Source organism: Serratia sp. D1N4 (assembly GCF_054552755.1).
This window is the reverse complement of sequence record NZ_CM137274.1, coordinates 57,672-288,357: the sequence shown is the minus strand read 5'-3', so window position 1 is coordinate 288,357 and position 230,686 is coordinate 57,672. Positions and strand designations below refer to the sequence as shown.

185 protein-coding genes, 6 tRNA genes, 1 other RNA gene and 7 pseudogenes (2 of these 199 only partly in view) are annotated in these 230,686 nt (G+C 53.1%); 60 read left to right on the top strand and 139 right to left on the bottom strand.

From position 1 onward, the window contains the following. The 6 genes from ACX1CU_RS01255 to pldB form a co-directional block, all read right to left on the bottom strand. Positions 1 to 1,167, bottom strand: partial view of a YlbE family protein gene (locus ACX1CU_RS01255; RefSeq protein ID WP_459400857.1) — the 5' portion only. It extends 255 nt beyond the left edge of the window; 1,167 of the gene's 1,422 nt are visible here — the first part of the coding sequence; the start codon lies at positions 1,165 to 1,167; its stop codon lies beyond the left edge, outside the window. Next, a complete protein-coding gene (fdrA, locus tag ACX1CU_RS01250; protein WP_459400856.1) occupies positions 1,164 to 2,723 on the bottom strand; it encodes an acyl-CoA synthetase FdrA in 1,560 nt (519 codons plus the stop codon). Before fdrA ends, ACX1CU_RS01255 begins: the two co-directional genes overlap by 4 nt. A gap of 108 nt (positions 2,724 to 2,831) precedes the next feature. Next, positions 2,832 to 3,698 carry an oxamate carbamoyltransferase subunit AllH family protein gene (locus ACX1CU_RS01245; RefSeq protein ID WP_459400855.1) on the bottom strand — a complete coding sequence of 289 codons (867 nt, stop codon included), beginning with the start codon at positions 3,696 to 3,698 and terminating at the stop codon, positions 2,832 to 2,834. Between the two features lie 17 nt (positions 3,699 to 3,715). Beyond that, positions 3,716 to 4,384, bottom strand: a complete 669-nt coding sequence (locus ACX1CU_RS01240; RefSeq protein WP_459400854.1) for a cysteine hydrolase family protein — start codon at positions 4,382 to 4,384, stop codon at positions 3,716 to 3,718. Between the two features lie 292 nt (positions 4,385 to 4,676). Beyond that, entirely contained in the window at positions 4,677 to 5,477 is an 801-nt protein-coding gene (yigL, locus tag ACX1CU_RS01235) for a sugar/pyridoxal phosphate phosphatase YigL (RefSeq protein WP_459400853.1), read from the bottom strand. Positions 5,478 to 5,488: 11 nt separating this feature from the next. Next, positions 5,489 to 6,526, bottom strand: a complete 1,038-nt coding sequence (pldB, locus tag ACX1CU_RS01230; protein ID WP_459400852.1) for a lysophospholipase L2 — start codon at positions 6,524 to 6,526, stop codon at positions 5,489 to 5,491. A 104-nt stretch (positions 6,527 to 6,630) separates the two neighbouring features. Here pldB and rhtB point away from each other — a divergent pair, with 104 nt between their 5' ends. Further along, positions 6,631 to 7,251, top strand: a complete 621-nt coding sequence (gene rhtB / locus ACX1CU_RS01225) for a homoserine/homoserine lactone efflux protein (RefSeq protein ID WP_459400851.1) — start codon at positions 6,631 to 6,633, stop codon at positions 7,249 to 7,251. A 72-nt stretch (positions 7,252 to 7,323) separates the two neighbouring features. Here rhtB and rhtC read toward each other — a convergent pair whose 3' ends face one another. From rhtC to pldA, 5 genes are all read right to left on the bottom strand, one after another. Next, on the bottom strand, positions 7,324 to 7,950 hold the full coding sequence (rhtC, locus tag ACX1CU_RS01220) for a threonine export protein RhtC (RefSeq protein ID WP_459400850.1): 627 nt from the start codon (positions 7,948 to 7,950) through the stop codon (positions 7,324 to 7,326). 60 nt (positions 7,951 to 8,010) lie between these two features. Further along, complete coding sequence (locus ACX1CU_RS01215) at positions 8,011 to 8,664, bottom strand: DUF4276 family protein (RefSeq protein WP_459400849.1); 654 nt, start codon at positions 8,662 to 8,664, stop codon at positions 8,011 to 8,013. After that, complete coding sequence (locus ACX1CU_RS01210; RefSeq protein ID WP_459400848.1) at positions 8,661 to 9,791, bottom strand: AAA family ATPase; 1,131 nt, start codon at positions 9,789 to 9,791, stop codon at positions 8,661 to 8,663. Before ACX1CU_RS01210 ends, ACX1CU_RS01215 begins: the two co-directional genes overlap by 4 nt. Positions 9,792 to 9,863: 72 nt before the next feature. Then, positions 9,864 to 11,696 carry an ATP-dependent DNA helicase RecQ gene (recQ, locus tag ACX1CU_RS01205; RefSeq protein WP_459400847.1) on the bottom strand — a complete coding sequence of 611 codons (1,833 nt, stop codon included), beginning with the start codon at positions 11,694 to 11,696 and terminating at the stop codon, positions 9,864 to 9,866. A gap of 60 nt (positions 11,697 to 11,756) precedes the next feature. Then, positions 11,757 to 12,623 (bottom strand): phospholipase A, encoded by an 867-nt coding sequence (gene pldA, locus ACX1CU_RS01200; protein ID WP_459400846.1) that lies wholly within the window; start codon positions 12,621 to 12,623, stop codon positions 11,757 to 11,759. Positions 12,624 to 12,822: 199 nt separating this feature from the next. Between pldA and ACX1CU_RS01195 the strand changes: the two genes are divergently transcribed. Next, complete coding sequence (locus tag ACX1CU_RS01195; RefSeq protein WP_459400845.1) at positions 12,823 to 13,293, top strand: thioesterase family protein; 471 nt, start codon at positions 12,823 to 12,825, stop codon at positions 13,291 to 13,293. An 89-nt stretch (positions 13,294 to 13,382) separates the two neighbouring features. Continuing rightward, entirely contained in the window at positions 13,383 to 14,270 is an 888-nt protein-coding gene (rarD, locus tag ACX1CU_RS01190) for an EamA family transporter RarD (protein ID WP_459400844.1), read from the top strand. Position 14,271: 1 nt separating this feature from the next. Here rarD and ACX1CU_RS01185 read toward each other — a convergent pair whose 3' ends face one another. Next, entirely contained in the window at positions 14,272 to 15,363 is a 1,092-nt protein-coding gene (locus ACX1CU_RS01185) for an AbrB family transcriptional regulator (RefSeq protein ID WP_459400843.1), read from the bottom strand. 648 nt (positions 15,364 to 16,011) lie between these two features. Continuing rightward, positions 16,012 to 16,962 carry a magnesium/cobalt transporter CorA gene (corA, locus tag ACX1CU_RS01180; RefSeq protein WP_459400842.1) on the bottom strand — a complete coding sequence of 317 codons (951 nt, stop codon included), beginning with the start codon at positions 16,960 to 16,962 and terminating at the stop codon, positions 16,012 to 16,014. 448 nt (positions 16,963 to 17,410) lie between these two features. On the opposite strand from corA, the gene ACX1CU_RS01175 reads away from it, so the two are divergent. Next, positions 17,411 to 17,899: a WbuC family cupin fold metalloprotein gene (locus ACX1CU_RS01175; RefSeq protein WP_459400841.1), complete on the top strand. Its 489-nt coding sequence runs from the start codon at positions 17,411 to 17,413 to the stop codon at positions 17,897 to 17,899. A gap of 99 nt (positions 17,900 to 17,998) precedes the next feature. Here ACX1CU_RS01175 and uvrD read toward each other — a convergent pair whose 3' ends face one another. The 6 genes from uvrD to lptM form a co-directional block, all read right to left on the bottom strand. Continuing rightward, positions 17,999 to 20,161, bottom strand: coding sequence for a DNA helicase II (gene uvrD / locus ACX1CU_RS01170; protein WP_459400840.1), 2,163 nt, complete (start codon positions 20,159 to 20,161; stop codon positions 17,999 to 18,001). 78 nt (positions 20,162 to 20,239) lie between these two features. Beyond that, positions 20,240 to 20,956 (bottom strand): 5-amino-6-(5-phospho-D-ribitylamino)uracil phosphatase YigB, encoded by a 717-nt coding sequence (gene yigB, locus ACX1CU_RS01165; protein WP_459400839.1) that lies wholly within the window; start codon positions 20,954 to 20,956, stop codon positions 20,240 to 20,242. Then, the gene (xerC, locus tag ACX1CU_RS01160) at positions 20,956 to 21,867 is read right to left on the bottom strand and encodes a tyrosine recombinase XerC (protein WP_459400838.1); all 912 of its coding nucleotides are present in this window, start codon (positions 21,865 to 21,867) and stop codon (positions 20,956 to 20,958) included. Before xerC ends, yigB begins: the two co-directional genes overlap by 1 nt. After that, the gene (locus ACX1CU_RS01155) at positions 21,864 to 22,568 is read right to left on the bottom strand and encodes a DUF484 domain-containing protein (protein ID WP_459400837.1); all 705 of its coding nucleotides are present in this window, start codon (positions 22,566 to 22,568) and stop codon (positions 21,864 to 21,866) included. The genes xerC and ACX1CU_RS01155 overlap by 4 nt, the downstream gene beginning before the upstream one ends. Next, complete coding sequence (gene dapF, locus ACX1CU_RS01150) at positions 22,565 to 23,389, bottom strand: diaminopimelate epimerase (protein ID WP_459400836.1); 825 nt, start codon at positions 23,387 to 23,389, stop codon at positions 22,565 to 22,567. Before dapF ends, ACX1CU_RS01155 begins: the two co-directional genes overlap by 4 nt. Positions 23,390 to 23,481: 92 nt before the next feature. Beyond that, positions 23,482 to 23,655: an LPS translocon maturation chaperone LptM gene (gene lptM, locus ACX1CU_RS01145; protein WP_459400835.1), complete on the bottom strand. Its 174-nt coding sequence runs from the start codon at positions 23,653 to 23,655 to the stop codon at positions 23,482 to 23,484. Positions 23,656 to 23,733: 78 nt separating this feature from the next. Here lptM and cyaY point away from each other — a divergent pair, with 78 nt between their 5' ends. Next, entirely contained in the window at positions 23,734 to 24,054 is a 321-nt protein-coding gene (gene cyaY / locus ACX1CU_RS01140) for an iron donor protein CyaY (RefSeq protein ID WP_459400834.1), read from the top strand. 41 nt (positions 24,055 to 24,095) lie between these two features. Here the strand turns inward: cyaY and ACX1CU_RS01135 are convergent, their stop codons facing one another. After that, positions 24,096 to 26,651, bottom strand: a complete 2,556-nt coding sequence (locus ACX1CU_RS01135; protein WP_459400833.1) for a class I adenylate cyclase — start codon at positions 26,649 to 26,651, stop codon at positions 24,096 to 24,098. 302 nt (positions 26,652 to 26,953) lie between these two features. On the opposite strand from ACX1CU_RS01135, the gene hemC reads away from it, so the two are divergent. The 4 genes from hemC to hemY are packed head-to-tail and all read left to right on the top strand — an operon-like array spanning position 26,954 to position 30,976. Continuing rightward, positions 26,954 to 27,895, top strand: a complete 942-nt coding sequence (hemC, locus tag ACX1CU_RS01130) for a hydroxymethylbilane synthase (protein WP_459400832.1) — start codon at positions 26,954 to 26,956, stop codon at positions 27,893 to 27,895. Then, a complete protein-coding gene (gene hemD / locus ACX1CU_RS01125; protein WP_459400831.1) occupies positions 27,892 to 28,632 on the top strand; it encodes a uroporphyrinogen-III synthase in 741 nt (246 codons plus the stop codon). The genes hemC and hemD overlap by 4 nt, the downstream gene beginning before the upstream one ends. A gap of 22 nt (positions 28,633 to 28,654) precedes the next feature. Next, positions 28,655 to 29,779: a uroporphyrinogen-III C-methyltransferase gene (gene hemX, locus ACX1CU_RS01120; protein ID WP_459400830.1), complete on the top strand. Its 1,125-nt coding sequence runs from the start codon at positions 28,655 to 28,657 to the stop codon at positions 29,777 to 29,779. Positions 29,780 to 29,782: 3 nt separating this feature from the next. Continuing rightward, positions 29,783 to 30,976, top strand: coding sequence for a protoheme IX biogenesis protein HemY (gene hemY, locus ACX1CU_RS01115; RefSeq protein WP_459400829.1), 1,194 nt, complete (start codon positions 29,783 to 29,785; stop codon positions 30,974 to 30,976). A gap of 695 nt (positions 30,977 to 31,671) precedes the next feature. Here the strand turns inward: hemY and ACX1CU_RS01110 are convergent. The 19 genes from ACX1CU_RS01110 to trxA all read right to left on the bottom strand — a co-directional run bounded on the left by ACX1CU_RS01110 (position 31,672) and on the right by trxA (position 47,725). Next, a non-coding RNA gene (locus ACX1CU_RS01110) (RtT sRNA) lies at positions 31,672 to 31,801 on the bottom strand. A gap of 33 nt (positions 31,802 to 31,834) precedes the next feature. Continuing rightward, positions 31,835 to 31,911 (bottom strand) — tRNA-Pro (locus ACX1CU_RS01105). A gap of 75 nt (positions 31,912 to 31,986) precedes the next feature. After that, positions 31,987 to 32,073 (bottom strand) — tRNA-Leu (locus ACX1CU_RS01100). Between the two features lie 46 nt (positions 32,074 to 32,119). Then, positions 32,120 to 32,195: transfer RNA gene (locus ACX1CU_RS01095), tRNA-His, on the bottom strand. 65 nt (positions 32,196 to 32,260) lie between these two features. After that, positions 32,261 to 32,337: transfer RNA gene (locus ACX1CU_RS01090), tRNA-Arg, on the bottom strand. A 204-nt stretch (positions 32,338 to 32,541) separates the two neighbouring features. After that, on the bottom strand, positions 32,542 to 33,282 hold the full coding sequence (gene wecG / locus ACX1CU_RS01085; protein WP_459400828.1) for a lipopolysaccharide N-acetylmannosaminouronosyltransferase: 741 nt from the start codon (positions 33,280 to 33,282) through the stop codon (positions 32,542 to 32,544). Between the two features lie 11 nt (positions 33,283 to 33,293). After that, positions 33,294 to 34,655 carry an ECA oligosaccharide polymerase gene (wzyE, locus tag ACX1CU_RS01080; protein WP_459400827.1) on the bottom strand — a complete coding sequence of 454 codons (1,362 nt, stop codon included), beginning with the start codon at positions 34,653 to 34,655 and terminating at the stop codon, positions 33,294 to 33,296. Further along, on the bottom strand, positions 34,652 to 35,737 hold the full coding sequence (locus ACX1CU_RS01075) for a TDP-N-acetylfucosamine:lipid II N-acetylfucosaminyltransferase (RefSeq protein WP_459400826.1): 1,086 nt from the start codon (positions 35,735 to 35,737) through the stop codon (positions 34,652 to 34,654). Before ACX1CU_RS01075 ends, wzyE begins: the two co-directional genes overlap by 4 nt. After that, on the bottom strand, positions 35,734 to 36,984 hold the full coding sequence (gene wzxE, locus ACX1CU_RS01070; protein WP_459400825.1) for a lipid III flippase WzxE: 1,251 nt from the start codon (positions 36,982 to 36,984) through the stop codon (positions 35,734 to 35,736). The genes ACX1CU_RS01075 and wzxE overlap by 4 nt, the downstream gene beginning before the upstream one ends. A gap of 1 nt (position 36,985) precedes the next feature. Continuing rightward, the gene (gene rffA / locus ACX1CU_RS01065; protein ID WP_459400824.1) at positions 36,986 to 38,116 is read right to left on the bottom strand and encodes a dTDP-4-amino-4,6-dideoxygalactose transaminase; all 1,131 of its coding nucleotides are present in this window, start codon (positions 38,114 to 38,116) and stop codon (positions 36,986 to 36,988) included. After that, a complete protein-coding gene (gene rffC, locus ACX1CU_RS01060) occupies positions 38,103 to 38,819 on the bottom strand; it encodes a dTDP-4-amino-4,6-dideoxy-D-galactose acyltransferase (protein WP_459400823.1) in 717 nt (238 codons plus the stop codon). Before rffC ends, rffA begins: the two co-directional genes overlap by 14 nt. After that, positions 38,797 to 39,678, bottom strand: coding sequence for a glucose-1-phosphate thymidylyltransferase RfbA (gene rfbA, locus ACX1CU_RS01055; RefSeq protein WP_459400822.1), 882 nt, complete (start codon positions 39,676 to 39,678; stop codon positions 38,797 to 38,799). Before rfbA ends, rffC begins: the two co-directional genes overlap by 23 nt. A 66-nt stretch (positions 39,679 to 39,744) precedes the next feature. After that, positions 39,745 to 40,809 carry a dTDP-glucose 4,6-dehydratase gene (gene rffG, locus ACX1CU_RS01050; RefSeq protein WP_459400821.1) on the bottom strand — a complete coding sequence of 355 codons (1,065 nt, stop codon included), beginning with the start codon at positions 40,807 to 40,809 and terminating at the stop codon, positions 39,745 to 39,747. Next, positions 40,806 to 42,068, bottom strand: coding sequence for a UDP-N-acetyl-D-mannosamine dehydrogenase (gene wecC, locus ACX1CU_RS01045; protein WP_459400820.1), 1,263 nt, complete (start codon positions 42,066 to 42,068; stop codon positions 40,806 to 40,808). The genes rffG and wecC overlap by 4 nt, the downstream gene beginning before the upstream one ends. After that, on the bottom strand, positions 42,065 to 43,195 hold the full coding sequence (gene wecB, locus ACX1CU_RS01040) for a non-hydrolyzing UDP-N-acetylglucosamine 2-epimerase (protein ID WP_459400819.1): 1,131 nt from the start codon (positions 43,193 to 43,195) through the stop codon (positions 42,065 to 42,067). The genes wecC and wecB overlap by 4 nt, the downstream gene beginning before the upstream one ends. An 83-nt stretch (positions 43,196 to 43,278) precedes the next feature. After that, the gene (gene wzzE, locus ACX1CU_RS01035; protein ID WP_459400818.1) at positions 43,279 to 44,331 is read right to left on the bottom strand and encodes an ECA polysaccharide chain length modulation protein; all 1,053 of its coding nucleotides are present in this window, start codon (positions 44,329 to 44,331) and stop codon (positions 43,279 to 43,281) included. 20 nt (positions 44,332 to 44,351) lie between these two features. Further along, complete coding sequence (gene wecA / locus ACX1CU_RS01030; protein ID WP_459400817.1) at positions 44,352 to 45,449, bottom strand: UDP-N-acetylglucosamine--undecaprenyl-phosphate N-acetylglucosaminephosphotransferase; 1,098 nt, start codon at positions 45,447 to 45,449, stop codon at positions 44,352 to 44,354. Between the two features lie 287 nt (positions 45,450 to 45,736). Then, positions 45,737 to 46,996, bottom strand: a complete 1,260-nt coding sequence (gene rho, locus ACX1CU_RS01025; protein ID WP_021181558.1) for a transcription termination factor Rho — start codon at positions 46,994 to 46,996, stop codon at positions 45,737 to 45,739. 402 nt (positions 46,997 to 47,398) lie between these two features. Then, positions 47,399 to 47,725, bottom strand: coding sequence for a thioredoxin TrxA (gene trxA, locus ACX1CU_RS01020; protein WP_156293301.1), 327 nt, complete (start codon positions 47,723 to 47,725; stop codon positions 47,399 to 47,401). A gap of 137 nt (positions 47,726 to 47,862) precedes the next feature. Here trxA and rhlB point away from each other — a divergent pair, with 137 nt between their 5' ends. Continuing rightward, entirely contained in the window at positions 47,863 to 49,152 is a 1,290-nt protein-coding gene (gene rhlB / locus ACX1CU_RS01015; RefSeq protein WP_459400816.1) for an ATP-dependent RNA helicase RhlB, read from the top strand. 121 nt (positions 49,153 to 49,273) lie between these two features. Beyond that, the gene (gene ppx, locus ACX1CU_RS01010) at positions 49,274 to 50,767 is read left to right on the top strand and encodes an exopolyphosphatase (RefSeq protein WP_459400815.1); all 1,494 of its coding nucleotides are present in this window, start codon (positions 49,274 to 49,276) and stop codon (positions 50,765 to 50,767) included. A gap of 162 nt (positions 50,768 to 50,929) precedes the next feature. Here ppx and rep read toward each other — a convergent pair whose 3' ends face one another. Further along, a complete protein-coding gene (gene rep, locus ACX1CU_RS01005) occupies positions 50,930 to 52,954 on the bottom strand; it encodes a DNA helicase Rep (protein ID WP_459400814.1) in 2,025 nt (674 codons plus the stop codon). A gap of 114 nt (positions 52,955 to 53,068) precedes the next feature. Between rep and ppiC the strand changes: the two genes are divergently transcribed. Further along, positions 53,069 to 53,350 carry a peptidylprolyl isomerase PpiC gene (gene ppiC / locus ACX1CU_RS01000; RefSeq protein WP_037401326.1) on the top strand — a complete coding sequence of 94 codons (282 nt, stop codon included), beginning with the start codon at positions 53,069 to 53,071 and terminating at the stop codon, positions 53,348 to 53,350. Positions 53,351 to 53,379: 29 nt separating this feature from the next. Here ppiC and ACX1CU_RS00995 read toward each other — a convergent pair whose 3' ends face one another. The 8 genes from ACX1CU_RS00995 to bcsR form a co-directional block, all read right to left on the bottom strand. Beyond that, positions 53,380 to 54,870 (bottom strand): M16 family metallopeptidase, encoded by a 1,491-nt coding sequence (locus ACX1CU_RS00995; RefSeq protein WP_459400813.1) that lies wholly within the window; start codon positions 54,868 to 54,870, stop codon positions 53,380 to 53,382. A 295-nt stretch (positions 54,871 to 55,165) separates the two neighbouring features. Next, the gene (locus tag ACX1CU_RS00990; RefSeq protein WP_459400812.1) at positions 55,166 to 56,458 is read right to left on the bottom strand and encodes a dicarboxylate/amino acid:cation symporter; all 1,293 of its coding nucleotides are present in this window, start codon (positions 56,456 to 56,458) and stop codon (positions 55,166 to 55,168) included. 297 nt (positions 56,459 to 56,755) lie between these two features. Then, positions 56,756 to 58,759, bottom strand: coding sequence for a biofilm formation regulator HmsP (gene hmsP, locus ACX1CU_RS00985; protein WP_459400811.1), 2,004 nt, complete (start codon positions 58,757 to 58,759; stop codon positions 56,756 to 56,758). A 217-nt stretch (positions 58,760 to 58,976) separates the two neighbouring features. Further along, positions 58,977 to 62,450 (bottom strand): cellulose synthase complex outer membrane protein BcsC, encoded by a 3,474-nt coding sequence (bcsC, locus tag ACX1CU_RS00980; protein WP_459402906.1) that lies wholly within the window; start codon positions 62,448 to 62,450, stop codon positions 58,977 to 58,979. Between the two features lie 14 nt (positions 62,451 to 62,464). Then, positions 62,465 to 64,774 carry a cellulose biosynthesis cyclic di-GMP-binding regulatory protein BcsB gene (gene bcsB / locus ACX1CU_RS00975; protein ID WP_459402905.1) on the bottom strand — a complete coding sequence of 770 codons (2,310 nt, stop codon included), beginning with the start codon at positions 64,772 to 64,774 and terminating at the stop codon, positions 62,465 to 62,467. A gap of 57 nt (positions 64,775 to 64,831) precedes the next feature. Continuing rightward, positions 64,832 to 67,435 (bottom strand): UDP-forming cellulose synthase catalytic subunit, encoded by a 2,604-nt coding sequence (bcsA, locus tag ACX1CU_RS00970; protein ID WP_459400810.1) that lies wholly within the window; start codon positions 67,433 to 67,435, stop codon positions 64,832 to 64,834. Beyond that, a complete protein-coding gene (bcsQ, locus tag ACX1CU_RS00965; protein WP_459400809.1) occupies positions 67,432 to 68,169 on the bottom strand; it encodes a cellulose biosynthesis protein BcsQ in 738 nt (245 codons plus the stop codon). Before bcsQ ends, bcsA begins: the two co-directional genes overlap by 4 nt. Before the next feature lie 3 nt (positions 68,170 to 68,172). Next, on the bottom strand, positions 68,173 to 68,319 hold the full coding sequence (gene bcsR, locus ACX1CU_RS00960) for a cellulose biosynthesis protein BcsR (protein WP_459402904.1): 147 nt from the start codon (positions 68,317 to 68,319) through the stop codon (positions 68,173 to 68,175). A gap of 244 nt (positions 68,320 to 68,563) precedes the next feature. Between bcsR and bcsE the strand changes: the two genes are divergently transcribed. Genes bcsE through bcsG form a run of 3 tightly spaced genes read left to right on the top strand, consistent with a single transcriptional unit; the run spans position 68,564 to position 71,992 of the window. Further along, entirely contained in the window at positions 68,564 to 70,141 is a 1,578-nt protein-coding gene (gene bcsE, locus ACX1CU_RS00955; RefSeq protein WP_459400808.1) for a cellulose biosynthesis protein BcsE, read from the top strand. Then, complete coding sequence (bcsF, locus tag ACX1CU_RS00950; RefSeq protein WP_459400807.1) at positions 70,138 to 70,344, top strand: cellulose biosynthesis protein BcsF; 207 nt, start codon at positions 70,138 to 70,140, stop codon at positions 70,342 to 70,344. Before bcsE ends, bcsF begins: the two co-directional genes overlap by 4 nt. Next, positions 70,337 to 71,992 (top strand): cellulose biosynthesis protein BcsG, encoded by a 1,656-nt coding sequence (gene bcsG / locus ACX1CU_RS00945; RefSeq protein WP_459400806.1) that lies wholly within the window; start codon positions 70,337 to 70,339, stop codon positions 71,990 to 71,992. Before bcsF ends, bcsG begins: the two co-directional genes overlap by 8 nt. A gap of 117 nt (positions 71,993 to 72,109) precedes the next feature. On the opposite strand, the gene dppF is transcribed toward bcsG, so the two are convergent. The 10 genes from dppF to bglF all read right to left on the bottom strand — a co-directional run bounded on the left by dppF (position 72,110) and on the right by bglF (position 85,680). Then, the gene (gene dppF, locus ACX1CU_RS00940; protein ID WP_459400805.1) at positions 72,110 to 73,099 is read right to left on the bottom strand and encodes a dipeptide ABC transporter ATP-binding subunit DppF; all 990 of its coding nucleotides are present in this window, start codon (positions 73,097 to 73,099) and stop codon (positions 72,110 to 72,112) included. Beyond that, positions 73,096 to 74,076, bottom strand: a complete 981-nt coding sequence (dppD, locus tag ACX1CU_RS00935) for a dipeptide ABC transporter ATP-binding protein (RefSeq protein ID WP_459400804.1) — start codon at positions 74,074 to 74,076, stop codon at positions 73,096 to 73,098. Before dppD ends, dppF begins: the two co-directional genes overlap by 4 nt. Positions 74,077 to 74,089: 13 nt before the next feature. Further along, positions 74,090 to 74,992: a dipeptide ABC transporter permease DppC gene (dppC, locus tag ACX1CU_RS00930; RefSeq protein WP_459400803.1), complete on the bottom strand. Its 903-nt coding sequence runs from the start codon at positions 74,990 to 74,992 to the stop codon at positions 74,090 to 74,092. An 11-nt stretch (positions 74,993 to 75,003) separates the two neighbouring features. Beyond that, positions 75,004 to 76,023, bottom strand: a complete 1,020-nt coding sequence (gene dppB / locus ACX1CU_RS00925) for a dipeptide ABC transporter permease DppB (RefSeq protein WP_459400802.1) — start codon at positions 76,021 to 76,023, stop codon at positions 75,004 to 75,006. Positions 76,024 to 76,291: 268 nt separating this feature from the next. Continuing rightward, on the bottom strand, positions 76,292 to 77,899 hold the full coding sequence (dppA, locus tag ACX1CU_RS00920; RefSeq protein ID WP_459400801.1) for a dipeptide ABC transporter periplasmic-binding protein DppA: 1,608 nt from the start codon (positions 77,897 to 77,899) through the stop codon (positions 76,292 to 76,294). A 702-nt stretch (positions 77,900 to 78,601) separates the two neighbouring features. Then, positions 78,602 to 78,678, bottom strand: a tRNA-Pro gene (locus ACX1CU_RS00915). Positions 78,679 to 78,785: 107 nt separating this feature from the next. Further along, positions 78,786 to 80,480 carry a kdo(2)-lipid A phosphoethanolamine 7''-transferase gene (gene eptB / locus ACX1CU_RS00910; RefSeq protein ID WP_459400800.1) on the bottom strand — a complete coding sequence of 565 codons (1,695 nt, stop codon included), beginning with the start codon at positions 80,478 to 80,480 and terminating at the stop codon, positions 78,786 to 78,788. Positions 80,481 to 80,787: 307 nt separating this feature from the next. Beyond that, the gene (locus tag ACX1CU_RS00905; protein ID WP_459400799.1) at positions 80,788 to 82,182 is read right to left on the bottom strand and encodes a carbohydrate porin; all 1,395 of its coding nucleotides are present in this window, start codon (positions 82,180 to 82,182) and stop codon (positions 80,788 to 80,790) included. 203 nt (positions 82,183 to 82,385) lie between these two features. Then, positions 82,386 to 83,786: a glycoside hydrolase family 1 protein gene (locus tag ACX1CU_RS00900; protein WP_459400798.1), complete on the bottom strand. Its 1,401-nt coding sequence runs from the start codon at positions 83,784 to 83,786 to the stop codon at positions 82,386 to 82,388. Positions 83,787 to 83,808: 22 nt separating this feature from the next. Continuing rightward, complete coding sequence (gene bglF, locus ACX1CU_RS00895) at positions 83,809 to 85,680, bottom strand: PTS beta-glucoside transporter subunit IIABC (protein WP_459400797.1); 1,872 nt, start codon at positions 85,678 to 85,680, stop codon at positions 83,809 to 83,811. Positions 85,681 to 86,298: 618 nt separating this feature from the next. On the opposite strand from bglF, the gene ACX1CU_RS00890 reads away from it, so the two are divergent. Beyond that, positions 86,299 to 87,048 (top strand): NAD-dependent epimerase/dehydratase family protein, encoded by a 750-nt coding sequence (locus ACX1CU_RS00890; RefSeq protein ID WP_459400796.1) that lies wholly within the window; start codon positions 86,299 to 86,301, stop codon positions 87,046 to 87,048. A 190-nt stretch (positions 87,049 to 87,238) separates the two neighbouring features. On the opposite strand, the gene ACX1CU_RS00885 is transcribed toward ACX1CU_RS00890, so the two are convergent. Next, entirely contained in the window at positions 87,239 to 87,475 is a 237-nt protein-coding gene (locus tag ACX1CU_RS00885; RefSeq protein ID WP_459400795.1) for a DUF4282 domain-containing protein, read from the bottom strand. Positions 87,476 to 87,636: 161 nt separating this feature from the next. Beyond that, positions 87,637 to 88,260: a histidine phosphatase family protein gene (locus ACX1CU_RS00880; protein WP_459400794.1), complete on the bottom strand. Its 624-nt coding sequence runs from the start codon at positions 88,258 to 88,260 to the stop codon at positions 87,637 to 87,639. 282 nt (positions 88,261 to 88,542) lie between these two features. Here ACX1CU_RS00880 and ACX1CU_RS00875 point away from each other — a divergent pair. Next, positions 88,543 to 88,785: pseudogene (locus ACX1CU_RS00875) on the top strand (alcohol dehydrogenase catalytic domain-containing protein); the annotation flags it as partial. A gap of 61 nt (positions 88,786 to 88,846) precedes the next feature. On the opposite strand, the gene ACX1CU_RS00870 reads toward ACX1CU_RS00875, so the two are convergent. The 5 genes from ACX1CU_RS00870 to ACX1CU_RS00850 form a co-directional block, all read right to left on the bottom strand. Then, entirely contained in the window at positions 88,847 to 89,992 is a 1,146-nt protein-coding gene (locus tag ACX1CU_RS00870) for a fimbrial protein (RefSeq protein WP_459400793.1), read from the bottom strand. A 92-nt stretch (positions 89,993 to 90,084) separates the two neighbouring features. After that, positions 90,085 to 91,233 (bottom strand): fimbrial protein, encoded by a 1,149-nt coding sequence (locus ACX1CU_RS00865; protein WP_459400792.1) that lies wholly within the window; start codon positions 91,231 to 91,233, stop codon positions 90,085 to 90,087. Positions 91,234 to 91,427: 194 nt separating this feature from the next. Beyond that, positions 91,428 to 92,129: a fimbria/pilus periplasmic chaperone gene (locus ACX1CU_RS00860; protein ID WP_459400791.1), complete on the bottom strand. Its 702-nt coding sequence runs from the start codon at positions 92,127 to 92,129 to the stop codon at positions 91,428 to 91,430. Positions 92,130 to 92,190: 61 nt separating this feature from the next. Beyond that, positions 92,191 to 92,736 carry a fimbrial protein gene (locus ACX1CU_RS00855; RefSeq protein ID WP_459400790.1) on the bottom strand — a complete coding sequence of 182 codons (546 nt, stop codon included), beginning with the start codon at positions 92,734 to 92,736 and terminating at the stop codon, positions 92,191 to 92,193. Positions 92,737 to 92,856: 120 nt separating this feature from the next. Continuing rightward, positions 92,857 to 93,237, bottom strand: coding sequence for a winged helix-turn-helix domain-containing protein (locus ACX1CU_RS00850; protein WP_459400789.1), 381 nt, complete (start codon positions 93,235 to 93,237; stop codon positions 92,857 to 92,859). Between the two features lie 1,760 nt (positions 93,238 to 94,997). Here ACX1CU_RS00850 and ACX1CU_RS00845 point away from each other — a divergent pair. The 9 genes from ACX1CU_RS00845 (at position 94,998) to ACX1CU_RS00805 (ending at position 106,295) form a co-directional block, all read left to right on the top strand. Next, positions 94,998 to 95,162, top strand: a complete 165-nt coding sequence (locus tag ACX1CU_RS00845; protein WP_459400788.1) for a hypothetical protein — start codon at positions 94,998 to 95,000, stop codon at positions 95,160 to 95,162. A 100-nt stretch (positions 95,163 to 95,262) separates the two neighbouring features. Then, positions 95,263 to 95,808: a fimbrial protein gene (locus ACX1CU_RS00840; RefSeq protein WP_459400787.1), complete on the top strand. Its 546-nt coding sequence runs from the start codon at positions 95,263 to 95,265 to the stop codon at positions 95,806 to 95,808. A 61-nt stretch (positions 95,809 to 95,869) separates the two neighbouring features. Continuing rightward, a complete protein-coding gene (locus ACX1CU_RS00835) occupies positions 95,870 to 96,571 on the top strand; it encodes a fimbria/pilus periplasmic chaperone (RefSeq protein ID WP_459400786.1) in 702 nt (233 codons plus the stop codon). A gap of 76 nt (positions 96,572 to 96,647) precedes the next feature. Further along, entirely contained in the window at positions 96,648 to 99,236 is a 2,589-nt protein-coding gene (locus ACX1CU_RS00830) for a fimbria/pilus outer membrane usher protein (RefSeq protein ID WP_459400785.1), read from the top strand. 149 nt (positions 99,237 to 99,385) lie between these two features. Then, positions 99,386 to 99,994, top strand: a complete 609-nt coding sequence (locus ACX1CU_RS00825; RefSeq protein ID WP_459400784.1) for a helix-turn-helix domain-containing protein — start codon at positions 99,386 to 99,388, stop codon at positions 99,992 to 99,994. A 388-nt stretch (positions 99,995 to 100,382) separates the two neighbouring features. Continuing rightward, a complete protein-coding gene (locus ACX1CU_RS00820) occupies positions 100,383 to 101,258 on the top strand; it encodes a winged helix-turn-helix domain-containing protein (protein ID WP_459400783.1) in 876 nt (291 codons plus the stop codon). Continuing rightward, the gene (locus tag ACX1CU_RS00815; RefSeq protein ID WP_459400782.1) at positions 101,239 to 101,697 is read left to right on the top strand and encodes a hypothetical protein; all 459 of its coding nucleotides are present in this window, start codon (positions 101,239 to 101,241) and stop codon (positions 101,695 to 101,697) included. Before ACX1CU_RS00820 ends, ACX1CU_RS00815 begins: the two co-directional genes overlap by 20 nt. Positions 101,698 to 102,036: 339 nt before the next feature. Beyond that, on the top strand, positions 102,037 to 103,212 hold the full coding sequence (locus ACX1CU_RS00810) for an efflux RND transporter periplasmic adaptor subunit (protein ID WP_459400781.1): 1,176 nt from the start codon (positions 102,037 to 102,039) through the stop codon (positions 103,210 to 103,212). Beyond that, the gene (locus ACX1CU_RS00805; protein WP_459400780.1) at positions 103,209 to 106,295 is read left to right on the top strand and encodes an efflux RND transporter permease subunit; all 3,087 of its coding nucleotides are present in this window, start codon (positions 103,209 to 103,211) and stop codon (positions 106,293 to 106,295) included. Before ACX1CU_RS00810 ends, ACX1CU_RS00805 begins: the two co-directional genes overlap by 4 nt. Before the next feature lie 33 nt (positions 106,296 to 106,328). On the opposite strand, the pseudogene rhuM reads toward ACX1CU_RS00805, so the two are convergent. The 5 genes and pseudogenes from rhuM to tnpA form a co-directional block, all read right to left on the bottom strand. Further along, positions 106,329 to 106,592: pseudogene (rhuM, locus tag ACX1CU_RS00800) on the bottom strand (RhuM family protein); the annotation flags it as partial. A 24-nt stretch (positions 106,593 to 106,616) separates the two neighbouring features. Continuing rightward, positions 106,617 to 107,216, bottom strand: a complete 600-nt coding sequence (locus tag ACX1CU_RS00795) for an NADPH-dependent FMN reductase (protein WP_459400779.1) — start codon at positions 107,214 to 107,216, stop codon at positions 106,617 to 106,619. Beyond that, positions 107,216 to 108,412 (bottom strand): MFS transporter, encoded by a 1,197-nt coding sequence (locus tag ACX1CU_RS00790; protein ID WP_459400778.1) that lies wholly within the window; start codon positions 108,410 to 108,412, stop codon positions 107,216 to 107,218. The genes ACX1CU_RS00795 and ACX1CU_RS00790 overlap by 1 nt, the downstream gene beginning before the upstream one ends. A 5-nt stretch (positions 108,413 to 108,417) precedes the next feature. Beyond that, the gene (locus tag ACX1CU_RS00785) at positions 108,418 to 109,035 is read right to left on the bottom strand and encodes a WD40 domain-containing protein (protein ID WP_459400777.1); all 618 of its coding nucleotides are present in this window, start codon (positions 109,033 to 109,035) and stop codon (positions 108,418 to 108,420) included. Further along, on the bottom strand, positions 109,016 to 109,147 hold the full coding sequence (gene tnpA / locus ACX1CU_RS00780; protein WP_459400776.1) for an IS66 family insertion sequence element accessory protein TnpA: 132 nt from the start codon (positions 109,145 to 109,147) through the stop codon (positions 109,016 to 109,018). The genes ACX1CU_RS00785 and tnpA overlap by 20 nt, the downstream gene beginning before the upstream one ends. 86 nt (positions 109,148 to 109,233) lie before the next feature. Between tnpA and ACX1CU_RS00775 the strand changes: the two are divergent. After that, positions 109,234 to 109,524 (top strand): annotated as a pseudogene (locus tag ACX1CU_RS00775) (IS66 family transposase); the annotation flags it as partial. A gap of 100 nt (positions 109,525 to 109,624) precedes the next feature. Here the strand turns inward: ACX1CU_RS00775 and ACX1CU_RS00770 are convergent. The 3 genes and pseudogenes from ACX1CU_RS00770 to ACX1CU_RS00760 form a co-directional block, all read right to left on the bottom strand. Then, a complete protein-coding gene (locus tag ACX1CU_RS00770; protein WP_459400775.1) occupies positions 109,625 to 110,179 on the bottom strand; it encodes a hypothetical protein in 555 nt (184 codons plus the stop codon). A gap of 55 nt (positions 110,180 to 110,234) precedes the next feature. Further along, positions 110,235 to 111,061 (bottom strand): annotated as a pseudogene (locus ACX1CU_RS00765) (IS3 family transposase); the annotation flags it as partial. Between the two features lie 188 nt (positions 111,062 to 111,249). Then, on the bottom strand, positions 111,250 to 111,732 hold the full coding sequence (locus ACX1CU_RS00760) for a transposase (protein ID WP_459400774.1): 483 nt from the start codon (positions 111,730 to 111,732) through the stop codon (positions 111,250 to 111,252). A gap of 270 nt (positions 111,733 to 112,002) precedes the next feature. On the opposite strand from ACX1CU_RS00760, the gene ACX1CU_RS00755 reads away from it, so the two are divergent. Further along, positions 112,003 to 112,347: a SymE family type I addiction module toxin gene (locus ACX1CU_RS00755; protein WP_459402903.1), complete on the top strand. Its 345-nt coding sequence runs from the start codon at positions 112,003 to 112,005 to the stop codon at positions 112,345 to 112,347. Between the two features lie 47 nt (positions 112,348 to 112,394). Here ACX1CU_RS00755 and ACX1CU_RS00750 read toward each other — a convergent pair whose 3' ends face one another. Genes ACX1CU_RS00750 through ACX1CU_RS00735 form a run of 4 tightly spaced genes read right to left on the bottom strand, consistent with a single transcriptional unit; the run spans position 112,395 to position 124,062 of the window. After that, positions 112,395 to 112,721 carry a zinc ABC transporter substrate-binding protein gene (locus tag ACX1CU_RS00750; RefSeq protein WP_459400773.1) on the bottom strand — a complete coding sequence of 109 codons (327 nt, stop codon included), beginning with the start codon at positions 112,719 to 112,721 and terminating at the stop codon, positions 112,395 to 112,397. Positions 112,722 to 112,745: 24 nt separating this feature from the next. Beyond that, positions 112,746 to 121,811, bottom strand: coding sequence for a hemagglutinin repeat-containing protein (locus ACX1CU_RS00745; RefSeq protein ID WP_459400772.1), 9,066 nt, complete (start codon positions 121,809 to 121,811; stop codon positions 112,746 to 112,748). After that, positions 121,808 to 122,362, bottom strand: coding sequence for a toxin-activating lysine-acyltransferase (locus tag ACX1CU_RS00740; protein ID WP_459400771.1), 555 nt, complete (start codon positions 122,360 to 122,362; stop codon positions 121,808 to 121,810). The genes ACX1CU_RS00745 and ACX1CU_RS00740 overlap by 4 nt, the downstream gene beginning before the upstream one ends. Beyond that, the gene (locus ACX1CU_RS00735) at positions 122,362 to 124,062 is read right to left on the bottom strand and encodes a ShlB/FhaC/HecB family hemolysin secretion/activation protein (RefSeq protein ID WP_459400770.1); all 1,701 of its coding nucleotides are present in this window, start codon (positions 124,060 to 124,062) and stop codon (positions 122,362 to 122,364) included. Before ACX1CU_RS00735 ends, ACX1CU_RS00740 begins: the two co-directional genes overlap by 1 nt. 470 nt (positions 124,063 to 124,532) lie before the next feature. Between ACX1CU_RS00735 and ACX1CU_RS00730 the strand changes: the two genes are divergently transcribed. After that, positions 124,533 to 126,530 (top strand): autotransporter outer membrane beta-barrel domain-containing protein, encoded by a 1,998-nt coding sequence (locus ACX1CU_RS00730; protein WP_459400769.1) that lies wholly within the window; start codon positions 124,533 to 124,535, stop codon positions 126,528 to 126,530. 250 nt (positions 126,531 to 126,780) lie between these two features. Here the strand turns inward: ACX1CU_RS00730 and ACX1CU_RS00725 are convergent, their stop codons facing one another. The 21 genes and pseudogenes from ACX1CU_RS00725 to ACX1CU_RS00625 all read right to left on the bottom strand — a co-directional run bounded on the left by ACX1CU_RS00725 (position 126,781) and on the right by ACX1CU_RS00625 (position 141,892). After that, a complete protein-coding gene (locus ACX1CU_RS00725; protein WP_459400768.1) occupies positions 126,781 to 127,125 on the bottom strand; it encodes a SymE family type I addiction module toxin in 345 nt (114 codons plus the stop codon). Beyond that, complete coding sequence (locus tag ACX1CU_RS00720) at positions 127,122 to 127,346, bottom strand: SymE family type I addiction module toxin (RefSeq protein ID WP_459400767.1); 225 nt, start codon at positions 127,344 to 127,346, stop codon at positions 127,122 to 127,124. The genes ACX1CU_RS00725 and ACX1CU_RS00720 overlap by 4 nt, the downstream gene beginning before the upstream one ends. A gap of 71 nt (positions 127,347 to 127,417) precedes the next feature. Further along, positions 127,418 to 127,768 carry a helix-turn-helix domain-containing protein gene (locus ACX1CU_RS00715; protein ID WP_459400766.1) on the bottom strand — a complete coding sequence of 117 codons (351 nt, stop codon included), beginning with the start codon at positions 127,766 to 127,768 and terminating at the stop codon, positions 127,418 to 127,420. A 424-nt stretch (positions 127,769 to 128,192) separates the two neighbouring features. Next, positions 128,193 to 128,953: pseudogene (locus tag ACX1CU_RS00710) on the bottom strand (virulence RhuM family protein); the annotation flags it as partial. Positions 128,954 to 129,533: 580 nt separating this feature from the next. After that, on the bottom strand, positions 129,534 to 130,277 hold the full coding sequence (locus tag ACX1CU_RS00705) for an MAE_28990/MAE_18760 family HEPN-like nuclease (protein ID WP_459400765.1): 744 nt from the start codon (positions 130,275 to 130,277) through the stop codon (positions 129,534 to 129,536). A gap of 1 nt (position 130,278) precedes the next feature. Continuing rightward, positions 130,279 to 131,394, bottom strand: coding sequence for a GmrSD restriction endonuclease domain-containing protein (locus tag ACX1CU_RS00700; RefSeq protein WP_459400764.1), 1,116 nt, complete (start codon positions 131,392 to 131,394; stop codon positions 130,279 to 130,281). Further along, a complete protein-coding gene (locus ACX1CU_RS00695) occupies positions 131,391 to 132,626 on the bottom strand; it encodes a DNA methyltransferase (RefSeq protein ID WP_459400763.1) in 1,236 nt (411 codons plus the stop codon). Before ACX1CU_RS00695 ends, ACX1CU_RS00700 begins: the two co-directional genes overlap by 4 nt. Positions 132,627 to 133,042: 416 nt before the next feature. Next, entirely contained in the window at positions 133,043 to 133,282 is a 240-nt protein-coding gene (locus ACX1CU_RS00690; RefSeq protein WP_459400762.1) for an ogr/Delta-like zinc finger family protein, read from the bottom strand. Between the two features lie 350 nt (positions 133,283 to 133,632). Beyond that, entirely contained in the window at positions 133,633 to 134,487 is an 855-nt protein-coding gene (locus ACX1CU_RS00685; protein WP_459400761.1) for a DUF4942 domain-containing protein, read from the bottom strand. 174 nt (positions 134,488 to 134,661) lie between these two features. Next, positions 134,662 to 135,009 (bottom strand): type IV toxin-antitoxin system YeeU family antitoxin, encoded by a 348-nt coding sequence (locus ACX1CU_RS00680; RefSeq protein ID WP_459400760.1) that lies wholly within the window; start codon positions 135,007 to 135,009, stop codon positions 134,662 to 134,664. A gap of 80 nt (positions 135,010 to 135,089) precedes the next feature. Next, entirely contained in the window at positions 135,090 to 135,422 is a 333-nt protein-coding gene (locus ACX1CU_RS00675; protein WP_459400759.1) for a TA system toxin CbtA family protein, read from the bottom strand. A 12-nt stretch (positions 135,423 to 135,434) separates the two neighbouring features. Continuing rightward, positions 135,435 to 135,917 carry a hypothetical protein gene (locus ACX1CU_RS00670; protein ID WP_459400758.1) on the bottom strand — a complete coding sequence of 161 codons (483 nt, stop codon included), beginning with the start codon at positions 135,915 to 135,917 and terminating at the stop codon, positions 135,435 to 135,437. 68 nt (positions 135,918 to 135,985) lie between these two features. Beyond that, positions 135,986 to 136,306: a DUF5983 family protein gene (locus ACX1CU_RS00665; protein WP_459400757.1), complete on the bottom strand. Its 321-nt coding sequence runs from the start codon at positions 136,304 to 136,306 to the stop codon at positions 135,986 to 135,988. A gap of 192 nt (positions 136,307 to 136,498) precedes the next feature. After that, positions 136,499 to 136,987, bottom strand: a complete 489-nt coding sequence (gene radC / locus ACX1CU_RS00660) for a RadC family protein (RefSeq protein WP_459400756.1) — start codon at positions 136,985 to 136,987, stop codon at positions 136,499 to 136,501. 20 nt (positions 136,988 to 137,007) lie between these two features. Continuing rightward, on the bottom strand, positions 137,008 to 137,463 hold the full coding sequence (locus tag ACX1CU_RS00655; protein WP_459400755.1) for an antirestriction protein: 456 nt from the start codon (positions 137,461 to 137,463) through the stop codon (positions 137,008 to 137,010). A 107-nt stretch (positions 137,464 to 137,570) separates the two neighbouring features. Then, positions 137,571 to 137,783: a hypothetical protein gene (locus tag ACX1CU_RS00650; protein WP_459400754.1), complete on the bottom strand. Its 213-nt coding sequence runs from the start codon at positions 137,781 to 137,783 to the stop codon at positions 137,571 to 137,573. 123 nt (positions 137,784 to 137,906) lie between these two features. Continuing rightward, positions 137,907 to 138,419, bottom strand: coding sequence for a hypothetical protein (locus ACX1CU_RS00645; RefSeq protein WP_459400753.1), 513 nt, complete (start codon positions 138,417 to 138,419; stop codon positions 137,907 to 137,909). A gap of 68 nt (positions 138,420 to 138,487) precedes the next feature. Next, positions 138,488 to 138,952: a hypothetical protein gene (locus tag ACX1CU_RS00640; RefSeq protein WP_459400752.1), complete on the bottom strand. Its 465-nt coding sequence runs from the start codon at positions 138,950 to 138,952 to the stop codon at positions 138,488 to 138,490. 58 nt (positions 138,953 to 139,010) lie between these two features. Beyond that, on the bottom strand, positions 139,011 to 139,688 hold the full coding sequence (locus ACX1CU_RS00635) for a helix-turn-helix transcriptional regulator (RefSeq protein WP_459400751.1): 678 nt from the start codon (positions 139,686 to 139,688) through the stop codon (positions 139,011 to 139,013). 53 nt (positions 139,689 to 139,741) lie between these two features. After that, positions 139,742 to 140,470, bottom strand: coding sequence for a YaaW family protein (locus ACX1CU_RS00630; RefSeq protein ID WP_459400750.1), 729 nt, complete (start codon positions 140,468 to 140,470; stop codon positions 139,742 to 139,744). A 471-nt stretch (positions 140,471 to 140,941) separates the two neighbouring features. Next, positions 140,942 to 141,892 (bottom strand): hypothetical protein, encoded by a 951-nt coding sequence (locus ACX1CU_RS00625; protein ID WP_459400749.1) that lies wholly within the window; start codon positions 141,890 to 141,892, stop codon positions 140,942 to 140,944. A 1,128-nt stretch (positions 141,893 to 143,020) separates the two neighbouring features. Here ACX1CU_RS00625 and ACX1CU_RS00620 point away from each other — a divergent pair. The 10 genes from ACX1CU_RS00620 to ACX1CU_RS00575 all read left to right on the top strand — a co-directional run bounded on the left by ACX1CU_RS00620 (position 143,021) and on the right by ACX1CU_RS00575 (position 158,691). Further along, positions 143,021 to 143,599 carry an inovirus Gp2 family protein gene (locus ACX1CU_RS00620; protein WP_459402902.1) on the top strand — a complete coding sequence of 193 codons (579 nt, stop codon included), beginning with the start codon at positions 143,021 to 143,023 and terminating at the stop codon, positions 143,597 to 143,599. A 171-nt stretch (positions 143,600 to 143,770) separates the two neighbouring features. After that, positions 143,771 to 143,983: a helix-turn-helix transcriptional regulator gene (locus ACX1CU_RS00615; RefSeq protein WP_459400748.1), complete on the top strand. Its 213-nt coding sequence runs from the start codon at positions 143,771 to 143,773 to the stop codon at positions 143,981 to 143,983. 933 nt (positions 143,984 to 144,916) lie between these two features. Continuing rightward, a complete protein-coding gene (locus ACX1CU_RS00610; protein WP_459400747.1) occupies positions 144,917 to 145,630 on the top strand; it encodes a dynamin-like protein LeoC in 714 nt (237 codons plus the stop codon). Beyond that, on the top strand, positions 145,627 to 147,342 hold the full coding sequence (locus tag ACX1CU_RS00605) for a DUF1269 domain-containing protein (protein WP_459400746.1): 1,716 nt from the start codon (positions 145,627 to 145,629) through the stop codon (positions 147,340 to 147,342). Before ACX1CU_RS00610 ends, ACX1CU_RS00605 begins: the two co-directional genes overlap by 4 nt. Beyond that, positions 147,314 to 149,044 (top strand): LeoA/HP0731 family dynamin-like GTPase, encoded by a 1,731-nt coding sequence (locus ACX1CU_RS00600; protein ID WP_459400745.1) that lies wholly within the window; start codon positions 147,314 to 147,316, stop codon positions 149,042 to 149,044. The genes ACX1CU_RS00605 and ACX1CU_RS00600 overlap by 29 nt, the downstream gene beginning before the upstream one ends. Positions 149,045 to 149,220: 176 nt before the next feature. Next, complete coding sequence (locus tag ACX1CU_RS00595) at positions 149,221 to 150,450, top strand: DUF6361 family protein (RefSeq protein ID WP_459400744.1); 1,230 nt, start codon at positions 149,221 to 149,223, stop codon at positions 150,448 to 150,450. Beyond that, positions 150,444 to 152,240 carry a phospholipase D family protein gene (locus tag ACX1CU_RS00590; protein WP_459400743.1) on the top strand — a complete coding sequence of 599 codons (1,797 nt, stop codon included), beginning with the start codon at positions 150,444 to 150,446 and terminating at the stop codon, positions 152,238 to 152,240. Before ACX1CU_RS00595 ends, ACX1CU_RS00590 begins: the two co-directional genes overlap by 7 nt. Further along, entirely contained in the window at positions 152,230 to 155,370 is a 3,141-nt protein-coding gene (locus ACX1CU_RS00585; RefSeq protein WP_459400742.1) for a DEAD/DEAH box helicase, read from the top strand. Before ACX1CU_RS00590 ends, ACX1CU_RS00585 begins: the two co-directional genes overlap by 11 nt. Positions 155,371 to 155,641: 271 nt before the next feature. After that, a complete protein-coding gene (locus ACX1CU_RS00580) occupies positions 155,642 to 157,789 on the top strand; it encodes an AAA family ATPase (protein WP_459400741.1) in 2,148 nt (715 codons plus the stop codon). Next, positions 157,786 to 158,691, top strand: coding sequence for an HNH endonuclease family protein (locus ACX1CU_RS00575; protein ID WP_459400740.1), 906 nt, complete (start codon positions 157,786 to 157,788; stop codon positions 158,689 to 158,691). Before ACX1CU_RS00580 ends, ACX1CU_RS00575 begins: the two co-directional genes overlap by 4 nt. A gap of 453 nt (positions 158,692 to 159,144) precedes the next feature. Here the strand turns inward: ACX1CU_RS00575 and ACX1CU_RS00570 are convergent, their stop codons facing one another. From ACX1CU_RS00570 to ACX1CU_RS00525, 10 genes are all read right to left on the bottom strand, one after another. Further along, on the bottom strand, positions 159,145 to 160,059 hold the full coding sequence (locus ACX1CU_RS00570) for a restriction endonuclease (protein ID WP_459400739.1): 915 nt from the start codon (positions 160,057 to 160,059) through the stop codon (positions 159,145 to 159,147). A gap of 166 nt (positions 160,060 to 160,225) precedes the next feature. Continuing rightward, positions 160,226 to 160,948, bottom strand: a complete 723-nt coding sequence (locus ACX1CU_RS00565; RefSeq protein WP_459402901.1) for a M48 family metallopeptidase — start codon at positions 160,946 to 160,948, stop codon at positions 160,226 to 160,228. 18 nt (positions 160,949 to 160,966) lie between these two features. Beyond that, positions 160,967 to 164,245 carry a type I restriction endonuclease subunit R gene (locus ACX1CU_RS00560; protein WP_459400738.1) on the bottom strand — a complete coding sequence of 1,093 codons (3,279 nt, stop codon included), beginning with the start codon at positions 164,243 to 164,245 and terminating at the stop codon, positions 160,967 to 160,969. Then, entirely contained in the window at positions 164,242 to 165,288 is a 1,047-nt protein-coding gene (locus ACX1CU_RS00555) for a virulence RhuM family protein (RefSeq protein WP_459400737.1), read from the bottom strand. Before ACX1CU_RS00555 ends, ACX1CU_RS00560 begins: the two co-directional genes overlap by 4 nt. Beyond that, positions 165,285 to 166,526: a restriction endonuclease subunit S gene (locus tag ACX1CU_RS00550; RefSeq protein WP_459400736.1), complete on the bottom strand. Its 1,242-nt coding sequence runs from the start codon at positions 166,524 to 166,526 to the stop codon at positions 165,285 to 165,287. Before ACX1CU_RS00550 ends, ACX1CU_RS00555 begins: the two co-directional genes overlap by 4 nt. Then, the gene (locus ACX1CU_RS00545) at positions 166,516 to 168,039 is read right to left on the bottom strand and encodes a type I restriction-modification system subunit M (protein WP_399675943.1); all 1,524 of its coding nucleotides are present in this window, start codon (positions 168,037 to 168,039) and stop codon (positions 166,516 to 166,518) included. Before ACX1CU_RS00545 ends, ACX1CU_RS00550 begins: the two co-directional genes overlap by 11 nt. A gap of 6 nt (positions 168,040 to 168,045) precedes the next feature. Continuing rightward, positions 168,046 to 168,624: a restriction endonuclease subunit S gene (locus ACX1CU_RS00540; RefSeq protein ID WP_459400735.1), complete on the bottom strand. Its 579-nt coding sequence runs from the start codon at positions 168,622 to 168,624 to the stop codon at positions 168,046 to 168,048. 43 nt (positions 168,625 to 168,667) lie between these two features. After that, positions 168,668 to 168,934: a hypothetical protein gene (locus ACX1CU_RS00535; protein ID WP_459400734.1), complete on the bottom strand. Its 267-nt coding sequence runs from the start codon at positions 168,932 to 168,934 to the stop codon at positions 168,668 to 168,670. 325 nt (positions 168,935 to 169,259) lie between these two features. Further along, the gene (locus ACX1CU_RS00530; RefSeq protein ID WP_459400733.1) at positions 169,260 to 170,477 is read right to left on the bottom strand and encodes a tyrosine-type recombinase/integrase; all 1,218 of its coding nucleotides are present in this window, start codon (positions 170,475 to 170,477) and stop codon (positions 169,260 to 169,262) included. 244 nt (positions 170,478 to 170,721) lie between these two features. Beyond that, positions 170,722 to 170,816, bottom strand: a tRNA-Sec gene (locus ACX1CU_RS00525). 172 nt (positions 170,817 to 170,988) lie between these two features. Here ACX1CU_RS00525 and ACX1CU_RS00520 point away from each other — a divergent pair. Beyond that, positions 170,989 to 171,579 carry a DJ-1/PfpI family protein gene (locus ACX1CU_RS00520; protein WP_459400732.1) on the top strand — a complete coding sequence of 197 codons (591 nt, stop codon included), beginning with the start codon at positions 170,989 to 170,991 and terminating at the stop codon, positions 171,577 to 171,579. A gap of 201 nt (positions 171,580 to 171,780) precedes the next feature. Here ACX1CU_RS00520 and xylR read toward each other — a convergent pair whose 3' ends face one another. From xylR to xylF, 4 genes are read right to left on the bottom strand one after another with little or no spacing between them, the layout of a single operon-like run. Beyond that, a complete protein-coding gene (xylR, locus tag ACX1CU_RS00515) occupies positions 171,781 to 172,959 on the bottom strand; it encodes a D-xylose utilization transcriptional activator XylR (protein WP_459400731.1) in 1,179 nt (392 codons plus the stop codon). A 54-nt stretch (positions 172,960 to 173,013) separates the two neighbouring features. After that, the gene (gene xylH, locus ACX1CU_RS00510; protein WP_459400730.1) at positions 173,014 to 174,198 is read right to left on the bottom strand and encodes a xylose ABC transporter permease XylH; all 1,185 of its coding nucleotides are present in this window, start codon (positions 174,196 to 174,198) and stop codon (positions 173,014 to 173,016) included. Continuing rightward, positions 174,176 to 175,717 carry a xylose ABC transporter ATP-binding protein gene (locus ACX1CU_RS00505; RefSeq protein WP_459400729.1) on the bottom strand — a complete coding sequence of 514 codons (1,542 nt, stop codon included), beginning with the start codon at positions 175,715 to 175,717 and terminating at the stop codon, positions 174,176 to 174,178. The genes xylH and ACX1CU_RS00505 overlap by 23 nt, the downstream gene beginning before the upstream one ends. Positions 175,718 to 175,744: 27 nt before the next feature. Then, positions 175,745 to 176,740 (bottom strand): D-xylose ABC transporter substrate-binding protein, encoded by a 996-nt coding sequence (xylF, locus tag ACX1CU_RS00500; RefSeq protein ID WP_459400728.1) that lies wholly within the window; start codon positions 176,738 to 176,740, stop codon positions 175,745 to 175,747. 316 nt (positions 176,741 to 177,056) lie between these two features. Between xylF and xylA the strand changes: the two genes are divergently transcribed. The 5 genes from xylA (at position 177,057) to ACX1CU_RS00475 (ending at position 183,496) form a co-directional block, all read left to right on the top strand. Then, positions 177,057 to 178,376: a xylose isomerase gene (gene xylA / locus ACX1CU_RS00495; RefSeq protein WP_459400727.1), complete on the top strand. Its 1,320-nt coding sequence runs from the start codon at positions 177,057 to 177,059 to the stop codon at positions 178,374 to 178,376. A gap of 699 nt (positions 178,377 to 179,075) precedes the next feature. Then, positions 179,076 to 180,527 (top strand): xylulokinase, encoded by a 1,452-nt coding sequence (xylB, locus tag ACX1CU_RS00490; RefSeq protein WP_459400726.1) that lies wholly within the window; start codon positions 179,076 to 179,078, stop codon positions 180,525 to 180,527. A 115-nt stretch (positions 180,528 to 180,642) separates the two neighbouring features. After that, on the top strand, positions 180,643 to 181,194 hold the full coding sequence (locus ACX1CU_RS00485) for a cysteine hydrolase family protein (RefSeq protein WP_459400725.1): 552 nt from the start codon (positions 180,643 to 180,645) through the stop codon (positions 181,192 to 181,194). 2 nt (positions 181,195 to 181,196) lie between these two features. Then, positions 181,197 to 182,111 (top strand): GlxA family transcriptional regulator, encoded by a 915-nt coding sequence (locus ACX1CU_RS00480; RefSeq protein WP_459400724.1) that lies wholly within the window; start codon positions 181,197 to 181,199, stop codon positions 182,109 to 182,111. Between the two features lie 143 nt (positions 182,112 to 182,254). Continuing rightward, positions 182,255 to 183,496 (top strand): MdfA family multidrug efflux MFS transporter, encoded by a 1,242-nt coding sequence (locus tag ACX1CU_RS00475; RefSeq protein ID WP_459400723.1) that lies wholly within the window; start codon positions 182,255 to 182,257, stop codon positions 183,494 to 183,496. A gap of 416 nt (positions 183,497 to 183,912) precedes the next feature. Here ACX1CU_RS00475 and selB read toward each other — a convergent pair whose 3' ends face one another. The 7 genes from selB to fdnG all read right to left on the bottom strand — a co-directional run bounded on the left by selB (position 183,913) and on the right by fdnG (position 193,757). Beyond that, the gene (gene selB / locus ACX1CU_RS00470) at positions 183,913 to 185,754 is read right to left on the bottom strand and encodes a selenocysteine-specific translation elongation factor (RefSeq protein WP_459400722.1); all 1,842 of its coding nucleotides are present in this window, start codon (positions 185,752 to 185,754) and stop codon (positions 183,913 to 183,915) included. Next, positions 185,751 to 187,142 carry an L-seryl-tRNA(Sec) selenium transferase gene (gene selA, locus ACX1CU_RS00465; RefSeq protein ID WP_459400721.1) on the bottom strand — a complete coding sequence of 464 codons (1,392 nt, stop codon included), beginning with the start codon at positions 187,140 to 187,142 and terminating at the stop codon, positions 185,751 to 185,753. Before selA ends, selB begins: the two co-directional genes overlap by 4 nt. Before the next feature lie 42 nt (positions 187,143 to 187,184). After that, complete coding sequence (locus ACX1CU_RS00460; protein ID WP_459400720.1) at positions 187,185 to 187,838, bottom strand: DcrB-related protein; 654 nt, start codon at positions 187,836 to 187,838, stop codon at positions 187,185 to 187,187. A gap of 392 nt (positions 187,839 to 188,230) precedes the next feature. Then, entirely contained in the window at positions 188,231 to 189,160 is a 930-nt protein-coding gene (gene fdhE / locus ACX1CU_RS00455; protein ID WP_459400719.1) for a formate dehydrogenase accessory protein FdhE, read from the bottom strand. Further along, positions 189,160 to 189,798 (bottom strand): formate dehydrogenase cytochrome b556 subunit, encoded by a 639-nt coding sequence (fdoI, locus tag ACX1CU_RS00450; RefSeq protein WP_459400718.1) that lies wholly within the window; start codon positions 189,796 to 189,798, stop codon positions 189,160 to 189,162. The genes fdhE and fdoI overlap by 1 nt, the downstream gene beginning before the upstream one ends. Next, positions 189,795 to 190,697 carry a formate dehydrogenase subunit beta gene (fdxH, locus tag ACX1CU_RS00445; protein ID WP_459400717.1) on the bottom strand — a complete coding sequence of 301 codons (903 nt, stop codon included), beginning with the start codon at positions 190,695 to 190,697 and terminating at the stop codon, positions 189,795 to 189,797. Before fdxH ends, fdoI begins: the two co-directional genes overlap by 4 nt. A 12-nt stretch (positions 190,698 to 190,709) precedes the next feature. Beyond that, positions 190,710 to 193,757, bottom strand: coding sequence for a formate dehydrogenase-N subunit alpha (fdnG, locus tag ACX1CU_RS00440; protein WP_459400716.1), 3,048 nt, complete (start codon positions 193,755 to 193,757; stop codon positions 190,710 to 190,712). 219 nt (positions 193,758 to 193,976) lie between these two features. Here fdnG and fdhD point away from each other — a divergent pair, with 219 nt between their 5' ends. From fdhD to yiiM, 4 genes are all read left to right on the top strand, one after another. Continuing rightward, the gene (gene fdhD / locus ACX1CU_RS00435; protein WP_459402900.1) at positions 193,977 to 194,753 is read left to right on the top strand and encodes a formate dehydrogenase accessory sulfurtransferase FdhD; all 777 of its coding nucleotides are present in this window, start codon (positions 193,977 to 193,979) and stop codon (positions 194,751 to 194,753) included. 130 nt (positions 194,754 to 194,883) lie between these two features. After that, positions 194,884 to 195,507, top strand: coding sequence for a superoxide dismutase [Mn] (sodA, locus tag ACX1CU_RS00430; RefSeq protein WP_459400715.1), 624 nt, complete (start codon positions 194,884 to 194,886; stop codon positions 195,505 to 195,507). Positions 195,508 to 195,630: 123 nt separating this feature from the next. Beyond that, a complete protein-coding gene (locus ACX1CU_RS00425; RefSeq protein WP_459400714.1) occupies positions 195,631 to 197,562 on the top strand; it encodes a methyl-accepting chemotaxis protein in 1,932 nt (643 codons plus the stop codon). Positions 197,563 to 197,669: 107 nt separating this feature from the next. Next, positions 197,670 to 198,341, top strand: a complete 672-nt coding sequence (gene yiiM, locus ACX1CU_RS00420; protein ID WP_459400713.1) for a 6-hydroxyaminopurine reductase — start codon at positions 197,670 to 197,672, stop codon at positions 198,339 to 198,341. Between the two features lie 51 nt (positions 198,342 to 198,392). On the opposite strand, the gene ACX1CU_RS00415 is transcribed toward yiiM, so the two are convergent. Both ACX1CU_RS00415 and ACX1CU_RS00410 read right to left on the bottom strand, forming a co-directional pair. After that, entirely contained in the window at positions 198,393 to 198,755 is a 363-nt protein-coding gene (locus ACX1CU_RS00415) for a YibL family ribosome-associated protein (protein ID WP_459400712.1), read from the bottom strand. A gap of 77 nt (positions 198,756 to 198,832) precedes the next feature. Beyond that, on the bottom strand, positions 198,833 to 200,290 hold the full coding sequence (locus ACX1CU_RS00410) for an aminotransferase-like domain-containing protein (protein ID WP_459400711.1): 1,458 nt from the start codon (positions 200,288 to 200,290) through the stop codon (positions 198,833 to 198,835). A 142-nt stretch (positions 200,291 to 200,432) separates the two neighbouring features. Here ACX1CU_RS00410 and ACX1CU_RS00405 point away from each other — a divergent pair. Beyond that, positions 200,433 to 201,026, top strand: a pseudogene (locus tag ACX1CU_RS00405) (LysE family translocator); the annotation flags it as partial. A 4-nt stretch (positions 201,027 to 201,030) separates the two neighbouring features. Here ACX1CU_RS00405 and ACX1CU_RS00400 read toward each other — a convergent pair. The 11 genes from ACX1CU_RS00400 to ACX1CU_RS00350 form a co-directional block, all read right to left on the bottom strand. Then, positions 201,031 to 201,591, bottom strand: a complete 561-nt coding sequence (locus ACX1CU_RS00400; protein WP_156293496.1) for an MltR family transcriptional regulator — start codon at positions 201,589 to 201,591, stop codon at positions 201,031 to 201,033. A gap of 262 nt (positions 201,592 to 201,853) precedes the next feature. Continuing rightward, entirely contained in the window at positions 201,854 to 203,011 is a 1,158-nt protein-coding gene (locus tag ACX1CU_RS00395; RefSeq protein WP_459400710.1) for a mannitol-1-phosphate 5-dehydrogenase, read from the bottom strand. Between the two features lie 62 nt (positions 203,012 to 203,073). Beyond that, positions 203,074 to 204,990 (bottom strand): PTS mannitol transporter subunit IICBA, encoded by a 1,917-nt coding sequence (locus tag ACX1CU_RS00390; protein ID WP_459400709.1) that lies wholly within the window; start codon positions 204,988 to 204,990, stop codon positions 203,074 to 203,076. Between the two features lie 574 nt (positions 204,991 to 205,564). Further along, the gene (locus ACX1CU_RS00385; protein ID WP_459400708.1) at positions 205,565 to 206,284 is read right to left on the bottom strand and encodes a DUF3053 domain-containing protein; all 720 of its coding nucleotides are present in this window, start codon (positions 206,282 to 206,284) and stop codon (positions 205,565 to 205,567) included. A 304-nt stretch (positions 206,285 to 206,588) separates the two neighbouring features. After that, positions 206,589 to 208,190, bottom strand: coding sequence for a gamma-glutamyltransferase family protein (locus ACX1CU_RS00380; protein WP_459400707.1), 1,602 nt, complete (start codon positions 208,188 to 208,190; stop codon positions 206,589 to 206,591). Between the two features lie 15 nt (positions 208,191 to 208,205). Beyond that, the gene (locus ACX1CU_RS00375) at positions 208,206 to 209,087 is read right to left on the bottom strand and encodes an ABC transporter permease (protein ID WP_459400706.1); all 882 of its coding nucleotides are present in this window, start codon (positions 209,085 to 209,087) and stop codon (positions 208,206 to 208,208) included. A 2-nt stretch (positions 209,088 to 209,089) separates the two neighbouring features. Continuing rightward, positions 209,090 to 210,031, bottom strand: coding sequence for an ABC transporter permease (locus tag ACX1CU_RS00370; RefSeq protein WP_459400705.1), 942 nt, complete (start codon positions 210,029 to 210,031; stop codon positions 209,090 to 209,092). 20 nt (positions 210,032 to 210,051) lie between these two features. Then, entirely contained in the window at positions 210,052 to 211,569 is a 1,518-nt protein-coding gene (locus tag ACX1CU_RS00365; RefSeq protein WP_459400704.1) for an ABC transporter substrate-binding protein, read from the bottom strand. Between the two features lie 4 nt (positions 211,570 to 211,573). Further along, complete coding sequence (locus ACX1CU_RS00360; RefSeq protein WP_459400703.1) at positions 211,574 to 212,656, bottom strand: ABC transporter ATP-binding protein; 1,083 nt, start codon at positions 212,654 to 212,656, stop codon at positions 211,574 to 211,576. Further along, complete coding sequence (locus tag ACX1CU_RS00355) at positions 212,653 to 213,660, bottom strand: ABC transporter ATP-binding protein (RefSeq protein ID WP_459400702.1); 1,008 nt, start codon at positions 213,658 to 213,660, stop codon at positions 212,653 to 212,655. Before ACX1CU_RS00355 ends, ACX1CU_RS00360 begins: the two co-directional genes overlap by 4 nt. After that, the gene (locus ACX1CU_RS00350; RefSeq protein WP_459400701.1) at positions 213,657 to 214,376 is read right to left on the bottom strand and encodes a FadR/GntR family transcriptional regulator; all 720 of its coding nucleotides are present in this window, start codon (positions 214,374 to 214,376) and stop codon (positions 213,657 to 213,659) included. The genes ACX1CU_RS00355 and ACX1CU_RS00350 overlap by 4 nt, the downstream gene beginning before the upstream one ends. A 325-nt stretch (positions 214,377 to 214,701) precedes the next feature. Here ACX1CU_RS00350 and ACX1CU_RS00345 point away from each other — a divergent pair. Together ACX1CU_RS00345 and ACX1CU_RS00340 are read left to right on the top strand one after the other, a co-directional pair. Beyond that, positions 214,702 to 214,935, top strand: a pseudogene (locus tag ACX1CU_RS00345) (type II toxin-antitoxin system RelE/ParE family toxin); the annotation flags it as partial. Further along, the gene (locus ACX1CU_RS00340) at positions 214,922 to 215,209 is read left to right on the top strand and encodes a helix-turn-helix domain-containing protein (RefSeq protein WP_459400700.1); all 288 of its coding nucleotides are present in this window, start codon (positions 214,922 to 214,924) and stop codon (positions 215,207 to 215,209) included. The pseudogene ACX1CU_RS00345 and the gene ACX1CU_RS00340, both read left to right, overlap by 14 nt. Before the next feature lie 161 nt (positions 215,210 to 215,370). Here the strand turns inward: ACX1CU_RS00340 and glyS are convergent, their stop codons facing one another. The 4 genes from glyS to ACX1CU_RS00320 all read right to left on the bottom strand — a co-directional run bounded on the left by glyS (position 215,371) and on the right by ACX1CU_RS00320 (position 221,699). Beyond that, entirely contained in the window at positions 215,371 to 217,440 is a 2,070-nt protein-coding gene (glyS, locus tag ACX1CU_RS00335) for a glycine--tRNA ligase subunit beta (protein WP_459400699.1), read from the bottom strand. Positions 217,441 to 217,451: 11 nt separating this feature from the next. Continuing rightward, positions 217,452 to 218,360 carry a glycine--tRNA ligase subunit alpha gene (glyQ, locus tag ACX1CU_RS00330; protein ID WP_459400698.1) on the bottom strand — a complete coding sequence of 303 codons (909 nt, stop codon included), beginning with the start codon at positions 218,358 to 218,360 and terminating at the stop codon, positions 217,452 to 217,454. A gap of 181 nt (positions 218,361 to 218,541) precedes the next feature. Then, the gene (locus ACX1CU_RS00325; protein WP_459400697.1) at positions 218,542 to 219,282 is read right to left on the bottom strand and encodes a helix-turn-helix transcriptional regulator; all 741 of its coding nucleotides are present in this window, start codon (positions 219,280 to 219,282) and stop codon (positions 218,542 to 218,544) included. A gap of 428 nt (positions 219,283 to 219,710) precedes the next feature. Beyond that, positions 219,711 to 221,699, bottom strand: coding sequence for an autotransporter outer membrane beta-barrel domain-containing protein (locus ACX1CU_RS00320; protein ID WP_459400696.1), 1,989 nt, complete (start codon positions 221,697 to 221,699; stop codon positions 219,711 to 219,713). A gap of 198 nt (positions 221,700 to 221,897) precedes the next feature. On the opposite strand from ACX1CU_RS00320, the gene ACX1CU_RS00315 reads away from it, so the two are divergent. The 6 genes from ACX1CU_RS00315 (at position 221,898) to ACX1CU_RS00290 (ending at position 225,866) form a co-directional block, all read left to right on the top strand. Then, complete coding sequence (locus tag ACX1CU_RS00315; RefSeq protein WP_459400695.1) at positions 221,898 to 222,470, top strand: DNA-3-methyladenine glycosylase I; 573 nt, start codon at positions 221,898 to 221,900, stop codon at positions 222,468 to 222,470. A gap of 35 nt (positions 222,471 to 222,505) precedes the next feature. After that, on the top strand, positions 222,506 to 222,913 hold the full coding sequence (locus tag ACX1CU_RS00310; protein ID WP_459400694.1) for an N-acetyltransferase: 408 nt from the start codon (positions 222,506 to 222,508) through the stop codon (positions 222,911 to 222,913). 200 nt (positions 222,914 to 223,113) lie between these two features. Then, positions 223,114 to 223,773 (top strand): OmpA family lipoprotein, encoded by a 660-nt coding sequence (locus tag ACX1CU_RS00305; RefSeq protein WP_459400693.1) that lies wholly within the window; start codon positions 223,114 to 223,116, stop codon positions 223,771 to 223,773. Between the two features lie 130 nt (positions 223,774 to 223,903). After that, positions 223,904 to 224,884: a glyoxylate/hydroxypyruvate reductase GhrB gene (ghrB, locus tag ACX1CU_RS00300; RefSeq protein ID WP_459400692.1), complete on the top strand. Its 981-nt coding sequence runs from the start codon at positions 223,904 to 223,906 to the stop codon at positions 224,882 to 224,884. A gap of 80 nt (positions 224,885 to 224,964) precedes the next feature. Then, on the top strand, positions 224,965 to 225,411 hold the full coding sequence (parS, locus tag ACX1CU_RS00295; protein ID WP_459400691.1) for a type II RES/Xre toxin-antitoxin system antitoxin: 447 nt from the start codon (positions 224,965 to 224,967) through the stop codon (positions 225,409 to 225,411). Continuing rightward, positions 225,408 to 225,866 (top strand): RES family NAD+ phosphorylase, encoded by a 459-nt coding sequence (locus ACX1CU_RS00290; protein WP_459400690.1) that lies wholly within the window; start codon positions 225,408 to 225,410, stop codon positions 225,864 to 225,866. Before parS ends, ACX1CU_RS00290 begins: the two co-directional genes overlap by 4 nt. A gap of 8 nt (positions 225,867 to 225,874) precedes the next feature. Here the strand turns inward: ACX1CU_RS00290 and ACX1CU_RS00285 are convergent, their stop codons facing one another. After that, positions 225,875 to 226,159: a type II toxin-antitoxin system RelE/ParE family toxin gene (locus ACX1CU_RS00285; RefSeq protein WP_459400689.1), complete on the bottom strand. Its 285-nt coding sequence runs from the start codon at positions 226,157 to 226,159 to the stop codon at positions 225,875 to 225,877. Beyond that, the gene (locus ACX1CU_RS00280) at positions 226,149 to 226,397 is read right to left on the bottom strand and encodes a CopG family ribbon-helix-helix protein (protein WP_459400688.1); all 249 of its coding nucleotides are present in this window, start codon (positions 226,395 to 226,397) and stop codon (positions 226,149 to 226,151) included. Before ACX1CU_RS00280 ends, ACX1CU_RS00285 begins: the two co-directional genes overlap by 11 nt. Before the next feature lie 189 nt (positions 226,398 to 226,586). Here ACX1CU_RS00280 and ACX1CU_RS00275 point away from each other — a divergent pair, with 189 nt between their 5' ends. Together ACX1CU_RS00275 and ACX1CU_RS00270 are read left to right on the top strand one after the other, a co-directional pair. Beyond that, complete coding sequence (locus ACX1CU_RS00275; RefSeq protein WP_459400687.1) at positions 226,587 to 228,653, top strand: alpha-amylase; 2,067 nt, start codon at positions 226,587 to 226,589, stop codon at positions 228,651 to 228,653. Positions 228,654 to 228,911: 258 nt separating this feature from the next. Then, positions 228,912 to 230,165: a valine--pyruvate transaminase gene (locus tag ACX1CU_RS00270; protein WP_459400686.1), complete on the top strand. Its 1,254-nt coding sequence runs from the start codon at positions 228,912 to 228,914 to the stop codon at positions 230,163 to 230,165. A gap of 140 nt (positions 230,166 to 230,305) precedes the next feature. Here ACX1CU_RS00270 and ACX1CU_RS00265 read toward each other — a convergent pair whose 3' ends face one another. Beyond that, positions 230,306 to 230,686 carry the 3' end of a putative transporter gene (locus ACX1CU_RS00265; protein WP_459400685.1) on the bottom strand. It continues 1,275 nt past the right edge of the window, so the window shows 381 of its 1,656 coding nt (coding positions 1,276-1,656); the start codon falls outside the window, past its right edge; the stop codon is at positions 230,306 to 230,308.

The following is a 230,686-nucleotide window of genomic DNA, read 5'->3' as shown; positions in this document are numbered from 1 at the left end:
GCGGCTGTTATTGGTGGCATCGGCCGGTGTACCGCCGACAAACTTGACGATGGCCGGTGATGACGCCATGGCAAAACCCCCCACGCCTGCGGTTTCTGTAATCGCGCTGTCGCCGAGATCGGCCGCCGCATCCTCCACGCCGTAACCGGGGAAGAACAGCCCTTCCACCGCGTTGGCCGGAGCCTGGAACCAGCGCTCGCCGGTGCCGGACAGGCGGATACCGAAATTAACGCCGTTGCGCGCCATCACGGTGACCATCGAGCTGTATGGCACGCCAGTCGCGGCATCCATCATCGCTTTACAGGCGGCCATCGACAGGTTGAGGAAGAAGTGATCGTTGCCGGTAATAAATGCCACTACGCTTTGCAGCGTTGCCAGCGGCAGGTTGCAGGCCAGCAACGCTGGCACCAGACGCTTAATCAGTAGCCCGGTCGCCGCGGCGTTACGGTTGTGAACCTCATCCCCCATGTGCAACGCCTGCGCCATCAGCGGTTTCAGTTCCAACTCGCCAATCTGACGCACGGCGGCTTTCAGCGCCGGTGCCAGTTCTTGCTGCATCCAACGCAGGCGCTGCAACACTTCTTCATTGTTGGCACCAAAGCGCAGCACTTTGCCCAGGCCTTCATTGAAGTTGCTGAACGCACGCTGGCCGTTGGTTTTGTTTTCAATCACCCACAGCGGCATGGACGGGCTGATAATCCCCGCCATTGGCCCAACCGCCTGATGATGGTGGCAGGGCTCCAGCTCTACCGCGCCTTCGGCGATCAGGCGCTCGGCGGCCTGATGGTCGGCAGCCCAGCCTTCAAACAGGATCGCGCCCACAATCGCCCCTTTCACCGGGCCACACATATCTGGCCAGGCAATCGGCGGGCCGGAGTGCAGGATCAGCTTGCGCTGGGCCATAGCAGCGATGGCTTCGGCAGCGCTCATCACATCAATCAGTACCGGCTGAGCGCTCAGGTAGCGTTCAAAAGCGATCTGGTTGGCCTGTTCGACCAACGGGTGGCGAATCAACTCAGCCAGATCCAGCCCGGCCTGCACGTCGCCCAAAGCGGGCGGTTGCCAGTTCAGCGCAACCACGTCGCCATTGGCCTGTTTCAGGTTGTCGGCAAAACCGGCCAGCCCGGCATTCACCACTTTCAGTGGCTGCTGGAATAATGGATTCATGCTTTTTCTCCGTTTTTCTCTGCCTGAATGCGGGCAACCAGACTGGCCCACATGGCCGCCTGAGCATTGCAACCGGCAACCAGTACGCCAGCCTGACGCAGGGCCGCGATCTGACGCGAACGTTGTTGTGGATCGGCCTCGGTGCCGCAGACATGGGCAATCAGCAACGGCCTGGATTGGTTATGGCTTTGGCTCAACAGGGCGAGCAGTTCGGTCGCTGGCTCAGCCGCCGCGCCATAGCCCAGCACCAGATCAAACAGCACCACGGCGGTATCAGCATCGTTCAGTTCCGCCACCACGCGCTGGTTGCGCAAAGTAGGGTCGATCATCGGGTGCGGCCTGCCACGGGTGAAATCGTCGTCGCCCATGTCGATCAGCGTATGACCTTGGCTACGCCAGATATCCGCCAGCTTGGTGTTACCCTTAACCGGCGTATTCGACGCCGCGCTAAACCCTTGCTGCTGGCACAGCAGTTGGCTTTCATAGCAGAAGGTGCCACCGGCAAATACGCCACGAATAGCGCGGCGAGTAGCTGGCAAGCAGACGCTGGCATTTTGCAGCATCTCGCGATCTTCCGCTGATATCGCGGTGACCGAGGCCGGTGATGGCGTGCCGTTAGCCAATGCCACCGCCAGCCCGGCGGCGTCTGCCAAGGTGGCTGCCGCCGTGATCCCAGGACGAGTGACCTCTTCCGGTGCAGCGCCCAGGAAGTTGACCACCACCGGTTTACCGCAGGCTTGTGCCTGTTCAAGAATACGTTCGGCCACCGGGCGCGCCGGGGGCTTGGAGATTAGTACGATCACCTGAGTCGCCGGATCGGCCGCCAGCGCCTGCAACCCATGCAGCATGGAGATACCGCCGATCTCTTCGTGCAGATCGTGGCCACCGGTGCCAATCGCCTGAGAAATCCCCGCTCCTAACTGGTCGATGCGGCAGGTCACTTCCTGTACGCCGGTGCCTGAAGCACCAACGATGCCGATTGCACCGGGCTTCACCACGTTGGCAAAACCCAGCGGCAGGCCGTTGATGATCGCGGTGCCGCAGTCCGGGCCCATCACCAAACGGTTTTTGCTCTGGGCCAGCAGTTTGATCTGCTTTTCCTGCTCCAGGCTGACGTTATCGCTGAACAGCATCACGTTCATATCCAGATGCAGGGCTTTAATCGCCTCGGCTGCCGCGTAATCACCGGGTACGGAGATCAGCGCCAGATTAATGTCAGGCTGTTGCTCGGCGGCCATTTCCAGGCTTACCCACTGTGGCGCGTGCACGCCTTCGCCGCTGCTTTCTGCGGGTTTGCTATTCAGGCGTTGATGCGCCAGCTCAAGCGCGGCAACGCAGGCCTCTTCTTCCCCGCGCACGGCAATGATCAGATCGTTTGGCCCGGCCTGACAGCCGTTATCCAAACCGGCATCGCGCAGTTGGGCCAGATTGGTGGCGGTTCCCATCACCACCGAGGCCTGTTCAATGCCGGGCAGTTGGCTGATTTGCGCCGAAATCTGCATCAGCGATACGGAATCCTGATAAAGATTGGCAAAAACTTTATGCATTACACTCATAGCGGTTACCTGTACGAGATCTGCCCACCGGTTGACAGCAGGCAAAAGGGTTCCCTGCTGAAAAAGGCTTTTCAGCATGTTGAAATTAATCGGTTCATCTTGCAGGGCTTAGAGCACGCTTCTTAACGTCCTCAGACCGTGTAACAACCCGGCCAAGCAATCCACGCCAGAAGAGGCGCCAAACTGCATCACCTGTTGCGCTGCCGCCTGGATCTGGGTGGCAGCCGCCTCGGTGTCCAACAACAGCATCAAGTCACAGATCGGTTGCGAGACGTGGCCTTCCAGCGCGCGCGCCAGATAATGGCGGCTGATGTCATTGGTGCGTGATAGCTGGCTGCCAATAATGCTGCGCAGCGTGGCGTCGTGCGTAGCGATGGCAGGGTGCTGCCGCCACGGCCACAGTGCCGTCAGATATCCCAATAAATAGTCATCGCCATCCGGCGTCAGCCCGCGTCCGAAGCCGATCAGCGCGGTGACTTCTGCCGTCAGTTGCGCGGGGCTATCGGTAATCTCCAGCTTTACCGCCCGCGCGGATGGCCCCATACCAGGCAGCAGTTGCAGATCGCTTTCAATCTGGTGTTGTTGGCAATATTGGCTCAGTTGGCTGGCAAGCAGGGAGTAATGACGCAATACGCTCGAAAGCAAAGGAGCAAACTCACCCGACAACCAGCGCTGTGGATGCCAGCAGGTACTGCGGTTCAGTACGATGCCCCAGCGTTCACTCTGCAAAGTGCCGCGATCGAACCGGACGCGCTGCCCTGCCTGCATGTGGTAACGCCAGTCCCAATTGCCAGGAAGCGCAATGCGGATCGCATCCGGCAGATTCTGGTTATCGCGGCTCAGGATCGAGAGCAAATAACCGTCGGGGTGGCGCAGGTTTAGCGAACGCTGAAAACCACTGTGTATATGAAGCTCATCCCCGTCTACCAACCTGCTGGCAGCCAGATAGCCCACAGAAAGCACCGGGAAAATCATTGGCTGCCCCATACCGCTTAGCTCTGCAAACCATCCACAATGGCGGAAGCATCGCTGACCCAGCCGAAGATAGCGCCCTGCGCTTTGATCATCTCCAGGGCGTATTTCTGGAATTCCGGGAAGTAAGAGCCGACGCAGTCCTGCGGAATAATGCATTCGTAGCCACGGTCATTGGCTTCGCGCACGGTGGTATTCACGCAAACCTCGGTGGTAACGCCGCACACGATCAGCGTCTTGATGCCGTGATTTTGCAGGATCAGATGCAGATCGGTCTGGTAGAACGCGCCTTTCCCCGGTTTGTCGATCACCGGTTCACCGGCCTGTGGGTAAAGTTCAGGAATGATGTCGTGGCCCGCTTCACCGCGCACCAGAATACGGCCCATCGGCCCATGAGTACCGATAAAGGTTTGCCCACCGCGCGTCAGTTTGGCTGGAGGACAATCGCTCAGATCGGCACGGTGGCCTTCGCGGGTATGAATCACCAATAGTCCCTGACGGCGCGCGGCGTCCAGCACCCGCTTGCAGGGCTCGATAGCGCTACGGACGAAAGAGACATCATTACCCAGCGCTTCACCAAAGCCGCCCGGTTCAACAAAGTCTTTTTGCATGTCGATCATTACCAGTGCGGTGCTGCCAATCTCAAACGGCAGGGCAAAAGGTTCTGCGTGAAAAGTTTTCTGTGTCATGAGCATCTCCTGATTCGTTATGTTTCGGCCTGAAGGCCGATAATCTTGAGGATCTGCGTTGAGTATAAGGAGCGCGGGGAGACATAACAGATAAACGATTTCGCGGGCAGCGACGAAAATTTTGCAGCGGGATAAATACCCATACAATAAATGTGAGATAACCAGAGGGCTGGCTTTCAGTTGCAATTAGATTGATGCAGCAACGAGGTTTGAATCGAAAAAATCGTTGATGGAATGTGAGCTGAGTCGCTGAGGCAGCGAGAGCGGGCGCAGCAGGCTGCGCCCAGACAAGTTACGACAGGAACATTTTGCGCAGGTAATGCGGCACTGCATCGTCGGCGTTAGAGCCGATCACTTCCAGATCCGGCAAGGTATCTTTCAGCCGCTGGTGAGCGCCACGCATGATGCAACCCTTGCCTGCCATCGCCAGCATTTCCAGATCGTTCATGCCATCGCCGAAGGCAATACACTCTTTCAACGAATAGCCGATAATCTTGGCCACTTCTTCCAGCGCGTGGCCTTTCGACACTCCGCCCGCCATCACTTCCAGGCAGGTCGGCAAGGAGAAGCTGACGTTGACCCGATCGCCCCAGCGCGCGTTGATGGCATCTTCCAATGGCTGCAATTTATCGTGATCGTCGCAGGTGAAGTACACCTTGCATACCCCGTCGGTTTCCAGCAGGCCCGGCTCAAACAGCTGATATTTAAAGACAGATTCGCGGAAAAACGCTTCCTGCTCTGGGCTTTCACGGTTCATGAACCAGTCGTCGTTGCGGTAGACGTTGGTCAGGATCTCCTGATTGTCATGCATCATGGTGTAGAGATCGTGGGCGATATCTTCGTCCAGATTATGGCTGAAGATCAGTTCACCTGCGGTGTTGTGCACCCGCGCACCGTTGGAGGTGATCATAAAGGCGCTGATACCGAGATTATCGCGGATCTGGGCAACGTCGATATGGTGGCGGCCGGTGGCGAAAACAAAGTGTACGCCGCGCTGCGTCAGCAGCTTCAGCGTCTCTTTGGCATAGGGTGTCAGGGTATGGTCAGGAGACAGCAGTGTGCCATCTAAATCGGAAGCGACGACGTGATACATAGCGATATGTTCTAACCTCTAGTGGTGTTTTCGGCAGCAGCAGCGCTACCTAAGTGCTGGGCAAAGAAGTGCAGGATTGCATTCAGTGCCTCGGCGCGCATCGCGTCCCGTTCGAACAGGATCTCATGGCGTGCGCCTTTGATAACCCACGGTTTACCCCCTTCACAAGGGTGCCCCGCGTCTGACATTGCCTGACAAAAAGCCGAATGGGAACGGTTGTCGACCACCCGATCCTCACCAGCCTGCAATAATAAAATCGGTGTGGTTATTTTAGCTGCCTGAGCAATGATCTGCCGCCCGGCATGAATACTTTCTCGTACCCAGTGATAGGTTGGCCCACCCACCTGGAGTTCAGGGTAATCGGCATAATAGCGCAAACTGCGGCGATAACGCTCGCGGCTGTGGGTCAAGGCATTCACCACATAGGGCAATGGCCGCCATTGGCCAGTACCGACGGCATAATAGTCACGCAGCGTCGGGCGCTTTTCCGCCCAGTTCAAAATACGATTCGCCATCCAGCCCGGCATCGGCAGGTAAATACCGAACATCGGCGCGCATAATGCTGCGGCGGCAAAAGCCTGGGGTTCACGCGCCAGAAACTGCGCCATGATTGCGCCGCCCATCGAGTGCGCCAAAGCCAGATGCTGTTGATAACCGTGCGGCAGCACTTCCTGATGGTAAAAACGGGCAAAATCGTCAACGTAATCGGCAAAGTTTACCACATGGCCACGGTGTGAATCTGCCAGCATGCGCCCCGAGCGCCCTTGGCCACGGTGATCGATAATCATCACGTCATAACCGCTGTGGAACAGATCGTAGGCCACTTCCGGGTACTTAATGTAGCTCTCGATACGCCCGGGGCTGACCACCACCACGCGCTGGTGCTGCGGTGAACTGAAGCGCACAAAACGGATCGGCACATCGCCCACGCCGAGGAACTCCCCCTCTTCACGCTGCCGCCAAAAATCCAGCAATGGCCCGGTAGCAAAAGCAGAAAACTGTTTTTCGCGGCTTAACCATTCAGTGGAACTGAAAGTGGATGACGTCATCGAATGCCTTTTCACGGGGGCTCAGGGATGTAAATGTGATCTCTAGCACAAGAAATAATACTAGCGTATTGTGACATAAATTGGCGTATTCAGGGAGCACTGCAATGACCTTAGACTGGTGGTTAACCTATCTGCTGACAACCATTATCCTCAGCCTCTCCCCCGGTTCAGGGGCGATTAACACCATGAGCACCGGTATCAGCCACGGCTACCGTGGTGCAGTGGCGTCGATCGCCGGATTGCAGGTCGGGCTCAGCCTGCATATCGTGCTGGTAGGGATTGGCCTCGGTGCAGTGGTTTCCCAGTCGTTGCTGGCGTTTGAACTGCTGAAATGGTTTGGTGCCGCCTATCTGGTATGGTTAGGCATTCAACAGTGGCGCGCCGCCGGTGCGCTGGATTTGCATACCTTGGCAGGCACCATGCCACGCCGCCGCCTGTTTCGCCGCGCGGTACTGGTGAATCTGACCAACCCGAAAAGCATTGTGTTCCTGGCCGCGCTGTTCCCGCAGTTTATCGTGCCCAATCAGCCGCAGGCCGAGCAATACGTGATACTGGGCGTTACCACGGTGGTGGTGGATATCTTTGTGATGATTGGCTATGCCACGCTGGCAACGCGCATTGCCAACTGGCTGAAGACTCCGCGCCAGATGCGCTTGCTGAACCGTATTTTTGGCTCGCTGTTTATTCTGGTGGCAGGATTGCTAGCAACGGCCAGAAAAGCCTGACAATTCAATACTAGGCGTTATGCAGGCCAGCGGGGATGCCGCCTCCCCGCTTCGACATTATTAGGCCGCTATTTAGCGGGTAAAAATCAGATGCAGGCCAAAACCGGTGAACAACACGCCCGCCACGCCATCGATCCACTTGGCTAAACGCTGATAACCCCGACGCATGGCCGGCAGCGCAAACACCACCGCCACCAGGCTGAACCAGACAAAGGTTTCGCCGGTGATCAACATGAATAACCCCCAGCGCGCACCGGCACCGACATCCTCACCGACAAACAGCGAGAACACGCTACCGAAGTAAATCACCGCTTTCGGGTTGGAAAGATTGGTCAATAAACCGCGGATAAAGCTGCGGCCCGCCTTCGGCAACACCACGGCGACTTCTTCCGTTGGCGTAGTTTGCGCATTCTGCGCGCGGGCAGAACGCAGCAGTTGCCAACCCATCCAGCACAGATACAGGCCACCACCCACCATAATAATCTGATGCAGCCAGGCCATTTTTTGCAGGATCAGGTTCAACCCCAGCAGCGCCACCCCGGCCCAGACCATAACGCCCAGCGAGATCCCGACCACGCCCATCATCGCCTCACGGCGCGAGCGGCTGACGGCGGTCTGCGAAACAAAAAAGAAATCCGGCCCCGGGCTCATCAGCGCAATCAAATGCACCATCGCCACGGTCAAAAATAATATCAGCATGATTGATCGTCCTTATTCATCGTCGTAAACGGTGCACCGAATGCTATTTTATTTGATGTTCTACGCAATGTTTCCCCACTCCTCGATCTTATTCAACCAGCGATTAAAACCTGGGCAGACCTGGCGTATCTTTGTAATGCCAATCGCCTCAGCAATTAATGGACCATGCTCTGTTTTGTTATAGGTACCCGGCGAAAAAGCTGTGAAGATGCGTTTAGAAGGCGCGGTATTGGGATGGTTGTTAATATCTTCTGGAGTAGCGAACTGTTGCCGGATTTCTATCAATTCGTTTCTCACCCTATCATCCCAGCCGTCCAGAACACAGCTGAACTGCTCAACGTCAGAAAACAGCAGAGCTTCAAATTCATGTAGCTGGACGTAAGGCAGAATGAAACTCGCGTTAAATCCCTTCGTCATTTTTTTCTGCATCCCGGCCAGGATATTCTGCTCTAACTGCGTGGCAGTTAGGCCAGCCGCGTCCTGAAAACCGTAGAAATCAACCAGAGTGGTAATGCGATCGGCCTCATAATACTGATGAGAGAGAAAATCGACCAACCTTTCCACAGTCACTCTACCACCGCGATGCCTTCCCGATGGAGCCTGCAAAATAGCCGGATAGACACTAACATTGCTGGCGAACAGATAAGGGGAAAGACACGTTTTGATAAACTCTACCTCTGTTTGCCCTTCACAAACAACGCAGACTCTGATCATAGAGAGCCTCCTATTGGAGACTTCAGCCAAATCTCCGATAGCAGGTAGTCATCGTCCAACCATTGCTGATATTGCTCTTTTGGCAGATTACGTAATGTAGTCGCTCCATCCTTAGCATCAGCAACAATGATATTCTCCAGACCAAAGCAATCCACCATATAAGGCGATTGGGTAGCAATGAACAATTGTCTTCTCTCAGAAACCCGCTTCATCATCTCTGATACCAGAGTGATCGCGTGTGGGTGCAGCCCCAATTCGGGTTCGTCAAAGAACAAAACATCTGGCAGGCGTTCGTCTGGTAAACTTAACAGAGTTAAAAGACAAAACAGACGCAGCGAACCATCGGAAGTCAGATGCGAACCGAACACTTTATCGCTATACCTACTTTTCCATCGTAACAGCACCTTACCTGCCACAGGCTCCAAAACAAAGTCATCCAACGTTGGGAAAACCCGTTGGATCTGCCGGATCAACTGCTCATATCGAGAGTGCGCATTTTCTTTTAAATCAAGCAATACTGCGGCTAAATTACCGCCGTCAGAACGCAAACGAACCGCATCAGAAACATCCCAACGCTGGTGAATCGCAGCGTTAGCGGAAGTATCATGAAACTGATAGGTGGAGCACTGCTTGAGCAATTGATAGATTGTCTTCGCCGTATTGTTGTTTTGACTGGGCAAAGCCGACTCTCTTCCGATGCTCTCCAAGCTGCTCCAACGTGCCTCTGTCGGCTTGCGGTTATCAGAATAGCGGTATGCCTCTTTGGTCAGCATTACCGTATCACCCGCTGAGAGATGAGCCATTTCGAAGGAGTAATCGTTAAACCCACTCCTGGTGCTGATGCGGATTTCTGCCGTAATCTGTGGCGTGGTACGGGAACCCATAAAAAACTGATCATCCCCGCCGCCTTGCCGGAGAACAAACTCCTGCAGTCTCTGTGCCCGCAACATCCATCCCAGCATCTCAAAAAAACGGATAAAACTGGATTTACCAACGCCATTGGCACCTATGAGCACGGTCAACTGGGGAAGTTGCAGTTTCTCGATGTTTGCCAAGCTGCGAAACCCCTTTATTGAAACTTCGGCAACCCTTCCCTGCAAGCGCTTTGTCGCATCTTGTGCACTCATTAACCGGCCCTCTGCTTATTTATTGATAGTGGACGCTACGGTCAAAAATAATATCAGCATGATTGATCGTCCTTATTCATCATCATCGTCGAGATGATCGCGGATCATCGCCATAAATGGCGCACCAAAACGCTCCAGTTTACGCTGACCGACACCGTTCACGCTCAGCAGTTCGCTGGCCTTGATCGGCATCTGTTCTGCCATCTCCAGCAGCGTGGCATCGTTAAAGACCACGTAGGGGGGGATGTTCTCTTCGTCGGCAATCGATTTACGCAGCTTGCGCAGTTTGGCAAACAGCTTGCGATCGTAATTGCCGCCGTAGGATTTCTGATTGGCACTGCTGCGCACCTTCAGGCTCTGAATACGCGGCACCGCCAAGGGTAGCTCTACTTCGCCGCGCAGCACCGGGCGCGCGGCCTCGGTCAGTTGCAGTGCCGAATACATCGCAATGTTCTGGCTGATAAAGCCCAGGTGAATCAACTGACGCAGCACGCTGGTCCAGTGTTCGGTGGTTTTATCGCGGCCAATGCCGTATACCGGCAGCTTTTCGTGGCCAAATTCGCGGATACGCTGGTTATTGGCACCGCGCAGCACTTCCACTACATAGCCGATACCGAAACGTTGCCCGACACGGCCAATCGCCGACAGCGCCTTGCGCGCATCTTCCAGCCCATCGTAACGCTTGGGGGGATCGAGGCAGATATCGCAGTTGCCGCAGGATTGCTGCTTGCCTTCGCCGAAGTAGTTCAGCAGCACCAGACGGCGGCAGGTTTGCGCTTCGGCAAACGCGCCCATGGCATTCAGCTTGTGGCGTTCGATATCCAGTTGCTGGCCTGCCGGTTTCTCTTCCAGGCAGCGGCGCAGCCAGGCCATATCGGCCGGGTCATACAGCAGGATTGCTTCCGCAGGCAGGCCATCACGCCCGGCGCGACCGGTTTCCTGATAATAAGATTCGATATTACGTGGAATATCAAAGTGTACGACAAAGCGCACGTTGGGTTTGTTGATGCCCATACCAAAGGCGACGGTCGCGACCACCACCTGCAAATCGTCACGCTGAAACGCTTCCTGCACCTGAGAACGGCGTTCGTTTTCCAGCCCGGCGTGATAGGCCGCCACGCTCAAGCCACGGCTTTGCAAACGGGCGGTGGTGTCTTCTACCTTGGCGCGGCTGTTGCAGTAAATAATGCCGCTCTTACCGCGCTGATCCTGCACAAAACGCCACAGTTGATCGAGCGGTTTAAATTTCTCTACCAGCGTGTAACGGATATTCGGGCGGTCAAAGCTGCTGATCTGGATCAGCGGATCCTGCAACGCCAGCAGGCGCACAATATCACTGCGCGTGGCGTCATCGGCCGTGGCCGTCAGCGCCAAGACCGGCATCGCCGGGAAGCGTTGTTTCAATTGGCCAAGGGCGCGGTATTCAGGGCGGAAGTCATGGCCCCACTGGGAAATACAGTGCGCTTCGTCCACCGCCAGCAGCGCGGGCGGGCAGTGTTGCAGCAGATCGAAGAAGCTGTCCATCATCAAGCGCTCGGGGGCGATGTACAGCAGCTTGATCTTGCCGCTGCGGCAACCGGCCATCACTTCCAGTTGCTGTTCGCGCGTTTGCGTCGAGTTATAGCAGGCGGCAGAAACGCCATAAGCGAGAAGCTGATCGACCTGATCTTTCATCAGCGAGATCAGCGGGGAGACCACCAGCGTCAGCCCGTCCATCACCAGCGCCGGGATTTGGTAGCACAACGATTTACCACCGCCGGTAGGCATCACCACCAGGCAATCCTGCCCGCCGATGGCGGCGTTGATAATCGTTTGTTGGCCCGGACGGAACTGCTGGTAGCCGAAGGTATCGCGCAATACCTGTTCTGCCAGCAATTCTCTGTTTATCACTGCTGCGGTTGACACATACTTCCCCATTTTTACACTACGGCGATGCCCATGGGCACCGCTATTTGAACGGCAAAATTACATAATATCGTTAAGCATGACACCAACGCCAAACCGTGTCTGCTGGAAGTTGTAATCAATCATTGATTCACCGTAACCGCTGAACAGTTGGGTATAGAAACGCACATGGCTGGTGATCGGATAGCTCCAACCCAGTTTTGCGCCGCCGTACCCGGTGTTCCAGTTGTAGTGGCCATCAACGCTGAACACGCTTTCACGCCAGGCATAGCCCACTTTCAGGCGGTAATAACCCATGTATTTGGTGATATCCGGGTTGTCGTCATTACTGTCGCTTTCTGAAAAACGGAACCAGGGTTTGACTTCTACCTGCCAGTCACCGCTTTGCGCCATCAAACGAGCATAGCCACGGTTCCAACTGCGGGAAGTGGGATCTTCGCGCCCGTTGGATTCATGGTTGATACCCACTTCGATATCACGCAGCGTCCAGCCAGCAAATTGGTAATCCGTTGCCCAGCCGAGGAAAATCTGCGGTTCATAGTTGGTTTCACGGAATGGGGCTGATTCTTCATGGTTGGAGAGCTGCCACCAGGAACGTTGGGTGTAAGATGCCCCCAGCAGCGAATTCTCACCGGCAATCCCCTTCCAGATCGGGAAAGCCAGGCTGAGTTGGAATTTCACCTCATCCTTGTTGGCATTCTTAGCCCAGCTATAGGATTCAATGGCTTCCTTATTGAGGTCGCTGGTTTCGGTATAGATCAAATAGTTGGGTTCATACGCATAAAAGGTGAATGGCCCGTCATAATTCTGCAGCATGCCGGAAATAATGCTGCCACGCACCAAACCTGCTTGCTTCTTGGCCTCATCAGCCTGCACCACCGTTGGCGCTAACAGCATCGCCATAACAACCCCAGACAGAACACGCATGATTTTCATCACTCCAGAAAGATTAGGAAAAGACCTGAAATAAAAGCAGGCCATTTTACACACAAAGAATCATTTACCGCACTAGGAATACGTCAACGGGATAAACCTGGAAAGCAACAAAAAATAAGCATAAAATCCACAAGTGATTAACCTGGACTGACCAGTTAGCCCAGTCACAACAGTTAAGAAGAAAGGAACTATGTCGCATACACTACTCACCCTAGAAGCCGCACGCCAGAAAATAGGCGAGATCTTTGTCTACCACATGCCGTTTAACCGTGAGCTGGGGCTAGAACTACGCCGCTTCGACGACGACATTGTCGAACTCACCTTTACCAATCAGCCTAAACTGGTGGGCAATGCCGCGCAGAATATCCTGCATGGCGGCGTGATCGCCTCGGTTCTGGATGTAGCCGCCGGATTGGTCTGCGTCGGCAGCGTGCTGATGCGCCAGGATCCACTGATCGAAGAAGAGCTGGCTTCGCGCCTCTCGCGCATGGGCACCATCGATTTACGCGTTGACTATCTGCGCCCTGGCCGTGGCGAGCATTTTACTGCCTCCGCCAGCGTGCTGCGCAGCGGCAACAAAGTGGCAGTCGCCCGCGTTGAGCTGCACAACCACGATGGTTTACATATCGCCAGTGCCACCGCCACTTATCTGGTGGGATAAGTTCTAAATTGTGTCCCGTAATGACGGGACACAACCTGCCCTCTTCAAGTAAAATCGCCGCATCTTCTTTTCCCCACCCGGTAACTGTCATGGATGTGAAACAAACGCGGCAGGGCATTCTTTTTGCTCTGGCCGCTTACTTTATTTGGGGTATTGCCCCGGCCTATTTCAAGCTGATCCAGCAGGTGCCTGCCGACGAGATCCTCACCCATCGGGTGATCTGGTCATTTTTCTTTATGCTGTTATTGGTGTCATTGGGGCATCACTGGCCGCAGGTGCGCGCCGCTTGCAAGAACCGCAAACGGCTGCTGTTGCTGGCGGTAACAGCACTGCTGGTGGGCGGCAACTGGCTGCTGTTTATCTGGGCGGTGAATAACCATCATATGCTGGAAGCCAGCCTGGGCTATTTTATCAATCCGCTGGTCAACGTTCTGCTGGGGATGCTGTTTCTCGGCGAGCGTTTCCGCCGCATGCAATGGGTGGCCGTCACGCTGGCGTTTACCGGGGTGCTGCTACAGCTGTGGCAATTCGGTTCCCTGCCAATCATCGCGCTGGGTTTGGCCTTCAGCTTTGCTTTCTACGGCCTGCTGCGCAAGAAAATTGCCATTGATGCACAAACCGGCATGCTGATCGAAACCCTGTGGCTGTTGCCGGTGGCCGCGATCTACCTATTCTTCATCGCCGACAGCCCAACCAGCCACCTGAGCGCCAACCCTTGGTCGCTGAACCTGTTGCTGGCCGCCGCCGGGGTGGTGACGACGGTGCCGCTGTTGTTCTTTACCGCAGCGGCGACCCGCCTGCGCCTCTCCACCCTCGGGTTCTTCCAATATCTGGGGCCAACGCTGATGTTCCTGCTGGCCGTCACCTTCTATGATGAAACCATTGGCCGGGACAAACTGGTCACCTTTGGCTTTATCTGGGCTGCGCTGCTGCTGTTCACTTTGGATGCGCTCTACAACCAACGCAAGCGGCGTTAACTCAGCGCTGCCGGGCTTGCTGCGGTTTTTTGGGATTCTGCTCAAGAGTGGGTGAAAGCCGGGTAATAAGCCGCGCCATCGCCGGGCCGGTGAGCAGGATGGTGAACAAACGCAGCGTCTGCATTGCCATCACAAATGACATATCCACCCGGCTGCCTGCGGCAATAATGGCCACGGTATCCAGCCCGCCTGGGCTGGTTGCCAGATAGGCCGTCAGCAGATCGACCGAGAGAAACTGCGTCAACAGCCAGGCCAGCCCGCCGCAAAACAGCATCAGCCCGATGATTGACACCATCATCTGCGGCAAGGTGCGCAACGCCAGCAAAAATATCGGCCGGGTAAAACGCAAGCCAACGCTCCAGCCAATCAGCGTGTATGCCAGCGCCAGTAACCACTCCGGCACCTGCAGCGTCATGGTGCCAGTGGCATGAAACGCCGCACCGATAATCATCGGTAGCATCAGCGAACCAGAAGGAATGCGCAGGCGTGGGCCCAACCAGCAACCTGCGGCGGCAATCGCCAAAGTACCGAAAAAGCGCCAGTCAAGCGGTGGGAACCACACCAGGTTGACACTGCCGTGCCCAGCTTCATCACCCAAGCCGATGCGTGCCACCATCGCCGCCGCGGTGGCGACAAACAGTACGCGCAGATACTGCATAAACGCCACCAGCCGAACATCCGCCCCGTAATCCCCCGCCATCGCCACCATGGCAGATGCGCCGCCGGGGGAAGATCCCCATGCACCGGTCGAACCGGGTAAATCACTGAAGCGCACCAAGCACCAGCCCGAGAGACCACTGGCCATCAGCGTTGCGATCAACACCAGCAGCACCAGCGGCCAGTCAGCCAGCAGAGGGGTGATAATGGCAGGGGAAATACTTTGGGCAATCATGCAGCCTAACACCGCCTGCGAGGCAATAAAAAAGGGTTCGGGAATGCGTACTGAAGCACCGAGCAACCCCATAGCGACACCGACAATCATCGGCCCCAGCAGCAATGCGGCGGGAATGTGGAAGACCTGCAAGCCAAAACCCAACACCAGCGAAGCCAGTAACAGGATCAACCATTGAACTAAAGGGGGGAAACGCTCCATCAAAACCCATGCCTTACGGACTGCTAAATAAGGGCAGTATTCTACCCTTATTTAGCAGGCTAAAGAGTACAGATTTTGTCACTATGACTACACCTGCTCTTAACGGGTACTGCAACCTTGAGGAATAAATGGCGTCTGTCTATGATGCTCAGTTAATGAACAGGGAGAGTCAAATTGGCTGAACAACCATTAACGCCATTGGGTGAGCCTGCCTTAAGAAAGGCAAAACAAATCAAGGAAGATAAATACAGAGAGTTTACTGCACATGTTTGCGATTCAAGCTGAGGCGATAGCGTCCCACTATAACAGCAGCATCCAAGCTGCTGTAGAAGGCGTTCAGCCGATAAAAACTGTTGTCACTGCTGTCAAAAAACCCATTCTTTGTGCTGAAATGGGGATTGAATCGTGGGCGCAGGTTGCGGCATCTCACCCCCGCCAGCTCACAACTCCAAACGCGAGGATACGTTCTGTCCGGAACTCTTCTGGTGCTCCCAGCTTGGCAAGTAGCATCCTAAGCCAGGCCAGGAACCATACCTCGTCTAAAGACAACTCCAGCCGTTTGAAAAAAAAGACGCACAAAGGCTAAATCCACACCAATAACAGCCTGTAACGTGAGAATAGCCCCTTTCCTTAGCGGACATTTTCAGCTTAGAGCCAATTCTTACGCTTGAAATACAGGTAAGGCGCCAGCCCCGCCAACAGCATCAGGAGAATGGCCCCTGGATAACCAAATGACCACTTCAGCTCCGGCATAAAGTCGAAGTTCATCCCGTAACTGGAGGCCACCAGCGTTGGCGGCAGGAACACCACCGACACCACCGAGAAGATCTTGATGATGCGGCTCTGCTCAATGTTGATAAAACCCATCGCCGCCTGCATCAGGAAGTTCACCTTCTGGAACAGCGATTCGTTGTGCGGCAGCAGGGATTCGATGTCGCGCAGCACTTCACGCGCCTGCTCCAACTGGCCAGTTGGCAAACGCGCCTTGCGCACCAGGAAATTCAGCGCTCGCTGGGTATCCATCAGACACAGCCGCACCTTCCAGCCGATATCTTCCAGTTCCGCTAACGTTGATAGCGCTGCGTCATATTCATCCCCTGGATGGCCTTCCATAATTACCCGGCTGAGTTTTTCCAGATCGCTATAGACGTTTTCGATCTCATCAGCCAGTTGTTCGATCTTGGTTTCAAACAGATCCAACAACAGCTCGTAAGCGTTACCCTCCATCATTCTCTGGTTACGGGCACGCATACGATAAAGCCGGAACGCAGGCAGTTCGCGCTCACGCAGGGTATACAGGCGGCCATCACGGATGGTGAAGGCCACCGTGGAGTTACCCGCGTGATCTTCGGCATCCTCAAAGTAGAAAAAGGAGTGGATATGCAGGCCGTCTTCATCTTCAAAGAAACGGGCGGAGGCTTCGATGTCGTCCAGTTCCGGGCGTGTTGCCAGGCTTTGGCCTAACTCTGTTTGCACGCGCTCACGTTCGCCTTCCTCTGGCTCAACCAGGTCAACCCACAGCGACATGGTCAAATCGTCTGAGTCATCCAACTCCAGACGGGATAAGCGGCCGTTATCTAATTTAAAAGCGCTTAGCATGTGCCAAAACTCCCCTATGGTGACGGGTAGAGACAACGCGTTGAAGCACAGAAATCGAGGGAGGAATTGATTACCAGCTCGTTCCAGACCATGAAGAGATCTGACTCAGAGCGACACAAAGAAGGTCGCCGACAACCACGAAGGGTATCAGCGCGATGGGATAGCCTTAGAAGTTGTACCTGTTGTTGTCCAGGTCATTGAGCCAGTATCTACTGGGTGTGTCCAAGGCGTGTGTCCTCATTGATAATAGTGCGCGCATGTTACGCCGAGAAGAAAAAGCCTGTCAACACGTAGACAGGATAATTGCGCAACAATTCATCACGCTGGCTGTGGAGCTGTAACAATTTGCTAACAGGGACCCGGCGCTGTCGAAAAACACGCGGCGATCTCTGACTGCACACCGGAAAATTGCTAAGATTAGGGCACAAAACCCTTGCGGAATAACCTTATGAAACAGATTACCGCCCACGACCTGACGACCATGAGCGAGCAGGCCGCCACAGTAGCACGTCTGCGCGCACACCGCACTTTGCATGACGAGTTAAGCGATCCGGTGCAACGCTTGGCGATCGCTATGGAGCCGGGTACCTATATCCGCCCACATCGCCATCCGCAAACCTGGGAATTACTGACTCCGCTGCGCGGTCGTTTTGTGGTGTTGCAGTTCAATGAAGACGGCGTCGTTACCCAACGCACCCTGCTGGGCGAAGAAACCAAAGTGCTGGAGATGCCCGCATCGACCTGGCATGCCGTGCTGTCCGTTGATCCCGGTGGTGTGGTGTTTGAAGTGAAACAAGGCCCTTATCGCGCGCTGGCAGAAGAGGATTGTATGGCTTGGGCTCCACCGGAGGGTGGTGAGGGGACTGCCGCCGTGATGCGCTGGTATGCCACCGCCAAAATCGGCGATCGCTTTTCACCGTCGTCTTTCAAGCCGTAGCGTTGTTGGCTGCACTCGTTATCCCCTGTCACTTACCATAAGCTCCAGGGGATAACGAATCGGCCGCCTACATGCAACTCGAATTATTTAGAGTATACATTAAGCGGTTTCCAGCTTAGCGTAAGCTGCCACCAGCCACTTGATGCCTTCCCCCTGAAACGCAATCTGCAACCGGCTGTGTTCGCCGCTACCTTCCAGGTTTACGATCGTGCCTTCACCAAACTTCGGATGGCGCACGCGCTGGCCCAGTTTGTAACCGGTATCGTTCTCGCTGATTGGCGTACCCATGCGGCGGTGGCTCACCGGGCGCGAAACGCTGGCGCGCAGGCGCACTTCTTCCACGCACTCTTCCGGGATTTCACCAATAAAGCGCGATGGGCGGTGATACACCTCTTTGCCGTACAGGCGGCGGGTTTCCGCATAGGTCAGCGTCAGTTTCTGCATCGCTCGGGTCACGCCGACGTAGGCCAAGCGGCGTTCTTCTTCCAGGCGACCACCTTCATCCAGCGACATCTGGCTCGGGAACATGCCCTCTTCCATGCCGACGATAAACACCTGGCGGAACTCCAGCCCTTTGGCCGAGTGCAGGGTCATCAGTTGCACCGCGTCCTGATAAGCATCCGCCTGACCTTCGCCCGCCTCCAGCGCGGCATGGGAGAGAAACGCCTGCAATGGCATCAGATCCTGATCTTCATCCTGATAGCTGTATTGGCGGGTGGCCGTCACCAGTTCTTCCAGGTTTTCGATGCGCGCCTGACCTTTCTCACCTTTTTCCTGCTCATACATGATGAACAAGCCGGAATCGCGGATCACCCGATCAGTTTGCACATGCAGCGGCATCTCTGCGGTTTCATGCGCCAGCGAATCCACCAGTTCAAGAAAGCGTTGCAACGCAGAGGCCGCACGGCCCGCCAGCACCTTATCCTGCAACAGCGCGCGCGTTGCCTGCCACAGCGTCAGTTGCCGATCGCGCGCCGTTTGGCGCACCACGTCAAGCGTGCGATCGCCAATGCCGCGCGTTGGGGTATTCACCACGCGCTCAAAAGCAGCATCGTCGTTACGATTCGCCATCAGGCGCAGATAGGCCAGCGCGTCTTTGATTTCCTGGCGTTCGAAGAAGCGCATGCCGCCATAAATGCGATACGGCATCGCAGTTTGCAGCAACGCCTCTTCCAGTACGCGCGACTGGGCGTTACTGCGGTACAGAATGGCGCAATCATTCAGCGCCCCGCCGTTGTCCTGCCAGGACTTGATGCGGTTGACCACAAAGCGCGCTTCGTCCAATTCATTGAAGGCGCAATAGATCGAGATCGGTTCACCCTCGGCCCCTTCGGTCCACAGATTTTTACCCAAGCGCCCGTCGTTATTGGCGATCAGGGTGTTAGCCGCTTTGAGGATATTGCTGGTGGAGCGATAGTTCTGCTCCAGCCGGACGGTTTGCGCCCCTGGGAAATCCTTCAGGAAACGCTGAATGTTTTCCACCTGAGCACCACGCCAGCCGTAGATTGACTGATCGTCATCACCCACAATCATCACATTGGCTTTATCCCCCGCCAGCATGTGGATCCAGGCGTACTGAATACGGTTGGTATCCTGGAATTCGTCCACCAGAATATTGGTGAAACGCTCACGGTAATGATTGAGGATATGTGGCTTGTTCAGCCACAGTTCATGAGCGCGCAGCAGCAGCTCGGCGAAATCCACCAGCCCCGCCCGATCGCATGCTTCCTGATAGGCCTGATAAATCTTCAGCCAGGTGGCCTCTACCGGATTGCCGTAGCTTTCGATGTGTTGCGGGCGCAGACCATCGTCTTTTTTGCCGTTGATGTACCACATCGCCTGACGCGGTGCCCATTGTTTCTCGTCGATGTTCAGCGCACGCACGATGCGTTTGATCAAGCGCAGTTGATCTTCGCTGTCGAGGATCTGGAAATCCTGCGGCAGGTTGGCGTCCATATGGTGGGCACGCAGCAGGCGATGTGCCAGCCCGTGGAAGGTGCCGATCCACATGCCGCCCTGGCTGGTACCAATCAGGTGTTCAATACGGTGGCGCATCTCCGCCGCCGCCTTGTTGGTGAAGGTCACCGCCATGATCGAATACGGCGAGCAGTTCTCCACCGCCAGCAGCCAGGCGATGCGATGCACCAGCACCCGGGTCTTTCCGCTGCCCGCGCCCGCCAGCACCAACAGGTTGCTGCGTGGCGCAGCCACGGCTTCACGTTGTTTATCATTCATGCTGTCGAGCAGATCGGAAACGTCCATAGGCACCATTAATTGGTAAAGGGAAAGTGTGCATTTTGCGTACTTTCCACTGGGGATTTATACAGATTACTGCAAGGATTATAACAATGCTGTCAGCGATGCCAACTGCGAAATCTCAATATGTGGCAGCAAACGGCTGTCATCCGCCTGCATCAGGCTGCGTTGCCGATCGTTGATCCAACAGGCTTGCAGGCCCGAACGCAGTGCGCCAGCCACGTCGGTGGTCAGATCGTCGCCAACGTGCAGGATCTGCGCTGGCGCTACGCCCAGCCTTGCGGCGGCCAACTGGTACATATCCTGATAAGGTTTGGCGCGGCCATCCGGCCCCGATCGCAACACAAACTGGAAGTAACCCTCTAACCCACACAGCGCCGGATCGGCGTTGCCGTTGGTGATCGCCACCAGCGGATAGCGCTGCCCCAGCGCTTTTAAGGTGGTATGGGTGGCCTCTGGTATTTCAATTCGGCTGCGCCACAGGGCAAAATTCTGCATTGCCGCGTCCGCGCCTAGCGCAGCTTCAGCGTCGCGCAGCCCCTGACGGCTCAGCGCCAAATGGACCGCACGCCAGCGCCATTGCGTGACATCGTGGTAAATCTCCGGATCCTGTTCACGCAGTTCCTGCCGCAGGCGATGAAAATCTGCCGACTGGAAACTGCTCAACCCCGGATGGTAACTCTGCAAAAAAGCCACCGACTGCTGCTCGGTCTGTTTGATCACCGGACGATTATCATACAGCGTATCGTCTAGATCGAAGGTCAACGCCGCCAGCGGGCGCAGTGGACGGTAAAAATGCATCAGGATTTCCCCCGTTTGGCGCGTGGATGCGCAGCATCATACACTTTCGCCAGATGTTGAAAGTCGAGGTGGGTATAAATTTGCGTGGTGGTCAGGTTGGCATGGCCCAATAACTCCTGCACCGCGCGCAGATCGCCGCTGGATTCCAGCATATGAGTGGCAAAAGAGTGGCGCAGCTTGTGCGGGTGAATATGGCTGTTGACCCCCTGCTTGACGCCCCATTCGGCAAAACGCTTCTGCACGTTGCGCGCCGAAATGCGTTTACCCTGGTTGGAGAGGAACATCGCATCGTCAGTCGGTGCAAACAGATCGCGCAGCGCCAGCCAATGTTGCAGCCAAGTAATCGCCATACGGCCGAGCGGCAGTTTGCGCTCTTTGCTGCCTTTACCCATCACCCAGATTTCACCGGCGGCCAGATCGACATAGCGGCAATCCAGCCCTACCAGTTCGGCAAGACGCAGCCCGGCACCGTACATCACCTCCAGCATGGCGCGATCGCGTACCGCCAGCGGATCGTTGAGATCAATGTTCAGCAATTGATTCATTTCATCAACGTCGATATTTTTCGGCAGATGGCGACCACTGCGCGGCGTGCGGATCCCTTTCGCAGGGTTGGCGCTCAGCACACCCTGGCTGACCAACCAATCTAAGAAGCTGCGCAACGCCGAAAGACGTAACGCCAAACTGGAAGACTGCAACCCGGCCCGTTTGCTACGTGCCGCCAGTTGGCGCACGCGGGCGGCATCCAGCATCGGCCATGCGCTGACGCCGAGATCGGCCGCCAGCGCAATCAGCGCCTGTAGTTGGCGCGAATAGCTGATTTGGGTCAGTGGGCTGAGCTGGCGCTCTACCTTCAGATAGCGCAGGAAAGCGTCCACCGGCGGTTGCAGGCTGGCCGCTGAGAGCGTCATGCGCGTTCGATCCAGCGCTCTATCAGTTCCGGCAGCATGCGCGCCAGTTGGTCGAGCATCACGGTGCCCATCCCCTGCTGATAATGTTGCGTATCACGGCTGCTGAAAATCACCATGCCCAGTTCGCCATGTTCCCCGAGCAATGACAGAGCCACCGAACCGACCTGCTTCGCCTGTGGTAACAGCAGCAACAGCTCAGGGCCATTGAGGCTGCCGAGATAATGCGGTTGGCTGCCCAAGCGCTGAATACGCAAGGGTTCAAACGCCGAACGCGCCAGGCCGAGATGGGTAAAATCAGATGGCGCACCGATGTTCCAGCGATCGTTAAACAGACGGATATTAGCCCCCACCAGACCAAAACCACGCGCCCAGCGCTGCAAGCGGTTAAGCATATCCTGCAGGCTGCTGGCGGTAGCCAGATCGGCCTGCAAATGCAACAGACGGGCAAACAGCGTTTCGTTGCCGCTGGCCTGTTCCATCAGCAAGGTGATCTCTTCTTCCAACTGGGTGATGTGGTTGCGCTGCCGCGCCAGATGCCACTCCACCAGCGACACCGTGCCACGCACCGGGTGCGGCACACGCATTTGCTCAACCTGACGCGCGTTGCGAATAAAGAAATCGGGATTCTGTAGCAGATACTGCATGACGGTATCGTCATCAAGCTCAATATCCGTCACTGCCTGGTTCTCTACGCTCTTCATAGATGAATAAATCCGTCATAAACATGGGTCGCAGGGCCGGTCATAAACAAGGGGTTGCCCGGCCCTTTCCAGCGGATATGCAAGCTGCCACCCGGCAGTTCTACATGTACCTCTTCTGACAGCAATTCTTGTTGGATGCCGACCGCAACCGCCGCACAAGCACCGCTGCCGCAGGCCTGCGTTTCGCCTGCTCCGCGCTCATAAACACGCAGCTTGATGTGCTCACGGCTCACCACCTGCATAAAACCAATGTTGGCGCGTTCAGGGAAACGCTCGTGCCCTTCCAGCACCGGGCCGAGAAACTCGACCTTGGCGGTTTTGACATCGTCCACCTGTAAAACACAGTGCGGGTTGCCCATCGAGACGACACCACACAACACAGTATGCTCCGCTGCGCGCATGATGTAGGTTTTTTCCGTCTTAGTGGCGCGGAACGGCACGATCTGCGGATCGAAGTTCGGTTCGCCCATGTTGACGCACACCAGATCGTCGTCGGTCACGCTCAATACCATACGCCCGGTCTGGGTGCTGACGCGGATATCACGCTTGTTGGTCAGCCCTTTCAGCCGCACAAAACGGGCAAAACAGCGGGCTCCGTTGCCACACTGCGCCACTTCGCTGCCGTCAGCATTGAAAATACGGTAATGGAAATCGAGTTCTGGGTCGTAAGGCGGTTCTACGATCAGCATCTGATCAAAACCAACGCCCAAATGCCGATCGGCCAAGCGGCGGATCAACTCAGGTGAAAAGTAGACATTCTGTGTTACGGCATCGACCACCATAAAGTCGTTACCCAGACCGTGCATTTTGGAGAACTGCATATCATACTCCGCTATCTGGACGCGCTATCCGTCTGACATCCACGGTGACCTCGGTCACCGTAAGTAGGTTGTGACTGGTTGCTCATCGACGGTTATTGCTGAGTGCCAGCGGCTTGTTGTTGATTTTTGCCTACATTATCAGCATTTGTCGTCGGTTGTGCTGCTGGCTTGTCATTAGGTGGGAAATACAGCGGGCCTTTCAGACCACAACCAGAGAGCCCGGCCAGCAGAACGGCCATCAGCGCATAGCGTAGTTGTTTTTTCATTTGCATTAATGCCTGTAATTCATGCGTCCAAGCTCACTATAATCGCAGGTGGATCATGAAAAGCAATAGGAATCGAATATGAACGACAGCGAGTTTCACCAGTTAGCCGACCAACTGATGCTTGATATTGAACAGACACTGGATGATTTTGACGGCGATGCGGACATCGATTACGAAACTAACGGCGGCGTCATGACGCTGAGCTTCGAAAACGGTACCAAGATTGTCATCAACCGCCAGGAGCCGTTGCATCAGGTATGGCTGGCCACCAAAACCGGAGGTTATCACTTTAACCACCGCGACGGTGCCTGGTTCTGCGATCGCAGCGATCGTGAATTCTATGCATTGCTTAGCGAAGCCGCCAGCGCTCAGGCAGGGGAAACGGTCAGTTTTGGCTGAGTGCTACCGAGGGGCGCGAATCATCGCGCCCTCTAACAAGATTAATGCAGTTGGAATTGCTGTTTTAGAGGCTGGACGGTATTACCGTCAGAAAGCGTGACACACAGGCTCGATAAGGTATTACTGCGGAATGGGATCACCTGGGTACGGTCATCGATTTGCACAATCTGATAGAACTGCGGCAGGTTGAAGTTGATGAAACTGGAACCGTAGGTAAAACGATCGTGCGATGAAGAGTAGAAGCGGCTGACGTCGCGCACCAGCTCTTCTTTGCTGCCTTCACAGTGGTGATAGACCTCAATCCGGTTTGACTCATCCAGAATATAGATGTTAAAACCTTTCTGATCCTTGGTGTCTTCGAAGAAGAACTGGATGATCCCTTCGCTGGCAAAGCCATCCACCACCGCTGGCAGATGCACCTGATCGGCTTCCACCTTGATCGACAGGCCATGCAGTTTGTTGTGAGAAATGGCGCCGTAAAACTCCACCGCGTTCTCCAGCTTTTGCACCGACACACTCAGGCGCTCAAAGAACAGCCCCCAGGTTTGCCCGGCAACGCGCACCGCTTTAAAACGGCCCGGTTCGAGGCGAGTACTGGAAAGACGCAGCTCAATGCACTCAGAAACCAACTGCTGAATACGGGTACGGATCAGGCCACGCAGGTGCTGGCTGTAGCAGAACACCTCTACCGACTCTGGCGGTGCGGCATCCTGATGCATTTTGCCGAGAATGGTTTTCAACGCTTCAAGCACCGACTGTTCACCGCTGAAATGCAGGGTACGCACTTCGTTCCACGAGTTGCGGTACAGCAGATCGATACTGCCGACCAGGCATTGCTGTTGCTGGCCGAAGCTGAACACGTCCAGTTTGCGGAAATCAAAATGCACCACCTGATTGCGGAAGGCGGCTGTCGGGTCGTTTTCCAAGTTGACGATAATCGCCAGATGGCGAATTTCACAAGGGCTGTACAGCGCTTTCGGCGTCGGGGCTGGCAAGCGCAGCGGGAAATGATGTGCCACATCAGCGACCAGTTCCTGCAATTTGGCAGGGTCGCAGATATCACCACTCTTGATATGCAAACGGGTCTGCGGCGTCAGCAAGCCGTTAAAATAGGCCCAGGCCACCAGCTTGTTCAGGTAGCGGTTATATTCCAGCGGCTGATGGCTGACGATAGCACTCATGGCCGGAGCCTGGTTATACAGATACCAGCCGGTGCGGTTAGCGCGGCCCGCAGGTACGTGAATAAAGGTTAAATCGTTTTCCGAAAGATCCGGCGAAATCTGCGGGTTCACCAACGTCACTTTACCCGGCAGCGCTTCAAATGCGGCGTACAGCTTGCGGGTCAAAACCCCGATATCCTGCGGGCTGGCGCTGACGCTGAGGTTGTTACGGCGGGCAAAGCGGATCAGATTGCGATAGCTTTGCATCATCGCGTCCAGCAGTTCGTTATGGGCTTCGCGGACGCGCTCGATCTTCCAGTTGGCACGATTATCCAGGATCGCCAGGCGCTCTTCGTTCCAGCCCCAATCGCTGACCAACTGACCAAGAATTTCTCGCCGCCAGCCGACGCAGGCTTTGGACAGTGACAGCTTTTCGCAGACTTTCAGATAGAAACAGCGGCGGACCAGATCGAGGCGGGTGGTATCGTTGATTTGTGTCAGATAATGGGTGACGCGTTCCAGCATCATGCAATAGGCATCGAGGCCAAAGCAGACGATCTCCCCTTGATGCAGGCGCTGTTTGATATCCATCGCCAACAGTTGCGTATTGGGGTATTCCCACGAATAGGCTTCAAGCAACAGCGTTTTCAACACCGCTTTGTAAGGCGAATCGATGCTCTTGTACAGCTGCCACAGGCTGGCACCGAAGTATTCTTCGGCTGACAGCGTGCTCAACCCGCCGAGATCCAGCCATTCATTCGGCGTTAATACCCCCTGCGCATACAGCGACAGGACATATTCATCGTAATGCGCTTCTTCTTCACCCGGCACCATGTTCCACAGGATGCGTTTCCCTGCCAGACGAACCGCAGAACGGTAAAACTCATCAAGCAACAGAATATGTTGGGTAGAACCACAGTCCTCACCACCCAAACTGCCGCTTTCGTTATGGCGGAAACGGTTTTCGTCAATCAGGAAGAAGCTGACCTCCACCCCCATCGATGCCGCCCACTTTTCCAGCAGACTGCATTTCTGCTGTAAACGGTTACGTTCTTCGTTATCGAGCCAGGATTGGTGACACACCCAGATATCCAGATCCGAGGTACAGCTCTGGCCGATCGACGAGGTGCTGCCCATGGTGTAAACGCCAGTGATCGGCAGTTCACCGCAAGCCATTTGCTCAAACGGGCTACCCCATTTGTCTTCTAAATCCGTAATATAGTCTTTTTGGGTTTCATCAGGGGCGTAGAGACATACACCGTGGGGAACGTTACCCGTGAGGTAACCCGGCATCAGTGGATGGTGGTGGTGCAGTAAGGTAGGCAGCAGACTATACACCCGTTGGAACGCGGGCTTCATGGCCGCCAGGGCACGATCAACACGTAATTGGTTAATCGCATCCAGTCTCTGTTTCAGTGTCTCGATGTAGAGGTACAAGACGTCTCGCCTGATTATCCTGGTACTTGAAAAAAACCCGTATTCCATCCGCGTCTTGAGTTTAGAAGAATATTTGACGACTTATTGCTGGAAACGTGATCAATCTAACACCTTGCCGATTGACCGTAAAGGAGGTAAAGCGACACACTTACTCTCGCGCCTCTTTAAACGATTTGCCCAGCCCTAACACTCCCTCACGTCTCATTGATTCCGTTGTCCTTTCTCCGCCTGTGGCTTCTGGCACTGACAGTTTTCGTGCTCAGTGGTAGGATGGACGGCGAATTATAAAAACGGTAACCAGCATGTTAGACAAAATTATTCGAATTGCCACCCGACAAAGCCCACTGGCACTGTGGCAAGCGCATTATGTGCAACAGCGTCTGATGGTAAGCCACCCTGGCCTGCAGGTAGAACTGGTGCCGATGGTGACTCGCGGCGACATTATTCTGGATACGCCGCTGGCTAAAGTCGGCGGTAAAGGCCTGTTCGTCAAAGAACTTGAGCTGGCTCTGCTGGAGGGCCGAGCGGATATCGCCGTGCATTCCATGAAGGATGTGCCAGTCGCTTTCCCTGAAGGCTTGGGGCTGGTGACCATTTGCGAGCGCGACGATCCGCGCGATGCCTTTGTCTCCAACCGTTTTGCTTCTCTCGATCAACTGCCGCTGGGCAGTATAGTGGGTACTTCCAGCCTGCGCCGCCAGTGCCAGCTGCGTGAACGTCGCCCAGATCTGATCGTGCGCGATCTGCGCGGCAACGTAGGCACTCGCTTGGCCAAACTGGATAACGGCGATTACGACGCCATTATTCTGGCCGTCGCCGGGTTGAAACGCTTGGGGTTGGAGCAACGAATCCGTTGCCCGCTAAGTGCAGAAGAATCGCTGCCCGCCGTCGGCCAAGGTGCGGTAGGTGTTGAATGCCGCCTTGATGACGACGTTACCCGCGCCCTGCTCGCACCGCTCAACCATCGCGCCACAGAAATCCGCGTTCGTGCTGAACGGGCGATGAATACCCGGCTGGAAGGCGGCTGTCAGGTGCCGATCGGCAGCTACGCTGAGCTGGAAGACGATCAACTGTGGTTACGTGCGCTGGTCGGTGCGCCAGACGGCAGCAAGATGGTGCGCGGTGAACGCCGCGGCCCGGCCGCTCTGGCCGAGCAGATGGGCGTTGAACTGGCAGAAGAGCTGCTGGCCGCTGGTGCCCGTGAAATCCTGCATGACGTTTATCAGGGAAATCCCCCGGCATGACCATTCTGGTAACCCGCCCTTCTCCGGCAGGAGAACAGCTGGTGGGCCGCCTGCGCGCACTCGGCCGGGTTGCCTACCATGCGCCGCTGATCGATTTTGCCCCAGGAGCGGATCTGATTAAGCTGCCCGATGCGCTGGCCCAGTTGAGCGCAGGCGATCTGGTGTTCGTGCTGTCGCAGCACGCCGTCAGCTATGCCAATTCAGTGATCAACCGTGCCGGGCTTCAATGGCCTACCCACTTATCTTATTATGCGATAGGCCGCACCACCGCGCTGGCGATGCATCGTATCAGCAGCCTGCCGGTAGAGTATCCGCGCGAACGTGAAATCAGCGAAACGCTATTGCTGCTGCCGGCCTTGCAGAAACTGGCGGGCAAACAGGCGTTGATCATGCGTGGCAACGGTGGCCGCGAGCTGCTGGGTGACACGCTGAGTGAGCGCGGTGCCACTGTCCGCTATTATGAATGCTACCAACGCAGCCCGGTTCACTATGATGGCACAGAACAGAGTGCCCACTGGCAGCGTGCCGGTGTCAATACGCTGGTAGTGACCAGCGGTGAAATGTTACAACAGCTCTATACTTTAGTTCCTGATTACTATCGTTCTTCATGGCTGTTACGCTGCCACCTGATAGTCGTCAGTGAACGTTTGGCGACCCTCGCGCAAGAATTGGGCTGGAGCTCGATTCGGGTAGCTGATAATGCTGATAATGACGCGCTGATGCGCGCGCTACAATAACCAGACTATGGGATGTGCCACTATGACGGAACAAAACACTCCATCCGCCCCGGTTGAAGAGCCAACCCTTGCGGTCAAGAGCCCCCAACAACCAGACGCTGACCACCGTAAAGGTAAAAGTACCGGCCCGGTACTGGGTGCGATCGCTATCGTGCTGGTCATCGCACTGGGTGTTGGCGGCTATTACCACACGCACAAACAGGCGCAGGCGCTGATCGCAGCCAACCAAGCCTTGGTGCAGCAGTTGACCGAGCTAAGACAAAGCCAGTTGCAGGGGAAAAATGCGCTGGAAGCGTTAATGCAGCAGCAGGCTAAAACGCTGGATGCTACCGATCACGAGCAAACCACCCTGGCTCGCCAGTTGAATGAATTGCAGGAGAAAGTCACCACGATTTCCGGCAGCGATGCCAAAACCTGGCTGCTGGCCCAGGCCGACTTCCTGGTGAAAATGGCTGGCCGTAAGCTGTGGAGCGATCAGGATGTCACCACCGCGGCCACGCTGCTCAAAAGTGCCGACGCCAGCCTGGCAGAGATGAACGATCCCAGCCTGATCGACATTCGCCGCGCCATCACTGAAGATATCGGCTCACTCTCCGCCGTTGCCCAAGTGGATTTTGACGGCATTATTCTAAAGGTAAATCAGCTTTCCAACCAGGTAGATAACCTGCGCCTGGCGGATAACAACAAAGACGAAACGCCGATGGACCAAGACAGCAGTGAGCTTTCCAGTTCACTGAGCGAATGGCGCCAGAACCTGACTAAGAGCTGGCACAACTTTATGGCTGACTTCGTCACCATCCGCCGCCGTGATACCAATGCGGAACCGCTGCTGGCACCGAACCAGGATATCTATCTGCGTGAAAATATCCGTTCGCGCCTGCTGGTGGCGGCACAGGCGATCCCTCGTCATCAGAACGAAGTGTATAAACAGTCGCTGGAAACCGTTTCTACCTGGGTACGCGCCTACTTCGATACCACCGATCCGGTCACCAAAGCCTTCCTGGATGAGTTGGACAATCTTAGCCAACAGTCGATTTCCATGGATGTGCCACAACAGCTGAAGAGCCAGCCGCTGTTGGAAAAACTGATGCAGACCCGGGTACGCAATCTGTTAGCCCAGGCGCCTGCCACTCACCAGGAGGGATAAGCCATGTTACGCGTGTTATTCCTGTTCCTGGTGCTGATCGCCAGCGTGGTGGTAGGGCCAATGCTGGCCGGCCATCAAGGCTATGTGCTGATCCAGACCGACAACTACAACGTTGAAACCAGCGTCACCGGCCTGGTGATCATGGTGATCCTGCTGTTCATGGTGCTGTTTGTGATCGAATGGATCCTGCGCCGTATCTTCCACACCGGTGCCCGTACCCGTGGCTGGTTCCTTGGCCGCAAACGCAACCGTGCGCGCAAGCAGACCAAAGCCGCGTTCATCAAGCTGGCAGAAGGTGACTACAAACAGGTCGAAAAACTGCTGACACGTAATGCCGATCATGCAGAGCAACCGGTGGTGAACTATCTGCTGGCGGCTGAAGCGGCACAGCAGCGCGGTGATGATTTCAGAACCAACCAGTATCTGGAACGTGCGGCCGAAGTGGCCGACACCGATCAGCTGCCGGTAGACATTACCCGTGTGCGTATCCAACTGGCTCAGGGCGAAGCACATGCAGCACGCCACGGCGTCGATCGCCTGCTGAATCAGGCGCCTCGTCACCCGGAAGTGCTGCGGCTGGCTGAGCAAGCTTATCTGCAAACCGGAGCTTATGCGTCATTGCTGGAAATCCTGCCTTCGATGAGCAAAATCAACCTGCACACCGAAGACGAACTGCAGGCATTACAGCAGCAAGCCTATATCGGCCTGATGAACCAGGCGATGGCAGATGGAGGGAGTGATGGCCTGAAACTCTGGTGGAAAGATCAGAGCCGCAAAACACGCCATGAAGTCCCGCTGCAGGTGGCGATGGTGGAACACCTTATTGAATGTGATGACCATGAACTGGCACAGGATATCGTGCTCAACAGTCTGAAACGCCAATATGATGAACGCCTGGTCTTACTGATCCCACGCATCAAGTCTGGTAACCCGGAACAGTTGGAAAAAGCGTTGCGCCAGCAGATCAAGCAACACGGGGCGACCCCGTTGCTGAGCAGTACGCTGGGTCAGTTGCTGATGAAGCATGGCGAATGGCAGCAGGCCAGTGATGCCTTCAATGAAGCGCTGAAGCAACGCCCTGATGCCTATGACTACGCCTGGCTGGCTGATGCGTTGGAAAAACTCCACCGCCCTGATGAGGCCGCGCAGATGCGCCGCGAAGGGCTGATGCTGACGCTGAAACAAAACGGCGAGTAAGCCTTCTCTTTCATACCATCAGAACGCGGCCACTGCATTGGGTCGCGTTTTTTTTCGGCTTAATTTTCACCCTCTCTCTAATACATGTCGTGAACTCAGAAGCTAAAGGCAAAAAAAAACACTTGCCATAAAGGCAAGTGCATAAGAAGCAATCAGGTCTAGAACAACAGGGGTGGTGCCTCACTCAACGTTATGCCCGGAGTGTGATGAAGCAGTTGCTTTCATCGTTCTGGTGGACAATAGGCACCCTAAAATTGGCTCTGCATCATTCCTGGGTTTATGAAGCCAGAGGCGAACATAAGAGATGGAATGAGCATCTACGAGATAGATATTGCACTTCGCGTGCCAACTTACACGGAATCATAAAAAACAAACTATCCAATTGAATTTAAAGGATTTTAATTTTACGCATTGATCACCTCATTCCCACCTGTCCATTGGGTATTTTTACTCTCGCGCCAATCTGTCGCCTTAACACGACGCCATAAAGAAAATTGGTTTTTATTCATTAAAATCAATAAATTAAACGTCTCAAACTGACGACAACGATAGGTGCCGTTGTCGTCGAAAAACAACATGGCGAGAAACAACGTCGTAATAGAGGGAAAACAAAAAGCGAAGTAGTGGCCAAAGGACGAAAATATAATCGCAGAAAGCAAAAAGCCCGTTCATTGCTGAACGGGCTTTTCTGAAATTGCTCGGCGAGAGAGGATGACTCACATCTTCGATGCGAGCCCTGCGGGCCGTTGCTAAAGCAACGTTGTCTCGCTTCGCTCGGCTCAAACCTCCTTCGGAGGTGCTCATCCTCTTAAACTTCAGGCGTAAAAAAACCTGCTTATAAAGCAGGTTTCTTAAAATTGGTCGGCGAGAGAGGATTCGAACCTCCGACCCACTGGTCCCAAACCAGTTGCGCTACCAAGCTGCGCTACTCGCCGATTTCTTGTTGCTGATACTACTGAATCTTCAAGCTTATGTCTATGTAAATATTAAAACTTATCAGACATTTTGTGTGGTGCGAAGAGAGGGACTTGAACCCTCACGTCCGTAAGAACACTAACACCTGAAGCTAGCGCGTCTACCAATTCCGCCACCTTCGCACGGTCACAAAACAGCTTTTAACTCTTTACTTTACCCTAGGTAAAGTGGGGTGGCTAATGGGGCTCGAACCCACGACAACTGGAATCACAATCCAGGGCTCTACCAACTGAGCTATAGCCACCATTACTTCATCACTACTATTTCACGCGGTAATCATACCACCGCAGCTCCTGCGCACAAACTTAATGGCGCGCCCGACAGGATTCGAACCTGAGACCTCTGCCTCCGGAGGGCAGCGCTCTATCCAGCTGAGCTACGGGCGCGTAGCGCCGTTGCGGGTGGGGATACTACGGTTTTAAACCAATCCTGTCTAGTGCTTTTTCGCAGAAATGTTGTGTTTGATTACGCTTTGCTCACTCCTGCGCAGGAAAGGGGCCTCTGTCACCCCTTTCCAACGGTTAACGCCGACTTTTCATACGTTTTTCAGGCTGATGCCATGTTTTGCCTCTTGGCAAAAGCACTGAAGATTACATCTTGCCGGTATAGTAGTAGCCAACGAATTTGAGCAACTTGAGCTGACGGCCAATACGACTCGGCTGGCTGAGCAAGCGATAGAGCCACTCTAAACCGAGATTCTGCCAAATCTTGGGCGCACGCTTCACGTGGCCGGTAAACACGTCATAGGTGCCGCCTACGCCCATATATAGCGCTTGTGGATGCACTTTGCGGCAATCCCGCATAAATATTTCCTGCTTTGGCGATCCCATGGCTACCGTCACGATCGCGGCCCCGCTGGAACGAATGCGTTCAAACAACGCTTCACGCTGTTCAGGTGTGAAGTAGCCATCCTGGCTGCCCACCAGGTTCACATTCCACTGACTACGCAGTTTCTGCTCGGTCTCTGCCAGTACCGTAGGCTTGCCACCGATCAGAAACACCGGTGTGCCTTCCTGCCCGGCGCGTTGCATCAGGGCTTCCCACAGATCGGCCCCTGCCACGCGGGAAACCTCTGCGCCAGGATATTTACGGCGGATCGAACGCACCATGCTGATGCCATCGGCATACTTATACTCCGCCTCATCCAGTAAGGCATGCAGCGCAGGATCGGTTTCCGCCTTAAGGATTTTTTCCGCGTTCATCGCGACCAGCGTGCCTTGTTTTACCCGGCCACCGTCAAACAGAAAATCCATGCACTGCGCCATGTCACGGAATCCCCACAGGCTGAAGCCACGTAACACATACTTGGGAACCGAAATGTTTGCTTCCATTGTTATTACCTTTACAGAAGGCTGCCAGCAGAGGGCACCATTGTGCGTTTACGTATTATCCGTGCCTTGATCAGCCCAGCGATATCAAACAGCCAGTACAGCAATTTGGCCAGAATCAGGCAGACACCAAAAATGATGCAGAAGAACACGACGCGTGAAACGAAGGAATCCACCCCTTCACGCGCCAATACGATGATATTAAACACCGCACCAAAGCAAAAACCCTGCAAAATTGCCGCTTTAAAGCGGTTCTGCTCGCTTTTGCCCATTTCATACAGCCAGTCAAACCACTTGATGATCAAACCCACCACGATGGCACCCAGTGGGATAAATAGCACCCCGCCCATCACCACCAGCGAGCCAATCAGCGTGGGGGAGATCGCCAGGCCGGAATGGTTATCCAACACTTCCCAAGTAAAGTAGTTGGCGGTATTCAGCACCAGATCGGGCCGCCCCGGCCATAGCCAGGTAGGGATAAACACATAGAAATCACGCACGATCGGTGCCAGCCCCTGGAAATCGATCTTGTCGTAATTCTGCAGCAATAACCCCAGATTTTCCCACGGCGAGAAAGTATCGCGCGTCAGATACAGGAAAGTGTAGAACGCTTCAGGGCCGCTGACATCCAGGCTGTAGCGTTTCAACGCCAGCCAGAACATGCCGACAATACCGAACACCCCAGCGGCCACCAGCATCCACAGGGAAATCCAGCCACGCACAATGCCAATAAACAGGAACAGCGAGAAAGCGATGATGATGTTGGCACGGGTACCGCCCACGATCACATAGGTCAAGATCCCAAAGGCCACCGTCGCTGCCAGGAAGAAGAACCAGGCGCGCACATCCTGCTTGAGAAAATAAACCACCAGCATCGCCGGGATAAAGAAGTAGAAGAAGCGCTTGAGCGCCACTCCTGACACATCGCTGGAGAAGATCTGGCTGTAGGAGTTCAGTTTGAACAGCAGGAAACCGTTCTGCATAAAGAAAATGCCAACAGTACCAATGGCCACCAGCGCCAGCAACATCCAGGTGAGGTGGGTTTCCACCCGGTTCATGGTAAATATCGGCTTATGCTGTTGGCTGCTGCGCTTGCGCAACCGGGTTTTATAGCTGACGTAATAGATCGCGTAGAAACAGGTCGCAGAAAGAATGGCGTACAGCAGGAATTCGACAGGCACCACCTGAACATCAAACTGGAATACCAGCAGACAAGTCAGCGGGAAACCAAAGTAAAACGTCAACAGATAGAGTAGGGAAAAGAACACGTTAAAATTAAAACGAACGCGTCGGAACTCCTGATAGGTCAGCGTCAGCACAAACAGTGCCCCAATCAGATAGACGACAAACAACCCGCCAAATTGAGCCAGCGTCATGGGTTTTCTCCCGCCACTTGCGCCAATGCCTGCTGCCAGCCATCAACGTAGTTCGGATTAAAGAAGGCTATCGAATGCTTGTCCACCAACGCCAACTGACGCTGTGACTCGCGGACGATCGCTTCATCCAGCGAATCGCCATAAAACAGTACCGGCAGATGCTGCTCCGCCAAATCCTGCCAGAACGGGTTTTTACGGCTGAGCACAAACGGCACGCCAAATTGTATCAACAGACACAGGGTGCCAATGCCCTGCTGCCGATCAAAGATAAAGTAGCCAAGGTCGCATGCGCGCAAAATATTCAGGTAATCATCGAACGCCACTTGTTGTGTCAACAGTTGCAGATTCTTTTCGCTGAACAACGCCAACCCGGCGGCACGCACCTGCTCAATATAAGCCTCGTTATTGGCAGGATAGCCCATCGGCACAATCACCCGTACATCGCTACCAAACTGCTGGTGAATCGCCTTCAGCGCCTCTATATGGCGGTTAGTGCGATCACCTGAGTTCCCCAGCAGAATGGTCAACGGCCCAGCGCTGTTTTTCTGCACCTCGATGCCGGTGAGTTGAGGATCCATACGCGTCGGGAAGTACAGCAATGAAGCCGGAACGCGCGCATGGCGCTGCTGATAGTGGATCAGATCGCCACGCGTAGCAAACACATGGCTGACCCGCCCCTGCGCAATGCGGCGCAGGATGTAGAACAGCCGGAATTTCCAACTGGTGGCATTCTCGTAAAGATCGGCACCCCAGATGTGCCAACTCACCTGATGCGCTTTGATTTTACCGCTCAGCAACGCCAGCCACAGCGCCGCATTAAACTGGCCGTGCAGGAAAAAGCGAGTCTGGCGGTCGGCCTGAGCGCGAGCGATCACCGCCTCCGCCAGGCTTTTCTTGCCTGGAAAGGTTTCCACCTTCAGTGAAGGAAACGAGCCCAACGCCGCAGCATCCTTGGCGGCCACCATAAAATGGCCAACCTGTTCAGAGGGCAAGCGCTCAGCCAGCACGTCATTAAAGAAGCGCAGCACCGTATGATTATGATGCGGGATATCAGATCCCAGTACGTGAATCAGTGTGATCATACTCGTCTACGATAGAGGATAAATACGCAGCTACAGAGCGCGAAATACACGATGTAGGTTGCCATATAGGCCTGTGCCGCACCCAACGCTCCATGCTGCGGGATAAGCCAGTGCGAGAACAGCGTCAGCAAGGCAAACTGGCTGACTTCCGTCAGAATATAAAAACGCAGAGATGCTTTGGCGATCACCAGATAGCCGAAAACGTAAGAGCCGACTTTCAGCACATCACCGACCAGTTGCCAGGCAAACAGATCGCGCATCGCGACAAACTTTTCGGAGAACAGCAGCCAGATCGCAAAATCACGCAGCAACCATACGGCCAAGCTGGCGGTGGCCACCGCAGGTAATACAAATTTCAGCGACCGCACGATTTCTTGCGCAATGGCGCTTTTTTCCTTCAGGCGCGATAGCGTTGGCAGCAGGTAAACGGTGAACGATGCGGTAATAAACTGCAGATAAGCATCGGAGATACTGCTTACCCCTTGCCAGATACCCACTTCGTCCCAGCTGTAATGCGCTGCCAGCAGGTTACGCATCATCACATAGGCGACCGGCAGAGTCACAGAGGTGATCAGAGCCATGATGGTGAACTTGCCAAGATGGCTAGCCAGCGCCTTATCCCACGCCAGCGCCAGATAGCGCAACGGCAGCATCTTACGCCGCCACAGCAGGAAACCGGCAGGCAGCACCACCAGCGCAGGGACCAGAGCCAAACCGGCCAACGCACCTTCATAGCCGCCCAGCTTAAAGCACAAGGTAAAGGCCACCACGCCGATCAGGCTACCAGCGATCACCGCTACCGCGTTGCCCATGGCATCGCGGTAACCTTTCAGAATGGCCAAAAACAGGTTGGCGTAAGCAATACCCATTTGGATAAACGCTAATGCTCGTACTACGTTCACATAGTCGGCATGGCCGAACAGCCCACGGCTAATCGGCTCGGCGGCAAACAGGAATACCAGCGCCAATAGGGTCGAAAAACCCAGCACAATGCTGGAGGCGGTACCCACCGCCATACGCAGCCGCTGTGGATCCTGGTGATATTCCGCCACATATTTGGTGATGCCGTTAAAAATCCCGGCACCGGACAGCACGCCCAGCACGGTAATCAACTGGCGGAAATTACCCGCTTGCCCGACACCGCTGGGGCCAAAAGCCACCGCCAGCATTTTGACTACTAACAGCCCCACGCCAATTTTTATCAGCGTGGAACCGGCGGTCCAAATCGATGCTTTTGCCAGCGACATATCAGGCCAGGAAGCTCAGGATAGTCGTGATCACCGTACGCTGATTGACATCGGACATGTTATAGAACAGCGGCAGGCGCACCAGACGCTCACTTTCCTTGCTGGTGAAACGGTCTTCACCAGCAAAACGGCCAAACTTCTCACCCGCCGGACAGGCGTGCAGTGGGATGTAATGGAATACCGTCATGATCTCGGCTTCCTTCAGGTAATCGATAAACGCCGTGCGATCCTTAACGTCCTTGAGTTTGACGTAGAACATATGAGCGTTGTGTACACAACCCTCAGGGATCACCGGTAAATCGATACGGCCCGCATCCGCCAGCGGCTTGAACGCATCGTAATAGTTCTGCCACAGTTTCAGGCGACGCTGGTTAATCTCTTCTGCGGCTTCCAATTGCGCCCACAGATAAGCCGCCTGCAGATCAGACATCAGATAGCTGGAGCCAATATCGCGCCAGGTGTATTTATCAACCTGACCGCGGAAGAATTGGCTGCGGTTGGTGCCCTTCTCGCGAATCACTTCCGCACGATCGATCAGCGACGGATCGTTAATCAGCGTTGCGCCGCCCTCACCGCCAGCGGTGTAGTTTTTGGTTTCATGGAAACTGAAGCAACCGATGTGGCCGATAGTCCCCAACGCTTTGCCTTTGTAAGTCGACATCACGCCCTGCGCGGCATCTTCAACCACGAACAGGTTGTGTTTCTTTGCCAGCGCCATGATGGTGTCCATCTCGCAGGCCACGCCGGCATAGTGCACTGGCACGATAGCGCGGGTTTTCTCGGTAATCGCGGCTTCGATTTTGGTTTCATCGATATTCATGGTGTCTGGACGCACGTCGACAAACACCACCACCGCACCACGCAGCACAAAGGCGTTCGCAGTAGAAACGAAGGTGAAGCTCGGCATGATCACTTCATCACCCGGCTGGATATCCAGCAGGATGGCGGCCATTTCCAGTGAAGCGGTGCAAGAAGGCGTCAGCAGCACTTTCGGGCTGCCGAAATGCTGCTCCATCCATTGCTGGCAGCGGCGCGTAAAACCGCCGTCACCACAGAGTTTACCGCTGCTCATTGCAGCCTGCATATAATCGAGCTCGGTGCCAACAACCGGTGGTGCGTTAAATGGAATCATGTAAACCTCTGTAGAACCAATACGCGGTGCTTTCTATGATGGCACCGTGCCGTTGATAGAGCCGTAACGCGGCAATATTACTCATCTGGGTCGCAACCCACAGGCGTTGCAGCTCGCGCTGCTGACACCAGGCGATCGCGGCAGCCATCAGCCGTGAACCGGCACCCTTTCCTTGCGCACCTGGGAAAATGGCCAGTAGACCAATTCGGGCTTCTTGCTGGCCGATATCACGCAGGCTGACAAAACCTTCTGGCTGCCCATCGCTTCCCAGCACTAATAAACACTGATGATCGAAGGTCCCCAGTACCGCTTTTTCAATCCAGGTGGCGTAAAATCGCCCGCTGTCCTGCTGCCCATACCAAGGAGCGCGAAAACGACTGGCGGCGAATACGCTGGCCGCTGCCGCCCGCAATACCGGGATATCATCAGGAATAGCCGTGCGCACCGCCGATAATGAAGCATTTTCCGTGCCAACCACCAGTGCTAAATCGACTTCACCTTCTACCAGCTGAAAACCATGCTCAGTCAATGCATCGGCTAAATCGAGGCGTTGTGCTGGTATTTTGGCCTGCACCAGCGCAAAAGCATCTAATTCCGCATCACTGAGCCGTGGTGCTGCATCGTCAAAATGCAGCTTGGCGCTGGAAATATGGAAAAATTCGCTTTCCCAGCCCAAAGGCTCAATATTGGCGCGGGCGGACATGCAGTAAATCCAGTAAGTATTTGCCGTAGCCGGTTTTAGCCAGCGCCAGAGCTGCACGTCTTACGCCTTCATCGTCCAGCCAACCGTTACGCCAGGCGATTTCCTCCAAACAGGCAATCTTGAACCCTTGGCGTTTTTCCACCGTCTGCACAAAGGTACTGGCCTCAATCAGGCTGTCGTGAGTACCGGTATCAAGCCAGGCAAAGCCACGGCCCAACAGCTCAACGCTCAATTCACCGCGCTCCAGATACATCTGGTTGATGCTGGTGATTTCCAGCTCACCACGTGGCGATGGTTTCACCTGTTTGGCAAAATCCACTACCTGGTTGTCGTAGAAATAGAGCCCCGTAACCGCCCAATTGGACTTCGGCTTGGCTGGCTTTTCTTCAATCGACAGCGCGCGGAAGTTATCGTCGAATTCCACAACGCCGAAACGTTCTGGATCCATTACCTGATAACCGAATACTGTCGCGCCCTGCAAACCAGCTACTACATTTTTCAGTTTCGGGCTAAAGCTCTGACCGAAATAGATATTATCTCCCAGCACCAGGCAGGTCGGCTCACCGGCAATAAATTCTTCACCGATCAGAAATGCCTGCGCCAGGCCGTCTGGACTCGGCTGTTCTGCATAGCTGAGATTGATCCCAAACTCTTCACCGCTGCCGAGCAAACGGCGGAACGATGGCAGATCTTCCGGCGTAGAGATAATCAAAACGTCGCGGATCCCGGCCAACATCAGCACCGAGAGCGGGTAGTAGATCATCGGCTTATCATAGATAGGGAGCAGTTGCTTAGAAACACCACGAGTAATCGGGTGCAAACGCGTCCCTGAACCACCGGCAAGAATAATGCCTTTCATAATAACTCCTGAACTTACAGTAACAACGCGGTGCCAATTCAACACCGCGCGTTCATCTAGAGGGTATTAACTTAACCCTAAACGTTCACCCGCATAGGAACCATCTTGGACACGGCGCCACCAGGTTTCATTGTTCAGGTACCAGGAAACCGTTTTGCGGATGCCGCTTTCAAAGGTTTCCTGCGGGAGCCAGCCCAGTTCACGCTCGATTTTCCCCGCATCGATGGCATAACGCATATCGTGACCAGGGCGATCTTTAACATAGGTAATCAGATCGCGATAGTTCGCTACACCCTGCGGCTTGTTCGGTGCCAGTTCTTCCAGCAGGTCGCAAATGGTATGCACCACTTCAATATTCTTGCGCTCGTTGTGCCCACCGATGTTATAGGTTTCACCTACCACACCTTCGGTCACCACCTGATACAGCGCGCGTGCATGATCTTCCACATACAACCAGTCACGCACCTGTGCACCATTGCCATAAACCGGTAACGGTTTGCCGGAAATAGCGTTCAGGATCACCAATGGGATCAGTTTCTCTGGGAAGTGATAAGGGCCGTAATTGTTGGAGCAGTTGGTCACCACGGTTGGGAACCCGTAGGTGCGCAACCAGGCACGCACCAGATGATCGCTCGATGCCTTGGAGGCTGAATACGGGCTGCTGGGTGCGTAAGGCGTAGTCTCGGTAAACAGATCATCGGTACCGTGCAGATCGCCGTACACTTCATCGGTAGAGATGTGGTGGAAGCGGAAGCCCTGCTTTTGATCTTCTGCCAGTGCCTGCCAGTAATGGCGAGCCGCTTCCAGCATGGTGTAGGTCCCCACCACGTTGGTTTCAATAAACGCCGCCGGGCCATCAATGGAACGGTCAACGTGGCTTTCTGCCGCCAGATGCATCACAAAGTCGGGCTGATACTGGGCAAATACCCGATCCAGCGCGGCGCGATCGCAGATATCAACCTGTTCGAAAGCATAACGCTCGTTATCAGCCACCCCAGCCAACGACTCCAGATTGCCCGCATAGGTAAGCTTATCCACCACCACTACGCTATCGGCAGTGCTGCTGATGATGTGTCTTACCACGGCTGAACCGATAAAACCGGCACCGCCGGTAACTAAAATACGTTTCAACGCCAAACTCCTTTGGTGTCAACAATCCAGGATTGTTTAATTTCTTCCGGCTTAATCGCCTTGAACTCTTTATGATCGACCAGCATCACGATCACGTCAGCCTGTTGCAGCGCACTGGCAACATCTTTCAACGTCACGTGGCCAGCCAAAGACTTTGGCAATTGCTCAACGTTCGGTTCCACCGCCAGAGTTTCACCTACGTGCCAGTCCGCAATCAGGTGTGCCACTTCTACCGCCGGGCTTTCACGCAGATCGTCAATATTGGGCTTGAACGCCAGGCCAAAGCAGGCAATTTTCACCTCGGAAGCACGCTTGTTGGTTGCTGCGAGACAGTCGGCCACCGCCGCTTTAACGCGTTCAACCACCCATAGCGGTTTACCATCGTTAACCAGACGCGCGGTGTGGATCAGGCGTGCCTGCTGCGGGTTTTGCGCCACGATGAACCATGGGTCAACGGCGATACAGTGCCCACCAACGCCAGGGCCCGGCTGCAAGATGTTGACGCGCGGATGGCGATTAGCCAGGCGGATCAGTTCCCACACATTGATTCCTTGATCGGCACAAATCAGCGACAGCTCGTTAGCAAACGCGATGTTGACATCACGGAAGCTGTTTTCCGTCAATTTGCACATCTCAGCGGTGCGCGAGTTGGTGATAACGCATTCACCTTCAAGGAAAATCTTATACAGCTCGCTGGCGCGCGCGGAACATTTAGGCGTCATACCACCGATAACACGGTCGTTCTGGATCAGTTCAACCATCACCTGGCCCGGCAATACGCGCTCAGGGCAATAGGCGATATTGACATCAGCCTGCTCACCAGCATCCTGTGGGAAGCTGAGATCGCTGCGCGCTTCGGCCAACCACTGCGCCATTTGTTCAGTCGCGCCCACCGGTGAGGTAGACTCCAGAATCACCAGATCGCCTTTTTTCAGCACCGGTGCCAATGACTTGGCCGCCGCTTCAACATAGGCCAGATCGGGCTCATGATCCCCTTTGAACGGGGTGGGTACCGCAATCAGGAAAGCGTCTGCCGCCAGCGGTTTGGTCACTGCCTGCAGGAATCCCCCGTCAACCGCTTCCTTCACCACTCGGTCCAGATCGGGTTCCACAATATGAATCGCACCACGATTGATGGTGTCTACCGCATGCTGATTAACATCTACACCAACCACTTTTTTCTTGCGGGAAGCAAACGCCGCCGCCGTTGGCAGACCGATGTAACCCAGGCCAATAACTGAAATAGTGTTAAAACTCATAGTATCACCTGATGATTCTTTAAAGCTTCGAGGATACGCTGGCAGGCATGCCCGTCACCGTAGGGGTTATGCGCCCGGCTCATGGCGTGATATTCGTTTTCATCCGTCAACAACCGAGTCACTTCATCGACAATTCTTGTCACATCCGTCCCCACCAAACGCACCGTTCCGGCATCGACGGCTTCCGGCCGCTCGGTGGTATCACGCATCACTAACACCGGTTTACCCAGCGACGGTGCCTCTTCCTGAATGCCGCCAGAGTCGGTCAGAATCATATAAGAGTGGGTCATCAGATAAACGAATGGCAGGTAATCCTGCGGATCGATCAGCACAATGTTGTCGATGCCTTTCAGGATTCGATTGACCGGCTCGCTGACATTAGGATTAAGGTGTACAGGGTAAACCACCTGAACTTCTGGATGCTGGCGGGCAATTTCTGCCAGAGCGCTGCATATGCGCTCGAATCCACCGCCGAAGCTTTCACGACGGTGGCCGGTCACCAGGATCAACTTCTTGTTGGCATCCAGGAAGGGATAACGCTGATCAAGACTATTACGTAATACTTCGTCACCCAGGACACGATCGCGAACCCATAGCAACGCATCAATCACCGTATTGCCCGTGACAAAAATATGGTCATCACGCAGCGATTCCCGCAGCAGATTCGAGCGTGAATTTTCGGTCGGCGCAAAATGGTACATCGCCAGATGGCCAGTCAGCTTACGATTTGCCTCTTCAGGCCATGGAGAATAGAGATCACCGGTACGCAGACCGGCCTCCACATGCCCAACAGGAATACGCTGATAAAACGCCGCCAGGCTGGTCGCCATGGTGGTAGTGGTATCACCGTGAACCAGCACCACATCGGGTTTGAAATCTTCCAGAACACCTTTCAACCCTTCCAGAATGCGGCAGGTGATTTCACTCAGCCCCTGACCAGGTTTCATGATATTCAGGTCGTAGTCCGGTACTATTTCAAACAGACGCAATACCTGATCCAACATCTCACGATGCTGTGCCGTAACGCAGACTCTTGATTCAAAGGCTGCATCCTGAGCCAGAGCATGTACCAAGGGAGCCATTTTGATGGCTTCCGGCCTGGTGCCAAAAACAGTCAACACTTTCACAGCGAATCTCTTTTGGTCGGTGAACCGCAGGCGAACCTGCAAACTGGGTGCTAAAGCACCCATCAGCGAAATAATGGTCTTTTTTAATTACGTGGCCGGCGCGCCAAAGCAACACCAGCGCCAACCAGGGCACCGATTGCACCCCACATAATCAGCCAAAATACGCGGCGCGGGCTATCACGTTTTACGGGTTCTTCCGGCGTGCGCAGATAGCGATAAGTCTGGAACTTGGCATCCAGCGTCGGGCCAACGTTCAACGTTGCCAGCATGGCGCGGTTCTGATCGTAATCCAGATCGTACGTTGGACCAGAAGCCTGAAGCCCTTCCAGACGAGCCTGAAGCATCGGCTTGCCCAACAGGAACAAATCGGAGTCCGGTAATTGTTCCGCAGGTGTATCGGTCTGGCTGCGGCTAATTCCCTGCTGCTCAGCAATTTTCAATGCCTGCTGAACGGTTTTTAACTCACGCTGGTAAACCGCATCCGCGACCGCTTCCTGACGTTTGACCTGCGCGTTCATCGACGTGGTACGCGCCGCCCAGGCACCCTGAATTTCTTCATTCAGATGCTGTGCGGCCCGATGGCTGGCAAACGCCACATACTGACGCAGCAAGCGGTTGGAATCCGGCGCTGTTTCTGCCGTCAGCTTCACGCCGTCGTTAAGCACTTTCTTGTCATCACGCGGGGTAAACAGAATATTGTTAATCAGATCGTCGAGCAATGCCGCATCAGCACGCGCATCCCCTTCCTGGCGCTGTTTGTAGTAGTCACTTTGCAGCCAGAAATCACGGCGCGTGTCATAGGCCGCCAACTGCATGATGAATTCATTATAGGCTTCATCGGCAATCCCTGGTCTATCGCCCGCCACTGCTGGCACGGTGCGCATATCGAGGTTACGCAGGAACTGCTGTTGCGAATAATATCCCCCCAACGCGTTAACCGTTGGCTTGTCGGTGATCGCCGTCGCGCTCCATTCCTGTTTGACCAGATAGGAGACGATCAGTGCGATAACGGCAAACAGCACCGCAAAACCGATAATCCATTTTTTACCGCGCCACAGCGCACAGCACAAACCGCGGATATCGAGTTCATTATCGACCACCGGGGTATTTTTTTCAGACGTTGTTTCTGGAGTCATCTCTGCCCAAAAGCCTCAGGTTAAGGTACTTGCTTATTGTTCGTTGCATGTCGAATACGGCGTTTCATTCGTTTGATATAACGCGCGACACGCCATGCACGTTTGATGCAATAGCCATAGAAGAAAAAAGCAAGCAAGAATAGTGCCAACATTACCCATTCAGGGATGAAAGTCAGACGTTCGCCAAGCACGCCAATCGCCGCCAGAATCGCAGCGGCCAGCGTAATCAGAACAAAAGCCTGACGCGGCGTAAAGCCTGCTCGCATAATCAGATGATGGATGTGCTGACGATCGGGAGAGAACGGACTCATGCCCTTACGCAGACGACGATACATGATCGCTATCATATCCATCAACGGAATAGCAATAATCCACAGCGCAGTAACCGGTTTGATAGGATGACTCGGCCCTTGGGAACTTTGCAGCAGTACCCAAATAGCCGTAAAACCAATCAGCGTACTGCCAGCATCCCCCATAAATACCTTGTACCGTCGGCCCAGTATGCCGAGGTTAAGCAGAATGTAGGGGACGATAGCGGCCAGCATGGCAAAGCACCAGAAAGCGAGCGCAGTGTTACCACTCATATATAACAGTGCTCCTAGCGCGCCAAACGACACGCAGGAGAGCCCCCCCAGCAACCCGTCAATACCATCGACCATGTTGAACGCATTGATAGCCGCCCAGACAGCAAACAGGGTAACCAGATAGCCAAACGGCCCCAACAGCATTTCCCAACCACCGAACACATAGCCAAAGCTGCGCAGGTAGAGGCCAGCAAACACCATCATGGCTATGCCAACCAAAGCCTGAACTGTGGCACGTATTTTAACGCTGATATCAAAACGATCGTCCAAAGCACCGACAAACACCAATACTCCCGCACAAGCGAGATAAAGTTTACCGTGGGCAATCGTTTGGTCAGAAATCAGGAAAGCAAAGCAGAGACCTGCGTAAACAGAAATGCCGCCAACAAGCGGGATCAAGCCCTGATGACGTTTGCGATAATTAGGTTTATCAACCAAACCTATCCGTTTTGCTACCTTGCGGGCAACAAATAAAAAAGCCAGAGAGAACAGGAAAACAAAAAGAATTTCAGTACTCATAGTGAGTAAGTTCACAGTTAACAAATCTCTGAAGAAGATGAGGCAGCTTAACATGGGTAAAAAAACGCACCATATGCAAAGCGACCTTTCAGTCATTTCTTATGACAACAGGCATATACATTCATCCATGCCCAAGTCATTTCTTACTTCAACGTATTAACGTCAAAAACAGGTGTAAATAAGATAAATTCTCAGTAAGCCGTAAGAAACACTTACGTTCTTTTCACTGCTACTTATCGTATCCGCCAAAAGCGAAAAACGCCACGACTAGGCGTGGCGTTCCTCGAATATTTTTTACTGAATTATGAGCGCTTCATCATGTCGAAGAATTCATCATTGGTTTTGGTCATTGCCAACTTATTAATGAGGAATTCCATCGCGTCGATCTCGCCCATTGGGTGAATAATCTTGCGCAGGATCCACATTTTCTGCAGTTCTTCAGATGTGGTGAGCAACTCTTCTTTACGGGTACCGGAGCGGTTGTAATCGATAGCAGGGAACACACGCTTCTCGGCGATTTTACGCGCCAAGTGCAATTCCATGTTACCGGTACCTTTAAACTCTTCGTAGATAACCTCATCCATTTTGGAACCGGTATCCACCAGCGCGGTAGCGATGATGGTCAGGCTACCGCCTTCCTCAACGTTACGTGCCGCACCGAAGAAACGCTTCGGACGATGCAGGGCGTTAGCATCCACACCACCGGTCAGCACTTTGCCAGAAGCAGGTACCACGGTGTTGTAGGCACGCGCCAGACGGGTGATCGAATCCAGCAGGATGATAACGTCTTTTTTGTGTTCGACCAGGCGTTTGGCCTTCTCGATCACCATTTCTGCAACCTGCACGTGGCGGGAGGCGGGCTCATCGAAGGTAGAAGCGATAACTTCGCCTTTTACCAGACGCTGCATCTCGGTCACTTCTTCCGGACGCTCGTCGATCAGCAACACCATAAGCACGCAGTCTGGATGGTTGTAAGCAATGCTTTGTGCAATATTTTGCAGCAGCATGGTCTTACCAGCTTTCGGCGGTGCCACGATCAGGCCACGTTGACCACGGCCAATCGGGGCGGCCAGATCCAGTACGCGAGCAGTCAGATCTTCTGTTGAACCATTACCGCGTTCCATCCGCAGACGGGAGTTGGCGTGCAGCGGCGTCAGGTTTTCGAACAGGATCTTGTTACGGGCGTTTTCCGGTTTGTCGTAGTTAACTTCGTTGACTTTCAACAGAGCAAAATAACGCTCGCCTTCTTTTGGCGGACGAATCTTACCGGAAATGGTATCACCTGTGCGGAGGTTGAAGCGGCGAATTTGGCTGGGGGAAACGTAGATATCATCAGGACCGGCGAGGTAGGAACTGTCTCCAGAGCGGAGGAAACCAAATCCGTCCTGCAATATCTCCAACACGCCGTCGCCGAAGATATCTTCTCCGCTTTTCGCATGTTGCTTAAGTATTGAGAAGATAATGTCCTGTTTGCGCAGGCGGGCCAGGTTTTCCAGCCCCATATTTTCGCCGAGAGTAATCAGCTCAGAAACCGGCGTATTCTTTAATTCGGTAAGATTCATAGTGGTGGGTTCTTAAACTCGGGGTATGTCTCGAACTAATATCGTGAATGGTATGGCAGCGAGATGCGTGCCTGTTTACTGGACGTTCGATCGCCGAGCCGCTGAGCTGTCACGGTAAGAAATGGCTTACATTGGACGCATGCGTTAACGGTCTAAGATCGAAGGTGCCTTAAAACTGATTTTTGCAAAACCGTTTGATTGTCGAAACACAGGCTGAGTTCATATTCAATGGCGGCGCCGATGGTTCAACATAGAGTAAAGCTTAGATTCAAACTCTTTAGATTTATTACTTAGGGCAAGTTCTATATGCAGTGTGGTTAAACTTAGCACGCTTCTTGGCAGGCGTCTAGCGGTGAATTAAATACCCACATCCAGACGCCCGTCACGGGGCTTCCCGCCCGATTACAGATTCGCGTTCAGGAAATCTTTGAGCTGGCCTTTGGACAATGCGCCCACTTTGGTTGCTGCCACTTCACCGTTCTTGAACAGCAACAGCGTAGGGATACCACGGATGCCATATTTCGGTGCGGTAGCCGGGTTTTGGTCGATATTCAGCTTGGTGATGGTCAGTTTGCCTTCAAACTCTTCGGCAATCTCATCCAGGATCGGAGCAATCATCTTGCACGGACCACACCATTCAGCCCAGAAATCGACCAGGATTGGCCCTTCGGCCTTCAGCACATCGGTATCGAAGCTGTCGTCAGTCAGGTGAATAATTTTATCGCTCATGTTCTACTCCACAGGATTAGGTCTACCTTGTAGGTGTTGGCGTTGTATTCACCAACCCAAGGTGATTTTATTTCACCGCGTTTATTTCAACGGATGTGCTTTCGTAAAGCAATAGTTAGCTGATATTCTACCATACTATGAGCAAAACACACTTGACCGAACAGAAGTTTTCCGACTTCGCCCTGCACCCGTTAGTCCTTGAAGCCCTTGAGAAAAAAGGGTTTCATCATTGCACGCCCATCCAGGCGTTAGCATTGCCGCTCACGCTCTCTGGGCGTGACGTTGCAGGTCAGGCGCAAACCGGTACCGGAAAGACGCTGGCATTTTTAGCGTCTACTTTTCACTATTTGCTGTCCCACCCGGCGAAAGAAGGTCGCCAGACCAACCAGCCGCGCGCCTTGATCATGGCGCCAACGCGTGAACTGGCCGTACAGATCCATTCCGATGCCGAAGCCCTTTCACAGTCCACCGGTTTGAAACTGGGCCTGGCCTATGGCGGCGACGGCTACGACAAACAGCTTAAAGTGCTGGAAAGCGGTGTGGATATCCTGGTCGGGACGACTGGCCGTTTAATCGATTACGCTAAACAGAACTATATCGATCTGGGTGCAATCCAGGTGGTGGTGCTGGATGAAGCTGACCGTATGTACGATCTGGGCTTTATCAAAGACATCCGCTGGCTGTTCCGCCGCATGCCTGCGGTTGATAAGCGCCTGAATATGCTGTTCTCTGCCACGCTGTCCTATCGCGTTCGCGAACTGGCCTTCGAGCAGATGAACAATGCGGAATATGTAGAAGTTGAACCGGAACAGAAAACCGGCCATCGGATCCAGGAAGAACTCTTCTACCCTTCCAACGAAGAAAAAATGCGTCTGCTGCAGACTCTGATCGAGGAAGAGTGGCCAGATCGCTGCATTATTTTCGCTAACACCAAGCACCGCTGTGAAGATATCTGGGGCCACTTGGCTGCCGATGGTCACCGTGTGGGCCTGCTGACCGGCGATGTCGCACAGAAGAAACGCCTGCGGATTCTGGATGACTTCACCAAGGGCAGCCTGGACATTCTGGTCGCCACCGACGTTGCCGCACGCGGCCTACATATCCCACTGGTGACCCACGTTTTCAACTACGATCTGCCTGATGACTGTGAAGACTACGTACACCGTATTGGCCGTACCGGCCGCGCGGGCGAAAGCGGTCACTCCATCAGTCTGGCCTGTGAAGAATACGCGTTGAACCTGCCGGCGATCGAGACCTATACCGGCCACAGCATCCCAGTGAGTAAATACAACAGCGATGCGCTACTGACGGATTTGCCTGCGCCAAAACGCCTAGTGCGCCCACGTGGTAGCAACGGCCCGCGCCGTAACTCAGCGCCACGTCGTGGTGGCAGTGCACCGCGTAACAACCGTAGGCGTCCAGGCTGATATTCCTAATGAATTTCAAGTTGCAACCAGGCGGCGAGAATGTGAATCCCCAAGAGCTTACACCGGTAAGTGTTTGGGGTAGGCCTACAGCGTTGCAACTTGCCAGGCTAAGTGAATAATTATGCTCAGTTCCAACACCCTTTACGCTGCCATCGATCTGGGTTCCAACAGCTTCCATATGTTGGTGGTTCGCGAGGTGGCTGGCAGCATTCAGACTTTGGCCCGCATCAAGCGCAAAGTGCGCCTGGCCGCCGGGCTGGATCAGCATAATCACCTGTCGCATGAGGCTATGCAGCGTGGTTGGCAATGCCTGAAGTTATTTTCAGAGCGTTTGCAGGATATTCCATGCGAACAAATCCGCGTGGTTGCCACCGCAACCCTGCGCCTGGCAAACAATGCGGGTGAGTTTCTGCAAACCGCCGAAGAGATCCTCGGTTGCCCTGTTCAAGTGATCAGCGGCGAAGAAGAAGCCCGCCTGATTTATCACGGCGTCGCGCACACCACCGGTGGTCCAGACCAACGCCTGGTCGTGGATATCGGCGGAGGCAGCACGGAACTGGTCACCGGTACCGGGGCGCAAGCCGCACAGCTTTACAGCCTGTCGATGGGCTGCGTCACCTGGCTGGAGCGTTTTTTCAGCGATCGCAATCTGGGGCAGGAAAACTTTGACGCGGCCGAGCAGGCTGCGCGCGAAATGGTCCGTCCAATTGCGCCACAACTGCGTGAGCATGGTTGGCAGATTTGCGTCGGTGCCTCCGGCACGGTACAAGCGCTGCAAGAGATCATGGTGGCTCAGGGGATGGATGAGCGTATTACGCTGCCTAAACTGCGCCAACTGAAACAGCGAGCCATTCAGTGTGGCAAGCTGGAAGAGCTGGAAATCGAAGGCCTGACGCTGGAACGCGCACTGGTATTCCCAAGTGGCTTGTCGATCCTGTTGGCGATTTTTCAGGAACTGAACATCGAGTGTATGACACTGGCCGGCGGCGCACTGCGTGAAGGGTTGGTGTATGGCATGATGCATTTGCCGGTCGAACAGGATATCCGCAGCCGTACCCTACGCAATCTGCAACGCCGTTATCTGCTGGATACCGAACAGGCGAAACGCGTCAGCCAGCTTGCGACGAATTTTTCTTTGCAGATCGCCAATGAGTGGCAGTTGGATGCACGGTGTCGTGAGCTGCTGCATGCGGCCTGCCTGATCCACGAAATCGGCCTCAGCGTTGATTTCAAACAGGCACCGCAACACGCCGCCTATCTGATCCGTAATCTGGATTTACCCGGCTTTACGCCAGCGCAGAAGAAACTGTTAGCAACCCTGCTGCAAAACCAGAGCAATACCATTGATTTACCGCTGCTGAGCCAGCAAAACGCCGTACTGCCGCGTATGGCGCAGCGTTTATGCCGTATTCTGCGTTTAGCCATTATCTTTGCCAGTCGTCGCAGGGACGATACCCTGCCTGCGGTGCGCCTGCGCGCCAACGATGAAGAGCTGCACGTGATCCTGCCGCCCGGCTGGCTGGAACAGCACCCGCTGCGAGCCGAAACGCTGGAGCAAGAGAGCCATTGGCAGAGCTATGTCCACTGGCCATTGTTCGTGGATGAACAACACTGATGTGATCAGGGCGCTGACAAAGCCAGATATTAGGGAGAGCGTGCCGAAGGGGTCGTAGCGGCGTAAGCCGCCGGAGCGCCCCTCGGTACGCTAGACCCGGGTATCTCGAGCTAGAAGGCGACTTTGTCATCAACCTCAGGGCGCTGACAGCGCCCTCTCTTTTTAATTCCCGCCTTTGGCTTTCGCCAGCATCGCTTTCACACTGGCCAGATGGCTCTGCCCTTTCTCCATCCGCTCTTGCGGGCTGATCACCTTGCGCTCCGTCTCCCAAGCGAGATCATCCTGCGGCAATTCCAGCAGGAAACGGCTCGGTTCAGGGCGCACCAGTTCACCGTATTGGCGGCGTTCGCGGCACAGCGTGAAAATCAGCTCTTTTTGGGCGCGAGTGATCCCTACATAGGCCAAACGCCGCTCCTCGTCGACATTATCCTCATCAATACTGCTCTGATGCGGCAATAACCCCTCTTCCATCCCCACCAGGAACACGTAGGGGAACTCCAATCCTTTAGAAGCATGCAGCGTCATCAACTGCACCTGATCCGACTCTTCATCGCTTTCACCGCGCTCCATCATATCGCGCAGGGTAAAGCGGGTGACCACCTGCGTCAGCGTCATGGCGTCATCCAGTTCGCTGCCTTCCAGCATCTCAGTCATCCAGCCAAACAGCGTGTTGACGTTCTTCATGCGCATTTCAGCCGCTTTCGGGCTGGGTGAAGTCTCAAACAGCCAGCTTTCATAGTCGATACCGTGGATCAGATCGCGCACTGCCGCCACGGGTTCACGCTCCACTAGCTGGGCAATCCCTTCCATCCAGTACGTGAAGCGTTGCAACGACTCCAAACCACGGCCGGTGAGATGCTGACCCAAGCCGAGATCGAAACTGGCGCGAAACAGGCTCTTGTTGCGCTGATTGGCCCATTCACCCAGCTTCTGCAACGTGGCCGAACCGATTTCGCGCCTCGGGGTATTGACGATGCGCAAGAAAGCGCTGTCATCATCCGGGTTGGTCAACACGCGCAGGTAAGCCAACAAATCCTTGATTTCCGGCCGTGAGAAAAACGAGGTTCCGCCAGAAATTTTGTACGGAATACGGTTCTGCATCAGCATTTTTTCAAACAGCCGCGACTGATGGTTACCGCGATAGAGGATCGCATAATCACCGTAATGGGTTTTTTTCACGAAATGGTGAGCGATCAGTTCACCGACCACCCGTTCGGCCTCATGATCTTCATTGTTGGCGGTAATCACCTTCAGTTCTTCGCCATAACCCAGCTCGGAAAACAGCCGTTTTTCAAACACGTGTGGGTTGTTGGCAATCAGAATATTGGCCGCTTTGAGGATACGTTCGCTGGAGCGGTAGTTCTGTTCCAGTTTGATCACCTGCAAGTGGGGGAAATCTTCCTTCAACAGCACCAAATTCTGCGGACGCGCCCCACGCCAGGAGTAAATCGACTGATCGTCATCACCCACCACCGTAAAACGCGCACGGTTGCCGACCAGCAGTTTGACCAGTTCGTATTGGCTGGTGTTGGTGTCCTGATATTCATCCACCAGCAAATAGCGAATACGGTTCTGCCAGCGTTCTCGCACCTCTTCATTGCGTTGCAGCAACAGCGTTGGCAGCAGGATTAAGTCATCAAAATCCAGCACGTTACAGGCTTTCATATGGGCATCGTACAGCCCATAACAGTGAGCAAACAGCTTATCGCGCTCGGAACGTGCTAATCCCATCGCCTGCGGCGGATCTATCAGGTCATTCTTCCAGTTGGAAATGGTAGAAATCAGCTGAGCCACCAGCGTTTTATCGTTTTCTAACCATTTTTCAGTCAGATCTTTCAGCAATGCCAACTGATCCTGATCGTCGAACAGCGAAAAGTTGGACTTCATCCCCAGCGCCACATATTCCCGTTTGATCACCTCCAACCCTAACGTGTGGAAGGTGGAGATCAACAGCCCACGTGCCTCTTTACGCCCCATGGTTTGCGCCACACGCTCTTTCATCTCCCTCGCCGCCTTGTTGGTAAAGGTCACGGCAGCGATGTGCCGCGCCTGATAACCACATTGGTGGATCAGATGAGCGATTTTGTTGGTGATCACACGCGTCTTGCCGGAGCCGGCACCGGCCAGCACCAGGCAGGGCCCGGTCACGAATTCAACGGCTTGTTGTTGGCTGGGATTTAATCGCATGGCGCTTTATTGCTCGATTTTTATGACGTGGGGGAGAGGATTGTAGCAGAAAGCGCCAGCGAGACTTAACAGGTATAATGACAGCAATTTCTGCATGACTGAACGGACAAGATGATGGCAAAAACGGCTTGTGCCCTGCACATACTGGTAGATAACGAAAAGCTGGCCAACGAGTTGCTGGCCAAACTGAAACGAGGTGTCAGCTTCGATACGCTGGCACGCAAATACTCAAGCTGCCCATCAAAGCGTAACGGTGGCTCACTGGGTGAATTCAACAAAGGCACTATGGTGGCGGCCTTTGATAAAGCGGTATTCAGCATTCCGCTGCTGAAACCCTACGGCCCGGTGAAAACCCAGTTTGGCTATCACATCATCAAGGTGCTTTATCGCAATTAAACTCAGGGGCAGCGTTCTGCCCCCTATTTTTATGGTGCGCTGGTTCCCGGTGCGGCGGCATCGGCCGGTTTGGCTTCTTCGCTGACCACGGCCGGTGCTGGCGTCATGATACCGTTGTAGGTTTCCTGCAACTGTTTCATGTTCATCTCCGGCTCACCTTTCGGCTGTATCAGCACCAGCGTTGCGTCCTGCGACAACTGCAACTTCAGCTCTTGATTCAGCGCTTCCAACGTCAGCGACGAAAGAAACGCCTGGCGCAGTTTCTGGTATTGTTCCGGCGCAATATCCACCACCCCGCTCTGCTGCGAACGCAAGCGCTGGCTCATCAGGATATCGGTATCCGTGCGAGCATAGGTGGCAAACAGTTTGCTCAGTTGATCGCTTTTCTGCGCCAACAGCGCATTGAACTCATCTTGTGAGAAGCCGTTTTTGCGCAAATTGGCCAATTCGCGAGCAATAAACGCCAAACCGGTGTTCAGGTTTTCATTTGGCGAGTTCAGATGGATCGCACACTGCGCGCGCTGATACTGCACCCGGCAGTCGAAGCCCAACTGAATATTTTTCTGATCGCTTTTCTGCAGCACCTGCTGGATATGCCAGAACAAGGCTTCGCGTGCGATATCGCTGCGCCAGTAGCGGCTCAGGCTTTGTGAGTCGCGGATCGGATGCCACGGCGAATCCCACATGATCGAAAGCGTATCTTGCTTCACCTGATCGCTCATCAGGTTAACCGGCTGCGGGGGTAATGGCGTCAAGGTCGGCATGGTTGCCGGCGTTTCACGCTTGCCCTTCAACGGCGAAAACGCTTTATTGATCTGCTCACTCAGACTACGGCTGTCGACTTTCCCCACCACGTATAACGTCATAGCGTCCGGGGTATACCACTGCCCATAAAATTTCGTCAGCTCATCAATATTAACCGGCTGCTTTATCGGTTGGCCCGGATCGTGCGCCAGCAACGTTGAGTCTTTCAGGCGATAACGCCACCAGGAATCTTTAGGGTCGGGCGGGAAAGTGCCGATAGGGTCGGCACTGGAATTCATCACCGCCTGCACCGTGTGCTCATCAATCGCCAGCCGGCCGGTAGTATCAGCCAGCCAGTTCAGGGCTTCTTTCAACAGATCGGGGCGGTTATTCGGCAGGCTCAGATTGTACAAAGTGAAATCATAAGAGCTGATGGCAGGCGGCAATGGCCGTTCGCTGTCCACGCTCTGCTGCCACAGCGAACGTAACTGTGGGTCGGTAAAACTCTCGCTGCGCGCGATCGCAATGCGCGGCAACAGATGGGCAAAACCGATCTGCTGGGAAGACTCCATCAGCGATCCGGTATTGACCATCAAACGCAGTTCAACACGATCGCTTGGCCGCTGCGGCGTATCAAGAATCTGCCAGGAAAACCCGTTCTCCAGTTGCCCTTGCTGCCAAGCTGGATCCGGTTGTAGTGCTTCAGCCTGCACGCTGCCGCTGGCCGCAGCCAACAGTAGCCCACCCACTAAAAGATGAATTCTGGTGCCCTGCATGTGAACCCCTACTTAATGACTATCCAATTTTTATATGCAATTACGGGTATTCCGTCCAATGGAATACTAGGCTGCGCCCAAATTCGTGCGTGGCACAGTCTACAATAACGCCCTGAGCTTCACGGTGGGGCGGAAAGCGGAAAGTGTACCATTCTGTTAGACCGCGCGCCTTTGCGGATGTCACTCATCAGAGTGAAAAATAATGGATAGCAGAATTTTAAGTACGAAAAGTGTCTACGAAGCGAGGAAAAGCCACATCGGCTGCGGGTTGCAGCCGATGTTTCAGCAGGAAAAATCAGGCAGAAGGCAGTGTCTTGTTGGCAGGCACGGCGCCTGGTTTATTGTTCAGCGTATCTCGTAGCTGTTTTTCATCCAATTGGTTGCACCACTTCGCCACCACCACGGTTGCAACGCCGTTACCCACCAGATTAGTCAGCGCACGCGCTTCTGACATAAAGCGGTCGATACCCAGGATCAGCGCCAAACCCGCCAACGGCAAGTGGCCCACGGCCGAGATGGTAGCGGCCAGCACGATAAAGCCGCTACCGGTAACACCTGCGGCCCCTTTCGAAGACAGCAGGAGTACAACCAGCAGTGTCACCTGGTGCATGATGTCCATGTGGGTATTGGTCGCCTGGGCGATAAACACCGCCGCCATGGTCAGATAGATCGAGGTACCATCAAGGTTGAACGAGTAGCCGGTTGGAATCACCAGGCCGACGACCGACTTCTTGCAACCCAATTTTTCCATTTTATCGAGCATGCGCGGCAACACCGACTCGGAAGACGAAGTCCCGAGCACGATCAACAGCTCTTCTTTGATATAACGAATGAATTTGAAGATGTTGAAGCCGTTGTAGCGGGCAATCGATCCGAGCACCACAATGACAAACAGCAAACAGGTGATATAGAAACAGGCAATCAACTGGCCCAGTTGCACCAATGTCCCCACGCCGTATTTACCGATGGTAAACGCCATGGCACCGAACGCGCCCAGCGGAGCCAAGCGCATGATCATGTTGATAATGCCGAAGATCACGCGTGAGAAACTCTCAATCACGTTGAAGATCAACTGGCCTTTTTCACCCAAGCGATGCAGGGCAAAACCGAACAGCACGGCAAACAGCAACACCTGCAAGATATTGCCGCTGGCGAATGCACCAATCACGCTGCCTGGAATAATGTCCAGCAGGAAGGGAATGATCCCCTGTTGCGACGCCTGCTCGGCGTACACCGCCACCGCTTTGGCATCCAGCGTGCCAGGATCGACGTTCATCCCGGCACCGGGTTGCACCACGTTAACGATCACCAAGCCGATCAGCAGCGCAAGGGTACTGACAATTTCAAAGTACAACAGTGCAATCGCCCCGGTCCGGCCAACGGCCTTCATGCTTTCCATACCCGCGATGCCGGTCACCACGGTACAGAAAATCACAGGTGCGATAATCATTTTGATTAATTTAACAAATCCATCACCCAGTGGTTTCATCTGGGCGCCGATGTCAGGGTAAAAATGGCCAAGCAGGATACCTAACGTAATGGCTGTCAGCACCTGAAAATAGAGGCTCTTAAAGATAGTTGTTTTCATATGAAATCCTTTGGGGGGAGACAACGCGGCAGTCGGACATTCACTCGTCCGTCCTGTTTATCGCTTGCGCGGAAAATAACACCCACATAACAACATGGAAATAATTTGTTGTCCCCCAAAACGCTTATTGATACGAATTTAAGAGCTGAAACGCGTCAGCTAGGCTGCAAAATTGAAAGTTACGTAAGTTTTTCTTTGCACTAACGCAAAAGGGGTAGGAATGAAGCGCGATTTTCGGACGCCACAAAAGTACCAGAAAATACGGGCATCCCTAAAAGAAGATAGCGAAAAAACCGACTACACAGGCGAACAGAATTGAGCCTCAAACGCCTCACGGGGCAATGGCTTGGCAAACAGAAAACCTTGACCATTGCGAATGCCATGCTGCAAAAGCCAATCCCGCTGTACGTCGGTTTCAACACCCTCCGCCATCACAGGCAAGTCGAGCACCTCAGAGATGGAGCTGATGATACGGACGATTGCATCATCCTCCGGCAGGCCATCAATGAAACTCTTGTCAATTTTAATCAAATCTATCGGCAAGCGTTTGAGATGATTCAGATAATTCAGGCTGGAATAGCCCATACCAAAGTCATCCAGCACGATAGACAAGCCCAAATCATGCAGTTCACGCAGCAACTCCAGCACATGCTCAAGATCGTTCAGGCGCACGGTTTCAGTAATTTCCAGCAACAGCTTGCCCGGTTCGATCTGATGCTGAGCCAACAGTTGTTTCAGGTGTGGGACAAAATCTTTATGTTGCACCTGAATCGCGGAAACATTCACCGCCAGTGGCAACCTGATACCTTGCTTTTGCCACTGCTCCAGAATACGGCAGGACTCTTCCAGCACCCAGTTGCCGAGCGGGATGATAACGCCCAACTCTTCCGCCAATGGGATCACTTCCGTTGGCAACACAACGCTCCCATCGTGCTGCTGCCAGCGCAGCAACGCTTCGGCGCCCAGCACCTGCTGGGTTTGCATATCCACCTGCGGTTGCAGAAACAGCGTAAACCGGCGCTGCTCGATTGCCTGTAAGATCTCGCTTTCCTGCGTCAGCCTCTTCTGCGTTTTTTCCGTCAGGCTTGGCTCAAAGAACAGGATCTGATTCTTGCCTTCACGATGTGCCGACATCATGGCCGACGTGGCACTACGCAGCAGTTGCTCTGCGCCTTCCCCACGAAACGGAAAATGGGCAATACCGATGTTGGCACTGGGCCGTAGCGACATTTGTTCCAAACTCAGCGGCTGGTTGATTTCCGCCATAATGCGCCTGGCCAACTGCATGGCATGGAGTGGTTGTTCAATATTTTTCGCCAGAATGGCAAACTCGGCGTTACTCAACTGCGCCAGCACACAGTCAGTACCTATGGAGATCCGCAGTTTTCTCACCATCATCAGCAACAGCGTTTCACGCCTTGACGGGCTGAGCACGCCGGACACTTCGTGCAATGTTTCAATCCCGACCACCAGCAGGTTAAAACGCGCCGGGCGCGAACTGGAAGCCATGTGCTGTTCAAGCAATGCGGTAAACAACACCGAGTTGGGTAATTCGGTAATCGAGTTATGGGTGCTGAGGCGGCTCATTTCAGTATGCGCTTTGGCCAGCATCTGCTGATTGCGGTTGTAATTGCGCACCAGCAAACCCAATTCGTCATCCTGGTGCTGAGCGGGCAGCATCAACTGGTGATAAGGCATATCTTCCGGAGAGATATTCTCCAGTTCCCGCACCATCGCGCGCAGTGGGTAAACCAGCAACCGATTCATACACCAGGTAATGGCAACGGACAGGATCAAGGCCAATAACAGATAAGTCGACAACATCGTCGATAGCGTGCTGAGAATAAACTGGTACATGCGGAACGAATCAGCCTGTAACACCAGATAAGCCAGCGGCTGAGGATTGGCGGGCACCCGCTCCAGCGAATAAAGCGGCACGGAAATCTGCACCGGTAGCTCAAAAATACGCTCCAGCAGCGCAGGAACCGGCCGTTCAGGCGGGAAATTGGCATGCACGGCTTCAAACTCATTCGGCAATACGATGTAGGCTCGCGTGAGGATCCCCACCGGCAGCAACGAATTGAGCACCCTCTCGGTTTCCGGCACATCCATGCGTAGCACGGCCTCGGCAAGCGGTTGGCGGACAGAGTGCGCGATACTCTCCAATTGATGGGCGTAATCATCCCTGCGCTGCTGCACAAAATGGAATAACTGGATCACGATGAAGATACAGATTGTCACCAGTGCGACACTGGATACCGTTGCCATCTGCTTAATCGTTAATGAACGCCTGACCTGCAAACCTTCTCTCCGCTCATGCGTGCTGCAATAAAAAGGGGCGGATACAGTATCCTCGCCCCTCGAACCGGTCTGAGTATACGCGATTGCTTCGTATTTTTGCCTGGCCAACCGTCTGGCTAAAGGCAGAAAAGCGCGGGTTTCAGTATTTTCCTAACTGGAATGCCCACAGGGTAACAAAACTACCCTGTGGGTGACACCCGAATCGACCGATTTCTCATTACTTGAAATCAGCGTATGGCGTCAGGGGCTGCGGTGGCAAATCGAGATCGCCTTGCCAACCGTCGAACGAGTAACGCAGATAAATCAGAGCATGGCTTGGCGTATAGTTTTTGGCCTGCTGGATATCCACTCCTGCCCCCATGGTCCAATGAGAACCGAGGCGGCGCTCGATAATCGCCCGCAGCGTATAGCCGATCCCGGAGGAGGAACTGCCCGTTTCTACGTCAAACTTGTCTGGCAGTGAATCAGGGATCAACCCCTGTAACGGATAACGTTTTTGGTCATTGGATTTTGAATGAGAGATCGACACCGAGCCCCCCACCTCCCACGACCAGTTCTCGGTGCGCTGGCGATAATTCACCGGCACTGCCAGCGATACGTACTCCTGCGGGCTGTAATAGCCCCCTTGCCCCAGAGAATAACCGCTCAAATCTTTCTGGTAGTGCCACAGCATGCTGCTCAGGCCAAGGCTCAGGCGGCGGTTATCTTCGTTGATCAGCTTATAGTAGTAACCGGCCATCAGGCGCTGACGCTGGTTATCCTCAACGTTTTGGCCGGTAAGCTGATGAGCGCTGAGATCGGCCCAGACGCCGTTGGCTTCACCGCGATCGTAACTGCCACTGAGGCTGATGCCGGTCGCGCGTACGCCGCCCCAGGTGATACCGGTATTGGGATCGCGTGTGCCGCCAAACGCCAGCAATGAGCTGGAAATCGGCCGACGCGAGACTCCCAACCGCCAGCCAATATGGTTCCAATCGCCGTTGTATGCCAAACCACCGACCCAATCCACCACGTCAAACCCCATCGGTGTAGTGCCCAGATCGGTTTCCCAACGATCGTTTTTCCAACCCACGGCCACGCTGGTGCCAGTGGCTCTCTGCCGCTCGTCACCGCTGCAACCCACCGTATTACAAGTCCCGAAGGTTTCGAAGTGCTTGCCCTGAGCATCGGTAGAAAACCTGCCCGCATTCAGTTGAACGGTATCGGTACGGAAGAAAGCACGGCCGTCATACAGCGGCAGATCCACCTGCAACATGGTGTCGTGTGCCTTGTAATCGGAGATCCCGCCGGTCCCGCTCGAACCCCAATAGTCATGATTCAGCGTTACCTTCACATCCTGCTGGCGGTAGAGGTCGGCAGCGTCGGAGCGGATACCGCGTTTCAACCAGTCATCCATCGGATTATTACGCGTCGCGCGGGTGTAGCTGTCGTTATCCAGCAAGATGGCGGGCACCATGCCGCTGGCCAGCATGGCCTGGCGATAATCCTGCTGCGCCTCCGTTGGCCGCTGTTGCGCCTGTTCCAAGCGCGCGGCATCGCGGTACACCAGCGCTTTCGCCTGGCCAACGGGTTCGCGCACCGCGGCGGTTTTCAACTGCGTGAAGATGGCCGTCGCTTTCTGCGGTTCACCCACCGCGTGCCAAGCATTAGCGAGCCGACGCTGGCCGTTGAGCGATTCCTCCTTCGGTGGCGCGGTTTGCAGCCGCTGATGTGCCTCAGCCAGCCTACCTTCGGCCACGTAGGCTTCAATCTCTCCCAGCCGGGCATCCGGGTTGCTCGGTTCGCGCAGGCGCACCCGCTGATAATTGGCCAACGCTTCGCCGTAATCCTCTCTTGCCAACGCCCAATCGGCAAGCAGCAGATCGATACGCGTATCCGCCGGTTGCTGGCGCAGATAGGCAATAGCCCCCGGCTCATCACCTGCGGTACGCCGTTTTTCGGCCTGATCCAGCGTTGCCTGCATCTGTAGACGTTGTGCCATCTCACGCATATCATCGTTCCACTGCGCTTTCGGTAACGTATCCAGATGCGCCAGTGCCTGACCATCGCGATCGCTGGCTGACAGATACAGCGCATAGGCATAAATTTGCTGCGGATCGTCAGGCTTTTGCTGCACCAGTTGGCGGAACAGCGCATCGGCCTGCTGTGGGTGCCAGTCCTGACGCAAAGCCTGCGCATAGTGATAGGTCAGCCAAACATCGCCTGGATCCATTTGATGGGCTTGCCGATATATCTCCACCGCTTGCGACCATTGCTGGTGCTGTGTCAACGCTTCGGCCTGCTGTTTCAGCATATCCAGTTGCAGGCCGTTGAGCGTATCGCGCAGCTTATCCTGTTGCCGGCGTGGCAGGCCGTTCAGATAGGCCAACGCCTTTTGCGGAGATTGACGCTGGTAGATATTCACCAAGCCACGTACTGCACTGCCGCTGCTCGAATCCAAGCGCAAAGCCTGCTGATAATAGCGCTCTGCGGTAACATCATCTTTATGGGCCACGGCAACGTCAGCAAGGCCGATCAACGCACTGTTATCACTACGGTCTATCTGCCGCGCCTGCTGGTATTTCTGCTGCGCCAGCGGCAGATTATTGGCTTTCAGCGCTTTATCACCCGCATCGATCGCCAGCCAGTAGCGATTGCTCTGGATCAGGCTTTGCCATTTACCGCTGTCGTAGCCATTTTTATCTGCTTTCTGCGCCTGCAAGAACAGGCTCAATGCTTTCTGGCGGTTACCCGCGCGCGCGTAGGCCAAACCCAGCGCTCCCAGCACCTGCGCGTCATCCGGCGTACTGCTCAGCGCTTTTTTCAGTTCTGGGATCGCCGCGTGGCCTCCGCCTTTATCCACCCGCGCCAGACCGGCAATACGCGCCTGATAGGCGGGATCGGCCAACAGAGTCTGCTGTCTGGCTAATTCCTGCTGCGCACTGGCAGCCTGATCGCTGCTTTCAAACACGCTGAGGAAGCGGTTAAGCGCGCTCACGCTCTGTGGGCTGACCGGCATCGCTTTGATTTTTTCCAGCCACAGGTCGGCAGCAGGGCCACGCCCGGCGGGATCGGCAGCAAGTTGCTGCAAAACGTCGTAGGCTTGTTTCTCCTGGTTTTGGCTGAACAGCAGCTGTGCCAATACCATACGCAGGGAAATATTACCGGGGTACTGCTGATCCAGCCGTTGCAGCTTTTGCTGTGCCACAGGCTCTTGCCCCGGCAAGCGGGCCACCAGCTTCCAGTATTCCACCGCCAAATCGAGGGTCGGAGGATCGCCCTGGAACAGTTGATCGTACTGCGCCTTGGCCTCCGGTAATCGCCCGGCAGCCGCCATCAAACGCGCCTGCTGCAGTTTCTGGCGCGTTTCCGGCTGGGTCAGCAACAGGTTCATCTCCGCCTGACGGTAAACGGCTGATTGTGGAGCGATATTCTTCAATTTGTCCAACTGCTGCTGCGCCAGCACCTGATTGCCCTGACGCAATGCCAGACGCATACGTGCCGAAATCACCTCAGGATTGTTCGGATCCAGCAGTTCGAGACGATAAAGCGACTGACGCACCAGTTCGTCTTTATTGCTGGCCTCGCCGACGCGTACCTGCTCCAGCAGCCATTGCTCGGGAGCAACGGTTTCTGCACTTTGCGTCGTCAGCGGTAACATCGCCAGACTCAAAGGAAACAGGCACAGCCAGTTTATTCTGAAGTTACGTATCGCCCACATGGCATTTAGTCCCGCTCATCCGGTGACAGGCGACGGCGGCTATAGGCCTTCAGACCACGCCACAGCAACAGCGCCAGAACGACCACCACAAACGTTGCCACGACGGCGAGCCACACAGGATGTGTAGCCAGCAAATGCCAGACACGCTCCCACCACGGCAGATGGCCGACATAGTAAATATCCCCCACGCTCAGGCTGCTGATACCCGATTCACGGATCACCGCCACCGAGCCAAACACCGCGGCACGTTTACCGCCGTCCAACAGCGCATCATTCAACAGTTCATAGCCCCGAGGGCTATCCGCCAACAGCGCCACAATGCTGCGTTGATCGTTAAACGGCGACTGTACGCCGACAATCGCCGCCATGGCCCCTGCGGAGCTGATGGTGGTTTTGCTGTCTGGCGTTGCATCATCCTGTTGCACTTTTATTTCCGGCAATGGCAACTGACGCATCGGCTGTTTCACCCAGCTTTGCGTGGCTTCTATCAGCAGGTTGATTTTCCTCTCATCACGCAGCTCAGGCGGGATGGTGCCGATCAGCAGAATATCGGCATCCTTGTCCTTGGCCTGCGACCAGTCATCGGCCAACGTAAAGGCCAACGCCGGATAGCCGGTTTGGGCACCCACATTCCCCAGCGCGTTGAGCAAAGCACTCACCTGAGCGGGTTGTGGCTGTGTGTTCACCAATACCAAGGTCTGTGACAGATCCGCCATGCGGCTGAACGGGAAATTGGCATTGGCAAAGGCACGCAGATCGGGCATTTCCATAAAGTGCCGATAGCCGGAAAAATCGATGGTGGAGCTGCCGTCGATCACCGCATGATTAGGTGCTACTGAATAGGTTTCGCAGCGATCTGCCGTGCCGCTGCCTAATAACGTGGTGTAATCAAAGTCAAAGCGTATCTGGTTAGTTGCCTCAAGCTTCAGCGCCGGAATATTGACGGTTTTCTCGGTAGCAATCAGCCCCTGCCGCAGCGGAATGCCCAACAGCTTCCCGTCCTGTTCGTTCTCTGGCAACAGCGAGGAAGCTTGCACAAACTGGTTGTTCAGGCTGATGCTCAAACGTGAACCATCCTGCACGCGCGGAGCGGTGTAACGATATTTCAGCAACATATCGATACCCGTACTGCGGATCAGGAATAAATCTGGCGGCAGATTCATATTCAGTGAGATCGGGCCTGGCTCAATACCGCTGGTTTGCAACTGCCCAGCATATTGTTGCAGCTCGCTAAAGGTCATCGGCCGATCGGTACGCACCCAGTTTGGCGCATCGTAAGGCTGCCGTGGTAACAGCTGTTCGACCTTATCCACCGTCAGGCTCTGGCCACGGAACAGGATATCGCCCTGCGCGATCCCTTGTACGGCGGTAATCAGATCGTTGTCATCACGGCCCTGTATCAACAGCAGCTTCACATAGGGGTTATTCGGATGGCTGACCATGGAGACCGTTGGCCCGTTCACCTGCGGAGCCTCTTTCAGGAAATCTGGCCGCTGCTGATTGGTCGCAAACACGATCGCATGCTGGCTGGGTAGCTGATTAAACAGCGTTGGGAACGACTGACCGCGCCACTGCGCCTTGCTGCCAAACCAGGAGGCCAGAATGCCTGCCGCGCGTTGCTGCATCAAATCCGGCTGCCCGGCGAACACCATCGGCAGATTTAACGGGCGATTATCGCGTCTGTCGAAGAAAGGTTCAGGGAAATGTGACAGGTCGTTTTCCAGCGGTAATTTCTGGAAGCGCAGGTTCAGCGAACTGGATTTGCTAATGTCCAACCATAAGACGCTGTTAGCCGGATTTTCACAGATATTCTGATAATGGCCGACAAACTCCAAGCGCACGCGGTTAAAATCACTGATATAGCGCGGATCGATCGACAACTGAACCTGATTGGTTTTACCCAATTGCTCTTTGGTAATGGTTTTCACCCCCATCAACTCGTCGTTGAGATAGACCTTCACGTGGGATTGCTCTGGGATCAGTGAAGGTGAGGGGGTAAACGTCAGATCCAGCATCGCCTGTGATACCACTTCGTCACTGCGCACGCCAAATTCCACCTGCCCTTGAGGACGCGTCCCACGTAGCGCAAAGGTCCCCGGCGGCGGTGCGATCTGCGCGAAAGGGAGCTGCACGTCACGCACTGGCGCATTCGGATCCTCCGGCACGGCAGGTCTGATAGGCGTAGTGATAGAAGAGCCAACCGCCTCAGCCGCCGGTGGCAGCCCAAGGGCGATCGCTGAGGTCGGTGTTTCCGCCTGAGACAGGGTACTGATGCCTAAGGCCAATGCGGTAAACCAGGTTATTTGTCTCTTCATCATATCATCATCAATGTTAGAACCTGTTCACGGGCGAGCGGTTGCAGAATACACCGCCTATGCCACAGTCTCTTTCTGAATGAAAGCCGGTTCCCTACCTACACCTTGGGGGATAAATGACACTATCCAGGCAATCAGCGTGGTCAATCCGGCAATAATGCCGCGAATGATGGGCGGTGAATAATCCGCCATTCGCATGTAACCGTGGATCCCCAGCATCAGTACATCGCGCAGGCTTTCCACCGGCTTATCTTCAGGGAACCCGTCTTGCCACAGTGCCCAGGTATCGGCACGTGCAAAGGTACACTGAATAAATTCAATATGCTGACGGATGGTCAGATCCTCCAAACGGACGCCAACGTGAACGCCACTGGCACGCGTGACGAAGCAGGGGAAACTGAACTCCTGCTGGCCGCGTTTGAGCAAGAGGAATACTTTGTCCCCGTCCTTCAACTGCTGCGGAACACGCATTTCAAGACCAACACCACCGTCTGAGTAATCCCGCAGGCTGCAAGGGAACAGATGACCATCCGTCCTTGCCAACGCCGCCGGCATGGCAATTTCCACCCGGTGTGAGCGACGCATCTGTTTGACTTCCACCGCCACCGCGATAGCACCGCCAAGAATCAGCATGTTGTAAAAGACCCATATCAGATTGAGCACCACCGTCATGAGCTCCTCGGTCGGGCCGAAGAAGAGACGCCACGCACCAAACCCAATACCGGCCAGATTCAGGACTACCAGGAACAGATAGGGGCGGGTAATCACCCAATCGAAATGATCCTGATCTGACAATTCTCCCTTGGCCGTTACGTTGAACTTGCTTTTATGCGGATTGAGCAGGGCTAGCGTGGTCGGCCGGGCGATATACCAGGCCAGAACGGTTTCGTAGATTTCCCCCCAGAAAGAATGGCGATACTTGCTCTGGATGCGCGAACTGGTCAGGCTGGCGTGGATCATGTGCGGCAGAACGTACAGCGCGATCGCCAGTGCCGGGGCATAGATGATGTAGGCGTGTAGCAGTAGGAACACCAAGGGTGCGATCAGGAAAATCAAGCGCGGGCCACCGGAAAAAAAGTGCAGCATGGCGTTGGCGTAACACAACCGCTGCCCCAGTTTGAGCCCTTTGCCCAACAACGGGTTATCCAGCCGGAAGATCTGGGCCATGCCGCGCGCCCAGCGGATGCGTTGGCCAACATGCGCAGCCAGGCTTTCCGTTGCCAAGCCAGCGGCCTGTGGAATGCGAATATACGCCGAAGTATGGCCACGGCGATGCAAGCGTAACGAGGTATGGGCATCCTCGGTGACGGTTTCCACCGCAATACCGCCAATTTCATCCAGTGCGCTGCGGCGCAGCACCGCACACGAGCCACAGAAGAAGGTGGCATCCCACATGTCGTTGCCGTCCTGCACCAGCCCATAAAACAGCGTGCCTTCGTTCGGCGTCTGGCGAAAACGTCCGAGGTTGCGTTCAAAGGGATCCGGTGAGAAGAAATGGTGCGGCGTTTGCAGCATCGCCAGCTGTTTATCTTTGAAAAACCAGCCCATGGTCAGTTGCAGGAAAGATCGCGTCGAGACATGGTCACAATCGAAGATAGCCACAAATTCCCCGGTGGCCTGCTTCAGGGCATTGTTAATGTTACCGGCCTTCGCGTGTTCATGAGTGGGGCGCGCGATGTAACGCACGCCTACTTTTTCAGCAAATTCCTTGAATTCTTTACGATTGCCGTCGTCAAGAATATAGATAGTGAGCTTCTCTTTGGGCCAGTCGATGCCCAGCGCGGCGTAAATGGCCGGTTTAACCACCGCCAGATCCTCGTTGTAGGTCGGCACCATCAGATCCACCGCTGGCCAGGTGCTGATGTCAGCAGGCATCGGTACCGGCTGACGATTCAGTGGCCATGCAGTCTGGAAGTAACACAGCACCAGCACCACCCAGGCATAGGTTTCAGCGGCCAGTAATAACAGACCACAAACCAGGCTGAATGGATCGCCCCAATTCAGCGTCTCGGTGTAGCGCCACCACAAGTAACGGCAGGAAACGGTGAGCGACAGCACAATCAGCATCAGGCTCGGTAAGCGGCCAGGTAAACGGCGCACCATCATGGCAACGCCCCACAGCAGCAGTACAAATACAAACTGAGCCCATAATTCAAAAGGCTGAGAAATACATAACAGCGCCATCAGCGCCGCAAACACCCCGACGGTAATAAACACGATCTGCCGTACTCGTCGATTCAGCCGACTGAAACGTTGCCACAGACGCTGCCCCATCTCGGCTTGCTGTATCCGCTGCGGAAAACCTTTCATTGCTTTGGTGTAGTTGCGTTGCAGGCGTTGCCAATTCTCAGCATAGTGGCGCTTTTTCGGCACCGAGGGGCGACGGGTGATCAGCAGCCACGAGCACTGCAACAGATAACGCACGACGTCCGCTGGCTGCGGACGCTTCTGCGAGATATGGGGGAACCAGTGATGACGATTAGCCCTGATCCTCTGCCAGGCCGGGGATTCGAAACGCAGGATAATCCAGCCCAGCATCACCATCAGGGTATTGAAAAAAGCAGCAAAGGGAGAGGCTTTCTTCAGGCGATAAGTGCGATAACGCGCCTGTACCGCCTCACGAACAGGAGGAATCAACAGCAAGCTTAATAGCCGGCTCATGCCGCCACTTCCTGCAGATTGATTAAACACCAGTTGGCCAGGGTCACTATCTCCTCAGCGGCCAGGCTTTCCGGCCGGTACTCCCCTAGCGGCTGTTTCGCGGCCAACGCTTCGGATAACGCTTCATCGCGATGGACCATCAACGGGACCAACCTGGCCAGCGTTTGCAACCAAAATTGATGCAAGTCCTCCTGCAACTGGCTGGCGGCGGAATAGTTATTCAGCAGGAAGTGACAACCAGCCGGTAAAGCCTGTTGATGCAGCCGAGCATGGCAATTAGCATCGGGGTTAAGCACCAGGAAAACCGTGTCGGCCAGAGCCAGCTGCTGCTGAATAACGGGGCTGTTACCGGCCGGGATATCCAGCAGGATCCAACGGTATTGCCCGGAGGTTTTTACCTGTTGCAGGAAATCCTGCCAACGCCCCGGTGTTTCGCCACACAACTGCGCGATTTCCCACTGTTCAGCCACGCTTAAACGGCCAAATGGCAGAAAATCGAGATTTTTGCAGTAACGCATGGCACCTTGCTGCCAGTCACTGCCATCCAGTTCGGCGCGCGCCCAACCACGGGTCAATTCGAAGGGGGTGTTGAAATGCAGCCGCAGTAAATTGTCCGGTGAAAAGTCAATCACCAGCACCGATTCCCCTAATTCCTGCAATGCCCAGGCAAGCGCGGCGATCAACGATGTTGTGCCACTGCCCCCCCGCATCCCCTGCAATGCAATCACCGACATAGGTCAGAGGCTCCCCGTTTTTTGTGCCAGTTCGGCTAACAGTGGCCAGCGATCCATCATTTTCGCCAAGCGTTCCTGACGTAAAATATCGACGTAGTTTAATTCAGGTAAAGAAAATGCGAGGCTTAAGGCCAGTAAGTCATCCTGCATCAGCGGCTGATCCACCGTGCGAAAATGTGATAAATCACCCTTATTCATTCTGCCACCTTCAATAAAGTAGGCTAATGTTAAATGACTATAGCAACGATCGAAGAAAAACAACCAATAAGATGAATTTTAAAGGGTATTATGACATAGGCCAGTGAGTCCTGTTATTCTTGGCCTCAACGTTACGGTTTTTCAGTGGCTGAATCTGTCAGATCTGTGACACTTTCGACGAAAGCAGAATAAATCTATGGCGCATGCTTTTTTATTAGGTATCCGACAAATATGGGAAGAGTTGTCGGTAATGCAATCTCCCGGGTTTTACTGGGTTAACGTCGATCGCCAGACCGATGCGAATTTGTTTTGTCGGCAAATTGTCACCGCTCAGGCAGAAGACAGCGCATTGGCGCTAATTTGCAGCGGTGACACCCCAGGTAATGTGCTGACCGACCTCCCTTCTCCGGCGGTAAAAAAACTGCCCCTGTATGCCTTACCGGAAAAAAAGGCGGCGCTGCTGTATTTGCGCAACGACTTAATGCGCACGTTAAACCCCAAAAACCGCCTGCTGATTCTGCTCGCTCCCGCCAGCCTGTGGCAAACCTTCACCAACGATGAACTGCGCGAGTGGTCATACAGCACCGCTAAATGGTTGCGTCAGCGGCAGTGCACCATGGTTATCCTCAGCCACAGCAGCGGCGTTAATAGACTTCGGGGCCAACTCAGCACCGAACACCGTATTTTCAATGGATTAGCCAGCCTGCAGTGGCAGCAGGACAATGCGCAATACCTGGTTAACTGGTGGAGTACGCCACACTGTATCAACGCCAACCAACTGGTGACGCTATACCCAACGCCACAAGGCTGGCAGGCCGAAGAGGAAGAAACCACTTCGCTTCATAACACTCAGGTCGTCAGCGATGCAGGCCGCTATCTGGCGGAACGGTGCATCCTTGAAGGCGCGCCGCCGCTGTCCGTCAACTGGCAACTGTTCGAGAACAGCACCTTGCTGACCCAGCAAGGCATGCAGACCATGGCAGCGACGATGATTTTTGCGCTCTATCAGAGTGACAACATCGATACGCTGGCTCACCAGATCCATAACCTGCGCCGCCAGCGCGGGAATGGGCTGAAAATTGTGGTACGCGAAATGAGCGCCAGCCTGCGTTACAGTGACGAACGCCTGTTGCTGGCCTGCGGGGCCAGTCTGATTGTGCCGCATGTGGCACCGCTTTCGAGTTTTCTGACCATGTTGGAAGGCATTCAGGGCCAGCGTTTGTCACGCCATATTCCAGCCAATATCGACGCCCTGCTGGCCGGGCTGCGGCCATTGCAGGTTAAAGGGTATCTGCCGCTGGAAGATTTCAGCAAGGCGGTGGTGTCGCTGATGGAAAATACCTTGCTGCCGGAAGACGGCAAAGGCGTGATGGTAGCGTTGCGCCCCGTTCCTGGGTTGACCGCCCGGCAGTCCATGACGTTGTGCCATCAGCGCCGCTTCGGGGATATCATGACCGTGGCACAAAACCGGTTGTTCCTGTTCCTTTCTACCTGCCGGATTAACGATCTGGACACAGCGCTGAAATTCATCTTCCGGCTGCCGGTACGTGAAGCCTTCAGCAACTGGGTGGTCTGGTATGAGGATGTAGATATTCTCTCTGAAATCAACCGGCTCGCGCACAACCTGGAACTGGCCCAATCCACCGTCAAACGCGATCTGAAGGCGATGCCAAAAGCCACCACCGCCACCACCACCGACGATCCACTGGCCGAACAACGCCGCCAGCCGGTGCCTTTCACGCTATTAAGCCATGAGCAAGGGGAGCAAGGATGAACGACATTACCGATATCATGCAGATCATGCTCCTGTGCGCGATCATCTTTATTCCCTTGGGGTACGCGCTACATCGCCGTTTCCCAAACTGGCGCCAATATTGTCAAAATCGACTGTTGTCGCCACGCTATTTAAAACCGGCAGGGCTGTGGACTCGCAAAGAGCCTTCTTCTCAGATTAAGCGTGAAAACCATAATGGATAAAAACAAAATAGCGCCGCCTGAACAGGGTTTGTGGCACTACTGGCGCGGTCTTGGCGGTTGGAACTTTTACTTTTTGGCCAAGTTCAGCCTGCTGTGGTTTGGCTATCTGAATTTCCATGCGCTGCCAAACCTGGTGTTTATGGCATTTTTGCTGATGCCGATCCCCTCGCCTCGTCTGCACCGCTGGCGGCACATCATTGCCATTCCTATCGGTATCGGTCTGTTCTACCACGATACCTGGTTGCCTAGTGTTAACAGCATCATCAGCCAGGGTTCATTGCTCACGGGTTTCAGTGCCCAATATCTGCTTGAGTTGGTCGATCGCTTTATCAACTGGCAGATGCTTGGCGTGGCTTTCGTCATGCTGATTGCTTATCTGTTTCTGGCGCAATGGCTACGGATCACGACGTTTACCGTCGCTGCCATGGTGTGGCTAAACGTGGTTAATATTGCAGGCCCAGCAGTGGCTTTGCTGCCAACTGCCAATACCGCAGCGGCAACGGTGCCGGTTACCGCCCCGGCTAATGAGGCCGCTCCTGGCAGCAGCCAGCCAGTCACCAATGGCCCACCCACCAACACCAATCTCACCGCCAGTCTGGAGCAGTTTTACGATCAGGAAAGAGCTCGCGCCACGGCCTTTCCGGCCGCACTGCCCAGCGATGCTCAACCGTTCGACCTGTTGATCATCAACATCTGTTCGCTGGCCTGGGCCGATCTGGATGCGACTAATCTGCGTAACCATCCGCTGTGGGACAAGATGGACATTATGTTCACCAACTTCAACTCGGCAACCGCCTACAGCGGCCCGGCGGCCATCCGCCTGCTGCGTGCCAGCTGCGGCCAGGATTCGCACCACGATCTTTATCAACCGGCCAATCAGCAGTGTTACCTGTTTGATAATCTGGCCAAACTCGGCTTTAAATCGCAACTGATGCTGGATCACTCAGGGATGTTCGGTGATTACCTGAAAAACCTGCGTACCGATGGCGGTTTGCAGGCCCCCCTGATGTCACAAGCGGGTATCAGCAATGAATTAACCTCTTTCGACGGCGAACCGATTTATAACGATCTGGAATTGCTCAACCGCTGGCTCGATCAGCAGCAAAAAGGAACGGATACCCGCACGGCCACCTTCTTCAACGTCATTCCATTACACGACGGCGATCGATTTATCGGTGGCAACAAAGCCGCGGATTACCAGCCACGGGCGCAAAAACTGTTAGATCAGTTGGACAACTTCTTTGATGAGCTACAAAAATCCGGGCGCAAAGTGATGGTAGTGCTCGTACCGGAGCACGGTGCCGCGCTGATTGGCGACAAAATGCAAATGTCTGGCCTGCGCGATATTCCAAGCCCAAGCATCACGCACACGCCAGTAGGCGTCAAATTGATCGGCATGCAGGCCCCACATCCTGGCAGCCCGTTTGTGATTAAAACGCCGAGCAGCTATCTGGCGCTGTCTGAGCTGGTATCCCGACTGGTGGATGGCAAGGTCTTTACCGCGCCAAACGTCGATTGGCAAACGTTGACTCAGGGCCTGCCGCAAACTCTCGCCGTTTCCGAAAATGACAACGCGATTATCATGCCCTATCAGGGCAAGCCGTATATTCGCCTCAACGGCGGCGACTGGGTGCCTTATCCGCAGTAAAAAGCCTGGCTCGCCAATGAGCACGCCTTCGGGCGTGCTTTTTTATCCAACCCGCAAAAAATAAAAAACGCCGATATCTCTACCGGCGTTGGATTCATTCAGTTGCAGAACACAGCCTCAGGAACCTGAAGCTTCATCCTGATCGACCGCAAAGCACGCTACCATCTGCTCACCGTACTTTTTCAGCTGCGGCTGCAACTGCGTACAGGTGCCAAAGGCGCGGCGACAGCGGGCATTGAACGCACAGCCCGGCGGTGGGTTCATCGGGCTTGGCAACTCACCGGTCAGTTTGATGCGTTCGCGGCGCATATCCGGGTTCAGGCGCGGCGTGGCAGAAAGCAGCGCCTGCGTATACGGATGCCGTGGGTTGTTGAAGATCGCGTCTTTACTGCCCTTCTCCACGCAGCGGCCGAGGTACATCACCATCACTTCATCGGCGATATGTTCGACAACCGACAGATCGTGGGAAATAAACACATAAGACAGCCCCAGATCCTGCTGCAAATCCATCATCAAGTTCAGCACCTGCGCACGCACCGAAACGTCGAGCGCAGATACCGGTTCATCGGCGATCACCACGTCCGGGTTGAGCATCAACCCACGCGCGATGGCAATACGCTGGCGCTGCCCGCCGGAGAACATGTGCGGATAGCGATCGTAATGCTCGGTTTTCAGGCCGACTTTCGCCATCATCGCCAACACTTTCTCGCGCCGCTCGGCAGTGGACAACGTGGTATTGATCAACAGCGGCTCTTCGAGGATCTGCCCGACCTTCTTGCGCGGGTTAAGCGATCCATAAGGATTCTGGAACACGATCTGGATCTTCTGTCGGCGCAGCTTTTCCGCCGTGACGTCCGGCTTCAGCAGATCCTGCCCCTGATAGTAGAGCTCACCACCGGTTGGGATTTCGATCATCGTCAGCAGGCGGCCCAGCGTGGATTTACCACAGCCGGACTCCCCCACCACCGCCAGCGTTTTACCACGCTCCAGCGTAAAGGAAACGCCGTCCAGCGCTTTCACCAACTGTTCCGGGGCAAACATCCCCTTTTTGACCGGATAGTGTTTTTTCAGGTCAATGGCCTGCAATAAAGGGTGGTTCTGGCTCATACGGTCGGCCTCCCCGCATCATCCAGCGGTGTGTGACATTTAACCTGACGGCCAGGAATGGTGCTCAGTTCTGGCTCCTCAGTACGGCAACGCTCGTTGGCATACGGGCAGCGCGGGTTGAGCAAACAGCCTTCCGGTCGATCGTATTTCCCCGGCACCACGCCCGGCAACGACGCCAAACGCGCCTTGTCGGCGGCGAATTCAGGCAGCGCACGCAACAGCGCCTGCGTATAGGGATGGCGCGGCGCACGGAAGATCTCCGATGCCTTGCCCGATTCCACCACCTGCCCGGCATACATCACAATGATGTGATGCGCCGCTTCCGCCACCAGTGCCAGATCGTGAGTGATCAGCAACAGCGCCATATTTTCCCGCTGCTGCAATTCCAGCAGCAGTTCGATGATCTGTGCCTGAATGGTCACGTCGAGCGCGGTGGTCGGTTCATCAGCAATCAGCAGCTTGGGCCGACAGGCGATCGCCATGGCGATCATCACGCGCTGGCTCATACCACCGGAAAGCTGATGCGGATACACATCCAACCGCGAGGCCGGATCGGGGATGCCCACCAACGTCAGGAGATCGATAGCACGGCTGCGACGAGTGCGGCGATTACCGCCCTGATGCACCTTCAACGCTTCCATAATCTGGTAACCAACGGTATAGCACGGGTTCAGGCTGGTCATCGGATCCTGGAAAATCATCGCCACTTCAGAGCCCACCAACTGGCGGCGCTCCTTTTCGGAGATTTTACGCAGGTCCTGACCGTTGAACTCCAGTTTGTCGGCCATCACCTTGCCGGGATAATCAATCAACCCCATGATCGCCAGCGAACTGACGGATTTACCGGAGCCGGATTCACCGACGATGCCAACCACTTGCCCCTGTTCCACGCTGTAGCTGATTCGGTCTACCGCGCGGAACGGCGCACCTTCGTCACCGAAGTGCACCGAAAGTTTGTCTACATTCAATAATGCCATGATCCGGTCCTCGTCACTGCTTGAGTTTGGGGTCGAGGGCATCACGCAAGCCGTCCCCCATCAGGTTAAATGCCAGAACCGTCAGCAGAATTGCCACGCCTGGGAAAGTCACGACCCACCAGGCACTTTGCGCGAACTGCAGTACATCGGAGAGCATGGTGCCCCATTCTGGCGTCGGCGGTTGTGCGCCCATGCCGAGAAAGCCGAGAGCGGCCATATCCAGAATGGCATTCGAGAAACCCAGAGACGCCTGCACGATCAGCGGTGCCAGGCAGTTTGGCAGAATATTGATGAACATCTGGCGCAGCGCGCCAGCACCCGCCACGCGGGAAGCGGTGACGTAATCGCGGTTGACCTCCACCAGCACCGCCGCACGGGTTAACCGCACATAGTGAGGTAAGGCCACAAACGTCAGCGCCAGCGAGGCGTTAACGATCGACGGGCCAAATACCGCCACCAACACTAGGGCCAACAGCAGGCTTGGCAGCGCCAGCATAATATCGACCACACGCATGATGATTGCATCCACCACGCCGCCGAAATAGCCCGCCAGCAAACCAAACACCACGCCCATAATCAGCGACAGTACCACCACCAGGCAGCCCACCAGCAACGACAGACGCGCGCCGTACATCAGGCGCGACAGCATATCGCGCCCCACATCGTCGGTACCCAGCAGATACTGCCAGCTACCGCCTTCCTGCCAGACCGGTGGCCTGAGCAGGGCGTCGCGGAATTGTTCAGCCGGGGCGTGCGGTGCCAAGAACCCGGCGCCAATCGCTAAAACCAGCATGATGATGATATAAACCAGGCCGACCACGGCCCCTTTGTTGCGCTTGAAATAGTGCCAGAACTCCTGGAACGGGGTCATTGGCTTCGGCGCACCTTTCACTACCGACTCGGTAACTTGAGACATCAGAGCGCCCCTTATTTCTTGTGGCGAATACGCGGGTTGACCACGCCGTAGAGCACGTCTACCAGCAGGTTAACCAGAATAATCATACAGGCGACCAGCAATACGCCGCCCTGAACAACCGGATAGTCGCGACGTTGCAGCGCGTCCATCAGCCAACGGCCAAGCCCCGGCCAGGAGAAGATGGTTTCGGTCAGGATCGCACCGGCCAGCATGGTGCCAACCTGCAAACCGATCACCGTCACCACCGGCAGCAAAGCGTTACGCAGCGCATGCACCACGATCACCCGCATGCGGCTCACCCCTTTGGCACGCGCGGTACGGATGTAGTCTTCACCCAGCACTTCCAGCATCGAGGAACGGGTCATACGCACGATCACCGCCAGCGGAATAGTGCCCAGCACGATCGCAGGCAGGATCATATGCATCACCGCATCTTTGAAGTCGCCCGGTTCACCCCAGATCAGGGTATCGATCAGCATAAAGCCGGTCAGCGGCAGGCTGTCATCAAGGAACACCGTGTCACTGACCCGCCCTGACACCGGCGTCAGGTTGAGCTGCACCGACACCAGCATGATCAGCATCATGCCCCACCAGAAAATCGGCATGGAGTAGCCGGTCAGGGAGATACCCACGGCGGTGTGATCGAAGACCGAACCGCGTTTAACCGCCGCCAGAACGCCAACAGGAATACCGACGATCACCGCGAAAAGCATCGCGCAGAGGCCCAGTTCAAACGTAGCCTTAAAGCGCGGGACAAATTCTTCCCAAACGGAAATACGGCTCTTGAGTGACGTACCCAGATCGCCCTGCAGCACGTTGGATACGTAATGGAAGTATTGTTGAAACAGTGGCTTGTCCAGCCCCATTTCTGCCATGAGTTGTGCATGGCGCTCTGCGGAGATCCCGCGTTCCCCGGCCATGATGGTCACCGGATCACCGGGGATCATATGGACGAATGCAAAAGTCAGCAACGTTATGCCGATAAACGTTGGGATAACTAACCCCAAACGTCGGAGTATGAACTGCAACATATCCCGAACTCTCTGTATCAATGCCCAGCAGCTCATCGTCCGCCAAGCTTATTAAAACTCACATGCTTCACAACATTCCTTTAGGGACAGGAATGCAGGGGCGCAAACCGTTGCGCCCCTGCCTATTCACCGTACCTTATTCTGGCTTTTAACCCGGCAAGCAGGCCAGAGAGCAAGACGTGCAGTGCACAACCATCGACGCATACTATTTAAGATAGGCGAGATTGTGAGCACCGCACGGCCATCTGACCGTGCTGCGAATTAAAATTTAATCCAGAGAAACGTGTTGGAAATCGTGCAGGCCCAGCGGATTAACCACGTAGCCCTTCACTTCTTTGCGCACTGGCTCATAAACGGTTGAATGGGCAACAATCAGCGCCGGAGCCTGGTCGTGCATCACGACCTGAGCCTGTTTGTAGAGCTCTGCACGCTTGTCGTGGTTCGCTTCTGAACGTGCCGGCTGGATCAGATCCTCAAACGGCTTATAGCACCAGCGAGCATAGTTGGAGCCATCTTTGGCCGCCGCACAGCTGAACAGGGTAGCGAAGAAGTTATCCGGATCCCCATTGTCCCCGGTCCAGCCCATCATCACCGCCTGATGCTCACCCTCTTTGGCACGCTTGAGATATTCGCCCCACTCGTAGCTGACGATGTTGGCTTTAACGCCAATCTTCGCCCAGTCAGACTGGATCATCTCGGCCATACGACGCGCGTTCGGGTTGTATGGACGCTGTACCGGCATCGCCCACAGATCGATGGCGAAACCATCCGGCAAGCCAGCCTCTTTCAGCAGTTCTTTCGCCTTGGCAGGGTCGTAAGCGTAATCCTGCACCGCATCGTTGTAGCCCCACATGGTGGGTGGGATCAGGTTTTTGGCTAGCTGACCCGCCCCCTGATAGACCGCCTCGATGATTGCCTGCTTGTTCACCGCCATGGTCAGTGCCTGACGCACCTTCACGTTATCCAGTGGTTTTTTCTCAACGTTGAATGCCACATAACCCACGTTCAGGCCAGGTTGTTCCATCAGATTGATGGTTTTATCCTGCTTCATACGGGCAATGTCAGCCGGGTTCGGGTACGGCATGACCTGGCACTCGTTTTTCTGCAGCTTGGCGTAACGCACGGACGCATCTGGCGTAATGGCGAACACTAAGCGATCGATCTTCGGCTTGGTGCCCCAGAAACCGTCAAAAGCCTTGTACAGGATTTTAGAGTCTTTCTGGTATTGCAGCAGTTGGAATGGCCCGGTGCCCACCGGGTTCAGATCCACTTTATCCGGCGTACCGGCTTTCAGCATATTGTCGGCATATTCCGCAGACAGAATGGAGGCAAAACCCATCCCCAAGTTGGCCAGGAACGGTGACTCTGGGCGGTTCAGATGGAAGCGAACGGTCTGATCGTCGACTTTTTCAATCTTGGCGATCAGATCCTGCATCCCCATCCCTTGGAAGTACTCATAGGTACCGCCAGAAACTTTGTGGTAAGGATGATTGTTATCAAGCTGACGTTGGAAGGAGAAAAGAACGTCATCGGCATTCAAATTACGCGTTGGCTTGAAATCCTTGGTGCTGTGCCACTTCACGCCTTGGCGCAGGTGGAAGGTATAGATTTTACCGTCTTCGCTAATGTCCCACTTCTCAGCCAAGCCGGGCTCCAGCTCTGTGGTACCCGGTTTGAACTGAACCAGACTGTTATAGATTGGAATTGCACTGGCATCCAGCGTGGTGCCAGAGGTGAACAACTGCGGGTTAAAGCCTTCCGGCGAGCCTTCAGAACAGTAAACCAGGGTTTTTGCTTGTACGCTGGCCGCTACGGTCAACGCGATCAGCCCAATACCGAATTTCACAATCCCCGATTTTGCCAAGGAACTTGTCATCGCTCATGCTCCAATTAGTGTGATGTGATGTGTGTACACCCGCATTTTTCAAACCACAGCGACATGGGCTGCAACTTGAAACCTATTGGGTAAATACTGCCAGGCCCTATATTTTTTATTACGCGGCCCGTGCAGCGGTGCCCGAAGGCAAGAGGAATTATAGCGCGAGAGTGCCGGATGGAACGCATCACAGCGGGGCGTTTGAGCACGTGGAATTCACTCATGCAACTCTCGCTCTTATCCCTGAGGCTACCAAATTGCCAACTGTTTGGGGTGCCGTCAATATAACCAGTGGTGATTTACCTAGACTGTGAGAAACAGCAAACAAACATAAAAAAAACCATTCGATAACATTTGCAGAGTTAAAATTTGTGCTATAGGCATTTTTTCAGACCAATACGCCAGATAATGGAAATTAACTAGCGTTAATCTCCAATAAAAAACTAAAAAAGTTTGTTACTGAATGACGAATATCTGAACGGTTATTTTTGTGATCAAGGTAAAAAGCAGGAGGAAATGCTGCACGCCACCCAAAAGATCGGAGGGGACAGCGTTTTGTAATCGGTGCCCCAGCCCCATTCTGCACGGCGTAAAAAAACTTCTGTCTGTGGTTTCTAGCGAGAGGAGGAAGATAACTCGCATCTTTGATGTTCTTAAATTTCAGGCGAAAAAAAACCTGCTCGAAAGCAGGTTTTTCAAATGTGGTCGGCGAGAGAGGATTCGAACCTCCGACCCACTGGTCCCAAACCAGTTGCGCTACCAAGCTGCGCTACTCGCCGTAGCGGGGCGCATATTACTGCTGGCGATTATACGCGTCAATGACTTTCTCCACTGTACCGCTCAAGTGCTGGCAAAAGCATCAACCAGCAGAGTGCTGGTAAATAGATTACAGCACGTTATTCATCGGTTTGCTGCGTGGTACATGGCACCAGTTGTTTTCATCCGCAATGCCGCCGTTTGGTGAGGTGTAGCCAAGGCAGCCAAGAATAGAGTCAAACAATTCAACGTGACGATGGGTTTTGCCAATACGTTGCTGCGCCTGCAACTGCTCAAACGCCGCCTGATGCTGCGGTTCGGCCAGGAATTGATCGGATGCCCACACCATCATCGGCACGCGAAACTGCTCTGGTGGGGCCATTTCACGCGGCGTGCCATGCAAATGAGAGTTCTCACCGATCGACTCACCGTGATCGGCGGCATAAAACACGATGGCTTTCTTGTCGCGCACCTGATCGATCACACTGCTGATAAAGGTATCGGTATACAGCACCGAGTTGTCATAAGCGTTGATCAGCCGCTCTTTGGAACAGAATTCATCCACCCCCATACACTCCGGTTGATAGCGCGCGAAGCTGCGAGGATAACGCTGCGAATAGAGATAATGTGACCCTTTGGTATGCAGGATCACCAGATGCTTACCGTCCGGATAGCGCGCCAGCGACTCTTTCATCTCGTCCACCAGCAGCATATCGTCTACCGACTTGCCATCGTTACGCTTCTCAGAGGCAATCATTTCGCGGAAAGAGTAATTATCCACGTTGGTATTGTTGTAGAACCACACTTCACTTTGCATGGCGAACAGTTCAGAGGTGAACCCCAGGGCGTTCAGTACGGCAAACACATTCTGCTCTTTCAGGGTGCGTTGCGGATTATCCAGAGCCCCCCCTTCGCGTACAAACATACAACGCAGTGACAGCTTGGTGGCGGTATCACAGGATTCACCGCGAAACGCCACCAGGTTTTTTTCCTGAGACAATTTCGGTGTGGTATCGCGGCCATAGCCCAGCAACCCCATATGATCCCAGCGGGTGGTTTCGCCGATAATAAACACCACGTAGGTATCATCGATCCCGGCCGGTGGCACATAAGTAAAATTTTTGCCCGGATCAAACATATTAGCGTCATCCTGGCTTTCATCGTAACGGGTATAAGCAAACAACCCGAGTGCCGACAACCAGTTAGAAGGCAGATAAGAGTGCGCTACCACGCCGCCGTAGCTGGGCAGATCGATATTGGTGATTTTTTCCTGCGCATTTTGCTGCTTATCCAGCGTACGCAACGGCAGCCACACCAGAGCCACCACTGCCAGCAGTATCAACAGCGGTTTCGTGCGGTGCCCTGGGGTTTTTAACTGTTCAATCAGCGTATTCCGCAAGCTGTTCGTCCAGATACACAGCAGCGGCAAGGCGCTGACTACCACCATCCACAGCACAAAGTGCAGCCCAATCATCTCTTTGGACAGATCAATATCGGTGGTCATCACCGAGACGATAATCCCGTAGCCAATCACCACGTTGAAGAACGTCATGTAATAGCTGGCTGCCACGGAAATCAACACCAGCAGCGAGGCGATAATGCGGTAAAACAGCCGCCCACCGAGCGACATCAGCCGCAAGATAAAGAAGGTGAACAGCACAATGGCCGCCACTTCGGTCACCGCGGCAATAACCTTAATCCCTTGAATGCCTTGGGCAAAAGAGTCAAAACGGCGGTAGAAAACGGAGATGTTCAAAAAAATGCCGATATAGATCGCCAGCAATAACGATAAATTTTGCTGGGACAACGAATTAACTTTACTCATGTAACACAGAAGCTCCGAGGCTTTGCTTGTTATGGCTCCATCAGACAGTCAATACAGTTGCAGGTTCATTCGCCAGGCAATAAGTTCGGTTTTACCCCCCATAATTAAGATAATCACCACGGGATAAGCATTTTTTTCCACTTTTCGTGGCGGAATTTGGCGAGAAAATAGGGATAATAAGTGGGGCCGAAGCCCCAGCTTTCACCGGTTTTTGGCAGGAAACATCACTTAATTTTATGGATAACGCCGATGTGACCGCGAGTGGCGTAAGAAAATGAACCCACCTGCGGCTTCGCTCCACGCCCCATCAGAAGGTCACTACAGTTTTCAGCGCTGTCACCCATGCATCCTGGGTTTCACTCACGCCACCAGGAGCATGCCAGTATTGCAGGCCCGGCTGCAATTCCAGCCACGGCGTGGCTTTAAAGCGATAATACAGCTCCGCCGTCACTGAATGGCCCGGAACCTGATGGTAGTTCGGATCCTGATAGTCGGTGGCGTTGTTGAGCTGGTTCAGGTAACGCTGGTTGTCCTGATAACGATCGCTTAATTTCACCCGCGATACCCCCAGGCCCAGCCAGTCATCAGGGCGCGCATCGAACAGGCCACGATAGCGGATCCCGGTGGCAAGCGCATAGTGCATATAGTTGGAACGCTGATCGGCCAGGCTCATGCTGTAGAACAGGCTCAGGCCACGGTTGGCGTCGCCTTGGTGGCGCGTCACCTGTTGGTTGAAACCGGTGTACATAAACCAGGTTTGGCTATAGCTGCGGTAACCGTCAGGATCGCTGGCCCCTGGCCCGCCGGAGACGCCACGGTACAAATCCTGCTGATCGGCGTTGGTGTACAGCACGCCAAGGTTATATACCCCAGGCAACTGATTAACCGCCTGGGTCTTCAGTTCCAGTTCAACCGGTAACAGTATCCCTTTGCTGCCTTTGGTAGACCAGCTCCAGGCGTGGCTGCGGCTCGGTGCCTGCGGGTTCTGCTCGAGGATCCCGGTTTTAAGCGTCAGCTCATCGGTGAGTTTGTACTGTAGGCTGGTGCCCCAGTAATGTACGTTCCAGTTGTACCAGGTGAGTGAATTGGCCGATTTACCGCCACACAGCGACAGCGTCTGGAAATCACAGGGAATGATCTGATCGAAATCCTGCACCTTGTTCATCAGGCCGATGCGCCAATGCAGCTTACGATCCATAAAGCTGCGGCTAAAAGTCAGCCAGCCAAGCCGGGTGATGGACTGCCCACCATAGCTTTCCTGCGACAGATCGGTCGGATTAACCCGTGGGTCTTGCAGGCGATCGCGCGTCAGGTTGTTATCGTGGTTACGGTTGACGATGTTGCCTTCAATCGCCGCGTCGGGAATTCCCGTCCATTGCTCCAGATCCTGGCTGAACGTCAACGCAAACTGATCGATATACGACGCCTGTTTATCGTGGTTGTAACCGCCACCGGCGTTGTAGGAAATCTGGCTGAGATAGCCAAGGTTATAATGGAAACCGTGGTCTTCCAGAATCGGCCTGATCCCCAGCATCTCTCCCAACAGCCCTGCCTGTGGCGGTTCAAATCCCAGGGCAACGCCCTGCCACTGCGGGGTTGACGCCTCAGCGTCTTGGCTGCTTTGCAGTGTCTCTGCCTGCGCACTGCCACCGGCCAGCAATAGCGCCGCCAGAGTCAGCGCATGAGGTATGGAATATTTCATTATTAACTTTCTCCGTATGCCAATATTCCCAGGTACTGACTGCGGGCAACAGCATTCCCTGGGTACAAATAACCCATAATGAACAACAAGATGTTTTCGTTATTTATTGAATAACTCGCCCTATGGACTCACACCGCGCTTAAGCGCACGATGCTTAATATGATGTTCCCTCTCCCACCGGGAGAGAGGGAGTTTAGCGATGATTACTTGGCTTTCAGACTGCTGCCATTGCTGCGGATCACATCACGATACCAATAGAAACTCTTTTTCCGGTGGCGCTCCAGGCTGCCGTTACCGGCGTCGTCGCGATCGACATAAATAAAGCCGTAGCGTTTCGACATTTCAGCCTTCGAGGCGCTCACCAAGTCGATCGGCCCCCAACTGGTGTAGCCCATCACCTCAACCCCGTCGTCGATCGCCTCACCCACCTGCACCAGGTGATCGTTAAGATAGTTGATGCGGTAGTCGTCGTTGATACTGCCGTCGGCTTCGAGGCGATCTTTGGCCCCCAACCCGTTTTCGACGATAAACAACGGTTTCTGATAACGGTCATACAGCACGTTGAGCAAGTAGCGCAGGCCAATCGGGTCGATCTGCCAACCCCATTCCGAACTGGCCAGATGCGGGTTCGGCACCATATTGAGGATATTGGCACGCGCGGTGTTGTTCTGTTCCTCGTCGGTGGTTACACAGCCGCTCATGTAATAGCTGAAGGAGATAAAGTCGATGGTTTCACGCAGCGCCTGTTTATCTTCACTGGTGATTTCCACCTGGATACCGTTTTCGCGGAAGAAACGCTGCATATAGGCCGGATAGGCACCGCGCGCCTGCACATCGCCAAAGAACAGCCAATCGCGGTTCTGCCGCTGGGTTTCCAGCAGGTCTTCCGGTTTGCAGGTCAGCGGGTAGAGGATACCGCCCAGCAGCATATTGCCAATTTGCCCACCCGGCACAATCTCATGGCAGGCCTTGACCGCTTTGGCACTGGCGACCAGTTGATGGTGAATCGCCTGATAAATATCACTTTTGCTGCTGTCTTCCGGCAACCCGACGCCGGTGAACGGCGCGTGCAGCGACATATTAATTTCATTGAACGTCAGCCAATGTTTCACCTTATGTTTGTAGCGTTCAAACACCGTGCGGGCATAACGCTCGAAGAAACCGATGGTTTTACGGCTGGCCCAGCCGCCATATTTTTGCGTCAGGCCATACGGCATTTCGTAGTGAGACAGGGTGATCAGCGGCTGAATACCGTATTTCGCCATCTCATCAAACAGCCGATCGTAAAACGCCAGCCCGGCTTCGTTTGGCACTTCCTCATCGCCCTGCGGGAAGATGCGCGTCCAGGCAATCGAAGTGCGCAGGCACTTAAAGCCCATTTCGGCAAACAGCGCGATATCCTGCGGATAACGATGATAGAAATCGATCGCCACATCCTTGATGCCGCTGTCACCCGCCACGCGCGGCGTCAGCGCACCGAAAATCCCCTGTGGTTGCAGATCCGAGGTTGAAAGGCCTTTACCGTCCGTCAGATACGCACCTTCCACCTGATTTGCCGCGACCGCGCCGCCCCACAGAAAGTGTTCTGGAAATTTGCTACTCATTGTCTCTCCTCAATGATTCTGATTAACGTAATAAAGTCAGTAACGATGCCTGTTCCTGCACCGGACTGTGGCCGTTGGTCAGCACGTCAACGTAGTCATCGCTGTTGCTGATGATGATCGGCGTCGTGGTGTCAAAACCGGCGGCGTGAATGGCGGCCTGATCGAACTCGATCAGCAGATCGCCTTGCATCACGCGATCGCCCTCTTTGATGTGCGCGGTGAAATGCAAGCCATCGAGTTTGACGGTATCAATACCGACATGGATTAACAGTTCAGCCCCCTCATCCGATTCAATGCCAATAGCGTGCTTGGTCTTGAACAGCGACACCACGTGGCCATTAACCGGTGCCACCACCCGCCCCAGGTGCGGTTTGATCGCTACCCCTTTGCCTAACAGACCGCTGGCGAAGGTGGCATCATTGACCTGTTCCAATGGGATGATGTCTCCGGCAATCGGGCTGCTGACGAATTGCTTACGGTTAAGTGGCGTCTCGGCCAAGGGTGCCACCTCTGGGGTTTCCTCTGCGGGTGGCGTGAGGCCAAACAGGTAACTGGCAATCGCGGCAAACAGGAACGACACCAGCGTACCGACGATCGCGCCCCACACCGTGGCATCAAAACCTCCGGCCGGGATGATCTGGGCAAAGGTGAAAATGCTCACCAAACCAAACGAGTAGACCGCACTGTGGAAGTAACCGATCACCGCCCCACCGAGAGCACCACCGATACAGCCGAAAATAAACGGCCGCTTATTCGGCAACGTGACCCCGTAAACTGCCGGTTCGGTAATCCCGAAGATACCGGCGCTGACGGCAGATCCCGCCATAACGCGCAGTTTGGCGTCGCGAGTGCGCAGCATCACGCCCAGCGTGGCCCCCACCTGCCCCATCACCGCGGGCAGCAAAAGTGGCGACATAGTGTCACGCCCCAGCACGCTCAGGTTGTTGATCATCAGCGGCACCAACCCCCAGTGCAGGCCGAAGATCACGCAGACCTGCCACATCGCCCCCATCACGGCACCGGCAATCACCGGGTTGAAGGCATAAATGGTTTGATAGCCATGAGCCAGCAGGTGGCTTAGCCAGGTCGCTGCCGGGCCAATCAGCAGGAAAGTCAGCGGAACGGTCACCACCAAGCACATCAGCGGTGTGACAAAGTTACGCAGCGCACTGTGGATCACCCGGTTAAACAGCGGCTCCAGGCGGCAGGAAACCCAAGCGGCAAAAATGATGGGGATCACCGACGAGCTGTAGTTAATAAAGGTAATGGGAATACTGAGAAAATGCTCCGCCTGCGCCCCCGGCTGCTGTGCCGCTTGGAAGGCCGCCATCATCAAGGGATGCGTCAGTGCGCCGCCAATCGCCATGGTCACGAAGACATTGCCGCCGAACTTTTTGCCCGCGGTATATCCCAGCATGATCGGGAAGAAGTAGAACAATGCGTCGCTGGCCGCAAACAACAGTTTGTAGGTACCACTGCCGTCCAACATCCAGCCGCAAGCCAGGCTCAGCGCCAGGAAACCTTTCAGGATCCCAGAAGCCGCCATCACGCCGAGCAGTGGCGTGAAAATGCCGGAAATAACGTCGATCAACCGGCTGAGCAGGTTCTCTTTTTTACCCTCATCGTCCTTGGCTGGGGCCTCATCACCGAATTCGGCCAAGCTATTCACTGCCTTATAGACTTCCCCTACATGGTTGCCGACCACCACCTGAAACTGGCCGCCGCTTTCCACCACCATGATAATGCCGGGGTTTTTCTTCAATGTTTCAGCACTAGCTTGGCTGCCATCACGTAGCTTAAACCGCAGGCGGGTGGCGCAATGCACCAGGCTTTTCACATTGTCGCGGCCACCGACGCCGGCCAAGATCTCACTGGCTAATTCCTGATATTTCATAAAGGTATCCTTAACACTCAGCTCTGCCGATTCGCCTCCACGGCGAGGGCCAATCGCCATAGTGGAATTCAGCGCAAAAAAAAACCTAAACCTCATTGCCTCTGATCCCAACAGGGGAATACAGAAGCGTGAGGTTTAGGTTTTGCCTGCCGAAACAGTGACAACCCTAAATCGGCTGAGCTATGACGGTAACATTCCGTTTTTCAATGCAGCAAGACTTTCCGCCACAAAGTTGCCGAACTGTGATCCAGAATACAAAACGCAGCATGACGACATATGCAAAAAAATCATTAACATCTCTAATTAGATGTACTAATGTAATTCATAGTAAGTATACATTTGACTTGAATATTTCACATCGCCAAAAGCAAAAAAAATATATGTATAACATGATATTAATCTTAGCCAGAGCTTTTTATCGTTAAATTTTTTTATTCGACGATCCTGTTTTTCAACAGGAAAACTCTTAAATAACAGTCTATTTCCGCAAATGAATCATGGGAATAGTCTTAAATTTTAGACGTGATACATCAGAAAAATTAATTAAAATGTGGACAAAAATAATCAGCAGTATTATTAATGATGCCCTGCGTATTTGTTTTAGGGACAGCCGTAACCATGGCTTTACGTACAGAGATTGGGCGGATTTTAATCACCGGCGCAGGCGGCCGGGTTGCAATGGCTTTCAGGCAATTGGCTGCCGACCGTTATCTTTTTCGGCTGGCAGAAAAAGAACCGGGTCTACTGACCGATGTGCGCCCCGATGATGAAGCGCTGGTGTTTGACATCACCGATATCCAGGCCTGCCGCATCGCTTGTACCAATATCGATACCGTTTTACATCTGGCGGCCGATCCTTCACCCAATGCGGATTTCTGTACCTCACTGATGAGAAACAATATTCTTGGCACATTCAATATTTTCCGGGCGGCAAAAGATGCGGGCTGCAAGCGCGTGGTCTTCGCCAGTTGTGCGCAGGTCGTTGAGGGCTATCCGCTGGATTATCAAGTGCGCCCGGCAGATGCGCCGAAGCCAAAGAATCTGTACGGCCTCAGTAAGGCCTTTGGGGAGGGGATTGCCGCCTATTTTGCCCATCAGGAAGGGCTTTCGGCACTGTCGGTGCGGATTGCCAACTTAACGACGCTGGCGACCAACCAACGCATCAGCGCCCGCGACATGAGCGCATTTCTCAGCCATCGGGATGCGGCCAATCTGCTCGATCGCTGCATTCGGGTAGCGGATGTACAGCATGCCGTGGTGCATGGCATTTCCAACAATCACTATAAAAGGCTATCGCTGGAGGAAACCACGCACCTGCTCGGTTACCATCCCAAGGATGATGCGTTTGCCCTACACGGTTTTACTTAAAGATAGTGATTGATTCACTCCGGTAATAAATTGGGGTGAACCCGGCACGCAACATCAGCTGATGATGATTAACAGCCATATTATTCGTAATAACATTAATGATACAAAATGGATAATGGATAAAAGCCAAGGCGGGCGAGAAGAAATAACGCCAACGCCGGGCTATTCCCGGCGCTGATGACGTACGATATTACGGTTTTTCGGCAATTTTGCGCAGGTACTCGTTATTTTTAAACGCAATAATAACCATTTCAAAGCAAACGCGGGTGAACACGCCACCGATGATCAAGCCCAGCAGGCCACGGAAAAATTCGCCATAAATCATCAGCCCAACGCCGCCGACGACAATCCCCAGTAAGCTGAGCCAATAAACGAAAGTGATGATTTTTGGCGTCAACATCGCCTCAAAAAAGAAAATATTTTTCACAGTGTGTTTTCCCTCGTTAATATTCAATTTCCCAAGAAAGGCAAAGGTGCCTCTCACTGCCACAAGCAGTGACCAAATATTAATAATCTTTTCCGAATTTTACAAAGAGTAAACGCATCAATTAAAAGAAAAGCGTCTTTCGATACACTCTGTTGAAGTCGTCAAATAGGTGCCGGATGCAACGATCGCAAATGTGTCGCCACGCCCCAGCTTTGCAATTGCAGCCGCCCATGACTCGCTTCAAGCACGGAATAGCCACAGCTGGGGTGGCCGTATTTGCTGATATCCTCCATCCAATCACTGCCCTTCAGTTGCCAAATCAGCGCCTGCAATGCATGGCCATGCGTCACAACGCCAAAGGTGCCGCGCTGGGAAGGAGGAAACCCCTGAAAGAAAGCGACCATTCGCTGGGCAACGTCCATTGCCGATTCGCCTTCTGGGGCTGCGGCCGTCGGCTCACCGGCAAAAATACGCGAAAAGGTCTCGGGGTGATTACGCATCGCCTGATGATAGGGGTGGCCCTGCAGGTAACCAAAGTGCTGTTCATATAATCGCGCATCGCTGCTGACCTCACACTGGCAGTGTGCCGCCAATGCCTGTGCGGTGGTCATCGCCCGCCCCGAAGGCGAGCTGAAAAATTGGGTAAAGGGAATGTCTTTCAGCGCGGCCATCAGCGCCGCAATCTGCCGGTGCCCATGTGGCGTCACCGGGCTATCGAGCTGCCCCTGGATGATCCCTTCCCGGTTCCATTGTGATTCTGCATGCCTGATAACGATAAAGCGCATATCTTCCCTCTCGGCCCGTCGTCCTGAGCGGTAACTATAGACCATCGCTAGAGGCTAACGCGGGCAACTCCACCCTGTACGCCATGAATCAGACTACTCCTACGTTTTCTGGCTATTGCGTGAATCCTTTCGCTGTAAAGCCCTATCACAGCTTATGAGTTCAGCGCATAAGCTCATGCTGATTACTCTGACTATTCTTAAGGATAACGCGCTGTTAACCTTGACTGATTAACGTCAAACCCTGCGCGTTGTCTGCGCACCCCGATCCGAAGAGGCATCAACATGTCGATGAATGTACTTGGTTACGCTGCCATGGCAGCCAAAGAAGCGCTGGTTCCACATCGCTTTATTCGCCGCGACCCACGGGCCAACGATGTTGTGGTTCAAATTCTCTACTGTGGCGTTTGCCACTCTGATCTGCATCATGTGCAGAATGACTGGGGCAGAGCGACCTATCTACTGGTGCCAGGCCACGAGATTATTGGCCAGGTGATCGCTGTCGGCGCTGGGGTTTCACGCTTAAAGGCCATCCCGAACCCGGCCAACAACGCCTTCCCGGCCTCATTTCGTTAATGCGGCAAAGCCTTCAGTAATAATTAATCAGAAAAACCGTCTTACCATCAGCACGCCCTGGAGTGACTTGCGCATTTTGTTGTATATAGCGGGCAGCCAGTGGAATTCTCACCGTACTGACACCGCTGTTCGAAGGCGTATAGGTCATGCCGTTAAAATTAAAGGGGATAGGCGTTCCTGATGCCTCACCCCAGCCGACTTGTATCCCTACGCCCGTGGCTGCGGTGCTACTGTCGGAGGAATTGACCGCCATAATCCCGTTAGTTGCATCAAGAACCGAAGTTGTCGGCTGCATGGATACCTTCAGAGTATTGGCGGTAGGTGCCGGAACAGTCTGTCCTCCCGCATTAGTGATGGTGATTTCATTACTCGTACCGTAGTAACCGTAAAAACGCGGGCAGTCCGTTAATGTAATTGAGGCATCCACCCATGGCGTTGTGGAGCCTATCTGCCGGAAATAGTTGTGGGTCTCGTAAGTTCCTAAAGAGACGTTCACATCAGGCGTAGTACAGGTTTTTGACACCACATTGACGGTGCCACTGAATTTGATTGTCGCCATCGTCAGATCGGGTGGCAGGTTCAGCACACCGGTGTTGTTGGTAACTGCAGATACCACGGTAGGGAAATTGGCCCCATTGATCGAACCCGGCGTGATATTGCCAATTTTTATCAAGCCAAATGAGAAACTTGTGTCGATATTATAGGAGGCGGTCTTACCTACGGTGCCGGTGGTACCATAGCTCTGTACAACGTACGGAGTCGGCGCTATTCCCACTGAGCCTTTCCAGATAACAATCCCGACACCCGCCACACCGCTTGCATACACATGAGTAAACTTACTGTTAGTCCAACCTGATAACGCCGTTGGTGCGCTGAGTATTTTCAAATACTTGTTGAAAGAATATACGCCTGACGAAGTTGGGGTACAGATAATAACAGGCTGGACCGTGGGTTTAAAATAGCCAGTATAGAGTATGGTGCCATCAGGTAAGTCCGGGCCCGCAGTGATGTTAGCCGGTGTTAATGGCAATGTTGCCGTAATAGCGGCGGGTGACGAACTGGCTAATTCGCAGTTCCCCGCAGACATGACGGACGGGCTTATCACTATACTTAAAGCAGCCGTAATAAACCCAATAAAATTTCTGGTTATATTCTTCATCTATATAAATTTCCTAACTTATTTAATTCTGTCGAATAACGCTGAGCCTATCGGTGGTGGCCCTACTTAATTTTGGTGTTGTATATTATCGATTAATAATAATTAATCAGGAAAACAACTTTGCCATTCGCATGGCCCGGTGTCGGGTTTGCCGCCGTTTGAATATAGCGAGCGGCCAATGGAATACGTAGGGTCGGGCTACCGTCTTTCGGCAGCGTCATCGGGTATTCTGATGCAAAGTTAAACAGGGTCGGCGTTTGGCTGCTCTCTCCCCAACCAAGCTGTATCCCGACGCCTGATGCCGCCCCGGATAACGTCGAATCGAGCGCCATAATGCCATTGCCAGAATCAGTGACCGTGGTGATCGGGGTTAGTCTCACGCCAATGGTGTTATTGAGTGAAGTGGTTACGTTACTGGTTCCCGTGCCGTAATCCATTAGCAACGTCGTATTGGTGTTGTTATAAAAACCGTAGAATCTCGGGCAATTGGTCAGGGCAATTGAAGCATCAACCCAAGGCGTGGTGGTATTTAACCCACTGAAATCCTCATTGAGATTATACGTCCCCATGGCAACAGAGACGTCCGGGGTCATACAAGTTTGAGTTGATACCGTCAGGTTACCTTGAAAGCTGACATTATAAAACGTAAACGGGAACCCGGTTACCGTTGCCGAACCAGTATGGCCATACGCCGCAGGTTCAATACTGCTCCTGATACTCGGGATGTTTGCACCGCTAAAAGTATAGTTCCCTGGCGTAATAGGACCGGTTTTAATTAATGAGATATAACGTATTGAACCCGCGAAATCATAGCGCCCGCCTAGCTCTGTGGTTACCTGCTTAATTACTTTTTCCACATCAGCAGCAATCATTCTGGTTGTTGTTACGGGACTGCCATTAGAATCTCGTGAAATGACCACACCTATGCCCGGAATATTGGTCTGATAAACTGCACCAGCAAATGGGCCGGTCGTCAAACCGCTGAGGGGGAATGGCGTATTGGTAATCACCGTTGAACTGTTGTACCAGAATGATTTGCCGACATCGCTTTGTGCCCATGTACACGGCATAGGGATCATTTTCATCACCCAGGTTCCCTGATAGAGAATCGTCCCCACGGGAATATCGGCCCCGGCAGAAATCGCCGCTGGGTTCAATGGCACGGCTTCAGTTTGCGTTGAGCCAGCAGCGAACGTACAACTCACGGTGGCCCAGCTACTGGAACTGATAACGCTCAGCATTAATCCACTCAAAAGGCCCAGGGTTTTATTTATCGAACATTTCATAAGTCATTGCCCTCTTTCTGGCTCTTTATGCCGTTCTTACCAGAAAGGAAAATAGTGGTAATGCGTTGGTCATTGATCGACGTAAATAACTCGCGTTGCTCGCCCCGCAATACGCCAACAACCTTTTGGCTTGTCGAATGGACTGAACATTATTTAATCAGGGCATCAAAGGTATTTACCGCGCCATAGTCATTAACAAAGGTGCCGGTTATCTGATTACCGGCTGTGCCGGGCAGAGCAAACGTCTGGGTCGCGTGCGGGGCGATCATATCGCCTTCAATTTCTTTCCCGTTCACGTTCAGGCTGACAAAAGACACGTAAAACGGCGTCGGGTTTGAGGCCAGTACGCTGTTGCCTTGGGCACGCCAGGTCACGGTTTTTGCGGCATCATTGGCATTGCCTGCCAGGCCCGCCGGACGATAGAACATCTTGATGCGCGAGCGGAAAGCCACCTGCAGCAGGTTCTCATCGGCCTTGGCCTGTTTCTTCGCTGGCACTTCCAACACGTTCAGCCAGAATATCGACTCCTTGTCGCTCGGCAGTGTGCCGCCGGTATAGCTGATGCGCAGGGTCTGGCCTTTGCCCTGCTCCACCCGGTTCATCGGCGGCGTCAGTACAAACGGCACCTGAATAGCGGCAGGTTTGGCCGTGGTATCCCCGGTATCAATCCAGCTCTGAATCAGGACCGGCGACGGGCCGACATTCGTCAGTTTGACACTGACCTCTTTGGTATCAGACGGATAAATCACCCGGGTTCCGGAGATAACCACACTGGCCAGACTCTGGGCACTGAACAACGCAACGGCAGCCACGCTGAGCGCCTGCAACCTGTAACACGAGAAGAACGACATAAAAGACTCCTGGCAAACCGGTAAAACGGGAGGAGAATACTCTCCTCCCCGGCGCTCTTACTTATTTGTACTGAATGGAGTAAACCACGTTGCTGACTACCGTACCGGCGGTGGTCTTGCCATCGGCATAGTATTCAACGGCATACGGCAGGGTGGCGCTGCCGGTTGCAACATCAACGTAGGTGGTGTTGACTCTCTGGTTGCTGTTGCCCGCCTGAATCGGGGTCTGAGAGGCGGTAGAGGCGTCACGCAGTTGCAGGCTGACGTTGGTAGCACCGCCGCCCATGTTTTTCAGATGGCCGGTGGCCTGGTCAACGGAAGCCCCTGCTTCGAAGAAGGCGGAAGCCGTTTTCAGGGTGCCTGCACATTCGGTCAGCGCCATGGCAAAACCGGTACGGCCTGCAATCTGCGTGGCCGCAGTCAACTGGTTGGTCCCGATGGTTGGCAGGATCACGGTGGCATCAGCTGCCTGGCCGTCGACAATCACGTTACAGGTTGTCGCCGTCAGTTCACCTTTAAAGGTGATCGTGCCGGTAGAGGCCGCCTGAGCCATACCGACAGAGCCTAATACCATAGTCAGAGAGGCAGCGATTGCTAACTTTTTCATATATATTCCTATTTACTCACTAGTGTTGTTAAGCCATTTTAATAATAATTAAAACAGCAGGATGACATCCATATCCCACGAGTCGATTTATATTATCGCATTGATAATGGTATGGATTTTTTAATAAAATAAAGGTGTTACCACATGGCCATTTGAGGAGTAACCGACTCCCTTTACATTGACAATAAAGTCATCTGGCAGACCGACTACGTTAAGTTTCGCTCTTAATTCTTTAATCGCCTGCCACAGGCGTTGACTGGAGGAAGAAATATTGTTCCTCTCCCAGATGTTTTCGAGCAGTTCCTCTTTTGATAATATTTTATTCTTGCCATGCTGGTTCAATAAACAGACCAACAGTTCCATGGTGATATCATTTAACATTACTGCACAAAACAGCATGGTTTTTTCCGTTTTCTCCGTATAAATACGGACAAGTCTACGGTTGGCAATATCAAGCTGAATATCATTATCAATAAGGAACCCGTAAAGATTATTCTCCATATAATTTCTCAAGATATAGGCGGGACAAACTCTTGTGAAAAATTACCACTCCGTTTGATGCTCTATTATAGAATCAGATTGATCTGAATCAACCCAGCTCACTGGCTAAGGGAGCGAGGACGGCATCAAAGGAATGTGGTTTTTATCACTTAACGATAAACATAAATCAGCATCTTTAACTAAATTTCTGCTTCTTTATAGTCTGCAATGTTCATATTTCATTATAAAACCTTGGGTAGTTTTAAATTCTGTTTTTCCCATCAAAACAAGTAAAAAACCTGTTCAACATTAGGCTAACGCTTATGGCACCGCTGTTCTTCAGTGCATATAGCGCATGTTGCCTCTGTTTCACTCTTGTCTTGCTGTTGAGATAAATGTTAGGAAAAAACTCAGAAATAGCCTAATGAACTCTTCTTATTTCTTTTTAATAAAACAACTGTGCCAGGCAGACTTTCCGGCATAGCCACTCATCATTCAAGAGAAAAAACCCCACAGAAAAAATTAATATGTTGTTTTTATTGAAATTTATTTTTATTAAGATTTTTGGGTTGGTCAGAAAAAAACAAGTAAACAGTTTAAATAGGAAAGTGCTCATCAGACCGATATAACATCTGGTGCCACGATGCCATTTTCTCTCAGTGTCATTAAAAAACCCCTGTTTGCAGCGTTCCACCACCAAAAAACGCTCCCCAATGTCGACACCAATAGGATAAAACCAGCCTGTTGCGTGCATATTACCCTTCGCAATGCCTCTCTGAGTCCATTTATATCAATCAGGGTCATCCCCACCCCGGTATAAAAGAGCTGCCCAACCGGTTATTCCAGAAAAACGACTGAACAACAGCAGCACTAAAACAAAAAATGGCTCAGTTCATGATGTTTTAGTGTGTTCACCCGAAAGTAAGAACACCCCCCTATTCCCTAATGGATAAAAGTAAGCTTCACAAACCAATAAACAAGGCATTTCCTATTTAAATTATTCTCTTGCCAATCCCCCTGACCTAAAGAAATCTTAATAAAAACAAGCAACAAAAACATATGATTCCATTAGAGTATTTTTTGAGATAACTTTCTATTTTCACTCCCGAAGGGGCGCTTTACGACGGATTTACTGGTTTTATTAAAAAGAAATAAGAAGAGTTCATTAGGCTATTTCTGAGTTTTTTCCTAACATTTACCTCAACAGCAAGACAAGACAGCAAGATAAGATGGAAACAGAGGCAACATGCGCTATATGTACTGAAGAACAGCGGTGCCATAAGCGTTAGCCTAATATTGAACAGATTTTTTACTTGTTTTGATGTGAAAAAAAGAATTTAAAACTACTTTAGGTTTTATATTAAAATATCAACACTGCAGGCTATTAAAAAACAAAAAAACAGTTGAAGATGCTGGCTTATGTTTATTACTAAGTGATAAAAACCACATCTCTTTGATGCCGTCCTCGCTCCCTTAGTCGGTGAGCCGGGTTGATTCAGATCAATCTGATTCTATAATAGAGCATCACACGGAGTGGTAATTTTTCACAAGAGTTTGCCCTGCCTATATCTTGAGAATTATATGGAGCGTAGTCTTTACGGGTTCCTTATTGATAATGACATTCAGCTTGACATTGCCAACCGCAGACTTGTCCGTATTTATACGGAGAAAACGGAAAAAACAATACTGTTTTGTACAGTAATATTAAATGATACCGCAATGGATTTGTTGGTTTTTTTATTGATGCATCATGGTAAAAAAAAGCATTATCAAGAGAGGAGTTGCTCGAAAACATCTCTTTTTCCAGCCAGCACCTGTGGCAAGCGACTAAAGAATTAAGAGCAAAACTCAAATTAATTGGTTTGCCAGACAGCTTTATTGTCAACGTAAAAGGTGTTGGCTATGCCATAAATGACCATGTGGTAACGCCGTTGTATTACCAATAAATATTATCGTGTTACCCACATGAGAATATGAATGTCCCCCCTGCTGTTTTAAGCATTATTAAAATGGCTTAACAATACTAGTGAGTAAATAGGAATATATATGAAAAAGTTAGCAATCGCTGCCTCTCTGACTATGGTATTAGGCTCTGTCGGTATGGCTCAGGCGGCCTCTACCGGCACGATCACCTTTAAAGGTGAACTGACGGCGACAACCTGTAACGTGATTGTCGACGGCCAGGCAGCTGATGCCACCGTGATCCTGCCAACCATCGGGACCAACCAGTTGACTGCGGCCACCCAGATTGCAGGCCGTACCGGTTTCGCCATGGCGCTGACCGAATGTGCTGGCACCCTGAAAACGGCTTCCGCCTTCTTCGAAGAAGGGGCTTCCGTTGACCAGGCCACCGGCCATCTGAAAAACATGGGCGGCGGTGCTACCAACGTCAGCCTGCAACTGCGTGACGCCTCTACCGCCTCTCAGACCCCGATCCAGGTGGGTAACAGCAACCAGAGAGTCAACACCACCTACGTTGATGTTGCAACCGGCAGCGCCACCCTGCCGTATGCCGTTGAATACTATGCCGATGGCAAAACCACCGCCGGTACGGTAGTCAGCAACGTGGTTTACTCCATTCAGTACAAATAAGTAAGAGCGCCGGGGAGGAGAGTATTCTCCTCCCGTTTTACCGGTTTGCCAGGAGTCTTTTATGTCGTTCTTCTCGTGTTACAGGTTGCAGGCGCTCAGCGTGGCTGCCGTTGCGTTGTTCAGTGCCCAGAGTCTGGCCAGTGTGGTTATCTCCGGAACCCGGGTGATTTATCCGTCTGATACCAAAGAGGTCAGTGTCAAACTCACGAATGTCGGCCCGTCACCGGTCCTGATTCAGAGCTGGATTGATACCGGGGATACCACGGCCAAACCTGCCGCTATTCAGGTGCCGTTTGTACTGACGCCACCGATGAACCGTGTGGAGCAGGGCAAAGGCCAGACCCTGCGCATCAGCTATACCGGCGGCACACTGCCGAGCGACAAGGAGTCGATATTCTGGCTGAACGTGTTGGAAGTGCCGGCGAAGAAACAGGCCAAGGCCGATGAGAACCTGCTGCAGGTGGCTTTCCGCTCGCGCATCAAGATGTTCTATCGTCCGGCGGGCCTGGCAGGCAATGCCAGTGATGCCGCAAAAACCGTGACCTGGCGTGCCCAAGGCAACAGCGTACTGGCCTCAAACCCGACGCCGTTTTACGTGTCTTTTGTCAGCCTGAACGTGAACGGGAAAGAAATTGAAGGCGACATGATCGCCCCGCACGCGACCCAGACGTTTGCTCTGCCCGGTAAGACCGGTAATCAGATAACCGGCACCTTTGTTAATGACTATGGCGCGGTAAATACCTTTGATGCTGTCGTGAAATAAACCGCCAACATACATAAATATATTTATTCAACATTGTAGCCATTACTCAGGGAACAAGTTCTTGAAGGAATTTTATATGTCAAAACATTGGCAATGTGGCATCCAGAGTAGGCTTTCCCCTCTGGCCATCGCTATCTTATCGACTTTTTTCGTGGGCAACGCCAGTGCTGAAGTTGTGGTTAACCCGCCAAAAGAGCTGGCAAAGAATCTGGAGTTTGATGCTTCTTTCCTGAATCTTGATGATAGAAAATCGGTTGACCTCAGTCGCTTCGCAAACGGCTCTTCGGCGCTGCCTGGGGTGTATAAAACCGCTTTGTATGTTAACAACCAACTCGTGAGTAATACCGATATTGAGTTTAAGCCGCGGGAAGATAAATCTGTCTATCCGTGCCTGACCAGCGAAATCATTAAAAATATTACGTTCAATTACGAGAAATTGCCTGCAGATTTTCTAAGCCAACAAAGCGGTGGTGAACTGTGTATCGATCTGCAGCGTAAGCTGCCACAGGCACAGGTCAACTACGACAGTAATGAACAGCGGCTGGATATCGTTATTCCCCAGGTTTATATGCTTAACGCCGCTCGTGGTACCGTCAGCCCTGAATTATGGGATCGTGGCGTCCCGGCGTTATTGCTCGGCTATAACGTCAATGGTTATACCAGCGAATCTCAAGGTAATACTTTCAGCTCAATATTCGCCGGAGTGAATGCCGGGCTGAACGTGAATGGCTGGTATTTACGGCATAATGGTTCCTATAACTGGACAAATAACGGGCAGAAACAATACAGCAATATCAATACTTATCTGCAACGCGATATTCCGCAGCTTATGGGTCGGGTGCTAATCGGGCAAGCCAATACCCCTGGGCAGATTTTTGATACCTTGCCGTTCTCCGGTATTCAGTTAGCCAGCGATGAGCGGATGTTGCCGGAATCCCTGCGTGGTTATGCGCCGGATATCCGAGGAATTGCCCGTACCAACGCCCGCGTTACCGTGCGGCAGAGCGGGCAGGTGCTGTATGAAACCACCGTAACGCCAGGGGAGTTCCTGATCAACGATCTGTACCCGACCGGGTACGGTGGGGATTTGGACGTCACCGTGCGTGAGTCTGACGGCACTGAACAAACGTTCCGGGTCCCTTATGCGTCGGTCGCGCAACTGCTGCGCCCAGGATCATCACGCTATGCCATTACCGCCGGTGAATTACGCAGCGATAATATCCGCGATAAACCCACACTGTATCAGGCCACTTACCAACGTGGGCTGACCAACGCCATTACCGGTTACGGTGGTCTGCAAGTCAGCCAAGACTATTATGCGTTGCAGTTGGGCGCAGCGGTCGGTCTGCCGGTGGGAGCAGTGGCTTTCGACGTAACCCAGGCTCGCACGCACCTGGGGAAAGGCCCAGTGGCGGATGATAGCCGGTATAAACCAGATAATAGCCTCAGCGGGCAAAGCTATCAGCTGAGCTATAGCAAGATGATCAATGAAACCAACAGTAACCTGTCGTTAGCAGCGTACCGCTTCTCTACCAGTGGTTATATGGATTTCATGACCGCGATGCAGACCCGTGATGCGGTAGCGAAAGGTTTTTCACCTGATTCCGTGTGGCGAGCCAAAAATCGATTCACCGTTACCGCTGGCCAGGGGTTGGCCGAGGGTTGGGGGCAGTTGTATATCAGCGGATCGGTACAGAACTACTGGAACAAAGAGGGTATCGAGAAGCAGTACCAGGTGGGTTACAACAACAACTATAAAAGCCTGTCGTATGGCATCAGCATCAACCGCAGTTATTCCAGCCTGGGAACAACCCAGACTAACTATCTGCTGAGTTTCAGCCTGCCGTTGGGCCGTAATGACCAGATCCACACGCCTCAGTTGCGCATGGATTTGTCACATGACAACAGTGGACGTAATGGCCAGCAGGTTAGCGTGTCTGGTACGGCCGGGGTGGAAAATCAGTTGAGCTATGGCGTCACGGCGATGAATGCCAATCAGGGCGTGGGTTCCAGCGGGTCATTGAGTACCAATTACCGCAGCCCGTTCACAGCGCTGAGTGGAGCTTACAGTACGGGCAAAGGTTACCAGAGCGTTTCTGCCGGGCTTTATGGAACGGTGATTGGCCACTCTGGCGGTGTGACATTCACGCCATATACGTCAGACACCTTCGCTCTGGTGGAAGCCAAAGGCGCACAAGGTGCCAGCGTATCATCTTATCCCGGCGTCAGAATCGACTCGCGCGGCTATGCGATAGTGCCTTACCTCAATGCCTATCAGATGAACGAAGTCAGTATCGATCCGAATGGTATGCCAACAGACATTGAACTGGATAACACCAGTCAGAAGGTAGCGCCGTATTCTGGTGCGGTGGTGAAGGTGAAATATGATAGCAAACGGGGCATCCCGATCCTGATCATGACAACCTATCAGGGAGAACCCGTGCCGTTTGGCGCCAACGTTGTGGACGAGAAAGGCAATAGTGTCGGCTCAGTAGGGCAAGGGGGCCAACTGTATGCGCGCGTGGCTGTAGAACAAGGACAATTGCGCATCATATGGGGCGAAGGCAGCGGCATGCAATGCAGCGTGCGGTACAGATTGCTGCCACAGGCGAAAGGCAGCCAGCAACAACTGATGCAGCGCTTCGACTCGGTCTGTCAGCCATAAAAGATAAGCCGTGCATGCTGGCGAGCCAAAGAGGTCGCCAGCATGTGGCGCCTTATTTCTGGAGAGCACCTCTTCATTATTAATTAGTACAAGCTTTAACACAGGTAATAAATCACAAGGAATACTTGTATAATATCAAGGAGGTTTTTATGGTTGTTTATTTGATCACTGATGATAATTACTTTTTTATCGGCTTGCGGGCAGTTTTAAACAAAGAGTTTTGCACCCTCAAGTTAATTTCTCACAAAGATGCTTCATCTATTGACAGCAAAATAAAACATGAAGCCAGTGCGTTTGTTTTTCACACTTCACAATATGATTATTTACCCTATTCCCTGTTTTCGTTTATGAATCATAGAGGTGGAGTTGTTATTATCTCTCCTAAACACCTCATTAAATTCTATTCAAGCTTTAATTTTGGCCACGTCATCAATGAAAAGTCAGAGATAGAAGATATCAGCCAGGCTATTTCCAGCGTGTTACTAGGAAAAAAAATTCACCCTTACAATAATATAAAACTGACAAACAGTGAAAAAAACATACTATTGCATATTATGAACGGCCACAGCACGGCTTTTATTAGTGACTTCTTAGATATTTCAATCAAAACGGTCTATACACACAAGAGGAATGCACTGCATAAACTAGGCGCACGTAAAATTACTGATATTATCAGAACGCGAAAACCTATAAATAACCCTTCATTTATAGAAGATATGTCAATGTTTTTGACGGTTCAAAACAGGCTTCGTTTATAATCCGAGGTTGCCGGTTGCAAAGTTGAAAACATACTCTGGTAATCAACAGGGTTTGTTGACATATTGCACTGGTGAATACAATGACCTTGACTAACGCGCATAACTTATACCTCAGCGCCGTACTCAATCATAAAGTGCCGTGATTATTCCATAGGGTAGATAAGGTAGGCTTCACACTCGCTCATCGCCCTCACCTCCTATTTTTTTCACCCGAATATAATACATGCGATAGGAACCATCTGAATATGCGGTTAAGTTGCTCCAAAAACCTGCATAATACGAAAATCTTTTATTAAAATGCTAGTTCAGCATGTGGTAAGTTCACACTTTCAAGCTACAATAATAATTAGTAGTGCGAAAAATCCTAAAAACAACTACGTGACTGAAAATGAACAAAAAATTCATTATTAATAAGTCTATTTTTTTCTATCCTGATGAACATCGATTAGTCCCAGCAGATGGGAAAGGCTCAGAAAGCACGCTCAACCTGCCAGCCAGCAGATGCTTGCTGCTGCTCTTGCAAAAGCCAAATACCGTTATTAGCCAACAAGAATTCTTTAAGCAGGTATGGGAAAACCAGAAACAATACGTCACCACCAATGCGTTCTATCAAAATATTTCTTTGCTGCGGCGAGGACTGAGATCTGCTGGATTACATGGCAATATCATTCAGACCGTGCCAAAAGAAGGGATAAAGTTTTCTGGCACAGTAACATTTGTTGAAGAAGAAATAGAATCTGACTTCGTCGCTGAAGAAACAGAATCTAAACCACCTACAGCCCCCCATAAGGTAGAAGATGAGGTAGAAGAAAAACCTGAGGAGGCACAACCTTTAGCAGACAGTGAAAAACTATTTAGAAATGGAGTGATGGCGTTACTGTTCAGTAAAATAAAACAACCATACATGATAATGCATCTCATTATAGTCAGTGCTTCACTTATATTCTTTTGGCTTACTTGCCAGAAGCTGTACCACAATGTCACGCGCACATTGAACTACTTCTCTGCATACCACCAGATTGGAGAGGCTAACCAGTGTTTGGTATTTGCAAAAACACCAAAAATGCCAAACAGCAACGGGTATTATCTTTCCTTTATGAACGAAAAAAAGATCTCGTGTGAGCCCGGTCAGGTGGCTTATATCACCGCCAATACAGCGAATACCCGAATGTCAGTCCACATCTGTAACAAAAATTCGTCGGGTATCTCTTCGTGTTTAACACATTACTTTTTCGAATATAACAATGATGAAAAAATATCGTAAGCCCATGTTATGGCCAGTATTCTTTGCGGTTATTTTTTCACCACTGCTGGCAAACTCTCTCTATAACTATCAAAACAGCCACTTCACCTGCTGGAATAAGGCTTATCTCCACAACCGTGACATCACCTACGATGCCTTGACCACATATTCAGTGATGGGGAACTCTGGGCAATTCAATTTTTTAGGGCAGCTCAGTGAATCAGGTAAAAAAGCCTTGTACATAGAACAGCCAATTCCCTTTTTCTTCACCCAGGATCAGGACCAGTCGTTCATGGTCTTCACGCCAGCGACGATCGCCGATTCGGTGAAAAAACTACTGGAACCGATGGGCAGAAGGGAAAAGAAATGGAGTATGCCGATTGATACCTATAGGGAAGGCAGAAAAATGATGGTGCTGGAATCGGATGGGATTCCGATTTATGTCTGTACCAGGATCTGAGCGGCTAAATTCATGCAACCTCTGTAATCATCAAGAAAACGCCCTGCAATACCCGTTGAGAAAACAGGAGACTATACCCAGAATAATTCGAGTTGCTTGTAGACGGCCAGTCTGCGAGTCGCCAGGAGCATAGATAACTCTGTGACTGGGCGCCACCAACACCCAAGCAACTTGAAGTATGACGGGTATAAATTCACCTGGAGTACAATCTTGCCCTATCAGATAACCTATGGGGTGTTGTTCTTGTCGTGGGAACTCTACGTGTGATTTTGAGATATTTCTTGATTGCCGTAACGATTGATTCTTCGGATAATGCGGCATAGTATCCTGATGAATTAAATGGATTTTTCAATCACCACCACTGGGTTGATAATTAAAATGACGTGGTACAAAAATAGAATTTTTCTCGGCGCTGCTGTCCTCATAATCGGTATCAGCACTTATTTTATCTTTACAATAAGTGCAAACAAACCAGCCCAGAGTGATACTCCGCCAGAGAAACAGGCTGCACTTACCGTTAATATCGAAATACCCCAACAACAGAATTTACCACGCCAAATCAACGCCAACGGTAATATTGCCGCCTGGCAGGAAGCGATCGTCAGTAGTGAGGCTGATGGGTTACGCCTGGCTGATATTTACGTCAATGTCGGCGACCGCGTGCGTAAAGACCAACTTCTTGCGCGTTTTGATCCCGAAACAGTCGCCGCTGACCTTGCCCAAGCAGAGGCGGCTTTAGCAGAAGCTCAGGCAAATAAAGACGAAGCCAGCACTAATGCACAACGTGCACGCCAACTGAAGAATACCGGCGCACTCAGCGAATTGCAGATCGACCAATATCTCGCCGCCGATAAAACAGCACGTGCTCGCGTCCAACAAGCGAAAGCGCAAGTTCAATACCAGCGGTTGCGTATGGAAAAAACGCGCGTTCTGGCTCCCGACGACGGTATTATCTCATCGCGAAGCGCAACTGTTGGTCACGTCGCCAACCGTGGCAACGAGTTATTCCGGCTGATCCGTCAAGAGCGCCTGGAATGGCGCGCAGAACTGACCGCAGCAGAATTACCCTACCTCAAACCGGGTATGAGTGCCGTATTGCGCACCACAGCAGGAACCGAGCTCACTGGCCGCATCCGCGCCCTGGCCCCTGCACTCGATCTGCAAACACGCAACGCCATCGTCTATGTCGATATCACCCCAACGCAGCAACAACAGCTCGGGGTAAAAGCGGGCATGTTTGCCCAAGGGGTGTTCCACGTCGGTGAAATATCGGCACTCACCGTTTCACAATCCGCTCTCGTCTCACGCGAAGGATTTCACTACCTTTTTGCCGTTGATGAAACGGGCAACGTCAGCGAAATTAAAGTCGAAGTGGGTCAGCTATATCAGGGGCGATTTGAGATCCTCACCGGCCTGCGGCCTGATATGCGCATCGTTACCAGCGGTGCCAGTTTCCTCAATCATGGCGAAAGAGTGCGCGTTAACCCCCTCGCCACAGGGGAAACAGCACAATGAATCTCTCTACCTGGTCTATACGTAATCCCATCCCCGCCGCTATGTTGTTTGTGTTACTCACCGTCGCTGGGATCATCAGTTTCCGTAGTATGAAGATCCAACAGTTTCCAGATATCGAGTTACCGATGGTCACCGTCAGCGCCGCCTTGCCGGGCGCTTCGCCGGAACAGTTGGAAAACGACGTGGCGCGCAAACTGGAGGACTCCGTTGCTTCCCTACAGGGGCTAAAACACACCTATACCAAGATCTCCGAAGGCAGCGTGGTTATGACGCTGGAATTTCAACTGGAGAAACCTGTCCAGGAAGCCGTGGATGATACGCGTTCGGCAGTACAGGGTGTGCGCTCTGACCTGCCCAGCGATGTCCGTGATCCTGTTGTACAACGCGTCAATCTGGCCGGAACGCCGGTGCTGGTGTATGCGGTGCGCTCAGAACATTTGGACGAAGAGGCACTGTCATGGTTTGTGGATAACAAGCTGGTGCGCAGCTTGCAGGCGATCCGCGGCGTCGGGGCAGTCAAACGAGTCGGAGGCGTCAATCGTCAGGTCCAGGTTGTGCTCGATCCGTTAAAGCTACAAAGTCTGGGGCTGAGCGCGGCACAAATCTCGCAACAATTGCGTTTAGTGCAGCAGGATGCCCCCAGTGGACGAGCGGAGCTCGGCAACAGCGAACAGACTATCCGCACCCTAGGGGGGCAACACTCCGCCAAGGAGATCGCTGCACTACAGATCCCGCTTAACGATGGGCGTTACGTTAGCCTCGATCAACTTGCAACCGTCACCGACACCGTGGCTGAAGTCCGCGCTTCTGCCTTTGTTGACGGTAAGCCTGTCGTTGGGTTTGAGATCGTGCGTAGCCGCGGGGAGAGCGAGGTAGAAGTTGGCGACGCCGTGGAAAAAGCGTTGGAAAAAATTAAGGCGGAATACCCGCATCTGATTTTCACCCAAGCATTTGACTTCGTCAGCCCAGTCAAAGCGGAGTACAACTCGTCACTCAATCTGCTGTATGAAGGCGCGTTGTTAGCGGTGTTGGTCGTCTGGTTTTTCCTGCGCGAATGGCGGGCTACGTTTATTTCGGCAGTGGCGCTGCCCATGTCGGTGATCCCGGCTTTTTTTGGTATGGCCTTGCTGGGGTTTTCGATCAATGTGATCAGTCTGCTGGCACTGTCGTTGGTGATCGGGGTTCTGGTTGATGACGCGATTGTCGAGATCGAAAACATCGTGCGCCACTTGCGCAGTGGTAAAAGCCCCTATGAAGCTGCGATGGAAGCCGCTGATGAGATTGGCCTAGCGGTGATTGCCACCACTTTTACACTGATCGCCGTTTTCCTTCCTACGGCGTTTATGAGCGGTATTGCAGGCAAATTTTTCAAAGAGTTTGGTTGGACGGCGTCGATCGCCGTTTTTGCTTCGCTGGTCGTTGCGCGAATTCTTACGCCAATGATGGCCGCTTATATGCTCAAGCCCCTGGTGGCAAACGATCGCGATCCGGCCTGGCTCACCCGTTATTTACGCATCGTCAACTGGTGTACTCATCATAAGGTCAAAACGCTGCTTTCTGTCGGGCTATTCTTTATTGCATCGCTGATGTTGATCCCCCTGCTACCTTCTGGATTTATGCCGCCGGATGATAACTCGCAAACTCAAGTGTCTGTTGAGCTGCCGCCAGGATCGACGTTAACCCAGACGGAAGCGATGGCTGAACAGGCTCGTCAGTTGCTCCGTCAGATACCTGAAATACGCAGCGTCTATACCACTATTGGCGCCGGAAGTGCGGGAGGTGACCCTTTCTCCTCCGCCCTGATGGAGCCGCGTAATGCGACCTTGACCATCCAACTCATTGCGCGCAGTGAGAGGGAGCGTAAACAACACATTGAAGCACGCATCCGCGATCTATTGGTACAACTGCCCGGGGTGCGTACCAAAGTGGGCCTAGGTGCATCTGGAGAGAAATATATTCTGGTGCTGAGTGGCGAAGATCCGCGCAGCCTGACGTCCGCCCAACAGGCGGTGCTGCGCGATTTGCGCACGATTCCAGGGTTGGGAAATATCGCGTCTACCGCCAGCCTCGTCCGGCCGGAAGTGGTCATTCGTCCTGACTTTGCCCGCGCAGCCGATCTGGGGGTCAGCAGTGCCGCTATCGGGGAAACGCTGCGGGTCGCCACGCTGGGGGACTATGATATGTCGTTGCCAAAGCTGAATTTGCCCCAAAGGCAACTGGACATCGTGGTGAAACTGGATGATGCAGCACGGCAAGATATCGAAACATTAAAACGTCTTATTATCCCCGGTACTAGAGGCCCGGTGATGCTCAGCCAGGTTGCCGATATCGCGATCGCAAGCGGGCCTGCGGTGATCAACCGCTACGATCGCTCCCGCAATATCAATCTGGAGATCGAACTTTCCAATGTTCCGTTAGGTACCGCGGTAAATGAGGTTAAAAAACTCCCCTCAATACAGAATTTGCCTGCCGGGGTGAGTGTGGTGGAAGTAGGTGATGCTGAAACCATGGGCGAACTCTTTGCCAGCTTTGGGTTGGCCATGCTGATCGGCATCCTCTGTATTTACATCGTGTTGGTGCTGCTGTTCAAACATTTCCTACACCCGGTGACCATCCTTGCCGCACTGCCTTTCTCTTTGGGCGGTGCCTTCGTCGGCCTGTTGGTCGCTGGGCAAAGCTTGTCAATGCCTTCGCTGATTGGGTTGATTATGCTGATGGGGATTGCCACAAAGAACTCTATTCTGCTGGTGGAGTACGCTATTGTGGCGCGGCGTGGCAATGATGGCAGCGACGGGCGGCCAGTTGTAGCTGCCAAACCGCGCCAAGAGGCGCTGATGGATGCCTGCCATAAACGTGCGCGCCCGATCATCATGACCACCGTTGCCATGGGCGCAGGTATGTTGCCCATTGCGATAGGGCTGGGCAATGCCGACCCCAGCTTCCGTTCACCGATGGCCATTGCCGTGATTGGCGGCTTGTTGACCTCAACCGTGCTGAGCCTACTGGTGATCCCGGCGATATTTTTATACGTTGATGACTTTAGCCAGTGGTGTTACCGCAAATTCACTAAAAAGCCGTCTTAGTCACAGATCTGAACGGGCCATTGAATGGCCCGTTCAGATCATGGTGTCGGTTATCCACTGTAGCAAACCGGCGATATCCTTTTCCTCTTCAGCTTCTTTTAAGCGCCGTTGCTGCTCAGCAAATTGGATATATTCAGCCTGCGCTTTTTCATCTGCCATTTTCTTACTGACAGTGCCTGCGCGTTGTAGAACCTCGCGGTCATTAAATTGCAGGAACTGATCCAGCTTTTCCTGCCAGTCACGCAGGAACACCTGCTGGCGACGCCGGGCCTGATCTTCGGCAAAGTCCAGCCACATTTAGGTATGGCGTTCAAAGAAAAGTCACATACCGTATCGGAATTGCTCAAAATCAACGATGCCAGAAGCACGTACTTGAGACAACGCCGCGCCATAGTGCAGCAACAGATTCAGTTGGTAGTCGATCCTTGAGCGCAGTAGCTGCTCATGGTCGTCAGCAGGAAGCGGGGTTCTCAGCGTATTGTTGGCATAGCGTACGATAATATGGTCTGGGAGATAGCAGATATGGTTATTTTTATAGCCGCTACTACGTAGTTCATGGATCGGATAAGCGCCGCCCATACCCGATGATACGCTGACCAACAGCGCTGGTTTATGGCCAACATATTCTGCTTCGCAAAGCAGTAAGAAGTTTTTCAGCATCGGCGGTGCCATGCCGTTCCACTCTGGGGTGACGATGATCAATGCTTCAACATTGCTCAACCGTTCATGGCATTCTTTAAGCACTGACCATTTCTGCTCATTCGTTTCCACATCTTCGTCCCATAGGGGAAGGTTTATTTCAGCTAAATCGATCGTATCGACAAAGTGATTTTTCTGCTGGAGTTGGTGGGCAATATAATTCGCCACATTCCGGGAATTTGATTGCTTTCGATGGCTACCTGTCACGATAGCGATATTCATTACGACCTCCTTATTTTCTGTAGTCGATTGGCATAAAACGACCACAGCATTAAGCTGATAGGGGCGGTGGCGCTGATAATCAGAACATAGGACCAAGCATACTCGTAACTTTCCTGGAATAGGATAACAACCAGTCCAGTCGCAATCACGCGGTTAATCAAGGTGAATAACTGGCCGGTAGAAAAAACGCGCCCGATTTTTTCACTGTCTATTTCGGTAAGAACGACATTCTGACTGCTTATACGTGATGCAGAGTTGAATAAACCAAGGAAGAAAGCCCCGAATAAAATCACTGGTAAGGTGGGAGTGCTGGCGATCAGTAGAACCGTCAAGGCGAAACCGCCGGTAAAGAGGTGAACCAAATTTCTCGCAGAGAATTTGGGGGCCAACCACCCCAACAACAGGCTAACTAAAATGGCACCCAGACCATAAATAATGCCAAAGGAAACGTAAGATTCAATCGAGGCATGCAGTACTTCGTGCATAAATGGAGCCTGAATGACATTAACCACCATGATACAGACAAAGGGTACCGCACCTACCAGAAGATATAGAATGATATTCCGGTTCTCTGGCTGGAACTGAATGAGCGAACGTTTGGGCATCTGAGTGTTGACAGGGGGGCGCCGTTGGTAAGGGATTGTTAACAGAATGAACAGAGAGATGACAATCAGCACGACCAGCAACACAAAAATAGTGTCATAGTTCAAATATGACGATACAGAGATAACTAACAGCGCAGAGATCAAAGTCGATGCTTGCGATTCCATCTCAAGAAGAGAGTTGGTTCGTGATAGGTAATCACCGATGAATATATCTTTAATAAACCCCTGTCGAGCGATATAAAAGATAGCATAATAAAATTGAATGACGAAATAGGAGACAACTAAAGGCAGCATAATACTGAAAGAGAAATACCGGCTGCAAATAGCCAGTATGAAAGCGATGCAAATGATGACATTGAGTACCGTGAGCAGGTTTTTCCTATTGAACTTGTCGACCAGCATGCCGATCCATGGCGTGATGAAGATAAGTATTAATGAAGACATTGTAGCCATCACCGCCAATAGTCTGGGTTGCTCACCTTCATTACTTATATACCAAGGGATGATATACATCCCTATGCTTACGGCTACCGAGGAGAAAAAATTGGATGCTAACAATAAGATTAAGCAAGTGTTTTGCGACAAGTTCATGAGTATCATACCATCTTCAACTGTGTGCCGAGTTTTATCTGCTCATTATGTAGTTCGTATTGTTGAAGATAGCCTGAGCGTCCTAACGTCGCAAATATATTGTCGTTGATATGTATAATGTTTTTCATATAGTTCTCGCTGTTATAGATGCTGTCTAACTGAGTCGCGGACAAACGGTCGTAGAGCCAAATTCTGCGGTTATAAGTGATAAAAACAATATAGTCATCGATGAAAACAAAGTCCTCCACCGTGTTGTCATTAGGGCAGATAAATTCAAGATGATGTTGCCACTGTTCATCAAAGAAGATTTTATGGATGGAACCGCTGTAAGAAATATAAAGCGTCTGGTTATCAAACCACTTGAGGCGTTTTGGCAATCGACAGTCGGTGGTTTCAACGACCCGACTCTGCTCCAAGTCAAATAAATAAATTTTGCCCAGACGTTCCGCAAAGGCCAGCGTAGTGCCATCCGGCGAGACACCCAGAGACCAAATCGGCTCGTCCCCTTGATGAAGAACGGTGATCTGATCGTGGTGATATTGATAGACGGTGCCGTCTTCGCTGGCCAGATAGCAGCACTGACGCTGCGGGCAGTAGCAAACGTCACGAAAAGCGCTGGGCAAATCGTGCGTCGTTCAGGTCATGCTGTCGGCAATAGTGTTTTTTAGACAATCCACTCTGTTGCCAGGTGTCGAGATGTTGTTGCCGTTCACTGTGAGAATACTGTTTTGCCATATTTTGCCTCAGGTTCGTTGTATTGAATGAAGGCAGCATGTGGCAGCAGAGTTTTGCTAGCAATATGAGATCACCGGACGCTTACGAACCAATGGGCAGCGCTGACGTATTATGCCGATGACGGTTGGGCCGAGGTGGACAATAACCTCGCAGAGAATGCCTTGCGGATGGTGAGTCTGGGGCGCAAGAACTTCCTGTTCTTCGGCTCGGATCACGGAGGTGAGCGAGGGGCATTGCTCTACAGCTTGCTGGGGACATGTCGCCTGAATGGAGTTGATCAGCATTATCTACGGCATGTGCTGAATATGATTGCAGACTGGCCGATAAACTGGGTCAGTGAGCTCCTGCCGTGGCGTATAACACTGCCAACGGAATAACTTACCCGACCTTAGTCAATACGGCCTTCGTTGGACGCTTACAAGAGATTTTAACCGCTTCCCTAAATATGTGGGGAGGTTAAGGGACACAGCCTAATCTCTATAAATCATCCTCTGAAATCACATCTATCGCACCACAAGCTTTAAATAACCATTTTAAGGCACCAGACATAAAAGGGGAATCCAGAACGGTTACTTCTATTAAGAAATGACTATTACTTAGCGGTGGATCGAACAATATCGCATTCCACCAAAACCACTCCCTCCCCTCAGGTTCAAGCCAAGATATCCATGACGATAATGTCCATTTATCGTCATGAGAAGCTTCAGTAAGCTTCTCTTCATAAGCGAGACTATTCCATTTTTGGGTTTGTGTTTTCTGTTCAGCCTCAGTTAGCTCTGGTAAACAATTCTCAACAAACCGAGATGGAAGGATACTTGCCCATTCGTCGAGAGAAGGCCAACTTTGCGTTGAATAACTATTCACGGTTAACAGTATTTCTTTCGCTAGACTCAATACTGAAGAAACATCATTACACGACACAATGAATCTGGCTATTCCAACACCAGATGATTTATCCGTATCTTTAGGAGGGTTTTTCAACCTCTCCCTCTCCAATAGGATTTGTCTTAGTAATTCATTATTTATCTGCATTTTTTCCTGTCCCCTGAATGATTTTATCTTGCAGCTCTTTCAGCTTTTCAGGCCTAATTCCATATTGCAACGCATCGCACGCCAGTTGTGCCGTCATCCGCGAGGACATCGACCAGCCGATGACGGCTCGTGACCACAGGTCAATCACCACCGCCAGGTAAAGCCAGCCTTCATCTGTACGCAAGTAAGTAATGTCACCCGCCCATTTCTGATTTGGCCCACAGGCGGTAAGGTCTTGTTTCAACAGGTTTTCTGACACCGGCAAACCATGTTCACGGTAACTGACCGGCCTGAACCGGCGCGAGGCCTTTGCGCGCAGCCCCTGACGGCGCAGGCTGGCTGCGATGGTTTTGACGTTGTACGCCGGAAGCTCATCAGCAAGACGCGGCGCACCATACCGCTGTTTTGCGTCACTGAATGCCTTTCGAACGGCCTCATCGCAGACAAGACGGAACTGCTGACGCGGGGTTATCTGATGTCGACGCAGACGCCAGGCATACCAGCCGCTGCGGGCGACACGGAACACCCGACACATGGCTTTGATGCTGAACTCAGCCTGATGTTTTTCGATAAAGACATACTTCATTTCAGGCGCTTCGCGAAGTATGTCGCGGCCTTTTGGAGAATGGCCAACTCTTCAGCCTGTTCTGCCAGTTGGCGCTTGAGCCGGGCATTCTCGGTCGCAAGTGCCTGCTCACGTTCGGAAGCTGACAGGCTCTGCCGTTGCTTGCTCCGCCAGGTATAAAGTTGCGATTCGTAGAGACCGAGTTCACGCGCGGCTGCGGCCACGCCAATACGTTGAGCGAGCTTAAGCGCTTCGTCCCGAAAGGCGGGCGAGTGTTGTTTACGGGGTTTGCTTTTCGTTGCTGATGGTTTAGTCATGAGTCACCTCTGGGTTACGAGTTTACTCACTTAGTGCCGTGTCCACTATTGCTGGGTAAGATCAGTTTGCCAGCGCTGCCAGGTGCGTACACTGAGCTCAACTTCGCGGCAGGCCACCGCCCGGCGGGCACCGGCAGTGACGGCCTCATTTATCCACGCGATAAACTGCTGCCGTTCCTCGCTGGGTGTCAGTCGTCCTCATCCGTTTCCCCGTAGTAGTCCCTGAGCTTTTTTCTTAACACCAGGATCGCTGCCGCCTCCGCCAGCGCCTTTTCTTTACGCAGCAGTTCCTTTTTCAACTGCTTGTTTTCTTTCTGGCTTTGCTTGAGGGCCGCTTTATCATCACCAGAAGGAACCTGCAAAAAAGCCTGTTTCCATTGCGTTATCTGCGCGGGATAGAGCCCCTTTTTGCGGCAGTATTCGGCGATTTCCGTTTCACTTAACGTGGCAGTTTCCACGATAACGGCGAGCCGCGCTTCGGCGGGCCACTGTTCACTGTTTTTCTCTGCACCGGGCACCGGTTTCCCCTCTGATTTAGCCTGATTGCGCCAATTATAGAGAGTAGCTTCCGATATCCCTTCCATCTGTGCAACAGCCGCGACGGTCATGTTGTACGGCGGCAGCAATTTTGCCAACACGCTGGCTTTACGTTCTGGAGAAATACGTTTCATTTGTCACTCCGTCGCCCTCTGGATCCATTTTTAGAAGGGGGTGACAACTATGCTGACACTGAGGGGAGGCGTCGCACAGCGGCCTTTTGCTGTGCGTCGCCAAACCGTCTGCCCGGTGCGGGGCGGCGACTCGATACTGGCATGACCCAACATCGCCTGTATCCAGCGGATATACTCCAGCCATTCCCCGCGATGCTGCACCCGCTTCACCTCCCGCTGGTACTGATGCAACAGCGCTATCCACACAACGCCCGCCACGGAGGGGAACGCATGAACATCACCTTCACCCCTGAACCGATACCGGAACTGACACTGACAGGCGGCGCGTTGGTCAAGCTCGGTTTTACCACCGGAACCCGGCTGCAACTGACGCTCCAGCATCACCGGCTCTGGATCACTGTCGTCACCGACGAGGCCACCTGGGAAGCACTGTGCGAAGCCAGCCAGGACCGCCAAGATTTGGGCGCGGATTGGGTACGGGAGAACGGCGAACTGATTATCGGCGGCGACTGGCTTACCGAGTCCGGCATTACCGGTGCGGAACAACTGGAAGTGACCGCTGCGCCCGGTGTGAACCGATTGCAGCGGCGGAAAGTGGAGGTTTTTCAAGCCTAAAGCGACATCCCCAGCCAAGGAATAATACCGATTGGCTGGGATTTTTATTATGGACCTTTCCAAAGTAATTTAGATCTTAAATTATCAGGCACCATCTTAAATAACATTTTAATATAATCTATGTGCTGATTATAATTTGGAGATATATCATCATTGCATTTTTCAAAGTAATATTTAGCTTGATTATTTAAAAACCATATATCATGTTCCATAAAATCAGGTATAAGCAATGTATGAGTTATATTGTGCAATAACTCAGCTTCAAAATAACATGATGTATCTCGCCCTTTTTCTCTCTTATCCAGAGACTGAACGTTTCTGATATAAGGCAGAGAAAGAGACAGCATTTTTACATATATCTCGTTCTTTTTCATTGGGATATGCTCTCCATAAAGATATTACTTCCTTGACGGCATCGGTTTTGCTCCTGCTGGAGCATTCTTCGTTTGAGTCCATGAACCGTTTTGCAGCAGTTTCTCTATGTAAGATTTATCCCCCGTTGTTTTATATATTTCCTGAGCAGCCACCATCCGGTGGTTCCCCTCGGATATATAATAATTACCTTTGCTATCTATATAACCTGCAATACGACCTTCAGGTGCATTAAATCTATAACTCCCTGATGTCATATCGTTTTTTATTTGATCTACTTGTTGGGGATTTCTCAACCCTGTTTGCATACTTTTTATGCCGGTTGATACCCCTCCTTGAACTAAATTTGATACTGTCGTTTGAGCAAGTTTCAGAAGGTCTTTACCCAAGATTCCCAAAGATGCTAACACTGCCTGATTCTCTGGGTCTGATGCGTATGATGCAAAACTCATCCAGCCGGGGCTGTTTACATCAATATTTACCAGATCTTGACTGTTCCACTGCTGGACATAGGCTTTAGCTTCCTCGCTGGTCATCACATCCACGCCGGGAATGCTACCCAACCAACTGGGCCGCTCTGTCATCTCAATGCCGCCCTGAGCCAGCTCTTTATCAATCACTACAGCTTCCAGTGGGTTATCTTTCAGCTTCTGATCGGTTTCTGCACTTTGCTTATCGCTGATTTGTTTCCACTTATCAATAACTGCCTGACAGTCGCCACCCGATGCTTTACACGCCTGCATTTCTTTGTCGAACGCAAGGGACTGCGTCGCACTCAGCGCGTTATTCTCCACCGCGTTCTTCCCAGCCTGCCCTCCCGCCACCGCGTCAGCCGTGCTGTCACCCACAATACCACCGACCAAACCTGCTGCCAGGGTTCCCAGCGCACTGATAGTCTGACGCTGTTCTTCCGTCAAATCCTCACGCTTGATACCAGGGTACATCTGCTGGGCGATATATTCCCCCATCACCGCACCTGAAGCACCTGCTAACGCGCTGTTGCCATTAACAGCCGCAGTTACCGCACCGAGAACGGCGTGGGCCATCAGGTTGGCTTCGGTGTTCACTGTCTTGCCGTCCGCACTGGTGGTCATATTGTGGATGACTTCCGCCAGATACGGCGCACTGGCTCCCGCCAGGGCTTTAGCCATATCACCACCGGCCAGTCCCTGAATGGCCGCCGTTGCCGCTTGAATACCCTGCTGTAGTGAGCTGCCGGTGCCATATTGTTTCATGGCGTCTTTATATTCTTTGGTTTCACGCAGTTGCTCGGCTGTCTTATCCGGGTACTTCTCTTTCGCGGCTTTGAGCCCGTTGATATCCCCCTGCGTTCGTGCAATATCAGCCGCCTGACTGCCGATTTCACCAATAAGCTGCGCCTCCCTCAGCCGGTTCTGCTCCTTTTCCTTGTCGAAGATTTTGTCCAACCCAGGATTGGCATTCTCGACGTCTCTGCTGAGATCTTCGACATTCTGGGTCTGCTTGTCTTTGTCACGGATGGTAATGGTGCCTTCACTCACCGCCGACTGCGTCGTTGAACTGGCGCTACCGCTGCCGTTCACCCCGGTCAGCAGACCGTTGGCCATATTCCCCGCGAACTGCCCACCGATAGGGCCACCGCTGCTGATACCCACGCTCTGGTGCTCAACGTCGTATGCGGCCTTGTTCTCGATATTCCCGAACCCCAGCGTACCGGTATCAAGCTTGTTTCTGTCAGCCGTGGCGGTGGAGCCGATAACCGCCCCGTTCAACTGGGTATGCTCACCCACGGTGATATCAAAGCCACCTTTTCCGGCGAACACCCCGGTCTGCTCCTGTACGCTGTCGTAGGTGCTGTGCATCTTGTCACGGCTCAGGTTGACCGAACCACTGGCAGAGCCGAACCCGACGCTGCCGCCCGCACTGGCGTTCTGCTGTTTCGAGTCGTAGTTGTCGCGGTCCTGCTCACTGGTTAAGGTCAGGTTGCGGCCCACATCCATCGTCACCTTCTCACCGCTCACCTGTGCCCCGGTCAGGGTGGTGTCACGCCCGCTGGTAATATTCAGGTTGTTACCGGCGTTCAGCGTGGTCTCGGTGTGAGTCAGCATATTGCCGCTCTCAGAGCCGCTACCTTTGTTGGCGCTGGCGTTCAGCGTCAGGCCATTCTTGCCCTGACCGAAGTTCACGCCAACACCGACAGATCCGCCGTGGCTTTCGTTCTTGCCGTCCACCGTCTGGGTGTTCTGGGCGGAAAGCAGATTGACGTCCCGCGCGGCATTGAGATTGATGTCCTTCCCGGCCTGCAACTGGCTGCCCTGAACGTTGATATCCGTTCCGGTCGAGCGGATGTTCAGATTGTTGCCCGCCGTAAGGGTGCTGCCCTGGCTTTGCGATTGGTTGGTCGTCTGCTCGGATTTAGACGACTGGTTGCCATAGGAGAGGTTCAGCCCCACCAGACTGGTGTTAGTGTCCCCAGCCTCGCGCAGTTCATTGGCCTGGGCGGCCTGTACCCCGCTCAATGCCGCTTTCATGCCCTGCAACGCGGCAAGCCGCCCACTGCTTTCCTTGCTGGCATCGTTGGCGCTCGACACTGCCGAACTCACCGCACTGCCCACCGTACCAGAGAGCGCCAGCGTCAGACCGCTCTGTTTCTGCTCCACCACATGCTTCTGGGTGCTCTGGTTTTCTGCGGCCAGGACATTCACTTCCTTGCCGGTCAGGTTGATATCTTTTCCGGCCAGCACGTCAGAACCCTGAACCGTCAGGGTGTTGCCTGCATTGAGGGTCACATTCCCCTGGGTGCTGCCCACGGTGCTGCCGACGCTGGTCTGGGATTTGCCGTCATCGGTGGTTTTGGTGTCATTGGTGCCATAGCTGAAACCAATGCCGCCGGTGCCAGAGAGCCCGCTTTTCTTCTCTTGCAGCAGATGGGTTTCATCCCGCTGCTCGGTTGCCGCCTGCAGGCTCAGATTGTTACCGGCGGAAAGAGCCACATCTTGCGTAGCAGCCACGCTGCTGCCCGTGACGGTCAAATCACGTCCCGCCTGCATGCTCACGCTGTCGCCACTCAACTGGCTACCGTTGACGGTCTGTTGGCTAATGGTATCCCGCGACTCGGTGGTGGTTTTCGAGAGCATGCCGCTGCTGCCGGTGGCCTTGTAATGCTGGTCCAGTGTGGTGGTATCGACCCCATGCTGAATGTTGATATCGTTACCCGCCGCCACACTGAGTTTTTCACCGGCAGAGACGTTGCCTGCGGTGATATTCACGTCGTGTCCGGCACCCAACTGAACGTTTCCTGCACCGACCACTTCGCTGCCGACCTGCTGGCTGCTGGAATGATGCTGCCAGTTGTCGCCCCAGTTGAGGTTGTCTGTGCTGCCAGTGGTCACCGTATTGAGGTTCAGGTCACGTCCGGCGGTGATGGACGTGCTGCCGCCTTCACCGCTGTTGACCACCTGCGCCGCCGTCAGATTCACATCGCGCCCGGCCTGCAACGCTAGCGTGCCATCCGGTTGCTGCACATACAGCCCGGCGACGCGATCCAGCGTGTTACGCACAAAATCGCCACCAGTGCTCTCGGCGCTGCGGGTGGTGGTAATGGCGTTGATATCCCGCCCGGCGGTCGCCACCAGGCTCTGTTGCCCGGCGATCACGCCGCCGACGTTATTGATATCGGTGCGCGCTTTCAGCGCCACATCGTTACCCTGGATCAACCCGCCCAGGTTATTGATGTTCTCCGCCAGGATCTGCGTGCTCTGCTGACCGTTGATGCGTCCGCTGTTGGTCAGATCGCCGCTCAGGTTCAGGCCGACATTTTTCCCGGCCAGCAACGCGCCGCTGCCGTCCAAATCCCCCGCCTTGACGGTGGCATACACCTGCGGCACCAGCACCTGCTGGGTGCTGCCGTCTGGTAACGTCACGGTCTGCGCCACCAGCCAGACGATATCTCCCGTCAGCAGCGCCATCTGTTCGGCAGTCAGCGCCACGCCCAGCGTCAGGTTGTATTTCTTGCCGAATTCCACCCCGTTGTTCATCAGGGCTTTGTACTGCTCTTCGTCGTTCTGGAAGCCGTCGAGATAACGGTTGCCGGTCAGGGCGATCACCTGTTCGCGGATCAGCCGTTGCTCGTAATAGCCATCCCCCAGGCGTTTCAACACGCTGTTCGGATCGGTGGTGAAGGCGTTCATCATGTAATCCGAGCCCAGCCACTGTTTCTGGTTGGTGAAGCGCGGATCGGTTTCCACCAGATACGGACTGCTTTCCGGGCGTACCTGGAACAGGCTGTTGTCCGGCAGTTGGGTGTTCGGCCCCACCAGGCGCACCACCTTGCCCGAATCGCCAAGGCTTACCTCGAAGGTTTTGCCCGCAGGCAGGGTAATCGCCCCCGGCACCACAGGCAGCAGGTTGCCTGCACCCGGCCCGGCAATCGGCGCGGCATTAATGCCTGCTGCACCCTGGATATCGCCATTGATATCGGCCTGCTGCTGGGCATCAATCACCAGATTGCTGCCTTGGCCCTGGGTGTATTCTGCCAGGGTGCTGGGCTTCAGGGTGATGCCCTGGATCACCGTCGGCGGTTGGTAATCAACGTCGTCGACATTGGAGGAGTCACCGCCTTTGCTCTGATGGCGTGAATAGTAGGTGGCAACACCGACGTCGCTGATCTGGCGGTTGGCTTCCACCTCGACGTTATCCAGCGTTCCAGCCTGCAGCGCGAGTGCGCCACCGGCAATGATTTGGCTCTTGTCGTTGAGTACGCTGCCCGCATTGATGCTGAGATTGCCCCCGGCAATGATTTTCGCTGGGTCGGACTCTTTCACCCGATCTTCAGTGATGGTGCGGGTGTAGTCGTAATGGGTAAAACGGTCGCCGTCGGTGGTGTGGCAGATCACCCCTTCGATACACAGGACGTTCACTTCGTCCTGGTAGATGTAGATGGTGTAATCCTTGTCGTTGTAACGCACGCCGTTATTGAGGCGGGCCACTTCGTATTCGGAGATTTGATCCTGGGAAACCAATACGTTTTCCAGCGAGAAGTGGTCGTTGATGTTGTTGATCTGCCCAATATTGAGCGCCATATCCCCGGCAGATTCAATCGTGGAACTGTGGTTATTCAGTACCCCGCCCTGGCCGATGGCCTGATAGTTACCATCCAGCGCCCCACCTATTGCCATGAAACCATCGCTGTAAATCAGCGCATGGTCGCGGTTGTTGAGTGTACCGACACCCAGATCCAGCCGTTGCCGGGCCGCGATAGTCGCCGCCTGGCCGTTCTCCGCCAGGTTGTTCAATGTTCCAGCCTGGATAGCGAGCGCATCGCCATAAATACGGCCACTGCCGATATTGTTGACGGTGGTGCCGTTGAGGCGGGTATAGAAACCGTCAATCAGGCCGTAGTTGGTCAGGGTCTGGGTGGCGGTGAGTTGCGTAGTGCCTGCGCTGATTTCCGCAGTGGCACTGTTGAACAGGTTGGTGGCGGTCAGATCCAGTTGGTTACCTGCCTGGATCAGCGACTGGTTGGTCAGAGTGCCCTGGGTGGTCAAGCTCAGGTCATGGCTCGCCTGGATTGACCCGGTATTGAAGAAATCCTGCGCCAGCGTGAGCGACATGTCCCCCAGCGACAGCTGCGAGCCGTCGCCAGTCAGGGAACCGCTGTTCAACGTGAGTTGCTGGCCTGCTTCCATGGCCCCAGCGCTGTTGGTGATCTGTTGGGCCTGGGTGTGCAGGCTGTTCTGTGCACTGAGTAGGCCCGCGCTGTTGTTCAGGCTGCCACTCAGGTTGAGCGTCAGCGCATCATCCACGCGCAGCGCGCCCTGGCTGTTGTCGACATCCACCGCATTCAGCGTCAGGCTACCGCCCTGAATGCCATGTTGTGCATCGAGAGTATTCTGGTTGAAGATGTTGGCGGCGTTCAGGGTGACATTCAGTGCCCCCTGGATCAGCCCAGCCCCGTTGTCGATCACCGATTGAGCCGCATTAAGCGCCATATTACCCAGCGCCTGGATCTGGCCCTGCTGGTTGTTGATTTGGCTGGCGGTGAGATCCAATGTGCCTTTGCTGAACAGGTTGCCTTGTTGGCTGTTGTCGAACGCAGCGGTATTGAGCGCCATCGCCCCGCCAGAGGCCAGCAGCCCGTGCTGGTTGTTCACCTCGGCGGAAGTCAGCGACAGATCACCCTGCGCACTGAAGGTGCCGTGCTGGTTATCGAGCACAAAGCCTTGGGTATCCCATTGTAAATCCTGACCGGACTGCAAGGTACCCCAGGCGTTATTCAGCGCCTGCGTCAGGGCATGGATACTGCCCAGTGCGGCGATCTGGCCCTGTTGGTTATTGACGGCCCCGGAGGTCAGGGTCAGTTGCTGGTTACCGATCAGCACACCCTGCCGGTTATCCAGCGCAGCGGTTTTAAGCGTCAGCGAACCTTGGCTGGTGATGCCGCCCTGGTCACCGCTGTGGGTGTTGCTGAGGGTTCCACCTTGAGTGTCGATCAATAGGTCAGCAGCGCTTTGCAGCAGGCCACCATCATCGTTGAGCAGCCCGGTGTTAAACAGTGACAAATTACTGAGAGAAGCCAGTTGGCCGCTCCGGTTATCCAGTAACCCAGTGTGCAATACCGTATCGCCACCGCCCACCAGCTTGCCCTGGCGGTTATCCACTGCACCGCTGGAAAGCGACAGCGCACCGGTTGCGCCGATCAATCCGCCTGCCGAGTTATTAATTGCTTGGCCGTGGGTATTCAGCGTCAGTGCCGCACCGGACTGGAGGTTGCCCGCCTGGTTGTTGAGGGCGCCGCTGCTGAGCGTCAGCCCTTTGTCCGCGAGAATTTTGCCTGCGGCGTTGTTGATATTGCCGGTCTGGGCATTCAGGGTGCTGGCGGCAATCTGGCCATGGCTGTTGTCGAGGTTGCCGGTCGCAAGCTGCATATCGCCTGCACTAACAATGCCGCCCTGTGCGCCGCTGTTGCGGTTCAGCACCTCGGCACCGCGACTGTTCAAGCTCAGTGCTGAACCCGCCTGCATCAACCCACCGGTGTTATCCACCGCACCGCTGAGCGAGATCAAACGGCCATCGGCGGCAATCAGGCCATCACGGTTGTTCAGCGCACCATCCAGGGTCAGCGTTACATCGTGCTTGTCGTCAGCAATTAACTGGCCCTGCTGGTTATTGAGGGTTCCGGCGGTCAGCGCTAACGCGCCGTTAGAGAAGATTTCCCCCTCCTGATTGTCGAACAGATCGGTGACGTTGAGGTTCAACGTGCCGCTGCCGGTCTGGGTCATCTGCCCGCCACGGTGCGACAGGCTACCGGCGTTGAGGGTGATATTTCCCGCCTGGGTAGCGGTGTTATCCAGTTGCAGTTGGGTACCGCTGAGCGCCAGACTGCCGTTGGACAGTACCGCACCCTCATCACCGTTCATCTGCGTAGCCTGAATGGTCAACGCACCGTCACCTGCATGCACAAGGGTGCCCTGCTGGTTGTTGAGGTTGGCGGTATTGAGCGTCAGGTTTTTACCGTTGCTGGCGATAGTGCCTGCGCGGTTGTTGATGCTGCTGGCGTGGGACAGCGTCAGATCCTGCTGCCCGAGCTGCTGCACGGTACCCTGCTGGTTGGAGAGGACCTTGGCGGTCAGCGCAAGCTGGTCGGCACTGAGTTTACCGCCGTCGTTATTGAGCATCCCGCCGGTACGCGCAGAGAGTGTTTGCGTTGCCGCCAGATTGGCCCCGGCGGTGCTGATATCGCCCACCGTGGCCTGAAGATCGAGAGTGTTGCCATAGGTCTGGCTACCGCTGAAATCCAGCGCGGTGCCGGTGGCGGAAAGTTGCCCCGCCGCCGAGTTTTGCCCGTTAGCGGTGAGTTGCCCCTGGCTGTTGAGCGTCAGGTTACCGCTGCTGCCGAGTTTGCCATCGCTGGCCATCCCCGCTGCCAACACCCCTTGTGAGGTACTGTTGATACTGGCTGCGGTAAGCCGGGTGTTGCCTTGTGCTGCCACAATCCCGCTGTTGGTCAGCGCGCCACGGCTCTGAACCTGGGTATTCGCTCCGGCGTACAGCTTGCCGCTGTTATTGATATCCTCGGTGGTCGTCACTTGGACGGTCTGAGAAGCGGTAATCGCCCCGCTGTTGGTGAGTGTGCCATCCGCATTGACCACCACGTCACCGGCGATGGCATTGAGCGCCCCGGCATTGTGCACGCCGACCCCGGCCTCGGTGCCCAGCAGGCGGATTTTATTGGCGTACATGCCGCCCAGTTGGGATACATCCACCGCCACCTGTGGGCGTGGGCTGCCGTCAGCGGTCTTTGCTGCGACAGTTTGATGTGCGGCATCCACCTGGTTGCGCCCGGTGGTCACCGCCAGATCGTTGGCCCACAGCCCGGCATTGATCTTGACAGAACGGGCAATCAGGTCGGTATGATCCTGCAGGCTGCTGTCCAGCCCCTTGCCCTGAATGACGATTTCGCCGCGTTCGACGTTGTAACCGGTCAGTTGGCCGTTGGTCATCTGCGCCTGGCCGGTGGTGAGCGTGGCGCGGTTGGCGTTGATAAAGCCGCAGCCGCTACAGGTAATGCCTGCCGGGTTGGCGATCACCACCTGCGCTTTCTGCCCAGCGACTTCGATAAAGCCGTTCAACTGGCTCGGGTCACGGGCGTTGACTTCATTAAGAATGACTTTAGCTTCACCCTTCGCCAGCCAAGGGTTGGCGGTCACCATTCCGGCGATCTGGGTCTGGGTGTTGAGGTGGCTGTTGTTGAGCACCACGCCCTTGTTATCGACGTCGAACTGGCTATAGACGTTGCGCGAAACACCCTCGGCGCTTGGCGTCTGGATATTGACCTGCGGCGTGCCGTTGGCACTGCTGATGATGGTCGGCTGCTGGTTGCCCGGCGCGCTGCCATCGGCCACGATATTGGCCTGCACCGGCTGAATGGCCCCCAGGGCCAGCAGCAGGGCGAAACACACACCGTGAACTTTACCGACCATTTGGTTGAGGGTGTGGCCCGTGCCGGACGGCGACGGCGCGGCTCCCGCACGGCCTGCCCCGGCGATATCGGGCACCACCATCAGCATGCCACGTGCCTGGTTAAAAATGAGTCGGTATAAATTCTTGTTCACGGCAACATCCTTGATTGGTCTTGCGGGTATTCGGGTAGAGAAACAGATAATGGGTTGGCCGCCCGCCAGGCGCGAGCCTGCGCGTGACTGACCTGGTCACCCTTGAAATTCATCACGCGTTTACCGCGTTGTGCGCCACGGTGATAAAGGGAACGAAAACAGTGCTCAGGGAACAGTGCGGCCCCCACCAGGCGGCGCATTGCCCGGACATCGCCAAACGGCGCGATCCAGTCACGGAGCCACAGGCGATCGCCGCTGGCCCAGTCATCTTCCTGCACCAGGATGGCGGGTTGCGTGAGATAGCGCGCTTCCGCCTCAACGCTCAGCCACATCCAACTGAGGAAAAACAGCGGCTGTGTACCCCGGCTGACCAGCATGTAGTGCTGGTGTTTGATAATCGGCAGCAGCACCGTGGGCAACGCGTGCAGCGGCACATCCCGGTGCTGCGGCGAGTGCATCCACAACCACACGGCGGCCCCGAGCACCTCGGCCTCACTGCGATCCCCGCCTAACATCAGTGGGGCATGGACGTCATAAGCACCTATCTGCATCAAAAATCCCAGTTCAGGGTGAAACCCAGCGTGACCGGGCTGGTATCAAAACCATCCGGTTTGGAGAGAGGTACCCCGGCAAACAGGTCATAACGGGTCTTGAAGGCGCCGCCACGCACGCCGATCACGCTACCGGCCAGATTGGTGCCCACCAGACCTTCGGTACCGCGACCGCTGACATGGCCGTAGTCCGCCCCCAGGTACAGCTCCTGATTAGGGACCGGCGTGCTCCAGGCCAGTTCGTTGCGCACCGTCCAGCCTGCGTTGGCATTAAGGGTACGCTCACCGTCAAAGCCGCGCACCGTAAAGCGGCTGCCGATGGCAAACTGGTCCTGCGGCGTCAGCGGGGTGTTACTCATCTGGCGCTGATACTGAACGTTGTAACGGAAGGTCTGCTTGCCCAGCGCAAACGGCACGTTCAGCTGGCTGGAAAGTTGGATAATCTTGCTCAGCGCGGTCGCTTCACCGTAATACTCTTCCGGCGCAGGCAGTGCCCCGAACCAGCGGGTGCCACGCTGATAGCTGATACCGGCGTCCAGTGTGGACTGTTGAATAAAGTGACGATGTTGCAGCCCCATGCGCCAGGCGGCAGTACGGCGGCGTTGCACTTCTATTTCGGTATCATTGATGTAGTTTTTCGCGCCACGCGTCAGGATATCGTAGGTAAAGGTGGTTTTCTGGCTGCCGCTGCGGTGCAGTACGCGGCTCAGTTGCACGGTCAGGTTCTGGCTGTCGCCACGGTAACGGTAATCCCCGTTCAGCCCGGCCACGGTCTGGTGATAGTCGTAGTCGTTGGCGGTCACTGACAGCATCGCGTAGCGGAACGGCACCGAGTAATGAGCGGTGATGTTTTTGCTGCTCTTGGCATTGCCGGGTTGCAGCGCACGCGTGCCGGAGATGTAGAACAGGTCGCTGAGGGACAGCGGATTATCCAGCGAGAAGGTCAATCCCCCCTGGTAACGCCCGGTGCCTTTCGAACCGGAGTCGTCCAGCGACGCGCCCAGCCGCCAGATTTTAGCCTGCTGCCAGTTGAGCTGAATATCGCTTTCGCCTGGTTTTTCACCGGGGACGATTTCCATGCTGGCCTGCACGGTCGGCAGACGTTGCAGGTTCTCCAGCCCCTGCTCAATATCGCGCAAATCCAGTAATTGACCGGTGCGCGGCGGGAACGCATTGAACAGGCTGACATACTGGCCGCTGTCCGGCGTCAGTTTCACCTGGCGGATAAAACCGGGCAGGATTTTCAGTTGTAGCGTGCCGCTCTTTAAATCCTGCTGCGGGGCCAGCACGCGGGTGGTGATATAGCCGTGATCCACCAGGCGGTTCTGCATAGTGCTCATCAGCAGGTTGATACCCTTGCCCCCCAGACACTGACCCTGCGCCTGATTGGCGATGCGTTGTAACGGCAACCAGCGTGGCAACGCTTCCTGACCGCTCAATTCCACGCGATCGATATTGAAGCAGGGTTTTTCCAGCGGGAACATCAGGCGGCCCAAGCGCGAAGCCGGGGGCAACAGACGCACATCGGGCGTAGGGGGCAACAGCTGCTGTTCCAGCGCGCGTTGGCGCTGCTGCTGCAAGATCACTTGTTCGTTGTTATTGAGGGCGGAGGCGGCCTGAGAAAAGGGCGATGTTATCAGAAGCAAAGGGGTCACAATCACGCAGGCATGAGAACCGCGCGGCAAACGAAGGAACAACATCAACCTATCCTTGTTGGAAAACGCTTAATATTTGCTTATATAAATTTGCGCGAATATTAACCATGGGGGGATTTGTTTGCAACGACTATTCAGCCGTACCTCAATAAAGATCTGAACGTTGCTTGCCCTTCTGGATTTGAGTGGTGTGTCGTTATTGCCACGCCTTCACTGCCTGTCTCGTCACACTGAGGTGGTTGAACATTCATCATGCGTTACCCTATACTCCCGCCCGGTTTATAACCCATGGATGTCGGGATGCCCATAATGCGCCATCTGTCATCCTGTGGCGGTAAAGCAGGGATGCACACCTCGTTTATTTCAGTCTCAGGTTCATCCTCTTTTTCCCGTCAATTGCTTATTCGATTTCGTTTTCTGATAGCGTGCCTGTGAAGGAATGACCTCTTCAAGGTGTACGAGATAAGAGGGAAACGATCCGCAAAACAACATCATTATTATTCTCTGAGGCATGGATGAAAATAAACGCTTTAACGCTGGCGATAACACTCTTCTATTGCGGGCTGGCAACGCAGGCACAGGCCTATACCCAGCAAGTCAATGGAACTACCGTCAATAATGAATCTGTCTTTAAAACGACCCCGACTCCGCCTCATGCCTCACAGTATGTTACCGGAGGCACCGTTAATAATGGTGTCGCTTTTAACTACGGCATGATTTATCTGGATAACAATTCTCAGGGTAACGCAATCACCGTTAATAAGGACGGCTGGCTACAGGTTGAAGACGGTTCAACAGCAAATGATACCGTGGTCAACCAAGGGGGGCGGTTGTTGGTTAATGCTTTCGGTACCACCAGCAACACCCTGATTAATAGCGGCGGTCGTATGTCAATGGAGGCCAATAGCCGTTCATTGGGAGAGTTATTGGTTGGAGCCGGAGGAGAACTGTATATCGCCAACACTGATGTCAAGCTGATTGATGTCACCTCTAATGCGCCTGCTACCCCAACCAATATCACCCTCGAAAAGCTGACGATCGCAGGCAAGGTCACCATCGGGCCTTCCTGGGCTGGTAATGATGAATTGGGTACGGCTCCACCTGCGGCACAGCTTGGCCCCGTGATGGTCACCCAGGTTGGCACGTTAACTATGCAGGGTGGCAGTCTCGAGATGATCCCGTACATTTCAGCTGACCAGGTTAACCGCCTGGATGTCGAAAATCTTTCTGGTCAAGGCACCTTTATGCTTACCACCAGCCTGGCCGATGGGGTGAGTGATAGCCTACGGGTGACACAACGCGCCACAGGTCAGTTTGGTTTATTGGTGCAAGACAGTGGCCGGGAGATCGGTCTTCCCACCAATGTGCCATTGGTCTACATCAACAGTGGTGATGCCAAGTTTGACCTGCTGAACCAGGGCGGTATCGTCGAAGCCGGTGTCTATCAATACCGGCTGTACAACAGTTCACAGGATGGGCATACCCAGTGGTATCTGGTCGGTGGCCGGGCGGGCACCGTGCCAGAGCAAAATAATGTGGATCCCGGTGTGCTCCCAGCACCTGAACCCACCCCTGTCGAACCCACGCCGGTTTCTGCTCCCACTCTCAGCGCCAGTGCTCAAGGCGTGCTGAGCATGGCGGCAGCGTCACAGCATATTCTTAATACTGAACTGAGCACGTTACGCCAACGGCAAGGCAACCTGCGTAGCAGCGTAGCAGACGTTGGCGTCTGGGCTCGCTATCTGAACGATGAAAGCAGATTGAACGATCACCGCTATGCGTCATTCAAAAATACGCTGAGCGGTATGGAGATCGGTGCCGATAAATCGTGGGATATGGTTGACGGCAAATGGTTGCTGGGTGCCTTTACGGCCTACAGCAAGTCCAATGTCAGCTTCAATCTAGGTGGTAACGGTGATGTGGCGAGCTACAGTGGTGGCCTGTACGCCAGCTATCTGGCTAACTCTGGCTGGTATTTGGATAGCGTGCTGAAAGGCAACCGCCTGAGCCAAACGGTCCGAGCCCGTATGAATGATGGCGCGATCGGCAAAGGCGATTACAGCCAGAGTACCTTCACTGCCTCGCTGGAAACCGGCTACACACTGCCTCTTTCCAACCTACTTGCCCTGGAGCCCTATGGCAAAGTGAATTACTCACGCCTTGGCGCGGCTGATTATACCCTGAGTAACGGTATGCAATCCGCTGTTCATGCGGCCAACAGTGTGCAGGGTGAATTGGGGACGCTCCTCAGTGCCAAGATGACACTGGGAGAGGTTGAGGTAGCCCCTTATGCCAAGCTGGCCATCGCGCGCGAATTCACCCGTAGCAACACGGTAACCATCAACGATATTACTCTGGATAACAACTACTCGGGCAATGTCGGCAAGTATGGTCTGGGGGTCAGTGCTAACATCACCAAGAACACGGCCGTTTACGCCGAAATGAATTACCTGAATGGTAACAAGGTAGAAAGCCCGCTGAACGCCACGACGGGGTTCCGCATTCTGTTCTAATCCGACGCCCCCATTGTTCCTCAATGGGGGTAACTTACTTGCCCCGTGATAGCCGTAATGCCTTCCTAGATCATAATTTATACCCAAAATAATTCGAGTTGCTTGTAGGCGGCAACGGAGTGACAAATCGGTCTTTGACCGATTTGAACAGCGCTTGCGCTGGCCCGCAGGGGCGAAGCCCTAAATGGGCCGAGTAACGCAGCCGACACCCAAGCAACTTGGAGTATGACGAGTATATCGGGGTTATTTTTTATGCCTTAAACCCATCAACTCCCCACCGTTGCAACCGGATCGTACCGGGCGCAGTAGTGAGTTCCAGTTGTTCAGCATCGGTGATGCCGGATTCGGTGAGCCAATCGCCGCCGATAATCACCTCACCGTTTTCCCGTACCCAATCAGCCCCCAAATCCGGGCGATCTTGGCTGGCTTCGCACAGCGCTTGCCAAGCGGCGTCGTCAGTGACGGTGGTCACCCACAATTGGCGATGCTGAAGCGTCAGTTGCAATCGGGTGCCAGTGGTAAACCCTAATGCAGCCAACTCGCCACCTGCCAACGTCAGCTCCGGGATCGGTTCAGGGGTAAAGGTGATGTTCATACATTACCCTCCGTGGCTGGCGCGGTGCGGATAATCAGTTGGCCGTGTTCGGCGATAATGCTCACCGGTTGGCCGCGCGTAAAGCCCCACTGCTCCAGCCAGCGGCCCTTGATGGTCAGTTGCGGCAACGGGTTTGGCCTGCCGCCGTTGGTGCGGTAACCGACCACGCTTTTACGCGCTTGGGGTGTGGCGGGTTGTGACGTAGAATCTGTTCTAGCCATGGTAACTACTCCTATTAGTTGCGGTGGTTAGCGGCGGCAACGGGCTGCAACCTGTTATCGCCGCGCTATCTTTACTGCTCTTTACTTCCCACGCTGTCCCAACGCCGGGACTGATATCTGATAATCAGACTTTCCAATACCTCACGAACAACTGCCTGCTCATTTTCAGTTAACTGACTGACTGCTTCGAACTGTAAGGCTAGTGTGTCTATACCCCCACGTTCATGTTCATCGAAAAGCAAATAATCGGTACTGACATGTAGTGTGGTTGCGATCTTTTTTAGGGCATCCAGCGAGGGTAGCGCCTGCGCATTTTCGTATTTCTTCCAACTGTTTACATGTACGCCAATGATGTCTGCCATGGCTTGTTGTGAAAGCCCCAGCTTTTTACGTAACTCATTTAATCGGGTTGCTAATGGCATAAAAAACCGTGTCTTGTTAAGGGCGTTGCTTAGATAGTACCCGATTATCTCCTTATAAAAACAACGCTCAATAAATATACATTTAAGTGTTTTTAAAGTACATAGTAATGTTCTTTTTTTAAGGGGCGATAATGGCGAAGTGTTTTCTTACTGGGACTATAAAAACGTGCAGGTAGGGAGGTCATGGTTGTGCGATAGCTTGCTTCTCAGCTAAGCCCTTCCGCTATAGCCAGAGCTATTAGGTGGCAGGAGTTTATGTTGATCATTACAACGGGGATAAATCTCACTGATATACGACTGGATCGCAGGAGCCATATACATTTCTCATCATAATGAAATTTAAATAATTATTTAATATGGACAATTCAGTAGCCCCCATAAGCCCCCCAAATGCTTTTGCTTGCAAAGATCCGAGGCATTGAGGCTACTTTTTAGTGTCGGTTTTCCACCGCAGTAAACCGGCGATATCCTTTTTCCCTTCAGCTTCTTTTAAGCGGCGTTGCTGCTCAGCAAATTGGATATATTCAGACTGCGCTTTTTCATCTGCCGTTTTCTTACTGACAGTACCAGGACCCTGTAGAACCTCGCGGTCATTAAATTGCAGGAACTGATCCAGCTTTTCCTGCCAGTCACGCAGGAATACCTGCTGGCGACGCCGGGCCTGATCTTCGGCAAAATCCAGCCACATGTTAACCACGCAGTTAAGTTCGCTGACTTCATCCTGATTGAGGTAGTTTTTCGCCACCGTCACATCGCTTTTACGCACCTCTTCGCCTTTATAGCTGCTCAAGCCCATATGGGGCTGGTTGGCATCAGCACGTTAGTGGGTCAGTTCGGCAGCAGTATGACCGGTACAGGCAAAATGCAGTTGTTCTGGATGGTTTGAAAAAACAACGTTGTTTCTTTGAGTGAAGGTTGGTAGTCGGCAGCTAACGCAAAAATCTCCCGAACTCGTAAATAAACCTGCCGCTCGCTGGCGCGAATATCGCGGATGCGTTCCAGCATCTCGTCGAAGTAGTCAGGTACAGTTGATGAACCAACAGGCGGATTTTTCAGCCACTCATCGTCCATCACGAAACCTTTGATCAGGTATTCCTGGAGCGTTTGGGTTGCCCACTAGCGGAATTGGGTGCCTCGGACGGAACGAACTCGGTAACCAACAGCGAGTATCAATGGCAAACTAAAGTATTGAACCTGATAGTTCTTCCCGTCACTGGCGGTTGTTCGGTAAAACCGAACAACTGAATTTTCGACCAGTTCACCGTCTTCAAAGATATTCTTGATGTGTTCGCTGATAGTTGCTTTAGCTTTGCCGTATATACCCAAAATAATTCGAGTTGCTTGTAGGCGGCAACGGAGTGAAGCCCTAGGAGCATAGATAACTATGTGACTAGGGTGAACGAAGGCAGCCAACACCCAAGCAACTTGAAGTATGAAGGGTATAGTTCGTAGATCATTGTCTGAGACAGTCACAAAGTATCGCTTTCAAAGCGGCATTCAACGCGAGCACAGGAGTCGCACTTGGTTGATAACCAATTGAATTGCATTGAATATTTAAATCAAAACAATCATTACACCCCAAAATAGTTCATTTACAATTTCATAACCACTAAATGCAACAATACCTCCCGCTCAATAACCACTTACATTGCATAGCAATTGAACGGGATGGTACTTTTAAAAAAATTAGGTTGGCTAACCTTGTTACCACATATTTTTGAGCATAATAAATAAGCCTCCATGCAAAAAATTAACACAATAGCAATTAATCAGGTTTTGTAACATCTTCTTCTAGTTTGTCTAACCAACTTTCAGCACTAGTATTGAGATCATTAATTAGTGTCTCCACATACATAATCAAAGAGTTGAATTTTCTAGGCGGAATTCTACTTTTAAACTCCCCATGACCCAATGAGTTTCTTAACCCAACTACTTCCCCTAATTGAGATAAATCAAGATGAGAGTAATTTAGCCCTATTGCATCAAAATTAATCCTCACAACAGTATCATTGACATTAGAGAACGTCATGACTAACTCAGATACATCACAATCAGAAAGAGAGCTTTGGTTAAATCCATCGATATGACCTATTACTTCACTGGTTAGTTTAAATGTACCTTTGGTTATCTTTTTTTTAAACTGCGGGCCAGAATGTGAAATGCTTCGATGTGAATCAATGTCATATATATTCTTTATCATATCTATATATTTATTGAAAAATGGCTCTCTTTGAAGCCACAGAGCTCTAATTTCTGGAGAGTACTTAAATGCTTCTCTATCTGATAACTTTAATGAATTTAGACATACTGACATTGTCTCAGTGAAGAACCCTTCCCAAGATGAATATATCATTGGTATTGATATTATTCTGAACATCTCCTCCTTTTGTACATCACCACTTTGAGTAAGGAATTCATTTATCTCCTTGATATTATTCAAAAAGTCTAAACTCTCAGACTTGGTTTTATTTAACTCTAATTTTAAATCCTCAAAGTTTGATATTCTCATATTAGCAAAACACCATTTCACCAAGACTGATTCTCTTATTGAGTTTCACTCTTGTATTTGAGCCAGCACCCGTACATTCTCTTAACTCATCATTCATGTTATTCACTAGATGCATGAATCTTCTATTAACTTCTGATGGAGTTAAATTATCTACGTTCTTGAATATACCTACAGCAACAATATCAAGTAAATTTGTGCTAAATGAACCACTTGGCTGCCCCTCTTTCCAAAACCTGAATGCTTTTCCTGATAGGTTTGCCAAGTTTATTAAGTCAAAAGTTCTTTTTAGCTTTAATTCAAAACTGATATCTATAATATTTTCCGCCGCCGCATGGAACATAAATTCGTCCAAGAAATCTGATACGCCATGATTGAAATTTTCTGAATAAGTTAAAGAGGCCATAACTCTCAATAGCGCTTCCTCCACTCCTTGAGATTTTTGACTTTCTTTATTTAAACTCAAAGCCTCAATTATCCCTTCAATCTCAGCTAAACGTCTTAATCTGTCTGCAAAATCATTTCCTGCTAACCTAGCCATACAGTTTCTAATTTCTTGATCACTTAGTCGCACACCGGATCTATTTAGCCTTTTAAATACATTAAATTTTGTTTCAGGTTTCGTCTCTTGCTCTAATATGACAATGTTTACACGAGCATTTTTAATTGTTCTGGTGACTTTCTCAGGTAATTCCTTTGCGCTCCAACCATCTAGAGTGGTGATAATGGGTGTATCAGTTAGAACCGTTGGGTTACGAAGGTCATTATGTGACCCCTCGGTTCTAGCACTTTCTATTTCATCTCTTTTGAATATCTCCTCACTAAAGAATCTTATTATAGTACTGACTCGCTGCAAACCATCAATAACCTCCTGTTTTCCATTTGTATCAATATAAAAGAAAAGTGTCGGAGTTGGGATATTCAGCAATAGAGATTCAATGAATTGGCTTTGTCGCGCATTGTCCCACCGATAAAGCCTTTGATAATCAGGAGAAATCGTTATTTCATTTTCTTTATAAAGATTAATAACCTCTCTCCAAGCGATAGTATATGAGTCAGTTACAACCTCATCTCTTTTTTCATCAATCTGCTGTAGTAATTCATTAACATTTTTAGTCATTTTGTCACCTTGATTATTTTTTCATAATAAACTTTATCTTTTAGGTAAACTGAAGATTTTGGATTTATTTGCCCCAAACTAATACGTACTTTTTCCTCTTTGACAACTTCACTTGATGAGTAACCAATATTTAAAGCCATCTCACAGTAAATATCATAAAGAGGTAACTCAATCTCCTTATAATATGAATTCTGCAATACTAAATACGCAGGCATTCCATCTTTAAGCACTCTATAAATCTCACACAAGGAAGAATATGCATCACTAAAATATCTCAATTTATTCTTTATATAATATGTATCTGATGCACGCGATGTATGAGTCATGACTTGCTCTAAAACTTTTGAGCAAATACTTCCCCATTGTGAATTAAAAGGATCGGCATCCTTGGGAACTGTTGTTGTTCCCATGCTTTTTTTCCTAATAATTTCATACCCTTCCTGACCAAAGGTTAGCTGTAACTCAAATTTAGTTGAAGCGGCATAGTCAATTCTCGTTAAATATGGAGGTGATGTGATTACCATATCGATAGAACCATCGGCAATTGGTAAGGACTTACAGTCTGAGTTGAATATTTTATAGATTGATTTTGTATTTACATCCTTGAAGTACACATTTAATTGCTCGCGCATTAAAATAAAATTAGCTTTAAAGTCGTTAATTAGATCTACTTTTATTGATTTATTTTCAAACTCTTTATTAATAACCCATGTAGGGTTTGAACCAGAATTTATGTCCAAAGACTTTCTTGAAGTAAAAAATAAAACACTATAAAAAAAAGACTCTAGCGAGTTCATTTCATGAGGTAAATCCAAAGAGTTAAATTGACTCCTGATACTCTCATGTAATTTTTTTAAATGCTCGGCTGCGATTTGACTATTCTTTATTCTTTTAGAAAGCTTCCGAGAGTTGTAAGTATATACATTAATTATTTTTTCTAGTAAATCGAGACCATTAGAATTCAACTCTGATATTATCATGTGATTTTTTGCTGCGGCAAAACGACTCATGATTGGATTAATATCAGCACCGATACAGTTAATATTTTGTTTTTGACACACAAGCCCTGTGGTACCACTGCCCATCCATGGATCCAATACAACAGCATTTGGCGCAAGTTCTTCTTTACTGAGGACAGATAAAACGAAGGATTCAGAGTAACCTGCATAGTAAGGATGCCACATATGTAATCCCTGACGTTCGTTTTTTCCTCTTTTTGCGCTACTGATCATTTTTAAGCCAACTTGTATATAAGTATCTAAAACCAACTATAGAGAGGTAGGATTTCTTTGCTAGCTATCCCCCTCTTGAGGCCATCGAAAGAACGATATCAGAGTAGGATACTCAAATCATGCTCCAAGTTGTAGATATCTACACTCGACCTGATGTTAACGGCAAGCGCGCAATGCTATCCCCGCCTCGCCTGCCCGCTTCATGTATCGCTTTTCATGCAGTTGCATATCTGCCTTGAAGCCGCGCCAGCCCTGGGGTGAGATAGGCTCACCACTCGCAGTATACGCATGCAAAATCATGCACTCTGTGCATGCACGCGCAAAAATGGCAGGCACGCCAGAGAAAAAACCGCAAAAGGGCAAGATGAAGATAAGAAAAAAACCGCCTCCAGGGAAATAGAGGCAGGTGTCATTAATTAATGCAGATGATTATTGCCATTATAACGATTTAACGTTCGCTGTTCCGGTGGTAGCGGTGCCGAAATAGTTTCGGGTGGCAACGGTTGCCGAATCACATGCTCAATACTTTCCCGCGTTTTAAAGATGCTGGAGCAGTCGATATTCTGGCACTGGTAATACGCTTCTTTGGTCTGCTCGGTTAAATAACTGCTGGTGCGGGTGTGTGTGCCGCTACGGCAAAAAGGGCAACGCATCATGGTTTTCTACTTTTCCACGCTATTTACCTTTTCTGCTTCCACTTTTGCTTTTCTACGCGGTTGATTTCATATTTGACTTGTTACGCTCTATTTGTGCTGTAGAGCTAATAAAAAACAGACCTGAATCAGCGTAAAAAGGGGAGCTTTGGCGGAGATCACAGGAGTCGCATAAGAGCATTAATACCATGATACCAAAGGGATTATTTAATATGGATGAATAAGTAACCCCCATAAGCACCCCCAAATGCTTTTGCTTGCTCCTTTTCGTATAAAAAGCAAGCAACGAATGACTCGTGGATCTTGCGGATTTTACTCCATTTTTGATGCGGTAAACAGGCTCACTTATCGCTTCAAAATGAATAGAGGGCAAACTCTTCTCGAGCTAACATCCCTGGATAGTGCTTCGCCACGATATCGTTCATTTTCTCCACCAGATCCAAGCGCTTGAAAATTACATGCGCGGTACCTTTTTGAAAATAGCGGATACTAAAGAACTCATCCTCGTAATTCTGCTGACGAGGGTTATCTCGGATATGTTCCATCAGGTGTACGGATATATCCGCTCGATTGTCAGGAACAGATTTACCATCCAATAGGTGCAACATTCGCTCCAAATCAACCAACTGATCACGCCGCCAACCCCAGCTCAAACTAAATCCCCATCGGTTATGCGTGACCAGATTGTTAACAATGATTTTTTTGCCAAACATACAGGGACTGTTCGTTTTATATTCCCATGATAGTCCTTTGAAAATATTGATAACACCGCGTTCGAATACATCCTGTTTATTCAGATGCAGTTGTTGAAAGGTACTGAGAATATTTTCCTCACTGATAGCTGGTAAGTCAGCCTCTTCCAAATTTTTATACCACTGATCACGAGCTTCGGCATCCATTAGAGCCAACATGCCAGATTTCAGCATCAGGTCACGCCAGATACTACGATCAATATTACGAGTAATAGCAGGCATTGCTTTGTCTATCGGTTGTACCAACCAACTGTCGTAGCGATGTCCCTGCCGCATCGCCCAGTCACCAACCACTCCGCCCCCCACGCTAGATGCCAAAAGAGAGATATCATTCAGTTGATGAATAAGAGTTTCTATCCGTTCTAGTACAGCGTTACGTCCCGTCACAATGCGTTCAATATTAGTCGAACACATTATTTCGGTATGACCAGTTAAGACTTCAGCTTCTGTTTGCATAGTTAAATATCCATATATGGCAAGCATACCCACCTGGTAGTAGGTGCATTATAAGTTGAGAAAAAAGAGAGGGAAATTTGAAAAGGTAAATCAGGAATGCAACTCGCAGTAATTAAATACTCAGTAAACCTGAAGAGCGTAAAGCCCCTTAACGGGGCCTAATCACGCTGATACTTAATTCGGGTAAATGACGATATACACGTAACCAAAACTGCCCAGCGTATCCGCTTCACAGGTAAAGCCAGCGTGCTGGACAGTGACGCAATGCAGACGACGCTGATCGAGCTCACCGGAACGCAACCGGGCCTCCAACTGCTCAATCAGCATAGGAAAAGCGGTATCAAGCGCTTGGAGAACGTCAGGAGCAAATGTGCCAACCAAACCAGCACGGTCAGCCAGAAAATGTAGGTGGTTGCCCTGTTGCACCAATCTGGCACCTAATCTTGGAGTGATAGCACAATGTAGGCCCCAGATGGGTGTTTCATCGTTAGTGTTAGCTGTGTTTTGAACGGTTTTTTTCATCGTTGGATATCCTTAAAAAGCACAACGCCAGCGACTAAGGCTGGCGTGTTGGATGGTGACAGTTAAGTGAAGGTATGGCGTCAGACGAGACGTTTGTTTACCGGGCTCCGTAATCCCAATGCACTTCGAGCACGAAGCAGGTCGGCACCATTCAGCAGCGGGTCTTGTGCCATCAGGCTGAAGCCGGGGCGATCAACGCGCACCAGGTCGAATTTCTCCACCAGTTCGTTGACGGTTTCGCGTACCGTGACGCCATGCTCAACCTGCTGAACAATCGCCTGTTCGTCGTGATACGGCGTATCGTTGAGCTCCAATCCATAACAGTGCTTCAGCAACCAGACGAGCAATTGCTGATATTCCTTCAAGGCGAGGTTGTTCGAGACGGTATGAGGAGTTTTGTCGGTGGTTTTCATGAAGGCAGTTCCTTAACACAGCGGAGAAACCGGGAGCTGGCAGTGATGAGTTAGCCAATGGGCTACCTTCCGCCAGTGCTTCAGTGGTACGTCAGACTCGATCGTCCAGGTAGTGGGACACTGCGTATTGGCCAGTAACAATGCGGACATCACCAGCCATTGGTAGGGATAGCCCCGAGTATCGCAGCGTATCTGCGCATGAGGTATTTGGCGCTGGTACAGCAAAAACGGATCGCCAGCCTGGTGGTTAGTTCGATCACCGTTAAAACCGATCATACCTAGTCCAACCAGACTATCGTCATAACGCAACGGGCGGTTGCCAGTGTGTTCACAGATAACCGGAACGGTGGTTAAACCTAACGCATCAGGCTGCTTACGTATCTTCCGGTAAACTTGGGTGATGGCCTGACATAAGGTATGCCAATCTTGCGAAGAAACGGTGTGGTGTTGGAGAAAATGAAATACGCCAGACATAGGCGCAGCTTGTCTGTTCATGATGGAATTTCCTTGGTAAATGATGGGGTAACGCAGGGGGATGAAGCGTTGAATAATGTAGGGAGGGATCACCAACCGAATGTGGTAAAGCCAGGTAAAACCTCGCCCAAGGCATCAATATGCAGATAAGTCAGTTGGTGTCGTTTCATCAGGGTGATAACCAGACGGCGGCAGGCTTTGGAGAGTCCCAACCGTTTAAGTTGCAATACCGGATGGGTCCACGCATCTAAACGGAGCAGATAACCCGTGCCCGAAAAGTGGATCCATTCCCTGTCGCTAAACTCATCCTGAAAGTGTGAGATCAGGTACAACACCGCATTATCGTCTTCAGTGATATGGGCCGAACTGCATTGCAGGCCAAAACGCAAAACCGGTATTGTCGCAGTCATCGGCTCCTCTCCTTTATTACACCCGGCTGCGGGTAGTGGCGTTAATGATAGTTTTCGGTGTCGTCGGTCATGATCAATGCCGCGATCAGTTCACGGCGGGAGTGGTGTGAAAATAGCCAGCCCATAGAGGTACTCCTTGAACATGGGATCTTACAAACACGAGGAAGGGGAAAGAGTGAAAGAAAGCGGCTATCAGCCAGGTAACCAGCCGCGTTCGGCAAAGGACATGATATCCAGACCGCCAACAATGAAGTGATCCAGCACTTTCACATCAACCAATCCCAGCACATTGACCAGCCTGTCGGTGATCTGCCTGTCAGCCTGACTGGGTTCAGTTTCACCGGAGGGGTGATTGTGCGCTAGAAGCACAGCGGCGGCGTTATGCTTCAACGCCGCTTTGACCACTTCACGCGGATGGACGTGGGTACTGTTGATCGTTCCCTTGAAGAGGGTTTCGTGAGCAATCAGGCGGTTTTGATTGTCTAGAAAGAGCACCGTAAACTCTTCGCGAGTCAGCGGGGTCATTTGCAAGCGCAACCAGTCACGAACGACTGTTGTTGAGGTAAAGACAGCACCGGGTTCACGCAGTTGTTGTTCCAACAGGGTGATGGCGCGCTTAATGGCCCGTCTGGCTGCGGGCGGCATCTCATCAGCAATAGGCGATAAAGTGATTGAATTCATGGTGATGTTAACCTCCGTGTTCAGTCGATGATGTACATAATGGCGTTGATCTCGGCATGTGAAAGCGCATATGCTCTGAGGCGGTAGAAGTGTTCGGTCATGGCTTCGCTTGCGGTACGGCAAGCGTGGTGGCTGTAGGTCAGCAGGCAAACAGCGATACCGGCAGCCTCAGCACTCATTCCGGCACCATTACCATTCATGCCATTAAACAGTGACCATCGCTCATCGCTTTCTGGAGCCATAAAGGCACCGCCGTTTCTCAGCGTATAAAAATTCCAGGATCCCCCGTTGTAATCAGTGCACAGACGATCCATCCAGCCAAAGACGTGAGATTCCAGAATGGGCCATTGCGGTATGCTGCCGAAGTGCTGCGGCCAGAAGCGCGTGCGTAATTTATCAGGCACAAGAGCTGCAGCTAACGAGGGTTGTGTGGTGATCAATGTTGTAGTTGAAGTGTTAGACGAAATATTGGTCATTTACGGACTCCAAGAATAAAAAAACGCCAGTCCGTGAGGGCTGACGTATCAGATTAAATGGCGTTATATATGCAGATACCTGCCGTAGTCATCCGGTAGAAACAGGCTTAAAAGTGGGAAAGAATTTGTAGTGTCAGGTTCATCAGAGCGGTAATAAAGGCGGCAGTAAGCAAGCTGACGGCTTCTCTGGCGGTAGCGATATCATCCTCATCGTAACCTGCCAGCCGAAACTGTGTTTCCACAAACTGTTGCGCCCGGTTACTGGCACACCAGTTCAGAACCTGGCCCAGTGTGGTCACCAGTATTTTCAGGAATGTCATGATTGGGGTTCTCTGGAGCGTCAGGCGGCGATGACCGCCAGCATAGAAGGAAATACAGAAGGGAAGTAGGGACGCACGCGCTGATGCGTCCAGTGATGAAAAGAAGCGAAATAGCCGAGAGAATTATTCCTGCGACGGGCCTACTTGTGATTGTTGTGCCCGGCCATAAATAATCTGGTGTTTTGCCAGCGCCTGAGGCATATCGTTGATGCAGTACGTGATATAGAACACATTGAACACTACGGTGTAAAAAGCGTTCATTTTCAGGTCGAAGCGGAAAGTATTCAGCGCGTAGTGGCGCAGTGCTGTCCTGGCCTTAAACGCCCAGACGATATACATCACGCTACACGCCAGCGACAACAGCATGCTCAGCGTCAGCAAGGCATCGCTGGTCAGGTCGTATCCATACATATCGGGTGATGCCATAGAGGCCATCTGGCGGCTGATACCGAAGCAGACCGCTAGCCAGATGATGAATACATTCCCACAAATTGGATAGCCGGTGGTGTCGCTGATAATTTCCTGCTTTTTGTGTAGCCACAACAGTGGCCATACCCCAAAGGTCACAATGCTGAGCAGGACAAAATGCAGGGTAGGCGTATTCAGACGCTGGCTGAGTGTGGTGATTTCTTTCATTCCGTGTTTCCTTGCGTTGTGTCAGTCAAAAAAGTGTCAGTACGACGAGTGGCGAAAAGCGCCCTTGTCTACAGGTCAAACTTCGGTACACATCCGTGTGTGCCAAATTTCGGCAGTACCTTCCCCGCCTCGTTCAGTGTGAAGGTTGCCGGACGAACGCCCTCGCCGGAGACAACCACCTGTTTACCGGTTCGCAAGTGCTCCCAGGCCCAGAGAATGTTGTTGGCACCAAACCGACTGTTGGTCCCACTGATGTCTGCCGGCTCTTCATCATCGATTTTGATTAACAGCTGTTTTCCGCTATCCATACTGACTTCATGCCCGTTAACGTCAGTAAAGATGAGGGTGACGGGCTCAGAGCCCGTGTCCTCACAGGCCAGGTACAACTGCGATTGCCCCTTACCCAGGATGATGAACTCAGAGTGCCCCTGCCCCCATCCCCTGACCCAGGTCTTGTTATTGCCAAAAGCCTGCACAAGAGTCGGTATCAGTATGCTGACCAGTAACAAGCTGCCCAGTGAGGTTATCTTCATGTTTAACTCCTTTATTTATTTGAAAAATCATATGTCCGGACGGACGGGTAAAGCGGTCTCATTCGCGAATGAGACCGCTGATAAACTGAAAATGCGGTAAAGCCTGAATAAAACGCGCGTCCTGAAAGATTCGGTTGACGTTTTTCTGGCGGCTAAAACTACTGATGGTCATCGCCACGTCGGTGATGGCGGAGAGCGTGAATACCTGGATGTGCTCCTTGACCAGAGCGGCGAGGTACCACTCGCCGTCAAAGCAGATAAGACGATAGGGAGCCACAGCGGATTGATGATGACCGTGATGCAGGAAGTGAATGCGTCTGTTACGGATAATCGCCTGGGTGATAACCTGAAAGCCGCCGAACAGGGAGGGTACCTGACGCGGTGGTGTATTCCAGATGACGCACGGTGCGCCCTGACCCGAATCAAGCAGCACTGACAGCAGCTTGGGATCCAGTGCCGGAAAATACTGTGCCACACTGGTGATACGGGCAAAGCGGAGAATATCCTGATCAGTACGGAAAGGCCCCCGCGCATCCTGGAGGCGAAAACTTCCGTCGGTATATTCCAGATCGAGATACCGTAGACGTTCACGCAGGTCACGCTGTACAGTCCGCTCAGAAACACCGAATTCCTGAGCAAGCTGCCGGGCACTGAGTGATTCGCCCATAAAGAGCCTGCTGACCAGAATGGCCAGGCGGCTGGCAAGCCGGTCATAACGATGTTCCTGTTCAGGCATGATCAATGCTCCCTGCGAATAAAACCTGCCCCAAAAGGAAGCAGAGACGATGATTAATGGGAAAGGTGCCGCTGTCGCAGCCAGGCGACGACAATGCAGGCGGGAATGGTGACCCGGTAAGCCGGACCGGCAATATCGGAAATCATCCAGGCAGAGCTCAGGGCCAGGGCCACCGGGCCAGCCAGCACGGACAGTGCTCGAGAGGCGACCACGACAGTGCCCCAGGTGGCAATCCCCCCCAGCGAGGTGATGACACTGGCAGACAGCGCTGTCGCCAGTTCAAGGGCCGCCAGGGAAGAGGTACGGATAGCAGCCTGCACCGCAATCAGGATGAGTTGCGGGGTCGGGCTGGTCAGGTCCAGTTGCATGTTGCGGGAGAGTGATACCAACTCATCTGGTGACATGTTATCCAGGCTTTTTTCCAGGACTTTCATCAACAGGCTGAGTTCGATAGTCTCTGTGGTGCTGTTTTTATTGTAATTAACATCAAGCCGGTCACAGACATCACCGAGGATTTCCCGGTAGGGCACGCCCTGGCCAAAACGGACCAGACTCACCAGGGTGTTGGCCCCATAGCGTTGGAGCTCGGCAGCAATCTGCATCCAGTAACGGCAGTGGTCAGGTGCCAGCAGACGGTATTCCGGCGTGCTGGTCAGGCTCTCTGTCCAGCGGGTTTCTCCGTCACGGGTATCGGTGGTCAGAATAGAAACCAGCAACTGTAGCTCTTCGTTACTGCACCGTCCCAGCAGCGCCAGGTCAGGGTCATAGCGGTATACAGTCATTATCGGTCCTCAGTCATGAAGGTGGAGAACCGACACTGTAAAGGACGCAACTGCACGGATATGTCACTGATAATGGTTGTTTTTTGTACTTAAAGGGCTAGAAATGACAGGAGATGTCAAAAAGATACGTATACTACCGCTTATTAACAACAGGCATAGCTTGCCTGGGTAGGAAAAACGACAGTTGGCCGACCAACTTGGCATATTAATAAAGTCACTGGCGTGATTTTACAATTAACTGATATATTTTATTTTTTTACTGAATTACGACATATGCCTTATACTGCAACTTAACGATTTCATTCAATTAGGAGCTAGAAATTGCTTTTAACCATGCGGATTGGTGACACTGACAGAAAGAGAGATATCTGTCAGTGTACTCATGGGGGTAGTATAGATCTGAGTTTTCTTTGATTGTTAATTTACTGTTACCACATTAGCGATAAGTCCGTAAGAAATGAGACTTTTTCATTACTCATCTTTTGATATTTTTTTCAAGTAATGATCGTTAATGAGTTTTTCCAGAACATCACTGATGCGCATACCGTAATACTCTGCCAACTCATCCAGTCGTGATTTTGTTTGATTGCGAAGGTAGCTGTTAAGTGCTTTTTTATCGGTGCGGGACTGACGAAGCTTACGTTGATTCCACGCTTTATTAAGATTCAGTAAAAATAATTTTTTACTGTCTAGATGTTGAGTACCCCATGAGTCGAAAGCTGCAACAGCTGCAAGGTAACATTCTTCAGGACTCAATGGAGTAAACCAAAACTCTAATCTCCTAAGTTCGGGGATGAGGCTCTCAATATAGGAGTTACTTCTTTCTCTCCCTCTTAATTTTTCCCATACCCACTGACATCCCTCTTTGTCATCAGGAGGTAGCCATTTAAGCGGTTTTGGACCATTAAGAATTCCTTTCCATTTGTTCTTTATATTCTCCAATAAACGTCTCTTTACACCTTTTTTAGCAGGTGGATAGACAGGTATGAGATCAAATAAACTAATAATGAGATTCAAACGTTCATTATGACTTGAAGGTGACAAACTTAAATCTAGACGCCGATACCAGTTCCCCTCCTCATTTGGATCAATTCCAAGATGTTTATCACTGACATCACATAAATAGACCCATATGTAGAATGTTGCCCGAGGATCCCTTTCTAACCAGTTAAATTCATCCCGGCTGAGGATGTTTTCTCCGCATGCCTCATACATACCTTGCAAAAAATCATTCGCTTGACTTTTATCAGAGAAATAATTCTTGATAGCAGAATTAACCACATTCTGACAACTTTCTGCACTCTGTTCATTAAAGACGCCAAGCGTAACATCTTGGAATGACCGCAAGTACCTCGTATAAAATTGACCAACCCTGAGGTCAACTTTCTGTATCGGATTACCACTACCATCTCTTACTGCCATATACCCCCCGAAAAAATTTAAACTACTATGTAGTTTATATATAGCACGATAATGGTTTAAATGAAATTATAAAAATTGATCTTGTAGTATTATCAAGATAATTTTGTTGTTAATTTACTGTTTTATTGTGGTTTTTACTTGGTTTTACAGTTGTCTTTTTACTTGTTTAATTCTGAATAATCCTGCTAAAGCGTGTCATTTTAGCTATGTTTATGCCATTCTGTGTCGTGAACTTGTTAGAGGAGTTGAGTGCCTGTATGTCGATAGTGTCGTTTTTATCTTTACTGCACCAGATTGCATAATAAAAAATGTTATCGCTATCTAATGAGATTTTTAAACTAATCAATTTTTTGGTTAACATATACTGAAAAGGCGCATACTAGCGCCTTCGTTAAGGCTAGTGGTGTTCCATTTGTGATTTACAAATACTAGAAAGGAAAAGAAGCCGCCTTTGACACACATTCAAAGAAGAATAAGATGATTTACTCATTCTACACCTTGAATTTTCCATGCATGGCATAGCGAGTTACATTCTAATTTTTTATATTAGCCATAAGGACAATTCTTTGATGAAGATAATAATCTCATCACCCATAATTTTAGAGGTCTAACTACATGGAGCGGCCTTTTATCTGAAGTCGTAACTCCAGAGTGATGGAAGTAAAAAGAATGCAGGTATGCAGAAAGGTTTTCAAATAGACTAAAGCCATCCCCTATCACGCCTGTCGGATTGGTAATATATATACAGAAGTATGTTACCTCCTGCAGTAGGCAAAGATATTGATAGGGATGTACCTTGAATACTCTCCATCAATGGTGTATGTGGTATATGCCAATGATTATCTAACCTGACAATTGATATACCCGTGATACCTCAAGCTTGCAGGCCTACTTCGATACCAGAGTAACCCACCGCCTGAAGAACTGAGAATGCCTACCTCCTATCAGCCACAATACTGTATTGGTCTTTCCCTGTCTGATTCATTCCCAGCCAAATAAAATCAAGTCGTAGTATCTACCTCTATCTCCTGTCAACTGGCTTACCCTGTTTGATCAGAAAAGATCGGTATCAATAAATTTTTATCACTCTGACTCACGGTATGAAACATTCACAGTCAGAGGAGCACTATCGTGTATTCACATAACCAACATTACCTTAGTCGTATCGAAAATACCCTCAACAATGCGTTGTCAGAGCACCCCAGAACATTAGCAGTACGGGTTGATCTCCGGTTACCGAATGATACGGCAGATACCGATGCTGCCGTGATATCCCGCTTTATAGAGTCCCTCAAAGCTAAAATAAAATACGCCGTTATTGGTAAACAGCGTGAGGGGAGAAGGATTCACCCCTGCACCCTTCGCTATGTCTGGGTCAAAGAGGTCGGTGAACTCAATGGTAAAAAACACTATCACCTGTTGCTGCTACTGAACAAAGACAGATGGCATAGCCTGGGTGATTATCAATCTTCATCAACATTGGCAGGACTGATCAAACAGGCATGGTGCAGTGCGCTTCGTGTAGGTTTTCCAGAAAATGCTACGTTGGCTCATTTCCCTGACAATCCTGCTCTCTGGGTAGATATCAACAGTGCTGATTATTTTAATCAACGTACTGCTGTGATAGAGCGGGCCAGTTATCTCGCCAAGCACTACACCAAACAGTATGGCAATGGTGAGCGCTCATTCGGATGCAGTAACAATTAATGCTACGGGCTGTCGATAATGGCGGCCCCTGTTCTACCGAATCGGTATTTTTTTATATTCCTGACTTATCTCATGACAGAGTACACAGCCATCTCCTGATTTCAATACCAATCAAACAGTTATAGCTGGTGCTCCCGTCTTTCTTTTAACTTAAGACAGAGAGAAAACGTCATGAATAAACGCATCGAACTTGACATGATGAACGATAAGCTGGTGGATATGTTTTTCATCACCAGATTTACCGGCATGAGTGACAAATGGTTTTACAAGCTCATCGGCAAAAACAAGTTTCCTAAGCCTATCAAACTTGGCAGCAGTTCTCGCTGGCTGGAAAGTGAAGTGAAAAATTGGATGATAAACCATATCACAGCATCGCGTGGTTAAACGTTGCTCGACTCACTCCATGAGTGGATAAAGAGCTTGTTCATTCATAATCAACTCGATGGTTTCGGGGCAAGGGCGGCCCAAACAAGCGCGACTGTCAGGGCTATCGGTCGTACCGATTCGTAAATTTGCTCGCTTCTCAGTTTTCACAACTTCAACTACGATAATCTCAGTAAAGCCGTTCCGTTTTATCCACGATTTTTGGTTAATATAATCGGTAAACAGGAAATGCCATGCCTGTGAAATTGAACTGGTCAGTTAACATTGTGGAGCGGTATTACTGCTGTGTGCGACGATTGCCCTGCTGGTGATGGGATGTCACGCCATCGTAGGCGGACTAGCGGAAAACGTCTATCCGGATCTGGCTCAGCCTGAAGAAACCGAAGCCCCAGTGACTTTCGCCTCCTATCCCTCTCCTGTCGTGACGGAAGCTATTCTTGGCGGCCAAGCGGCGGAATTAAACTGTTCCATTCCTTCACGAGTGGCTTTTAAACACAGTCTTGGTGTTTCCGACATCTCGCTACGCTTTCGTCAGGCCTGTGTGATGCACGATCTTTGCTATCGCCATGGGTATGCCACTTCAAGTGTAGCTTCTTAGTTTTAACGACGCGTTAGACGATGATACTCCAGACATTCTGTCACACCTGTAACATTATTTGCGCAAAATAGGGGCAATGGTTCAGTTACGATCCACAGCGACTGGCACGAGATCGGCCACATCCCCTGATGTAACATCATGATAGCAGCAGGATGATAGCACCAACACCGTAAGATGATGATTATATTCGATTATGTGAAGGGCCTGAAAATGCACATTGACCTGAGCTAGGTACTGGCACATTAACTTTCCGTTGAAATGGTTTTACTTTTGCTACAACGATAAGATTGTCTTCAAGTTAAGTAATATTGCACAAGCCTGCCGGGGGAGACTATGTGTCTGAGCGAACCGGCGAAGATAGAACATTAATGAGATTTAAAATGAATACCGCTGAGGACTTCAACCGGCTTTATGCCGACGTAGGACGTAACATTGAGCAAACATTAGCTGACATTGCAGGACTTCATGTCGAGAACGAAGATGGCAAAAAGCAGCTTAATGCGATGACGGCGCAACTGCAGATTCTGCAGGATACCTTCAACCAGAAGGTTGCCTACCTGCAGCAACATGCCGAGTGGGATAAATTTACCCTCGCGTTTTTTGGCGAAACCAACGCGGGCAAAAGTACTATTATAGAGTCTCTGCGGATAGTGTTTGATGAAACCTCCCGCCGACAATTGCTGCAAAATAATCAAAACGATCTACAAAAAGCCGAGCATGAACTGCGCGAGAACTTAACGCAATTACGCATTGATTTAGGGCGGGTTTACAGCGATGTGGTCGATAAAATTAGTACCATCAGTTTTTCCGCCATGCGCCTGCAGCAAATCATCGCCAATGAAAGTGCCTTACGGCTAAAAATGGAAGAGGAAGCAAGTAAATCACGCCAGTTGCTGGAACAAAATGAAAGCCAGTCGCGTCTGCAAATTTTGCAACAGCAAACCAGCAGTAAAGCACGTATCACGCTGTTTTCCACCGCCATTGTTAGTTTGATCGTTGGCGCCGGCGCGGTAGTACTGATAAATCTGCTGGCGGGGCACTTAGGATGAGTGACGCACTGGATCTTGCTGAGGATAGCGCTGAACGGCTGGCTGATGCCCGTCTCAGCGAGCGTAAATCGGCGCTCAATCTTCAGCAGTTGCTGGATCAAAGTTTGTCGCGAATTATCCAGTCAGTCATTAAGACCGAACACTTAAAAAATACGGCAAAGCGCGTCGATGGCTTAATTATTGGTACTGGCGAATCAGACTTTACCAAAGGCAACACCCACTATACCTTACATATCGACGATAAAGTCTTCCAACTGATTGACGTACCGGGTATTGAAGGCAATGAGAGCCGCTACGTTCATCTGGTTAAAGAAGCTATTGCGCAAGCGCATATGGTGGTTTACGTCAATGGTACCAACAAAAAACCCGAAACAGCGACTGCAGAAAAGATTAAGTCTTACCTAGAATATGGCACACAGGTTTATCCGCTGGTCAACGTTCGCGGTTTTTCCGAGGCCTATGAGTTTGAAGAGGATCGTCTGGATCTCGCCCAACAAGGCGGCACAGGCGACGCGCTAAGCCAGACCATTGAGGTTCTAACTCCGATCTTAGGACCGGAGGTGCTGCTGAAGGGGCATTGCATTCAAGGGCTACTGTCATTTTCGGCGATGGCGTATGACGACAGTACGCAAAGCACAACCATTCATCCTTCCCGGGATCATAATCTGGCGGTATCCCAACAGGAGTTCTTTGACGTGTTCCCCACCCGTCAGGAAATGCGGGCATTTAGCCAGATTGATGCCGTAGCCCAAACGATCAGATATAAGGTTGCTACCTTCCGTGAGGATATTGTCGAAAGCAACAAAGGCAAAGTCCGTGAGACGCTGGGGCAATATTTACAGGTGCTGGAAGAACAGTTAGCCAGCCACCGAAGCTTTCTGCAAGGGACGGAGCCAGGGTTTGAAAAATGCCGGGTTGCGTTTAGTAATGCAATTGCGGAGTTTAAACGCCGCATCATGAATAACCGTCGTAACCGCTGGAATACCTTTTTTAACGAGTTGGCGGAGGCCAGTGACACTATCGTCGAAGACGATTTCGGCGATAGCGACGCGATTTCTCAACATATTCAGCGCGAGTTTAAAAAGCGACGCATCAGTGTTGAGGAAGAGATGCTTAAGGATACAGAAAAAGCCGTGGATGTATTGCAGCAGCAGATGCTTCAGGCGGTGGGACGTCTGCTAGAAGATATCAAGCATGTGGAGTTTCAGCAACGCGTCAGTTTTGAACGTAGCGGCGGCATTGATTTTGGCAGTGATATGGTGCTGGGTTACGACCTGGGGTTGGGCGATTTCGGCTCAATGGCCTTCAAAATTGGCAGCTATGCGATGACGGGCGGCACGATTGGTAGCGCATTCCCGGTGATTGGTACGGCGATTGGTGCCATTGCAGGGGCGCTGGTGGGCGTGGTGATGACGGTGGTCGGCTTTTTTACCAGTAAATCGTCAAAAATTCGCAAAGCGCAGGGAAAAGTACGCGACAGGCTGGAGAACGCGAGGGAGAAAGCCTTAGAAGGCGTGACCGACGAAGCCTGCAAACTGGTCGCTGCCATAGATAAAGAACTACAGGGCAGCTTGCTGAAAAAAGTGAATGATATGCAGAACGCCTTGCAACAGCCGATTACCATTTTTGAAGCGCAAATTACCCGAGTTACAAGATTAAAAAATCAACTAGAGAAGATGCCTTATGGAACAATTCAAACAGTTCAGTATTGAGAAAATGGCAGCCATTGATTCGCTATTGCAATTGCGCGGCATGCTAGAAACGTTGGGTGAGTTAGAGATCGATATTGGCGACGATCTGCAAAAAATCACCTCAGCAATTACCGCCGTCGAATCAGATGTCCTACGTATCGCGCTGTTGGGGGCATTTTCCGACGGCAAGACCAGCGTTATTGCCGCCTGGCTGGGTAAAATCATGGAAGACATGAATATCTCCATGGATGAGTCCTCCGACCAGTTAAGTATTTATAAACCGGAAGGCCTGCCAGGACAATGTGAAATTGTCGATACGCCGGGGCTGTTTGGCGACAAAGAGCGTGAAGTTGACGGTAAACTGGTGATGTATGAAGACCTGACCAAGCGCTATATTTCTGAAGCACATCTGATTTTTTACGTGGTTGATGCCACCAATCCGCTCAAAGATAGCCACACCGACATCGTAAAATGGGTTTTGCGTGACCTGAATAAACTATCTTCAACCATCTTTGTTATCAATAAAATGGATGAAGTGACTAACCTGACTAATCAGGTACTGTTTGACGAGCAGGCGGCAATTAAAAAAGAGAATCTGAAAGGTAAATTACAGCGCGCCGCTAATCTTAACGCGGCGGAATGCGAGCGGTTGAATATTGTCTGTATTGCCTCAAATCCAAACGGTCGCGGCCTGCCGTTCTGGTTCAGCAAACCTGAACATTACGAAAGCCGCTCTCGCATTAACGATCTTAAAAACACCGCTACCGATATTCTGAAAGCCAATGTACCCGAAGTACTGTTGGCGAAAACCGGCATGGACGTAGTGAAAGACATAGTCACTCAGCGCGTCACGCAGGCCCGTTTACAGCTTGATGAACTGAATACGTTTGCTAAGAAAAATGACGAGGATGCGCGCCGTTTTAGTAACGATATCAAGCAGAGCCGCACGGAGGTTAAGCAACTAGCCAGTGAGTTATTTCAAGAGCTGAACCTGATGGAAAAACAGCTTATGGGCCAGTTGCGTCCACTCAGCCTGGAAGATATTCGCCCATTTATGGACGATGAACTGGGATATACGGAAGAGGGGGTTGGCTTTAAGCTTCACCTGCGGATTAAGCTATCTGTCGATCGCTTTTTTGATCAGTCGACAGCGGTCACGCAGCGTTTGTCAGATGATATCATCCGTCAGTTGAACTCCAGTGAGAGCTTTTTAAGCGGCCTTGGTGAAGGGACATTTCGCTCTTTGGGTGGGGCCTTTAAGGGTGTATCGAAAATTAGCCCGGCGACGCTCAAAACGACCATTTTTGCCGCACGCGATACGATTGGCAAATTAACGGGATATGTCTATAAATTTAAACCCTGGCAGGCCACCAAACTGGCCGGAGGCATTGCCAAATGGGCGGGCCCAGCGGGTGCAGCGTTTACGATTGGCTCCGATCTGTGGGATGCCTATAAAGCGCACGAGCGGGAGCGTGAGCTGGAAGAAGTGAAAGCCTCACTGGCGAAAATCATTAAAGAGCCGTTTAAAGATATCTATGACGTGCTGATATCAGATGAAAAAATGTTCGCCTTTTTTGCACCGCAGATCCAAAATATGAAACAGGTTATCACTGAGCTGGAGGGGAAAAGCCACGCTATTCGTGATAGCCAGCAAAAACTGACCCTTATCCAGTCGCAACTTGCACAGTTAGCCCTGCCCGCGCTTGAAACCCCGTCAGCCTGATGCGAAGGCCGCGTTACCGCCTCTCGGTGGCGGAAGCGGTAGCGAGGTAAAACACAGTGAGTACATATTGGTTCCCTAAGAAATACTTGTATCTGTCTAGAGCTGGCGATTAACAAACTGTTCGAAATGTATGCGCAAACACGCAGCAGATAATAAATTTAACCAAGGAAATAGGTATGGCATCAGCGCTAGGTTGGCTTGATCATGATGCAGACGCACAGGCCAAAACGTTAAATATTCTTGCGCTCTTTCAGCAAAAAGAGAGCCGTGATGAGTTGGGAATTGGCGCTATCAGAGATAGTTTTGCTGAGCAGCTATTTCCAGGCACTAGCACTATTCAGACCCGTTTACGCTATATGCTTTTTGTTCCTTGGATCTATCAACGCCTAGAAAATAAACGAATATCCGCAGCAAACTTTGGCACCCAGGCCGACCGTGACGAACGAGCGTTAATTATCACCCTTTCCCAGCTAGAAGAAGATTCAACCGGTACATTTGGTAAAAATTCACGCGAAAAGCTTAAACGCCTGCCCAGTTCCGTTTACTGGGCAGGTCTGAGGCGTTGGGGTATTCGCAAGAGCCTGTGGTCGCAGGAAGAATATCATCGGCGAGTGGATGAACTCTATAGCTCACGCATGGAAAACAGTGAGCGGGAATATCAGGAAAAAAATCGTGGCGATATAGGCGACACAAGTTTGTATCAACCAGCACAGAGCTGGCACTCCAGCCTGCCTACACCACCGCCAAACTTTCCTAATAAGGCAACGTTTGTACTAACACGCCAGGAAGCCAGTTTTCTTAGCGACCGTATTCAATCGTCATGCGAAGGCAGTTTGCTGGCCTGGCTGACGCTACATAGCGAACCAGCAGATGTGAGTTCTCCGTGGGAACACCCGGATTACGCGAGATTCCCAGACGCTCTCAAGGAACTGCTAACTCACGCGCGGCTTTTTTCTTATACGATGCACGGCGCAGCCCTGCTTTATAACTATTTGCTCGCCAAAGAGCGTTCCGATAACGACCTTCTATCTCAACACAATGACAACTTCGTCGACTGGTTTACCGCACTACCCCGCAAGGAAATCGGTACCTGGTCGCTCGACCGTATGTGGGAGCTCATAGTCGGACCGGGCTATAGCATTAGCCTGATAACCCGCCGCTTTGTGGAACAGTGGATTGCTCTTATCCGACAGTCCCCCGCGACATTACTCACCAGTAAAGAAGCCAGTTCACTTATCCGTGCCCGCGAAATGGCCCTCAAAGGCCCGCGCTCGCGCTTTAAAAACAGACGCGCACTGGAGCAATGGAGTGGCCATGCCGGAACCCTGCATCTCGTCTACCGCTGGCATAACGTCCAGATATTTCTTAACGATCTGGCGCACGGCCTCAGGAGAGAAGAATGCTAAGCCCCAACAATCGCAGCTTATATACTTCGGCGCTGACCTCTCCGCCCGGCATGGTGTTTGACGAAGCCATCGCCACCAGCTTCTCACTCGATCCGGCATTTTTACTGCAGGCACCTGTCTATTTGGCTTTCACGGCGACCGATAGTAATCGCGCTCAGGATCCGCTATCCATTTTTGAAGCCATTCGTCGTTATTCCGAACGTATCACGGTGTACGTCCAAAAAGGGCGCATTCAAGTCCCCGTAAAGCTCAAGCCCAACCCCTTGTTCGGCTTGCTTGAAGAGATGATTGTTGAATCAAAAGCCAAAGGTCGCGGGGTCTTTCATCCAAAAATTTGGGCGATCCGCTTTATCAACCCTGAAACGGACGAGGTGATGTATCGGTTAGTGGTACTGAGCCGAAATTTAACCACCGATTCGTCCTGGGACCTCTCCTTGCAGCTGGACGGCTATCCCGGTAAACGTAAGCAAAGTGCCAATAAAGCAGTAGTGCATTTATTCTCCGTACTACCCAAACGGGCGACGGGAAAAATGGCGAAACATCGCCGGACGCAGGCGCAGCGCTTTGCAGATGAAATGCAGTACGTTGAATGGGATTGTCCCGCTGGCTTTGATGAGGTCGCATTTTTCCTGCCCGGGGAAGGTTACGACTGGCATCCTCCCGAAGCGGATCGTGCGGTGATTATCTCACCGTTTTGCACCGACGAGGCACTGCAGCACATCGTGGAGCATTGCCAGCAAGCCGATGCACTGATTTCACGCCCGGATACCTTGCTTGCCCTGAGTGAAGAAACTCGTAGCCTTTTCGCGCGCCAGCTTCACCTTGACGATGCAGCAGAAGAGCAGGTATCAGACGAGAGCACCCCAGACGAAATCATTGCCTCCGGCCTGCATGCCAAAGCGTATCTGTTTGAAAATGGCAAAGATAACGAGTTGGTGCTGGGTTCGGCAAACGCCACCAGCGCGGCGCTGTTGGGGAAAACGAACTGCGAAATTTTAGTCTCGCTCAAGGGCAAGAAAAAGAACACGGGCACCATTGATGACCTTCTGAGCAGTGACGGGATGGAAAGCTATCTGCAAGATTTCGACCCTGCACAGACGTTTAAGCCCGACCCACTGCGTGATGAAGCCGAATCCCACGTTGAACAAGCACGTGCGTTGCTCGCCGATGCTACATTGAGTCTTCACTGCCACCCCGGTGAAAACGACCAAAGCTGGGCATTGTGGCTCGTTGGTGAAATTCCTGAGTTAACTGGTATTGTGCAGGCAACTGCGTGGCCCGTGACGGTATCAGCAGGATTTTGCTGCAACCTGTTGGAACCGGCCGATGGGAATAAAAGAGCACTCGGTGAGTTTTCAGTCCCAGCCATTACCGGGCTAACAGCGTTTTCACTTAAAACATCGCACCCCGATGTATCGGTCAGGTTCGTCCTTAATCTGCCGATTGATGCCTTGCCCCCCGATCGCCACGCAATGATTTTGCAAAGCAGCATGCAGAAGCAGGATTTTCTGCGTTATCTGTTGATGTTGATAGACGAGACGGGGCAGCAATCCTTCTTTGCTGAAAATGCCTTTAGCGATGGCAATTTCTTTACCGGACTTGCCAGTGGAGAGGATTTCGCCGTGCTGGAAGAGCTGACACGTATCTATAGCCGTGAGCCCGAGCGTTTAAACGATATCGCAGCGCTGATTGACAATATGCGCAAAGGGCAAAGCGACATGATTCCGCAAGATTTTCTCGCTCTGTGGGCCGTATTTGAATCAGCCATGGGAGGACGAAATGGCCGATAAGCCCCCCAGTATTATCGCCCCGCTCACGGGATTGAAAGATTTTCAGCAACGCACCGTGAATTATGTTTTTCAGCAATTTTACGGTGATAAACAGCAAAATCGCTTTCTGGTAGCCGATGAAGTTGGTCTGGGAAAAACGATGGTTGCCCGCGGCATCATCGCCAAAACCATCGATCATTTACAGGATAAAATCGGCAGTATCGACATCATTTATATATGCTCAAATTCGGCTATCGCGGCGCAGAATATTAAGCGCCTGAATGTCAGCAATGAGAAACAATTTTCGCACTCAACGCGCCTGACATTCCTGCCAATACAGGTACGGTCTCTGCGAAAAAACAGAATCAATTTTATCAGCCTGACGCCAAACACCGCCCTCGATCACACCCGCAGCCGTGGCGGTCATAAAGAAGAGCGCGCGATCCTATATCGCATTTTGTACGATTTGCCGTTGGCAAAAGGCGAGAATCGTGAACGTTTACGCCTAGGTATGCTTAACCTGCTACAGGCAGCAGCAGGCCGGTCTGGCTGGCATTCCACGGTTGACCAGCTTTCTGTCGACGACATTGACAGGGAACTGGCAAAAGATTTTCGTAGCAAGGTGTTAAACGATGCCGAACTGTACGCTCAGCTCAAAGAGGGGTGTGAGCGTTTCGCCGATGACAACGAGACGCACGATTCTGAACTGCGCTACACCCTGATCGGTAAACTCAGAAGCAAACTGGCTACTGTGTGCTTATCCGCGCTGCAGCCTGATCTAGTTATCCTTGATGAATTTCAGAAGTTTAAAACCTTACTCGATGGTGATGATGAAGCCGCACTGCTGGCAAAAGCACTCTTTGAACACCCCGACGTACGCGTGCTCTTACTCTCCGCGACTCCGTATAAAATGTTCACCCTCGATCAGGAAAGCGAAGAGGATAACCACTACGCCGACTTTATCCGCACATTGCAGTTTTTGTACAACGATGACAGTCAAATCAAGGATATTCAGCAACATTTGCTCGATCACCGTACCGCATTGCACGCCACAGTAAACGCAGCAGAGACGAAAAAAGCGCTGGAACACGCTTTATTACAGGTCATGTGCCGAACTGAGCGGGTAACAATGACCCAAAAGCTGGATGCAATGACGAAAGAAGTCTTGCAACCGGCAATGATTACGCCCGCCGACCTTCATCACGCTGCTGCCGTTGATGGCGTCGCAATGGAAGTGCAAGCCCGCGATATTCTCGAATACTGGAAATCGATGCCTTACCTTTTCAATTTCCTAAAGCATTACGAGTTACGTACCCTCATGGACAAGTCACTGGAATCCCCTTCCGATGCGTTGCGTAAACTCGTCAAATCAGCAAAACCTCAGTTACTGACGAAGGCGAAACTGGAGCGCTACAAACCGTTGGATGCTGCAAACCCACGTATGCGGATGCTGTTTGAAGACACGCTGGATAAAGGTATGTGGCAGCTTTTGTGGATGCCCCCTTCATTACCTTACATAATGCCTGGCGGGGTATATGGCAACAAAGGCAGCCTGACCAAAACGCTGGTATTTTCCGCCTGGAACGCAGTTCCCAATGCGATTGCCACCGTCTGCTCTTATGAAGCCGAACGACGGATGATTGGCGCTGATCCCAAGATTCTGCACAGCCAGTTCAAGAAAAAAGTAAAACCGCTGCTCAATTTTGCGAAATCATCAAAAGATGGCCGCCTCACCGGGATGCCTGTTATCGCCTGGATGTTGCCATCTCCGACACTCGCACGTCATATTGATCCGCTTGAAATTGCTCGCCAGCATGCCGGTGAGCCGTTGAATGTGAAGGCCGTAAGGGCAATTGCAACGGCGAAATGTGAAGCGCTGCTTGAGACACTGGGTAACGGTGAGCCAAGTGCACGTACGGACGAACGCTGGTACTGGGCAGCCCCGGCCTTACTGGATGCCCAAACCGAAACGTCAGACTGGTGGCAAGGCGAACATTACTGGTACACAGGGCCAACGAAAAATGAGCCCGCCGAAAACTTCCAAGAACATATCGACCTGTTTGCCCGGATGGCAAATGGCGAGATCCTCCTCGGCCCACGCCCTGACGATTTGGCCGAAGTTCTCTGTGACTTCGCTCTTGCTAGTCCCGGTACATGTGCCCTACGGGCGCTCAGCCGAATCGACTCTTGCCTAGCAACCGATTCGGCAGAGATGTTGTCCGCCGCAGCACAGATCGCTTCTGGGTTTCGTTCGCTCTACAACCTGGCAGAGAGCATTTCGCTTCTACGCGGCGCAGGAGATGACACTTACTGGCGGCTGACGCTGCGTTATGGCATCGATGGCAACATTCAGGCCATGCTGGATGAGTATGTCCATACGCTGCTGGAGTCGATGGGGTTACAACATGAACCCGCCGAAGCGCAACTGGCGGCTATTGCATCACGTATTCAGACCGTGGTTTCGTTGCGCACCACGCAATTGAATATTGATGAGTTCAAAACGAATAGGGGCAATTATACTTGGGGCGATTTGTACACACGTTGTCGCTTTGCTTTACGCTACGGCCAACTGAGGGACGACACGGATAAAGCCGTCGCACATGCAGAATCGGTGAAAGATGCGTTTAACTCCCCCTTCCACCCCTTTGTATTGGCTTCCACCTCAATCGGGCAAGAAGGACTCGATTTTCACACCTGGTGCCATGCAGTTATGCACTGGAATCTACCGTCAAACCCGGTCGATCTGGAGCAGCGTGAAGGACGAGTACATCGTTATAAGGGCCATGCGGTGAGGAAGAATATTGCCGAATATTATGGCTTGAGTGCACTTCATTCGCTGGCAGAAAGAGCTGATCCATGGACACAGCTCTTTGCGCTTGCGGCAAGCCAGCGCAAAGAGGGACAGTCTGATCTGATTCCCTACTGGATTTTTGAAGAGGGAACTGCTCGCGTCGAACGCCGGGTTCCTATGCTACCGTACAGCAAAGAGAGCATTAAGTTTAAGCGGCTTAAACGAGAGCTAGCACTCTACCGCATTGTCTTCGGCCAACCGCGCCAAGAAGATTTGCTGTTCGGCCTGAAACACAGTGGCAATGAGTCTTTAACGGACATGGCGCAGTGGCTTATTTCTCTTGAACCACCAAAGGTATGATGCTCCTTAGCGTGAGAAACTTTATCCCGTTACTTTATTCGTACTCTTTATACCATCGAGGTCAACCAAATAAACTTGACGTGGATGCAGACTCCCAGGAGGGTTGTCACTGGGTCCAGTGGTTAGCGATTTGATGACATGAGGATCTCCTTTTAACTCATAGTGTAGTCGCCAGGATTACCGGGGCGGTTCAACCGGGGGTGATGTACGAGCCCTGATTTACACCTCTCACGCGGTGTATTACCCTGTCATTTTTAATGATAATTACCTCATGAGAAAAATCATCAGATCCAGAGTGCCACCTGAAGCATTAAGAGCGTCCAGAATCCGGGAACAGCGACACAAGCTGGCAGATTACTACAAACTACTACCCGCAGAACGAATGCTTTCCCGCCCACCGTTTGATCCTGAACAAATATATAACAGTGAGGTGTACCTGAGGTTGACGCGTGAATTTCAGGGACGTTGTGCCTGGTGTGAACAACTTATTGACACTCCTGAGATTGGACATTACCGACCCCGCGGAGGGGCACAGTTTGGTATCGACCGTCAGGTAGCCCCCGATTATTACGGATGGTTCGCCTATCAATGGCAAAATCTGTTGTTGGTCTGTAGGGAATGTAATCGGGCAAAATCAAACTGGTTTCCCCTGCGTGGACATCCGGCTCAGATCCAGTGTACCTGGTCAGAGGCGCAGAGAACCGAAAAAACGTTACTCCTGAACCCCTCAGCCGATAACCCCAGTGAGCATCTAAGTATCCGCCATGATGGTTTATTGTTACCTCTCACGGAGAAAGGTCATACCACCATTGAAATTTTACAGCTAAACCGGGCACCACTGCGGTATGAGCGTGAAAAGGAAATGATGGATATAATCGCTGAACTTGATCAGAGCATAAAGGCTCGTTCGTCAGAATATTATTTAATACAAACGAAACGCCCCGGTGTAACAATGATTTTTCTCAATACACTGTTGCGGATCGTTGCTGGTGAGTACACAAATCTACGCTTTAAACCACTTCCGACATTTACCCGAGCCTTTGACGCTGTACTGGACTCTTCATTGTCGACCGACGAACTTATGCGCCTCTGGTCTGACTTTTCCTACCCTCTTCCTGAGACAGAGCAAAAAATAGACTGGGCGAACGTGGCGAATAAGGAGAAGCGTCGTAGTCTGGCCTCACAGTTCGTAACTGGTATCAGACTACAAAATTTCAAGATTTTTGAAGATCTTACTCTTGATTTTACCAATATTAGATCGCCAAAAGACTTAGCCCCCTGTGTGGCATTAGTAGGAGAAAACTCCACTGGGAAAAGCAGTATTTTACAGGGAATTTGCCTGGCCCTGATGAGTCGACAGCAACGGAATCGATTGCGTCTGGATTACGAAAATTACCTGCAACGCGATCGAGAAGGCTGGCAACGTAGTCACATGAAACCTGCCAGTATTACTCTCAACCTGGAGGGAGGGGATACGCGCATGTTGACGATTTCAGATGAAGGGCTCGTGTTTGCTGACAATGGCTGGCCTGACTTCATGGTTCTCGCTTACGGCGCACGCCGGTATTTCTGTGAACGAACCCGAGGCACTGCCGTAGGGAAGTCACTGTTTTATCCCACAGCTCTGCTACGGGATGTGACGAGCGAATTAGCGGACAAAGATGATGAATTCTTTGCCTCTATTGCCCGTGCGATGAAAGAAATCCTGTCACTAGAACAGGGGGAGTTTCTCCTACGGGACATTCATCGCAATATTCTGGTTCGCGCTCATGGCCGTGATACGCCGCTAAGCAAGATGAGCGACGGGTACCAGTCCTTGTTTGCCATGAGCCTCGATATAATGTTCAGAATGACCCATTACTGGGGAAGCCTTGAGTCTGCGCGTGGGGTCGTACTGATTGATGAAATTGAAACACATCTTCATCCTCGGTGGAAGATTCAGGTCGTGTCGGCATTACGCCGGGCGATGCCAGGTGTTCAATTCATTTTTTCCACACATGATCCTCTGTGCCTTCGAGGTCTGACCCAGCATGAAGTACGCGTACTTTTCCGGGATCCTAGTCAGCAGGTCGTCGAATTGAGTGAGTTGCCTCTTGTGCAGGGTATGGACATTGAACAACTGTTAACCTCTGACTATTTCGGACTATTGAGCACTCTGGACGGTACGCTTGAAAATTTGCTCAATCGTTACGAGCAGCACACAATACAACGAACGTCCGGACAACAGAAATTAATCCATGATATAGAACGAGAACTGAGCCAATACCGGGCATTGTCAGGAAATCCGGCGCAACGCGCTATTGCAGAAGGTATTGCCCGCTATGTCGAACAGGCACGCCAGACTCCTCTGGAACGCGAGAAACTTCATGAAGATGCGGTAAGAATGATTGTCAAAAGGTTGCAGGAGGCGCAGCGATGATTTTTGTTGAAAAGCATCTTGTTAAAAAGCCGGCATCGTTGAGAGGAAGCCAGTCGGCTGCTGCGACAGAGTTAAAAAAAGCAAAAGCCTACTATCGCCAGAAGAAGTCTGATACACCGGTTTACCCTTTTGCTGTCTATAAAGCGCCTGATGTTGTTGAAGCGTTAGATACCCTCTTTCACAACAAATGTGCCTACTGTGAAACCGATTACTCGGCCTCTCAGCCGATGGCCGTTGAACACTATCGTCCTAAAGGCGGTGTTACCGGCTCTTCGAAACACCCCGGATACTGGTGGCTTGCGGCTGACTGGGATAATTTATTACCCAGCTGCAGCGACTGTAACAGTCATCGTAAAAAGCTGCATTACACCATTACGTCAGATAATCAGGTTCATCTGGAAACAGAAAAACAATTAAGCGGGAAGCAGAATCATTTTCCGGTAGTGCACGGCTCTGTGCGGTGTACCAGGCCCAGCCATCAATTAAAGCTTGAACAACCCTTGCTTCTGAACCCGTGCAAAGATAATCCTGTCAGGCATTTAAAATGGATTTTTACACAATTGGGTTATCCTTTTCTTACACCGTTGGATGAGAGGGCAAAAACGACCATCAGTCTGTGTGGGCTGAATCGCAAACGGCTGATGGAAAAACGAAAAAAGAAACTGGACGATATTAATTTAAAAGTAACCAGTATTCGTCGGTTTGCCTCCAGCCTTGCGCAACTCAAACAGGCAGAACGACATGCCCTTGAAGCCCATTTTGTTGCTGAAATCGCGTCATTAATAGCTTATGAGGACAGCCAGGAAGAATGGTCGGCCATGTCACGAGCGTATATCAATCTGCATCTGGCAACCCTGGAAACAGAATTCAAGGCGCTGTTTCCGGTGGAGCTGGCTCTGTAAAGGCATTGATGACGTCATCAAGGTACTGGAGGTATATCGGCTCCGGAGTATCAGCGGCGATAGCGCGCCAGAAGCTTCCGTACATTTTGATATCAATATGGTGCAGACGCACCATAATCCGTTTTCGTCATGCCGCTATAGCGCCATGCCTGATAATAGTTGCGACATTCAACCTAGGTCATTCGTTTGCGCATGAGGTCTCTTGCTAAAGCGGATAAAAAGATGCAGAAACAGAATGTCGTTGAGACTGACGATTAACAAACTGAATTCACCTTAGACATACGAACTAACCAATTACAGCGGCTGGTAGACACATAGCAGTATGCAAAGGGTCAAAGCTTATCCTAGAGGCTTTCAACTTGAGTCGGGCACTCAGAAGCACAAAGACGAGCACTTATAGAAAACCTATCCAAACAAATCACCGGAGCTGTCGCTCCGGCTCGGATTCACTCATTACTCAAAGTAATCCATGTCCAACCTAGGGACTTTAACCAAACGGGAGGAAACGCCGACTTCGTTTTCAATCATCAAATGAACCAAACGCTCACCATCAACCAGTACCATACCCTCGACGGAATGGGAAAAATCTCTTGCCTGCGAAGTAAAACCGGAGGTTGTGATAAACACTCCACGCTTGGCTTTTTGACCAGCCAGCGCGCCATAAAACGCCTGAAGTTCCGGGCGGCCAACCGTGTTCTGCCAACGTTTGGCCTGCACATAAACCTTTTCCAAGCCAAGTTTATCAAGCGAAATAATGCCATCTATACCGCCATCTCCGGTGCCTCCCACGCGTTGTAGGTCATCCCGGTGCCCGCCATAGCCCAGACGATGCAAAACATCCAGAACGATAACCTCAAAACGTGCCGGGGAAACTTGCAACAGATTTTCCAGCAGCTCATCAGCAACAGAGTCACGGAGCTCTTTTAGCGCCTGATCAAGACGATCGTCCGGGCTACTTTTTGCTAACTCTTCGTGATTCGGTAACGATGGTCTTGGATCAAGGTCAACAGCATCTGGCTGCTGTTTTAACTTAACGTTCATGAAATCAAACGCCAGATGGTTTACTTCCTCTTCAGTCAGTGGCTGGGAATGGGCTTGTACCCAATTAACCCCTTCTGGCGTTAAGCACCACTTACCTCTGGATAAGCTTTGCGATAACCCTGCACGCTTCAGACGATCGTGTGCCCAGCCAGCCCGATTTTTATAAACTAACTGACCGCTGGCAATCACTTCAGCTCGCTGATTATCATCAAGATTAAGTGCGTCAGCGGCAGCTTCGTGCGCATCGCGAGCCGGAACGCCATCAGGTTTACCAGCCAGGAAGCGGAGTACAGGTTCAATAAATTTATCATAAGTCGGAACGGCCATAGAAACATCCCTGATAAAGTTTTTGGTGAATCGATTGTTAAATCGATCATCTATAAATTAGTTGGTTGCTAAGCAACTCTGGCACACTTCCATCTCGCGATGGGAAGTGGGTATGTACACCATTGTTATCAATTTTACCGGCTAGGGGAAAATATCACTCCCCACATCATAAATCAGAAAATATCATCCCCGCCATCCCATCCAATCGCTTCTTGGTCTTCTCCCACTCCGGCATTACCTGCCCCATTAGCCGGTAGAAGCGTTCACTGTGATTATGCTCGGCCAGATGGCACAGCTCATGCAAGATAACGTAATCGATGCACTCACGCGGGGCCTTTACCAGATTGAGGTTCAGAGTCACCCTTCCATTGGGGGAACAACTTCCCCACTGAGTCTGCATGGTAAGAATGCGCAATGGTGGTGAGTCACTGACCCATAACGCTTGCTCAAGCATAGCGCTCAGCCTTCTGGTGAATACTTCTCGTGCACGGGCCTTATACCAGTCAGTCAACAACTGCAGGACCTTTTCAGTGCTCTTATGACGTAAAGTTACTTCCAGCTTGCCGCGCAACATTTTTACGCCCAGAGCGTCAGAGGGAGCAACTATCACCTTAAGCATGTACTGTTTGCCCAGGTAATAGTGACTCTCGCCACTGATATACTGCCGTGGCGTGATATATTCCAGCTGCTTACGGAAATCCCTCAGCTGCTGATAGATCCAACGCCCACGCTTTTCAACAGCATTCAGAACCTGTTGGTCATCGGTATCCTGCGGCGCGGATACCACAACCCGGCAGTCAGGGTGAACTTTTATCAGAATGCGCCCATTCACCAACGGTCGGGGTTTACGCTCGAAGGTAATTCGCTCATCACCGTAAATAAAGCTCATTGCTCTTTCGGCCACGATTTACACTCCGCTCAGCCCTACACGGGTAATCTGGACAATCATTTCCACGATCTTTTTCGCCTGATCCATTCCGCCACCGATTGCCTTACACTCTTTAAACATCATCGGTAGAAGCTTCTTGCGGATATCAGCCTCGATATTTTGCGGATTGATCGAGTTCTCAGCCACAGAGATATCAACAGCCTGGTCTACTTCAAAAGCAAGCTTCACCCATTTATCGATGACCTGAGAATCGGTAACGGCAAAAACCTCCGGCAGCACTTTTTTGTACACGCCGAAGTAAGCCTGCGCATGGTGATTACCGGCAAACACATCGGGTATTTCATAGAGCCGCCGATCCTGTACTTGTTCCTCAAACTCACGAAATAGCATGTACTGCTTGAGAGGATGGTCAAACAGTTTTTCCGCCTCTTCAATAGCCAGACGCAGTAACTTCGAGAAGGCTTCCTGGGCATAAGGATCATCACGTAAATCCTGCTCAATCATGCGGGTTACACGGGTTTTGATAATATCCGTTTCGTTGCGGGTTTTATCCTCGCTCCACTCTTCGGGCCGCTGTCCCATTTTGCTGACTTCATACACGCCATCAGGCTCGCGGACTTCTACGCCAACAACGTGTTTATCCAGCAGCTTTTTAACCTGTTCAGTGTACTGATCATAATCTACTGTCTCACCGGCATCCTGCTTCACCAACTGACGCAGGCTGGTAAATTGCCTCAAAGTCTCTTTATAGTGTTGACGATCTTCTTCGCTGAAACTCTTATCCTCAAAGAAGGTAGCCGACTGCAACGCCACTTTCAGGCAGCTGGCAAATTGTGTGAGAGCCTCATAAAAGTCTTCACGGACTTTAAGATGAACATCAACCAGTTCGCCGTACTTTTCTTCCGTGCGCGGCACCAATACCTGACGCAGCTGCTCAATATCGTTTTTGTTTTTTACACCCGCGAAAATCGCCCACAAATTTTTATACAGCTGGGGAAGGCGCTTGTACTCCGTACTCATCTGGCCGTACAGCCCCAACAGATCGTCAATATCAAAACCGCCCTGCGTGCGGGATGCCAACTTTTGGTAATCCTCAATGGTGGTATCCAGCTCTTTGAGTATGCCCCGATAATCGATTAATAGACCAAATTTTTTCTTAGGATGGAGGCGATTAACACGGGCTATTGCCTGGATCAGGTTATGCCCTTTAAGAGGCTTATCGATGTAAAGCACGGCATTTTTGGGTTCATCAAAGCCGGTAAGTAACTTATCGACCACAATCAGTAGCTTCAGCGAATCATCTTTATCAAAACGTTCGATGACATTGCGCGTATAAACCTGCTCATCCTGAGAGCCGACGTTATCTTTCCACCATTTGGTCACATCAGGGATACCAGATTCATCCACCTCGGTATTCCCTTCCCGCGTGTCAGGCGAACTGATCACCACGGCAGACTCAAACAGCCCGGCGTCATCAAGATACTTTTTGTATTTGATTGCTGCTGCTTTGCTGTCACAGGCGAGTTGCCCTTTCAAGCCATCATCGATGTTTTTGACAAAATGGTTGGCGATATCCAGTGCAATAAGGTGGATGCGATCGTCAGCATTATAAACCTGCCCTTTATTAGCAAACTTACGCTTCAAATCGGCTTTTTGTTTATCCGTTAACCCCTCGGTGATACGGTCAAACCAGCTATCTATCGCTCGTTCATTCACGTTCAGCTCGGGCGGGCGCTCTTCGTAAAGAAGCGGGGTAACGGTCTTGTCCTCCACCGCACGCTGCATGGTGTAAGCATGAACGATGGGGCCAAATTTATTCGTGGTCTTATCATCTTTCAGCAACGGTGTACCGGTGAAAGCAACAAAGGCCGCGTTGGGTAGAGCCAGCTTCATGCGTTGATGACTCTCGCCGCCGTGACTGCGGTGACCTTCATCAATCAGCACAATGATATCGGGACTGGTATTCACACACTCGGGCAGGCGGGTGGCGGTATTAAATTTCTGAATCAGCGAGAAGAGAATGCGCTCAGTACCCTTGCCAATCTGTTCGGCCAGGCGTTTGCCAGAGGTGGCAATGGCATCCGCTTTATCCCTTTTACCGGCCAGTTCCCCGGTTGAGATAAAGGTGCGACTGAGCTGGTTTTCCAAATCGACGCGATCGGTCACCACGACGATGCGGCACTGCTTGAGATTTTCACTCAGAATCAGCGCTTTGCTCAGGAAAACCATCGTCAGTGACTTACCCGAACCGGTGGTATGCCAGATAACCCCACCGTTGCGACTGCCATCAGGGTTCTTCGTTTCAATACGCTGTAGCAGCCGTTTGATACTGAATACCTGCTGATATCGGGCAATGACCTTACCGGCTCTCTTATCAAACAGCGTGAAGAAGCGAGCCATATCCAGCAGGCGCTCGGGTAACAGCAGACTGATAAGCAGCTGGTCCTGGCCCGTTATAGCCAAATCGCCCGCTATTGTCAGATTTTGATACCATTCCAGGCATGTACCCGGACGGTGGCTGAAGATTGAATCAATCTGCTGTGCTGTGAGCTTGCGATTTTTGATGGCAAGCATCTCCAGATCGGAGATATCTTCTTCCCGCCATGTAGCCCAAAATTTGGTCGGTGTTCCGCAAGTCCCGTAACGTCCATTATGGCCGTTTATCGACAATAAGATCTGGCTATAGGCAAACAGTCGTGGAATTTCATCATGACGCTGGTTTCGCAGACTTTGAGAGATCCCCTCGTCAATAGTCGGCCCTTTTTTAGCATTGCCGTCCGGGCGCTTAGCCTCGATAACGACCAGCGGAATACCATTCACAAAGCAGACAATATCGGGCCTGCGTGCCTCAATGCCGTTAGCGCGTGTCACGCTGAACTCTTCGGTGAAAACAAAGCTGTTGTTATGCGGGTTGTTCCAGTCGATCAACGAGATTGTTGGGTTCGCCCGCTTGCCATCGATAAACTCCGTCACTGAGATGCCGTACAACAGGTGGTTGTACAAGTGTTCATTGGCGGTAATTAATCCCTGGTTTAATGCCGGACTGTTAACTTCGGCAACCAAGCTATCAATCGCTTTTTCAGAAATGGCATGCTCTTTACCGGCAAAGATAAACGTTCTCTTGGCTAACTGTTCACGCAAAATCTGGTTTAAGACCACCTGATCTGCCTTGCCTACTCGCGCAGACAAGGCTTGCTGAGGTGAAATATATGCCCAGCCTAAATTGCTCAAGAGAGCCAGCGCCGGGAGCTTGGCGCTGTACTCTTCCTGGAATTTTGGCGCGATTTGCATGCTCATGATGTTCCCTTATCTTTATCGGCTTTCCAGTGCAGTAGCTCGGTAATATCCTTTTCACCCTCGGCCTCTTTTAACAAACGTCGCTGCTCTGCAAATCGTGCATATTCACCCTGAGCTTTTTCATCTGCCATTTTCTTACTAACAGTGCCCGCTCCCTGTAGCACATTACGGTCATTGAACTGCAGGAACTGATCCAGCTTCTCCTGCAAGTCCTGCAAAAAGACCTGCTGGCGACGCAGTGCTTGATCTTCGGCATAGTCCAGCCACATATTCACCACACGGTTCAGCTCACTGACCTCTTTCTGGATCAGGTAGTTTTTAGCGACGGTGACATCGCCTTTTCGCACGTCACTGCCTTTATAGCTGGTGAGCCCCATATGAGGTTGGCTGGCATCTGCCCGCTGATGGATCAGCTCAGCGGCTGTATGCCCGGTGCAGGCAAAGTGCAACTTGTTCTGGATTGTCTGAAAGAAAAGCGTGGTCTCTTTCAGAGACGGCTGGTAGTCAGCGGCCAGCGCGAAAATTTCCCGTACCCGCAGATAGACTCTCCGCTCGCTGGCACGAATATCGCGGATGCGTTCCAGCATCTCGTCAAAGTAGTCGGGAACCACAGAAGAGCCGACGGGCGGATTCTTCAACCGCTCATCATCCATCACAAACCCTTTAATCAGGTATTCCTGCAGGGTTTGCGTTGCCCACTGACGGAACTGAGTCCCCCGAACTGAGCGAACACGATAGCCAACGGCCAATATGGCTTCGAGGCTGTAGTGCTCTATCTCTCTGGAAACCTGACGTTTTCCTTCCTGGCGAACTATCCGGAATTTCCGGATAGTTGAATTTTGACCAAGTTCGCCTTCTGAAAAAATGTTGATCAGGTGCTCGTTGATGGTACGTACATCCTTATCATATAGCTCAGCCATGGATGCCTGAGTAAGCCACAGCGTATCTGACTGAAAGCGACACTCAACGCGTGCGCGGCCATCCTCGCTTTGAAACAGCAGGAATTCACCTGCTGGTGGTTGAGGTAAGTGTTTATCAGTCATGCAGCGTCCACCTTAACCCGGCGTTTACCAGTGAGTAGTTGCTGCATCAGGGCTTTTTTTTCTTGTTTTAAGTAGTGAAGTTTTTGTTTTAGCGCTTTAATTTCTTTATCCGATATAGATAATAGGTTGGCAATTTTTTGCTGCTCATCTACTGTTGGTAGAGAAAACTGAGCTTTGTTAATTGCCCCTATTGACAGCCCGAATCTTGTTGCCCCTGTAGCTAAAGTGAAGAAATAGTATCGTGTTTTCGGCATTGAAAAAAGATAGTTAAGAAATGCACCTGAGACGGCAGATTTATTTGGTCTTACTATTGCTAAGTGATACCCGCATACGACACCATTTAACTCCTCTGACACTAAAGCCGGAACAGCAATATCGCCTGGAGTCTCTGAGTCTTTGGTAATTATTACATCACCAATCTTCAGAGAATACTTTTCAATTTCATTATTACTCGCTGTTGCCTTCATGAAGTTAATTTCTTTCGTTATTTCATGATGGTAATAAACATCTGTGTAGTTACAAAGTTCTACAGGAACCTCACCAACAACAGATTTTTTATCTACTGGGCTGACAATGACATTGGTAATATCAGATAATTGATACTGTTTCCAATCGCCACTATAACCCTGTAGGCGTTTATTGCCAGTTAGTAACTTTTGCATCAGGGCTTTTTTCTGCTGCTGGCTATTGGCCAGCAGTTGCTCAGAGGTTGCAATCGCCTTATCCCAGGCAGAAAGGATTTTGGCGATTTTCTTCTGTTCTGGCAGTGGTGGAACAAGTACTGGAAATTCTTTTAGTTGTGTAGAGTTTATACTTGCCAGGTTAGTGCTTCTCTTGGCACAACTTAGAAAATATTTTTTCCCGTAGCTACTTGCCGCTAAAGCAGCAAGATAAAAAGAGTCCATTTCCTGCGGTATTGGTCTTACCGCAAAAACATGATTTTGATGTAAGCATGGCTTAATCTGAGCCTGCCAAACATCACCCCTACCTAATTTATCAAAGTCCCCACCTTCATTCATAAGAACATCACCAAACTTGAGCGAATAACGCTCAAGTTGATGGCGTTCAATTTGAATATCCTTCACATCATTCAGGTTTATATGCCCATCTTGAACATTAGCCACTCTTAGATATTGAACTGTTATTGGATCTTTCAGTCCAGATTTCCCCTTCGCTACTCCAGACCTTACTTCCGCAATAGTTTTGAGTGGCACTTTCTTCCATCCCTCAGGCACCATAACCCAATTCCCCCAGATATTTCACCATCTCCAGTTCTAGTTCAGCCAATTGCGATTGCAGTTGCTGACGCTCGGCACGGACCGCCATCAAGTCGATTTCCTGTTCTTCTTCAAAGGTATCGACATAGCGGGGGATATTCAGGTTGTAGTCGTTGTCGCGGATCTCCTGCAGACTGGCAAGATAAGCATATTTTTCGACATTATCACCTTCACGATAGGTTTTAACGATTTTGGTAATATTTTCCGAACTTAGCTGGTTTTGATTTTTACCTGATTGAAAATCACGACTGGCATCGATAAACAATACGTTATCGTCCACTTTACTCTTTTTAAAGATCAGAATCGCCGCTGGAATACCTGTGCCGAAAAACAACTTTTCTGGCAAACCAATAACCGCATCGAGAAGATTTTCGTCTATCAACTTCTGCCGAATTTTTCCTTCGCTGGAACCACGGAACAACACGCCATGGGGAACCACCACGCCCATACGTCCGGTTTTCGGCTTCATGGTTTCGATCATATGAAGGATAAACGCAAAGTCACCCTTGGTTTTAGGCGGAAGCCCACGGCGGAACCGACCGTAATGATCGTCAGCCACATCATCAATCCCCCATTTCTCCAATGAGAAAGGTGGGTTAGCTGTGACCACATCAAACAGCATCAGATTAGCATTTTTATCGAGTAGCTTGGGATTGCGGATCGTATCACCCCACTCGATTTTATGGTTATCCTCGCCATGCAGAAACATGTTCATTTTAGCCAGCGACCAGGTTGAACCAATGGCTTCCTGCCCGTAAAGTTCATAGTTCTTACTATGGTGCTTTTGAGCTACCCACTTACCACACTTCATCAGTAGCGAAGCAGAACCACAGGTTGGGTCGCAGATAGATTCCCCTGGCTGTGGGTCAAGCAACGCAGCGAGCAGATCTGACACTTCAGGTGGCGTATAGTACTCTCCGGCTTTCTGGCCGCTGTTGGCAGCAAACTTGCCAATCAAATATTCATAAGCGTTACCTATTACATCTAATCCCCCCACACGGCTGGGCTTAAGATTCAGCTCTGGATGAGTAAAATCTTCGAGTAACTGCTTCAAAATCAGATTCTTTTGTTTTTCATCACCAAGCTTATTCGTATTAAATGAAATTTCTTGGAACACGCTTTTGCTACCATCTTTCAGCTTAGTGCCGTTAGCTTCTTCAATTGCGTGTAGAGCTACATCGATACGTTCACCGTTACCTGCCTCACTTCGACGCTTATAGAGAGCATAAAAGCTAGCATCTTTCGGTAGAACAAAGCGTTCGTTCTTCATCATCTCTTCAATCAGCTCTGGTTCATCGCCATACTGTGATTGATACTCATCATAATGATCCTGCCAGACATCCGAGATGTACTTCAGAAACAGCATGGTAAGGATGAAGTCTTTGTAAGTATCAGGGCTAATGGTGCCACGGAAGGTGTCACATACCCCCCACAGCACTCGGTTGATGCGGTCCTGATCGATCATATTGGTCATAACGTGTTAATCCTTGAGCAATTTTTGCAAAATACCAACTTCAAGCTGGCGACGGTTGTCCTGTAACTTCTTTATTAGATCGTCTTCATGATGCCATATGCGTTGAAGCTGGCCGATCTGATGCTGCGTTTCTATCGTAGGTACTGGTATCGAGACTTGCATTAATGCTGCTTTAGTAATCAACTGGATGTTTGAACCACTACGCTGAAACTGCAGTTGAATCATTGGTTGATTGAGGGCCCACCCCAAATACTCCGGAACAAATTCACTCTCTTTCTTTTTAAGCGTGATAACCAGAAATTGATTGGTTGCAACGACAGGAATATCCCCACGGTAAACGGCAGCGGTATTGCGATTCCCTCTAGCTGCAACCACAATCTGGCCTTGTTCCAGTAGCGGTGGTAAAGCATGTTGTTCCCAGGCAATCGAAGGCAAAACGCCAGGGTCCCACTGCCAACCCAGATCGAGATCTTTAATCTGCAAGATGCGGACATCCCCTCCAGGCACAGGCGTTATTGCCTCCCGCAAGGTGTAGCCTGAACGGATATCTGCAATATCACCTAATTTCATTAAGGGTGTAGACATATTGTCCTCTGATTATCGCGCCTTCCCTGGCGCATACTTTCGATTAAAGGTTGTTTTTAATCCATTGAGCTACTTCATGGGAGAGCCCATACCATGCAGCTTCTCCCTGCAAACGGACTACCAAAAGCCCATCATCGTTGTCCATTACTGCTTTGAGGTAATCACCTACCTGAACCGCCGTTTGGTTGGTAACAACAATCCAAGTGGATTCGAGGGGATAGCACCAAGTGCCGTAGGATTTGATACGCTCGATAACTGAGGAATAGTCTTTCTGCTTACGCAGATCGTAGTTAATTTGATACACTGCCATAGATGATATCTCCTGATTTCGACGTTGGGATTTATGTCATCGCGACAGGGTGCAACCTGTCGTACAACCACACTATTGTCTATAGAGCTTGTATTGCAACAAAAGCGTAGTCGATGTGACTATCTTGTAGTAAAAAAAACAGACCGTCAAGAAATAAAATTTATGCAGTAGCTCATCTATAGAAACTGACTTTTATAGAGTGATTCGAAGCTTATAGGTTTGGGTCGCTAAACTCCGTGCAGGGGGTCAGCTCTTTTCCGCCAAACCTTTTTGGAATAATAAAAAATTGAATCAAGGAGAACCGACACATGTGTCGGTTCTCCTATCATGCTGTTTTAATAACGAATTTTCCCTGAAATACCATCCCACCTTTTGCTAGGCCATCAAGATAATCCGCATACCACTGCATCATCTCCCGCCTGCCGTCCAGATACTGCGCATGATTGTAGGCTCCGCGAATCGCGTTCTTATCTACATGAGCAAGCTGCATCTCAATCCAAGCCGAGTTATAGCCCTTCTCATGTAAAATCGTACTCATCGTGTGGCGAAAGCCGTGGCCCGTCAGCCTTCCCTTATACCCAAGCAACTCAATCACCTGGTTAACACTTTCCTTTGAAATCGGCTTCGTCCGGTCATTTCGCCCAATGAACACCAATGGATACGCACCCGTGATAGGTTTCAGTGACAAGAACAAATTCACTACCTGCTCAGACAACGGAACGATATGAGGTCGCTTCATCTTCATCACTTCAGGGGGGATCTCCCAAAGCCGTTTCTCGAAGTCGATATCCTGCCAACGAGCAAAACGCAGTTCCTGGGTACGGACCGCTGTCAGCATGATGATTTGCGTTGCGGTTTTGGTGATGATGCTACCTGTGTACCCAGCGAGATCTCGGAGGAAGTGCGGTAACTCTTCAACGCTAAGAAAAGGGAAATTCGTCTTTTTCGGTGTAGCCAATGCTGTTGCCAAATCGGGGGCCGGATTGTACTCAGCACGACCGGTAACTATGGCATAGCGAAATACCTCCCCGCAGCGTTGCCGTACCTTACGCATTTTCTCCAATGCCCCACGTTTCTCCATTCGCCGTAAGGTTTCCAGCAACTCCATCGGCTTGATCTCAGCAATAGGACGTTTGCCGATATGAGGGAAAATGTCTTTCTCGAAGGTATCGATAATTTCCTCACGGTAACGTAACGACCAGCGGTCGGCCTTATGCTGATGCCACTCGCGAGCGATGGCTTCAAAGGTGTTTGCGATAGAAAGCTTTTGCGACAGCTTTTCGGCCTTCTTCACTTCACCAGGATCGCCACCAGAAGCTAACGTTTTACGTGCTTCCTTTCTTTTCTCTCGCGCATCAGCCAATGAGACATCGGGATACACACCGATAGAAAGCATCTTCTCTTTACCAGCAAAGCGGTACTTCAAGCGCCAGTACTTTGAGCCATTAGGTTTGACCAACAGATACATGCCACCGCCGTCAGCCAACTTGTAGGCTTTCTCCATGGGCTTGGCCGTTTTCACTTTTATGTCCGTTAGTGGCATAGCATCTCCATTGATAGATATGGGCAGTGGCCTCAAGCGAGGTGCTGCCAAACCAGATAAAAAGGGGTTACAACATGCCTACGGGGGTGCCAAAAAATAGCATACATTTTTTAACCCCCTAAAGGACCCCCAGATATCACTTGATGTGGGTTGAGTTCGGTTGAACTCTGTAGACAGAATTATGGCTTAAAGCCAGTATACACGGGGTTTTAGTTGAATTCAGGAGAGTTTGAGAGACATCGAATGGCGGAAGATCACAGGAGTCGAACCTGCCCAGGACCGCTGGCGGCCCCAACTGGATTTGAAGTCCAGCCGCCCCACCGGGGACGATGATCTTCCTCTAAAACGGAAGCAAGTGGCGGATTATAGCGCGAATCCCCCCTGGTGCTAAGCGCGAAATCGTGTTTCCGCGATCCTCTTCTTACACTTGGCCTACCGGCCAAGATTTTCTCCGCTTATCTGCTAACCTGTTACGGCCCGGGTTATTCACCCGTCCATTGCTGGAGATGCTATGACCAAGAAAGTTGCCGTCCTGCTAAGCGAAGGATTTGAAGAGGCTGAGGCGGTTATTGTGATCGACGTATTGCGTCGTCTGAAGATTGATGTGGAACTGCTGTCCTGTCAGGATCGGCTGGAACTCCGCAGCTATAACAAGATGCGTATGTTCGCCGATGCTCTGTTGGAACGCCGTATGGATGTCATGTACGACGCCGTGGTAATCCCCGGTGGGCCGCAGGCAACTGCCAACATGGCGGATAATTCAATGGCCGTGGAGTTTATCCGCCGTCACGATGAAGCCGCAAAGTTGATTTGCCCACTGTGTTCCGCTGCTGCTCGCGTGCTGGCCGTTAACCGGTTGCTGCAAGGGCGCCGTTATGTCTGCTCCGGTGAACTGCATCGTAGCGTGGCAGATGGCACCTATGTGGCTGAAAGAGTGGTTGAAGACGGTAACCTGATCAGTGGCAAAGGGCCGGGGGCTGCGTTTGATTTTGCCTTCACGGTTGCCTACCGCCTCACTGGCGATTATGCCGCCACGCAGGAACAGGCTGAGCATATCTATCACGAAAACTGGCAAGTACCACAACAAGCAGTGCCTGCATAAACGCTAAACACTGCTGCTAACTGGGCGCGGCACAGCTAGCGCTTTCTGGCCTGACGCCGGGAGCGAAGACTGTTACCGCGCTTTCTGTTTTTAAACCCTTAGTCATGCCTGCATATTCAGCAAAGTAAACGCGTCCCCCTACCGTATTGCCTATCGACGTTAGCAAACTGTTCACCTTCCCAATAAGCAGTTTTAAAGGTCTCAATACCCCACTTCACCATAGCGATCGCGATGCTCTTTTGGCGTCATGTCATAGCCTTTCTTAAACACCGAATAGAAGTACTGTAGCGACGGGTAGCCGCACATCTGCGAAATCTCATTGATCGGCAGCGACGTGGCGGTGAGCAGGTTACGGGCGCGATCGAGTTTTTCTTCATGGATCACGTTATGAATGGTCTGGCCGGTTTCGTCTTTAAAGCGTTTTTCCAGGTTGGAGCGGGACATGCCGATCGCGTCCAGCACCTGTTCCACCTTGATCCCTTTGCAGGCGTGGTGGCGAATGTAATGCATGGCCTGAATCACCGCCGGGTCGCGCAGCGAGCGGAAATCGGTGGAGCGACGCTCGATCACCTTCACCGGTGGCACCAGAATGCGTTGCAGCGGTAGCTCGCGCCGATCGAGCAACTGGTGCAGCAGCTTGGCGGCGCGATAGCCCATCTGGCGCGTGCCCTGCGCCACCGAAGATAGTGCAACGCGCGAAAGATAGCGGGTTAACTCTTCGTTATCGATACCGATCACGCACAGCTTTTCTGGCACCGGGATATCCAGGTGCTCGCACACCTGCAACAGGTGGCGCGCCCGCGCGTCGGTCACGGCAATAATCCCGGTCTGCTGCGGCAGCGTCTGTATCCAATCCGCCAGGCGGTTTTGCGCGTATTGCCAGTTTTCCGGCGCGGTGGCCATCCCTTGGTACACCACACCCTGATACTGCTCCTCGGCCACCAGTTGGCGGAAGGCCTGTTCGCGCTCCTGCGCCCAACGCTTGCCGCCTTCCACCGGCAGGCCATAAAACGCAAAACGGTTCAGCCCCTTTTCCTTCAGGTGCATAAACGCCGCCTCCACCAGCGCGTGGTTATCGGTGGCGATGTAATGCACCGGCGGGTAATCTTCTTCGCGGTGGTAGGAACCGCCGACGCCGACAATCGGTACGTTGACGTTATGCAACAGTTGCTCAATGTTCCGGTCGTCGAAATCGGCGATCACACCATCCCCCAGCCAGTCTCGGATGTTATCGATACGGCAGCGGAAATCCTCTTCAATAAAGATGTCCCAATCACTTTGCGACGCCTGTAAATACTCGCCAACGCCTTCCACCACCTGGCGGTCGTACACTTTATTGGCGTTGAACAGCAAGGTAATACGGTAGCGCTTTTCGAACATGGGGATCCTCCTGCCTTTGTGAATGTTGCTTCGCCGCCAAGATCCCCTGAATGGTTACACCCGGCGCTTGGTGGCGGAATCCATCCACACCGCCAGCAGCAAGATGGCACCTTTGACGATGTACTGCCAGAAGGTCGGCACGTCCAGCATGCTCATGCCGTTATCCAGCGACGCCATGATAAACGCCCCCATCACCGCCCCGGCTACGCTGCCAACGCCGCCAGCCAGGCTGGTGCCGCCGATCACGCAGGCGGCGATGGCATCCAGTTCGGCAATGTTCCCCGCCGAAGGTGAACCCGCCCCCAGGCGCGAACTGAGGATCAGCCCGGCAATCGCCACCATCAGGCCGTTGATGGCAAACACCGCCAGCTTGGTGCGCTCCACGTTCACCCCGGAAAGCCGCGCAGCATCGATGTTACCGCCGATCGCATAGATACGGCGGCCAAAAGCGGTGCGCGTCGCCATAAAAATCCCCGCCAGCATCAGCGCGGTGAGGATCAACACCGGCGTCGGTACGCCACGGTAATCATTCAGCAAATAGATAGCGCCCAGCACCAGAATCGCCAGAATACTTTGCCGGGTAACGTCCCCGCTCGGTGCCGCCACCGGCAAGCCAAGCAGGGCACGCTTGCTGCGCTGCCGCCACTGCCAGGCCACGAACAGCATCAGGCCAACGGCACCGATGCCAAAACCCAGCCCGTTCGGCAGGTAGCTCTGGCCAATCTGCGACATGGCATTGCTGGTCGGGGCCACGGTGGTGCCGTTGGTAATGCCGATCAGAATGCCGCGAAACGCCAACATGCCCGCCAGCGTGACGATAAACGAAGGCACCTTGCGATACGCCACCCACCAGCCGTTCCAGGCCCCGAGCAACAGCCCCGCCAGCAGCGTCACCACAATGGTCAACGGCAGCGGCCAGCCGAGCCAGACGTCGAATATCGCCGCCGCGCCGCCCAGCAAGCCCATCATGGAACCCACGGAAAGGTCGATCTCCGCCGAAATAATCACAAACACCATGCCCACCGCCAAAATGCCGGTGATCGCCGTCTGGCGCAGCAGGTTGGAGATATTGCGCGCGCTGAGATAGGCCCCTTCGGTGGTAAAGGTAAAGAACAGCATGATGACAACGATCGCCGCCAGCATCACGAACACCTGCAAGTTGACGGATTTTAGCCCCGATAACGGCTTTTTCTGCGCCAATGGCGGCAGGTTTGCTTCAGATTGCGTGCTTTTCAACATGGGTTTCACTCCTCAGTGCCGCTTCCATTACCTGTTCCTGGGTCAGACCACGGTTGACCAAATCGGCTTTGATGCGCCCCTGATGCATCACCAGCACCCGATCGCTCAGCCCCAGCACTTCCGGCAGTTCGGAAGACACCACAATCACCGCGATCCCTTGCTGCACCAGTTGGTTGATGAGTTTGTAGATTTCATGTTTGGCACCGATATCGATACCGCGTGTGGGTTCATCCAGGATCAGGATTTTCGGGTTCAGCAGCAGGCACTTCGCCAGAATCGCTTTCTGCTGGTTGCCGCCGCTCAACCGGCCAATCGCCAGCTCCGGCGAAGAGGTTTTCACCTTCAACCGCGCCAGCGATTGCTGAATGGTCGCCTGCTCCTGCGCGCTATCCAGCACAGTCAGCAAACCGCTGAAATCGCTCAGCGCCGCCAGCGTCATGTTCGAGCCAACGCTCATTACCGGCACAATGCCGTCGCGCTTGCGATCTTCCGGCACCATGGCGATGCCATACTGCATTGCCTGTCGGCAGGTAGTGATGGTGGCGGGCTGCCCGTCAATACTGATGCTGCCCTGCCAGCGCCCGGCATAAGCGCCGAACAGGCACTGCATGGTTTCGGTGCGCCCGGACCCCACCAGCCCGGCCACGCCGAGGATCTCGCCGCGCCGCAGAGTGAAGGAAACATCGTCCACCCGGCGAATATGCCGGTTAACCGGGTGCCAGGCGGTGAGGTTTTCCACCTGTAGGATCACCTCACCGATAGCGTGCTGCTCCTGCGGATACAGCTCGGTCAGTTCACGCCCTACCATCATGGCGATAATATCGTCTTCGCTCATGCCCGCCGCTGGCCGGGTGCCGATGTGCTTGCCGTCGCGGATCACGCAGATCAGGTCCGAGATCGCTTTCACCTCGTTCAATTTGTGCGAAATATAGATGCAGGCAATGCCGTGATCGCGCAGATCGGTGATGATCGCCAAAAGTGTGGCGGTTTCACTCTCCGTCAGTGAGGCGGTAGGTTCATCCAGCACCAGCAGGCGCACCTGCTTGTTTAACGCTTTGGCGATCTCCACCAGTTGCTGCTGGCCGAGCCCCAGTTCACCGACGCGGGTATGCGGATCCACCTCCAGTTTGACCTGCGCCAGCATGCGCTGGCAGCGCAGGTACATGTTGTCGTAATCCATCAGCCCAAAGCGGCCCCACTCGTTGCCAAGAAACATGTTCTCCAGCACCGTCATCTGTTTCACCAGCGCCAGTTCCTGGTGAATAATCGCAATGCCTTTCTGTTCGGTATCGCGAATGGTTTTGGCCGTAATAAGATCACCAGAAAAATAAATCCCGCCCTGATAACTGCCGTGCGGATATATTCCGCACAGCACTTTCATCAGCGTGGATTTCCCTGAACCATTTTCACCACACAAGGATAATACCTGCCCGGCTTCCAATTGCAGGCTGACATTATCCACGGCTTTTACTACGCCGAATTGTTTAGTGATATTTCTCATTTCTAACAGGCAGGGCATTATTCCCTCCAAAGAGCTTCGCGAGAATTAATTAAGATCGGATTTCTTATGGAAGCCATCGGCAATAATGGTGCTGTCGATATTCGATTTATCCACCTGAACCGGGGTTAATAACCAGGCAGAGACCTCTTTACTGCCGTTATTTAATTTGGCATTGGATTTTGGCTGTTCGCCTTTACCCAGCTGCACTGCAATATCTGCCGCTTCATCGGCCAATTTGCTGATCGGTTTATACACCGTCATGGTTTGGGTGCCCGCCACAATGCGTTTCACCGCCGCCAAGTCGGCATCCTGGCCGGAAATAGCTACTTTGCCCGCCAGCCCTTGCGCCGCCAGCGCCTGGATCGCCCCACCGGCGGTAGCATCGTTGGAAGCCACTACCGCATCGATATGGTTATTATTCGCCGTCAGGGCGTTTTCCATAATCTTCAGCGCGTTTTCCGGCAGCCAGCCATCGGCCCACTGATCGCCCACCACCTTAATCTTGCCGCTGCTGATCAAAGGTTGCAGCACGGTCATTTGCCCTTTGCGGAACAGCTTGGCGTTATTATCCACCGGCGAGCCGCCCATCAGGAAGTAATTGCCCTGCGGCACCCGCTGCACCAGGCTTTGCGCCTGCATTTCGCCCACTTTTTCGTTATCGAACGAGATGTAGAAATCGATGTCGGCGTTATTGATCATCCGGTCATAGGCCAGCACCTTAATCCCTTCGCGTTTTGCTTCGCTGATCACATTGCTCAACACCTGGCCGTTGTAAGGGATAATCACCAGCACATCGACGCCACGGTTGATCATATTTTCAATCTGCGCCATCTGGGTTTCTTCATTACCGTTGGCAGACTGCACAAACACGTTTGCCCCCAGCGATTCGGCTTTTTTAACGAAGATATCGCGATCTTTCTGCCAGCGCTCTAAACGCAGGTCGTCAATGGCCATACCGATTTTAATTTCTTTACTGAACCCGGATTGGCTGGCCAGCAGTAAAAGAGCGCAGGCGGAGAGGAGAATAGGTTTAATTTTCATCTTATAACCCTTTTCAGTGTAGTGTGTATGGGTAATATGAATCACGAAACGTCCAGCCGATTGTTGACACTTATTTTTCATTCGGCAATTGCAGATTTTTACCGGCGAATTACGATTTTTGGTTTAATGTTAATTTTATGATAGCGATCATGTTTTATAACCCTGCCGCTAATGACGTTGAATAAACGCGAATATGAGATCCCGCGCACATTTAATAATTCTGTGAATTTAAGTGTGAAATAACGTAATTGAGCATCAGCCAGCTAACTCCGAAGATAAACCTAACCCTCTATCCCCGTTATTCAGGAGTTCGCTAATGCAATCCTATTTTGATCAGATCGAGCAGGTTCGCTATGAAGGTACCGGTAGCAATAATCCGCTGGCCTTCCGCCATTACAATCCCGATGAAATCATCCTTGGCAAACGGATGGCCGATCACCTGCGCTTTGCCGCCTGCTACTGGCATACCTTCTGCTGGAACGGTGCTGACATGTTCGGCGTGGGAGCTTTCGATCGCCCATGGCAGCAGCCGGGCGATGCGCTGGCGTTGGCTAAACGCAAGGCCGACGTGGCCTTTGAGTTTTTCCACAAGCTGAATGTGCCCTATTACTGCTTCCACGACATCGACGTTGCACCAGAAGGCGCAACGCTGAAAGAGTATCTGAACAATTTCGCTGCCATGACCGAGGTGCTGGCCGAGAAACAGCAGAGCAGCGGCGTAAAGCTGCTGTGGGGCACCGCCAACTGCTTCACCAATCCGCGCTATGCCGCCGGTGCCGCCACCAACCCGAACCCGGAAGTATTCAGTTGGGCCGCCACCCAGGTCTTCACTGCCATGAACGCCACTCATCAACTAGGCGGTGAAAACTATGTGCTGTGGGGCGGGCGCGAAGGCTATGAAACCCTGCTCAATACCGATCTGCGCCAGGAGCGCGAGCAGATTGGCCGCTTTATGCAGATGGTGGTGGAGCACAAGCACAAAATCGGTTTCCAGGGCACGTTGCTGATCGAACCTAAACCGCAGGAACCCACCAAGCACCAGTACGATTACGACGTTGCCACCGTGTACGGCTTCCTCAAGCAGTTCGGGCTGGAAAAAGAGATCAAGGTGAATATCGAAGCCAACCACGCCACGCTGGCCGGGCATTCGTTCCATCACGAAATCGCCACCGCCATTGCGCTGGGTATTTTCGGTTCGGTCGACGCCAACCGTGGCGATCCGCAACTGGGCTGGGATACCGATCAGTTTCCGAACAGCGTGGAGGAGAACGCACTGGTAATGTTCGAGATCCTCAAAGCGGGCGGTTTCACCACCGGCGGCCTGAACTTTGATGCCAAAGTGCGCCGCCAGAGCACCGATAAATATGACCTGTTCTACGGCCATATCGGCGCGATGGATACGATGGCGCTGGCGTTGAAAGTAGCGGCGCGCATGATTGAGGATGGTCAGTTGCATCAGCAGGTGGCCAAGCGTTACGCCGGTTGGAATGGCGAGTTGGGCCAGCAAATCCTGCAAGGGAAACTGTCGCTGGCCGCGCTGGCGCAGTACGCTGAACAACACACTCTGGCACCGCAACATGCCAGCGGGCATCAGGAAAAACTGGAGAATCTGGTTAACCGTTATCTGTTTGGCTAACTCTGCCTCTGGCTTCGGTTGAGTGAGGGGCATGCATTGGCTAGTGCCCCTCACCCCGGCCCTCTCCCGCGGGGCTGTCTCTTATACACATCTCAAATTGCGGTCAAATAGCCGCAATTTGAGAAACATAGCAGGCTGATTTTAAAGATAATTTTTTCGAGCGGAAAATTGACAGGCTTAAAATAATTACATTAAAAAACAGCAAGATGCCGAGTTGTGTATAAGAGACAGCCCGCGGGGAGAGGGGGCGAACCCTCAGGCATATGGCTTAATGAACCGCTCAGCCGCTGCCTGCAAGTTTGCACCGTACGTCCCTTCTCCCTTGGGGAGAAGGCTAGGATGAGGGGGGTTGGTGAATGCCCCTCACCCCGGCCCTCTCCCACAGATAGAGGGGGCGAACCCTCAGGCATTTGGCTTAATGAACCGCTCAGCCGCTGCCTGCAAGTTTTCACCGTACGTCCCTTATCCCTTGGGAAGAAGGCTAGGATGAGGGGGGTTTGGTGAATGCCCCTCACCCCGGCCCTCTCCCGCGGGGAGAGGGGGCGAACCCTCAGGCATATGGCTTAATGAACCGCTCAGCCACTGCCTGCAAGTTTGCGCCGTATGTCCCTTCTCCCTTGGGGAGAAGGCTAGGATGAGGGGAAAAAACCTTCCCCCTCAGGTGAAGGGGCTGTACGACATATTAAAGGAACTGCACCCATGTACATCGGTATCGATCTCGGCACTTCCGGCGTAAAGGTCATCCTGCTCGGCGAACAGGGCCAACTGCTCGCCAGCCAAAGTGAACCTTTACCCATCTCGCGCCCGCACCCTTTGTGGTCTGAACAAGCGCCTCAGGACTGGTGGCAGGCCACCGATCGCGCCATGTTGGCGTTGGCTAAACAACATAATTTGCAAGCGGTAAAAGCCATTGGCCTGACCGGCCAAATGCACGGCGCAACGCTGCTGGATAAACAGCAACGGGTGCTGCGCCCGGCAATCTTATGGAATGACGGCCGCAGTTTTGCGCAGTGCCAGGCATTGGAACAAAGCGTACCCAACTCGCGGGAAATTACCGGCAACCTGATGATGCCGGGCTTTACCGCCCCCAAACTGCTGTGGGTTAAACAGCATGAACCGCAGGTTTTCCGCCAAATCGACAAGGTGTTATTACCAAAAGATTATCTGCGCTGGTGCATTACCGGCGAGTTCGCCAGCGATATGTCCGATGCGGCTGGCACCCTATGGCTGAACGTGGCGCAGCGTGATTGGAGCGACGCGATGCTGGCCGCCTGCGGGCTAACGCGCGATCAGATGCCTGCGCTGTTTGAGGGGAAACAGATCACCGGGCAGGTGCAGGCTGAACTGGCCAGGCGCTGGGGCATTGGCCCAGTGCCGGTGATTGCCGGTGGCGGCGATAACGCTGCCGGAGCCATCGGCGTGGGCTTGTATCAGGCCGGGCAGGCGATGCTGTCACTCGGCACCTCCGGTGTGTATTTCGCGGTCAGCGACGGCTTTCTCAGCAACCCGGCCAGCGCGGTGCACAGCTTCTGCCATGCGCTGCCGCACACCTGGCACCTGATGTCGGTAATGCTCAGCGCTGCATCCTGTTTGGACTGGGCCTGCCAGTTGACCAACGTAGATAGCGTAGCCACCCTGCTGCGCAATGCCGAACAGGCTGCACCGGCAGCAGCACCGCTGTGGTTCCTGCCCTATCTTTCCGGTGAGCGCACGCCGCACAATAACCCGAATGCCAAAGGCGCTTTCTGGGGCTTTACCCATCAGCACGGGCCGAACGACCTGGCGCGCGCGGTGCTGGAAGGCGTTGGCTTCGCACTGGCAGACGGCATGGATGTGCTGCACGCCAGCGGCCTGCAACCTTCTGCCATCACGCTGATTGGCGGCGGCGCGCGTAGCCCGTTCTGGCGCCAGATGCTGGCAGATATCAGCGGCCAGCGGCTGGAATACCGCACCGGCGGCGACGTCGGCCCGGCGCTGGGAGCGGCACGGTTGGCGCAGATTGCGCTCAACCCAGGCCAGCCGCTAAGCGATTTGCTGCCCGCGTTGCCGCTGGAGCAGGTGCATGAGCCGGATACCGCACGGCATCAGCAGTACGCCGAACGGCGCAGCACCTTCCGCGAGCTGTATCGTTGCCTGCGGCCGCTGATGTGAATCTCTGCACTGCCTCATTGGTCTGTCTGTGCCACCATGATGGCCGTTTTTGGCCTTCTTTCAGCCCAACTAGCGGCGCAATATAGCGCTATACCCCACTGAAGGAAGGCCGAAAATGTCACATAGCGCATTATTGATCATCGACGTTCAACACTCGTTTCAACACCGCCCATTCTGGCAGGAAGACGATTTACCGGCGTTTCAGCAGGCGCTGACCCGCCTGATCGCGGGCTGCCAGCGGCAAGGCGTGGCGCTGGTGGATGTGTTCCACGTCGCGCCGGAAGGGCCGTTTTCTCTCGCCTCCGGTTACGTGAAACGCCTGCCGTTCCTGGCGCATCAGGCCGACGTCACGGTACACAAGCAGGTACATAATGCGCTGACCGATTCTGGTCTGGATGCCTGGCTGCGCGAACGCCAGATCGATCATCTGATCATCAGCGGTATGCGTACCGAGCAGTGCTGCGAAACCACCACCCGCGTCGCTTCCGATCTGGGCTACAAGGTGACGTTTGTCACCGAAGCGACGCTCACCTTCCCGATGCACCATCCTGACGGCACGCTCTTTACCCCTGAGCAGTTGAAGCGGCATACTGAAACCGTCCTGGTCGATCGCTTCGCTACCCTGGCCAGCGTTGATGACGTGTTGGCCCAACTGAAACAGGAATAACCATGCCCAAGGCCGTTTACTTTCTGATGTTGCCCAACGTGCTGTCACTGGATGTCAGCGGCCCGGCGGAGGTTTTGCGGCTTTCCGGCCAGTTTCAATTGCACTATGTCAGCCCGGTGCCGCAAATCACCTGCTCTATCGGTATGAGCATCGGCCAGTTGCAGCCATTGCCTGCGCAGTTGGCCGAGGGCGATATTCTGGTGGTGCCGGGCGTGGCGGACTCAGCCAGGTTTTTCGCCAATCCAGAGGCCGCTCAGGCCCGGCAATGGCTGGAAGGATTACGGCCCGCGCTGGCACAGCAGCGCTTCAGCCTGGTCTGCGTCTGTTCCGGTGCCTTGCTGGCCGCGCAGGCAGGGCTGCTCGACGGTTACCACTGCACCACCCATCACGACGTGATCGCACGTCTGCGCCAGCAGGCACCGGCGGCTCAGGTGAAAGAAAACCGCATCTTTGTGGAAGATCGCGGCGTATTTACCAGCGCGGGCGTCACCGCCGGTATCGATCTGGCTTTGCATCTGGTCAATCAATCTTGCGGAGCCGACCGTGCGCTGGAGATTGCGCGTGAAATGGTGATCTATTTCCGTCGCTCAGGCGACGATCCGCAGCTTTCCCCCTGGCTGCGCTATCGCAACCATCTGCACCCCGCCGTACACCGCGCGCAGGATGTGATGGCCGCCGAGCCGGAAGCGGATTGGTCGGTGCCGCTGGTGGCAGAAAAAGCGCACGTCAGCAGCCGACATCTGGCCCGGCTGTTCCGCCAGCATATCGGGATCAGCGTGCGGGAATATCATGAACAGCCGCGCTTGGCCGTGGCACAGCAACGCTTGCAGCAAGGTTACGGGTTGGAGAAAGCCGCGCTGACCGCAGGGTTCTCCTCTGGTCGCCAGCTCCGGCGCGCGCAGCAGCGTAACGCTTAAACGTACCGTCAGAATGTGCCGATGATTTATCTTATGATTGCCAAGAATAACAATTGGCGGCAAAATAACCGCTTCGACTCGCTCAGATTGCGCTTCCCGCCCCTGGCAGTTCCTTATTTTTCTTTGCTATCAGTAATATAAATATGAAAACAACATTACCCCCTGTGGCACGTCTGGGCCGACAGGCGCTGTTATTCCCACTTTGCTTGGTGCTCTTCGAATTCACCACCTATATCGCTAACGATATGATCCAACCCGGTATGCTGGCGGTGGTAGCCGATTTCAACGCGGGCGTTGAGTGGGTGCCAACCTCAATGACCGCCTATCTGGCTGGCGGTATCTTTCTGCAATGGCTGCTGGGCCCGCTGTCGGATCGTCGTGGCCGCCGCCCGGTGATGCTGGCCGGGGTTGCCTTCTTTATTGTCGCATGTCTGGCAATCTTGCTGGTGACCAGCATTGAACAGTTCATCGTTATGCGCTTCCTGCAAGGGATCGGTCTGTGCTTTATCGGCGCAGTGGGCTATGCCACCATTCAGGAATCCTTTGAAGAGTCGGTGTGTATCAAAATCACCGCGCTGATGGCCAACGTGGCGTTGATCGCCCCGCTGCTCGGGCCGCTGGCCGGTGCCGCACTGATCCATATTGCGCCATGGCAAAGTATGTTTGTGATTTTTGCCGTTCTGGCCGCCATTGCCTTCGTCGGCCTGTGGAAAGCGATGCCGGAAACCGCCACCCTGCAAGGGGAAGCCTTTTCCGCTGCCAACCTGTGGCGCGATTACCGCCAGGTGCTGGTTAACCGCCGCTTTATCTGCGGCGCGCTGGCGATCGGTTTTGCCAGCCTGCCGTTGCTGGCGTGGATTGCCCAGTCGCCGGTGATCCTGATCAGCGGTGAGTCGCTCTCCACCATGGATTATGGCCTGCTGCAAATCCCGGTATTCGGTGCGCTGATCCTCGGCAACCTGACGCTGGCACGCTTGACCGGCAAAAACAGCGTTGAACGCCTGATCAAGCTGGGGGCCGGGCCGATGATTGTGGGTTTGCTGATCGCCGCGCTGGCGACGGTGTTCTCTGAGCATGCTTATCTGTGGATGACAGCCGGGCTAAGTCTGTATGCCTACGGTATTGGGCTGGCAAACGCCGGGCTGTACCGTTTGACGCTGTTTTCCAGTGAGATCAGCAAAGGCACCGTTTCTGCCACCATGGGGATGTTGAGCATGGCGGTATTCACCGTGGGCATCGAGCTGGCTAAAGTCGCCTATGTTTGGGGCGGGAGCGGATGGTTTAACCTGTTCAATCTGCTGAGTGGCCTGTGCTGGCTGGCGCTGGTGGCGGTGTTCCTCACCAAACGCGGTGGCGCAACCTCAACACCGACGGAAGCGGTATAAAGATCCGGCCTTCGCTGCTTTTGGACGAAGGCCGAGGTAAAGCAGTGGCCACCGTGATTTTTCCCTAATTCTCTCCCTGAAGGCTGTCTCTTGTTCACATTTTGAGACATGGACCGAGTCATTATTTCGGTCGCTAAACATATTCTGCTCACTTGACAACGCGATGAACGCGACCGAGTTGGGGGCTCAAGAGCCAGCCCCCAACACCCCGGCCCTTGCCATATCAGGCGACCGCTGCGCGGTTACCCTCACTCCGCCACGGCGCATGACGGCCGGCTACGACAGTCGTCCCTGACTGTCTCGCCTGACCGCGCCGTCCATGGCGCGGTCGCCTATGCACCGTGTCTCCGTTCGGCGCCTTCAATGGCGTCAACACCTGTGCTCATCTCACCAACGCTAGGTTTGACACTCAGGTTTCAACCACCAAACAGCCCGCTGTCGCGCAGCAGATGCTGGTTGCCCTTACGGCGGGTAAAGCCGCTGCGATCGAAAAACTCCAACACCTGAATCGCCAGTTTGCGGCCAACCCCCAGCCGATCGCGAAAATCACCGGCATTGGCGCTGCCTTGCGCCGCATCCAGCTCGCGGATCAACGCAGCAAACTGTTCAATCCGCTGGCTGCGATAGTAACGATCCACCACCACGGCGGTCACATGGCCAAGCTGGGCGGCTTTGCGCAGCGCGGCGCGAACGTTGGCTTCTTCCTCACCCAGCGCTGCGGCCAGATCGCGCACCCACCAGGCTTCATCACCCAACAGCGGTTCGATACGAATCCACATCGCCTGCTGCTCGGCGCTGAACGCCAGACCATGCTCGGGTAAGTGCAGCCAGCCGCGCGTATTACGCAGCAGACCAGCCGCCAACAACCGATCGATCATCATAAATACCAGCGGTTCATCCAGCACCGGTAAAGCCATACGCCGCAAACGAGCGCGCCCCACCCCCAGTTGATCGCCATGCTGTTGGTGGTATTCGGCCAAAACCTGCAACACACGCTGCTCGCCCTGCTGCACGTTGACCTGCGCCAGCGCCACGTCACCGGCAATCAGCAGATCGCGCCCGGCCAGCAGCTGCACCAGCCCGCTGTGGGTCAACTGCCGCGCCCAGGCAAAGGCAGCCAGATCCAGCGCACCGCCCGGCAAGCGTAAATCCAGCACCTGTTCGTCGCTCTGCGTCTCGGCCAGCGCCGCCAGCCAGGCCAGATAATATGGCTGACGTTTGCCGCGCTTCGGCGCTGCTAATACCAGCACGCGCGCAGCGCCCAAGGTGTGGCGGGCGCCGATATCCCGCAGTACCAGACGATCGTTTTCCGCCAGCCACAGCGGACGATCGAGAATCAACTCCGCCAAATTGCCGGTCAACAGCGCAATTCGGCCAGTAATATGGCTGGCAGCATGGTGCAGATGCAGCGGTTGCCAATGCTGCAACGGTGCATCCGCCTCAATCGCCACCAGAATACGCTCAGCAGCCACCGGCGGTTGCTGTTCCAGCAGCCAGTCACCGCGCTCCAACTGTTCTTTGCTGACATCACCGCTGATGTTTAGCGCTATGCGTTGCCCGGCAAACGCCTGTTCCGCCACTTGGTTCTGAGCATGCAGGCCGCGCACCCGCACCGGTACATCGGCACCGGTCAGCCACAGGGTATCACCCACTTTAACGCTGCCGCCCAGTGCGGTACCGGTCACTACCAGCCCTGCCCCTTTCACGCTGAAGGCGCGATCGACCGCCAGCCGGAAGCGGCGCGTCAGCGCGTGCTCGCCAGGTTGCCGCGCCAAAAGATGCTGGCGCAAAGGTTCGATGCCCAAATCCTGTGCCGCTGCCGTAACAAACAACGGTGCATCATGCCAGCCCTGCTGTGCCAGTTCGGCCGCCACTTGTGCACGCACTTCGGCGATCCGCCCTTCGTCGACGCGATCGGCCTTGGTCAGCGCTACCGTCAGTTGCGGGTGCCCGCTCAGGCGCAGAATCGCCAAGTGCTCGCGGGTCTGTGCCATCACGCCGTCGTCACACGCCACCACCAGCAATGCATGATCGATACCGCCGATCCCCGCCAGCATATTGCCAAGGAATTTCTCGTGGCCGGGAACGTCAATAAACCCCAGCACGCGCCCGTCCGGCTGCGGCCAATAGGCGTAGCCGAGATCGATAGTCATGCCACGGCGTTTTTCCTCTGGCAGGCGATCGGCATTGATGCCGGTAATCGCCTGCAACAGCGTGGTTTTGCCGTGGTCGACGTGGCCAGCGGTGGCGATAATCATGGGTTTAGCACCTCAAGCAGTGCGCTCTCTTGCTCCAGGCAGCGCAGATCGAGCCATAACCGGCCGTCGTGGATCCGGCCAATCACCGGCTGTGGCAAACTGCGCCACTGCTGCGCCAAAAGCTCCAGCGTAGCGCCTCGGCCATCGAGCGGGGCAAAGGTCAAAGCATAGCTTGGCAGGCGATCGACCGGCAGTGAGCCGCTGCCAATCTGTGACCAACAGGGTTCAGCACGCAATTCGAAGCGATCGGCAAAGCGCACCGCCAACGGGCGCAATAGCCGTTCGGCGGCTTGTTGCATCTCCTGTTGCGGACGAGCCAGCAGGCGCAGCGTCGGCAGATGTTCTGCCAACAGTTCCGGTTGCTGATACAGCCGCAGCGTAGCCTCCAGCGCCGCCAGCGTCATTTTGCCGACGCGCAGCGCGCGTTTCAGCGGATGCTGTTGCAGGCAGGCGATCAGCTCTTTTTTACCAACGATAATGCCCGCCTGCGGCCCGCCCAGCAGTTTATCGCCGGAGAAGGTTACCAAATCCACGCCCGCAGCAATCAAACGCTGCGGCATCGGTTCTGCGGGTAGGCCGTATTGCGTCATATCGATCAGCGCGCCGCTGCCCAGATCGGTGGCGGTAGGGATGCCCTGTTCGCGGCCCAGCATCGCCAGCTCCGCTTCATCCACGGCGGTGGTAAACCCTTGAATACAGTAATTACTGGTATGTACCTTCATCAACAGGCCGGTTCGCTCGTTGATGGCGGCACGATAATCTTTCAGATGAGTACGGTTGGTGGTGCCCACTTCCACCAGTTCACAACCGGCCTGGCGCATCACGTCGGGGATGCGGAACGCGCCGCCAATCTCCACCAGTTCACCGCGCGACACCATCACCTGTTGACCCGGAGCCACCGCCGCCAGCATCAGCAAAACCGCCGCCGCGTTGTTGTTGACGATGCAGGCATCCTCTGCGCCAGTGAGCTGGCACAGCAAATCGGCGATAGCGCGATCGCGGTGGCCGCGCCCGGCACCGTCCAGATCGTATTCCAGCGTGACGGCGCTGCTCATTGCCTGCACTACCGCGTCGATCGCCGGTTGCGCCAGCAATGCGCGGCCAAGATTGGTATGCAGCACGGTACCACTGAGGTTGAACACCGGTTGCAGCGCCGAGCGTTGCTGTTGGTTCAGACGCATTAGCAGCGCCTGCGGCCAGTCTTGGCACCATTCCGGCAATTGCTGGCGGGTTTTAATCACCTCGCGCGCCTGCGCCTGCATCTGGCGCAGCAGTTCGCTAATCAACGTCTGCCCATGTTTCGCCACCAGCGGTTCAACGGCGGGATCGCGCAATAGACGGTCGATGGCGGGTAGCTGGCTGTAAAGTTGCTGAGATTCAGTGCTCATGGGCGCTCGGTTTTCAATGTTTTAATGGTGCGGTGAAATCAACTATTTCACCGCCAGCGTATCAATAATCCGCTGTACCAGTGCCTGATGTGCTTCGGGCGTTTTGGCCGGTGACAGCATCTGCAACGTCACGACCCGTTTATTGAACACCGTTAACACAATGGTGGAAACCAGTTTCTGCCCGTTCACCGTTTGCTCGGTGTCCAAGCGATGGAATTTCTGTTTACCGACGGTGAAATTCTGTTCTTTGGTTTTCTTGATGTTCTGATAACGATCGCCCAGTTCGGTAATGATGCTTTGTGTCAGATCTTTCAGCATCGCATCGCTGGTATTGAGCTTCATACCCGCTGGCGGGATCACTTCAGAAGCAACGGTACGCTGGCGCGCTTTACCGTTGAGGAACAGCTGAATGACGGATTTATCGTCGTTGACGATGCCGCTCAACGCGGTCTGATCGCTAAAACCCGCTGGCAATTCAAAGGTGATTTTGCCCTTTTGCAGCGAAACGCTCAGACCAGGAGGATAAGCCGGTTTGGTTTCGACTACTGGCGGTGGTGCAGGTGGGGCGGGCTGGGTGACCACCGGCTTCGGTTGCGGTGCGGGAACTTCTGGCTTTTTGGTGTCCTGATTATCACAGGCTACCAGTCCACTCAGCAAAACAGCCAATACCGTCAATCTGGTAATCGTCTTCAACATTATTCCTTTCCTTGTGCTCTACGCATTCTGGCGTAACCGTAGCAACTCACCCCCGCGTTTGCCAGATGCCCAAGCCAAAATTAGCGGATCGCCCCAGCCCTCCCACAGGGCCGGGGGGAGGGGCATTCACCACCCCCCCCCCCTCATCCTAGCCTTCTCCCCAAGGGAGAAGGGACGTACGGTGCAAACTTGCAGGCAGCGGCTGAGTGGTTCATTAAGCCATATGCCTGAGGGTTCGCCCCCTCCGCGCGGGGGGAGCCAACCGGTGCTCTCAATCAGTCATGGGTATCAGCAATGTTCCCTCTCCTTCGGGGAGAGAGTTAGGGTGAGGGGGAGAAACTGACATCGAGTTAAAGCCTCTCCCCCCACTCCCGAGAAGAACGGTGCGGGTGTTACTCGCCAGGGAACAGGAACGGATTGATACTGCTACGGGCAAAGCCTTCGTCTTCCATCTTGGCATCAAGTACCAGCGAAGCCAGATCGTCGGCCACCGCTTCCACCTGCGGGTCTTTTTCCTGATAAAGGAGCTTCAGGTAAGTGCCGCAATCGCCACAGCTTTCCGCTTTTATCGCCGCCTGCTCACTGTCCAGTGACCAGTAGTTGAGATCGCGCGTTTGCTCGCAGTTGCTGCATTTCACCCGCACCACGTGCCATTCGCTTTCACACAGGTTGCAGTGCAGATAACGCAGGCCGTTCACCGTGCCGATATGCACCATGCTGGAGACCGGCATACTGCCGCACACCGGGCAGAACTGGCGGTGCTCACCGTATTCGGCGCGTGCCTTGCCTGGGATCTGGCTGGCCATCTGCGTCCAGTACAACGACAGCGCAGCCCAGATAAACGGCGCTTTATCACTGCCCACTTTGGCAAACTCATTGTTCAGCAACGCGCTGGCCATCAGCTCCAGCTCATGAGCGGAGGCTTTTTCCAGGTTTTCCAGCACCGGAGCCACGTGTTCCGGTGCCTGCGGACGCAATTCAGCGATCAGCGATGCCAGCAGTTTGTGCCAGTGCTCGCTGCGCGGATAAACGCTCGCATCCAACGGTGGCTTGCCGCTGGCGGCACCCTGGATCAGCGCAGCGCTGAGATCCAGCACCAACGGGTTATCGTGGCACGCATTGTTCTGCGCGGCTGCGATGCTGGCAGCAAAGTTGAGATAATCGCCCAGCGGATGGTCTACGGCCAATTGGCGCAGACGCTCAGCTCGGCGGGTATACAGGCTTTTCAGATTCGCGAAAAGTAACGGCGGAATGGTTTCCGCCGTTGTGGACTTCTCACGCTGTGCCCCTAACTGCTCTTTAGGAACGATGCGGATACTCATCAGGGTTTATCTTCCCGTTGTTTCTCGCGGACCTCACGGTACCAGCGCGGATGGTGTTTCTTGGCCCAGGCTGCCGGAACAGAACCTTCCACCATCGCGGTAATGGTGCCTTTTATCCACAGAGCGGCATAAATGTGCACCATAATCGTGATGATCAACCCCACCGCCGCCAGCGAATGCACCAGCAACGCAATGCGGATCAGCGGGATAGGGAAAGCAGGGGCGAAATATGGCCGCCAGATAACCACACCGCTGACCAGCAACAGCACCAGACTGGTTATCGCTATCCAGAATACGCATTTCTGACCGAAATTATAGCGCCCGGTGTCGTCACCCACTTCCTCATTCAACGTGATTCTGTAGATATTTTTTGCCCAGACCAGATCTTCCCGGTTGAACAGGTTATGTTTCCAGTAGCGCAGGAACATAATCATAAACGCGGCGAACATAATTACCCCGGCAAAGGGGTGCAGAATGCGCGCCAGCTGTGGCGTTCCGAAAATGTTCATCAGCCAGTTAAAGGAGGGGAAGAAAAACCCCAGCCCGCTGATGGCTGCCAGAATAAAGCAGAACGCCACAACCCAGTGGTTCATCCGCTCCAGCGCGTTATAACGCTGAATTGGCTTTTCCTTCCTCATTTGCGCGTCTCCTCATCGTGCGGTTCGTCGTGATCTTCCTCTTCTTCGACGCGGTTTGGCCCGACACCGATGTAGTGGAACACGCTGGCCGCAAAGGTGGCAGCAAAACCGACGGCCGCCAACGGTTTCCAGATCCCTTTCCAGAAGGTCACCGCCGGGCTGATGGTCGGGTTATCCGGCAAACCGTGATAGAGCTGCGGTTTATCGGCGTGATGCAGCACGTACATCACGTGAGTACCGCCCACGCCAGCCGGATCGTAAAGACCGGCGTTTTCGTAGCCACGGGTTTTCAGCTCGCTGACACGGCCAGCGGCGACATCTTTCATCGCCTCTTTGGTGCCAAAGTGGATCGCCCCGGTCGGACAGGTTTTCACACAGGCCGGTTCCTGGCCGACATCAACGCGGTCAACGCACAGGGTGCATTTGTACACCCGGTTGTCTTCCTTGTTCATGCGCGGCACGTCGAACGGGCAACCGGCGATGCAGTAACCGCAGCCGATACAGTGCTCAGACTGGAAATCGACGATGCCGTTGGCGTACTGGATAATCGCCCCTTCCGACGGGCAGGACTTCAGGCAGCCCGGATCGGCACAGTGCATGCAGCCGTCTTTGCGGATCAGCCACTCCAGTTTGCCGTGCTCCTCCACTTCGGAGAAGCGCATCACCGTCCACGATTTGGCGCTCAGATCGGCGGGGTTATCATAAACCCCGACGTTGTGCCCCACTTCATCGCGGATGTCGTTCCATTCAGAACAGGCCACCTGACAGGCCTTGCAGCCGATACAGGTGGTGACATCGATCAGCTTGGCCACTTCTTCCTGGTGGTCACGGGCACGCGGGGCCGGTGTAAAACCATTGGTCGCGGATTTACGAATGATGTCTTGAGATTGCATTGCCATAATTCGTCTCCGTTACACCTTTTCCACGTTAACCAGGAACGCCTTGAACTCTGGCGTTTGCGTATTGGCATCGCCAACGAACGGCGTCAACGTATTGGCAATAAAGCCTTTCTGCGTCACACCTTGATAGCCCCAGTGAATCGGGATACCGATGGTGTCCACATCCTGACCATGCACCTGCAACGTACGGATACGCTTGGTCACGACCGCTTTGGCTTTGATAAAACCACGGTTGGAACTGACTTTCACCAGATCGCCGTGCTTGATGCCTTTCTTCTCAGCCAGCTTTTCACCGATCTCCACAAACTGCTCCGGCTGCATGATCGCGTTGATCAGCGAGTGCTTGGTCCAGTAGTGGAAATGCTCGGTCAGACGATAAGTGGTGCCCACGTACGGGAACTTATCGGCTTTGCCCATCGTCGCCAGATCGTCTTTAAACACGCGCGCCGCCGGGTTGGAAACCACGTTCGGGTGCAGCGGGTTGGTGCCAAGCGGCGTTTCAAACGGCTCGTAGTGCTCAGGGAACGGCCCTTCCGCCATTTTGTCGATGGCAAACAGGCGGCCCATGCCTTCCGGCTGCATGATAAACGGCCCGACGTCGCTGCCTGGTGCGGCGGCGCTGTAGTCCGGGATATCTGCCCCGCTCCACTTGGTGCCATCCCAGCCGATCAGCTGACGTTTGGCATCCCACGGTTTCCCGGCAGGATCGGCAGAAGCACGGTTATACAGAATGCGGCGGTTGAGCGGCCAAGCCCAGGCCCAGCCCAGCGTGTTGCCAAGGCCGGATGGATCGGCGTTATCACGGCGCGCCATCTGGTTACCCGCAGGCGTCCAGCTACCGGCAAAGATCCAGCAACCGCTCGAGGTAGTACCGTCATCACGCAGATGCGCGAAGGTACTGAGCTGTTCGCCTTTTTTCGCCAGCACTTTGCCGTCTGGATCAAGAACATCCGCCAGCGCTCTGCCGTTGTTTTCCATCGCCACTTCTTCTGGCGCCGGAGCATCCGGAGTCAGGTAGTTCCAGCTCATGTTCAGCACCTGCTCAGGCACTGCACCGCCTTCACGGCTGTACATCTCGCGCAGGCGCGTTAACAGCCCCGCCAAGATCTCACCATCGGCCAGCGCTTCGCCCGGGGCATCAGCCCCTTTCCAGTGCCATTGCAGCCAGCGGCCGGAGTTAACGATCGAGCCGTTCTCTTCCGCAAAGCAGGTGGATGGCAAGCGGAACACTTCGGTCATAATCTTCGAAGGATCAACATCGTTCGATTCGCCGTGATTCTCCCAGAAAGTGGCAGTCTCGGTATTCAGCGGATCGATGGTCACCAGGAATTTCAGCTTGGAAAGCGCCCCCACCACTTTGTTCTTGTTCGGGAACGAAGCGACCGGGTTGAAGCCCTGACAGAGGTAGCCGTTAACCTTGCCCTGCGACATCATTTCGAAGTACTGCAGAACGTCGTAGCCTTTGTCCCACTTCGGCAACCAGTCAAAGCCCCAGCTATTTTCTTTCTGCGCTTTATCACCGTAGAAGCTCTTCATCAGGCTGACGAAGAATTTCGGGTAGTTGCTCCAGTAGTTCACCTGGCCCGGCAACAGCGTTTTCGGCGTGTTGGCCTTCAGGTAGGTGTCCAGATCCGGCTGTTTCTCGGAAGGCAGCGTCAGATAGCCTGGCAGGCTCTGTGACAGCAGGCCGAGATCGGTCAGACCCTGGATGTTGGAGTGGCCACGCAGGGCGTTCACGCCGCCGCCCGCCATGCCCATGTTGCCGAGCAGCAGCTGGATCATCGCCATGGTACGGATGTTCTGTGCGCCGACCGAGTGCTGTGTCCAGCCCAGGGCGTACAGGAACGAGGCGGTTTTGTCGTTGGCGCAGGTTTCGGCGATATATTCGCAAACCTTGATAAAGTCTTCGGTTGGCGTACCGCAGATATTGTTCACCACCTCTGGCGTATAGCGGCTGACGTGCTGTTTCAGCAGGTTCCACACGCAGCGAGGATCTTGCAGAGTAACGTCACGCTTGGCAAAGCCGTTCTCATCAAGCTGGTAGTTCCAGGTGGTTTTATCGTACTTGTGGTTTTCCGCGTCGTAGCCGCTGAACAGGCCATCGTCAAAGCTGAAGTCTTCGCGCACCAGCAGGCTGGCGTTGGTATAGGCTTCAACGTATTCGCGGTTGATCTTGTTGTTGGTGATCAGGTACAGCAAAACGCCCGACAGGAAGGCAATGTCGGTGCCAGAACGGATAGGCGTGTAGAAATCCGCCACCGATGCGGTACGGGTAAAGCGCGGATCAATGACGATCAGCTTGGCTTTATTATGAATTTTGGCTTCCATCGCCCAGCGGAAACCCACCGGATGCGCTTCTGCCGCATTACCGCCCATGACGATAATTAAGTTCGCGTTCTTGATATCAACCCAGTGGTTGGTCATCGCACCGCGACCAAATGTTGGAGCAAGACTTGCTACCGTTGGTCCGTGTCAGACACGCGCCTGGTTATCTACGGCAAGCATGCCGAGAGCGCGACTAAATTTTTGTGTCAGGTATCCGGTTTCGTTGCTGGAGGCCGAGGCACACAGCATACCGGTGGTCAGCCAACGGTTGACGGTGACGCCTTTATCGTTGGTTTTTACAAAGTTGGCATCGCGGTCTTCTTTCATCAGTTTGGCGATGCGGGTAAAGGCATCATCCCAACTGATTCTCTGCCATTTATCAGAACCTGGCGCGCGATATTCCGGGTATTGCAGACGGCTTTCGCTGTGGATGAAATCCACCAGACCTGCGCCTTTCGGGCAAAGCGCACCACGGTTTACCGGATGATCCGGATCCCCTTCGATGTGGAAAATGCTCTCTTTGGCGTTCTTCGCGCCATCACCAAGGCTGTACATCAACAGCCCACAGCCGACTGAGCAATACGTACAGGTATTACGGGTTTCACGGGCGCGCAGCAGCTTGTACTGCCGGGTTTCCGCTAACGCCACTTCCGGGGCAAAGCCCAGAGCAGCTACCGTCGTCCCTGCCATACCGCCAGCGCAGATCTTAAAGAACTGCCTTCTGCTGACCTGCATGGGGGTCTCCTTTCACTCGTGTTGTCACATTGTTTCAAATGGCGCTTTCCCCAGCAAAGCCGGAAGCGCTAAAATCGCTATTCTTATGTTGGCTTGGCCAGAAGGCCGCAACGACGCCGCGATGATATCATAGCGGACTTGGGGTTGTTACAAACAGGTACCACTAAAGTGAACAATATAGACCCAAAGCAACCCATAAACGAGACTGCGATCACAGGCATGATCCAGGCCCCGGTATTTCAGCGCGGGCAACTCTCTATTGAGCAGCAAGACTGGCTGGCAGAAGAGGTTCCGGTTGCGCTGGTTTATAACGGCATTTCCCACGTGGTAATGATGTGCACCCCCAAAGATCTGGAGGCTTTTGCCCTGGGTTTTTCCCTGTCGGAAGGCATTATCGAGTCACCACGCGATATTTACAGTATAGATATTAATCCAACCTGCAACGGCCTTGAGGTGCAGATTGAGCTTTCCAGCCGCCGTTTTAGCGGGCTGAAAGAGCGCCGCCGCGCAATGGCTGGCCGCACCGGCTGCGGCGTATGCGGTATTGAGCAGTTGGCGGATATCTTCCGCCCGGTTACCCCGCTGCCTTTCACCCAAACGTTTTCGCTCGCCAATCTCGATCGCGCACTAAGGCAATTGCGCCAGGTGCAGGAAGTCGGCCAGCATACCGGCTGCACCCACGCCGCCAGTTGGATCTCGCCAGAAGGTGAACTGCTGGGCGGCTGCGAAGATGTCGGCCGCCATGTGGCGCTGGACAAAATGCTCGGCCTGCGCGCCAAACAGGGCTGGCAGCAGGGGGCGATCCTGGTTTCCAGCCGCGCCAGCTATGAGATGGTGCAAAAATCGGCCATGTGCGGTGCCGAGATCCTGTTTGTGGTCTCTGCGGCAACCTCGCTGGCGGTGGAGATCGCCGAGCGCAGTAATCTGACGCTGGTGGGTTTCAGCAAACCCGGCCGGGCGACGGTGTTTACTCATCCGCAGCGTATCCTTGATTAGCACAAAAACCACACAACCCATACGGCATTGATAATCATTTTCAATCTCATTTAATACCCTATAATGGGAACCGCTTGCTTATGCGGTGCTCATGCCTTGCGCCGCCCAACACCCATTGGAGACGATGATTATGAGTTATTCACTGCCATCCCTGCCTTATGCTTACGACGCACTGGAACCGCATTTCGATCAGCAAACGATGGAAATCCATCACACCAAACATCATCAGACCTACGTCAACAACGCCAACACCGTGCTGGAAGCTTACCCTGAGCTGGCTTCGCTGAGCGTTGAAGCGCTGATCCAGGATCTGGATAAAGTCCCTGCCGACAAACGTACCTTTATGCGTAACAACGCGGGTGGCCACGCTAACCACAGCCTGTTCTGGAAAGGCCTGAAAACCGGTACCACGCTGGGTGGCGATCTGAAAGCCGCCATCGAGCGTGATTTCGGCAGCGTGGAGAAATTCCAGGAAGAGTTCGAGAAAGCCGCAGCCACCCGTTTCGGTTCCGGCTGGGCCTGGCTGGTGCTGAAAGGCGACAAGCTGGCCGTGGTCTCCACCGCTAATCAGGACAGCCCGCTGATGGGCGAAGCCGTCTCTGGCGCATCGGGTTTCCCGCTGGTGGGCCTGGACGTGTGGGAACACGCTTACTACCTGAAATTCCAGAACCGCCGCCCGGATTACATCAAAGCCTTCTGGAACGTGGTGAACTGGGACGAAGCGGCAAAACGCTTTGCCGAAGCGCAGAAGTAATTCTGTTAGTCCTGATGATGATGCCCGCTGATGCGGGCATTTTTTTACCCATCTCTAGCTAAAGCTTGCCCTTTCATTGCCGATATCTCTTTTAATTAACGATCGCCTCAAAAGGAAAATCTTATGGCGGCACTGAAGACATTGGCAGGAAAGTTCGTTCATCTCAGCGTGGGTAAAAAGCTTTCGTTGGGATTTAGCCTGATTTTATTACTGGCCATCATTATCGCCAGCACCGGGGGTTATTATCTTCGCCTCATTGAATCGCGCACCGAACGCATCGATTTCAGCTATCAGATAACCAGCGAAATCAGCCAGGCGAAATACGCACGCGCGATGTTCGGCCAAACCTACAAAATCGACTATCTGAACAGCAACCGCACGCATATCGAGAATGTGGTCAAGCTGATCAATCATGCGCAGGAACTGAATTGGGACCCACAAAGCCGTAAAGAGTTGGAATCGCTGAAAGAGTTGATGGGCAAGTATCAGCAGCAGCGAGATAGCTTCCAACAGGCGGTGACAAAGAAAGATGCCGTGCGTGCCACCTGGAATATCGCAGAAGTGCAAGACAGCTTAAGCCAGATCGAACCGCAGTTGGCCCAAGGCGATCTGCCGTTGGCTTTTGCCCAGATCAACCAGAAGCTGACCTCTATTCGCTATGGTACACGCGGCCTGTTGCTGAGCCCGAACCAGGAGTCGGAAGCGTTGTTGCTGAGCGCTATCGACGATGCCCGCAGCGCGGCCAATGGGTTCAGCCAGCGTTTAGCAGAAACCGATCGGCCATTGCTGCAACCGTTGCTGGCGGCGCTGGATGAATACAAAGACCGTATTGCGGCCTACCTGCCCGCCTATAACCTCGAGCAAAAGCTCAGCCAGGAACTCGGCAATACCGCTCAGAAAGTCGATACGCTGATCGGTGTGTTTATGAAAGACGAGTTGGCGCAAACCAACAGTAATATCGATGCCGCCCAGATCCAGATGGGCATCATTACCGTGATCGCGATTCTCGCGGGCCTACTGGTGTCATGGCGCATCACCTTGCAAATGACTCGTCCGCTGCGCACCACGCTGGCACTGGCAGAACGCATTGCCACCGGCGATTTGCGCCAGGTGCAAACCAGCACCCGCCGCGATGAGTTGGGCCAATTGCTGAATGCCGTGGCGGCCATGAGCCAGAATCTGCGCGATATGATCGAGAAAATCCAGATGGGTGTCAGCCAGGTGTCCACCGCCGCCGGGGAGATTGCCGCAGGCAATACCGATCTCTCCTCACGTACCGAGCAGCAGGCGGCGGCAGTGGAAGAAACCGCCGCCAGTATGGAGCAGCTCACCGCCACGGTGAAGCAGAATGCCGAAAACGCGCATCATGCCAATCAGTTGGCAACCGATGCCTCACAAACCGCACAGCAGGGTGGCCAGTTGGTGAGCCAGGTTGTCAGCACGATGCGTGATATTTCCGGTAGTTCACAGCGGATCGCCGAAATTACCACCCTGATCAACGGCATTGCCTTTCAAACCAATATTCTGGCGCTGAACGCGGCGGTGGAGGCGGCGCGAGCCGGTGAGCAGGGGCGTGGTTTCTCAGTAGTGGCCAGTGAGGTGCGCAATCTGGCTCAACGCAGTGCGCAGGCGGCGAAGGAGATTGAAGGGCTGATCGCCGAGTCCGTCAGCCGCGTACAAACCGGCACCGCCTTGGTGGAAAACACCGGCAATACCATGGAGCAGATCGTCCGTTCGGTCACGCACGTGCGCGATATCATGGCGGAAATTGCCGCCGCTTCCGACGAGCAAACGCGTGGTATCGCGCAGATCGGCCAGGCGATCGTGGAAATGGATCACACCACCCAGCAGAACGCCGCTCTGGTGGAAGAGTCCGCCGCCGCCGCAGATTCGCTGGAAGAACAGGCGGAAATGCTGCTGCAAAGCGTTTCGGTGTTCCGTTTGGCAGAGCACTCTGAGCCCGTCGAGGCGAAAACGGTGCTGGTCAAATCACCGCTGGCAGCAAAACCGCGGGAAACCTCCACCTTAGCGGAAAACAACTGGACCACTTTCTGACGCGTCCCACACTTGAAGCAAGTCAGGCAGGTTAGGCTGTTGCTATCTGCCCACTCAGGGTACTCTGGGTTATGTCCCTGGTTTGCACAATGAAAGTGGAGGTTATTATGCACCACCCTGAGGTTTATACCGGCAGCATCCAACCTTACGCAGATATGCGGCCCAGCGCGATTGCCAAACGCCGGGTCGAAGGCGCAGTGATACTCACTCCGCTGGGTTTAGTGGGGGACGAACAGGCAGAAAAAGCCCACCACGGTGGGCCGGATCGCGCGCTGTGCCACTATCCGCGAGAACATTACGCCCACTGGCGCAAGCAGTTCCCGGCACAGGCCGAGCTGTTCCATGCCCCGGCGTTTGGCGAAAACCTTTCTACCCAGGGCCTGACCGAAGATAACGTGTTTATGGGCGATATCTATCGCTGGGGGGATGCGCTGATCCAGGTCACTCAGCCACGTTCGCCGTGCTTCAAACTCAACGCGCATTTCGCGATCGATTATCTCTCGGTGCTGATGCAACAAGGCGGCCGCTGCGGCTGGCTATATCGTATCATTTCGGCGGGAATGGTCAGTGGCGATCGGCCGCTCGAGTTGGTCACCCGCAGCAGCGACATTTCCGTCGCCGAGGCAATTAGCATTGCCTGGCACCTGCCGTTCGACGAAGAGCAGTATCGCCGCCTGCTGGCGGTGGCCGGGCTTTCTGCCAGTTGGAGTAAAACCATGCTGATGCGCATTACGGCCAGCAGAATTGAAGACTTCAATCGCCGTTTGCTCGGCCACTAAAGCGGGGTAGAGAGCGCCTGGGGAACAGCGTTCCACCCCAGGCACTTACGATCAGAAGGCTTTTTTCGCGTAACCGGTGACCGCTTTCAGGCCCATCTCACGGCCCAGCGCCGTCATCGGATGCACCACGATCAGGCCGCGTACGTTTTTCTTCAACGTACCCATATCCGCCTGCTCTTTCTTGGTGATCTCACGGCTGAACGGCAGTTGGCTTAGTTTTTGTGCTTCTGCACTCAGCTTCTCCACGCGCACGTGTTTCAGGCGTTCAATTTCTGCCGCCAGCTTCTCTTTTTCTTTGGTGTGCTGGGCGATCAGGTCGATATTGCCCTGTTGGATCACCACGGTGTCTTTATGGTTCAGTGCGTCCAGCAGGTCGCTAAGGCGCTTAATCTCTGCCTTTTCTATCTCTTTCATGGTCTTTGGCCTGTTTGTGCCGCTATCGGCACGCTAAAAATGATGCTGGCAGTATAGCAAAACGCCGATCGTTCGTCTTACGCAATTCCGGCTGGCAGCCCGCTCATTTCGCAGGCCTTGGCCCCCACGCGCGCCAGCGCCTGGGTGTAGCGGGCATCAAACGGGTAACAGCAGGAAAGCCGCAGCCCGTTGCGATAACGCCCGCTGGGGGAATACAGCGTACCCGGCGTCAGGCAGATCTGTTCTTCAAGCAACTGATGGAACAGCGCTACCGAATCTACCGCCAGCGGGAACTCAACCCAGAACACAAACCCCCCTGCGGGCTGCGTCGCCCGCGTGCCGCGCGGGAAATGACGGGCGATCAGCGCTCTGGCCTCTTCCACCTGTGCGGCATAACGTTTGCGCAGGTTGCGTAAATGATGATCGTAACCGCCCGCTTCCAGGAACATCGCCAAGGTTTCCGACAATAGCAGTGACTCTGACATAGACGAGACCGCTTTCAGCTTGTGCAACGCTTCGCTGAAGCGCCCACCGGCCACCCAACCAATACGGAAATCCGGCGCCAGCGTTTTGGTAAAACTGGAGCAGAACAGCACCCAGCCATCGCGATCGAACGCCTTCACCGCCGGGCTGAGCGCACTACCGAATTGCAGTTCGGCATACAACCCATCTTCGATCAGCGGCACCTGGTGATCGTTCATCAGCCGCGCCAGGCGTTTTTTCGCTGCCAGCGGCATGATGCACCCGAGCGGATTTTGCACCGTCGGCATGGCGATCACCGCATTGAGCCGCTTTTCTTGCAGCAGCAGTTCCAGCGCATCCAACGACAAACCGTGCTGCGAATCGGTGGGGATCTCCAACGCCTTCAGCCCCAGGCTGGCGAGCAGCGGCAGCAGGTAAAAATAGGTTGGGGATTCCAAGCCAACGCAGTCACCCGGCTTGGTGGTGGCGCGCAGCGCCAGTTGCAGCGCCTCCATGCAGCCGTGCGTCAGGGTGAGGTCCTCTGGCTCCAGCAACATGCCCAGAGTCATTGAACGCCGGGCGATCTGCTGGCGCAACCGCAGGCTCCCGGGCGGTAACGCGTATTGCCCGATCAGATTGGGCTGGCGGCGCAGCTGTGAAGAGAGCATGCGTCCCAGCTTGCTACCGGGATAAAAATCGCTGGTTTGCGGGCAGGCCAGCGACAGATTGGTAAATGCCGGATTCTGCTGGGCGGCGAACACCGTATCGATCAATGCCAGCACGTCATCCGCCGGTTTTTCTATCCGGTTACTGGGGGCCGATGCGGTTTTCAGCGCTGGTAACGTGGCGCGCACATAGAAACCAGACTGTGGCCGCGCTTCGATCAGCCCACGGTCTTCCAACTGGCGATAAGCCGCCACCACGGTATTGATACTGACGCTATGGGTCTGCGCACAACGCCGTACCGAAGGCAGGCGGCTGCCGGGCAACAGGGTGCCACGGCGAATCGCCGCCGCCAGCGTATCGGCCAATTGCCGGTAACGAATTTCCGGGATCTCATCGAGCAGGGTCACAGTTTGGCTCCAGATAATGGGTACAGTTTAAAAATAGCGAAACTGTAACCATAACAATACTGTATTTCTGGTTCTGTCACCACTCCCCCTCGGCCCTTATGCTGATAACCAACCCGCATCTCTACCCTTTAGGAGCTTTTCTATGCTGGATTCAGCCTTTGTCAGTTACGTTACCGTGATGTCGATTACCCCCGGCCCCAACAACCTGTTGCTGGCGTCGTCCGGCGTCAACTTCGGCATCCGCCGCACCTTGCCGATGTTATTTGGCATCGTAGCGGGCTGTGCCGTACAGGTCGCGCTGACCATCACGTTGCTGACTGCAACCCTCAGTTGGGTGGGCGCAGTTCGTTTCCCGTTGGCCGTCGTGGGCTGTACCTATCTGTTGTGGCTATCGTGGAAACTGTTCAAAGCCGCTTCACCGGATGCCAAACAGCAGGCGCAGCCGATGCGCTTTATCAATGGCGCGCTGTTTCAGGCGATCAACCCGAAAGTCTGGCTGATGGCGATTAACGTGGCGATCCTGTTTGCCCCACGCGAAGGAGCCACGCTTAGCCAAACGCTGCTGATCATTGCCAGCTTCAGCGCAGTGAATATTCCCTGCATTCTGATTTGGGCATTGATGGGCGATCGGCTGCGCCACGCGCTGCGCGTTACCTGGAAGCTGAGAGTGTTTAATGCGGTGATGGCGGGTTTGATGGCCACAACGGCATTGTGGCTGCTGTTTGATGAATGGCGTTTGCTTAAGGCTTTTGCGCACCCAGCGGGGAAAGGCGGGAGGGTTGTTTGGCACCAATACCGGCCAGCAACTCCGTTACCGACAGCACCATGGTGGAACGCACCATCTGCTGGTAACGCTGGTGCTGCATGGCAATCAGCGATTCATCCGCTTCGCCAGGTTGCAGAAAGGTCGGCACCGGCGGCAAAGCGCTGACGCAGTGCAGTTCACTGAAAGGGCCAAGGATTTCGTCATCGATAAAGCGGTATTCCGAACCGTCGTGATTCAGCTCTTCACGCATCGCCATCAGCAGTTCGGCATCTTCATATTCATGGCGTGAAATCACGCCCAAGCCATACATCAGCTTGAGACGGACCGACAGTTCGCCCAGCGGCCCTTCGCCGGACAATAGCGGTTCGACGGCATATTTCACCGCGTAGTCATCTTTGCGGAATACCTGAACCACCAAGACGTTAAGCGCTTCTGCCAGCAGATCGACCGCTGCAATCAGAAAACTGCGCACCGTCTTGCCTGCATTCAGCTTTTCCAACACTTTGTTTTCAAATGCCTGTGCTTGTTCCATCATCGCTTTTCGAATGGCGTGGGGAGAGTACTTTAACACTCTATTGTTCATCAATCGTTGCCACTAGGCTTTATTGACGCGATCCGTTGGCGAACGGACTGCGCAGCGTACACGGAGTAAGTACAGAGGTCGAGCATCACTCTTATGCAAGGCTAACCCGTTCCCTCTCCTTTGGGGAGTGGATTAGAGTGAGGGGGGAGATCACCGTACTCAATCCCCTCACCCCGGCCCTCTCCCACACGGAGAGGGGGGTCACATGCCCAACCTACTTAGGCTGCTGCATGGCGTTATAGGCAGCGACCGCTTCGCTCACCACGGCGCTGTCAGCCGGTAAACCGGAGATTTGTACCAGCGCGGCTTGTGGCCCCAGCGTTGCCAGCAGTTCCACCAGCTCTTTGGCTTGAGGATCCTGCTCACTGCGATAACTCATGGCGGCGGCAATACCCTGGATCAGATTGGCATGCGGCAGGCCATATTCCAGCGTACCCAGCAGCGGCTTGATCAGGCGATCGCCCGCGCTCAGCTTACGCAGCGGCTGGCGGCCAACGCGCTCTACGTCATCGTGCAGATAGGGGTTTTCAAAGCGTGACAGGATTTTGTTGATGTACGCTGCGTGCTTGTCGGCCTCAAAACCGTAACGCTTGATCAGCACCGCACCGCTCTCTTCCATCGCACCTTTTACGGTCTGGCGAATCGCTGGATCAAGGATAGCATCGCGAATGGTCAGCAGATTAGCCTGCTGGCCAAGATAGGCGGTGATCGCATGGCCGGTGTTCAGGGTAAACAGCTTGCGCTCAACGAACGCCATCAGATTGTCGGTCAGTTCCATACCGGCAATCGCCGGTGGCACGCCCTTGAACTGGGTTTGATCGACAATCCATTCGCTGAAGGTTTCTACCGTCACTTCCAGCGGATCGTTGCTGCCTGCCTCTGCTGGCGGCACGATGCGGTCAACGGCGGAGTCAACAAAGCCGATATGCTGCTCAACCCAGGCCTGCTCATCCTGCGGCAGTGCGTCGAATACGTGCTGCTTCAGTTGGCTGGTGCCGCGCACCATGTTTTCACAGGCAATGATGTTCAGCGGCTGGGTATTGCCCTGCTGATGGCGTTTAACCAGCCCTTTAGCGATTGTCCCGGCGATTCTTGCCAGGATCTGCGGGCCAACGGCGGTGGTGACGATATCCGCGGTGGCGATTAACGCCACCACCTCTTCGCTGCCGCTGTTAACGGCGCTGACGTTGTTCACATTCTCAACGCGCGCCTGCTCACCCACCACATGAACCTGGTAGCTTTTGCGCTTGTTCAGCTCATCCAGCACCGTCTGGTTAACATCAGCAAAAGTCAGTTCGGCATGTGCATCGGCAAGCAGCTTGCCGATAAAACCACGGCCGATATTCCCGGCTCCGAAGTGTAATGCTTTCATATTCCTACCTTTATTAATGTAGAAGGGTGCAGCAAGCTGCACCCTTTAAAATGATTCTGTTATCAGGCTTTCTTGCCGCCGAGCAGATCCAACACTTCCTGCACGCTGGTGGTATTCGCCAACCGCTCGATCACGGTGTCGTCATCCAACGCATTGGTCAGGCTGGTGATCACCTGGATATGTTCGTTGTTGCGCGCGGCAATACCGATGACCAGGCGCGCCACTTCATCTTCTTCGTCACCGAAGCGCACGCCATGCGGATACTGGCAGAACACCACACCGGTGCGCAGCACGCGGTCTTTGGCTTCAATGGTGCCATGCGGCACGGCAATCGACTCGCCCAGATAGGTGGAAGTCAGCTTCTCACGCTCCAGCATCGCCGCAACATACTCAGGCTCAACGTAGCCGCCTTTCACCAGTTGCTCGCCCGCAAAGCGGATTGCCTGCTCTTTGTCGGTGGCATGCAGGTTGAGGAATACATTGCTTTCGCTCAGTTTGAACAGGTTCTGCTCACCGGCTTCAAAGCTGTCGTCCAACGTGGCGATCACTTTCTGCTCGGTTTCGCTGGTTTTGTTAGCCGCCACCAGACGCGCGGTCAGATCGTTGTACAACTGGCTGTCGAGGAAGTTGGTCAGCGAAATGTGCTGGGCCTGCGGCGCATGGCGCATCGCACGCTCGGTCAGATCGCGGTGGGTAATCACCAGATCCACATCTTCCGGCAGGTTGTTGATCGCGCAGTTGGTTACGGAGATATGTTTCAGCCCAGCGTCTGCCACTTTCTTGCGCAGCACACCGGCACCCATGGCGCTGGAACCCATACCGGCGTCACAGGCTACGATGATTTTACGCACGGTGTTCAGATCGCCATCTGCCGCTGCATTCGCTGCTTTGCCGCCTTTGGACTGTGCTTTCATGTCCTGAATACGACGGGTCGCTTCTTCCAGGTCATCTTCTTCTTTCACTTTCGAGGTTTTCAGCAGGAAGCCAGAAACCAGGAAGGAAACCAGGAAGGCCGCGAAGATCGCCGTCAGGTTGGCGAAGTAGGCACCTTTTGGCGTCATTGCCAGCACCGCCAGGATAGAGCCCGGAGAAGCTGGGGAAACCAAGCCTCCGTTCAGCACGGTCAGGGTAAACACGCCGGTCATGCCACCCAGAATGACCGCCAGAATCAGGCGTGGGTTCATCAGCACATATGGGAAGTAAATCTCATGGATACCCCCCAGGAAGTGGATGATTGCCGCACCGCCCGCAGACTGCTTGGCACTGCCACGGCCAAAGAACATATAAGCCATCAGTACGCCCAGACCCGGGCCTGGGTTGGCTTCGATCAGGAAGAAGATTGACTTACCGGCTTCGGTAGCCTGCTGGATACCCAGCGGCGAGAAGATACCGTGGTTGATGGCGTTGTTCAGGAACAGGATTTTCGCCGGTTCAACGAAGATCGAGGTCAATGGCAGCAGGTTGTTAACCACCATGATATGCACGCCAGCCGCCAGAATCTTGGACAGCGCTTCGACCAATGGGCCAATGGCAAGGAAAGCGAGGATCGCCAGCAGCATACCGATGATACCGGCAGAGAAGTTGTTCACCAGCATCTCGAAGCCGCTTTTGATCTTACCGTCTACCCAGCGGTCAAAATGTTTGATCGCCCAGCCACCCAGCGGGCCAACAATCATGGCGCCGAGGAACATCGGCATATCGGCCCCGACGATCACGCCCATGGTGGTGATAGCACCCACCACACCACCACGCTCGCCGCCCACCAGTTTACCGCCGGTGTAACCGATCAGCAGTGGCAGCAGATAGGTGATCATTGGGCCAACCAGCTTGGCTAACGTTTCGTTAGGCAACCAACCGGTAGGAATGAATAGCGCAGTGATGATACCCCAGGCGATGAATGCGCCAATGTTGGGCATCACCATATTACTCAGGAAGCGGCCAAAGTTTTGAACTTTAACCTTGATATCTGGTGAAAACATAAAACACACCCCTATTGTTACGCGCTGACAATAAGAGCGCGTGATAATTGTTGTAACGTTCCAGCCATGTTGATGCTGTATGCGAAACGGACTCTACCACGCTCTTTTTACTGCGCGAACCTCTCGATAAAATTGTGACGCATATCACACATAACACCCCCATGATCAGGCATTTATCGTGATGCAAATCACATTTATCCAGTGTAAAAAAAGCACAACAGGACGTTAATCGCATTAAACACAGCAAAAACGTGATACAAATCACAATTTAACTTCGGGTATTTGTTTTTAAATTGTGACATTAATCACAATTTATTTTACATCCGCTAACCGGACCATGGCCAGAAAGCGCATCTTCCCTGTGGGCACGCACTCCGCCAGCCGTTAACCGTGGAGCGAATGAAAGAAAACTACATTAAAAGAAGTGATGAATCGGCGGTATTGCACCTAGTTGAAGTGTAGTACAGAAGTGCTGAGGGGAAGTGCGGCAAGTCATGAGAAAAAATGGGAGTTATGTGGGTAGACCAACACCTTGGCCCACCCACATCGTTCAATGCGCAGCGGCGTTTTCGCCCTATTGCATTACCGCTTGCACGGCTTTTTGTGCGTTCAGAAAATCCGGCTGCTTGGCCACCAGGCTCGCCATCATGGTGTTGTACTGCGTCGCCTGCTGCTGGGTGCGGAACTGTACGCCGCCATTGTTGAAACTGACCTGATTGCCCTGCGCCTGGAGGAAATCCCCGACCTGTACCAGCTCCTGCACGAAGCTGGCCGTGGTTGGAATGGCTGGCATCAAGGCATTGGCCGGTGCGGTGACAATTTTGTCATACGCCTGATTGTAAACCGCTTTCAGATCGTCCGGCTGTTTCAAGGTGGCACGCGCGGTGTCTGCCTGCGTTTTCGCCGACTGGATCTGCTGCCCTAACAGGTTTAACGCGCCCACCGACTGCTTCAGGTTATCGCGCTTGCTCATATAATCCTGCGCGGTGTGGATCTGGTTAATCTGGTCCAGCACCGGAGTCAGGCTGGCATCAACCGACTTCGACAACTGCTGGGAAAAACTGACCAAAATGGCGTAATCACCGGCATAGTTGCCGAATTTCTGTTTCTGATCTTCGCTCAGCGTCGGAATGCTCACGCCGCTGCGCATAACCGTATTCTGTAAGTAATCAACGAATGCCTTGCGTTGTTCTGGCTCTTTATCGCCGCAGGCGGTCAATTGCATAACCACCAACAATGCCAACACCGGTGCCAACCAACGCGCGAAACCTCTGCTCTGGATCCCTACCGCCATGTGACATAACTCCTATTTAAACGTCTCTTTTATCAGGCTCCATACCCTTTACTGCTCTCCATGCGCCTCTCCCCATCGTATCTACCTACAGATTCTTTGGGCCTACAAGAATAGATCAACTGGATGCGATGCGATACGCGATTCGGCTTTCTGGGCACATTCAGGCGCTAAATGCGTCGTTTTACTGAGTAGGGGTGTTGGGATGAAGGTAGAAACAGGGCCGAATCTCTTCGGCCCTCAGACGACTAATAAAGCCTGTTATTAGGGAGAGCGCCCCTCGGTGCGCTAGGCCCGCGTATCTCGACTAAAACACCAGCGCCTGCCCGTCTTTGCGGCTTTCGGTGGCCGCAATATAGAACCCCTGCGGATCGCGGATAATCGCCTGCGCCCCGCCGAAGCTGTAAGTTTGCAGCGGATCTTCCAGCACCACGTTATGGCCCATGGCCCGCAGCGCCGCCAGCGTATTACGATCCATCGAAGGCTCGACGATCACCTCACGCCCGGCGACGATCCGCCAGCGCGGTGCGTCGATCGCCGCCTGCGGGTTCTGCTTATGCAGCATAATGCGCAGCGCCATCTGCAAATGCCCCTGCGCCTGCATCGGCCCGCCCATCACGCCGAACGACATCAGCGGCTGCCCGTTACCATCCAAAGCAAACGCCGGGATGATGGTATGGAACGGGCGCTTGTTACCGGCCACCACGTTCGGATGTTGTTTATCCAAAGAAAAACCGGCACCGCGGTTTTGCAGGCTGATGCCGGTGCCCGGCACCACTACGCCTGAACCGAAGCCCATATAGTTGGACTGAATAAACGACACCATCATGCCGCTGGCATCGGCGGTGGAGAGATACACCGTGCCGCTCTGCGTCGGCGCGCCGAAGGTAAAGTCACCGGCTTTTTGTGGATCGATCAGCGCCGCACGCGTTTTCAGGTAGCTGTCACTCAGCAGGAGTTCGGCCGGGAATTCCATGTGCTGTTCGTCAGCCACATAGCGCTCGAGATCCGCCAGCGCCAGCTTCATGGCTTCGATCGACAAATGCAGCCATGCCACAGAATCCGGCTGATAGCGGCCAATATCCCACTGTTCAAGAATACCCAACGCAATCAGCGTGGCGATCCCTTGGCCATTAGGCGGCAACTCATGCACCGAGCCGCCGGCAAACGGGCGCGATATCAGGTCAACCCAATCAGCCCGATGATTTCTCAGATCGTCCATGCTCAGCGCCGCGTTATGCTCACGGGCAAAAGCCACCATCCTTTCCGCCAGTTCGCCACGGTAAAAAGCTTCGCCCCGGGTAGCGGCAATTTTTTCCAGCGAATTGGCCTGATCGGGGTTACGGAACAGCTCACCGGCGCGCGGCGGCTTGCCGTTTGGCGCGAAGCAGGCGCTAAAACCGGGCTGATCGCGCAGCTTGTTATAGCCGCGCTGCCACAGCGCGCCGATCAACGGAGAAACCGGGAAACCGTTGCGCGCATAATCAATAGCAGGCTGCGCCAGCGTGGTGAGCGGCAGGGTCGCGAAGCGTTCCGCCAACGCCACCCAGGCGGAAACCGCACCCGGCACCGTTACCGCATCCCAGCCTAGTTCCGGCATGGCTTGCAGCCCGGCAAAGGTTTCCGGTGACCAGGCGCCCGGCGCGCGGCCAGACGCATTTAACCCGTGCAGCTTTTTGCCGTCCCAGACGATGGCAAACGCATCGCTGCCGATACCGCAACCGGTAGGTTCCACCACGGTTAAGGCGATGGCGGTGGCGATCGCCGCATCCACCGCATTGCCGCCCTGCTGCAACATACGCAACCCGGCCTGTGCCGCCAGCGGCTGCGAAGTCGCTACCGCATTCGCTCCCATCATCGGCACGCGCCAGGATGGGTAACCCTGGCTAAAATCCCATTCTCCACTCATCACTCTTCCTTTTTGTCAGTCGTTACGCGGATCGAGCGCGTCACGCAGCCCGTCACCCAGCAAATTGAAGCCCTGCACGGTGAGAAAAATGGCGATCCCTGGGAAAATCGACATCCAGGGTGCCTGTTCCAGATAACCTTTTGCCGTATTCAGCATCGCCCCCCAAGAAGGATTGGGCGGCTGCTGGCCCAGCCCGAGAAACGACAGGCTGGCTTCGGTAATAATCGCCGCAGCGATCGCCAGCGTGGCCTGCACCAGAATCGGTGACATCACGTTGGGCAACACATAGCGCAGCACAATCCAGCGGTCCGGCAGGCCGATGGCCCGTGCGCCGTCGATATACTCCTCATGGCGCACCGCCAGCACCTGGCCACGCGTCAGGCGGGCGAAAATCGGCATTGCCGACAGGCCAATGGCAATCATGGCATTGCCGAGGCTAGGGCCAAGAAAAGCACCTAGCGCAATCGCCAGGATCAGGAACGGGCAAGCCAGCAGCGCTTCGATAACGCGTGAAATCACGCCGTCCCAAATCCCTTGCCAGTAACCGGCGATCAGGCCCAGCGGCACGCCGATCGCGATGGCGATCATCACCGAAATACAACCCGCCAACAGCGAAGTACGCGCCCCCCAGATAAGACGAGAGAAGATATCCCGCCCCAGTTCGTCGGTGCCGAGCCAGTACAGCTCCGACGGCGGCTTACGCACCGCCAGAAAGTTGGCCTTTACCGGGTCAAACGGCGCCAACCAGGGTGCCAACAGCGCCACTACGACAAACAGCAGCACGATCGCCGCCCCAATCATTGCGCTTTTATTGGCGAGAAACTTCTTCAACACCCGATTACGCGGCGCGCGCAGCGGTGCGGCCGCCGCCGTGTCGGAAACCAAAACTTCACTCATGGTCAGCCTCGCATTTTCGGGTTAATCAGCACGTAGAGCACATCCGCCAGCAGGTTAAGCAGCAGAAAACCGATCGCCACTACCAGCACCACGCCCTGCACCACCGCGTAATCACGGTTGAACACCGAATCGACAATCATCTTGCCGAAACCGGGTAGCGTGAACACCTGCTCGGTCAGCACCGCGCCCCCCAGCAGTTCGCCAAACAGCAGCGTAGTCAGGGTGATGATCGGTACCAGCGCGTTGCGAAAGGCGTGCTTGAGGATCACCCGTAGCGGCAACAGCCCTTTAGCCCGAGCGGTGCGGATATAGTCGGCCTTCAATACGGTAATCATCGAAGCGCGGGTATGGCGCATCAGCGTGGCCGCCAAGCCGGTGCCCAGCACCAGCGCAGGCAGCAGCAGCGTTTTGAGATTCTGCGGAATGCTCTCACTGAGCGGCACATAGCCCGAGGCGGGAAACCACTGTAAATGCACCGAAAACAGTAGAATCAGTAAAATCCCCAACCAGAAATGCGGCACCGAAATCCCCGAAAGCGCCACAAAGTTGGTGGTGTGATCGACCCAACTGCCCTTACGCACCGCCGCAATAATCCCCATGCTGATGCCCACCAGCAACGCCACTATCATAGCCAACAGCGACAGTTCCAGCGTTACCGGCAGTTTGCTGATAATCAACTGCGTGACCGGCTCTTTGGTACGCAGCGAAATGCCTAAATCACCGCGCAGCGCATTGCTTACCCAGTAAAAATACTGCGCCGGGATCGGATCGTTGAGGTGATATTCCTCGCGCAGTTGCGCAATCACCTCCGGATCGCGCTCTTCACCCGCCATGGCCAACACCGGGTCACCGGGCAGCAGCTTTTGCAGTGAGAACACCATAATGCTCACCAGCAGCAGCGTGGGGATGGCCAGCAGCAGGCGCTTGCAGATCAATTCAACCATCAGTGCTTCTCCGCATGCCCTCAGGGCGCCATTTTCACACCGGCCAGACGCACCAGACCATCTGGCCAGGCCTTAAAGCCTTCCAGTTTCTTATTGAGGCCAAAAATGCGCGGCTCAAAATAGAGGTAGGCAATCGGCATATCGATCTCCAGCTGTTTCACCACTTGGTCATACAGCGCCTGACGCGCCGCCGGATCGTTGATCTGGCGCGCCTGCGTCAGCCACTCATCGACCTGCGGATTGCTGTAGCCGCCGTCGTTAAGCGTGCCTTTGCTGTGGACAAACGAGAAAATGCTGCCATCGGGATCCGGCCGCCCTGACCAGCCTGACAGGCTGAGTTGGTATTCCCCGCGCTGCTGACGATCGAGCAGGGTGGCAAACTCGTTCATCTGTAGGTTGAGATTAAAACCGGCTTCAGCAACCATCGCCTGAAGCACCTGACCTACCTGCTGTGAAGCCGGGTTGTTGGTCACCAGCAGCGTGACGTCGAGCGGCGTCTTCACCCCGGCGGCAGCCAGCAAGGCTTTGGCTTTATCCACATCACGTGGGGCAACAGGCAGATTGACGTGGTAAGGGCTGACGGTGGAAATCCCCTGATTGGCTGGGGTAAACAATCCTTCAAAGGCCACCTGATTGAGCGCATCGCGATCGATCGCCAGCGAGAAGGCCTCACGCACCCGCGCATCCTTGGCGAACAGGTTGTTAGGGTCGACCTTGCCATTGCCAATATTAAAAGTAATGCCCTGATAACCGAGGCCGGTCACCTTGGCCAAACTCAGTTTGGGATCGGCCTCCACGGTTTTAACATCGCTGGCGGCAATCCCTTCCGTCAGTTCGAGATCGCCAGAGCGCAGGTTGGCCAAACGTACCGAGGCGTCCGGGATTGGCAGGAACACCACCTTATCGAAGTGGTAGGCGGACTTATTCCAATAGTTTTCAAAGCGCTTGAGCACAATGCGATCCTGCTGCACGCGGCTGTCAAACTGGTAAGGGCCAGAGCACACCGGGTGGGCGGTGAAATCCGCTTTGGCAGCGGCTTTGGGGGCCAACATCGCTCCGGCGCGATCGGTAAATTGGCTGAGCAGCGCCGCGTCGGCGGTTTTCAGGTGAAACACCACCTGATAAGGCCCGGCAACGTCGACAGACTCGATGGAAGAGATTTCGCTTTTGCGCAGCGATCCCGGCAGGGTTAATGCCCGCTCAATATTGAATTTCACCGCCTGCGCGTCGAATGCTTCACCATCGTGGAACGTGACCCCTTGGCGCAGATTCATGGTGAGAGTTTTGCCCTCGTCGCTCCATGCCCAGTCGGTGGCCAACCCCGGCACAATCTTCAGGTTTTCATCAATATCCACCAGCCGATCGCACATCGCCGCAAACACAAAACGGCCGTAATAGGTACGTGCCAGATGCGGATCCAGCATGTCTGGATCGGCCCCCAAGCCAATACGTATCGTGCTTTCTGCCTGTGCCTGAACGCAGGCTCCTGTCAGCAGCAGGCCACCGAGCGCACTCAATACAATATGACGTCCTTTCATCGCTTCACTTCTCCAGAGGGGTTGATGATTTTTGATTAACAGCCTGCTCAAACAGCGCGCGGCGGCGTAAAAAGGCGGATGACGGTGGGGCAATTTCAATCACGCTGCGATCGCGATTAATCTCTTGCCAACGATGGCATGCCACCTGACGACCACCGGCTAACACCTGATTAATCGGCTCATGTTGACGGCATTCGTCGCGAACGTGCGGGCAACGGGTATGAAAGCGGCAACCGCTGGGCGGTGCGGCCGGATTCGGCAGATCGCCCAGCAGCATCGGTATCTCACGCTCCACGCCGGGTTTTAGCTGCGGCGCACAGGCGATCAGCGCCTGGGTATAAGGGTGCAACGGCGCGTCAAAAATCTCATCGACGCTGGCCAATTCGACGATCTGCCCCAGATACATCACCGCCACGCGATCGCTCATATGGCGGATCACCGCCAAGCCGTGCGCCACGATCACCATGGTCAGACCAAACTGTGATTTCAGGTTCTCCAGCAGATTGACCACCTGCGCCTGCACTGACACATCCAGCGCAGATACCGGCTCATCACCCAGCAGCAGCTTGGGGCCGCTGGCCAGCGCGCGGGCGATACCGATGCGCTGACGCTGGCCGCCGGAAAACTCATGCGGATAGCGCTGCGCCCAGGCGGCAGGCAGGCCGACGGTGCGCAGCAGTTGATGCACCTTTTCCTGGCGATCGCGGCTCGACAGCGACTCATGCAGCCAGATCGGTTCACCCACGATGTTTTCTACCGTCATGCGCGGGTTCAACGAGGCAAACGGATCCTGAAAAATAATCTGTAGCTCCCGGCGCAGTTGATTCAGCCGAGTACCGCTGGCGTGGGTAATCTCTTCCCCCTGATAAAACACCTGCCCGTGGCTGGCCGCGAGCAAACGCAACAGCAGGCGGCCCAGCGTCGATTTCCCGGAACCAGATTCACCGACGATCGCCAGCGTTTCACCGGGCATCACTTGCAGCGAGACGCGATCAACGGCGGTCACCTGTTTGCTGCGTTTAAACAGCGAAGTCGGGCCGCTAAAGGTTTTACTTAAATCGGTACAGGCAAGGATGGGTGTCTTCATATCAATGCTCCCTGAGCCACGGAGTGTTCCAGCGGTGCGCGGAAACAGGCAACCTGATGCTGCGGATTCAGCACTTGCAGCGGCGGCTTTTGCTGATGGCAACGCGCCTCTGCGAACGGGCAACGGGTGGCAAAACGGCAGCCAGCGGGCATCTGTTCCGGTAGCGGCACGTTGCCAGGAATGGTCGCCAGTTTGGCGCTGCGAGCGCCGAGGCTGGGAATCGACCCCATCAAACCGATGGTGTAAGGGTGTTGCGGATCGTTAAACACCTCTGCCACCTCGCCGCTTTCCACCACCTGCCCGGCATACATCACCGCCACCCGCTGCGCCACTTCGGCTACCACGCCCAAGTCGTGGGTGATCATCAGCACGGCAGTGCCGGTTTCCTGCTTAAGCTGGTTGAGCAGCACCAGGATTTGCGCCTGAATGGTGACGTCGAGCGCGGTGGTCGGTTCATCGGCAATCAGCAACTGCGGGTGATTGATCAACGCCATAGCGATCATCACCCGCTGGCGCATGCCGCCGGAAAGCTGGTGTGGGTAAGATTTCAAGCGCATTTCCGCTGCCGGGATCTGCACCTTTTCCAAAATCTCTAATGCCAGATCCATTGCCTCGCGGCGGCTACAGTTGCGATGGCGTATCACCGCTTCGCTGAGCTGATCGCCAAGCGTGAACGCCGGGTTAAGCGAGGTCATCGGCTCCTGAAAAATCATCGCCATCTGGTTGCCGCGCAGATCGGCATAGTCGCGAGGGCTTAACTGACGCAGATCGTGATGATTGAAATACATCTCACCGCCGCTGACCTGGGCACTGCTGGGCAATAATCCCATCAGCGCCAACGAGGTAATGCTCTTGCCACAGCCGGACTCGCCCACCAGCGCCAGCGTTTCCCCCGCGTGGACGGTAAGTGAAATATTATCCAGCACCGTGACCGGTGAACCGCTGAACTGGACTTTGAGATCGTGCAGGCGCAGCACCGCAGGGCTGGCAGAAGAAAGGGTCATGGCAGCTCCTCGTCACCCACGTTGATAGCCTCAAGCAGCGCCTGTTGCAGCGCCAGCAGGTGTTCACGCATCGCCTGTGCGGCCTCCACCGGTTGGCGTGCCGCAATGTGCTGAATCAGGCGAACGTGGTGATGGTCATAATTTTCCAACCGCGCTGGCGTGCGGGCCTGCACGCGCAGGTGCTGCCAGGCGGGTTCACGGCGCACGGCATCAATGGCGTCAAACAGGCTGAGCATCAGGCGGTTACCTGCGGCTTCGGCAATGGCGCGATGAAAGGCGCTGTCCCACAGCTCATGTTGATCGCTATCGTTCAGCGTGATGCGATGCATACGCTCCAGCAGCCGCTGCATCAGGGCGATCTGCTCTTTGCTGGCGCGCAGCGCTGCCAGGCGCGCTAAACCCGGCTCCAGTTGGATACGTGCCTCCATCACCTCCAACAGGTTCGACTGCTGCGGCAGATCCTGCAATTGCAGCGGCTGCACCGGCGCGGCCGGGCCGACAAAGGTTCCCTTACCCTGTTTGCGCCAGATCCGCCCTTCTTCTTCCAGCACGTTCAATGCCCGGCGGATTTCGCGCCGCCCCACGGCAAAACGCTCTGCCAGCTCACGTTCCGTGGGCAAGGCTAGATCGGGTTGAATGTCGTCTTGCTGGAGCAACTGACGAAGTTTTTCCAATGCGGAACTGGAGTTTGCGGTATGGCCAGCCATCTCATCCATTTATTGGTTCGCCTATATTTAAATCACTAAAAAGAGATAAAAGAGGTTTTTGTTAAATTTAAGTTAAAATTAAGTTATCACAAGGCGATTAAGTGCACAATATGCGTTATTAATAGATAAGCAAGAAAAGAACCAATTTTTATTGGTTCATCTCAAACAAGGAGGGTTTCTATTTAATGCATTGAATTAAATGATAATTATATTTACGCGCGGCAGAGAAGAGAGAGTAAGTGCTTAAGGCAAGATGACGATCAGTGCGCCAAATGGGGGCATTGATGCTGTATTAGGGTGCATGGTCTGCTCTGTTTTATGACATAAAAAGCATAAGCTAAAAATAAATGCGACGGCATTGCGGGAGCCAGATAGCAAACCCCTCAGGGACGGTTTGTTTGAACTCAGAACGATGGGAACAGATATCGCTAGAGGGCTGTATGTTTATCAGAAGGGGAAAAATATCTACCTGCTTAGAATGTTCATCAAAAAAACGCAGAAAACCCCTTCAGGGGAGATAACGCTCGTTTTTGAACGACTTGAGGAGATGCTCAATGAAGAAAGTTAAAGGTGTTGCCTGGGAGACTGTGAGGGCTGATTTGATGTCAGATCCTGACGTACAGGCGGCTTATGAAGCCGAAGAGCGGAAAGAACGCTTACAAGCCATGCTGGCTGAATGGCCTAGCCATGCAGGGTTAACACGCGCACAGGTGGCTGAACGAATGGGTGTCACACCGCCAACGGTTTCACGTATGGAAGCTAATATCGTGAAAGCCAGTTTAGATACGCTGGTCAGATATGCCAAAGCTTGCGGTGTGGTACATCCCAAGATTACTTTGTAATGACTTAACCCTCTATAAATATAGAGAGTTAAGTCAGGTGTTTTACAGATATCTTAGTCAACCGGCCCAAATGGTTGATATAACCGAGAAAGCAGCCTTGGGACTAACACCGTTCATTTAAGAACGGTGTTAGCAAGGACGCTACTGCCAACAGCCGCTTATCACTGCAATACCGAAATATCCGCCACCTGCAGGAACAGCTCGCGCAGCTTGCTCAGCAGCGTCAGGCGGTTCACACGCACCGCTTCATCTTCTGCCATCACCATCACGCCATCAAAGAAGGCATCAACGGTTTCACGCAGTGCAGCCAGTTCTACCAAGGCTTCCTGATAACGGCCTTCGGCGAAGTAAGGTTGCAGCTTGTCGCGCAGCACCACCAGGTGAGTTGCCAGCTTGAGTTCAGCCGGTTCTTTCAACACCGAAGCACGCACCTGCTCCAACAGAGTATCGCTGGACTTAGCCAGAATATTGGAGACACGCTTGTTGGCTGCCGCCAATGCCGCCGCTTCTTCCAAGGTACGGAAGTGGGTCACCGCCTTCACGCGCGCGTCAAAATCAGCCGGTTTGGTTGGGCGACGTGCCAATACCGCCTGAATGGTATCTACCGCGTGGCCTTCTTCCTGATACCAGGCACGGAAACGGCCCAGCATAAAGTCGACAACCTCGTCCACCGCCTTGGCGTTGGTCAGCTTGCTGCCGTACAGGCGCACGGCCTCTTCGGTCAGGGTTTGCAGATCCAGCGGCAGGTTTTTCTCAACGATGATACGCAGCACGCCCAGCGCCGCACGGCGCAGAGCAAACGGGTCTTTATCGCCTTTCGGATGTTGCCCGATGCCGAAGATACCGGCCAGGGTGTCCATCTTGTCGGCGATCGCCAATGAACAAGCCACCAGCGACTGCGGCAGTTCATCACCGGCAAAGCGCGGCTGATACTGCTCGTTCAGCGCAACGGCGACGTCTTCTGCTTCACCGTCGTGGCGCGCATAGTGCATGCCCATCACGCCCTGGGTGTCGGTGAATTCGAACACCATGTTGGTCATCAGATCGCACTTCGACAGCAGCCCGGCACGCGTGGCATGGCTGACGTCTGCGCCAATCTGCCCGGCGATCGAACCCGCCAGCGCCTGAATACGGTCGGTCTTGTCGCGCAAAGTACCCAACTGCTGTTGGAACAGCACGGTTTCCAAACGCGGCAGGTTATCTTCCAGGCGTTTTTTGCGATCGGTATTGAAGAAGAACTCAGCATCGGCCAAGCGTGGACGCACCACCTTCTCGTTACCGGAGATGATTTGCTGCGGATCTTTCGATTCGATGTTAGCCACGAAGATAAAGTTCGGCAGCAGTTTGCCCGCGGCGTCGTACACCGGGAAATACTTCTGGTCGCCCTTCATGGTGTACACCAGCGCTTCTGCCGGTACCGCCAGGAATTTTTCTTCGAACTTGGCGGTCAGCACCACCGGCCATTCCACCAGCGAGGCCACTTCTTCCAGCAGGCTTTCGCTCAGATCGGCTTTGCCGCCAATCTTCTGCGCTGCCAGCTCGGCATCACGCTTGATCAGCGCTTTGCGGGTTTCGTAATCGGCAATCACTTTACCGCGCTCTTGCAGGATCTGCGGGTATTGGTCGGCATTGTCGATGGTGAATTCCGGCTCACCCATGAAGCGGTGGCCGCGAATCGTACGCGCAGAATCAATCCCCAGCACGGTGCCAGGGATCAGTTCAGCCCCCAGCAGCAGGGTCACGGTATGTACCGGGCGCACGAACTGGGTTTCTTTATCGCCCCAGCGCATCAGTTTCGGGATCGGCAATTTGGCCAGCGCGCTGCTCACCATGCCTGCCAGCAGTTGCTGCGCAGACTGGCCCGGCACATGGGCGCGATACAGCAGCCATTCGCCTTTGTCTGTCACCAGGCGTTCGGCCTGATCGACGGTGATACCGCAACCGCGCGCCCAGCCTTCGGCCGCTTTGCTCGGTTGGCCGCTGGCATCGAATGCCTGAGCAATCGCCGGGCCGCGTTTTTCAACTTCACGATCGGCCTGCGCGGCGCTCAGGTTGGCCACTTTCAGCGCCAGGCGGCGCGGTGCGGCAAACCAGCTTACGGTTCCGTGTTCAAGACCGGCGTTATCCAGCTCGGCGGTAAAATTCGCGGCAAAAGATTCTGCCAGTGAACGAAGAGCCTTCGGCGGCAGCTCTTCCGTGCCGATTTCCACCAGGAAAGTCTGTTGAGTCATGGCTGCCTCTATTATTTCTTATGACACATTGGGAAGCCCAGCGCTTCGCGGGAAGCGTAGTAGGCCTCGGCAACGGCTTTGGTCAGCGTGCGGATACGCAGAATATAGCGCTGGCGCTCGGTCACCGAGATCGCCTTGCGTGCATCCAGCAGGTTGAAGGTGTGGGCAGCCTTCAAGATACGTTCGTAAGCCGGCAGCGGCAGCGGTTTTTCCAGCGCCAGCAGCATTTGCGCTTCCTTCTCGTACTGCTCGAAGCAGCTGAACAGGAAATCGACATCGGCGTATTCGAAGTTATAGGTAGACTGCTCCACTTCGTTCTGGTGGAACACATCGCCGTAAGTAGTGATGCCCAACGGGCCGTTGCTCCACACCAGATCGTAAACGCTGTCCACGCCCTGGATGTACATCGCCAGGCGTTCCAGGCCGTAGGTGATCTCGCCGGTAACCGGTTTACACTCCATGCCGCCAACCTGCTGGAAGTAGGTGAACTGCGTCACTTCCATGCCGTTCAGCCACACTTCCCAGCCCAGGCCCCAGGCGCCGAGCGTCGGGTTTTCCCAGTTATCTTCTACGAAGCGGATATCGTGAATGGTCGGATCCAGACCCAGCTCTTTCAGCGAGCCCAAGTACAGTTCCTGAATGTTTTCCGGCGATGGCTTAATCACCACCTGGAATTGGTAATAGTGTTGCAGGCGGTTCGGGTTTTCCCCGTAGCGGCCGTCGGTCGGGCGGCGTGATGGCTGCACATAGGCGGTAGCCATCGGCTCCGGCCCCAGTGCGCGCAGGCACGTCATCGGGTGAGAGGTTCCCGCGCCGACTTCCATGTCCAATGGTTGAACGATGGTGCAGCCTTGGCGCGCCCAATAGTCCTGCAGTGTCAGGATCAGGCCCTGAAAGGTCTTGGTATCAAACTTTTGCATGTTAGATTCGCACGCGATACAAGTGGATTTAATGGAGTTCGTCAGTATACCCGTTGACCGTAAGATATACAGCCAGAATCCCGCAACAAGTGTGAATCATCGGGAGAATAACCGCTAAATAGGCCACTTTAGGACAGCAACCTGCACTTTTGCTTACCCGTTGCCCTGCTGAGTGCCCCCATTATTCCGTCTCGGGGAGAACCGGCCTGATCAACTGCAACTCCATACCCAGCCTGATGGCATGCTTAGCGTTGGTGACGCCTAATTTTTTTACCGCATTACCAATATGGTATTTTACCGTAGTGAGTTTTATCCCCAAGAGGGTGGCAATTTCCTGGTAGGGCTTTCCCACGCTGGCCCAATAAATAATCTCATTTTCACGCTTTGAGAAAATCTCTTGGTTATTCATTTTATCAAAGTAGGACTTACCGTTCAGTTCCTGATAAAATGCAGTGAGTTTTTCATGTGCTGTTATCAATAGCATCTGAATTTTATGTTTATTACTTTCTATTTCTTCTATATTAATGCTGCACTGTTTATCTATCAGAATAGAGAGCACCGCAAGATTATGGTTATAATCGTGCAGAACAAAGGTATATCCATTGATAACATCGTAATTCTTGGCCATATCAAAAATTCTTGAAAGCTTCAGCCCGGAACTTATCATGATGTTCTCATCCCACGGGAACGGTGTTACCCGCTGTGTGGCAGTGATAACCACCGGATCGATAAACTGGTAGTTATTTTCTTTGTAAATATCAAACCATTCTGTTTTGTTGGAAATAATTGCCAGATCAGCCGGGTTCCTTTTATTCATTATGCCATAGACGAACTTGATATTTTTATATTCCACCAAGTTGCGTTCTAAATAGCTTTTTATGGTGGCGTTAATAAACTCATTATTGAAAAATAAATCAGACACTGGCCACCTCCTTATCAACCCGATAAAGATAAAATTGTAACATAGAACCTGAATTTCGCTATCAGTACATCTACGGACTAAAACCTGCAAAAAAGCCGTTGAAAGAGCCTGAGAGGATGGCATGGTAAGAGTAAATCGAGAACCACAAAGAAAAGTCGACGAAAAAACACCGTATATATCAATATACAGTTCACAAAATAAACAAGGTTTTCCCTGGTGTTGAGCAAATATCTGATTCTGAAAATAGGGTTTTGTCAGTGCTTCATTTTAGCCAATAACGATCAGGCTTGTTATGCATTTAAGAGTACATAATGACTATACAAAAGTATAGTCAGTACCTGTACTTTTTCTTGCTAGCGCCCAAGGATTTTTATCCTAACCGTGACGGCAAACAGGGCCTTACCCGCAAGGCCCTGTTTTTGTTGTTATCAGAAGCGCGCGCTGATCCCAACGTTATACATAAATTGCTCACCGCTGCTCAGGCCACCGGTTTGTGAAACCGAGGTAAAAGCCGCCACCCGATCGGTCAGCGGCATATTCGCCCCCAGTGTCATATTGACCCAGTCTTTATCCTGGCTGGCACTGTCACGGGTAAAGGAGGTCTGGGTGGATTTCAACCCACCACCGGCACGATAAACATCATCACCAAACTGATGCTGATAGCTCACCTCGGCATAAGGGTTGACCACGCCCAGTTGCGCGTCCAACCGCCAGCCCAGGGCTGCAATCTGTGAACGATAGGTTTGATCGTTGAAACGCATCGCGGTGCTGTCGTTGCTGTCCTCGCTGTAACCAGAAACATTGCTGTAATCCCAGGCAAACTGCGCCATCGGACCGGTAGTCAAATAGGAGGTCAGCGGGAAATCATAACCACCGGTTACGCGCGCGCCCCACTGTTTACCCGAGGTTGAACCGGTTTCCGTGCGCGTGAGTGAGCCCAATTGCATACTGCGGCGAATATCGTCGTAATTCATCGTCATGTAATGCACGTCTGCGTTCACCCAACCCTGTTCAAACAGCGACAAGCTGCTAAAGGCAGAGAACAGCAAACCACGCGCTTTATATTCATAACGGCTGGAGGGCTGCTGATCGTCATTGGAACCGGCCAGCAGAGCACCGATCAGCCAGTCATCCGTCAACTGATAGTCCACGCCTAGCGTCAGATTATGCGTGGTAGCATCGCCATCATCCACCACCAGATTGGCTGAGTAATCATAGCGTTGACCTGCATAACCGCCGAATAACCCCAAGGAACCCTGTGGGTTGCTACCGGATCGCAACTGCTGGAAACGGCCGTCGAGGGTGGCTCGGCTGTCACGCGCCATGGCCGCTGTCGCCTGGTTGAGCGCCACGGCCTGCGCCGGGCCGTCAAGCACCGCCTGGATATAATCAGCAATCAGCAAATGTGCCTGTGGGCTGGGGTGGAAATGATCGGCAAACAGATAAGACTGGCTGGCATCAAAACCAGGCGTGGACGCGTTACAGACCGCCGATGATACCCCAGCCGGGCAGGCCATCCCGGCGGTATTGGTGAAACCGAACTGCCCAGGGTTGGCGATCGCCTCACTGAACAGTTGATTGACATCAACACGCACGATATTGCCGCCACTTTGTGCCAGCAGGCGATCTTCACTCTGATTATAAAAATCGGTGAGTTGCCCAGCCTGCGCGCTCAGTTCATCAAAGGCTGCAATCAGTTGCGCGGCAATAAATTGTTGTACCTGCGGATCGGCGCTGCCCTGTGCCGCAGCGGCGCTCAACGCCTGATGAATCGCCTGCTGGCGCGCCGCGTTATCCGGTGTGGCCAGCGCATTGAGCGTAGCGTAGGCCGCCTGTACGGCAGCACCCTGCACAGGAGAGAGCGCCTGCTGGATAATCAGCTCCATCAGCTGCGGCGTAGAACCGATATTTGGCACCGTCGGCACAATCACCGTTCCGGCACCGGCATTGAGCAACGAGTGCACCTGCATCGCTGCCGCTGCGGCGCTGATGTAGGCCACTTCCGGCGCCGTTGCCGGGTTCATGGCTGCCGCTGCTAAATCATTGCCGCCAATCCAGTGGATATAAAGCCCGTCGCCATCCGCTTTGCCGTTAACTCGTGCAAGATAACGCTGTACCTGATCCTGCGTATTGTCTACCGGGTTGAGCGCAGGCACCGCCACTCCAGCACCTGCGGCATAGTTATAGCCGCCATTGTCTGAGGCCACCAGCGCAGCACCAATCCGCTGCGCCAGCGCTTCGTCATACAGCAGATGTTGACGGTTATCATAGGTAAACCGGCCGTTGTTACCGGTGTCACTCAAACTGTCACCAAACACGTAGAGCTGATCGTAAGCCTGCACCGGAGCGCTGAGACAAAACGCCAAAGCCACTGCAAGCACCGCCGGGCGCGGCATGCAAATCGTTTTTAGAGGCATGAATGAGCTCCTCAGAGCCAAAGAAAATGAACAAAACTACATTTTTATCGTTGACCACTCTCTCGCGGCCATGCAGTAAATATTGCGGGCTTTCACACTACGTCAAGTTAGGTGACGAGAAAATAATCAAACACTTGCCAGCCAGACCGCTTCAGGCGATGATTAACTGTAAATAAATACAGCATAAGGAGCAGTAGCATGACCATCGAGCGTTGTGGTTGGGTGACAACCGATCCGTTGTATCTTGAGTATCACGACAAGGAATGGGGGACACCCACCACCGATGCGCAGGAACTGTTTGAAATGCTCTGCCTGGAGGGCCAACAGGCGGGGCTTTCCTGGATCACCGTCCTGAAAAAACGCGAAAACTATCGCCGCGCCTTCCACAACTTTGAACCACAGCGCGTTGCCGCCATGACCGAGCAGGATGTCGAAACCCTGCTGCAGGACAGCGGTATCATTCGCCACCGCGGTAAGATCGAAGCCATTATCACCAACGCCAAGGCATATTTAGCCATGGAGGCAGCCGGTGAGGACTTCGTTACCTTTATCTGGAGTTTTGTCGACGGCGAACCTCTGCTGAATGATTGGCAAACGCTGAGCGATGTTCCGGCAAAAACCGAACGTTCAGACGCCATGTCCAAAGCGCTGAAAAAGCGCGGCTTCAAATTTATTGGTTCCACCATCTGCTATGCCTTTATGCAGGCCAGTGGCTTGGTGAACGATCACCTGACCGGCTGTTTCAGCCACCCAAAGCAACGCAGGGCGTAATCCGCATTGCCCACCCGGCGGATATCGAAACATTGATGGCGCTGTGGCTGGCAAGTACGACCCAGGCGCATCCGTTTATTGCGGCAGAATATTGGCAACAGAGCGCTCAACTGGTACGTGAAAGCTATCTACCACGCGCCGAAAACTGGGTTTACCTGCATAGCGGGCAGATCGTCGGTTTTATCAGCGTGTTGAATGAGCGTTTCATCGGTGCGCTGTTTGTTAAGCAGAACTTTCACGGCAAAGGGATCGGCCAGGCATTGATGAACTATGTGCAGCAGCGCCACAGCTGGCTGAGCCTGGAAGTGTACGAGTGGAATCGGCGTGCCTGCGCATTTTACCGCAAGCAGGGTTTTCGTGAGATGAAGCGTCTGTTCAATCAAGAAACCCAAGCCTTTACGCTGATTATGAACTGGAGCGCAGCCGACCAGCCTTATTCCTGAGGTACTTCCCCTCTCATTCCTTTGAGAAGGGAAGCCTTATCTTAAAGATCTCATTACCGCTGATAATTCAGCTTTTTCTGGTTTCCCTCCCACAGATTGCCGGGTAATTTGCCCCGCAATGTCTGTAGGCATTCTCTGCTCTTTAGCGCGTCCATCTTGGATCAGCCAATACAGATATTGATGCCATTTAAGGGAAAACCATGAAAAAACGCATTGCGATGATTGCCGGAGCCGTCGCCGTTGTAATGACGCTATCCGCTTGTACCACCAACCCATATACCGGGGAATCACAGGCCGGTAAAGCGGGCATTGGCGCTGGGGTTGGTGCTGTTCTGGGGGCCGGTATCGGTGTGCTTTCTTCATCGAAAAAAGATCGCGGCAAAGGAGCCCTGATCGGCGCCGCCGCCGGAGCGGCACTGGGCGGTGGAGCCGGTTATTACATGGACGTGCAGGAAGCCAAACTGCGCGAAAAAATGAAAGGTACCGGCGTCAGCGTTACCCGCCAGGGCGATAATATCGTGTTGAACATGCCGAATAACGTCACCTTCGATACCAACAGCAGCACGCTGAAACCGGCGGGAGCCAACACCTTGGTAGGCGTTGCCATGGTGCTGAAAGAGTATGAAAAAACGGCGGTTAACGTGGTGGGCCATACCGACAGCACCGGTGCTCGTGCGCTCAATATGACTTTGTCACAGCAACGTGCCGATGGCGTTGCCAGCGCCTTGATCACCCAGGGCGTTGCCGCCAACCGCATCCGTTCCAGCGGCGTTGGCCCGGATCAACCGATTGCCTCCAACAGCACCACTGAAGGCAAGGCGCAAAACCGCCGCGTTGAGATCACGCTCAGCCCATTGTAATAATTCCGCGCGGGGCGAGAGCCCCGCTGATTTCAGCACCCCATACCGCGATTTTGCAGAACAACCCTGTCCTTCTCCGCTCAGCGCTTTATGTTATTTTAAACAAATCGTTAGCCTGCTGGAGTTTGTGATGAAGCCTTCCATTGTGTTGTACAAAAACATTCCCTCCGATCTGCATAAACGGCTGGAACAACATTTTACCGTTCATGCCTTCGATGACCTGAACCCAGAGAACCCCGCCTTGAAACAGGCGCTGCAACAAGCCGAAGGGATCATCGGTTCCGGCGGCAAGATTGACGACGCTTTCCTGCAACTGGCCCCTAAGCTGCGGGCGGCGTCAACCATTGCCGTAGGTTACGACAACTTTGACGTCGATGCGCTCAACGCGCGTAACGTGGTGCTGATGCACACCCCAACCGTGCTGACCGAAACCGTCGCCGATACCCTGATGGGTTTGATGTTAGCCACCGCGCGCCGCATGGTAGAAGTGGCCGAACGGGTGAAGGCCGGTGCATGGCAAGAAAGCATCGATTCTGATTGGTATGGCGTGGACGTGCACCATAAAACCATCGGCATTCTCGGCATGGGCCGCATCGGCCTGGCGCTGGCACAGCGTGCACACTTCGGCTTCGGCATGCCGGTGCTGTATAACGCCCGCCGCGTTCATCAGGAAGCGGAGCAACGCTTTAACGCTCGCCGCTGCGATCTCGACACGCTGCTGGCCGAATCTGACTTTCTCTGTATTGTTCTGCCGCTGACCGACGAAACCTTCCATATCATCGGCCGCGAACAATTAGCGAAGATGAAAAAGAGTGGCATCCTGATTAACGCGGGCCGTGGCCCGGTGGTTGATGAAGCGGCGCTGATCGAAGCCCTGCAAAATGGCACCATCCACGCCGCCGGGCTGGATGTGTTCGAACAGGAGCCGTTAGCGGTGAATTCGCCGCTGCTGAAGCTGCCGAACGTGGTGGCCCTGCCGCACATCGGTTCTGCTACTCATGAAACCCGTTACGGTATGGCCGCCTGCGCCGTGGATAACCTGATTGCCGCGCTGACCGGCACGGTGCAAGAAAACTGCGTCAATCCGCAGGTGCTGAAAACGGCATTGTAGGTACGCCCAGATTGGCTGATTGTGCAGCAGTGGACAAATATCTATACTGAAGCAAGACAAATGAGAAACCCGGAGGTGTTATGCGCACATTCAGCCCATCAAAAAGGCCAACCAGTAACGAACTGTGGCGCTCTGCCGGTTTCCCTGCCAGTAGGGGGCCAGAGTTAATCCTGCGCTTGCGCCAGGGGCTACCGGTATCAGTGATTGAAACCATCCACAGTTGGGCCGGTTTTCCGAAAGCGGATATCCTGCGCATTACCGGCATCAATGCCAAAACGCTGAGCCGCAGAAAAGCAGGCACCGGGATATTAAGCCCGGATGAGAGCGAGAAGATCGCACGTTTAATCCGCGTGGCTGATGCCGCCGTCGCGCTGTTCGAAGGCGATCGTGAAAAAGCCGTAAGCTGGATGCGCAAGCCCGTGCGTGGCCTGGCAAATGAAACCCCAGAAAGCCTGCTTAACACCGAAAGCGGGGCGGTTGAGGTACTCGATCTTATCGGCAGACTTGAGCACGGCGTTTTCTCGTGATCGGTTATCGCATCGTAAAAACCAAGTTTCTGGATAGCGCCTGGTCGGGTTACGGTGCCCAGCAATACGGCGGCCGCTGGAACCACAAAGGCAAAGCCATGATCTATTTGGCAACCTCGGTTTCCTTGGCAATGCTGGAATGCCTGGTACATTTCGATGATGCGGCGCTGTTGCAGCATTACACCTTGCTGAGCATTGAAGTGTCTGATGCGGAGATTATTACCTTAGAACCCAGCGCATTGCCTGCCAACTGGCAGCAATTAACCGCGCCGCAAGAAACCATGGATATTGGTTCTGAATGGCTGGACTCAGCCACCTCTGTAGGTTTACTGGTTCCTTCGGCGGTGGTGCCGATGGAAAACAACCTGTTGATTAACCCGCAACATGCTGATTTCGCCACCTACCTTGCCAGCGCTCAGGCGATACCGCATCTGTTTGACGCAAGACTGAAATAACGACGGGATTAATACTTTTCCAACGGGCGCCTGCGCGTATGGAATACCCTGAGAATATGTATTTCATCGTTTTTAATTCTGTAGGGGATCAGATAAGGGAAGGTTTGCATCACAATTTCCCGCGTCCCCATCACTCTGCCCGCCCGACCTAACGCCGGATTGGTAACCAGTAAGTTCACTAAGCGAAAAACTTCTCTGGCAAATTCGGCCGCAGCTTGCGGGTTCTCTTGGTAAAGCCAGTCATATTCATCATCAAAATTGATGGTGGCTTTCCTTAGCCATTTAATTTCCATCTGAATCAATCACTCCCATCTGCTTAAAACGGGCGGCCATTTCATGTTCCGAAGCAAAATCACCCTCGTCCGCCTCAATAATTGCCTGTTGAATTTCAGCAATCTGCCAAGCTTCACGGTTTAAAAAATCCCGAATCGCTTGCGCTGCCAGGAAAGATTTGGTTCTACCGGTCGCTTCGGCCAATGCTTCAAGCTGCTGGGAGAGATCGTCGGAGAGTCGAACAGACATCACGCTCATAGGCTTACCTCACACTACAATGTATACATTGTAATATAGATTAAAAAAACAACAGAATATAGTCAAACCTCTCCCCCTGCTCCCTCCGCCCCTAAATTCCTGCCTGGGGATGAGGCGATTTTTCCGTCATTCAGCAAACTGGGCATTACCCTAGGATAAAAACGCTTCCTACCATGAGTAAGGAGAGCCATGAAACGCCTGACATTTCCTCTGTTGATGCTGCTGTCACCCGCAGCCTTAGCCACCTGGACGCTGCAAAGCTTCCCGGCCTTTAACGAATCCTCCAGCGGGCTGTTTATCAGCCAGGCTACGTTGCCAAAAGGGCAACTGCCGTTGCAGCTTTACCAGAACAAACAGTGCTGGCAACCGGCGGAAGCGATAAAACTCAATCAGCCCCTGTCATTGCAACCTTGCGGTGATCATGCACCGGCCAGTTGGCGGCTATTTCGCAGTGGCGAATATCAGGTGCATATCGATACGCGCAGCGGCACCCCGACCTTGCAGCTCAACCTGAAAACCGAACCGGAAAACAGCGTGGCTGCCGTGGCTCACACCTGCCAACGCTGGGACGGCAAACCGGTCACCATAGCCGTTAACGGCACCTTCGCCGAAGGTGAAATGGTACGCGATTTCTACTCCGGCCAAACCGCGAAAGTCACTTTGGGCAAGGTCACCCTGCAACCGGCGGCCAACAGCGGCGGCATATTGCTGCTGGAATCTGCCGCCACGCAGCGGCAGGCAGCCTTCAACTGGCACAACGCCACGGTCTATTTTGTGCTGACCGATCGCTTTGAAAACGGCAACCCGGCTAACGATCACAGCTATGGCCGCCGCAGCGACGGCATACAGGAGATCGGCACCTTCCACGGTGGCGATCTTGCCGGGCTAACGCAAAAACTGGACTATCTGCAACAGCTTGGCGTCAATGCGCTGTGGATCAGCTCACCGCTGGAGCAGATCCACGGCTGGGTTGGCGGCGGCACCAAAGGCGATTTTCCGCATTATGCCTATCACGGCTACTACCATCAGGATTGGACCAGGCTCGATGCCAATATGGGCAACGAACAGGATCTGCGTAACCTGGTAGAGCAGGCACACCAACGCGGAATCCGTATTCTGTTTGACGTGGTGGTCAATCACGTCGGCTACGCCACGCTGACCGATATGCAGCAGTTTCAGTTCGGTTCACTGTATCTGAAAGACAACGAGCTCGAAAAAACCTTAGGCAAAAGCTGGGGCGATTGGCAACCGGGGCCAGGCCAGAATTGGCACAGTTTCAACGACTACATTAATTTCAGTGATAAAGAAGGCTGGAGCCAATGGTGGGGCAAAAACTGGATCCGCACCGATATCGGTGACTACGATTCACCGGGCTTTAACGATCTGACCATGTCGCTGGCATTCTTGCCGGATATCAAAACCGAAGCGCCCGGTGCCAGCGGCTTGCCGCTGTTTTACCGCCATAAACCGGACACTGCCGCGCGCGAAATTCCTGGAGCCACTACCCGCGACTATCTGACTATCTGGCTCAGCCAGTGGGTTCGTGATTACGGCATTGATGGTTTCCGCGTTGACACCGCCAAGCACGTCGAAAAACCGACGCTGGCGTTGCTGAAACAGCGCGCCGCCACGGCACTGGCAGAGTGGAAGGCGGCTAATCCTAAGCAGGCGCTGGACGATGCGCCGTTCTGGATGACCGGCGAAGCCTGGGGCCATGGTGTGATGAAGAGTGATTACTATCAGAATGGCTTTGATGCGATGATCAACTTCGATTTCCAAGATCAGGCCGCGCAGGCGTTAGGGTGTTTCTCTACTATCGACAGCACCTATCAGCAGATGGCCGATAAGCTGCAAAGCTTTAACGTGCTGAGCTATATCTCCTCGCACGATACGCGCCTGTTCTTCACCAACGATGCCAAAGGCTCACTGCCGTTGCAGCAACGGGCGGCAGACTTGCTGTTGCTGGCACCGGGTGCGGTACAGATTTATTACGGTGATGAAAGCGGCAGGCCATTCGGCCCCACCGGTTCCGATCCGCTGCAAGGCACGCGTTCCGATATGAACTGGGATGAGCTGAAAGGGGCCAAAGCGCCGTTGCTGGCACACTGGCAGGTGCTGGGCCAATTCCGCGCCCGCCACTCGGCGATCGGTGCTGGAACCCAACAGTCGCAGCAAACGGCAAACTACTATGCGTTCAGCCGCCAACATGATGGCGATAAAGTGATGGTGGTGTGGGCTGGCGATCGGTCACAATAATTCAGCAGGTTGTGCTAGCAAAACTCCGCTGGGCGATATCTCTCCCCAGCGGGGGAAATATCGCCGCATTGCACCCGCATTTGTCTGGCGTTATGGTGGTGGTTCACTTGCTAATAACAATACTGTTGCGCCTATACCAAAAATACTTGGAGTTGCAGGTAGGCGGCAACAGAGCGAATCCCGATGAGCTTACTAAAGTAAGTGATTCGGGTGAGCGAGAGCAGCCAACACCCCTGCGGCTTCAAGTATGAATGGTATATGACTTTTTCACTTTTCGGCGACAAATTTACCCGTTACGCGGGCATCACCCGCTTGATGGACGATATGAACGACGGCCTGCGCACTCCTGGCGCTATCATGCTTGGCGGCGGTAACCCGGCGCATATCCCAGAGATGGAAAGCTACTTCAAACAGCTGTGCCAAGAGATGCTCGATCAGGGCAAACTGACCGAGGCACTCTGCAACTACGATGGCCCACAGGGTAAAAATACCCTGCTGAAAGCGCTGGCCAAGCTGTTGCAGGAAGAGTTGGGCTGGCCGATCGAACCACAGAATATTGCACTGACCAACGGCAGCCAAAGCGCGTTTTTCTACTTGTTCAACCTGTTCGCTGGCCGTTATGCCGACGGCAGCCGCCGCCGCGTGCTGTTCCCGCTGGCACCGGAGTATATCGGCTACGCCGACTCCGGGCTGGACGAAGGGCTGTTTGTCTCCGCTAAACCGAATATCGAACTGCTGCCGGACGGCCAGTTCAAGTATCACGTCGATTTTGAGCATCTGAATATCGGCGATGATATCGGTATGATCTGCGTTTCACGCCCGACCAACCCAACCGGCAACGTGATCACCGATGAAGAGCTGATGAAGCTCGATGTGCTGGCGCAGCAACGGGACATCCCACTGGTGATCGACAACGCCTACGGCGTGCCCTTCCCCGGCATCATCTTCAGCGAAGCGACGCCGCTGTGGAACCCGAATATCATTCTGTGCATGAGCCTGTCCAAACTTGGCCTGCCGGGCTCACGCTGCGGCATCGTCATTGCCGATGAGAAAGTCATCACTGCGCTCACCAATATGAACGGCATTATCAGCCTGTCGCCGGGCAGCATCGGCCCGGCCTTGGCAACGGAGATGATCGAGCGCGGCGATCTGCTGCGTTTATCCAATGAGGTGATCCGCCCGTTCTATAAGCAACGGGTTGAACAAACCATCGGCATTCTGCGCCGTCATCTGCCGCCGGAACGTTGCCTGATCCACAAACCGGAAGGGGCGATTTTCCTCTGGTTATGGTTCAAAGATCTGCCGATCAGCACCGAATTGCTGTATCAGCGCCTGAAAAAACGCGGCGTGCTGATGGTGCCGGGCCACTACTTCTTCCCAGGGCTGGAACATGAGTGGCCGCATACCCACCAATGTATGCGTATGAACTATGTGCCGGATCCGGAGCAGATTGAGCGTGGCGTGATGATTTTGGCGGAAGAGATCGAGCGAGCGCATCAGGAAGCGGGTTAAATCAGCAGAGCCCTTTAGACAACGGACAAAGCCAGTTATTTGGGAGAGCGTGCCGAAGGGGCGCTAGGCCCGGGTATCTCGGGCTTAAATACCACTTTGTCATCAACTTTGGGGCTCTGCCAGCAGAGCCCCTAATACAGCTACATCGTCCAGAACAATACCGCCAGCAGTTGCGGAGACATAATGCGCAGGAACATCGCTAACGGATACACCGTGGCATAAGACAGCGCCGCAGCACCACAGGTAGGATGCAGGCCGTTGGCAAAGGCCAGCGCTGGTGGATCGGTCATCGAACCGGCCAACATGCCGGAGAGCGTCAGGTAGTTCATCTTGCCCACCACCCGGGCCAAAACCCCCACGGTGATCAGCGGAATCGCGGTGATCAACACACCGTAACCCACCCATGCCATCCCTTCGCCGTGCAGCAGCGTATCGACAAAGTTACCGCCCGACTTCAGGCCGACCACCGCCAAGAACAGCACGATCCCTAACTCACGTAACGCCAGGTTGGCACTCGGTGG

Coding starts and splice junctions, on each gene's coding strand:
- fdrA (WP_459400856.1), bottom strand. CDS start 2,723: ATGAGTGTAATGCATAAAGTTTTTGCCAATCTTTATCAGGATTCCGTA.
- ACX1CU_RS01245 (WP_459400855.1), bottom strand. CDS start 3,698: ATGATTTTCCCGGTGCTTTCTGTGGGCTATCTGGCTGCCAGCAGGTTG.
- ACX1CU_RS01240 (WP_459400854.1), bottom strand. CDS start 4,384: ATGACACAGAAAACTTTTCACGCAGAACCTTTTGCCCTGCCGTTTGAG.
- yigL (WP_459400853.1), bottom strand. CDS start 5,477: ATGTATCACGTCGTCGCTTCCGATTTAGATGGCACACTGCTGTCTCCT.
- pldB (WP_459400852.1), bottom strand. CDS start 6,526: ATGACGTCATCCACTTTCAGTTCCACTGAATGGTTAAGCCGCGAAAAA.
- rhtB (WP_459400851.1), top strand. CDS start 6,631: ATGACCTTAGACTGGTGGTTAACCTATCTGCTGACAACCATTATCCTC.
- rhtC (WP_459400850.1), bottom strand. CDS start 7,950: ATGCTGATATTATTTTTGACCGTGGCGATGGTGCATTTGATTGCGCTG.
- ACX1CU_RS01215 (WP_459400849.1), bottom strand. CDS start 8,664: ATGATCAGAGTCTGCGTTGTTTGTGAAGGGCAAACAGAGGTAGAGTTT.
- ACX1CU_RS01210 (WP_459400848.1), bottom strand. CDS start 9,791: ATGAGTGCACAAGATGCGACAAAGCGCTTGCAGGGAAGGGTTGCCGAA.
- pldA (WP_459400846.1), bottom strand. CDS start 12,623: ATGCGTGTTCTGTCTGGGGTTGTTATGGCGATGCTGTTAGCGCCAACG.
- ACX1CU_RS01195 (WP_459400845.1), top strand. CDS start 12,823: ATGTCGCATACACTACTCACCCTAGAAGCCGCACGCCAGAAAATAGGC.
- rarD (WP_459400844.1), top strand. CDS start 13,383: ATGGATGTGAAACAAACGCGGCAGGGCATTCTTTTTGCTCTGGCCGCT.
- ACX1CU_RS01185 (WP_459400843.1), bottom strand. CDS start 15,363: ATGGAGCGTTTCCCCCCTTTAGTTCAATGGTTGATCCTGTTACTGGCT.
- corA (WP_459400842.1), bottom strand. CDS start 16,962: ATGCTAAGCGCTTTTAAATTAGATAACGGCCGCTTATCCCGTCTGGAG.
- ACX1CU_RS01175 (WP_459400841.1), top strand. CDS start 17,411: ATGAAACAGATTACCGCCCACGACCTGACGACCATGAGCGAGCAGGCC.
- uvrD (WP_459400840.1), bottom strand. CDS start 20,161: ATGGACGTTTCCGATCTGCTCGACAGCATGAATGATAAACAACGTGAA.
- yigB (WP_459400839.1), bottom strand. CDS start 20,956: ATGCATTTTTACCGTCCACTGCGCCCGCTGGCGGCGTTGACCTTCGAT.
- xerC (WP_459400838.1), bottom strand. CDS start 21,867: ATGACGCTCTCAGCGGCCAGCCTGCAACCGCCGGTGGACGCTTTCCTG.
- ACX1CU_RS01155 (WP_459400837.1), bottom strand. CDS start 22,568: ATGAAGAGCGTAGAGAACCAGGCAGTGACGGATATTGAGCTTGATGAC.
- dapF (WP_459400836.1), bottom strand. CDS start 23,389: ATGCAGTTCTCCAAAATGCACGGTCTGGGTAACGACTTTATGGTGGTC.
- lptM (WP_459400835.1), bottom strand. CDS start 23,655: ATGAAAAAACAACTACGCTATGCGCTGATGGCCGTTCTGCTGGCCGGG.
- cyaY (WP_459400834.1), top strand. CDS start 23,734: ATGAACGACAGCGAGTTTCACCAGTTAGCCGACCAACTGATGCTTGAT.
- hemC (WP_459400832.1), top strand. CDS start 26,954: ATGTTAGACAAAATTATTCGAATTGCCACCCGACAAAGCCCACTGGCA.
- hemD (WP_459400831.1), top strand. CDS start 27,892: ATGACCATTCTGGTAACCCGCCCTTCTCCGGCAGGAGAACAGCTGGTG.
- hemX (WP_459400830.1), top strand. CDS start 28,655: ATGACGGAACAAAACACTCCATCCGCCCCGGTTGAAGAGCCAACCCTT.
- hemY (WP_459400829.1), top strand. CDS start 29,783: ATGTTACGCGTGTTATTCCTGTTCCTGGTGCTGATCGCCAGCGTGGTG.
- wecG (WP_459400828.1), bottom strand. CDS start 33,282: ATGGAAGCAAACATTTCGGTTCCCAAGTATGTGTTACGTGGCTTCAGC.
- wzyE (WP_459400827.1), bottom strand. CDS start 34,655: ATGACGCTGGCTCAATTTGGCGGGTTGTTTGTCGTCTATCTGATTGGG.
- ACX1CU_RS01075 (WP_459400826.1), bottom strand. CDS start 35,737: ATGATCACACTGATTCACGTACTGGGATCTGATATCCCGCATCATAAT.
- wzxE (WP_459400825.1), bottom strand. CDS start 36,984: ATGTCGCTGGCAAAAGCATCGATTTGGACCGCCGGTTCCACGCTGATA.
- rffA (WP_459400824.1), bottom strand. CDS start 38,116: ATGATTCCATTTAACGCACCACCGGTTGTTGGCACCGAGCTCGATTAT.
- rffC (WP_459400823.1), bottom strand. CDS start 38,819: ATGTCCGCCCGCGCCAATATTGAGCCTTTGGGCTGGGAAAGCGAATTT.
- rfbA (WP_459400822.1), bottom strand. CDS start 39,678: ATGAAAGGCATTATTCTTGCCGGTGGTTCAGGGACGCGTTTGCACCCG.
- wecC (WP_459400820.1), bottom strand. CDS start 42,068: ATGAGTTTTAACACTATTTCAGTTATTGGCCTGGGTTACATCGGTCTG.
- wzzE (WP_459400818.1), bottom strand. CDS start 44,331: ATGACTCCAGAAACAACGTCTGAAAAAAATACCCCGGTGGTCGATAAT.
- rho (WP_021181558.1), bottom strand. CDS start 46,996: ATGAATCTTACCGAATTAAAGAATACGCCGGTTTCTGAGCTGATTACT.
- trxA (WP_156293301.1), bottom strand. CDS start 47,725: ATGAGCGATAAAATTATTCACCTGACTGACGACAGCTTCGATACCGAT.
- rhlB (WP_459400816.1), top strand. CDS start 47,863: ATGAGCAAAACACACTTGACCGAACAGAAGTTTTCCGACTTCGCCCTG.
- ppx (WP_459400815.1), top strand. CDS start 49,274: ATGCTCAGTTCCAACACCCTTTACGCTGCCATCGATCTGGGTTCCAAC.
- rep (WP_459400814.1), bottom strand. CDS start 52,954: ATGCGATTAAATCCCAGCCAACAACAAGCCGTTGAATTCGTGACCGGG.
- ppiC (WP_037401326.1), top strand. CDS start 53,069: ATGGCAAAAACGGCTTGTGCCCTGCACATACTGGTAGATAACGAAAAG.
- ACX1CU_RS00995 (WP_459400813.1), bottom strand. CDS start 54,870: ATGCAGGGCACCAGAATTCATCTTTTAGTGGGTGGGCTACTGTTGGCT.
- ACX1CU_RS00990 (WP_459400812.1), bottom strand. CDS start 56,458: ATGAAAACAACTATCTTTAAGAGCCTCTATTTTCAGGTGCTGACAGCC.
- bcsB (WP_459402905.1), bottom strand. CDS start 64,774: ATGAAGAGACAAATAACCTGGTTTACCGCATTGGCCTTAGGCATCAGT.
- bcsA (WP_459400810.1), bottom strand. CDS start 67,435: ATGAGCCGGCTATTAAGCTTGCTGTTGATTCCTCCTGTTCGTGAGGCG.
- bcsQ (WP_459400809.1), bottom strand. CDS start 68,169: ATGTCGGTGATTGCATTGCAGGGGATGCGGGGGGGCAGTGGCACAACA.
- bcsR (WP_459402904.1), bottom strand. CDS start 68,319: ATGCAGGATGACTTACTGGCCTTAAGCCTCGCATTTTCTTTACCTGAA.
- bcsE (WP_459400808.1), top strand. CDS start 68,564: ATGGCGCATGCTTTTTTATTAGGTATCCGACAAATATGGGAAGAGTTG.
- bcsF (WP_459400807.1), top strand. CDS start 70,138: ATGAACGACATTACCGATATCATGCAGATCATGCTCCTGTGCGCGATC.
- bcsG (WP_459400806.1), top strand. CDS start 70,337: ATGGATAAAAACAAAATAGCGCCGCCTGAACAGGGTTTGTGGCACTAC.
- dppF (WP_459400805.1), bottom strand. CDS start 73,099: ATGAGCCAGAACCACCCTTTATTGCAGGCCATTGACCTGAAAAAACAC.
- dppD (WP_459400804.1), bottom strand. CDS start 74,076: ATGGCATTATTGAATGTAGACAAACTTTCGGTGCACTTCGGTGACGAA.
- dppC (WP_459400803.1), bottom strand. CDS start 74,992: ATGTCTCAAGTTACCGAGTCGGTAGTGAAAGGTGCGCCGAAGCCAATG.
- dppB (WP_459400802.1), bottom strand. CDS start 76,023: ATGTTGCAGTTCATACTCCGACGTTTGGGGTTAGTTATCCCAACGTTT.
- dppA (WP_459400801.1), bottom strand. CDS start 77,899: ATGACAAGTTCCTTGGCAAAATCGGGGATTGTGAAATTCGGTATTGGG.
- eptB (WP_459400800.1), bottom strand. CDS start 80,480: ATGAGTAAAGTTAATTCGTTGTCCCAGCAAAATTTATCGTTATTGCTG.
- ACX1CU_RS00905 (WP_459400799.1), bottom strand. CDS start 82,182: ATGAAATATTCCATACCTCATGCGCTGACTCTGGCGGCGCTATTGCTG.
- ACX1CU_RS00900 (WP_459400798.1), bottom strand. CDS start 83,786: ATGAGTAGCAAATTTCCAGAACACTTTCTGTGGGGCGGCGCGGTCGCG.
- bglF (WP_459400797.1), bottom strand. CDS start 85,680: ATGAAATATCAGGAATTAGCCAGTGAGATCTTGGCCGGCGTCGGTGGC.
- ACX1CU_RS00890 (WP_459400796.1), top strand. CDS start 86,299: ATGGCTTTACGTACAGAGATTGGGCGGATTTTAATCACCGGCGCAGGC.
- ACX1CU_RS00880 (WP_459400794.1), bottom strand. CDS start 88,260: ATGCGCTTTATCGTTATCAGGCATGCAGAATCACAATGGAACCGGGAA.
- ACX1CU_RS00870 (WP_459400793.1), bottom strand. CDS start 89,992: ATGAAGAATATAACCAGAAATTTTATTGGGTTTATTACGGCTGCTTTA.
- ACX1CU_RS00865 (WP_459400792.1), bottom strand. CDS start 91,233: ATGCTGAGCGTTATCAGTTCCAGTAGCTGGGCCACCGTGAGTTGTACG.
- ACX1CU_RS00860 (WP_459400791.1), bottom strand. CDS start 92,129: ATGTCGTTCTTCTCGTGTTACAGGTTGCAGGCGCTCAGCGTGGCTGCC.
- ACX1CU_RS00855 (WP_459400790.1), bottom strand. CDS start 92,736: ATGAAAAAGTTAGCAATCGCTGCCTCTCTGACTATGGTATTAGGCTCT.
- ACX1CU_RS00850 (WP_459400789.1), bottom strand. CDS start 93,237: ATGGAGAATAATCTTTACGGGTTCCTTATTGATAATGATATTCAGCTT.
- ACX1CU_RS00840 (WP_459400787.1), top strand. CDS start 95,263: ATGAAAAAGTTAGCAATCGCTGCCTCTCTGACTATGGTATTAGGCTCT.
- ACX1CU_RS00835 (WP_459400786.1), top strand. CDS start 95,870: ATGTCGTTCTTCTCGTGTTACAGGTTGCAGGCGCTCAGCGTGGCTGCC.
- ACX1CU_RS00830 (WP_459400785.1), top strand. CDS start 96,648: ATGTCAAAACATTGGCAATGTGGCATCCAGAGTAGGCTTTCCCCTCTG.
- ACX1CU_RS00825 (WP_459400784.1), top strand. CDS start 99,386: ATGGTTGTTTATTTGATCACTGATGATAATTACTTTTTTATCGGCTTG.
- ACX1CU_RS00820 (WP_459400783.1), top strand. CDS start 100,383: ATGAACAAAAAATTCATTATTAATAAGTCTATTTTTTTCTATCCTGAT.
- ACX1CU_RS00815 (WP_459400782.1), top strand. CDS start 101,239: ATGATGAAAAAATATCGTAAGCCCATGTTATGGCCAGTATTCTTTGCG.
- ACX1CU_RS00810 (WP_459400781.1), top strand. CDS start 102,037: ATGGATTTTTCAATCACCACCACTGGGTTGATAATTAAAATGACGTGG.
- ACX1CU_RS00805 (WP_459400780.1), top strand. CDS start 103,209: ATGAATCTCTCTACCTGGTCTATACGTAATCCCATCCCCGCCGCTATG.
- ACX1CU_RS00795 (WP_459400779.1), bottom strand. CDS start 107,216: ATGAATATCGCTATCGTGACAGGTAGCCATCGAAAGCAATCAAATTCC.
- ACX1CU_RS00790 (WP_459400778.1), bottom strand. CDS start 108,412: ATGAACTTGTCGCAAAACACTTGCTTAATCTTATTGTTAGCATCCAAT.
- tnpA (WP_459400776.1), bottom strand. CDS start 109,147: ATGGCAAAACAGTATTCTCACAGTGAACGGCAACAACATCTCGACACC.
- ACX1CU_RS00770 (WP_459400775.1), bottom strand. CDS start 110,179: ATGCAGATAAATAATGAATTACTAAGACAAATCCTATTGGAGAGGGAG.
- ACX1CU_RS00760 (WP_459400774.1), bottom strand. CDS start 111,732: ATGAAACGTATTTCTCCAGAACGTAAAGCCAGCGTGTTGGCAAAATTG.
- ACX1CU_RS00755 (WP_459402903.1), top strand. CDS start 112,003: ATGAACATCACCTTCACCCCTGAACCGATACCGGAACTGACACTGACA.
- ACX1CU_RS00750 (WP_459400773.1), bottom strand. CDS start 112,721: ATGAAAAAGAACGAGATATATGTAAAAATGCTGTCTCTTTCTCTGCCT.
- ACX1CU_RS00740 (WP_459400771.1), bottom strand. CDS start 122,362: ATGCAGATAGGTGCTTATGACGTCCATGCCCCACTGATGTTAGGCGGG.
- ACX1CU_RS00735 (WP_459400770.1), bottom strand. CDS start 124,062: ATGTTGTTCCTTCGTTTGCCGCGCGGTTCTCATGCCTGCGTGATTGTG.
- ACX1CU_RS00730 (WP_459400769.1), top strand. CDS start 124,533: ATGAAAATAAACGCTTTAACGCTGGCGATAACACTCTTCTATTGCGGG.
- ACX1CU_RS00725 (WP_459400768.1), bottom strand. CDS start 127,125: ATGAACATCACCTTTACCCCTGAACCGATCCCGGAGCTGACGTTGGCA.
- ACX1CU_RS00720 (WP_459400767.1), bottom strand. CDS start 127,346: ATGGCTAGAACAGATTCTACGTCACAACCCGCCACACCCCAAGCGCGT.
- ACX1CU_RS00715 (WP_459400766.1), bottom strand. CDS start 127,768: ATGCCATTAGCAACCCGATTAAATGAGTTACGTAAAAAGCTGGGGCTT.
- ACX1CU_RS00705 (WP_459400765.1), bottom strand. CDS start 130,277: ATGAGAATATCAAACTTTGAGGATTTAAAATTAGAGTTAAATAAAACC.
- ACX1CU_RS00700 (WP_459400764.1), bottom strand. CDS start 131,394: ATGACTAAAAATGTTAATGAATTACTACAGCAGATTGATGAAAAAAGA.
- ACX1CU_RS00695 (WP_459400763.1), bottom strand. CDS start 132,626: ATGATCAGTAGCGCAAAAAGAGGAAAAAACGAACGTCAGGGATTACAT.
- ACX1CU_RS00690 (WP_459400762.1), bottom strand. CDS start 133,282: ATGATGCGTTGCCCTTTTTGCCGTAGCGGCACACACACCCGCACCAGC.
- ACX1CU_RS00685 (WP_459400761.1), bottom strand. CDS start 134,487: ATGCAAACAGAAGCTGAAGTCTTAACTGGTCATACCGAAATAATGTGT.
- ACX1CU_RS00680 (WP_459400760.1), bottom strand. CDS start 135,009: ATGAAAAAAACCGTTCAAAACACAGCTAACACTAACGATGAAACACCC.
- ACX1CU_RS00675 (WP_459400759.1), bottom strand. CDS start 135,422: ATGAAAACCACCGACAAAACTCCTCATACCGTCTCGAACAACCTCGCC.
- ACX1CU_RS00670 (WP_459400758.1), bottom strand. CDS start 135,917: ATGAACAGACAAGCTGCGCCTATGTCTGGCGTATTTCATTTTCTCCAA.
- ACX1CU_RS00665 (WP_459400757.1), bottom strand. CDS start 136,306: ATGACTGCGACAATACCGGTTTTGCGTTTTGGCCTGCAATGCAGTTCG.
- radC (WP_459400756.1), bottom strand. CDS start 136,987: ATGAATTCAATCACTTTATCGCCTATTGCTGATGAGATGCCGCCCGCA.
- ACX1CU_RS00655 (WP_459400755.1), bottom strand. CDS start 137,463: ATGACCAATATTTCGTCTAACACTTCAACTACAACATTGATCACCACA.
- ACX1CU_RS00650 (WP_459400754.1), bottom strand. CDS start 137,783: ATGACATTCCTGAAAATACTGGTGACCACACTGGGCCAGGTTCTGAAC.
- ACX1CU_RS00645 (WP_459400753.1), bottom strand. CDS start 138,419: ATGAAAGAAATCACCACACTCAGCCAGCGTCTGAATACGCCTACCCTG.
- ACX1CU_RS00640 (WP_459400752.1), bottom strand. CDS start 138,952: ATGAAGATAACCTCACTGGGCAGCTTGTTACTGGTCAGCATACTGATA.
- ACX1CU_RS00635 (WP_459400751.1), bottom strand. CDS start 139,688: ATGCCTGAACAGGAACATCGTTATGACCGGCTTGCCAGCCGCCTGGCC.
- ACX1CU_RS00630 (WP_459400750.1), bottom strand. CDS start 140,470: ATGACTGTATACCGCTATGACCCTGACCTGGCGCTGCTGGGACGGTGC.
- ACX1CU_RS00625 (WP_459400749.1), bottom strand. CDS start 141,892: ATGGCAGTAAGAGATGGTAGTGGTAATCCGATACAGAAAGTTGACCTC.
- ACX1CU_RS00615 (WP_459400748.1), top strand. CDS start 143,771: ATGAATAAACGCATCGAACTTGACATGATGAACGATAAGCTGGTGGAT.
- ACX1CU_RS00605 (WP_459400746.1), top strand. CDS start 145,627: ATGAGTGACGCACTGGATCTTGCTGAGGATAGCGCTGAACGGCTGGCT.
- ACX1CU_RS00600 (WP_459400745.1), top strand. CDS start 147,314: ATGGAACAATTCAAACAGTTCAGTATTGAGAAAATGGCAGCCATTGAT.
- ACX1CU_RS00595 (WP_459400744.1), top strand. CDS start 149,221: ATGGCATCAGCGCTAGGTTGGCTTGATCATGATGCAGACGCACAGGCC.
- ACX1CU_RS00590 (WP_459400743.1), top strand. CDS start 150,444: ATGCTAAGCCCCAACAATCGCAGCTTATATACTTCGGCGCTGACCTCT.
- ACX1CU_RS00585 (WP_459400742.1), top strand. CDS start 152,230: ATGGCCGATAAGCCCCCCAGTATTATCGCCCCGCTCACGGGATTGAAA.
- ACX1CU_RS00580 (WP_459400741.1), top strand. CDS start 155,642: ATGAGAAAAATCATCAGATCCAGAGTGCCACCTGAAGCATTAAGAGCG.
- ACX1CU_RS00575 (WP_459400740.1), top strand. CDS start 157,786: ATGATTTTTGTTGAAAAGCATCTTGTTAAAAAGCCGGCATCGTTGAGA.
- ACX1CU_RS00570 (WP_459400739.1), bottom strand. CDS start 160,059: ATGGCCGTTCCGACTTATGATAAATTTATTGAACCTGTACTCCGCTTC.
- ACX1CU_RS00565 (WP_459402901.1), bottom strand. CDS start 160,948: ATGAGCTTTATTTACGGTGATGAGCGAATTACCTTCGAGCGTAAACCC.
- ACX1CU_RS00560 (WP_459400738.1), bottom strand. CDS start 164,245: ATGAGCATGCAAATCGCGCCAAAATTCCAGGAAGAGTACAGCGCCAAG.
- ACX1CU_RS00555 (WP_459400737.1), bottom strand. CDS start 165,288: ATGACTGATAAACACTTACCTCAACCACCAGCAGGTGAATTCCTGCTG.
- ACX1CU_RS00550 (WP_459400736.1), bottom strand. CDS start 166,526: ATGGTGCCTGAGGGATGGAAGAAAGTGCCACTCAAAACTATTGCGGAA.
- ACX1CU_RS00545 (WP_399675943.1), bottom strand. CDS start 168,039: ATGACCAATATGATCGATCAGGACCGCATCAACCGAGTGCTGTGGGGG.
- ACX1CU_RS00540 (WP_459400735.1), bottom strand. CDS start 168,624: ATGTCTACACCCTTAATGAAATTAGGTGATATTGCAGATATCCGTTCA.
- ACX1CU_RS00535 (WP_459400734.1), bottom strand. CDS start 168,934: ATGGCAGTGTATCAAATTAACTACGATCTGCGTAAGCAGAAAGACTAT.
- ACX1CU_RS00530 (WP_459400733.1), bottom strand. CDS start 170,477: ATGCCACTAACGGACATAAAAGTGAAAACGGCCAAGCCCATGGAGAAA.
- ACX1CU_RS00520 (WP_459400732.1), top strand. CDS start 170,989: ATGACCAAGAAAGTTGCCGTCCTGCTAAGCGAAGGATTTGAAGAGGCT.
- xylR (WP_459400731.1), bottom strand. CDS start 172,959: ATGTTCGAAAAGCGCTACCGTATTACCTTGCTGTTCAACGCCAATAAA.
- xylH (WP_459400730.1), bottom strand. CDS start 174,198: ATGTTGAAAAGCACGCAATCTGAAGCAAACCTGCCGCCATTGGCGCAG.
- ACX1CU_RS00505 (WP_459400729.1), bottom strand. CDS start 175,717: ATGCCCTGCCTGTTAGAAATGAGAAATATCACTAAACAATTCGGCGTA.
- xylF (WP_459400728.1), bottom strand. CDS start 176,740: ATGAAAATTAAACCTATTCTCCTCTCCGCCTGCGCTCTTTTACTGCTG.
- xylA (WP_459400727.1), top strand. CDS start 177,057: ATGCAATCCTATTTTGATCAGATCGAGCAGGTTCGCTATGAAGGTACC.
- xylB (WP_459400726.1), top strand. CDS start 179,076: ATGTACATCGGTATCGATCTCGGCACTTCCGGCGTAAAGGTCATCCTG.
- ACX1CU_RS00485 (WP_459400725.1), top strand. CDS start 180,643: ATGTCACATAGCGCATTATTGATCATCGACGTTCAACACTCGTTTCAA.
- ACX1CU_RS00480 (WP_459400724.1), top strand. CDS start 181,197: ATGCCCAAGGCCGTTTACTTTCTGATGTTGCCCAACGTGCTGTCACTG.
- ACX1CU_RS00475 (WP_459400723.1), top strand. CDS start 182,255: ATGAAAACAACATTACCCCCTGTGGCACGTCTGGGCCGACAGGCGCTG.
- selB (WP_459400722.1), bottom strand. CDS start 185,754: ATGATTATCGCCACCGCTGGCCACGTCGACCACGGCAAAACCACGCTG.
- selA (WP_459400721.1), bottom strand. CDS start 187,142: ATGAGCACTGAATCTCAGCAACTTTACAGCCAGCTACCCGCCATCGAC.
- ACX1CU_RS00460 (WP_459400720.1), bottom strand. CDS start 187,838: ATGTTGAAGACGATTACCAGATTGACGGTATTGGCTGTTTTGCTGAGT.
- fdhE (WP_459400719.1), bottom strand. CDS start 189,160: ATGAGTATCCGCATCGTTCCTAAAGAGCAGTTAGGGGCACAGCGTGAG.
- fdoI (WP_459400718.1), bottom strand. CDS start 189,798: ATGAGGAAGGAAAAGCCAATTCAGCGTTATAACGCGCTGGAGCGGATG.
- fdxH (WP_459400717.1), bottom strand. CDS start 190,697: ATGGCAATGCAATCTCAAGACATCATTCGTAAATCCGCGACCAATGGT.
- fdhD (WP_459402900.1), top strand. CDS start 193,977: ATGATCCAGGCCCCGGTATTTCAGCGCGGGCAACTCTCTATTGAGCAG.
- sodA (WP_459400715.1), top strand. CDS start 194,884: ATGAGTTATTCACTGCCATCCCTGCCTTATGCTTACGACGCACTGGAA.
- ACX1CU_RS00425 (WP_459400714.1), top strand. CDS start 195,631: ATGGCGGCACTGAAGACATTGGCAGGAAAGTTCGTTCATCTCAGCGTG.
- yiiM (WP_459400713.1), top strand. CDS start 197,670: ATGCACCACCCTGAGGTTTATACCGGCAGCATCCAACCTTACGCAGAT.
- ACX1CU_RS00415 (WP_459400712.1), bottom strand. CDS start 198,755: ATGAAAGAGATAGAAAAGGCAGAGATTAAGCGCCTTAGCGACCTGCTG.
- ACX1CU_RS00400 (WP_156293496.1), bottom strand. CDS start 201,591: ATGATGGAACAAGCACAGGCATTTGAAAACAAAGTGTTGGAAAAGCTG.
- ACX1CU_RS00395 (WP_459400710.1), bottom strand. CDS start 203,011: ATGAAAGCATTACACTTCGGAGCCGGGAATATCGGCCGTGGTTTTATC.
- ACX1CU_RS00390 (WP_459400709.1), bottom strand. CDS start 204,990: ATGTTTTCACCAGATATCAAGGTTAAAGTTCAAAACTTTGGCCGCTTC.
- ACX1CU_RS00385 (WP_459400708.1), bottom strand. CDS start 206,284: ATGGCGGTAGGGATCCAGAGCAGAGGTTTCGCGCGTTGGTTGGCACCG.
- ACX1CU_RS00380 (WP_459400707.1), bottom strand. CDS start 208,190: ATGAGTGGAGAATGGGATTTTAGCCAGGGTTACCCATCCTGGCGCGTG.
- ACX1CU_RS00375 (WP_459400706.1), bottom strand. CDS start 209,087: ATGAGTGAAGTTTTGGTTTCCGACACGGCGGCGGCCGCACCGCTGCGC.
- ACX1CU_RS00370 (WP_459400705.1), bottom strand. CDS start 210,031: ATGGTTGAATTGATCTGCAAGCGCCTGCTGCTGGCCATCCCCACGCTG.
- ACX1CU_RS00365 (WP_459400704.1), bottom strand. CDS start 211,569: ATGAAAGGACGTCATATTGTATTGAGTGCGCTCGGTGGCCTGCTGCTG.
- ACX1CU_RS00360 (WP_459400703.1), bottom strand. CDS start 212,656: ATGAAGACACCCATCCTTGCCTGTACCGATTTAAGTAAAACCTTTAGC.
- ACX1CU_RS00355 (WP_459400702.1), bottom strand. CDS start 213,660: ATGACCCTTTCTTCTGCCAGCCCTGCGGTGCTGCGCCTGCACGATCTC.
- ACX1CU_RS00350 (WP_459400701.1), bottom strand. CDS start 214,376: ATGGATGAGATGGCTGGCCATACCGCAAACTCCAGTTCCGCATTGGAA.
- ACX1CU_RS00340 (WP_459400700.1), top strand. CDS start 214,922: ATGAAGAAAGTTAAAGGTGTTGCCTGGGAGACTGTGAGGGCTGATTTG.
- glyS (WP_459400699.1), bottom strand. CDS start 217,440: ATGACTCAACAGACTTTCCTGGTGGAAATCGGCACGGAAGAGCTGCCG.
- glyQ (WP_459400698.1), bottom strand. CDS start 218,360: ATGCAAAAGTTTGATACCAAGACCTTTCAGGGCCTGATCCTGACACTG.
- ACX1CU_RS00320 (WP_459400696.1), bottom strand. CDS start 221,699: ATGCCTCTAAAAACGATTTGCATGCCGCGCCCGGCGGTGCTTGCAGTG.
- ACX1CU_RS00315 (WP_459400695.1), top strand. CDS start 221,898: ATGACCATCGAGCGTTGTGGTTGGGTGACAACCGATCCGTTGTATCTT.
- ACX1CU_RS00310 (WP_459400694.1), top strand. CDS start 222,506: ATGGCGCTGTGGCTGGCAAGTACGACCCAGGCGCATCCGTTTATTGCG.
- ACX1CU_RS00305 (WP_459400693.1), top strand. CDS start 223,114: ATGAAAAAACGCATTGCGATGATTGCCGGAGCCGTCGCCGTTGTAATG.
- ghrB (WP_459400692.1), top strand. CDS start 223,904: ATGAAGCCTTCCATTGTGTTGTACAAAAACATTCCCTCCGATCTGCAT.
- parS (WP_459400691.1), top strand. CDS start 224,965: ATGCGCACATTCAGCCCATCAAAAAGGCCAACCAGTAACGAACTGTGG.
- ACX1CU_RS00285 (WP_459400689.1), bottom strand. CDS start 226,159: ATGGAAATTAAATGGCTAAGGAAAGCCACCATCAATTTTGATGATGAA.
- ACX1CU_RS00280 (WP_459400688.1), bottom strand. CDS start 226,397: ATGAGCGTGATGTCTGTTCGACTCTCCGACGATCTCTCCCAGCAGCTT.
- ACX1CU_RS00275 (WP_459400687.1), top strand. CDS start 226,587: ATGAAACGCCTGACATTTCCTCTGTTGATGCTGCTGTCACCCGCAGCC.
- ACX1CU_RS00270 (WP_459400686.1), top strand. CDS start 228,912: ATGACTTTTTCACTTTTCGGCGACAAATTTACCCGTTACGCGGGCATC.